Raw genomic sequence first — 230,686 nt, forward strand, 5'->3', positions numbered from 1 at the left:
CGCATGAACGATGTCGCGCAGATAGCCCGGTCCGACATGGATGTCCGAATCCGACACCACGAGAATATCGTGCTTTGCCACCGGATACATGTTGATCAGATTGGCGACCTTGCGATTGGTGCCATGAGACGTGCCGTCGATGACGAGAGCCAGGTCGCGCTCGGGATAATCGCGTTGCAGGGACCGGACGATGGCAATCGCCGGATCGTCCGTGCGCTGAACCCCGAAAACGATCTGGAACCCCGGATAGTCCTGCTCGCAGAAGCTGCGTAGGGCTTCCTTGAGCAAGGGCTCGTCACCGTGGAGGGGTTTGAGAACGGTGACGGGCGGACAGGGCTGCGTAGCCCGGCGCGCAACGTGAGCAGGATCATGCTCGCGCCGGCGAAATGCCGCGATGAGCCCGGCACCGATAAGGGATTGCGCGCAGCCGGCAACGGCGAGACAGGCCGACGCATAGCCGAGCCAGCTCAGTGCAGGAGGCACGAGACCCCACTCCCCTTTTCAGGGTTTTTCATCTCAGGGGGCCGGGGCAGCATCTCAGTTGTTCATGAACTTTGCTGTCTTGCGATTGAGCAGCGTGACAAGTGCATCGGCTCCGCCGCGTGCCAGTGTCGAACTGAAATCCGCGCGCTGGGCGGCCACCTGGCTGATATGACCGTTAAGCAGGATATCGACGATGCGATAGCCACCACCGGACGGCATCATGACGTAATTGATGGCGGTCGGGGAATCGGAGCCGTCACCGATCGTGGTGTTCACGATGGTGCTGCCACCGGTCGGCGCGGCGCGTGTCGAGGGGCTGACCGTGAATTTCGCTTCGCCGCCCTGTTTGAAGCTCGAGACATAGCGCGCGATGGTAAATTCGCGGAATGCAGCGAGGAGGCGCGTCTGCTCATCGGCAGAAAGCGTGGTGTAGCGCATGCCGATCGAATTATGGAGCACGGTCGACAGATCGAAAATCCGGTCGATGACCGGAGCGATGATCTGGGCACGTGCCTGTGTCGACCCGCTCCCCGGAGCCTGGATCTGTGCAAGCGCACTATAAAGGGCATTGATCGGGGCGATGGCTGCCGGCTGCGAGGCTGCAGCCGAAGAGGGCGCGATCTGGGCGAGGGCGGGCGATACCAGCGCAACAGAAACCGTGGAGAGGAGCACCGCACCCAGACCGGCGCGCAGGAAGCGCTTTGCGGGAGCGGTATCGGTCGTTCTGCTGGAAGGCTGTGTCATGCTGCGTCCTCAAATCTTTCCCGGTCGGTGGGCGTACCCGGCGAGCCTGCCGTGCAAGGCTTTGTGGCAGGATCGACATGTATACAGGAATCCGTAGTGGGAAAGCTGGGATGGCTCATATCAATTACAAGTCATCCGGGGCCCGACCACACAGGGATATGTCCGTCATAACGTCGAAAAGTGCAATCTGCTCCCGAATCTTCAATAACGGTGGGAGGGAATGAGCGCATCGTTTCGGTTGAGGCAACCAAATTCAGCTTAAAGTTTGGTTAGTCATTACGTTGTGTTGTCGCCAAAATGACACAGTACGTGCAATGATATGTCGTAGATGTTGAGATTGGACGGAAGCTGGGTGTATAGGCGACGCTTTACCGCCCTGTTCGTCTCGTCTCAGGTCTGTTTCAGGGTCTGGCACGCCCGCTATCTTCCGGTGTCTTTCCCTAGATCTACAGGACCAACGGGTCTCAACGTATGACGTCTGCGTGGCATGCTGCGGGTTTTCCCCCTGTGGTTTCATGTCACCTGGTGTAGGAGCATAGAGTTACATGGCCGTTCCATTGATGCAGGCCGTCCGTGTCGGACGCTATGTGGTCAAACAGCATCTTCTGGGTCGCAAGCGTTATCCGCTCGTTCTGATGCTCGAACCCCTGTTCCGCTGTAATCTCGCCTGTGCAGGTTGCGGCAAGATCGATTATCCGGCCCAGATCCTGAACCAGCGCCTCAGCCTGCAGGAATGTCTGGATGCCGATGCCGAAGCCGATGCCCCCGTCATCGCCATCGCCGGCGGTGAGCCTCTCCTGCACAAGGAGATGCCCGAGATCGTCAAGGGTCTGACGGCGCGCAAGAAATACGTCTATCTCTGCACGAACGGCCTTCTGCTCGAAAAGAAGCTCGACGATTACGAGCCGAACCCGTTCTTCTCGTGGGATATCCATCTCGATGGCGACAAGGCGATGCACGATTCGTCCGTCTGCCAGGAGGGTGTGTACGAGCGTGCGGTTGCAGCGATCCGCAAGGCGAAGGAACGCGGTTTCCGCGTGTCCATCAACTGCACGCTGTTCGACGGTGCGCAGCCCGAGCGCGTGGCAAGATTCTTCGATGAGGTCATGGCGCTTGGCGTCGATGGCGTCATGACGGCACCGGGCTACGCCTATGAGCGTGCACCCGATCAGGAGCACTTCCTGAATCGTCAGAAGACCAAGCAGCTCTTCCGCGACATCTTCCGTCTGGGCAAGGGCAAGAAGTGGCGCTTCACGCAGTCGCCGCTCTTCCTGAACTTCCTGGCTGGCAACGAGAATTATCATTGCACGCCCTGGGGCAAGCCGCTTCGCACCGTGTTCGGCTGGCAGCGTCCCTGCTACCTGCTGGGTGAAGGCTATGCCAAGACGTTCAAGGAACTGATGGACGATACGGCCTGGGAACAGTACGGCACCGGCGCCTATGAAAAATGCGCCGATTGCATGGTGCATTCCGGTTATGAATCCACAGCTGTGATGGATGCGGTCAAGCGTCCGTGGCATATCGCCAAGGTCGCGCTGTTCGGCCCTGAAACCGAAAAGCCGATGGTCCCCGAGATCTCTCTCGAGAACCAGCGTCCTGCCGAGTACAAATACGAGGCTCAGGTGGCCGAACAGGTGACCCTGCTCGAATCACGCAAGCCTTCCCGCGGTCCGCGCGTGCGCGTGCACAAGACCGAGGAAAAGCCGGTCGAGATTGCCGACGCGGCTGACTGATCGGGCCGGGGCCTGACACGGCAGGGCGGAAGAAAACCTTTCTTCCGTCCAGACTGGTCAATCACGGCATGACAGCCTTATCCTGAAGGGGCGGACATACGATGCGTATGTCCGCCTTTTCTTTTTTCGAACGAAGGGCACCATGCTCACCCCTATTCTGGTCATCTGTCTCCTCATTGCGCTGAACAGCATTTTCGCCATGGGCGAAATGGCGCTGATCTCGGCCAAGCGCCCACGTCTTGCGGCACTGGTCAAGCGCGGGGTACGCGGCGCCGAGAGGGCGCTTCGTCTGGCAGATGAGCCGCATTCCTTTCTGCCGACCGTGCAGATCGGCATGACACTTGTTTCCATTCTCGAAGGTGCGTTCGGCGGTAGCCAGATCGAGGAAGATCTGGCTCTGCTGATACGACGCAGCGATATGCTGCGTCCGTTCGCCAATGAACTCTCCATCGGCATCGTGGTCATGGGCATCACCTTCGCCATGCTCGTCTTCGGTGAGCTGGTGCCCAAGCAGATCGCACTGCAACAGCCCGAGAAGATTGCGGCCCGCCTCTCTTTTGTCCTGTCAGCCCTGCTGACCGTCTCGCGCCCTGTCGTGGCCCTGCTGAGCGGCACATCCTCGCTCGTCCTGCGGCTCTTCGGCGTGGGTGGCCTGACGCGCGCGGCAATCACCGAAGAAGAGCTGCGTGCAATTCTGGCAGAGGGTGCACAGGCCGGTGTGCTGGAAACCGAAGAGCGCATCATGATCGAGCGTCTGCTGCGCCTGGCTGATCGCCCGGTGCGCGCTATCATGACGCCGCGTAACGAGCTGTTCTGGGTCGATCGTCACGCCAGCCGCGATGCGCTGATCGTCAAGCTGCGCCAGTCCACCTATACGCGTATTCTCGTCTGCGAAGGCGATGTGGATCACCCTGTCGGTGTCGTGCTGGCCAAGGATCTGATGGACCGTCTTCTTCAGGGTCTGCCCATTTCCATCGAAGCCGCACTGCGTCAGCCGATTGTCGTGCCCGACAGTCTGACGGCACAGGATATGATCGAGAGAATGCGTGGCGAGCGTCTCGGGATTGCGTTCGTGCTCGACGAATACGGTTCCTTCGAGGGAATCGTGACGCCTTCGGATATTTTCGAGGCCATCGTGGGCGACGAGAACGCAGAGAAGAACAAGACCGAGCGCGAGAACCCGCAGCAGCGCGATGAATACGTGCTCGACGGTTTCATGCCAGCGGATGAGGTGCGCTCCATTCTCGACCTGCCCGATCTGCCCGCAGCAGGGAGCTATCACACGCTGGCCGGATTTATTCTCGCCCTGCTGAGGCGTGTGCCCGCCAAGGGCGACAAGGTGGTGTTCGGCGGCTGGCTGTTCGAGGTGACCGAAATGGAACAGCGCCGCGTCACGAAAGTACGCGCCAGCAGGCAGGTTCTGGCAGAAAACTGAGCCCGGACCTTCAAGACGCAAGGGGATGAAGACCGTATGACGGGGGATGCGATGGGTGCGTGACGGACCGGGCGTTTTATCGCAGAACCGAACAGGTACGGGCTTTGCCTTCTATACCGGTCTGAGGCTGCGTTATCTGCTTCTGGCCGGCAAAAGGCTGCTCATGCAGCGCTGGCTTGCCCTGATGCTGATCGTTTTGGCGTCACCGGCCATCCCCTTCGTTTCGGTTCTCGTCCGGCTCTCCCAGCTGGTTGCACAGGTTTTTGTCACTCATGGGCATGCAGGGCGGCATTTCGGTGCGCTTCTTGTCATGCAGGGCCTCGCTCTGCTCTGGTCCGATTCCCTGCGCAATATGATACGCGGCGGCCCGTTTCGCATATTTCTCGATACACTGCCCATCGCACTGCCCATGCGGATAGGTGTGACCGGCGCGGTCGTCGCCGTGATCGATCTGCCGCTCGCTCTCCCACTTTCGATGGGTGTGGCCTTCACCGGTCAGGCCTCCATCGCAGCCAGTCTGGGTTATTGCGGCAAGGTGGGGCTGTTTATGGGGATGACCGTCATACTTCAGGCTGCGCGGATCGAGTTCGCCTGGGCGGTCATGGCGTGCATTTTCATGGCGGATTACGTTCTGGCTCAGGGCTGTTCAACGCAATCGCCAGCCTGGGCGATCCTGTGCCTCGCACTGGCTGTGGGCCTCACGATACTTGCACTCCCTGTTGCGGAACGTTTGGCGCAGGCGGGCTTTCCGGCCCGGATGCGCGCAGCCGTTCTGTCGCGACGTCGTTTCGACTCACGCTCAGGCCTGACCGAGCGAATGATGCTGGTACTGCCGCCGGTCCTGAGGCTGCAATGTCGTTGCCTGTGCGAAAAAGGGAGTGGTGTTTACGGGGCGCTTATGATGGCGTCTGTCCTTCCGTTCGCGCTCTGGGCACTGCTGCGTGGTTTTGCTTATGACAGCCGCGCACTCCCGGTCGAGATCGTTGGAATGGGTCTGGCATCGCAACTCAGTCTTGTGCCCTTCGCTGCGCTCGAGCGCGCCCATGCCCGTGCAGCGTCATTTACCCGCACATGGCCTCTGCCGCGTGGCTTCTGGTGGCGCCGCGATCTGATGCTGGTTCTCGGTGGCTTCGTGCCGCTCGGTGTCCTGTTCCTGTTGCCGCTTTATCTGCATGGGCGGCTGGCTCTGTCACAGGTTCTGGTCGTTCTGCTCTTATATACTGTGTTGATTGCCACCCTCAGGGCGACGCTGGTCATCGACTCACGTTGGCGAGCCATGGCGACACTTTCTCTTGCCGCCCTATGGGTCGGCTCGATTCTGAAAATATACATGCCATGACAGAAAAAATGCCCCGTTCCGCATCGGTGTCCAGTCTCTTCTGTTCGGGAGTGGACGTCGCCTATGCCCGTCGACCCGTCCTTCGCGATGTCTCGCTCGCGCTCGGAAAGGGCGTGCATGGGCTGTGGGGCGCGAATGGGTCGGGCAAGTCGACCCTGCTTCGGGTCCTGTCCGGTGCAGCCCGCCCCGATCGTGGCGTGGTGTCGATCGCCGGGCATGACCTGGAGCGTGATCCCGTGGCGGCGCGGGCAAGGCTGGCCTACGTGCCCGACGAGGCGCCTCTTTATCCGTTCATGACAGGTCATGATCTGATGGCGCTCTGTGCCTGGGCGCGCAAGGCGCCGGCCTTGTCGCCTGACCTGATCGACGGGTTCGGCCTCACCCCTCATATGAACAAGCGCTATGACGCGCTTTCCCTGGGTACCAGACGCAAGATGCTGATCGTCTCAGCCTTTATCGGTGCGCCGGATGTGATTCTGATGGACGAGCCGGGCAATGGGCTCGATGCGGCGTCGCATGATTTTTTCACGGCGCTGCTTCGCGGAACAGGGAAGCAAGCCTGCGTTCTGATCTCGACCCATCACGCCTCGTTTCTCGAAGCGCTGGGCGCGACAACCATCGCCATGACAACTCTGGGGACCGCCTGACCCCGAGGCTTAGGGATCAGGCGATCTTTTGCGTTTCGTCAGTGATAGGTGACCGGGCGCGCGCTGGCGATCTGCTGCTCGTCCGCAAAGCGCGGCCATTGTGCATGAGCCAGCGCATGAAGCGACGGAGCAGGAAGCCCCAGCTTGTCTGCATAGATCCAGAGATAGGCAAAGGCGTGATGCACGTAATCGCGCGTCTCGCCATTGGGCAGGAGCTCCATGAACAGAAGCGGATCATGCGTCATTTCCGACTCATGCGGTGTTCCGCTCTCCCAGCGCGCAATGGCACCGGGGCCCGCATTATAGGAAGCGAGCGTATGGATCAGATCGCCGCCCTTGGGTGCGTCTTCCGAACGTTCCGAGAGCCCTGCAAGATACTGCACATATAGCTGGCCGATCTCGAGATTGACGGCCGGGTTATGCAGTCGCCCCACCATATCGGGCGGCACGTTGATAACGGCCACACCATGGGCATCGAATGTCGGTTTGGGGCCGCTGACGAAGCTTGCCGTCAGGGGGCGTATCTGCATCAGGCCGTGAGCCCCGGCACTGGACGATGCCTTGGGATCGAAATTCGATTCGAGACGTGTCAGGGCATAGACGAGAGCGGGGTCCATCCTGAAGCCGTGACGGGGAGCCAGCTGTGGCGTCGGGAAACCGGCCAGATGGGCGGGGCGACCGTCTCGCGATCCGAGGATGGTCGCAATCTGTTCGGATAGGTCGTGCAGACCGGCCGCTGCCGCCACAAGCTGTACCGAATGGCAGAGTGCCGTGTCCGACGCGATATCGGGCCACATGCGACGCAGCAGGGCTTCGGCACGGGCCGTCTCCCCGATCTGGAGCAGGGCGAAAAGACGACGGCCCTGCGGGGTCGCGGCCACGGCCTCTATATCGATCTCGCCCATGACCGGAATCGGGTTCTGCAGGGCGGTTTCGTCATCGGAGAGCAGGGCGTCGCGGGGGAAACCCTGTGCGGTAGAGGTCGGGTTTTTCTCGTTCCCGTCGTCGCTTTCACGACCGGCGTGATGGAGCCCGAGCATCTGTCTGGCGAGAATGCCATAGAATGTGCCGGGCTCTGCTGAAGCGCGCTGAAGCCATGAAGTGGTCAGGGTGGAGGGATTGCCGATATGACGATGGGCACGCGCAGCCCAGTAAGCGCTTGCGGCGCGCACGTCATTGGTGGTCGTCCGCGCGCGCGATGCCTGCTCGAAAAACGAGGCGGCATCATGGAACGCGCCCTGTCGCCATGCGGCCAGACCGGCCACATAGCCTGCATAGCCAAGCTGGCGCTCGCTCTGGACAAAACCGTTGCGCGCGGTCTGAAGCGCAAACGCGGTCTCGCCCGCGCTCAGCATGCCCAGAGCAATCTCGGCCTTGAGCTGCCCGGCATAGAGCGGCGTCATGCCCGGTGTGGCGTCGATCAGCCTGACGGCGCTCTGCCCACCCTTGATCCCCCATGAGATGCGCTCATTGACGGTGCGGTCGAGCAGGGGATTACGGTTGAGCTGGCGCGATAGTGGGTCTGTCGTAGCGACCGTTGCGCTCTGCGTCGTGTCGGAAGGCGCTAGAGGGGAGGGAAAATTCTGCTGGGCCACGCTGCCTTTCGGGCTGAGCGAGACAAGCAGGGACTGGATGGCGCTGGCATCGGCCAGGCTGGAAAAGGTCTTGAGCCACAGACGCAGCTGCACGGGCTGGGGATGATAGGCAGGGTTCAGATAACGCTCTGCCAGCAGATCACCCATCAGGATGCTCTCATGGGCAGCGCGTGACCGCGCTATGGCGGTGTCGAAATCACCCGCGCGCTGGGCGCGGAAAGCCTCTTTCAGAAGCGCAGCATCTGAAGCGGAAAGGGGATGGGGAAAACCATTCGAACCCCCAGACATGGAAGATCGCGGCGTTGCAAACGCCGTTTCCTCGCTCTGGGCATTGTCATGATCGGCAGGGTTAAGCGTCGGTTTGCTTTCCTGGGCACGAAGCGGATTGAACGTCGCTCCCGCCACAAGCATCGCGCACAGCATAAAAGCACGGGCGCTATTACTCGACGCGAAATAAGAAATTCCTCGCATGGTGAGGAGGCTCGTAGCCGCTCTTGCCTATCAAAGCAAGAGTTGCCAAAAGGTCACACCAGAGGAGTTCGCTATTCTAAGATCGTTTCCTGAATTCTACCAGAGGGATGCGGACAAAAACCGGCGTTTTTTCAGGTAAAAATCAATTTTTTTTATTAAGCCCCTGCAACTCACTGTGTCAGACGTCGGCACTCAAGGTTTCCGCAAGAAAAACGAGGTCTTTCCACATTTCCCGACGGGCTCTTGCACTGGTCAGGATCTGTTGCGGATGTTGCAGGGCAAGGGCCTCGACAGTCGCGCCATTATCGAGTCGCACAGCAGCCCATTTGCCCCTTGAGCGGGCGACGCTGGCCTGCTCGTCAACCAGAATACGCAAGGCAGTCGGTCCGAAGAGCAAAAGCCGCTTCGGCTGGGCCTTGGCGATGACGGCATTGAGCAGGGCGCGGCATTCGCGTCCCTCGATCAGTGACACCGCCCGCCCGCCCGGAGGACGCCATGGCAGCGCAGGGCTTTGGGAGAGCGAATCGCGTGTCAGGCCGATGCTCGGCAGAATGAGGTCGAGCAGTTTGCCGGTTTCTCCGGCAAATACCTCGCCGGAGCGGTCCTCATCCGCATCGGGGGCATCGCCGATCAGCATGAGATCCGCCCCTTCAACGAGTCTGGGCCGTACGCTTGTCGAGGCGGTGCGCGCCAGAGCGCAATCGGGAAAGGTCTCGACACCCCAGAGCGGTGCCGTCTGCGGGTCGACCATGGCCGGTCGCACGGTGCTGGCAGGTGACGGGCGGGCCGGGGGCCTGTTGCCCTGGCTATCCCTGGCGGAGGCATTCTCGCGGCCGGACATGCGGCCGGACGCCCGCGTTCCTGCAACGGTGCCTATGGACGCTGGCCGGTCCAGACGCTGCGGGGGCGTTTCATCGAGGAGGCAATCCACCCCCCATTCCCGGTACAGGTCCAGCAGGGCGAGAATCTCGGATCGGTCCTGTCCGGACTGGCAAATGGACATGATCTCTTATCAGTTTGGTGTCTGCTCACGTTCAGTCTAGATTGTCGCACGATGCAAACCAAGCGCTCTCCGTTCCGGCTCGTCATTCTTGCGGGTCTTGCCGCTGCCTCCGGCACTTTTGCCCCCAGCGCGTTTGCCGCGGGCCCGCACGACAATGTCATTGCGCTCAAGGCGCCGGCCCAATCGCTGACCGGAAGCCTTCTGGGCAGTATCGTGGCCGTTCAGCGCAATAACATCCCCGATGCGTCGCAGGCTCTCTATGATGCGGTTATGCTGGGATATCGCGATCCCGGCTTTACGCTCATGGCCCTGCGTTACAATGCGATGGATAGCGGCCCCGAAGCCGCTTCGCATGCGCTTGCCCTTGCCCGCCTTCTGCCCAGGGAGAGTCTGGCCCGTATCGTTCTGGGCACAGCCGCTTTTCGCGATCGTCGCTGGAAAGAGGCAGAGGGGTTGTTCGCCCTGCATGGAAAATCGCCTCAGGGCTTCCTGCGCCTTGCGGGGCAGGGGCTTCTGGACTGGTGCCGCTACGGCGCATCGCCTTCACAGGGCGACGAGGACAATGCCGTCGCCTCCCTCTCCGACCCTGTGGCCTATCTGGCCCTGCTGCAACAGGCGCGTATTGCCTCGTTGCGTGACGAGGCAAGCACAGACAGCCTGTTTGCGCGGCTCGATGCCGGTGCGGGCTCCGTACCGCCTCTGCTGCGTGTGCTCACGCTTCAGTTCGAAGCCGACTGGCTGGCTTATCGCCATCATGAAGGCGAGGCATCGAAGCGTCTCCATGCCGTTGGTGCCATGCTGCCTGCCTTCCAGCTTGTGTCGTCACGCCTGAAGCCCCAGAAGCTTGGCGAGGTGACGCCCGCCCAGGGTCTTGCCGAATTCTATATCGGCATCACCACCCTGCTTGGCGATACGGGCGCACATGACCGTCATGCCGGATCGCCGGATCAGGGGAGCGATCAGGGCGAGGACTCGGCTGACAGCGCCGGAGACTCCCAGGCCGATGACAAGCTGAAAGACGTGCGCCAGCTCAAAATCTTGCTGCTGCGTCAGGCCCTGTTCCTGCGCCCCGATCTGACACTCGCCAAAATCCTGCTCGCCGAGGAACTGCGTAATGACGGGCAGCTCGACATGGCACAGGCGGCTCTCGATGGCGTGGCGGATGACGATCCACTCGCACCGCTTTCCGATCATGCGCAGGCCCAGATCGCTCTCAAGCGGCACGATCTGAAGGCAGCGCTCCATGCGCTCGAACGCGTCAGCAGGGCCAATCCGGACAACCCCGATATTCTCAACGAGCTGGGGGCGACGCAGGATCAGCTCGGTCTGTCACAGGAAGCTGTCGAGACCTATACGCGTGCCCTCAACCATGTCAGCGTCATGGAAGCACGCGTCTGGCCTTTGCTGCTGGGACGCGCCATTGCATGGGATCATCTCAAACGTCGTGACAAGGCACAGGCCGATCTCGATCGCGCCCTCGCTCTTGCACCGTCAGAGCCCGTATTGCTCAATTATGCGGGCTATTCCGATGTCGAGCACGGCGAACGCCCCGAACAGGCTCTTTTGCTGCTGCGCCACGCCATGGATCTTGCCCCTGACGATGCCGAGATACGAGACAGCTACGCCTGGGCGTTGCTCAAGCAGAATGGCGATCTCGCCCAGGCGTTGCCGCTGCTGCTTTCCGCCGTGAATGCAGCACCCGGTGACGCCGAAATCGCTTATCATCTCGGCGTGGCATACTGGTATCAGGGACGTCAGCTCGAAGCGCGCGACCAGTGGGATCAGGCGCTGAACAACAAGCCGGAACCCGAGACGAAAGCGCTTATCGAGGCGGCGCTTGCGCGCGGACCCGACTTGCCTGTTATGCGTGGACGCCCCATTCCCGCACCGCGCTGAAACAATGCGGTTTTTCGTACCGAGCGTGACCTATCCGAAATAAAGACCCTGAAAAGACAATGATACAGCCTTCCAGTGCAGCCAGCCCAAGTTCTACAAGCCAGTGTTTGACGAGCCAGCGTTCGGCAAATCGGTGTGCAGCCGGAATGCAGGGTAACGGACAATGAGCCCGGATAACGCGCTGGCAAATCACTCTGAGGCCCGTCATTCAGAGGTCCGTCACTCACTGGCACGCGCCAAGATCAACCTGTTCCTGCATATCACGGCGCGGCGCGATAACGGATATCACGAGCTGGACTCACTGGCGGTCTTTGCCGACACGGCGGATCGTCTGGCGCTTGTCGGGCAGGCAGAGCCGGGTGCCCCCATGGCGCTGGGCATTGACGGGCCTTTCAGTGAAGGGCTCGATGCCGGTAGCGATAATCTGGTGTTGCGTGCGGCTGCAGCCCTGCGTGACGCGGCATCCCTGCCGCAAACCGTGCCGAACTGGCACATGCGCCTGACCAAGAATCTGCCCGTTGCCTCGGGTATCGGCGGTGGATCGGCCGATGCTGCTGCGGCTTTGCGTCTGCTTGCCGACGCCTGGGACTGCAAGGGGATCGATCTGGCCCCCATCGCTGCCGGTCTCGGTGCCGATGTGCCGGTTTGTCTGGCCCAGACGACCCAGCGCATGCAGGGCATCGGCGAGCGTCTTGTGACGCCTCCCCGTATGCCACGTTGCGCCATGGTACTGGTCAATCCAGGCATTGCCGTGCCGACCCCCGCCGTCTTCCGGGCATGGAAGGAGTCGCAGGCGGGTTTCCGTCCTGCCGCCTCCCTGCCGGTTTCGTGGCCGGATGTCGGTGCCCTGGTCGAATCGTTGCGTACCACCGCAAACGATCTCCAGCCGCCCGCAATAGCCCTGTATCCGGTCATAGGAGACGTGTTGCAGGCGCTCTCGGCTTCCGAGCACTGTCTGTTTGCGCGTATGAGCGGTTCAGGTGCGACCTGTTTCGGTCTCTATGCTAGTGTCGAAGAAGCGCGTCAGGTGCTTGCCGGCCTGCGCGCACGTGGCTGGTGGGCCGAAGCAGGGTGGATCCATACAGCACAGGACTGATCTTAAACCCCGGAAAGAGGAAGATCGATATCATGGGTGCGAGAATGCAGGTCATCCAGAAAGAGGATGGTACAGGTGCAACCTTGCGTTTCCTTGAAGGAAGCGGTCTCGATGGTGAAATCGATCTGACGCTCGATCAGCTCAGCCAGCTGATCGCCAATCTGGGGCGGGTCCGTTACGCCATGACGGCGGCACAGCCACAGCCTTCCATAGGCAACGCGCCTTTTCTACCCGTTTACAGCACTAACTGGGCCCTGCAGATCGATGCCCTGACGGAGGGGTCTACTCTGGCTTTCCAGCATCCGGCTTTCGGTCCTGTCGGCGTGGTTTTCGGCCCTGAGGATTCGGAAAAACTGATCAAGGGGCTGAAGCAGCATCGCGCCCTTATGGCCGTCAAGACGAGCCGCCGCCCGAGCTAGAGCGGGGTCACACGATTGCGGTGCTCGACCCCCGCGCGGCCTTCCTGTGCGGTAGACGGTATCCGGAACACGAGACTCTGGATATGCCAAGCAATGCAGATACGACGTAGCGCGCAATCGTTGCGTCGGGCGCTTGTCAGGATTTTCTGGACAGCTTGCGCCAGACGGCAACCAGCGCCGCCACGGCCAATATGCCCGTTCCAAGGCCGATCCGCCGTGGAATGGTCAGGAGAAGCGGCTTGCGTCCCTGCTCGCGAAGCGGAACCCCCTCATAGGGCCCATGGGCGGCATAGGCTCCACCGATGCTTTCGAAAAGCGAATCGGCCTCTTCTTCGGCGACACCTGAGGCAAACTGCGCCTTGAATCCCTTTTTCGCCAGAGCGCGATCGCGCAGGGAAGGGGCAAGACCGTTGATGAGGCTCGGCAGGATGGAAGATGCCCCGACCCAGATATCGCGATGATGGCCCAGAACCGCCTGACAGATCGCATGAGCGGCAATTTCCGGCTCGTAAATGCGCCCGGCGGGTTTGAGCGCATGACCTGACAGATTACGGGCCCAGCCAAGGCGTGGCGTGTTGATGGAGGGGAGATGCACCACTGTCAGATCGATATGATCGGACAGGGCACGTATCTCGGGGCGTACGCTGTCGCAAAAGGCGCTGATCGCAGCATGGGCGCCGTTTACTGCTGCCTGCAGAGGCAGACCGCGCAGAGGATGCGCCAGTCCCAGATTGACGATTGTGCCGCTTCCACGACGACGCATGCAGGACAGGGCGGCCTGTGTGCCGAAAACCGATCCGAGATAGGTCACATCGGTGACGCGACGCAGTGTCTGGGCATCGAGCGAGAGGACGGGCCCGATGGCCGTGACACCCGCCGCATTGATCCATACCGTGATCGGCCCGAGCTTGCGTTCGATCGTCTCTGCAGCCGAGGCCAGGGCTGCGGCATCGGAGACATCCACACTCAGGGTCAGTGTGCGTATTCCGCTGCTTTCGAGTTCGGCGGCAGCATCGTTGAGCCTTTGTGTATTGCGGCCGATAAGCGCGATGTCGAAGCCGTAAGAGGCCAGCATACGGACGGTCGCGCGCCCGATACCGGCTCCGGCGCCTGTGACGACGGCAATCTGGTTGGGCATGGCAATCATCCTCACACGGTCTACAAAAGAGTGACTGCCAGAATGCCAGCGATGATGAGAAAGAGAAAGCCTGCCATCACAAGCGTCAGGCGACGCTCGATGAAATCGCGTATGGGGGCGCCGTAGAACCAGAGCAGCGTGGCCACCAGAAAGAACCGCGCGCCGCGCGTGACGAGACTGGCTGCAATAAAGGGCAGAATGGCAAAATGCGCTGCACCTGCGGCGATGGTGACGATCTTGAACGGTATGGGCGTCAGCCCCTTGAGCAGAATTATGGCCACGCCATACTGGCGGAACTTCTCCTGCATGACCGCAAGCGTATGCTCAGCATGATAGAAGTGCACGATCGGCAGGGCCACATGCTGGAGCAGCATTGCGCCGATCACCCAGCCCAGCATGGCACCGCATACGGACCCGATCGTGCAGATGCCCGCCAGTACGAAAGCGCGCTCACGTGCTGCAAGGATCATCGGGATCAGCATCAGATCGACAGGGACGGGAAAGAAGGAGGCTTCTGCAAAGGCGACGGCGAACAGCCACCAGCCCGCATGAGGGGATGCCGCCAGAGTGAGCATGCGTCGATAGAGCGGCTGGAACACGTCGGACCTCCAGGGTGAGCAGAGCGGTCTGAATGACCGATGTCCGGGGTTATGTCGAGCGTGGCGCCCAGAGAATGACTGCAGCGCCCGCAAGGCAGATCGCGGCCCCCAGAATATCCCAGCGATCAGGGCTGCGCCCTTCTACGGTCTTCATCCAGATCAGCGAGGCAGTAATGTAAATGCCTCCATAAGCGGCAAAAGCACGACCCGCGCTATCGCTGTCGATACGCGTGAGAAGCAGGGCGAAAGCCAGAAGACTGAGCGCGCCGGGCACGATCCAGAACACGGAGCCGCCCGATCTGAGCCATGTCCAGAAAGCGAAGCAGCCCGCGATCTCGGCGAAAGCGGCTCCTGTATAGAAAAGGAATGGGGTCATGGGGATCGCAAGCCGGGGGAACGCAGTCAGCGGGAAAGCGGTCGCTGAACTGCGCAAGGTGCTTCTTTTTCCACGCTTCAGGCGCAGGGAGCAAGCGTGCAAGCCGTGCCGGAACATCTCGTATTCGGTGATTGATTTATCGCGGGTTCTATATAAAACACATAAAAATCGTTGAATCTTATGCATGATGATCGAATAACGAAAAAAAATCGTTCAATTCGGCTCGTCTGTCTCTGGTCGGATCATCACCCTATGTCTTTCTCATCGCTATCGCGTCGTTCGGTCCTGTCCTCGCTTGTCGCCCTGCCTCTGACCTGTGGCATGCGGTCTGCCCGTGCTGCAGACAAGACCATTCGCGTCGGGATCATGGCAGGCGAGGATGAGGATATCTGGCGTCTTGTCAGCCAGAATGCGCAGAAAGACGGGCTGACGCTCAGGATCGTCACATTCTCGGATTATTCGACGCCGGATGAGGCTCTGGCCTCGCACGATCTCGATGCCAATTCCTTTCAGCATATGCCTTTCCTCAAGGCCCAGTGCGAAGGGCACGGCTATAAAATCTCGCCGGTCGGCAATACCTATGTTGCGCCTATCGGGCTGTATTCGCGCAAGTGGAAGACACTCGCCACGCTCCCCAAGGGTGCCGTGATCGGCGTGCCGAACGATCCCAGCAATGAGGGGCGTGCACTTCTGCTGCTTCAGTCGCTCGGTTTCATCAAGCTCTCGCCTTCAGCAGGATTGCTGCCGACACCGCTCGATATCGTCGAAAATCCGCATGATTTCTCCATACGCGAGCTCGATGCCGGTGTGGTCGGTCGCGCCCTGCCGGATCTCGATGCTGCCGTGATCAATACGGACTGGGCGCATAAGGCGGGCGTGGATGTGGTACGTGAGCGCCTTGCCCGCGAAGGTGTCGAGAACAATCCCTATATCTGCGTGATTGCCGTCAATACCGAGGATGTGCAGGCACCCTGGGTCAAGCCGCTGGTCAAGGCCTATCAGCAGCCGAACATCCGTCAGGCGCTGATCGATGTCTACGCCAATACTGTGATCCCTGCCTTTTCATGACACTGCTCGATGTATCGGGTCTGTATTGCCGTTTCGGTGGTCAGACCGCTCTGCACGATATCAGTTTTCAGATCGACAAGGGTGAGATCGTCGGGGTGATCGGCAGCTCGGGGGCGGGTAAATCCACGCTTCTGCGCTGCCTGTGCGCGCTCGAGCGCCCGTCGGAAGGGCGTATTCTGCTCGATGGCGCCGATCTTGCCACCCTGCCCGAAAGCGATCTGGTTGCGGTGCGACGCAAGGTCGGACTGGTTTTCCAGCATTTCAACCTGCTTTCATCGCGTACGGCTGCCGGGAATATCGCCCTCCCTCTCGAAATCGCCGGATGGCCAAGAGCCAGAATCACGGCGCGGGTGGAAGAACTGCTGACACTGGTCGGGCTCGCAGGCCATGGTCACAAACGCCCGTCCGAACTTTCGGGCGGACAGAAGCAGCGCGTGGGTATTGCGCGTGCCATCGCCAATTCGCCATCGCTGCTTTTATGCGACGAAGCGACATCCGCTCTCGACCCCCATACGACAGCGTCCATCCTCGAACTTCTTGCCGAGATCAATCGCACGCTCGGCCTGACGATCATTCTGATCACCCATGAAATGGAGGTCGTCCGCCGTTTCGCCCATCGCGTTCTGGTTCTCGATCATGGTGCGCTGATCGAGAACGGCACCATGGCCACGCTCATGCGCGACAGCCGCGGCGATATACGCCTCGAGCGCCTTCTGGCCGATATTCGCCCGAGCCTGCCCGATCCGGTAAGGCAGAAACTCGTGGCCGATCCGCAGCCCGGATACGACACACTGCTGCGCGTCGTTCTCGGCGCCAGGGCTGCAAGCACACCGTTCCTGTCCATCCTGACACGTCGTTTCGATCAGGATGTGACCCTTGTGCAAGGCGGGGCGATCGATTGCGGTGGCGAGGTCCTGAGCGACATGATCCTGGGTTTTTCAGCCCCGTTGAGCCCGGCACTCAGCGTTTTTCTCGACCAGCAGGCCCATCTGACGGAGATACTCGGTTATGTACCGGCTGATCGGTAAACTCATTTTCGATTCCACCCTGCAAACGGTGGAAATGGTCGCTGCCTCGACCCTGGTCGCCCTGCTGTTCGGCCTGCCGCTGGCTGTGCTGATGATCGCCACGCGGCGCAGGGATCTCTACGATCTGCCATGGCTCGGCTACCCCATCGGCTGGCTGATCGATGCAATCAGGGCCATTCCGTTCATTATTCTTCTGGTTCTGCTCATTCCGGTGGCCCGTTTCATTGCGGGCACATCTCTGGGCACGATGGCGGCTATCGTGCCGCTCTCCATCGCGGCCATTCCCTATTACGCCCGTATCGCTGAAATCTCGCTTCAGGAAATCGAGCCGGGTCTGATCGAGGCCGTGCGCGTCATGGGGGGCACACGCTGGATGGTCATCCGTTATGTGCTGATCCCCGAAGCGCTTCCGGGTCTGTTATCGGGCCTGACCGTGACGGCTATTACCCTCGTAGGCGCTTCGGCCATGGCCGGAGCGATCGGCGCAGGAGGGCTGGGCGATCTGGCCATCCGTTACGGCTATCAGCGGTTCAATACGACGATCATGCTGGCTGTCGTTGCCGTGCTGATCCTTCTGGTGGGGCTGATCCAGGGGGCCGGTACGCTGGCTGTGCGTATCGTCCGGCGCTGAGGCCGGGCGACGCTGGGTGCATGGGATTTGATCAAGGCGCAGCAATCTCGATCCCTGGGCGGGTTCGGGTGGCGCCCGGCCCTGTCACAGGGGGAGTATGACGCTTGCGCGCAGGCCGCCTTCGGGGCGGTTGGCCAGCGTCACATCGCCGCCCTGACCGCGTACGGTCGAACGGGCAATGGCGAGACCCAGGCCTGTTCCCCCCGTTTCGCGGTTGCGACTGGTCTCGGCGCGAACGAAGGGTTCGAACATGCGTTCGAGGTCTTCCTGCGGCAGGCCGGGGCCGCTGTCATCGATGCGAATGCAGATAGTCTTTTCCTGACCCGGCGCACGGGTAAAGGCCACGCTGATCGAGACGGAGCCACCGTATTTGAGCGCATTCATGACGAGATTGGTAAGAGCACGTTTGAGAGAGAGAGAGCGTGCCTTGATCCTGATTGCAGCTTCGGGCTCTTCATAACTGATCTGATCGGCCAGATCGGGGCGTGCCTCAGCCGCCTCGTCGGCGATGGTTTGCAGCAATGCGCCCAGATCGAGCGTCGTCATGGGCTCCTGTGCCGAGCTGTCCCGACCGAAAGCGAGGGTCGCGGCGACCATGCTTTCCATCTCATCGAGGTCGGCCAGAAACTTGTCGCGCAATTCGTCATCGTCGATGAACTCAGCGCGGAGTTTCAGACGGGTGATGGGCGTGCGCAGATCGTGGCCGATGGCGGTGAGCATGAGCGTGCGGTCTGTCACGAAACGTCTGATACGCGCCGCCATGGTGTTGAACGCCAGGGCTGCCTTGCGAATTTCCGTAGGGCCCGATTCGGGCAGGGGTTGCGCATTGACGTCACGCCCCAGCGCCGTTGCGGCGTTGGCGAGTGTGGCCACGGGGGCGATCAGGCGGTGAGACCCCCAGAGAATGAGCCCGCCCCCGCAAATCGTCATGAGTGCGAATGAAATCATGAACGTGGGCGAACCGAACGGATTGGGCGGTCGCACCGTGTAGCTGATATCCAGCCAGCGATGATCGTCCGGCATCTGGAGCGACATTGCATAATGACGTGTGCCGGGCTTGTGACCGATAATCATGCGCTGGGGGCGCAGGCGTGGCGGCAGCATGCCCATACCGGCAAGAACCGGAGGCATGAAGGCCGCCATGCGATGTTCCTCACCCGGAGGGGCATCGAAGCCACCGGAAGGCGGTGGGCCGTTCGCGAATGGAAAAGGGGGACGACCTTCACCGCCGCCCATTTCGCCGGGAGGCAAAAAGCCACCTTCTTCCTGCATGCCGGGGGGAGGGCCGCCGCGCATCATGGGATTGAGGCCGAGTGGTATGGGGATGAAAGCGCCCGGCAGATGGGTGTCGGGCTTGCTGTCGAGAACGATCCTGAAGTTCGAGGGCGTTTCGATGGCAGCAAGACCCGCCTCACGATCGGCAGGCGGGAGTTCGACCAGCGTGTGATAGATCGAAAAGGCGTGATGCTCGTTTTCGTGCATTTCGGCACGGTCGGCAATGTTCAGGTGATCGAGGGCATGAATGGTCAGACCGGCAGCCTGAACCACGCACAGCCCGGCAATCAGCAGCAGATTGGTGCGCGCCCGAAGCGAGCGCGGCAGAAGGCGAATCACAGCGTCAGAGGCGTTCGACATCGGCGGCGAGAACATAGCCGCCCCCGCGAACCGTCTTGATCATCTGGGCATTGCGCCCGTCATCTTCCAGCTTGCGACGCAGACGGCTCACGGCCACGTCTATGGCACGATCGAACGGACCGGCCTGACGACCGCGCAGCATTTCCAGCAGCATGTCACGCGTCAGCACGCGATTGGCGCGTTCGAGAAAAGCCAGAAGCATATCGTATTCGCCACCCGTCAGCGGCACCTCGGCCCCGTCGGGGTTGAGCAGGCGACGGCGGGCCGGTTCGAGCGTCCAGCCCGAAAAGCGTATCATGCGTGAATCGGCTGAGAGCTTCTTGTCCGAACTGTCGGCCGTGCGGCGAAGCACGGCACGAATACGGGCCAGCAATTCACGCGGATTGAAGGGTTTGGCCACGTAGTCATCCGCACCGAATTCGAGCCCGATGATTCGGTCCGTCTCATCGCTCATGGCTGTCAGCATGATGATGGGCACATTGTCCTGACTGCGCAGCCAGCGTGCGATGTCGAGCCCGCTTTCACCGGGGAGCATCAGATCCAGCACCACAAGCTGATAGTGACCGGCTGCCCAGGCACGACGGGCTTCACGCCCGTCGCGGGCAGCTGTCACCCGGAAATGGTTGCGTTCGAGAAAGCGGCAGAGAAGCTCGCGTATCTCGCGGTCGTCATCAACGATGAGAAGGTGCGGGGTCGTATCCATGAATGTAACATTGGTCCGAATCGATCCGGCCTCACAAGAGGCTGTTTCATTCCGTCACAACTTGCGAAAACCCGTCTCAATCGAGCCAGGGGGGTGTCGGCAGGTTTTTTGCCCGCAGGAATTCAGGATTGAAGATCTTGGACTGGTAGCGTGCGCCGCCATCGCAGAGGATTGTTACAATCCGATGCCCCGGACCGAGGCGTTTTGCCACGCGAATCGCTGCCGCCACGTTGATACCTGCTGAGCCGCCGAGGGAAATCCCCTCGCGATCCTGAAGCGAGAAGATCTGCTCCAGGGCTTCGGCATCGGGAATGCGCTCGGCATCGTCGATGGTGACGCCTTCGAGATTTCCCGTCACGCGCGACTGACCGATCCCTTCGGTAATCGAGCCGCCAGACACACTCAGATCGTTCGATTTGACCCAGCCATAAAGACCCGAGCCTTCCGGATCGGCCAGAACGATTTCGGGGCGCTTGCGCCCTGCCTTGTCGGCCAGATCGCCAAGTCCGAGGGCGACGCCTGCCAGCGTGCCGCCTGTACCGCAGGCACAGGTAAAGGCATCGACCCGCCCGTCGAGCTGATGCCAGATCTCGGCAGCGGTAGTGGCGCGATGACCCTCACGATTGGCGGTGTTGTCGAACTGGTTGGCCCAGACGGCATTGTCGGTTTCCTCGGCAATGCGGCGTGAGACATGAACGTAATTGCCCGGATCGCGGAACGGCTTGGCAGGCACCAGGCGCAGATCGGCACCGATCATGCGCAGAAAATCGATTTTTTCGCGGCTCTGCGTTTCAGGCATGACGATGATGGTGCGATAGCCGCGCGCCTTGGCCACCAGCGTCAGACCGATACCCGTATTGCCTGCCGTGCCTTCCACGATAACGCCGCCCGGCTTCAGAACGCCGCGTTTTTCGGCATCGAGAATAATGGCGAGCGCCGCACGATCCTTGACCGAGCCACCGGGATTCATGAATTCGGCCTTGCCATAGATCTCGCAGCCCGTGGCCTCCGAGGCCAGCTTCAGCCTGATCAGGGGCGTCCCGCCAATGGCGCCGATCATGCCCTCCGAAGGATGCTGCCAGCCCGGGATAGTGCCGCTTGGGATAGTACCCCCCGGGACGGTGGCGGTTGCGTGTGAGGGTGTCATGTTCTGCGTGGTCATCTGCATTCCATCCTATACGTCTGCGGTTTGAGAGTTTAACGTCGCGACATGTAAAATAAATGAGGAAAAACGATGGTCGACTGTATTTCAGCGCGTGCTGCCTGGGAACGTCTCGAAGCGGACAGGGATGCCGTTCTGATCGATGTACGTACGCCCAGTGAATGGCAATTGGTCGGGCTGCCCGACCTGTCACCCATCGACAAGGATGTCAGAACGCTGAGCTGGGACCCGTACGACGCCAATGGCTTTGCTGTGGCACTGCGCGAGCTGGTGCCGTCGCTCCAGACCCCGGTCCTGTTCCTGTGCCGTTCCGGCGTGCGGTCGCATCAGACGGCCGAACTTGCTGCCCATCTGGGTTATGTCGAGAGCGTGAACGTGGTTGAGGGGTATGAGGGTCAGCCCGATCCAAGTGGACAGCGTGGCCGTGTCTGCGGCTGGCAGTTCGAGAATCTGCCGTCGCTTTTCCCCGGCTGACGCCGGGTATCCCAGCCGTTTCCCGACGCCTTATCCGGGACATGGCTGAATGATCGGACAGAACGATCAGGCCGATCTGCCGCGTGACGCGCGCCCGGACCTGTTGCCAGCGCGTCGTCTTCGGAAATCCGCGTCAGAAACCTGCGCGATGCAGTGCGTCGCGCAGGGTTTCCGCCTGACGGGTAATATGCTGCGGCGTCACCTCATCCAGATGTGGAATTTCGGCCAGCACAGGAACGCGTCCGAAATGTGCGATGGCAGCACGATTGGCTGGGTTGGGCGTGCCGCTCATGACCACACCGGCAATGGCCATGTTGCGCTGCCTGAGTGCCTCGATACTGAGCAGTGTGTGATTGATCGTTCCCAATCCGCTACGGCAGACGAGAATGACAGGCAGATCGAGCGTGGCTGCCCAGTCGACAAGCAGCGTGTCGCTATTGAGCGGCACCATCAGGCCGCCAGCACCTTCGACAACCAGTGTTCGGTCGCTCTCTGGCAGGGTGAGTGCTGTCGGGTCGACCTCGCGTCCTTCCAGGGCTGCGGCATCCTGCGGCGAGAGCGGAGCAAGAAAAGCGTAAGCCGGTGGGATCACGCGTGAAGAAGGCAGTTCGGCCAGGGTTGTGACGCTCGCCGTATCGCCGGCCTCGTCGCTGAGTCCGGTCTGGAAGGGTTTCCAGTACGTGGCATCGAGCGCTTTCGTGACGATTGCTGAAACCAGCGTCTTGCCGATACCGGTATCCGTGCCGGTCACGAAAACGCCACGTGTCCTGACGGCGCTGCCATAGGCGATCCGGTAATCCATCTCGTTGGTCATCCTGTCGAAATGCTGCATCACGCGGCGAAGCTGCGTCGATGTAAGAGCGCGGCTGCCCTCTCTGGGGGTGGTGGCTCCGATGGTTCTGAGATCCTGCAGAAAACGGCGTGCCGTTCCGACCGGATCGCGCTGCGTTTCGCCCTCCCAGATACCCCGTAACGAGGTCGGATAATCGGCCGAGAGCTGTGAAAGCGCGGGATAATCCGGAAAGCCGCAAGGCAGGCCTTCTGCCTCGCAGGCTTCGCGCCACTGGGCAAAGCTGCCCTGCGCCAGTGTGGTGACCTCAAGCCGGCCGCCCGGTGTCAGAAGATGGGCAAGACGGCGGAAGGCAGCAGCACGGTCATTGAACCACTGGATGCAGAAGCTGGAGCAGATGAGATCGAACGGTCCCGTCACCTCGGGATGCTCGGCATCCATCACATGATAGATCACGCCGGGCACGGCTTCGCGCGCACGCGCGATCATGCCCGGGGAAAGGTCGATGGCCGTTATCTCGGCATTGGGGAACAGCGCGCTCAGCTTGCGTGTCAGCGCGCCGGTGCCGCAGCCGAGTTCGAGAATGCGGGCAGGCGGCGCGGATGAGGCATAACGCGCGGCAATTCTCTCGGCCAGCGCGGTCGCTGTACGGGCCTGTACCCGCGCGGCGCGATCGTAATCCTGCGCCAGATCGAAACAAGCCGCGATCGGGACCGAGCGGGATGAAGGTGGAGAGGACGGATTCAAGCGGCCTGCTCCAGCTTCGAGGCAACGAATGCGGCGCAGCCAGCAGGATCTGTCAGGGGCAGCAAATGTCCGCCATCGCACGCATGGTGTGTGGCATGCGGAAAGCTCGCCTCTGTCATGGCAGGAGAAACGAGCGGGTCGTTTCGTCCGCTGATACAGGTGATTTCTGTTCCCCGCTCCAGGGCTGCCGATCTGGCATCGCTGTCGATCAGGCTGTCGAGACCTGCAAGCAAAGAAGAGACGTGAGGCGTTTCGCAGGGAATGAACGGGTCGAATTGCTGCCTGAACTGCCTGACGACCCCAACGGGATCGCGCATCAGGCGGGACTTCATACGGGCTAGAATGCGCAGCGGAATGCCTTGGGGATAGTCTTCCGCCTGGCTGAAACGGGCAAAACCGTTGAAAGCCACAAGGCCGCGGCACAGGGGCGCGCGACCTGCAAGACAGGCCAGCGTTCCGGCAGAATGCGTGATGGCCAGATAGGGCGTATCGGGCAGGGTCAGCGAAACCGGTTTGCCCGTATAGCCGCATTCCACAAACACCGCCTCCGGCCGTCCCAGAGCGTCATGAAGCGGTGTCCAGAAGCCGGAATCGAAACTCCAGCCATGCATGAAAACGAGCTTCATGACCGGATCTGCTTCAGGGCTCCGGTCAGCGCATCGGCAAGCCGTTCGATATCGGCTTCGTCATGGCTTGCGCTCAGGGCGAGACGCAGCCGGGCAGAGCCTGCGGGCACGGTGGGGGGGCGTATGGCAACGGTCAGCAGGCCCTTCTGTTCCAGTGTTCTGGCCAGGGTGAGTGCTGTCGTCTCGTCGCCGATAATCACGGGCACGATCTGTGTGGTGGACTCTCCCGTCTCGATACCGGCCTCGTGCAGTCTGCGACGAAGCAATGTCGCGTTCCGCCTCAATCCAAGACGCGCGGTTTCGAGCGCGGGCATGAGTTCAAGAGCGGCATCCATGGCCCCGAGCATGGGGGGCGAAGGGGCCGTACTGTAAATGAAGCCCGAGCAGGCAGTTACGATCCAGTCGCACAGGGCACGCGATCCCGCGATATAGGCGCCCATGCTGCCGAGCGCCTTGCTGAACGTGCCCATGATGAGATCGACGTCATGACCATGGGAGAGCCCGCGGCCATGCGGTCCGAGAACGCCAGTGGCATGCGCCTCATCGAGGTAGAAGAAAGCGTCGTAACGCCGTGCCAGAGCGCTCAGGGCCGCAATATCGGCCGTGTCGCCATCCATCGAGAAAACGCTCTCGGTGACGATGAAGCGCATGCCTGGCTGATCGGCATGGCGGCTGAGCAGGGAGTCGAGATGATCCAGATCGTTGTGACGAAACCGGATCTGTTTCACACCGGCCGCCGCACATCCATGATGCATGCTGGCATGATTGAGCTTGTCGGCAAAAACCAGAGGCGGCGCGCCGGTCTGTTCGCGTGCCAGACGGAACAGGGCGGGCAGAACGGCAGCATTGGCCTGCCAGCCCGACGCGAACAGAAGAGCGGCTTCGGTCTCCTTGAATGCGGCAAGACGGGATTCGACCTGCTGATGCAGATCGAGCGTGCCGCTGACAAGGCGTGAGGCTCTGGCCCCTGTTCCATGCTGCAAGGCCCAGTCGGCAGCGCGCTCGCGCAGGAGCGGATGGCCAGAGAGACCGAGATAATCGTTCGACGAGAAGTCGAGCACTTCACGCCCCTGGCTCAGAACGGCATCGGGCGTGCGATGCAGGGTGCGCAGGGAACGACGCAGCGTGCGCGCGTCCAGATCGTGCAGGGCCTGTCGGAGAAGCGGGTCGAAACGCGTCATGCCCTGTCCCTGCCGTCGTGCTTGGGGGTTGTCAATTCTTCCAGAGCGGTGGCGCTGCGGGTCTTTCGTGCTCAGCGAGGCTGTTTGCAGGAACGACGATAGCCGCGACGGCCCAGAAAGCCGAGCAGGGGCAAAGTCAGATGCAGCAGGGGGGGCATGAGCATGCAGAGTTTGCCGAACACACCATCCATGGCGGGCAGGAACCGCTCGCCTGTGCTGCGCTCGATCTGCGACACGACGGCTTTTGCCACTTTTTCCGGCGCGAGAGGCGTGCTGACATAGTTCAGGATCGAACCGCCTTCAGCCATTTCACGCGCCAGCATGTCTGTCTGTACCGCACCGGGAAACACCGACCCGACCCGTATGCCCGAAGAACGGAGTTCCTGAGCCAGCGACAGGGCAAAGCTGCGCAGTCCGGCCTTGGTGGCGGCGTAAACGGCGCTGCCTGCCAGAGGCATGACGGCCGCCATGGAGTTGACGAACACGATACGGCCCGTTTCCCCGCCGGTCATGCGAGCCGATGAGGCATGATGGCCCATAAGCGGCAGGAGATGGCGTGTCAGCAGGATCGGTGCAGCGAGATTGAGCGCGATCTGGGCATCGATGGCCGCGCCCGTCGCTTCGCTCATCGGCGAGGGAGTGATCGTTCCGGCGCAATGGATCACTGCGAAAATCCGGTCGGTTTTTTCGCGTATGCGCGCGCTGGCCTGAGCCAGCGAGTCGGGTGATGCGAGATCGCAGGGGATATGCAGGCACAATGCCGGATCGAGCGGCGGTGTCGAGCGGCACAGGGCAATCAGTCGATAACCGCGTGAAGCGAGATCCTGAGCAATCAGGGCGCCGATGCCACCCGATGCGCCAGTCAGCACAACCAGCTTCCGACCGTCATTATGAGACACAGCATGATCCTGTGAGGATGGCTGTGAGACAGCCGCAGAGGCAGGCCGTATAGGGGGGGAAACCGTCATGGCTTCTGTCTTAGCCTCGAATGAGGACATGAGACATGCGAATTCGGCTCGTTCGGGTCTTTTTTAATCCTGGGCAGCCTCCCGTATGCGGAGAGGCCCGTATGCGCAGTGTCTGGTGCTGGCAGGAACAGGAAACGGCTTGTCCGGGAAGGCAGAAGGACTGCCTTCCCGGTCATGAGGGACAATCTCAGTTCAGACGGCCGAGATTGCGGAAATCCTGCTTGGTCTTGTCAGACAGGGCCTTCATCTGGTCGCGCTGCGCTTTCTGATCGGCCTTGAACTGGTCGATGCGCTGGGTGCGTTCCTGCTTCAGATCGTTGATCTTGTTTTTCTGTTCGTCGATCTTGTTCTGGATCTTCTCGCGCTCACGTGCAGGCGCGTTAGTGTATTTGTCGCGCAGATCGTCGATCTTCTTCTGACGGGCCTGAGCGGCTTCCTGGTTCTTGTTCTGCCAGTTCTGCATGCGCTCGTTCATGCAGTTCTCTTTGTTGGCCAGACGGCCAATCATGGTGTTGTTTCCCGTACTGTTGTTGCAGCCGGAAGTCTGCGCATGCGCCAACGGAGCCGAAACGAGTGCAGTCAGGGCCAGGGCGGGCAGAAAGCGTGTCTTGAACATGTGTCCTCTCGGTCAAATACTGTACGATGACAGTAGGAAACTTCAATGTGTCGAATATGCGGCGTGCCTGATCAACGATTATCGTGATTTCAGGCTTTGAATGGCCCGTATCCGTATTTTCTCCAGCAATTGACGGGCTGTCGGCATGTCAAATTTGCGCGCCTGTTCGTAACCACGCCGCACGTGTTCGGCGCGTAGTTCGGGGTCGCCGATCAGACGCAGCAGTGCCCGTTCGAGCGCATCGCCGTCATCGGGCAATGCCAGCAGGGCGGCATCGCCAACGACTTCCGGCAGGCCGCCTCGCGGTGAAGCGATAACGGCTGCACCGCTCGCCATAGCTTCAAGCGCCGTCAGACCGAAAGGTTCCGACCAGCGGCTCGGTACGACCACGATAGAGGCCGCCGCCATGGCTTCGAGCACCTGATGATGCATCTGATAGCCGCAAAGCGTGATGCCTGCGGCATTTGCGCTGGCCTCCACACGATCGACGAAAGTCGTGCGCGGCGAATTGAAGCGGAAACGATCCGCACCGATCATCACGGCATGCCATCCCGGCGCCTTGGCGCTTATGGCCGACCAGGCCCTTACGAAGGCATCGGCGCCCTTGTCGGCCACCATACGCCCGGCAAACAGCACGAGTTTCGAGCGTTCTGCGGGCGGGGTCGGCAGGGTGGAGAAATCGAGACAATTCGGCATGACGGTCACCGGTCCGTCATCGAGATCTTCGAGAAAGCGCCGTCTGAGCCACATCGACACGGTCGAGACCCGTACGCGCTGCATCAGATCCTGACGCTGCCTCGGGCGTCTTGCTCCATGCATGTCCTGCGGATCGTTGTGCAGAACCAGATGAACCGGCACGCCGCAGCGACTGAGCGCATGGGCCAGAGCCGGGCGATTATGCACTTCGATCAGATCGGGCCGGTGCTTCTTGATTTCACGCTGGCAGGCAATGCGATAGCGCGTGCCGTCACGACGCCAGCGATGCAGCCCACCCGGCTCCGTTACGGCAAAAAACTTCCCGCCCGGCAACGGGGACCCCGTGATCTCACTGCCGATCACAATATCTTCAGGCGACGCAAGGCGCGAAACAAGCAGCGCAATGGCACCCGCACGATCGGGCGCATAGCCTTCCCGGCGGGGCAGTACGGTCAGGACTTTCATGATTCAGTCGTAATCCGTCGCCAGTTCGGGGCGGTCGAAGTGATCGAACATGCGTCGGAGCTGATGGGGTAAAAGGCGCGTGAGTGAGAGATCGTCCGGCAGCGCATTGCGGTCGAACCACCCCACGCCCGAGGTTTCGAGATTATCGGCACTCGCGCTTCCCCCTGTCAGGCGGCAGAGATAGAAAACCTTGGCGCAGCTGAATATATCGGGCGGATGACCCTGACGGTTACGGTCCCACAGGGCGGCAAGCTTGACGATTTCGGCGGTGTATCCGCTCTCCTCCAGCACTTCCTTGAGGGTGTTTTCAGCCGTGGTGAAATTCACATCGGCCCAGCCGCCGGGCAGGGTCCATCGATCGTTGTCGATGGCTTCACGCACCATCAGGATCTCGCCCTGCGCGTTGAAGACAGCGCCGCGCACATCGATCTTGGGCGTGGCATAGCCGCGTTCGGGCGTTATCAGCGCCATCACGGTCTCGGGCGTCGTGTCACCCAGCGCGGCGATCATGTTCGCAGAGAGCTGACGCAGCTGTTCGTAGCGTTCGCGGTCATAGGGATTCTGGCAAAAGGTGAGCCCGTTCTGCGCGATCGCCTGCACATCCCGTGCCCAGGTCAGCCATTGCGGTTCGCTCATTATCCGGTCCTTTTGCTTCTGCTCCAGTATAGACATGATCGGGTGTTGCGTAAAACCGTTCCCTCCCGCTGGGGCGCTGGGAAAAAGCGGCAACGATGCATGTCCGTTCCGTGAAGATCGACGGAAGGGGCGCTGAAAGAAAGGCGGTGGAACTTGAGTCCCGCCCCCTAATTTGCCACATGGTATCCCTCTCACCATGACGCCCAGAAGACGGATCTCCACGTGAAAATCAACGGCACGCCCTATCGCAGCGTCTGGCGCGACGCACATGACCCCAAGCTGGTTCATATCTTCGATCAGACGAAACTGCCCTGGACGCTCGATATCCTCGCCCTGCGCGAGGAAGATCAGGTGGCCCATGCCATTCGTACCATGCAGGTGCGTGGTGCTCCCCTGATCGGTGCTGTGGCTGCCTATGGTCTGGCGTTCGCCCTGCAGAAGGATGCGAGCGACGAGGGGCTTTCTGCGGCAGCCGCACGTCTGGTCGAAACGCGCCCCACAGCCATCAACCTGCGCTGGGCCATCGAACGTATGGTGGCGCATCTGCAGCCGCTTGCCCCCGAGGCCCGTGTGAAAGCCGCCTATGAAGAGGCGGATGCGATCTGCGACGAGGACGTGCAGGTCAATGAATCCATAGGGCGTCACGGTCTGGAGCTGTTCCGTACCCTCTGGGAAAAGCGCCGCCCCGGACAGGAGCGTCTGAATATCCTCACCCACTGCAATGCAGGCTGGATTGCGACGGTCGATTGGGGTACGGCGCTCGCGCCGATCTATATGGCGCATGATGCCGGATTGCCCGTGCATGTGTGGGTGGACGAAACCCGTCCGCGCAATCAGGGGGCGCTGCTGACGGCGTGGGAGCTCGGGGCGCACGGTGTGCCGCATACGCTGGTCGCCGATAATGCCGGTGGTCATCTGATGCAGCATGGCGAGGTCGATCTGGTGATCGTGGGTACGGATCGCGTGACACGACAGGGCGATGTGGCCAACAAGATCGGTACCTATCTCAAAGCGCTGGCCGCTCACGACAATGACGTGCCTTTCTGGGTGGCGCTGCCTTCGTCCACCATCGACTGGCGCGTAACCGATGGCGTGAAGGAAATTCCGATCGAAGAGCGTTCGGGCGAGGAAGTGACCCATGTGCACGGTATCGACGAACAGGGTCAGGCAGCGCGCGTGCGCGTCACACCGCATATTACCCGGGCGGCCAATCCTGCCTTCGATGTGACCCCGGCACGTCTCGTTTCCGGGCTGATCACCGAGCGCGGTCGCTGTGATGCACGTGCGGAGGCACTTGCGGCCCTGTTCCCCGATCAGGCAGGCTGATCATTTGTCAAAAGGGCGGCACTTGACCGGAGCGCCGCTCTCGTTCCTATCTCACTGTAATGAACCGGCGCTGTTCGGCGCTCGTTGCGCATACAGGGAGTAGAAAAACATCATGGGCGCCGGACTGTCTTCTTTATTGTCGTATTCACAGGGTTGCCGGGTCAGGCAGGGGCGCTCTGTTCTCATGCTCGGCGTGGCAGCTCTGCTTGCAGGCTGTGCCTCCAATGCCGGTCAGACCGTTTCGCAGAATCCGGCGCAGACGCCGATGGCGCAATACGCCAACGGTCGCGTGGGGTCATATGGCTATGACGGGCATGTGCCCGATTTCGCCTCGCGCAATTTCGTGCCGTTCAACCGTCAGGACGTCGTGGCCATTGCCATGCGCGAATGGCGCATGTTCGGCAATCCGGTCAGCGATGACGATCCCGAAGACCGCCCCGAACCCAGCGCGCCCTCGCTCAAGCCCGAGCGTATTCCGGGTCTGTGGCAGCGCGTGGGGGAATACTGGTGGATCGGTCAGGACCCCTATGAGACGGAAGTCTCATGGAGCGGCAAATACAATGCGGACGGCCAGCTTTTCCGCCCGGAAAACGATGGCCATTATGCATGGTCTGCCGCTTTCATCTCCTATGTGATGCGCGTTGCCGGGGCGAATGACCGCTTCCCTTATTCGCCCAATCATTCGACCTATATCAATGCGGCGGCTTCGGGTCAGTCCACCGGGCTACGTGCACAGGACCCTAGGACCTATGTGCCGCAACTGGGCGATCTGCTGTGTGTCGGGCGCGGCAAGAGCCGCAGCGTGACCTTTTCGATGCTGCCGACTTCCTACGGTTTTCCGTCGCATTGCGGCATTGTGGTGGCCACGCATCAGAACGCGCCTCCCTTCGGCAACGAGCTGAGCATTATCGGCGGTAATGTGGACGATACGGTATCGCTCACCCACGTGCCCACCGATTCCAATGGCGCGCTCGCCACGCCTGAGGGGCAGTTCTACGATACGCGTTATCCATGGTGCGCGGTGCTGCAGGTTCTTTACGATGCAGATCGCGAGCCCGATAGCGGCCAGTGATCCTCCCTGTCGGTGATCCTTGATGTCCGAGACCCCGCCCGCTTCGGGTGAAAATGCCCTGAGCGCCGTCTGGCTGCCCTATACCCAGATGCAGACCGCGCCTGAACCGCTTGTCGCGGCGCGCACGCAGGATACGCGTATCATCCTTGAGGATGGGCGTTCTCTGGTCGACGGCATCGCGTCATGGTGGACGGCCTGTCATGGCTACAATCATCCACATATAAGGGCGCGTGTAGCCGCCCAGCTCGATACCATGCCCCATGTCATGCTCGGCGGGCTGGTTCATGCGCCGGTCAGAGAACTGTCCGCGCGTCTTGCTGCCCTGCTTCCCGGCGATCTCGATCACAGTTTTTTCACCGATAGTGGATCGGTGGCTGTCGAAGTCGCCATGAAAATGGCCATACAGTACTGGCTCAATCGTGGCGTCACGGGACGTACGAAGCTTCTCTCGTTCCGCGGCGGCTATCACGGCGACACGCTCGCCACCATGTCGATCTGCGATCCTGAAGAAGGTATGCACAGCCTGTTCAGCGGGGTATTTCCCGAGCAGGTGATTGCCGATCTCCCTCTCGACGACGCGCGATACGAGGCGCTTGATGCGCTTCTGACCGCGCGACGCGGCGAAATTGCCGCCATCATCACCGAACCTCTGGTTCAGGGCGCGGGGGGCATGGTGTTCCATACGCCCGACGTGCTTTCACGGCTCAGGCAACTCGCCGACAAGCATGATGTATTGCTGATCCTCGACGAGATTTTTACCGGTTTCGGACGTACCGGCACCCTGTTTGCCTGCGAACAGGCCGGGATCGTGCCCGATATGGTGACCCTGTCCAAAGCCCTGACCGGTGGCACCATGGCGCTTGCCGCCACTGTGGCGCGTCGTCACGTCTTCGAGGCGTTTCTTTCCGATTCACCGCTTTCCGCACTGATGCATGGCCCCACTTTCATGGCCAATGCGCTGGCCTGTTCAGCCGCCTGTGCCTCGCTCGATCTGTTCGAGCGTGAGCCGCGTCTGGCGCAGGTCGCTGCGCTTTCCGAACAGCTTTGCGAGCTGCTGGAACCCTGCCGTAGCCTGCCTCATGTGCGCGATGTGCGCGTGCTGGGCGCCATTGGGGTGGTGGAGCTGGACGCTATCGAGGATATGGCACGGCTCAAGGCCGCCCTTGTCGCCTGTGGTGTCTGGATCAGGCCATTTCGCAATATCGTCTATCTCACCCCGGCCTTCACCATAAGTCCCGATGATCTGAAAATTCTTACCGATGCGGTGTTCAGGGTCGTGCAGGACAAGGCGTTCAGAAAACCTGCCCGTGAAGCCCGCCCGAGAGGAATGACATGACCCAGCTTCTCGTTCCGCCTTTTACGGAAGAAACCGCACGCCAGAAGGTCCGTCGTGCCGAGGACGGATGGAACAGCCGCAATCCTTCGCAGGTGTCCCTGGCCTATAGCCCCGGTAGTCTGTGGCGTAACCGCGATGAATTCCTTCAGGGCCGTCCGGCCATTATCGCATTTCTCGAACGCAAATGGGAAAGAGAGCAGGGCTATCGCCTGATCAAGGAGCTTTTCGCCTTCCATGGCGATCGTATAGCCGTACGTTTTGCATATGAATGGCATGATGCATCGGGCCAGTGGTTTCGTTCCTACGGCAACGAGAACTGGGTATTCGACGCAGAGGGGCTGATGTGCCATCGCATGGCATCGATCAACGACCTGCCTATTCTTCCCGAAAACCGGCTGTTTCATTGGCCTCAGGGCCGTCGCCCGGATGACCATCCTTCGCTCAGCGATCTCGGTCTTTAGATCGGCAGGAAATTTATGGAGCCCTGCCCCGCTCCCATGAAAGGGACGTGTCCCTTTCATCCTACGCTCCCTGGGCAGGTTTCCGAAGGACGACCGTCCTTCGGTGGGATACGGGACCAAGCCCCGTGACCGACCTAACTGGCTGAGGAAAGATCGATCGCGGCAATCACGCCGTCATCCGTCCCGAACACCATCACGCCGCCAAGCGGAGAGAAGGCGAGGCCTGTCACCTTGCCACGTTTGCCGAGGCAGATGGGGAGCACGCGTTCCGAGCCGAGTTCGGCCAGGAGGACAGAGCCGTCTTCGAAGCCAGCGGCGATGATGTCGTTTTTCGGATGAGCCGCCACGGCCGAGCAGAACACGCCGGGCAGGCGGGCCAGTTCGGTCGGGGGCTTGCCCATCGGGCCACCGCCGAAAAAGGGCCAGAGCACGATGGCATCGGCCCCCGAAGTGGCGAGCCAGCGACCATTGCGTGTGAAGGACAGCGAGGTCACGCGCTTGGGGTAGCCGCTCATACGCATGTTATGACCGTCGGACAGTCGCCAGCCATGAAGGTCGTTTTCCTGCATGGCGGTCACGAGGGCTTCACCTGCGGGATGAATGGCGATCGCCGTATGGCTGCCCTTCCATTCCAGGGGGCGCACGGTGTCGACTTTGGCACCGACGAACCACATCGATACGCCATTGTAATGAGAAGCCGCGACGCGCTTGCCTTTGGCATCGAAAACGATACCCGTAACGGTCGAGGGATGGTCGAGCACCTTGAGGGTGGTCTGACCCGTAGCATCGCGGATTTCGAGCTGCTTTCCGGTCGAGAAGGCCAGATGATCCGGGGTCGTGGCAACGCAATCGACCCAGCGACGCCCCTTGTGCAGTTCGTTCACCGTCCCATCGGGCAGGGTGCGGCAAAGGCGGTTATCCTCGCCACCACTGACAAATCCTGCCTTGCCCGTATCGGGAGCAAGGCACAGCACCGCGCCGTCATGGGCTTCGATGCGCTGCCAGGTCTCGGGGTGCTTGAGCCCAGCAACGGGAATGAGAAAGATCTCACCCTCAACCGTCCCGAGTGCAAAGGTCTGGCCGTCACGCGCACAGGCGACGGCGGTAATGGGCGAGCCGGTGGTCTTTTCCGCGCCGCGCGTGGCGAGGAGTTCGGTCATCTCGCTCATGCGCGGCAGCTCTCGAAGCCACGACGCAGCTGCGGGCGGTTCAGGTTGCGCCCGATGAAGACGATGCGCGATTCCTTGCTCTCGCCTTCCTTGCCTTTGCCGATGTAATCGCCATCGGCCATCATATGCACGGCCTGGAACGCAAAACGCTCATCCTTGCCGGCAAAATGCATGATGCCCTTCGAGCGCAGGATATCCGCACCCTGTTCCTGCAGGATCGCACCGATCCAGGCCTGAAAACGCTGCTCATCGAGCGGCTCTTCAACCGAGAAGGACATGCTGGTCACGCCTTCTTCATGCGAGTGCTCGTTGTTTTCGAGAAAATCCGGCATGGTTTCGAGCGCACGCTCGAGATCGAACCCACCCCGGTCGAGCACGGCACTGAGCGCGACCGCGCTGTGCTGGGCACGATGGATCTGCACGCTGGCATTGATACTGCGCAGGCGCGCCTCGATGGCTTCGAGCCCGGCTTCGTCCACCAGATCAGTCTTGTTGAGAATGATCACATCCGCAAACGCGACCTGACGCACGGCCTCGGGGCTCTCGTCGAGAGTCTGGATTACGTTGTAAGCGTCGACCACGGTCACGACGGCATCGAGACGGGATTTCTCGCGCAGGTTTTCGTCAACGAAGAAGGTCTGGGCCACAGGGGCGGGATCCGCAAGGCCGGTGGTTTCGACGATAATACCGTCGAACTTGCCACGACGACGCAGCAGACTGCCGAGGATACGGATCAGATCGCCACGCACGGTGCAGCAGATACAGCCATTATTGGTCTCGAACACTTCCTCGTCGGCATCGACCACAAGATCGCCATCGACGCCGAGCTCGCCGAATTCATTGACGAGCACGGCATATTTGCGCCCGTGTTCGGCCGAGAGGATATGATTGAGCAGGGTGGTTTTCCCGGCACCGAGAAAGCCGGTGAGAACGGTGACGGGGATCTTGGTCTCGGACATCGGCACTCCGGATCTTATCGAGAAATGGGTCGTGAAACTGGTTGTGGCTCAGCATATAGGGTGGCGCCGTGCCGGGGAACAGAGGTGGCGGTCAGGGCGGTGGCTTCGGCAAGACCGACGCCGAGCAGGGTGAACGCCCAGCCGCCCAGCGGCAGATTGAGAAAGTCGCTGGCGGAAGCGAGCGGCCATTCCTGAACGAAAAAGGCGGCGAAGAGGCCGATGCGCCAGGCGTGATGGGCGCCGTTTACAGGCCAGAGCGCACGCAGGCAGGCGAACACGAACCCACCGAACAGGAAAAGCCCCGGTATGCCGGCATTGGTCAGGGCCTGCAGGTAGTGATTATGCGCATGCTGCACGCAGATTGTCGTTCCGCCCCCATCGCTGGCCGTGCTCAGCCAAGGCAGGCCATGTTGATAGGCCGGATTGGCGCAGGCATGACGAAAGGCGTCGTATCCAAGACCGGTGACGGGATGGGCCTGCGCCATGATGACGGCGCGGGTGAACAGCAGCCCGTAATGGGATTGCCAGAAATGCGAAAGCTGGTGTGCCGCGAGCACGATAAGATGCTGAAAGGCCTGAGGCGCCAGGATGCGGGTCAGTAGCACCAGGATCGGCAGGCTGAGCGCGCCCATCAGTGCAGCAGGGCGCAAGGGGCGATAGAACAGCGCACAGACAGCAATACCGAGCGCTGTCAGCGCCATGGGAATACGCTGTCCGGCAAGAACCATGAGCCCCAGAACGAGAATGGCCAGCCCGCTCATGGCCAGAAAGGAACCGATCGACGGCGCGCGCTGTGCGCTCCCTTTGGCGACTGCCGGAGACGAACGGGCCACGAGCCAGGCGCAGCCCAGCATCATGACGGGCAGAACGAGACGGGAGAATGGCGCTGCGGCACGTGGATGCGCGTAGGGCCCGGTAAGCGTGCCATCGATATAGCGCGGGTAACCAAAGAGGTTGTGTCCGAATATGGCCTGCACCACGAATTGCAGAACGAAATAGCCGCAGCAGGCAACCAGTACCCAGCGCATCGTCTCGCGCGATTTTTCGTCTCGCAGCGTCCAGACCTGAAGAGCTGCGGCCATCAATGGAAAACGTATGGCCAGCAGGGCCTGGGTAAGCGCCTGAGAGGAGCCGAGACCGATATGGGGCAGGGAGCAGACAAGCTGCCACACCCACCAGAGCAGGGCGACACGCACCCAGAACTGTCTGACCCAGCCCCAGCCGAGCCCTGTGGCCGAACGCACCAGCAGCCCTGCGGCCAGCAGATCCATCATGATCTCTGAAAACAGTCTGCCATGGGTCAGAAAGACCGGCAGGAGCAGAGTCGCCACGAAACCGAGGCGATCGAGCGCGGAGGTGAAGCGGATCGTGCGTGTCATGATCTGCGGTGATGCCCGGTCATGACGGGCGGCGCAAGTGAGGGCACGGGCGAGGCGCAGGTCAGGTGCAGATTAGGCAACGAAACCGTCTGCCCGTCGTATGAATCGTCATACGACCTCTATGTCAGGAGAGACATGTCATGACGACCGATACGATCCACATCAGGAATATCGAGAAACCCGTCACCCGCATTGCGCTCGGGACCTGGGCCATCGGTGGCTGGATGTGGGGCGGCCCCGACGATGACAACGCCATACGCACGATCCACAAGGCGATCGATAACGGCATCAATTTCATCGATACGGCCCCCGTTTACGGGTTCGGCCACAGCGAGGAGGTGATCGGGCGTGCACTCGAAGGCGGCAAGCGCGACAAGGTTGTGCTGGCCACGAAACTCGGTCTTGCCTGGACCGAAGATCACAAGGTCTATCGTGACAGTCGCCCTGAACGCATACGCAAGGAGGTCGAGGATTCCCTGCGTCGCCTGAAAACGGATGTGATCGATCTCGAACAGGTGCATTGGCCCGATGGCAAGACCCCTGTGGAAGAGACGGCTCACGAGCTGGAAAAGCTGCGTCAGGAAGGCAAGATACGGGCCATCGGTGTCAGCAATTTCTCGGTTGCGGACATGGACCGCTTTGAGGCCGTGACCCCTATCAGCTCGATCCAGCCACCCTATAATCTGTTTGAGCGTGTCACGACCGAGCGCGATATCCTGCCCTATGCCAAGGCGCATGACGCCATCGTAATGGCCTACGGTCCCCTCTGCCGCGGTTTGCTGGCTGGGAAGATGACGGAGGAAACGACTTTTCCGAAGGACGATCTGCGCAGCAGCGATCCGAAATTCCAGAAGCCCGTTTTCGGGCACTATCTGGCGGCAGTCGAAGAACTCAAGGCGATTGCGGCCCGTCACAACAAGTCGATGCTGGCGCTCGCCATACGCTGGGTGCTGGACCAGGGGCCGACCGTCGCTCTGTGGGGTGCTCGCAAGCCTGAACAGATCGATGGTGTTTCAGAAGCCTATGGCTGGAATCTGACTGCGCAGGACAAGGCCGATATCGAAGCGATTCTGAGGAAGAACGTGCCCGATCCGATCGAGCCCGATTTCATGGCGCCGCCCCAGCGTAGCTGATCGCCTCGCAATGGCCCTGAAACGTTTGTCCGGAACAGGAAAATTGCGGCTGTCGCTTGTCACATCGATCAACGCCGCGCGATCCTGTGTCACATCGGGAACGAACAGGGCCGCCCCGTGTTAACGCCGCACAACGCATTACCTTTCTGAGAGGAACAAGAACAATGCGCGCATTTACCCGTCGTGCCCTTGCTGCTTCCACTTTCGCTGCTGCGGCGCTGGCCGTCATGCCGGTCGCTCATGCTGACCCGAAAGCTCCCGATGCGCTCGGTACGCCTGTCGGCCATGTCACCCTGACAGCGAAGTCGGCTGATGTCGGCATTGGCTACACTTGGGGTCAGGGCACACTCACCTACGGCCACAAGACCTATCGCTTCAAGATTTCGGGCGGCAACATCGCGGCTGTCGGTTTCTCGAAGATCGAAGCGACCGGTGTGGTCTACAACCTCAAGACCCTGCATGATTTCGACGGTGGCTACGGTGCGCTCAACGGCGACGCCACGCTCGATCGCGGGATCGGCGGCGCAGTGCTGAGCAACAGCAATGGCGTGAAGATCAAGATCACCACGGCAACGCGCGGTGCGCATCTTGCCGCAGGCGGTCAGGGTCTCTCTTTCCAGCTGGTCGACTGAGAGTCCCGTTCAGACTGAAGAGCAGGAAAAAGCGGCTTTCGGGCCGCTTTTTTCATGCCTGTGGGCCAGCCGGTTGTCGATGCTTGCTCTGCGCATCAGTCCTTTGCATGCCCGGCTATTTGGCATCTTTCAGCCACGCAGCCATGTGGTCGAGCATGTCAGCCCTTTTCATTGTGACCCATGCCTGAGCAGCGTCATGATCCCATTGTGGATAGGCGATGGATGCGAAACTCCCCCAAGCCTGCCGGTAGGCCTGAAAAGCTGTCTGCGCCTGTCTTATACCGTCGAAACCGATCGTCGTACCCCCGATGGCCTCATGGCCTGAAAGGCGGATAAGCGCATCGTTCATGCGTGTATTGGCTGCCTGAAGCTGCATTTTTCCCAGGCGAGGCAGAGGCTTGCGTTCGAGGCGGCCAAGCATCTGCGTGAAGTCGCGCAGCTGTAACTGAACTTCCTGTATCTCGAAGGCTGAGCGAAGCGTGCCTGACAGATCCGTCTCGTTGGATGCTCTTGCCTCTCCCCAGAGTTTCTGCTGAGCGACAAGACGGGCGAAATAGGGCTTTGCCTTGGGGGACAGGGTCGCTGCGAAGGCGTCGATTATTGCGTTCAGGCTCTGGGTTTCAATCCGGGCATGGTGTGCTTCACAAAAGCCACCGGTCACCCCGGCAGTGGCATCGTCACAATAGTCGAATTCACGGCGATCGTTGCCGTCTGCCATGGCCTGCAGGTGGTCGACACGTTCCGTCCGTTCCGCAGGAGCGAAGGAACTCGTACAGGCTAGATGCTGGGCATATGGGATGTTCTGCTTTGCGCCCCTGCCATTGGCATAGATCATCATCAGCATATGGCGGCCGGAATAGCCACGAACAGCCTGTTCGTCTTCCCCGGCAGCTTCTGCAAAAGCGCAGTTTCGCGCCTGTGCGGGGTCGGCCTTTCTGCCGATTCCGAAATACAGAGCTTCGCTATCGCAGCCCTTCAAGCCGGCAAGATCGGCCGGTGAGGGCCTGTCACTATCGAGTGGTATGACACGGGCAACGGAAGCACAGAGTTCATCTGTACGAGACAGATTGGCCGTGTCGCGGTTTTCGGCAAAAGCGGCGCAGGGGAGAAGCATCCCGAGCGCGGCGGCAAGATGAAGAACGCGTGTCATGGATCGGACACTCCGGAAAAACAGGAGCTCTTCCATGGCGCTGTGCGGCTGGCCTGACAAGCGATCCCGGTCGTTCTGACGGGTTCGTTATCCGTGTGGAATGGTCGACGGTCTTATTCTGGAAGCTCGATTTCGGCATTCTCAATCGGGCAGTGTCGTATCGGAATGGATCATGCTCTGCATGACGCCGTCGCGCCTTATCAGGAAATGGAACAGGGCTGCACCGCTGTGAGCCATGACGAGCGCGAAGAGGGTGAAGGCGAGAACCGTATGAGCCAGACGCAGCCAGCCCCAGAGTGCAGCATCGTGAGGCAGGATCGGAGGGAGCAGGAAGGCATTGCCGAAAACCGGGATGGGATAACCCCCTGCAGAGAGCATGGCCCATCCCACAAGGGGAAGAGCGATCATCAGGGCATAAAGAGCCCAGTGCGAGACGGTTGCCATGAATGCCATGAGAGCAGGCAGGCCATGCGGAAGAGGCGGGGGCGGGTGGATCCAGCGATTGACGAGCCTGAGCCCAACCAGAACGAAAATGACAAGACCGAGAGAACGGTGAAACGATACAAGACCGTGATAGGCAGGGCCGACGCTCGATGCCATGAACAGGCCCACGAACAGCATGACGAGAATGAGCACGGCCATCAGCCAGTGCAGCAGGCGCGATGTAAGCGCGAAAGCCTTATGTCCGTTCACGAGGCTTTCTCCTGTTCCTTTTGATGCAACACGGCAGGTGTGATGGCAGGCCGGGGCGCAGGCTCGCGCGAACGCTCGGCGAAGGAACGCATATAAGTGGCAGACCGGGCCTGAAGCACAGGATCGTTCGAGGCGCCGATACCGTCCGGTAGAACAAGGGGGTCGAACGTGATCCCGGTGCAGGCGCCTGTTTCTTCGCTGTCGATTTTGTCGAGAGTCAGCGTACCGGCTTCGATCTGCCGGTCTTGCGCCGACCAGACCCTGCTCGGATCGTCGATCGTATCGCCCGGACCGGCCAGCGTGATGACAAGCCTCCAGCGCAGGGGATGCGCGGAAAGGGTCTTGGCAAGCTGGACGAACAAGGCGTTTTCACCTGTTTCGGAGAGCGGAGCAGAGGGAATGGACCCAGCCACCGGGGTTGTTGCGGGGGTCATTGCAACAGGGACCATTGCAAAACGCATGGGTGTGACAGCGCCTTTGCCGTCATGCAGCAGAAAACTGTCGAGACTGCGATAGGTATCGTTTTCGAAACCGCTGGTGATCGGTCGTGCAGCAAGGGCAGCTCCGGCTTCGGCAAAATGCGGATGCGCCGCCCTGAACGCGGTCATCCGGACAGGATCGGGTTTGCCGGTTCCTGGATCGGGACGCAGAGCCTGCTGCAGGGCCTGGAAATCCGCGGGGGTACTGACCGGAAAAAGCGGGATGTCGTTAATCCCCATGCGCCATTCCTGTCCGTCGGCCTCACGCAGGCTCAGCGCAAGACTGCGTACCTTGCCGGGTGCGTCGGCCTGATAGGGCATACCGCCTGCCAGAGCGAACCGCCCGATGACCGGAACGCGATGGGAGCTGAAAAAAGATGCTGTAGAATAGGCCGTTGCGGCGCCGTTTCCTTCGAACCAGCCTGCAACGCAAACGCCTTTGGCATGATTGCGCCGGAATCCGGGGTGACGACCGTCCACCCCCTGAAGGGCGGCGATCAGCGTGTCCGGCGTCAGGCGATGCGGGCTGAACCATCCCCCAGCGAAGGCGAAACCCGCAAGCAGGATGCAGGGTAGAGACGCCACGCCGAGCCAGCGTGCAAGTCCGGCAGAAGGGCCGGGTGGTGTTTGAGCCATGAAATTGCGCCTCAGGCATACGTCCCGACCGGTACGATATCGGTGAAAGGGGCGTCGCATTATGGAGGAAACGTTAGTGTAACGATGCGACGGATGTTACGAAAATCTGTTTTAGAATCGACAGACCGTGCCGCCTTTTCAGCGGAGGGCTGCGAAGCGCTCTTGCAATGCATGAACGGCTCGGGTGGGTCGTGCGGAACGCTCTGGATGATGGGGGTTCGCGACGATTGCGAAGCCCTCTCAACTCAGGCAAGCTCGCCGCGTTTGTAAACCGGCGTATCGGCCGTCATCCAGTCAACAGGCGATGCGTGACGATATGCTCCGGTCTGATTTTCCCCTTAATCCGTCGAGGTACGTTCCATGCGCTTTGCCCTGCACAAGATGCTGACCCTTCTTCTTCTGGCCGGTACCGCTGGCGTGACCCAGGCCCATGCTGCAGAGACCGCAACAGGTACCCTGCTCGGTACGGACGGTAAACCTCATGGCACGATTACAGTGACCGATGCGCCCAAGGGGGTTCTGCTGCGTGTTGTGGCCGAAGGGTTGCCTCCCGGATGGCACGGTATGCATTTTCATGAAAAGGGAAATTGTACCCCGCCGAAATTCATCAGTGCCGGGGGGCATGTCCATGCTGTCACACCGGTCGTGCATGGATTGCTCTCGCCGAACGCAACGGATTCAGGCGATCTGCCCAATCTCTATGTCGCCGGGGATGGCAGCGCGACGGTCGAGCTCTATTCCACGCTCGTGTCGCTGCATGGTGCGCAGGGTCGTCCGGCGCTCGAAGATGCGGATGGGTCTGCGCTGGTCATTCATACAAGCCCGGACGATTATAAGACCCAGCCGATCGGTGGTGCCGGTGCACGTATTGCCTGCGCAGTGATCCACTAAGCGGAAAGACTGTTCCCCAAAAGCGTTGTCGGCCTCTTCGCCGGGGTCGGAAGCCGTAAGGAGCCAGGGTGTCGAGGGCTGGGGTCAGAAGGGCAGTTTGTCGAAGCCGTGGAGGCTTGCACCGGTCAGCACCACTAGCTCGGCGATAATGGCCGTCGCTCCCAGCACGTCGCCTGTATAGCCACCGATCAGGCGGTAGGCGACGCTGCATAATCCCAGCGTGGCCAGACAGGCCATGAGAAACAGGGAAAGTGCACCCAGAACGGACAGAGAGCTTGCGATCAGCGCTGTCAGGACGATGGCCACAAGCAGGCTGCGCGCAGGCAGATGACGCAGCTCATGGGCGAGGCCATCGGCCCTTGCCGGTCGGAGCCAGAGAAGCGGAAGCATGAGCGACAGGCGTGAAAATGCGCCTGCCGTAGCCAGTATCGAGACGATATGCAGCGGCTGGGCGGCCAAGGTGGTCATTGTGCCTCCGCGCAGCAGCATCAGCAGGCTTAATGCCAGACCGCCATAGCTGCCTATGCGGCTGTCGCGCATGATGTCGAGGCGACGCTCGGCGGTGCGGCCCCCGAAAAAACCGTCGACCGTATCGGCAAAGCCGTCTTCGTGCAGCGCGCCGGTCAGAAAGAGCTGAAAGGCGATGGCCCAGCCTGTGGCAACGATGGCGGGCATACCGAGCCAGATACAGCCAACCATGACTGCGCCGGTCAAGGCACCTACGGCCCCCCCGATCAATGGCCAGCACCAGCTGGATCGTGCCAGATCGATCGCCCGGTCCGATGGATAGAGCCAGTCGGTGGGCAGGCGTGTCAGCAGGCTGAGGCCAGCAGCAAAATCCGCGCGGAATATGGGCATCTAGCTCTTGATAGGTCGATTGTTCTGATCGTCTATGGCGAGATCGTCGAAACGGGCCATGCCATTGTGACAGGCGAGAGCCGCCCGCACAAGCGGGATGGCCAGTGCAGCGCCGGAGCCTTCTCCCAGACGCAGGGACAGATCGAGCAGAGGCGTCAGTCCCAGACGGGCAGCCAGATGGCGATGGCCCTGCTCGTGCGAGCAATGGCCAAGCATCGTATGATCGAGGGCTGTCGGGTCAAGCAGGGCAAGCGGTGCGACGGCCGCTGTGACGACAAAACCGTCCAGCAGGACAGGAATGCGATAGTGGCGTGCCGCCAGGGTCGCCCCGAGAAGGGCCGCCAGCTCCCAGCCGCCATAATGTCTTGCAAGAGCGAGTGGGGAATGATCGCGCCCATGTCGCGACAGGGCGCGATCGATGGCATTCGCCTTGCGTTGCACACCCGCATCGTCAAGGCCCGCGCCGCGCCCGGCCCATGTCTGTCCATCGCCGCCGAACAGGGCTGCCGCAAGGGCCGCAGCGGCCGTCGTATTGCCAACGCCCATTTCTCCCAGAGCCAGCAGATCGCATTGCGGGGAGACACTGTCATAGCCAGTCGAGACGGCGTGCAGGAATTCGGCTTCCGTCAGGGCGGGGGCAAGCGTCATATCCGCACTGGGGGTGAGAGAGGCCAGCTCCACAACGCGCAAGCCAGCATCGACCTCGCGCGCAAGCTGGTTGATCGCAGCACCTCCCTGACGGAAATTGCGTATCATCGCTTCGGTGACGCTTGCGGGCCAGGCCGAAACGCCCTGAGCCAGCACGCCATGATTGCCGGCAAAAAGACAGATCTCGGCGCGTGCGATTGCGAGGGGACGCCATGCGCCGAACCATTTCACGATGTCCTCCAGCCTGCCGAGGCTGCCGGCCGGCTTCGTCAGTTGCGCATCCTGACGGACAAGCATGGCGATCGATGACGGATCGGCTGCCGTAAGGCTGGTGCAGGCTTCATGCAGGGCGTCGAGAGAACGAAAAGGTGACATGGGCCCTTTCTGTTGGGATATACGCGGTTTCGCAAGAGGAACCGGGTCATGAAATCTGTTCTCGTACTCGGGGGTGCCCGATCTGGAAAAAGCCGCCATGCCGAGGCTCTTGTGACAGCCGAACCGGGCCCCTGGCGCTATATCGCCACCGGGCGCGCCTGGGACGACGAAATGCGCGCGCGTATCGCCCTGCACAGGGCACAGCGCGCGCCGGGTTGGGAGACGGTCGAAGCGCCGCTCGATCTTGTTTCTGCCTTGCACGTATCCAGGCCGGTTCTGGTCGATTGCCTCACTTTATGGCTGACGAACTTAATTCTCGGTGAACAGGATATTGAACAGGCTACGAAAACCCTGCTTGATGCCCTGCATCTGCGGAGCGCTTCGACCGTGTTCGTGAGTAATGAGGTCGGCCTTGGAATCGTGCCTGAAAACGCCCTTGCCAGACGGTTTCGCGATGAGGCGGGATTGCTGCATCAGCGTCTGGCACAGCATGTGGATCGTGTTCTGTTTGTGGCCGCGGGCTGCGTTCTGGAAATGAAGTGAGTGAATGAAATGACGTCCGATCCCGATCAGGAGCGCCACCGCCTCAAGATGCAGCATCGCAAGGATGTGCAGGATCGCGAGGTTGCCGGGAAAACCATCGAAAAGGGGCTTCTTGCTGTCCATACCGGGCCGGGCAAAGGGAAATCGACCGCGGCTTTCGGGCTTGCCCTGCGTATGCTCGGTTATGGGCGTAAGGTCGTGGTGGTGCAGTTCATCAAGGGGGCATGGGACACGGGGGAACGTCATGCGCTCGACCGTTTTGGCGATCTTGTGCAGTTTCATGCGCTTGGCGAAGGTTTTACCTGGGAGACCCAGGATCGCGAACGCGATATCGCTGCCTGCCATCGTGCCTGGGAACAGGCACTTGAGGCCCTTTCACGTGACGATGTGGCCCTTGTCGTGCTTGACGAACTCAATATTGCCTTGCGTTACGGATATCTGGACGAAGCGACCGTTCTCGGCGGGCTTGCAGCACGTCCGGCCAATCAGCATGTCGTGGTAACCGGGCGCAATGCGCCGCCCTGGCTTGTGGATGCTGCCGATCTCGTCACGGAAATGACGCTGGTAAAGCATCATTTCAAGGACGGCGTGAAAGCCCAGAAGGGCTTCGAATTTTGAAGCCGCCTGCCCTGATGTTTCAGGGGACCGGGTCGAATGTCGGCAAGTCAGTACTCGTTGCCGGGCTGGCACGCGCCCTGACGCGACGCGGTTTGCGCGTGCGTCCTTTCAAACCGCAGAACATGTCGAACAATGCGGCGGTTACGCCCGATGGGGGAGAGATCGGGCGGGCACAGGCCCTTCAGGCCATGGCCTGCGGGGTGCTCCCAAGCGTGCATATGAATCCGGTGCTGCTCAAACCTCAATCCGAGCAGGGATCGCAGATCGTCGTGCAGGGCAGGGTATGGGGGCATCGTCAGGCCAGAGCCTATCAGGAGGTCAAACCCCTGCTGATGCCGTCCGTGCTCGAGAGCTTTCGCCACCTGCAGGCCGAAGCCGATATCGTCCTCGTCGAAGGGGCCGGGTCGGCCTCGGAAGTCAATCTGCGTCGAAACGATATTGCCAATATGGGTTTTGCAGAAGCCGCCGACCTGCCGGTTATTCTGATCGGCGATATCGACAGGGGCGGGGTGATTGCCAGTCTGGTCGGCACGCAAACCGTTCTGCCCGATTCTGATGCGCGTCGTATCAAGGGGTTTATCGTCAATCGCATGAGAGGCGATCCGACCCTGTTCGAGAGCGGTATGGATTTCATCGCCCATGAAACGGGCTGGGCGCCTTGCGGTCTCGTGCCGTTTTTTGCCGGGATGCGCGACCTGCCCCCGGAGGATACAGGCGATCTGCCGGCGGGCTGGCAGGGAAGCGGCGCCTTGCGCATAGCGGTGCCTCTCATGCCGATGATTGCCAATTTCGACGATCTGGACGCTCTGCGTGCCGAACGGTCGATTACTCTGGCTTTTATCCCGCCCGGCGAGGCTCTCCCCCCCTGCGATCTGGTGATTCTACCGGGATCGAAGGCGACCATCGCCGATCTGGATTTCATGCGTCAGCAGGGCTGGGACATGGATCTGCGTGTCCATTACAGACAGGGTGGACGTATTTTCGGGCTATGCGGCGGTTATCAGATGCTCGGCCACCAGCTGGCTGATCCCGACGGGATCGAGGGAAGCCCGCAAACGCGTGAGGGGCTGGGTTATCTGGATATCGAGACGCGCATCACACCGCGAAAGACCGTGCAGCAGAATGATGGCTGTCTGCTACCCGGCAATACACCTGTAGCAGGCTATGAAATTCACGCGGGTCGGACCACGGGTGCAGCCCTGTCACGCCCGATGATCCGGTTCTCGAACGGAGAAGTCGATGGAGCGCGATCGGAAGATGGGCGCATTTGCGGCACTTATCTGCACGGCGTGTTCGACAGGGCCGGAGCGCGTCATGCACTGATGGCGGAATGGGGCGCGCAGTCGGAGCCGTTCGACAATCGCACCCGTATCGAGCTGGCGCTCGATGGACTGGCCGATCATCTGGAAAAGCATGTGGATATTGATCGGCTTTTGTCGATCACCTAACCGGGCGGGCAAGCGAGCGGGTTGGCGCGACCCGAGCTGACTCCCGGCTTTCAGAATGCCGGTAGGGCCCGGGAGGTCTCGGACAGAAGAGTGCGCACATAGTTGAGCGCATCGAGCATGACCCCATTTTCCCGAACAGCGTAAGGATCGCCTTTTACAGAGACACACACAGTGTCGTGGTCGCTCGTCGTGGTGATCTTGGGAAGATAAACCCGCGAAACATTCTCGAGCAGGTTCCATACGACGCGGATCGATACCGGGTCGTTGCGCGTCTTATGCAAGAGGCCGGTATCTGACCCGAGGAAGGAAATAGCATCATCGAGATGATCGGTAACGGGGCAAACCGGTTCGTGCATCCCATCGGATGCATGATCAATGCCGTCGAATACCATTTTCGATTCGTAATAGTCGCATTGATACGAAGTATGATTGCAGACAAACTCACTGGATTTATCGTAAAAATTCCAGTTATGTCCTGTTTCTTCATCTATAAATGAATGGGAATTGAAATGATGCATCTCGATCTCCGGTCTTGATTTTTTGAAATACGCCGCGTTCTCTAGCGAGATATTCGTAAATGCGAGGTTACCTCTTTGGGCAACTAAAGGTTTTTAACGGTCTGTAACGAGTATGACTGTCGTGACATAAATGATTGATTGAATTTTACGAAAAGCACCATCGGCTGAAACGATAAGTAAAAACAAGGACAGTTTTTGCGACGGGGTGTGTACTTTTTTAGAACGGTCATTGAGGGAACCAATGAGAAAAAAGATAAATTTCAATGGCATAACCTACTTTATCGCTGTGATTGAAGCTGGATCGATCTCAGGGGCTGCGCGGGCTCTGGGGGTGTCAAAAAGCGTGATAAGTAAAGCGGTCATTGAGCTTGAGGCGGCCTTGCAGACAGATCTTCTGCTCCGTACGTCAAAACAGCTCCTGCCAACGAAGGCGGGCGAAGTTTTTTACCGACGCTGTACGTCGGGTATAGAGGCGATAGAGACGGCGTTTCTCGATACGCAAAACCATGGCGCGATCCCTCAGGGGGCCCTACACATACTCGCCAATGCCGCCTATGGGCGGTATGTCGTGCTACCGGTCGTGCATGCTTTTGCGGCGCGTTATCCTTCCTGCCAGATCAGATTTTCTCTTTCCGACGATGTGCCGGAAGCACAGATGACCTGGTTCGATGTCGCTATAAGAACGCGTCCTTTCGACGATCCATCCCTGCATGTCAGGCGTGTTGGGAGTTTTCAGCGCCATCTCGTGATCAGTCGCGATTATGCGGATCGTTTGGGTCCGATCACCTCATTCGATCATCTGCATGCCATACCCTTCATCGGTTATGTAGATATGCCGGGCAGGGATGGCTGGCTTATGACCGGTGGTGGCGAGCCTCGTCTTCTGGGTCTCTCGCCCCATCTGTCGCTCGGGCCGATCAACCTCATTGTGGAAAGTGTACTTGCAGGGCAGGGGTATTCGGTTTTACCCGATTTTCTCTACGATCATCCGAGCGTCTCGCCCCGCCTACAGAAACTCTTGCCTGAATGGTCGGCTGAGCCGGGCGATGTTCTTGCTTACACATATCCCGCGCGCCAACGCTCGGCATCGGTACGCCTGTTTATCGACTGGATGATCTGCGCTGTGCAGGGACTGCCGTTCCCCGCCTGAGCGGGTTGCACGCGATGCCCGGTGTTAGTGTTGCCAGAGTTGTTGCGGGACTGTTGTTCGACGTATCAGCGCCTGATCCAGCGAAGACGCTCTTCCGAACGCTGCTCCCATCCACGTCTCTCCAGTTCCGGCGTGTTGTTCTCCTGCTCGGGATAACCCACACAGAGATAGGCCATGAACTGCCATTGTGGTTCGGCATCGAGCAGATCGGTCATGTGATTCGGGTCGAGAATGGATACCCAGCCGAGACCGATATTATGGGCCTGCGCGGCCAGCCAGAACGTATGTATGGCCATGACCGCCGACCATTGTACCGTCTCCGGCATGGTGAGGCGACCGAGGCCTCTGCCCTGTGCAGGGTCGGGATCGCAGAACACGGCAATATGATGCGGCGCATCTTCAAGACCGGCCAGTTTCAGCCTGGCATAGGCTGCGCCATCCGAATCCTGACGCGCGGCGAGAGCCTCGGCATTGCGCGCGGAGAATTCCTTTCGCACCGCCTCACGTCGTTTGGGATCGTCGACGCGCATGAAGCGCCATGGCTGGCTTAACCCGACCGAGGGGGTGCTGCAGGTCAGGGCGAGGAGCGCATCGAGACTTTCTTCTGGCACCGGATCGCGCCGGAAATGGCGTACGTCGCGTCGCCAGTGGAAAAGAGCTTCAAGCTGGGTGCGAAAATCCCGGTCGAAAACCGGAGCAGTAAGACAGGCCGGGTCGTGCAACGACAGACTCCCTAGATCCAGACAAGCAGCGCAAGCAGAAACGCGCCCTGAAAAGCGCAGGCCAGGCAATAGAGTCTCAGCGCGCGAGACAGATCGCCGGGTTCTGCTTCTGATCGCCCGTCACCCATCCAGGAATCGGCAACCAGAACCCCTTTATACTGCCTTGGGCCTGCAAGACGCAAAGCGAGGCCTCCGGCCATGGCAGCCTCAGGCCAGCCTGCATTGGGGGAACGATGACGCGCGGCATCGCGCCATACGGCGCGTATTGCCCTGACCATCCCGCTTCCGAGGCTGGCCGATGCGAGAACGAGCCATAAGGCCGCAAGGCGTGAGGCCGGACTGTTCACGCAATCGTCGCACAGGGCAGACGCCCTGCCGAATTCCGTATGTTTCGGCGTCAGATGGCCGATCATGCTGTCGGCTGTGTTGATGGCTTTGTATGCCACTGCACCGGGCAGACCGAAGACGGCCATCCAGAAAACAGGGGCTACCACGCCATCCGAGAAATTTTCTGCAAGGCTTTCTATCGCTGCACGAACCACTCCGGCGCGATCAAGTGTTTCGGGGTCGCGCCCCACAATCATGGCAACGGCGCGTCGTCCTCCGGCCAGACCTTCGGATCTCAGCCCGATCAGCACGGCTCTTACGTGGCTGTAAAGCGATCTCTGCGCAATCAGCGTGCTGGCAAAAATCGCCTCGAACACGAAAACCAGCGAGGCGGGTAAAAAGCGTGCGGCAATCGCCTGTGCGACAAGGGTCACCCCCACGGGCAGGCCGACGATGAGAAGCAGGGCCACCAGCCCGAGCGCGCGGGTTTGCCATACAGCGCTTTCAGGGGAAGGGTTTCGGCATCTGAGCCCTCGGTTTTCTTCCGCCGGAGCAACGCTGCCGATCTCACCGGCACGTTGTGTGGGAGAGATCGCAGGATTGAGCCAGTGATCGAGCGCGGTGATCAGGCGGCCGATCCATGTTACCGGATGACCGATCCGCCGGAATACGGCATCGGGATAGCCGATGAGCCCTTCCGTCAGGAGGGCGCAGAGCGTCAGGGAAAGGAACATGGATCAGAATGGCCGGTCAGTACGAGGAATGCGAACATAGCATGACGCCCTGGCCGGCGCATGGCGGTCGCCTGAGCGAACTGGCTCACCTGTTCCCCGAGGCACCGAAACCGTGGATCGATCTTTCGACGGGCATCAATCCCCATCCCTTTCCCTTTACGCAGCCGGATAGCGCCCTGCATGCACGCCTGCCTGACCCGATGGAGGAGGAAGCTCTTCGCCATGCCGCTGCCGAAGCCTATGGCGTATCCCCGTCATGCGTTCTCGCAGCGCCGGGAACGCAGCTTCTGATCGGTCTGCTGCCCGGTTTTCTCATGCGTCGACAGATCGTGGCAGGGGTTCGTATCCTTTCTCCTACCTATAGCGGGCACGAGGCGGCATGGCGTGAAGCCAGGATACCCGTTCAGCACCTGCCGTATGGTGGAGCCCTGTCGCTGCCCGAACGCCACGGGGTAACCGTGATATGCGCCCCCAATAATCCGACAGGTCATGCCCTGACGCTGGCGGAAATCGCCTCATTGGCCGAAACGCATGCGCGGGCGAATGCCGTTCTCGTCGTCGATGAGGCCTATGCCGATTTTGCCCGAGAGAGCGCGGCTTCGCTCCTGCCACATCCGTCGCTGATCGTCCTTAGATCCTTCGGCAAGGCCTACGGGCTTGCCGGGATGAGAATAGGATTTCTGCTCGGCATGCACCCGGTCGTCCAGGCGTTGCGTACTGCGATAGGACCATGGGCGATTTCGACGGCAGGGTGTCATATTGCAGCAGAAGCCCTGCGCGATCGGGCTTGGCGCAGCGACATGGGGAGGCGTCTCGAAAGAGAGATGGCCGCCCTGCGCCACGTCGTTACCCGGGCTGGGTTCGAATTTGTCGGGGGGACATCGCTGTTCGGCCTGTTCCGCTCAGCCAATGCTCCAGCCTTGTGGGAGCGTCTGGCGCGGGCAGGCATACTCGTACGTCGTTTCGACTGGGATGCCTCATTGCTCCGTTTCGGCCTTCCGGCTGATGAGACAGGTCTGATGCGTCTTGCCAAAGCACTCGATGTCAAGGCACTCGATACAGGAGGGGTGTGAAAGTACCGCCGGGCTTTTCGCGATCACGGACCTGACGGCTGCGCGTTTTCTCTAATGCCCGGATACTGCCTGTCACCCTCTCTTCATGCACCATGGTCTCAGCCAGACTGGGTGCTCTGGCCCCAAGGGCATGGATGCGATCTCCGATTGCTTCGCGCCGGGCGCATCGGTATCCTTGAGGAATCATGAGCAATCCTTCTTCTTCAGACGGGGCCGGGTCGGGCCGCGGCCTTCAGCTACGCCCGATCGATCTCGGCAATGGTGTCGTGATCGATACGCCGGTGATTCTCGCTCCGATGTCAGGTGTGACGGATCTGCCTTTTCGTCAGCTGGCGCGCGAGCTGGGTGCTGGTCTTGTCGTGTCGGAGATGATCGCCTCATGGGCGATGGTGCGCGAAAATGAGAATACGTTACGCATGGCGCGTAGCGCCGAGAACGGGCCGAATTCGGTTCAGCTTGCCGGATGCGATCCCGAGGCGATGGCCCAGGCGGCGAAAATTGCCGTCGATCAGGGAGCCGACCTGATCGATATCAATTTCGGCTGCCCCGTGAAAAAGGTTGCTGTCGGTCAATCGGCAGGATCGGCGCTCATGCGCGACGAGATCAAGGCGGCCGCTCTGCTTGAGGCGACGGTCAAGGCCGTATCGGTTCCCGTTACACTCAAGATGCGTATGGGCTGGGATCATCAGTCGCTCAATGCGCCAAGGCTGGCCCGTATTGCCGAGGATGTCGGGATCCGTCTCGTGACGGTTCACGGCCGGACACGACAGATGTTCTATAACGGAACGGCAGACTGGCATTTCGTGCGCACGGTCAAGGACAGTGTCAGGCTGCCAGTCATCGTGAATGGCGATATCGTCTCCATCCAGAACGCGCGCGATGCTCTTGCCGCCTCGGGCGCCGATGGCGTGATGATCGGACGTGGCTGCTACGGTCGCCCGTGGTTTCTCGCTCAGGTCGCCCAATCCCTGCGTTCGGGTGAAAACATGCCCGATCCCGATCTTGAGACGGAGAAATCGATCGTTCTGCGTCATTACGGCATGATGCTCGACCATTTTGGCGAGCGCCCCGGACTGCGTCTCGCACGCAAACATGTCTCCTGGTACTCGCATGGGCTGCCGGGCTCGGCAGCTTTCCGTGCCAGCATCAACAAGATGGACAAGGCGCAGGATGTGATCGACCATCTGACGGCCTTTTACGATCAGCAGATTGCCAATGGTGTGATACGCGATCGCGAATCGACGCATCAGCGCCCGGATGCGATCGAAGAAGCCGCCTGAATGCACGCCCCCGACCGTTTCCCCAGTCTGCAAGCCCCGCCGCGTCCGGCCTTGTCTCGCCGGTCGTATTGCCTGTGACGGCGGTGCCTGAGGGACACGGGGCAGCCGGACGTCTCTCGTCCGGGGCATGCGATGGGGGCGGTTCCGACCGGTCGGAAAAGGCAGGGGGCAGTACGAGCAGGACGATCGGAGGAGGGGTGCCGACCAGCCTCGGTTTCGACGGTCAGTCCGAATCGGTCCGAAAACTGCGTGACAGGCTGGATGAGGCACTTCGCACCTTCGGCGTGCATGGTCTGATCGGTGAGGCAGGTAGCGGCAGAACCCGTGCCGCGCGTTATCTCTGGGCCCATTGCGGGCGACGCGGACGTTTCGTTTCAGTGATCGATCGCCTTTCTCTGGACGATGCCCTCAGCGATGGCGAGACGGGCTGTCTGTTCATCAACGAAATCGGTCTTGCCGAACCTGCCCTGCAGGCCGATCTGCACGCGCTGATAAGGGAGCGTCAGGCGGGTGAGAGACCAGCCGTGATCTGCACCAGTTCATGGACGCCAGCACGCATGATGCAGGATCGTCGCATGGATGATGCGCTCTCATCTCTGCTTGAAGACAGATGCGTTGCGGTTCCTCCTGCCCGTGAGCGGCAGCAGGATCTTCCGGCGCTTGCTTCTGTCTGGTCAGGGCAGGGGGGAGCGTCTTTCTCGTTTCAGACCGGATGTTTCGAATGGATGGCGTCGCAGGACTGGCCGGGTAATTTCCGTCAGATCAGACAGCTGCTCCATTATGTGACGCAGAAATACGCGGGCCGGAAAAATGCTGCGACAATCGTGACCGCAGCCCGCCTGGCAGAGCTGCATCAGGCGGATATGGCACAGGATGCCGCTTCTTTTCAGGGATTGATGGCGCGTTATCTGCCTTCTCTGCTCGATCTGGAGACCGATGTGCAGGGTTCGCTCCATGCGCGTGTTCTGGCGGAGGTGGAGCGTCCGCTTTTTCGTCTTGTGCTCAAGGCAACCGACGGGAACCAGATCAGGGCTGCGGCCCTGCTGGGCATCAATCGCAATACGCTGCGCAAGCGCTTGCAGCTTCTCGGCATCGAGGCAGGGCGGTCACGGTCATGACAGACGGCAACTCCCACAAATCGCAGAGCCCGCACGAACGGAATGTCCAGGCGCTGCCCGGCGACGGAACCGGGTCCGACGATACTGTCATCGGGGCAGAGGCGGTTTCGTCAGAGGATGGCGCTGCGAGCGTCTTCGGCGGCGTTCCTTCCGGCGATGCGGAGCCGAAAAGATCGGGGCTGAGGCGTGTCATCCGTCGTGTCAGCCGTCTCAAGACAGCGATGGTGCTGGCCTGCGCCGCCCTTGTACTGCTGATCACGACCTTCGTCGTGCTGGCGCGCGGTCTGTCCTTTGCCTATCGACCTCAGGTCGAGGCCATGGTGTTTCTGCTCGATTTCATCGTGCTGATCCTGCTCGGGGCCATCGTCATCATACGGGTCGGGCGTATGCTGGCTGAGCGGCGCACGGGTCTGGCCGGGGCGCGTCTTCATGTTCGCCTTATCACGCTGTTCGGCGTAGTGGCCGTGGCGCCTACCGTCGTCATCGGCGGTCTGGCGGCCCTGTTCTTCCATTTCGGCATACAGATCTGGTTTTCCAACAGGGTCAACACGGCGCTGACAGAGGCGCGCGACGTGGCTGCGGGCTATCTGCAGGAACATAACGACAATATCCGGACCGAGGCCTTCGCGCTCGCGAACATCATCATCACGGCCAATAACGACGAGATGTATCGTCACGGCGTGGATCTGATGCGCGACCCCGGTCAGCTGGGCATGATGCTCGATGTCGAGGCGACGGAGCGCGGCCTGAACGAGGCCGTGGTGTTCGATTCCTATACCAACAAGGTCGTGGCTTCAGGGGGGCTTGCCGCCCTTCAGGGCAAGCAGCTCGCCTTGCCGCCGAAAGATGCGACCACGCTGGCGCGTACCAACGATGTCGCCATTCTCGATAGTCCCGACGAGAGAACGGTGCGTGCTGTTGTCAGTCTGGGGCCGAGTACGGGACTGATGCTGGTCATCACACGGCCCGTCGATGCGAAAATTCTCGAACACATGCGTCGCACCGATGCTGTGGTCTCGGAATACCAGCGACTCGATGCGCATCGCACGGCCATACAGATCAGTTTCGTCCTGATCTTCGCCCTTTTGAGTCTGCTGGTACTGAGCATTGGCATGCTGACCGGACTCGTGCTGGCCAAGCAGATCACACAGCCGCTCGGCCTGCTCATTCTTGCGGCGCGCCGTATCAGTGAGGGCGATCTGAGCGTGCGCGTGCCCGAAGTGCGCGGTCGTGACGGACGCAAGGACGATGAGGTCGGAACGCTGTCGCGCGCCTTCAACCGCATGACCGACCAGCTCTCGACACAGCGTACCGAACTGATGGTTGCCTATGAGCAGATCGATGAAAGGCGTCGTTTCACCGAAACCGTCCTTTCAGGCGTGTCGGCAGGTGTGATCGGTCTCGATTCCGGTCAGGTGATCGAGCTGCCCAACCGTGCAGCCTCGCGCCTTCTCCAGCGCGATCTCGATAGCTGCATCGGTCAATCCCTGCGCGATATCGTGCCTGAATTCGGGGTCATGCTCGATCAGGTTCGTGCCGAACCGGGTCAGGCACATACGGCCGAGATCCAGATCGACGTTGCTGAGAGAAGTGCCGTTCTGGGCGAAGGGCCAAGTGTCGGCACGTCAGGTCGTACCCTTCTCGTGCGTATCGTCGGTGAACAGCGCAGCGATGAGTCGACCGGCTATGTCATTACGTTCGATGATATCACGGCGCTTCTGGCGGCTCAGCGCAAGGCGGCCTGGGCGGACGTGGCACGACGCATCGCGCATGAAATCAAAAACCCGCTTACGCCGATCCAGCTTTCCGCAGAGCGCCTGAAGCGTCGGTTCCTGCGTGAAATCAGCTCCGACCCGGAGACATTCGGCCAGTGCGTGGACACGATCGTGCGTCATGTCAGCGATATCGGTCGTATGGTGGATGAATTCTCGTCATTTGCGCGTATGCCTCAGCCGGTCTTGCGCGACGAGGATCTTTCGCGTCTGGTGCGTGAGGCGCTGGTGCTGCAGCGTAATGCGCATCCCGAAATTCTGTACGACACGAGCCAGATGCCCCCCAGGGGACCGATGGTTCATTGCGATCGCAGGCTGATCGGTCAGGCCCTGACCAATCTTCTGCAGAATGCGGCCGATGCGGTTGCCATGGCGGCCAGGGAGCGTGAAGATGCTCAGGATACCGGTGACGGGACGGAAGGCAATGGAGCCGGCGGCGATCAGCACGGCATGCAGGGCCGTATTCGCGTTGTGATCGCGACGGCCGGCGGCGAGGCGGCGGTTCAGGTGATCGATGACGGGATCGGTTTGCCTTCTGTTGACCGGCACCGCTTGACGGAACCGTATATCACGCACAAACCGAAAGGGACGGGGCTCGGGCTCGCCATCGTCAAAAAGATCATGGAGGATCACACAGGTGGGATCAGGCTTGAGGATCGACCGGACGGGCGTGGTACCGTCTCGACCCTTACCCTGCCGGTGCGCGATTCTGCCCCGGCTCAGGGTTAAGCGAGCGAGGAGCAATGAAGATCTGATGAGGAACACGCATGGAGCATGAAATCCTGATCGTCGATGACGAGCCGGATATCCGGCTTCTCATCGAGGGGCTCCTTCGGGACGAAGGCTACGAGACGCGTGTTGCGGCGAATTCGGATCAGGCTCTGGCAGCGTTCCGGGCTCGCCGCCCGTCTCTGGTGATTCTCGATATCTGGCTCCAGGGATCGCGTGTCGATGGCATCGATCTGCTCAAGACGATCAAGGCCGAAGAGCCCGGGTTGCCGGTCGTGATGATTTCGGGCCACGGAACTATCGAAACAGCGGTATCGAGCCTGCAGCACGGTGCCTACGATTTTATCGAAAAGCCGTTCCAGGCCGACCGGCTCATCGTGGTGGTGCAGCGTGCCCTCGAGGCTGCGCGACTGGAGCGCGAGAACGCGGAACTGCGTCTGCGCTCCGGTAACGAGACGCTGCTTTTCGGTGAAGGTCCGGGGATCAGCGCGGTGCGCGGGCAGATCGAACGCGTGGCACCCACCAATTCGCGCGTTCTGATCACCGGTCCTGCCGGATCGGGCAAGGAAATTGCCGCCCGCATGGTTCATGCGCGCTCAAGGCGCGGAACGGGGCCATTCATTGCACTTAACTGCGCCACGCTCGCACCGAATCGCTTCGAGGAGGAGCTTTTCGGGATCGAAGGGCAGGCCGATGGCGTGATGCGTCGTACAGGCGTGCTCGAGCGGGCCCATAAGGGAACCCTGCTTCTCGACGAAGTGGCCGATATGCCGCTCGAAACGCAGGGCAAGATCGTGCGCGCTCTTCAGGACCAGACATTCGAGCGTCTGGGCGGTTCGACGCGTGTGAAGGTCGATGTCCGTGTGATCGCTACGACGAACAGGGATCTTCAGGGCGAGATTGCCCTCGGGCGTTTCAGGGAAGATCTGTATTACCGTCTGGCCGTTGTCCCCCTGCGCTTGCCGTCCCTGCGCGAACGGCGTGAGGATATTCCCTCTCTTGCCCAGCATTTCCTGCAACGTTACGCCGAAAATGCCGGGCTGGCCCCGCGTGAACTTTCGGTCGACGCCCTGGCAGCACTCCAGTCCTATGAATGGCCCGGCAATATCAGGGAGCTGCGCAACCTGATGGAACGCCTGCTGATCATGATGCCGAACGGGCAGGACCTGATACGTGCCGATATGCTGCCCAATACGGTCAGTCAGGGCGCGCCCTCCATGACGCGTCTCGATGCAGGTGCCGATGTCATGGCCCTTCCGCTGCGCGAGGCGCGCGACCTGTTCGAGACGCAGTATCTTCAGGTGCAGCTGCTGCGCTTTGGCGGTAATATCAGCCGGACGGCCAATTTCGTCGGCATGGAGCGCAGTGCGCTTCATCGCAAGCTCAAGCAGCTTGGCGTCACACCGGAAGACCGCATTGTCTAACGCTGGAAACCGGGTCTCAATAAAGATAAGATAGGTCCATTAAAGCCGGAGGCGGTGCTGATGCGTTGACCTCTGGCCCCCCGCTACGGGGCCCTCTCGAACACCAGACAAAAAGAAGAGCAATCTTGGCCAGAGCAAACCCTACCCCTTCGTCGCCATCCGTCCCATATAATGAGTTCTCGCACGGTGGATCGGTGCAGGACATGTTCCTGCAGCATCTCCAGCAGCATGGTCTGCCGGTAACCGTATTCCTCGTGAACGGCGTGAAGCTGCAAGGCGTCATTCCGCAATTTGATCATGAGACGATCATTCTGCGCCGTGACGGTCACACCCAGCTTGTCTACAAACACGCTGTCAGCACAATTATGCCCGTCGCCCCTCTGGCGCTTTTTGCGCAGGATGGCGATATCAGCCTGTAAGGATCTGGAGTATTTTCAAGACGTGTCAGTGACGACCAGCACCACGCCTCCCGCGACCCGCGCCGCCGTTATCCTTCCCTGGGCGCGTCCTACACCCAATGACGAGTTCAGGGCGGCGGAGGCCCGACTGGAAGAGGCGGTGGGGCTGGCGTCATCGATCGGCCTTGTCGTGGTGCGTCAGGCTGTGCTCGCGATCCGCGCCGTGCGCCCTGCGACCTTGTTCGGCAAGGGGCAGGTCGAACAGCTGGCAGAGCTTGTTGAGGATGATGACGTGAAGGTCATGATCGTCGATGCCAAGCTTTCGCCCGGTCAGCAGCGCAATCTCGAAAAGGCGCTCAACTGCAAGGTGCTGGATCGTACCGGCCTGATTCTCGATATTTTCGGTGCGCGTGCGGCCACGCGTGAGGGCGTGTTGCAGGTCGAGCTTGCCCATCTCGAATATCAGCGCTCACGCCTTGTCCGTCTCTGGACCCATCTCGAACGTCAGCGTGGTGGATTCGGCTTTCTTGGCGGTCCGGGTGAGACGCAGATTGAAGCCGATCGGCGCATGATCGACGAGCGTCTCGTGCGTCTGCGCAAGGATCTCGATCAGGTGCGTCGCACGCGCGGCCTTCACCGTTCTGCGCGCAAGAAGGTTCCATTCCCGGTGGTCGCCCTTGTCGGTTATACCAATGCCGGAAAATCGACCCTGTTCAATGCACTGACGGGCTCGGCCGTTCATGCACAGGATCAGCTTTTTGCGACGCTCGACCCCACCATGCGTGGGCTGCGCCTGCCCTCGGGGCGACGTGTGATCCTGTCTGATACGGTGGGCTTTATCAGCGAACTTCCTACCGAGCTTGTTGCGGCCTTCCGTGCGACGCTCGAAGAGGTCGCTGAAGCCGATATCATCCTGCATGTGCGCGACGTGGCGCATCCTGACAGTGCGGCACAGCGTGCCGATGTGATCAATGTTCTCGACGGCATGGTGCGCGACGGCATGCTCGACGAGAACTGGCCGCAGCGTACGATCGAGGTCCTCAACAAGGCCGATCTCATGGGGGGGATCGAGGCTGTGCCCCGTCATCCCGGTTGCGTCGCCATCTCTGCGATTACGGGAGAGGGATTGCCCAATCTTTATTCCATGCTCGATCAGCATATGACGGCATCGATGAGTCTGACGCGCGTGAGCCTCGACATAAGCAATGGGGCCGCCCTTGCGTGGCTTTACGAGCATGGCGAGGTTCTGGAACGCCTCGACCAGGAAACGGAAATTACGCTGGATGTCCGTCTTTTCGAGCAGGATCGCTCACGCTTCGGTCAGCTCTACCCGGATTGCCTTGTATCTGCCTGAAATCGCCCGGATACTCTTTTTCCGTAGAGCCTGGATGGCTCGGTGGAAAGGAGGCGCGGGATGAATAGGGAAATGACTGCGATGACGTCCCGTTCCCGGACTGTCACGCGCGCTGTGCTCGACGATCTCTCGATGATTGCCCGCAACGCCGCGGAGTCGATCATCATGCCCCGCTTCGGTCGTTTGTCCGATGAGGACATCCGGACGAAAACCTCGCCTTCCGATCTGGTTACAATAGCCGATATCCTGTCGGAGGATTACATTGCAGGACAACTCGAGCGCCTGTTACCGGGGGCGCTCCTCGTAGGCGAGGAACGCTGCTGCACCCAGCCCGCGCGGATCGATGAGGCAGGCCGGGCGCCTCTTGCCGTGACGATCGATCCGATTGACGGCACAGCCAATTATGCGGCGGGCCTGCCGGTCTTTGGGGTGATGCTTGCCGTTCTGGAATACGGTGTGCCGGTTGCGAGCGTTATTCATGACCCGGTTACGTCATCATCCGCCATGGCGCTTCTTGGCGAGGGGGCCTGGATGGAGGACCGTACTGGCGGGGTCACGCCAGTGCAGGCCGCCAGACCTTTCGCACATATAGAAGAAATCACCGGAAAAATTGCCTGGCGCACACTTCCGGTGGGCGATACCGAACAGGCAGACCGGCATCTGCGCGCCATGACAGGGTTGTGGGATCTGCGTTGTGCCGCTCATGAATACCGTCTGGTTGCCGGTGGAAACGGGCATGTATTGGCATACAGCCGTACATGCTTATGGGATCATTGCCCGGGCTGGCTGCTCATGCACGAAGCTGGCGCATATGGTGCGCGTCTGAACGGTGCGCCCTACCATCCCGACATTGCAGGGCAGGGGCTGCTTTACGCACCCGATCCTGAAACATGGCGTATGGTTCACGACGCACTTTCTCTTCTACCTTACCATTCGGTCAAGTAACCGTGTCACGGGCAACCCTGTTTACGGCCTGACGTTCATTGTTCGTGAACAAAGGAGAAGTTTCATGGCCGCTCAGGATCCAGTTCTTTATGTTGTCTGCGATGGAGAAAAGGCGCGTTTTCTGCGCTACGATGGACAGCAGATGCGTACGATCCAGCGTTTCGGTGCCCATGACAAAGAGACCGATGCCATAGGGGAGGTCGCTTCGATACATGATCCGCGCACGAATCCCAAGGAGCAGATCAAAAAGCGTTTCTCGCGCCAGATTGCTGATGAGATCGAAACCGCTTTAAACAATAATCCTGCACTTGAGGGACTTGTCCTTGCTGCCGCGCCACATGTTTTGCACGATGTGCGCGAGCACCTGACAAAAGCGACGAGCAAGAAGCTGATCAAAAGTGAGAGCAAGGACCTGATCAATATTCCCGATCATGATCTGCTCCCGCATTTCGACCGCCCAGCCACGGGCTGGCAGATACCCTGATCATTAGTATCGATCGGCTCGATAGTTTTTCGAGCTGGTCCGCATACGCAGCTCTGACCCATCGAGCGTGAAGGGCTGCGTGTCACTTGCATGGTAAAAGCATTCGATGATCCCGGCACATCAATGCAGGTTCGAACTTCGACAGAACCATCCCGTTTTTCTGTGTAAATAATCGATGCGATGGGCATTACGGATACTGCCGGTATCGCCAGTAAGCGTTCATTCTCTTCAAAACCGGTTTTCGGGGGTCTCTAGCTCCACAAAGCAGGAATAGAGAATTCCTCCCACTCCAGCCGGTTGGGAGTGTCCAGAATGATTTCGCCCCCCGGAAATGCACATAGATACCCGTAGGGTGTCTTGATGTGATGATGATGGTTTCTAAGGCTCTTTTCGATCTTCAGGCTGGAATCGCGCCTTGTATCGGATACCAGGAAGCGTCTGTCCTGCTCATATAGATAAGCCGTTTCATTGCCTGTCTGTATCTCGATAAAGAGCTTCGCTCCAGATGTCTGGAACCGTACACGGGGACATATCTGCCGTCCTTCGAGCAGGTCTTGCCCGACGAGTTTTTTCTCCTGGAAAGAATAACTCAGAATATGCCCATGAAATGTCAGCGGTGAACAGGAAAGCTGCAGTGTAGAGCTTTCCAATGCGCGATCACGAGTCAGGTCTGCACCATGACGAGCATACAGAAAGGGCAGATTACGACAGATGATGGCTTTTTCGAACTCACCACGCTCGGACAGGCGATGTGACAGGATAGCGAGATCCCGATATTCGGAAAACACTGCTTTGAGACAGGCGCGTTCGAGAACACTGTGCGAAACCAGCGAGCCGTAGCTGTACACAGGATGAGCGAACAGGCCTCGCCTGAGATTATTGATCAGGTTTATCTGGCTTGTCCGACGCTGCACGGAATAGGCCCGGCAGATATCAGCATGTCCCTGATAGGCCAGTGCTTCGACGAGATACTTTACCTTGTCTCGTCCCTTGATGGTATCGGGGATCGAATGCTGCGCGTTGAAGCTTTTGAGTAAAGTGACGCCCTTATGCTCAAGACGCTCTTTTATGAGTTTTGCATGATAGGTGTCATGATCGTGCCCGGGATCATAGGCAATGAAGATCCTGCCTGCGACGTTCTCCGGAACAATTTTCATCCCTTTCATACGTTCGCTCAGGTATCGGTCGACGTAGCCCTGCTCGATTGCGCAGATTTCCGGGTCAAGTGAGAATTTCGGACACATGGCGAATACGGTGCTGGCCATGAGCCTGCACGACCAGTTCAACGCAGGGTAGCCGCCCATCGAGTATCCGATGACAATACGGTTCCCGACACCCAGTAATCGTTGGTTGATGAGCTCTACGACCCGATCGGTCTCGTCGGATATGAACCATTCCGAGCTTTTTGCGGTGACGCCGATGCTTTTGACATTATTGGCCTCCAATGGCCGTTTGGCAAAAAAATCGGATGTTGCGCGGTGAGCCTGGTCGGCGCCTTCGAATGTAATGACTGCATAATCCGTGTCGCCAGCTATTTCGTGGACGACCAGATCCTTACCTTCAAAAATAACCGTCATAGCTCTTCTCTTGGAGGACGCTTCAAATATCGGCCCGAATTCTCCAAGTAAAGTGTTAAAATGTTTCGGAAACCGAAATCATACCTCAAAGATCAGGTGTTACTACGAAATAATTAAATATATGTTGAAAAAATAAATGTGCACTTTTGGTGAAGAGATTTTTCATAGTCTAGTCGTAGTGTGCAAATTTAAAATAATGAAAAATACGCATTAGTTATAATATTGCATTATATGATAGATATATAACATCTATATTTTATATACCTGTGGTGCATAATTTATATTTTGTATATTGGTTGATCGGATCTTTTGGGTAACAGAAATTGTTATGATTGTCCCTTTAAACCTATATTTAATGAACTGGTAATACAGGACTTGGGGTTATTGCGCCTGCTCTTGCCGGCCTGTGTTGCAATTGGAACTACTGATTTACGGCCTGTGTGCTCTTCTTTGTAGTTTCAGGCGTTGGCTGTCTCAGCCGGACAGCCAACGCGCATATTGTGTATTCTTATGAAGACAAACCGGCATCCGATCCGAAGAGTTCGTGATGGATATGGTCTGCCGGGATACCTTTGTTCTGCAGGCCGAGGATCATATCGCGCTGGAATGTGCGCGGGCCACAGATATAGACCTGCGTATCAGGGTGGATCTGATCGGCGAGCCAATCCGTCGAGACGTGGCCTTCATGCTGCTTCATTGGTGACGGAGCAGGCACGGCACCATTTGAACTGCTGAAAACATCCACGACGAGCGGCTCGTCGCTTTTCGTGAGTTCCGCAAGCTCGGCCATGAAAGGTACCGATGTGGAAGTATGGTCGCCATGAACGAGGCGCAGCCTGGAAAGGTTTCCTGTCTTGGCTGTGTCGAGCATCATGCTCATGAACGGGGTCATGCCAATGCCTGCGCTGACCAGAATGACGGGAGCTGTCTTATCCTGCGGAAGGGTGAAATCGCCTGCAGGGGGGGCAACATCGATTGTATCGCCTACCTTGAGATGATCGTGAAACCAGCTTGAAACCTGACCGTTCGGATCGCGCTTGACCGAGATACGATAGGCTTTGTCGTCCGGTGCAGAGGAAATGCTGTAGCTCCGTCGCGTATTCAGCCCATCCCGATCGAGACGGAAAGTGAGGAACTGCCCCGCCTGATGATGCATGACAGGCTTGTTATCCACGGGCTTGAGCCAGAAGGACGTCACCTGATCCGTTTCTTTCACACGTGAGGCAACCCGGAACTGGCGCCATCCGCGCCATCCGCCCGGTACTTCTGCGCGTTCATCGTAAACCTTTGCCTCGCGACTGATGAGAACATCTGCGAGAAAACGATAGGCATCGCCCCAGGCTTCGAGAATCTCCGGCGTTGCGGCATCTCCCAGCACCGTCTTGATGGCTCCCAGAAGAGCTGCCCCGACTACAGGATACTGCTCGGGTTTGACCATCACCGCGACATGACGCTCGACGATCAGGCTAAGCGCAGCCTCCAGCTTTTCGGGATGATCGATATTGCGTGCGTAGGCGAGAACGGCAGCTGCCAGCGCATGAGGCTGACGCCCATTGGCCTGATCCGTCTGGTTGAACATGGCGGCAATCGCAGGATCGCGCATGAGCTGGGCGTACATGGTCTTGGTGATGTCAACGCCGTGCGCTTCCAGTGCCGGAATGGTGGCTTTGACAATGGCGGCGGTATTGGGATGAAGCGGCTGGATCACGGGAGAAACCCCTATAAGATGTATATGACATACACCTTATAGGGCAGGTGCACAGAAGATGCAAAGGCGCTACATCCCTGATTCATGCGTCTGACCCTCCATACCGATTACGCGCTGCGCGTATTGCTCTATCTCGGGCTGAATCAGAGCCGTCGTGTCTCGATTCGAGAGATAGCGGAGCGTTACGGCATCTCGGAAAATCATCTGGTGAAAATCGTTCACCGACTCGGTCAGGGCGGGTTCGTCACGACGATGCGTGGGCGCGGCGGCGGTCTGGTGCTGGCGCGTGCACCTGCCGAGATCAATATCGGCGATCTGGTGCGTTTCACCGAAGAGGACATGGCGCTCGTCGCCTGTTTTCAGACGGGACAGAGCTGTGTGCTGACCGGCGTATGCCGCCTTCAGGGGGTACTGGGCGATGCGCTCGGCGCATTCATGGCTGTGCTCGACAGCAGGACACTGGCAGATCTTCTGACGTCGCCAGAGCGCGAGGCTCTGACGAAGCGTCTGAATATGTCACATTGACAAGAGTGGTTCGTCCGATTGTTCGGCAATCAGTCCATGCCTGCGACTGTGAAGCCCTTCGACGCGGACTTCGATAGAACGCCCCTGCAATTTGCCGACGATTTTTTCAAGAATATCGACCGACGTGATGTCCCAGAAGGTGGCATCGGCCAGATTGATCTCGACCACCGGCGCATGGGTCTGGAAATCGACAGCATCGTAAAGCATATCGGCTGAGGCGAAGAATACCTGACCGTGTACGGTATAGGTATCGAGCGTGTCGGTTTTTTTCGTATCGACACGCAGCATACCCATGGCGCGCCAGGCAAAGAACACGCCACTCAGCAGCACGCCGACGGCAACGCCAGCAGCAAGGTCGTGTGTGGTCACGGTCACGATAACCGTGACGATCATCACAAGGCTGGAGAGCTTCGGATGGCGCATCAGGTCACGGAGCGATCCCCAGGCAAAGGTGCTGACAGAGACCATGATCATGATGGCCACCAGTGCAGCCATGGGGACACGGGCAACATAATCGTGCAGCAGCACCATCAGCACCAGCAAAAAGGCTCCAGCGGTGAAAGTGGAGAGCCTCCCCCTTCCGCCATAACGCAGATTGCCGACCGTCTGACCGATCATGCCACATCCGGCGATGCCGCCGAACAGCCCGACGAGAATATTGGAAATACCGAGCCCAGTGCATTCCATGCGGGGCTCGCCATGCGTGTCGGTGTGATCGTCTACGACACCGGCTGTCATGAGCGATTCCAGGAGCCCCACTGCAGCCATGGCCAGCGCGTAGGGAAGAACGATTTCCATTGTCTCAAGCGTAAACGGCACGTGCGGGAGTGTGAAAGACGGTAGGCCCGTGGGCAGAGCGCCCAGATCCGCGACCACATGCACCGGCATCGGATGGAAGACCGTAATCAGGGTCAGCACGACAATGCAGATCAGGGGCGAGGGGATGGCCGTCGTAAGACGAGGCAGCAGATAGATGATCGCGAGACCGAGGGCGATCAAGGCATAGGTATGCCATGTCACGTGCAGCATCTGCGGCACCTGCGCCGAGAAGATCATGATCGCCAGGGCGTTGACGAAGCCGGTCTGCACTTCCTTGGAGACAAAACGCATCAGCACCTGAAGGCGCAAAAGGCCGAATGCGATCTGCATGGCTCCTGCCAGCAGGGTGGCGAGAAACATGTATTCTATGCCGTGATTATGCACCAGCGCGGCTGCCACGAGCGCGACCGATCCGGCTGCGCCGGAGATCATGCCGGGGCGACCGCCGGTTATGGCAATGGCCACGCTGATGACGAAAGACGCGTAAAGCGACACGGCAGGCGAAACGCCAGCAATATATGAAAAGGCGATGACTTCGGGAATCAGGGCAAATGTGCCCACCATGCCAGCCAGCACCTCACGCAGCGGGCTGAACGCCCACTGTGCGCGATAGGTCGAGAGATTCAAGAAACGACTCCTTCGGGATGAAAACGATCGTATTTCTCGTCGTATTCCGGCCCGACGCGGCAATGGCGGACCAAATCTAGAAAGACCTGCCCGCAATCGCAAGGCAGGAAATGCTGCTTCACATGACACCGGTCGGAACAGGTCGTACAAATCGATAGTGCAGGCGGCAAACGCTGTGCCGAGACGACACAACGCCAACGTGTCAGAAAATGGTGAAAAGAATCTGGTCAAAGGGGCTAGACGTCTGCCACGCATTTCTCTAGATCAGGCATCGCTGTGTGGCGGATGTAGCTCAGTTGGTAGAGCGCCGGTTTGTGGTACCGGTGGTCGCGGGTTCGAGTCCCGTCATTCGCCCCAGCATTTCCCGATAAAACCTGTCCTGTTGCTTCGACGGATCACCGTCTTCGAAGGCACAAGCGGTATATGGCCCGTGTCCCGGCGGTCATGCATCCCGTAAATGACGCATGACCGACAGCCTCGTTATTTGCGGGCGTAGATATCCTCAAGACGGACGATATCATCCTCACCGAGATAGGGGCCGGACTGTACCTCTATCAGTGTCAGTGGGATCTTCCCGGGATTGGCCAGACGGTGCGTACATCCCAGAGGGAGATAGACGCTCTCGTTCTCTCTCAGGATCAGCTCCTCACTGTCGCGCGTCACCACGGCTGTACCTTCCACGACAACCCAATGTTCCGAACGATGATAGTGTTTCTGCAGCGACAGGACATGGCCCGGATCGACATGGATGCGCTTGACCTGAAACCGGTCGCCCTGGATCAGGCTCTCATAGAACCCCCAGGGGCGGTACATCCTGTTATGAGCCGAAGCCTCGGGACGTCCTGCCTGCGTGAGGCGGGTGACCATTTTCTTGACGTCCTGAGCGCGATCCCGATGCGAAACCATGATCGCGTCTTCCGTCACGACAACGACCAGATCTTCCACCCCCATGACGGCTGTTACGGCTCCATCGGAGCGAACGTAGCAATTGCGTGCTGCATCGAGAAACACGTCTCCAGACGTTACGTTGCCCCCTTCATCCTTGGGGCTGATTTCCCATAGAGCATCCCAGCTGCCGATGTCGGACCAGCCGAAACTGGCGGGTACGACGGCTGCATGAGAGGTGCGTTCTGCAACGGCATAATCGATCGAGATATCAGGAGAGCGGTTGAATGCTTCGGCTTCAAGCCGTTCAAAATCCAGATCCGTCTGGCGGTTGGCCACGGCCTCTCCGACAAAGCGATGGATTGCCGGCTCGAATGTCTCGATTTCACGCAGGAGCGTATCGGCCCGCGCGACGAACATTCCTGAATTCCAGGAATAGCGTTCATCCTGCACGAGTTGTGTCGCGCTCGCCAGATCGGGCTTTTCCATGAAACGTGAGACATGAAAGGCGCCGGAAACGTCGTCGAGCGCCTCGCCACGCTGGATATAGCCGTAACCGGTTTCCGGCTTTGTCGGTGTCACACCGAAAGTCGTTACATAGCCTTTTGCGGCTGCGTCTGCCGCGATCGCCAGGGTTGCGAAAAGATTGTCCAGATCCGTGATGGCAGCATCGGCGGCCATAACCCAGAGAATGGCATCGGGAGCCTGTTCAGCGACAAGGAAAGCTGCGGCGGCAATGGCGGGGGCGGAGTTGCGGGCCGAGGGCTCTAGAACGATGCGCGCGTCATCAATGCCGATCGCGCGCAGTTGCTCTGCAATGATAAAGCGATGAGCCTCATTGCACACGATAACGGGTGCCTCGAGATTCGCCTTGAAACCACGCAGAACGGTCTCCTGAAGCAGGGTATTATCAGTCAGGAGAGGCCAGAACTGCTTGGGAAAACTGCTGCGCGACACTGGCCAGAGACGACTGCCCGATCCGCCGGAGAGAATGACCGGAACGATACGACGTGGCGTGGTCAGCGATGCAGAGGACAAGATTCAATTCCGTAGACAGGAGCGAGGCAGGCATTAGCCGTGCAACGCGCGATAGACGACACGGAGCTTAGTCAGCTCCGAAAATGGCGAATAATTGGCAGTGTCAGTATAGGCAATCCAGGAGTAATAAACAGTATCTGTGTGCAAACAGAGCCCGTCTCTCAATCACGCCAGGGCGTGACGAACGCCATACCGGTAGCGAGCAGCTTTTCGGCCTGTTGCGGGCTGTCCGATTCTACATAGACACGCAGCTCTGGCGCGTTTCCCGAGGGGCGGAAATGGAGGATGTCGCCATTCGCAAAGCTCAGTCGCAATCCATCCGTTTCATCCATCGTCGCAATCTCTCCACTATACGACAAGAATGGCGCCAGAACCGGTGTAACTGCAACGGCCTCCTTGAGAGCGGTAATCTCCTCCGCGCTTCGGGCGCCTGGTAGGGGGGACAGGCGATCGCTCAGTGTATAGCGTGACGGCAGGCTCGCTGTCAGAGCCGCAAGATCGCCGCCATGGGCACGTGCTGCGACGAGTGCGCAGAGCATGGGCAATACGGCATCGCGCGTCGGCAGTGCATCGAGGTGACGGTCTTCCAGCGAAACGGGTGAGGCGAGAAGAAAGCCGCCATTGGCTTCGTAGCCGACCGAAGGGGCGGATCCTGCTCGGGCTGCGTCTGTCATGCCTGCGACAACATAGGGAGAGCCGATGCGGGTGCGCTGGATCCGAGGGGCAAAACCGGCTTTCTCCAGAGCCGTATTGCTGTTGACAGGCGTTGTGACCGATTGGGCCCCCAGATGGCGTGACGCAAGAATGCCCAATACGTCTCCACGCAGCCATTGTCCGCGCCGATCGGCAAGAAGCGGTCGATCCGAATCGCCGTCAGTCGTCAGAATGGCGTCGTACCGGTCGAGCGCGGCCCATTCTCTGGCCAGGGCGGCATCTTCCGGGCGCACGGCCTCTGTGTCGACAGGCATGAATATATCGGATCGCGCCAGCGCCGTGACGTCGGCACCGAGCGCCTGAAGTATGGACACCAGACAATCGCGCCCGACCGCGGAATGCTGGTAGACGCCGAGTGTGAGCCCTGTAAGGGCCTGTTCTCCGAAAAAATCGCGATATCGGGCGATATAGGGCGATAGCACATCGATCGGCTCCGGCAGGGGGGCAGGAGCGATCAGCATACCGTCTCCGTCGAATCGTCCTTCCGGTATCGCGACCTGCTGGGCACGCATTCCGGGTTCGTCTTCCTTCAGGAATTCGCCTGTCGCCCGGTTGAACTTGATCCCGTTACGGTCTGCCGGGATATGACTGCCCGTGACCATCAGGGAAGGAATGGCCCTGGAATAGGCATGCAGACACAGGGCTGGCGTCGGGACGAAGCCGCAGAATACCGGCACGCCACCGGCATAGACGACGGCTTCTGCGCAGGCACGCAGAATGCGCGGCGTGCTGGGGCGCAGATCGCCTGCCAGTGCAACAGGTTTTCCGGGTGCGAATTCGCCGAGGCTCGCAAGATGCTGGAGATAACCGAGCACATAGGCGAAGCATACGGCATCGGTCATCGAAGTAACGAGCCCGCGAGCGCCGCTGGTTCCGAAACCGACACCCGAGCGGGCCATCCATTCATCGATAGTCATATAGTGGATCAGTTCTGAAAGAGGCAGGGGCGGAAACGGAGGGTCAGACGCGGCCATAGCCGAAGCTGTTGCGAGGACGCGGTGCAAGACGGCAGCAATTCCAGCCGCTCGCGCCCATATCGGGCGTGTTCTGATCGGTTGCGGGGGTCAGATAGCCATTCGGCAAAAGCACGTAATGCGCGATATTCAGCTCCGGTCCTGTCAGGAACACGTTACGCCAGATCTTGCCATCGACCGTGTATTCCCGGAGCGTCCAGCTACCGTCGAGCGTCGCGGCATTGTTGAACATCATGTCCTCAGCCCAGAAAGACTGACGATGCAGGCGATATGTGCCCGATGTCGCTGTCGGCGATCCGTCCAGTACGAGTTCGATCGAGGTATTTCCCTGTGGCGTCGGCAGGGGGTTGAAGCCGTACCAGTCGCCGAAAACCGGCCCTGTCGGATTTGTACATCCTCCGAGCGTACCGAGTGAGGCCACAGCCAGCATGAGGCTTCCAAGGTGCGACAGGGATCTGGACAAGCGGATCATGGATGATTTCCAGCGGGTAAAGCGGCCTCGTCAGAGACCGGAGAAAAAAGACGGGAGAGCCCGATATCGAGATCGACCGGGACGATGCCCAGACGCTCCATCATGGGCTGGATCGGGAAAGCCTTGTCCTCAAGCAGACGGCGTATTTCGGCGCGGCCGATCTCGGGAAAACCGGGAAGCTTCGCGGCCAGGGGCGCCAGCGCTTCGAGAACGACGCCCGGCACGGGCAGAAAAAAGCGTGTTCCCAATCCTGCCGCCCTGAGGATCGCTTCAATGAACTGCCGATAGGTCACAGCTCTCGGGCCTGCAATGACAAGGACCTCGGGCCCGGTTATCCCGCCTGTTTCTGCCAGATCGAGTGCGGCCAGAACGGCGCGTGTCACATCGTCCTGATAAACAGGCTGTACGAGGGAGCGACCGCCATTCGGCAGGGGAACGAGGGGCAGGCGGCGTAGCAGAGAGGCAAGACGCTGCACGTTATCCTCACCCTGGGCACCGTAGATCATGGTCGGGTGCAGGATCATTCCCTTTCGGCCCGAAGCCAGCAGAGCGGCTTCTCCGGCAAGCACGCCATTTCCATGGTCATCGGGCCAGCGCGTGAATTTACGGGTGCTGCCAAGGGCAATCAGGCTGGCTGGCTCTGGTGCGGCTGCCAGAATGGCCGGGATGTGTCGTGCATGAGCTGTGGAGACGATACGCTCTGCGTCCGCTAGGGCTGCAGCGAGAGTGGAGGCATCACCCAGATCGGCCTGGCGCGCTGTGACGCGTTGGGCACTATCGAGCTTTTCGGGTGAGCGAACGACAGCGATGACCGTATCACCGCGTGCGGCAAGTGCCCGTGCGATGGCCTTACCCGAGCGTCCGCTGGCTCCGACAAGGTGGATCGGCGATGCCATGGTCAGTGCAGCGTCGTGGAAAGGATGGGAGGCGACGACCAGGCCTGCGCCATGGCAGGATCCTTCCGCAAAGGCTGTACCAGTCCGATCACGTTCTGATTGTCGAGAGGAACGGGGGGATGAAAGGACAGCGTCAGCGTTCTGCCGGTCGGGGCGCTTATGAATTCCGGCAGGGCGCTCAAACCCGGGACCTTCAATGCCAGCAATGTCATGGAAGGCACGATGACCTGTTTGAGATCTCCAAGAGACTGGTTGCGCTGAGCCGCAATGCGCGTGAGCAGCGCGTCGAGATTGCCCCCTTCGTCATGATAGGTCAGATCTGTCGCCACGAGCGCGGGCAGATGCTCTCCGTCAAAATTTTCGAGATTGTTTACAACGATATGCCCTTCGAAAACGAAGGAGTTCGGTGTGGTTGCGTTGAAGGCAATCGTTCCGACACGGCTGGCCGTATCGAAGGAAATGGTCTGGGTGACCGTGTCGATATGCGTAACGGGAGGGAGCGAGAGAGCGAGCAGGACGGGGAGATCGATCCTGAGGATGGAATGACGTGTTTCAGAGCGCGTCTCGATGGATTTCCCCTCCTGCCACCGGTGCATTTCGCTCGTGTCCGTAGTCAGGCGCATATTGAGGAAGGAGAGAGCCAGCCCTTTTGTTTCGGTGCGGGCGGGCGTCTCCAGCGTATCCGACAAAAGCGCAGCATGGTCTGGCAGTGTGCCGCCTGTGAACTGCTCGGCCCAGCCGACATAGCGCGCATAGCGTATCCCGCTCTCACGCAGATCGGTGACATCGATACCCAGGGGGGCTGCTGGTTGATGGAAGGCTGAAGCCAGCGTGTAGGCGACGGCGCTCTCTTTGGCGCAGAGGAGATGACCGTCATGCAAGCTCCCCGCATTGCCGTCATCGTGTCCGTAATTATCGAGAGATGCCTCATGGATCGTGAGTGTGCAGCCGCTGGCAGAGGTCAGGGCAACGCCATGAATCTGGCCATGACGGAAATGGAGCTGTGAGGCTGGGGGGAGGCCGGTCACGTCATGTTTCTCACGCGTGACGGGTGGAAGAAGCAGCTTGCCGATCGTCAGATCGTCGATTTTTCCTGCGACCTCCCCCCTGATTTCCACACCCTGCGCATGAATGCGCGAAACACTGAGGCCGGTCGAGAGATAGCCCTGCGGATTACTGATTGTCAGTACGCGTGCGGTCAGAACGGTCCCGCCCCGGATGAACCGGGCATTATCGAAACCGGCACCGCGGGCGAAGAAACGCGGATAGGCGTGGTCATATTCGAAGCGGGCATCGGGGGGAAGATTGGCGCGCAGGCTGGCAAGGGCGCGCTGCAACTCGGCCCGGGATTCATGGCGTACGCCGATGGTGCCAAGACCGACAACAACCAGGCACAGGCCTGCAGCAAGCCAGGGTCTCTTCACGTCAGATCATCCTCACAAAACTGCCTCAATCGACTGGGTGCATGTTAGTCCGGCTTTGCAACAGGGACAATGTCGCGCTGATTTTGTGCGGTATTATGTTACCTTATGCCAAAAAACGGCTGTTTTCCGCCATTTGTCGGCAGGGTGCGTGAGTCGAAAAAGCTTGACCTCGGGGCTGGAGCGCCCCATAAGGCGCCCCCAATACCAACACATGTTGCTGGATCAGTCCGAACCATGAAGACCACACCTTCGTTAAAGCCTGCAGAGGTGACGAAAGGCTGGACCCTGATCGACGCCGAAGGGCTCGTTCTTGGCCGCCTCGCCACCATCATCGCGACCCGCCTGCGCGGCAAGCACAAGCCCCAGTACACCCCGCATGTCGATTGCGGCGACAACATCGTCGTGATCAACGCCGAGAAGATCGTCCTGACCGGCAACAAGGTGGGGCAGAAGCTGTTCCACTACCACACGGGTCATCCCGGTGGCATCAAGGAGCGCACCATCACGCAGCGCCTCGAGGGCAAGAACCCCGGCAGCGTGATCGAGAAGGCTGTCGAGCGTATGATCACGCGCGGCCCGCTGCAGCGCGCCCAGATGAAGCACCTGTATGTCTATGCAGGCGCCCAGCATCCGCATGAAGGCCAGCAGCCGGTGAAGCTGGATGTTGCGTCCATGAACCGCAAGAACACCCTCAACGTGATCGAGGCCTGAGAGATATGTCTGAAACTCAAGAGCGCACGGGTACGCTTCAGGATCTCGCCGGTATCGCTCCTGCCACGCAGGATGCCCCGGTTCACGAAGTCAAGCGCGACGCACAGGGCCGTTCCTATGCAACGGGCCGTCGTAAGGACGCCACGGCTCGCGTCTGGGTCAAGCCTGGCAAGGGCGACATCATCGTCAACGGCCGTCCGGTCACGACGTATTTCGCTCGTCCGGTTCTGCGCATGCTGATCACGCAGCCCTTCCTGCTGACGGACCGCTACAACCAGTTCGACGTGTATTGCACGGTCAAGGGCGGCGGTCTGTCCGGCCAGGCTGGTGCGGTGCGTCACGGCATTTCGCGCGCCCTGACCCATTATGACCCCGCTCTGCGTGGCATTCTGAAGGTTGCCGGCTTCCTGACCCGCGACAGCCGCGTTGTCGAGCGCAAGAAGTACGGCCGCGCCAAGGCACGTCGTTCCTTCCAGTTCTCGAAGCGCTGATTGCTACGGGGCCTCTGGCCCCGTCTGGATCGACGTTCGAAAGAACCCCGCCTTTGCAAAAGGGCGGGGTTTTTTTATGTGCATGTCTTCGAGCGCGATTTACACGGCGCCAATCCTGTTTGCTGTACAGGGTTTTCTCAAAGTTACGGTCTTCTCAAAGCTGGCGTCCTCTCAAAGTTAGCGCCCGGAACCTTGTCGGGCTTTTTATCGCTCGGAAGGACTGCCACTACCTGTGGCATGAGGAGCGCTATCCGACTGTCTGCGGCATTTATCGGAGCAGTAGCGGACCCTATCCCAGTCTCTCGCCCATTTGCGACGCCAGATGAACGGACGATGGCAGACAGGGCAAAGCTTTGCAGGCAGATTCGCCTTGTCCGGCTTTGGCGCCACGCGCCCTTTTCCTCTGGCCATTCTGCATCCCTTTCAAGTCGTGCGTTCCAGTTGGGCCGGTAAGTGTTTTCACGGATCGTACCCTGCCCGGCATGTGTCGCCGTTTTGAACTCTCCTTAAACGCGGCATGAGATTTGCGTTCCTCACGACAGACCGCGCGATTTCGGCTTCGGGAACCTGAGGCGATGTCATGCGCTTGCCGAAAGACCCCGATGTCGATCACGCAATCGCGAGGAAATAACCATGCCCCATATCACTGCAAGCGACGGTACCAAGCTGTATTACGAAGAGCAGGGAGAAGGGCGCCCCCTGGTCATGATCCATGGCTGGACGTTCTCGGGACGGTTTTTTCATCGCAATGTGCCCGATCTCGCCCGCCACGCCCGAGTGATTACGCTCGACCTGCGCGGTCATGGCAGATCCGACAAGCCTGATCATTCCTATCGCATTGCCCGGCTTTCGGCCGATCTGCGCGACCTGCTCGAGGCGCTCGACCTGCAGGACGTCACGGTACTCGGATGGTCGATCGGCTGTCCCATTATCTGGTCCTATCTCGAACTTTTTGGCACGGCGCGACTGCGTGACGCCATTTTTGTCCAGCAGACGCCGCGCCAGTATTTCTCTGCGGAATGGAAATACGGTCATGCCGCCTGTTACGATCAGGCCGGACTGGCAGAGACCATCCAGCAGCTGACTCTCACACCTGAGGCTTTCGACAGGCAGAACCTGTCCGATTGCTGTGCCTCGACCCTGTCGGACGAAGAGCGTTCCATGCTTCTGGCAGAAATGGCCATGAGCCCGGCTTATGCCCGCGCCGCCATGATGGCCGATCATACCGTACATGACTGGCGCGACATTCTGCCGCATCTGGAACTGCCGGCCCTCATGATGATCGCCGAGAAAGACGCTGTTCTGGTGCCCGAAGGCCCGAGCTGGGTGCCTGAGCATATGCCCAACTGTCAGGCTCTGCGCTTCGAGAAAAGCTCGCATATGCTGTTCATCGACGAGACAGAGAAGTTCAACGCGGCCGTTATCGCGTTTCTTGCACGATGAGTGCTTCTTTTCCTTTTCGGTTCGGGGTCAATGAGTTCACGACCCAGCCCTGGTCTTTCGAGGAAGACGTTGCACGTTATGCGGCGCTGGATGTCGATGCCATCGAGGTTTGCGAGGTCAAACTCGACCCGCAGCGTGCCACACAGCAGATGCTCGCCGCGCGCGAAGCCGGTCTTGCCATCAGCGCTGTGCAGCCGCGTATCCGCACTGTTTTCGGTAGTGCCATGGCACCCCAGCCCGAAGGGGCGGAGGCGCGTGTTGCCGCTTTCGAGGCAAGTCTGCGCAAGTTGGCTCCACTGGCCCCCGGCGCATCCTTCGTGATGAACACGGGGTCTGCCCCGGATGGAAATATGGAGCATTGCCTGGATGAGACCGCGCGCTATCTGCGCCGTCTTGCCCCACTTGCGGCAGATCTCGGCGTTACATTGGCAATCGAGCCGCTCAATCCGACATCGATCAATGTCGAAACGGCCATCTGGACCATCGATCAGGCGCTCGATCTGATCGATGCTGTCGGTCATGAGGCGTGCGGTCTCTGCCTGGATTACTGGAATATCTGGCAGCAACCGTCATGCGATGAGGCGATCAGGCGTGCAGGATCGCGTATCTTCGTGGTGCAGGCCAGCGACTGGAGAACCCCGCGGTCGGGTATGGACCGTCTGGTGCCCGGTACCGGCAGCATCCCGCTCGGGGTGCTTTTGCACGCCACGTTCGATGCGGGCTATCGCGGCGTCTGCACGCTTGAAATCTTCTCGTCGAATATTGCCGACAGTCTCTATGATCGCGATCTGAACGACGTTATCCGCGATAGTCGGAACGGGCTTGCCCAGGCCTGGGAAGACACGATGCCACACTAATCGTGTGGATCGGGTGCCGCGCCCGATCCTTGCACTGGACAGGATACCACCGGCCTGCTGTTCCGGAGCAACACGGCTCCGGAACAGCAGGTTCATCCTGATGGTGGAGATCAGCCGTTGATAATGGTGCCGCCATTGACGTGCAGTGTCTGGCCGGTGACGAACGAAGCATCCTCACTCGCCAGATAGACATAGGCTGGTCCCAGTTCCGCCGGGTCGCCACAGCGATCCATCGGCACCGAACTGGCCAGACCCGAAACCTGCTCCGGGTCGACAGGACCCCAGCTTGCCGGTTGCAGGGGCGTCCAGACCGGGCCCGGTGCCACGGCATTGACCCTTATGCCCTTCGAGACCAGTTCCAGCGCCAGTGCGCGGGTAAAACCCATTTCGGCCGCCTTGGTCGTTGAGTAGGCGAGAAGCCCCGCACTGCCGCGATAGGCGTTGATCGACGATGTGTTGACGATGGCGCTGCCTTTCTTCAGATGCGGCAGTGCAGCACGTGTGAGGTAGAAATAGCCGTTGATATTGGTGTCCATATGACGCTGCCATTCGTCATCGGTAATGGTGGCGCTGTTTTCATTGACGACCTGCCAACCGGCATTGTTGATCAGGATATCCAGGCCGCCGAACGTATCCACGGTCTGTTTCACGGCGTCATTGCAGACGGCGCTTGAGCGTACGTCACCGGCAATCACGAGGGCTTTGACACCTTCCTGCTCGACAAGCCTTGCCGTTTCCTGCGCATCCTCATGTTCCTCGAGATAGAGAATGGCCACATCGGCGCCTTCTCTCGCGAAATGCAGGGCCGCAGCGCGACCGATGCCGCTATCGCCACCGCTGATCAGCGCCTTTTTGCCCGCAAGCTTGCCGCTGCCGCGATAGTTCTCCCTGATATGGAGCGCAAGCGGACGCATGTCCTTTTCCACGCCGGGCTGATGGGACTGCGACTGGGGTGGGATCTGCTCTGGCATAACGGGGCCTCCAGGCCTGCGAACCCTGACGGATTCGAGTTTCACGGACCTGTGAGCAAAGCGGAACGTGCGATGTTGTTCCTTTTTCGCGACTGATCTCAAGAGTTCGTGATCTTCGGAAGCGGCATAAGCCAGGCTTTACGGTCGCGGTCGTTTTCGTCGTGCCGAGCGAAAAGCGGGACAACGCGGTTTTGAGGGCCGGGCCGGCCTAGGCTTTTCCGCGACGTTCTGCCTTGAGCATGGCGCGTCGATGCGCCTGTCTCTTGCGCTGCCAGATCAGAATGCCGGTGATGGAAAGAAGGGCGGTAACTATTCCGCTGGCGCAGACAAGGATACGACCCGCAAGCCCGGCGAGGCGACCACTATGAAACGGATCCTGGATCTGCAGGATGATATCGCCCAGATGTCCCTGAGGCGGGACAATGGTCTGTGTGGCCCCTCCCGTTTCGAGATCGATCGTGACAAGCGGACTCCCGAACCCTGCCGGAAACTGTCCTGTTTCGCTGAAGAGATAAAACAGGGCCGTATCGGGCCTGTGTGTGAGGATAAGCGCGGCTGGACGGGCCGTTATGCCGCGCGTGGAGACGAGCGCATAGGCGCGTGACTCAGCATCTTCCAGCGTCAGGCGATGCGGACCGCCGGGCAGGGGAAGGATCGGGGGTGGCGCAGCCATGGGGAAGACATGGCGGATTACCGGCTGAAAAAGCTGCGGTCCCAGAGCGAGTGCAACGCCGCTGATGGCCATGCCAAGCAGAATCAGCCAGAGCCAGAGCCCCAATGCCCTGTGCAGATCGAAAAACAGGCGTAGCGCGTTACGTGGGCGAGAAATCTGCCATGAAGTTTTCCAGCCCGGCCAGAAGGCCCGGCGCCATGGGGGTGTCACAGGAGGCAGGGTCAGTATCAGCCCGTTCAGACAATCGAGGCTCCAGATCAGCGCGGCAATGCCAAGGATCCAGAGACCGGTCTGCCCGGCAGCCAGAGAATAATGAACCCTGTAGATGAAAGGTAAAAGCGCACGACGCCCAAGGCAGCACCCCTCGCTGAGACGACCACCCAGCTCGTGCCCATCGGATGGGTCGAGAAAGATCTCATCGGGCAGTGCGCTGCCCGCCCGATTGTGGAAGGGGGTGAGATAGGCATGAACCGTATCATGGCTCGTGGGGCGGTATTCCAGTGCTACGACAGACTGATCGGGGTGTTGTCGTTCGAGGCGTGCGACGAGATCCGACAAGGTCAGGTGGTTGTCGTGATGCCGTGTTGTGAAAAGGTCTGGATTGAGAGCGCGATCGAGCTCGACACGAAAGACGCTGATGCTTCCGGTCAGACCGATGATGACGAGCAGAGGCGCAAGAACCAGACCGATATAGCGGTGCAGGGAAAGAAGGGTTTTTCGTCCCGGGCGGAGCGGCCACAAAACCCTGTCGAGACGTGAGCGACCGGCACGCGCATGGAGGGCATGGCGCTTAGAAGAATCCGGCACGGTAACGATGATCGCCATCCAGTCACGAGAGCTTGAGTGCTTTCATGGCTAGAGGTTGCGCAAGTGATAGTCAATCGCATTGAGGATTGCGCGAAGGAAAGACTGCCCTCTGTTGCAGCGCCGTTTTCGCTTTGGCATGTGCTTCCTTATCCAGAACGGAATCGACGCCTCTCAACGAAAAACCCCGCCACAGGGGCGGGGTTCCGGTTTCGCCCTGTCCAGCCTGGGCCGGACAGGAATGTTCGGTTGCTTCAGACGTCAAAGCCGTTCGGCAGCAGAACCAGATCGCGAACGACCGTCCCCTTGCGGCGCGTCAGCATGAAGATCAGGGCTTCGGCGACGTCGGAAGGCTGCATCATGCCGCCACCCTCGAGAGCGGCCTTGCGGCGCTCGGGGTCCCAGTCATTGATGAGCGGCGTGACGACCGGGCCGGGCTGGATCGCGCCGACGCGCACGCCATGCGGTGCCAGCTGGCGACGGCAGGTATGGGTAAAGGCCTGCACGGCGTATTTCGATCCGGTATAGATCGGTTCGGCCACGATGGGCACGACGCCTGCGACAGAGCTGGTGATGATGATGTCGCCGCTGCCCTGCTTGATCATGGGCACCATGGCAACACGTGCCGAATGGAAAGCCGCATTGATGTTGAGGTTCAGCATGCGATCCCAGACATCCGGATCGCCTTCCCATGCATTGCCACCGACATAGGAGCCGGCATTGGCAAACATGATGTCCAGGCGGCCCTGCTCGGCCAGGATGGTGTCGACAGCCTGCTGGATGCTGGCATGACGGAAGAGGTCGACCTCAACGCCGTGCAGCTTGTCGCCCAGCTCGGCGCGTGCCTTTTCCATGGCTCCCTTGTCGCGGTCGAGAACATAGACCACGGCGCCGGCATTGATGAGATGGCGGACGCATTCCAGACCGATACCGGAAGCCCCACCCGTTACTGCGGCAATTTTGTCCTGAAGAGGAAGCGACATGCTTGCATACCTTACCTGTCCGACGACGCCCTCGCAAAGAGTGCGCCGGAGGCCCGACTATAGGGGTCGTGCCTCGCTACAAACGTAAGATGACATGAAATTTAGGAATTGCTAAATAACGATATTGTCAATCAAGCGCACGGAATCGAGAGCGGCGGCGGCAAGTAACCGCAGGTCCTTTGCGCTGCCTTTGTCTCTGTGTTCTTCGTCGGAGACGGGTTGCAGGGTCCGGGCATTGCAGCAGGCCAGGTAATCGACAGGACCGAAGCCGGTTTCTTCCAGCTGACGCAAGCCGTTCTGCAATGCGGTATCGATGGCCTCACCGTGACGGATCGAGGCCCCGACGTCCTGCATGATGGCATGAAGACGGGGGGCGATCTGCCGTGCCCGGGGGGAAAGGCGACGGTTGCGGGATGACAGGGCGAGTCCGTCCGCTTCACGCAGGGTCGGGCAGGGGACGATCTCAAGAGGCAGGTTGAGATCCTGCACGAGGCGGCGCACGATCTGCAGCTGCTGCCAGTCCTTTTCACCGAAAAACGCCATATCGGCCCGGCTCAGGCCGAACAGCTTGGTGACGACAGTGGCCATGCCGTTGAAATGACCGGGGCGATGGGCGCCTTCAAGTCCTTCACTGAGGCCGCTCACCTGTACCAGGGTCGAGAACCCGGCTGGGTACATGGCTTCGGCTGTCGGGATGAATACTGTATCAACCCCTTGCAGGAGGGCGATATCCGCTTCTTCAGTACGCGGGTAGCTGGCAAGATCGGCTGGGTTGTTGAACTGCGTCGGATTGACGAAAATCGAGACGATCACTCTGTCGCAACGCGTTCGTGCTTCCTGCACAAGGCTGAGATGACCCTCATGGAGGGCCCCCATGGTCGGTACCAGTCCGATGGTCTGCCCTTCGGCTTGCCACTGCTCTACACGCTGCCCGAGTGTTCGGGCGTCACGAACGATCATGTCCGCTCTCCAAAGCTGTGCTCCGGCCCAGGAAAGACGCGTTCGCGTACTTCATCTGCATAAGCCGCGAGCGCCTTTGCGGCATCGTCGGCCAGCGTGGCATAGCGTTTGACGAATTTCGGTTTGAAATCGGCAAAAAGGCCCAGCATGTCGTCGATGACCAGAATCTGGCCATCGCAATCCGGCCCGGCGCCGATACCGATCGTTGGAATATCCAGTGCGGCGGTAATGTCGCGACCGAGTTGCTGGGGGAGTTTCTCCAGCACGACCGCGAATGCGCCCGCTTCTTCCACAGCGCGTGCCTCGGCCATGACGCGCGCGGCATCTGAGTCGCGCCCCTGCACCTTGTAGCCTCCGAGCGTGTTGACGGCCTGGGGGGTCAGACCGACATGCCCCATGACCGGCACGCCGCGTGCAACCAGAAACGCGATGGTGTCTTTCATATGGACCCCACCCTCGAGCTTGACGGCACCCGCACCGGTTTCCGCCAGCAGGCGCGAGGCATTGCGAAAGGCCTGGGCGCGGCTTTCTTCGTAGCTGCCAAAAGGCATGTCCACTACGCAGAGCGCCTTGCTTATGCCGCGCATGACAGCCTGACCGTGCAGGATCATCATCTCCATCGTCACACCCAGCGTGGAGGGTAGTCCATGCAGGACCATACCCACGCTGTCGCCGACCAGCACGATATCGCATGCTTCATCGGCAAGGCGCGCTACGGGCGTCGTATAGGCTGTCAGGCAGACAAGGGGGGAGGCCCCCTTGCGCGTCTTCACCGAGAGCGGGGTCAGGCTATGGACCGGGGTTGATGCGCTCATGAACGCCCTTTCAAATATGGCCGCGCCTGACGGTCCATGTGTCTCCATGCATTCTCTTCCACGACGCGACAGGCCGGCACTGACAGACCGGCACTGAACGATACCGGCGCCGAATGCCCTTGGTGCATGTCCCGTCTCGCATGCCCCCCTGTCGCATATCGGCTTCGCGACGCATTGCGAAACGCGGCGACCTGCTGCCACCCCCGGTGTGGCAGGCATCGCGGACTGGCCTGCATGGAGCGATCACAAAACGGTCAGGCAGAAGCCCCGTTCTTCTCCTTCTCTTTCAAAGGGTGTCAAGATGCCATGAACGGGATAGAGTGCTGTCAAAATCGACCAGAAGATGGATCAGACCATGGTTTCCGAAAGCGCTGCGCTGCATTTCACTATCGAGCCGACGACCACGCCGACCCCGGCAGATCATCGTGCAGACCTCATTGCCAATCCTGCTTTCGGTCGCATTTTTACCGACCATATGGCGATCGTGAAATACAGCGAGGGACGTGGCTGGCACGACGCAAAGATCACTGCGCGCAAACCCCTGACGCTCGATCCGGCGGCCTCTGTCCTGCATTACGCGCAGGAAGTCTTCGAGGGCATGAAGGCCTATCGTACCGAAAATGGTGGCATCGCGACGTTCCGTCCCGAAGAAAACGCCAAGCGGTTTCGCGCCTCTGCCGAGCGTATGGCCATGGCCGACCTGCCTCAGGAAATCTTCATGCAGGCCGTTGATGAGCTGGTGAAGATCGACCGTGACTGGGTGCCTGCCGGTGAGGGCAAGAGCCTCTATCTGCGTCCGTTCATGATCGCGACCGAAGTGTTCCTCGGCGTCAAGCCCGCCTCCGAATATCTGTTCATCGTCATCGCCTGCCCGGTCGGCGCATATTTCGGCTCGGGTTGCGTCTCCGTCTGGGTGTCCGAAGACTACACGCGTGCGGCCCCCGGTGGCACGGGTGCTGCCAAATGCGGCGGCAATTATGCGGCAAGCCTTGTCGCCCAGCGTGACTCCAAGACCCATGGGTGCGATCAGGTGCTGTTCCTCGATAGTCGCGAACAGCGTTTCATCGAGGAAATGGGGGGCATGAATGTCATGTTCCTGCGCGATGACAACACGCTTGTCACACCGCCTCTGACCGGCACCATTCTGCCGGGCATCACGCGCAATGCCATTCTCCAGCTGGCGCAGGATCGTGGGCTCAAGGTGGAGGAAACGCCGCTGGAAATCGACGAGATTTTCGCAGGCGCTGCCTCAGGCCGTTACAAGGAGGCTTTCGCCTGTGGCACGGCAGCAGTCATCAGCCCGATCGGTACATTGCGTCGCACGGGCGGCGAGGCCGTGTTCGGCGATGGAAAGACCGCAGGCGAGGTCACCCTCGGTCTTAAAAAAGCCCTGACCGATATCCAGGCGGGCAAGAGCAACGATGCCCATGGCTGGATTCATACCATCGCCTGAGCCACAGGCTCTGTCATCCTCTCAGCTGCGGGAGGCTGACAGAGCTCAGGTATACCGGGGCAGAAAGTGTACCGGGACAGAACGCGTCAGTAGTTTTCGTCGAGCGCTTCGGGCGGCGGGCTGTGCCGTTCCGGCTCGACCGTCCGGCTCATGGCTGCGATTTCCGCATCGCTGGAGGCGGGGGTAGGGGTGAATCCCGGATGCTCGCTGCGATGTTCGAGCAGAACGCTCTCGAGCGCGGAAGGGTCGGCCGCCTCTGCCTGACGGAACAGGCTTTCCGCCTTTTCCTGATCGCCCTCTTCCTCGGCTCTCAGGGCAGCTTCGGCGAGGGCGCGTGCCGTCTGGTGTTTGTTGTCTTCCCCATCGAAGACCGGGCTGTCGAACTGGTCATTGGCCATGGCACATCTCCTTGTCGACTGATCGACGTTACTTGAACCAAACACATGGCTCGGGAGACGGTTCGTTTTTCTGGACCTGTGTGCTCCCATACTCTAAGAGCCGGAGCTTCCTTTTATCCTGACCCGAATGGATGAGATGACCGCGGACGGCTCTGCCGATCAGACGATATCATGGCAGGCCAGACGCGATGCGCTGGTTGCAGCGATCCATCATGCTCATGAAATGCGCAAACCCATGATCATGGGGATTGTGAACGTCACGCCGGATTCATTTTCCGATGGCGGGCACCATGCCGATGCCGATGCCGGAGCCCGGCATGCGCGCATTCTCGCGCAGGAAGGCGCGACCCTGCTCGATATCGGGGGTGAGTCCACGCGTCCCGGTGCCGGCTTTGTTCCTGAGGCCGAGGAAATTGCCAGAACACGCCCGGTATTGATGGCCCTGCATCGTGAGACGGCGTGGCTGTCGATCGATACCTACAAGAGCGGCGTGGCGCGCGAGGCTGTGCGTGCCGGTGCAACCATGGTCAACGATGTATGGGGCATGCAGCGCGATCCGGCCATGGCGCCCGTTCTGGCAGAGACAGGCGCCGTCGCCGTTCTGATGCATAATCGTGAGACGATCGATCCGTCTGTGGACATGCGAGACGCATTCTGCCGGTTTTTCGACCTTGTTCTGTCTCAGGCCGAGCGTGCCGGTATCCGGCACGAGCGGATCGTGCTCGATCCGGGGATTGGCTTCGGCAAGACAGACCCACAGAATATCGAGGCAATAAGGCTGATCGGTATGCTTCGCGCGCAGTATGGCCTGCCGGTCCTGCTCGGTCTTTCACGCAAATCCCTGTTCGGGCGTCTGCTCGGGCGCGACGTGCATGAACGTCTGGCCGGTACGCTGGCCGCCAATCTCTGCGGCATGCAGCAGGGGGCGGCCATATTGCGTGTGCATGATGTGGCCCAGCATGTCGATGCCGTGACGGTCGCCGCGCTGATTGCCGAGAGTCAGGGGATCGGGTCTCGCGAGAACAGAGGAGCGGAGCAGGCATGAGCCAGTCGGTTATTCGCCTCGATGGTCTGAGTGTTTTCGGCAGGCACGGCGTCCTGCCGGAAGAAACACGGCTCGGCCAGAAATTCCTGATCGACCTTGTCGTGACCGTCGACACGGCCATGGCGACACGTCATGACGATTACCATCAGGCTGTCTGCTATGCGGCTTTATGCGACAGGGTGGTGGCGCGCGTTTCGGGCGAGCCTGTCCAGCTGATCGAAACGCTGGCCGACCGGATTGCGGACGATCTTCTGGCGCAGTTCCCGACGATTGCTGCCCTGACTGTGCGGGTCAACAAGCCCGGTGCCCCGATTGCGCATCCCTTTTCGATGGTCAGTGTCGAGACCCATCGCAAGCGTTCCCTCAAGGTGGGTTTCTCGCTTGGCTGCAATCTGGGCGATCGGGCAGCCGCCCTGTCCATGGCTGTGACATGGCTCGGCCTGGTCGATGGCATTGCGGTCGAAGCGGTCTCGCAGCTTTATCGCACGGCGCCCTGGGGCGGGGTCGATCAGCCCGATTTCTACAATCTCTGCGTGACCGGCACGACCAGCCTCGAACCGCACGCCCTTTTGCGTGCCTGCAAGGAGATCGAGGCCCGTCTCGGTCGCGTTCCGGGTCCACGCTGGGGGCAGCGTGCCATGGATGTCGATCTGCTTTATCTGGGCGACCGGGTCGTCGACGATCCCGTGCTGATCCTGCCGCATCCCCAGATCGCGCATCGTGCCTTCGTTCTGGTGCCATTGGCTGAAATCGCGCCGGAACAGAAAATAGGTGGACTTTCCGTGTCGGACATGGTGGACAGGCTCCCCCGCGAGGCTGATGACGTCGTCCCCTGTGCGGACCAACCATCGTGCAATGCCGAGGATTTGACATGACCAAACCGACTGCCGATCTCGTGGCGCTGGATGCCGCTCGCCACAAGGGGCAGGGCGGAGAGCGGCCCATCGCCCCTATTGCAAGACCTGAAGATGCCGAAGCCCGCATCGCCACGGCTGTGCGTGAAATTCTTCAGGCGCTTGGTGAAGACCCGGATCGTGAGGGTCTGTTCGAGACGCCGGGTCGTGTGGCGCGTATGTATCTGGATGTGTTGGGTGGCCTGCATGAGGACCCGCGCGAGCATCTGCACAAGCAGTTTCTGGCAGACCAGCACGAAGGCGCGGTGATCGTACGCGATATCGGCTTTCATTCGATGTGCGAGCATCATCTGCTGCCGTTTTTCGGCAAGGCCCACGTGGCCTATCTGCCGGAAGGCGGCCGTCTGACCGGGCTGAGCAAGATTGCGCGTACGGTCAATGTGCTGGCGCGTCGTCCGCAGCTTCAGGAGCGCCTGACCGATCAGATTGCGGCATCGCTTATCGAGGTACTGGAGCCCAAGGCCGTCATGGTGCTGGTCGAGGCCGAGCATATGTGCATGGCCATGCGTGGTATACGCAATGTGGGCAGCCGCACGGTAACGACCGTCGTGCGTGGCACCTGGCAGCGCGATGCTGCGTTACGTGCCGAGATCATGTCCTTGCTGAAGGGCTGAACGTCACGCTGCTGTGGTTTGACGCCAGTTCCCGACGCCTGCAAGCTGGACAGGAAGAGGGAATATGAAAACGCGTCTCGCCCTGTGTACCCTGATTGCTTCGGTTGCTACCGCGCCCTGCGCTTTTTCGGCCGCTTTTGCCGCTGGAGAGATCGCTCCCCCGCCGCCGGGCGGGGATAGTGTCGATGCGGGTTATGCGCCGAGCGGTAATATCGAGATTATCGGTCGCTTCAGCGAGGCCCAGCCCTCCGGTATCGCCCTGCTTTCCGATCATCGTATGGTTCTCGGGTTTCCCCGCAGTCTGCGCGATCATGAGGGGGCGCGTCTGGCAGTTTACAGTCAGGGCAAACTCACGCCCTTTCCCGATGCCGAGAGCCAGGGGCGGTTTGTCTCGCCTCTTGGCATGACGGTCGATGCGAGCGGTCAGCTCTGGGTGCTGGATGAGGGTATTCTGGCAGGCAAGGGAACGGTTCCCGGTGCGGCCAGACTGTTCCACATCGATCCTGTGTCCGGGCGCATCGTCGAGGAAATTGCGCTTTCGGCCCCTGCATTGCGCTCGGACAGTCATCCGAACGATGTCCGTATCGACCTGACCCATGGTGACCGCGGCACCGCCTTCATCACGGATTCATCGCTTACGGTCCATCCTGCGCTGATCGTGGTGGATATCGCAACGGGTGTGCAGCGTCGTCTGCTGGCCGATACCGAGCCGGTCATGCCGCGTCATGGTTTCATGGCCGTGCTCGATGGCAAGGCTTCGCGCTACGATCCCGACAAGCCTACAATGGCGCAGGCAGGCGCAAACGGAATCGGGTTGAGTGCCGATCAGCAGACATTGTTCTGGCAGCCTCTTACAAGCCGCGAACTCTATTCTGCGCCGACTGCGGTCCTTGCCGATCCGAAAGCGACCGAGACGGAAATAGAATTCAGCGTGAAGGATGAAGGCGAAGCCGGCATGGGCGATGGCATGGCCACAGCCCCCGATGGGCGCCTGTTCCTGACCGATATCGAGCGTCATGCCATTTTGCAGCGTGCGCCGGATGGCAGCATTTCCGTCGTGGCACATGACCCGCGTCTGATTGCTCCGGACGGTCTGGCCTATAGCGATAACGCGCTTTACGCCACGATAGGCCAATGGTCGCGTCAGCCCGCTTTTCATGGGGGTGAGGACAGGCAGCAGCCTCCGTGGCTTGTGGTCAGGGTGGCTCTACCCGGGTCACGACCCTGACCGGTTTGCCCGCATCGTCAGGCAGCAGGGGTTTTGATCCTTGCTCAAAGGCTATCGTGCTTTCGTACCCTGTTGTTCCGGGAGGGATTTCCCAGGGGTTGGGCATAAGCCGACGTATCGGCACTCAGTTGTCGGTGTTCAGCGACCATGAAGCGGAAGCGACACGGGTATCCGACATGAGCGAAGCGACGAGTGCCTCAAGCGCAGTCGGGCCGTTCGAGGAGACCATGAGCGAGAAATTCAGGGACAGATGGTCGCCCCCTTCATCGCTCAGGGACAGCTTGCCAATCGTATAATCGGCTTCTTCCAGCCGTTCTCTGATCAGTGCGGTCATTTCCTGCGCGTCGAGGCGGCATGTGACCACCCTCATGCCATAGCCCGTCTCCATGGTCTTGGCCTGAAGCGGAATGCGATCTATCGCCCTGACAATTGGCCTGAGCAGCGTATTGCCCGCAATAATGAAGAAGGTGAGCAAAAACCCTTCGGCCAGCATATCGCTGCCGACGCAGGCCCCCACGGCGGCAGAGCACCAGAGTGTTGCGGCCGTATTCATGCCCCGGACGGTAGGGCCTTCCTTGATGATGGCCCCCGCACCGAGAAATCCGATACCGGAAACGACATAGGCAATTACACGCAGGGATTCGACATCGCCTGCAATACGCTGGGCAAGATCGACGAAAGCGGCTCCACCCAGTGCGACAAGGGCATTGGTCCGCACACCTGCCGTGCGCTGTCGATACTGTCTTTCGGCACCGATCAGCGTGCCGAAAACGAAAGCACTCAGCAGGCTGATGCTCGTATCCGTGAAGGAATGCAGGTCGAAAGTGTCGATGAAGCGCACGGGATGATCCAGTCTTCTGCAACGGGGCTGGCCCGGACTGTCTAGAGTATCCTGTCACAAGAGGAAATCTCCCCTGTGCGGGCGGACGGACGGTCAGGAGAACTGCGAAGGAAGTGGGGTAAGCAGGGTTCGGCGGGCTATTGAGCGTTCTCAACCCGGTTGTGCGGCTGAGCCTGCCAGCAGACCTCCATCGATTGAGAATTCCGCACCGGTAATATAGCGCGCCTCATCCGATGCCAGCATGACACAAAGGGCTGCAACCTCATCGACCGTGCCGAAACGCTTGAGGGGTGTATCGGCCATCAGCGAGTCCATGCGTGTCTGCCGTTCGGGACCATCGCCGAGCATGGCGTCCCACATGGGAGTCAGAATTGCGGCAGGATGAACCGAGTTGCAGCGTATCGACCAGCCCTTCTGCGCAGCATAGAGCGCGACCGTTTTCGTATGATTGCGTATGGCAGCCTTGGACGATGCATAGGCAGCGGCGCCCGGTATGCCCACCATTCCGGAGCGCGATGACATGTTGATGATCGATCCGCTCCCTCGCTGCCCCATGAGACGCAGGGCATAACGGCAGCCCAGAAACGTGCCATCCAGATTGGTGCGATGGACATCATGCCAGTCCGCAAGTGTTGCATGCTCGGGATCGTGAGCTCTGATCCCGTTTTCGAACCCGGTAATCCCTGCGTTATTGACCAGAATATCAGGGATATCGTTCTCGCATTCGAGCCTATTCCATGCTTCTTCGTCTCTCACGTCGAGTGCGGTGAAGCGGCTGTTCAGGCTGGCGGCGGCCCGTTGTCCGGCATCTGCATTTTTGTCTGTCAGAATGACCTCACAGCCCTCATCATGGAACCGGCGCGCGATGGCCAGTCCGATCCCCTGTGCCGCACCTGTCACAATGGCGCATTTCCCTTCGAGACGACGCATGGATATCTTCCCCTGTCTATAGCCATTGCGTTGGCCGTTCCGTCATGAGCCGGGTCTCGGGAGGAAGCGATCCATCCAGCAGGGTTTGCCGGAATATGCGGAGAGTTGCGAGGAGGCTGTATTCGTGGAGTCGAGACCCCTGATGAATGATGATGGAACCTTCCTGCGGTCTTTTCCAGTGCATTTCGAGGAACGTCACGCCCGTGTCATTCAGGCCGATCCCGGCAGCTGTCTCGACGCGGTGGAAGCATTCCGGACCGAGGATGATTTGCTGATATCGGCCTGTCTGGCGCTACGCGATCTGCCCGGACGGATGATCGGCGCGGTGAAGGGGAGGCCGGCGCATCGTTTTTCGATGGCGAGCTTCACCCCGCTCGGGCGTCATGAGGATCGATATGTTCTGTACGGCCTGGCAGGAGCGTTCTGGCGATTCGATTATGGTCTGCATGATATCGGACCGTCATCGCAGAATTTCTGGCAGGCAGATGACAGCCTCTGTCGCCTGATACTCACGTTTGAGGCGGAGGCACTCCCCGGTGGAAGAACCCGGCTTGTTACGCGCACTATCGTCTCATGCGGAACTGTTTCAGCCAGAACGCAGATGAGCCGGTACTGGACTATTATTCGGCCGATGAGCGGGTTAATCAGAAGAAGGATTCTTTCACGAGTTGATGGAGTTATTGATAAAAATAGGTAAAAATAATAATCAATACATGATTTAATAAAATAAGATACCAAACTATTAATAAATAATAATATTATCTTCATGGATATACAAATATCAACTCCCGCTATCGCGTCACTACTCGGGAAAGGGCTCGATTGGGATCGAGAGCGGTATACTGCAGCATTAATTTTTTCAGAAAATAAACTTACAAATGTCGCCCATTTGACATTGAAAATATTTTGTTACGATGCGACACAGCAGGAAATCACGTGTTCGTGATGTTCGGTCTCCCATAAATGCCGCTGAATTCTCAGTAAGCAAATAAATACTTATACTCTATAAGTATAGGATTTGTGTTGTCTATAGTTCATTCAGGTCGTGGTGTAATAGTTACGAGCGGATCGACCAATTATATTGGTGCGGGACGTGTGACGTCGGGTGATGTTGTCTACGGATTGAATGGCGGCACGGATTATCCCGCGGTCGATCTGGCCTCGGGTGGCATCATTTCCGGTGCAACCGCCCTCTCCGGTGGCGTCGTCGCCGCAGCAGCAAACGGCACGACCTTTGGCGGTACTGCGTATGAGAGCGGGTCTTTTGCGGCTCTTAATCAGGGCGTCATAGTCAGCGCAACCATCGCCTCGCGTGCAGGTCTGGCTGTTGGCAATCTCTCTGGCTATCAGGGTACACCCGCGCGTGCGATTGCTCCTCATGTCATGAGCGGCGGGCACGCGATTGTCGGCGGGGGATTCACGGTCAAGGGGCAGAGTTTTTCCGGTTCCGGTGTGATTTCAGGCGGGACATTCGAGGTTGGATCGACAGAGCAGCTGGCAAGCGGAGGGACAGATAGCGGCGGGCTTTTCGGAGGGACTCAAATTGTCTCTACCGGGGCTTTGGCGCTCAAAAGCATATTCAGTGCCGGTGTGCAGCTGGTTCAGGGTGGGCTCGCTTCCGGTTCTGTTGTCTCTTCCGGTGGAACGGTGGTCGCTACACAGGGGGGGACTGTCAGTTCAGTGACGGTTGGAAGCCGTGGTACGGCCCTGACACTTGCTGGGGGCGTGATGACCAATCAGATGATCCAGGCACAGGGTGTCGGTATCGTCTCGTCTGGCGGGTCAGTCAGTGGTGCGACGATTGCTTCCGGCGGGTCGGAAATCGTTCAATCCGGGGGTGTCGTCAGCGGTGCGACGGTTCTCTCGGGTGGCACCGAGATCGTTCAGGAAGGTGCAACGATCCGCACTGCGGCGATCTCGGCAGGAGGCTCCATGATTGTGGCATCCGGTGCCACGGTGATTGGGCTTGCAATCGACGGGGCAGCAACGAGTAAGGGTGCTGTCGGCAAGCTGATTGTCACCCCCGGAGCAGTTCTGCGTGATGTCCGTGTCGGCTGGCGCGGACGTATCGATATCGATGGTCTCGCGTATCGACCTGGCGGGACGATCAGGATCAGAAACGGCGTTCTGACCGTTGCCTACGCCGATGGCTCGAACTGGTCGGTCCCTCTTTCGGGGACCTACAAGGCGGGCGATTTCCATCTCGAGGCGGATAGCGATGGCAGTACCGATCTGGTTTATGACAAGTGCTTTCTTGCTGGTACCATGATTCGCACACCTGACGGTGAGCGACCCGTCGAGGATCTGCGCCAGGGCAATGTGGTGCTTGTTTGCAAGGAAGGCGGAAGCGCCGCCCGGCAGATCACATGGGCGGGTTCCGCATCCGTCAGCGTCGATCCCGCACGCAGCGATGACGAGGCCGGCTACCCGGTGCGGTTTCGTGCCAATGCCCTTGCTCCATCCGTGCCGGATCGTGACCTCTTCGTCACGCCTGAACATTGCGTGTTCATCGAAGGCGCGCTTGTGCCGGCACGTATGCTGGTCAACGGCAACAGCATTGCCTATGACCGTACTCGATCTCGCTTTGAAATCTTCCACTTCAGAACCGAAGATCATGCAGTCATCTGGTCGAACAACATGACCACTGAGACCCTGCTCGGATGCGGTGAGGCGGCAGGTTTACAGTCTTTCGTCGGGGAGAAACAGGCTGCGACGGCGCCCGTCGCAATGGATGACGCATCTTTTCAGACTGACCACTCTCAGGCTTCCGCCAAAGCGTCGCAGGCGCTTGCCGCACCTCTATGCGTCTCGCGTGAGTTCGTCGAACCGATCCATCGCAGGCTGGCGGAGCGGGTCGGAAACCCTGTCGCGGCGGCTGCGACGATGTCAGACGATCAGGACCCCGATCTGCATCTTGTGACGGAGAAAGGACAGGTCATAAGGCCGCTGCGCCAGATTGACGACATGATGATTTTCCAGCTGCCTGCCTTGCTCGATGAGGTCAGGATACGCTCTCGCGCAGCAAGGCCGGCAAACGCCGAGGGGCCTTTTGTCGATGACCGGCGTCGTCTTGGCGTTCTGATTGGAGATGTCCATCTATGGGACAGCCTTGGCATGAAGAGCCTGGACGCTCATCTGCTCGACGAAAAACTCGAAGGCTGGAACAACGTCGAAGCGGTGCCGATGCGCTGGACCAAGGGTAATGCCCGGCTAAAGCTGGGTCCGGGTCGTGTCGATACGCCCGCCATTCTGGGAATTACCGTCAAGGCGACAGCCCGATATGGTGCCGCCCCGCTCCAGGGGTAGGAACTTCGCCCTGCTTGCTGTGGAATGTCAGAGGAAGAGCTTTTCCTGACGGTTCATATCCCGTCCGGATCGGAGCGCCGCGCCGCGTCTGATATGGCGGGCACGGGTCAGGGCAAGCAGATCCTCAGGAGGTGACAAAGCCAGCTGCTGTCTGAGGATATGTGCGGTGACATAGGCATCGGGGCCTGCCCGGTGTGCGGGCATGGCCAATGTGCGATCAAGATCGAGTTTGAGCCAGTAGCGCAGGATCTGGTTGGTATGGCGTGGCGCATCGGGCCAGAGCTTTTGCCCGATGCGCAAGGTGCAAAGCCAGGGCAGGCCCTGCGTGATGTCATCCGTCAGGAAATGACGCTCGAAAGCAATGTGATGGGCGGCCAGCATATCGGGGGCCGGGCTGCGATGAACAAGAGCCATCAAAGCCTCGTCACTCGCCTTCGGTAGATCGGGGCTGAAATCCTCGTCCATCAGGTGATGGACTGCCTGCGTCTCAGGGGTGAGGGGGGCGTTGGGCCTGAAAAGCTGCGTTCGGGGGGCTTCAATGATCCAGTCGTCGCCCTCGCGTACGAGATCGACCGAGCCGAACTCTATGATCTCAGAAGAAACAGGGTGAGAGCCGGATGTCTCAAGGTCGATAACGCGCAGTCGCATAGGTCTTTGTAGAGCTTTTCCGGAGAAAAGCGCGAGTCCTGAAACCGGGCTGTTAGCCGATAGATGCATGCTGACGCCCAGGACGACAGGAAATCGTCAGGTCGCGAAAACCGGTTCATTACACTCACGTTAATGAGAGACGGGAACGCGCTCGCCGTCATGTGCCTCATTACTCCATGACGATGTCAGATTGGTGCCATGTTCCTCTGTTGAACTGACAGAAAGGAGACGATCATGACCGAGAAATCGATTTCCCCCCAGACAGAAGCGCCAATGCCCGAACGCGCCACGCCGGCAGCCACGGCAGCGCCGCGCGATATCAAGTCAGACGATCACGGTGCCTTCAGGGTTCATGTGCAATTGCTTGGTCACGAATGGTCACAGACCCATTGAGACCAGGCTGGTTTCTGCTTTGTGTACCCTGTTCTGGCCGCCATAGGCGGTCAGAGTGGTGATGGTAGATCGGACAGGCTGCAATCGGCACGATGCCACCAGAAATCGCCTGGAGTGCCGGAACATTCCGGCAGGAAAATTTCAGGCCCACCGGTCAGGCAGACCGTGTTTGTCGGCGTTTCCTCCAGTGTAAGACTGGTGCAGACCAGCACATCTCCTTCGTCGCGTAGAAAAGCCTGTAGCTTCGCATAGAGCAGGGCCGCCATAAGTTCTGTCGTCGGGTCGCCCGGTGTCACGACGAGACGGTCGAGGCGCTGGGGCTCATGCTGCCTGAACCAGTCCAGCAATGGATCGGCAGACGAAATCTGGAAAGAGTGGTCCAGCCGCGTGTCGATAAAGGCGTGCCATCGCTGTTTGGCTTCGGCGAAAGGTACGACCATGTTCTGTGCACCATCGAGACGTGCAGGTGTTCTGGCCTGTAGCGTGACCGTCACGAACTCGTTGTGACCATGAGGAATGGCGCAGCGCTCGGAGCTGCCGGAAATCAGGCGATGGCCCATGCTGAACCGTCTGGTGAAACTCAGCTCAAGCGTTGACATAGCTGGCCCATCCCTTTGCCCGCAATTCGCAGGCGGGGCAGGTGCCGCACCCGTAGCCCCATTCGTGCAGGTGAAGCCTGTCGCCCAGATAGCAGCTATGGCTCTCATGATTGATCAGCGCCACAAGATCGGCGCCGCCAATCTCTTCGGCAAGTTGCCAGGTCTGTGCCTTGTCGCGCCACATCAGTGGGGTGTGGAGCACAAAACGTGTTTCCATGCCGAGATTGAGCGCGACCTGAAGCGCCTTGATCGTATCGTCGCGGCAATCGGGATAACCGGAGTAATCCGTCTCGCACACGCCGGTCACGATGTGGCGGGCATTGCGCCTTACGGCGAGTGTGGCAGCAAAGCTCAGAAAAAGCAGGTTTCGGCCGGGGACGAATGTCGAGGGTAAACCGCTCTCGGTCATCTCAATGGCTGCTTCGCGTGTCAGAGCCGTTTCTGAAATCTGGCCGAGCACGGCGAGATCGAGCGTGTGATCCATTCCCAGCCGGTCACGCCATTGCGGATTCTGGTCGACCATGGTGTCACGCAACGTGTCGCGACAGGTCAGCTCGATGGCGTGGCGCTGTCCGTAATCGAAGCCGAGTGTTTCGACATGGGCAAAACGGTCCAGCGCCCAGGCGAGACATGTTGCGGAATCCTGCCCGCCTGAGAACAGCACGATTGCCTTGTCATCGGAGAGCATCAGGGTATCCCGATCAGCTTGTGGGTTTGCAGCGACAATCGCCAGCGCGGGTGTTCGAGGCAATAGGCAACGGCCTTGGCCGTATTGTCGAGACGGTCCGGACCATCCATCGGCTGCAGCCAGAAATGCCCGAAATCCCAATCCTCGAACAGCTCGGGGGGCAGGCTGTCCTGCGGGTAGACGAGTTTGAGTTCCTGCCCGGAACGCTGTGTTATCGTACTGTCGGGTTTCGGGCTGACGCAGATCCAGTCGATCCCGTCCGGAGCCGCGATCGTGCCATTGCTTTCTATGGCGATTTCGAATCCCGCCTGCTTTACCGCAGCGACGAGAGGGGCATCGATCTGCAGGAGAGGCTCGCCTCCAGTGAACACCACATAGCGCCCTGTCCGTTCGCCTGCCTTTTGCGTCCAGCATGCGACCAGTGCATCGGCGAGCGCCTGCGCTGTCGCGAAGCGTCCACCGCCTTCGCCATCGGTGCCGATGAAATCGGTATCGCAGAATGTGCAGGCTGCCTTGTGGCGGTCCTCTTCACGGCCCGACCAGAGATTGCAGCCGGTGAAGCGACAGAACACCGAGGCGCGCCCGGTATGGGCGCCTTCTCCCTGAAGCGTCGCGAACATTTCCTTTACAGCGTATGGCATGCTCCGCATGTCGGCGAGCCGGGCAGCATATGCAAGAGAAAAAACGCTCCCGACGCGATCGGATGCGCTATTTGCTCATCGGAATCGGGGGCGCATCCTGCATTTCGGAGACATGCTGCACATACATCACGTCTTTTGTCGTGAGCCAGATACGCGTGTGCTGCAGGAAGCGCGCACCGAACAGGGCGTAATCCAGGTTGTCGGCGTCGTCGATGATCACTCTGGCGTTGTTTATCCTGAAATCGCCCAGATCGAGATGATCGAACTCGTGATAATAACTCGTGACGACATCGTCACCGATTGCCTGCATACCGGTGCCGGATCGGTCTTTCTTCAGGTCAGCGCGTGTAACGCCAGTCTTCTTATGGGCAAGACCGTACGGAATGATGATCCCTGAGGCGCCGGTATCAAATATTGCGGGAATAGGTTTGCCGCCGTTGATCGTGAAATGCAGACCGATCTTGTTGATACCCTCATCGCGGTCCACTTGTATCTTGTGAATTGTCCCTTTCCAGTAGGGCGTGACATAGGGGCAACGACGCATGTTGAGCAGATACATGGCGTGATGCGGCATATCGATTACGAGATCGGCTGCAAGCAGGAACTCAGCTCCCAGAAGGCCGACGATAGGGGGTTGTGACGGGGGTGAGCGCGGTGCCATCGTCTCTGTGAGCGTGAAAAGATGGTCCGAGGTGGTGCCCGATCCCAGATCGAGTTTGTCGATGCGCACCACAGGCTCTTCCTCGCGACCATGGGCCCCGCTGGCATGTACCATGCCCCCTGTATAGGCGAGATCGAGAGATTTCGCGTTTTTCGCAAAAAGCACGGAGTTGAACGCCCCTGTATCGACAAGGAACAGGACCGGTTTACCGTCGATTTTCGCTTCGACCACCGGGATGTTATGCAGTCGTCCCAGTGGGAGTTTGCCCAGCGTCTCGATTTCGCAATGGTTAGGTTCGAGCGGAGGCTGGTCGTCGCACGCGGCAAGGCTCGCGCAGGTCATGAGAACTAGCAGGCCGCGTGTGAGAGCCAGACGTCGTGCCATGAATATTCTCCAGTCAATAGTGCGTTGACTGTTACATAAGCATTGTCATTTTGCCAGAGGTGACAGGGTACCAAAGGAGGCAGGGTATATGCCCGCAGGGCTGTCGATTTGTACAAGCGGCAGACCTCAGTCATTCGCCCTCAGGTTATCGAGATCTTGTATTTGCCGGACGATGTCGCGATTGGGAGAGGTCCCCCGAGGAGGGGGCAAGTCGGTGATCCGGAGGTCTCATGAAGTCGTTATTGCTGCGCCTGTCCCTGATTGTCATGGCGCTGACCCTGTTCCGACCCGTCGTGGCATGTGCACAGGGCTTCGAGGTGACCGTTCTGGGGGCGGCTGGTGGCCTGGAGGACGGTAATCTCAGCGCTTATCTGGTGCGTGAGCAGGGCACATCCGCAGGCGTATTGCTCGATGCCGGGACGGTGCTGAACGGTCTCGAAAAGGCGGACAAGGCCCATGCTTTCGACCAGGTAAAGCTTGCTGACGATGCAGCGGCCTCGCGTAGCGGCCGTCTGCTGCATCAGATGATTCGCGGTTATCTGATCAGCCATGCCCATCTCGATCATGTGGCAGGACTGGTCGCTGTCTCGCCAGACGATCCGGGCAAGCCGGTTTACGGGCTTTCTTCGGTCCTGTCGGTCCTGCAGGACGATCTTTTCAACCATCGTGTCTGGCCCAATCTGGGTGACCGGGGCGTGCAGCCGGCTTTCGGGCTGTTGCATTATCATACGCTCATCCCTGACCGGGCCATGGCTCTGGCCGGCACCGGCCTGACAGTGACGGCCTACCCACTCAGTCATGGCGGTGTGGAATCGACGGCTTTCCTGATCAGGGCCGGGTCGTCTGCCCTGCTTTATCTTGGCGATACCGGACCCGATGCGATCGAGAAATCAGGGAAACTCCACGCCCTGTGGCAGGCAGTGGCCCCTCTGGTTCGCTCGGGTGAGTTGCGCGGGATGATCATCGAATGTTCATACGACAACCGCCGGGCAGACAGGCAGCTTTTCGGTCATCTGACACCGCACTGGCTTCTGGAAGAACTCGATGCGCTTCAGGCTCAGGCGGGTGTTTCCATGAAGGGCTTTCCCGTTCTCGTATCCCATATCAAGCCCGTTCTGGAATCGGGTGTGCCAGTACGTGAACGCATAGCCTCCGAACTTGCGGCAGGAAACAGGAACGGCTTTCATTTCAGGCTCGCCGAGCAGGGCATGACCATACGCTTCTGAACCGCATTGCAAGGGCGCATCACGATTGCGGTTTATTCGTCCTTGTCGTTGAACAGATCCGAACGGTTGATCCGCCTGACCAGCAACCCTGCAAGCACAGGGCCGATGGCATAGGCGGAAAAGACGAAACAGATCATGAAGTAGTCGCCTGCATCCATTCCTGTCGTCTTGCGTCTGTGAGGGCATTGATCATAGCGCAGGCATGAGAGGTAAATCCATGATCTCCTGTTTCGGCGCTAAAACACGATGCCTGCTTGGCAGAGGGAGCAATGTAAACTCTCTCAGCTCTTGGAGGAGAAGCCCCGAACGGTTAAGGCTTTTCCTGATCAGACCAAGAGCGAGAAGCATGAATACGACGCACGCAGAGACAGGCAAAACAGAGCCTTTGCTCGATCTGTATCCCCTGGACAGGGCAGGACGCTTTCGTGCGGCTTGGGTGGATCTGCGTGAGGGCCTGCGTCTGTTGCCTCTGGCCATGACTTTAGGCTGGCTCGATATCAAGATGCGCTATCGCGGTTCAGTGCTTGGCCCGTTCTGGCTGACCATTACAACGGCAGTGATGGTGGCGGCCCTAGGCTTTCTTTACGCCGAACTGTTTAACATGGTGATCAGGGACTATCTGCCGTTCCTCGCCCTGTCTCTCGTTCTGTGGGGCTATATCTCGACCCTGATTACCGAGAGCACCACAGTATTTTCTCAGGAAAGCCGCCTTATTCAGGCAGCCCGTATGCCTTTCACTGTCTTTGCCTTTCAGGCCATTACGCGCAACGCACTCATTCTTTTGCATAACGCCGTTGTGGTTCTGGCGGTGTTTCTCATTTTCGGTGTAACGCCGCGCGATATATGGCTTGTCATACCCGCTCTGGCTCTTTGGCTTGTTGATAGTCTTGCCGTGATGCTCTGTCTGGGACTGTTGGGCGCGCGTTTTCGCGATATTCCGCCTATCGCGACTTCGCTGCTTCAGGTTTTCTTTTTCATCACACCGATTATCTGGCGTCCTGAGCTGGTGGGTACGCTCCAGCGCTGGATTTTGCTCGATCCGTTCTATTCCCTTATCGCAATTCTGCGCACGCCCCTTCTTGGGGAACCTTCGCCTTTTGCGCTGTGGGAGGTCGCCTGTGCGCATAGTGCCGTGCTTGTGACGCTGGCCATTGCCGTCTTCACCCGCTTTCGCGCACGCATTGCCTATTGGGTTTGACCATGACCAGAGTTTCAGTCGACCGTCTCTGTCTCAGCTTTCCCGTCTATCATGCGGAAAACCGCACGCTTAAACGCTCCATGGCTCAGGCCGTGGCGAACAGGACAGGCAATCGTGCGGGTAGCGCCCTGATCGAGGATGCGCGCCATCGCATCACGGTCGATGTGCTGAGAGATATCAGCTTTTCGCTCGGCAGCGGTGAACGTCTTGGGCTGATCGGTGGCAACGGTGCGGGTAAGACAACCCTTCTCAGGGCGCTGGCCGGAATCTACGAGCCGGTTTCTGGGCGGGTGCGTATGCGTGGGCGAATCGGCACTCTGCTCGATACGCAGCTCGGCATGAATATGGAGCTGACGGGCGTTGAGAATGTCCGTTTGCGCTGCCTGTTTCATGGCATGAGCAAAAGCAGGATCAGAGCCGTACTCGATAACGTGGCGGAATTTGCCGAGCTGGGCGATTTCATTTCCCTGCCGGTCAAGACCTATAGCAGCGGTATGCTTGTCCGTCTGGCTTTCGGTCTGGCCACGGCAATCACCCCCGACATTCTGCTGATGGATGAATGGTTCATGGCGGGCGATATCATCTTCCTGGAGAAAGCCAGAAAGCGACTCGAAACGCTGGTCCAGGAGTCTGACGCGCTTATCATGTCGTCTCATCAGCCTGATGTCGTTCGACAGTGGTGCACGCGTCTGATCTGGCTCGAAAACGGGCAGATTCGTCGCGATGGCCCGACAGACGAAGTGCTGGACGCCTATCTGGCGGCCTGAGCTTGAACAGCGAGAAGAGACGCTCTGCCATCTGGCATCGTCTCGTTCATCATGCGCGAAAAAACCCTGCACGGATGCAGGGAGCCAGAATAATGCGCTACTTTGTTTTTTGAGAAAGTGGCGCGAGTGACGGGGCTCGAACCCGCGACCTCCGGCGTGACAGGCCGGCGCTCTAACCAACTGAGCTACACCCGCATGAAGCTTTTCAGCTTCTGCTACCGCTTCGGAGGAGGTCGTAACGTCCTCGTCTTCGGTGAACGGGGAACTACCAGTCCCGCTCTTTCTTGGCAACAGGGGGAGACTGTTTTTTTTCATTTTTCTTGTATGGGGGTGCTTCTGCCTCTGTCTCCCCAGTCTGGAAAGAGTGGTTTGTCCTGCTCCTCAGGACCCGGAGAGCAGCGAAAGCGCTCCGGCCTTGAACATTACCGCCTTACCGGCTCAAGCTGGCTGTCGGCGCAGTGTTCGGGGGCATTGACCGGGTTGCAGCGTATCGTCGCGCCATGCGGGAAAGTGACAACGTAGTCGTGCCACGGCGCCGGTTCATGAAGCGGGTAATCCGTGCTGACAAGTTGTGCCCCGGATTCGAGAGCGACCCTGCGTCGTTCCAGATCATTCCTGCGTGCTTCAAGCGTGTCGCCATCGGCGCGCGTGCGTATCAGATAGCCTTCTCGTACGAGCGGCGGGATAATATGCGCGGCCCTGACATTATCGACAGGCTCGAAATCAGCGATCTTCTTGCCGACGAACCCTTCATTGATCTCGGTAAAGGCGCATTCGGGTTCACCGGGTTTGCCATTGGGGAAGATCAGGCGTCCCTCAAGGGCAGGATGACCTACCAGATAGCGTGCCGTGTCATGGGGGCGTTCGAACAGGAAGACGATCTTGCCACGTGCATGATCGAGGCCCGGCCAGCCACGGGTACGGATGGCCTCATCCAGGCTTGGCGCATCCCCCCTGACGTCATCCGGGGCGAGAATGCGGTGACGGCCGAAGACCGAGAGCAGCTCGGCATCGAGTTTGTCATAGGTGGCAGGCGTGAAGATCTCAGGTGCGGTGAAAGGGACTTTCCCCGGAGGGGCTGCCTGCTTGGTTTCCAGATCGACGAAAATCGGTACATGGTTCGGGTGCCTGTCAGACCAGTCGCGAATGATCTCGAGGCAGGCACGCAGAGGCTGACATGTCGAACGTTGATCGATATCGACGATATGCATGACCTTGAAATCGGTGCCCTGCATGATGTCAGGTGAGCTTGTCTCGGGGTCAGGTGTCAGCCCGGCCGCTTTCTGCCATGCCGGCCCCTTGGGATGAGCGTAGCGACCGCCCTGTGTATCTGCATAGAGATCGAGTTCTATCTGGCGAACACCGTGGTCGAGCTGCGCTGCCAGCGGTTCATGATGGTAATCGAGTGTGATGGCGGCTTCAGGCGCGACTTTTCTCAGCCAGGCCATGGTGACGGGCGACATGGCCGCGCGGTAGCTGTTATGGGTGCCAACAAGCTGTATCTGGTTGAGTCTGATCGTGTCGTCGGCACAGGCGTTGTGCACAGGGAGCGCAAACAGGGTCGTCGTCATGAAAAATGGGGCGAGACGTTTCATCCGGGCATTCCGTCTTGTTGATCTTGTATCAGGCAGGAATGAAACGACAGGCGCGTATCGGGTAATGACATTCCCGCCGTCACTAAAGCTTAACGAGAAGCCGGTCGTGCAGACGCTGCCTGTGCGTGATCGGGCCAGGGTCTGTCTCGACTCAGCACTGACAGACCCGCCCATCGCATCGGGCAGCCGTATTCTATTTTTCGAGCGTCTCGCTCCTGCATGAGACGGGCGCATTGATCGGGTTGCAGCGCGCGACCAGTCCGTTTCCAAATGTCACGGTGTAATTATGCCAGGGGGCCGGTTCGAAGCCGGGATAATCCGTACTGATCAGATGCGCACCCGACGCAAAGGCCACAGTGCGACGCTCGAGATCGTTCTTTCTGGCTTCTATGGTGTTGGCATCGGCACGTGTGCGGACCAGATAGCCGCGACGCACAAGAGCAGGGATGGTGACAGCAGCTTTCCTGTTATCGACAGCATCGCTGCCATTGCCTTTTGCTCCAATGAAACCTTCGTTGACCTCGGTAAAACCGCAATCCGGATCGCCGGGACGGGCATTGGTAAATACGATGCGGTTGCGCAGGGCTGGATGACCCTGCGTATAGCGCGCCGTATCGTGGGGGCGATCGAACAGAAAAACGATTTTGCCGCGCGCGTGGGCCAGATCGGGCCAGCCATGACTGCGAACGCCTTCATCCAGCGTTGCTGCATCACCTCTTACATCGTCAGGGGTGATGATGCGCTCGCGCCCGAACACCGAAAGCAGCTCGGCATCGAGCCTGTCATAGGTCGCGGGTGTGAATATTTCCGGTGCCGTAAAATCGAGTTTGCCTCCGCCAAAAGGAATATCCTGCTTGGTTTCGAGATCGATGAAAACAGGCACATGACCGGGATGCGCATCCGACCATGCCTTGATCTGTTCCAGGCAGGCGCGGAAAGGCTGACAGCTCGTTCTCTGGTCGATATCGACAATATGCATGACCTTGAAATCGGTGCCCTGCATGGCCGATGAGAGGGTGGGATCGGCCTCTGGCGTCAACCCGGCCTTGCGTTCCCATTCCGGTCCCTTGGGATGGGCATATCGCCCTCCCTGCGTATCGGCATAGATATCGATTTCCAGCTGACGCACACCATGATCGAGCTGAGCGGTCAGCGTGTCATGATGATAGTCGAGCGCAATGGCTGCCTGAGGCGAGAGGCCTGTGAGCCATTTGAGCGTGACAGGCGAAATATCGCGGCGATAGCTGTTATGCGTACCGATGACCTGGATCTGGTTGACATGGACCTGATTGTCCATGGCGGTAGCAGTCTGCGTATTGGCTTGAGCAGCGAAAGGGGCCGGAGACGGCGCAAGAACAGCGGCAAGAACCGCAAGACCTGTCAGCGGAGCCAGAGTCAGCAAGCGACGAAACGTCATGAGGAGATCCCGTTACACAAGAGGTAATTCGGTGGATCAGAGAGCATTCCGCATGACGGAGCCAGTCAAAATGACCGGTTCATGAATATTTCATCTAACATGATCGAAATCGAAACAAATTATACATTCACAAATCACATTTTATCTGTCGAACAGTTGATAGAACCACCGACCGAGCGAGATATCGTGCATTAATTCCCGAAGGCGACGTGCGAAATACGGGAATCTGGCGTGATATCGACGACATTTCGTGCCGGAGTATGTTTGTTGTACCTGTTGATCAGACGATATGCCTTTCCCATGCTGTCGGTCATTCCGGCACTGCATTTATCCGGGCCGTTTCAGGCCCATGCCCAAAGCCGCAAGCCGGAGCGGCACGATGCGACCTCCACCCGTCAGCAGGAGGCAAAGCGGCACGAGCAGATCAGTATTCGCGAAAAGCGCCGTGTCGTCGGTGGCGGTCTGATGAAAGTCCAGACGACGCCGCGCGCCATCAGCGAGGTTACGCAGGAGTACATCGCCAGACAGGCGCCCACATTGAGCCCCACCAGTCTGATCGCAAGTCTGCCCGGCGTTCAGGCCGGGAATGAATCGCCATTGAGTACCCAGGCCGAGACACTTCATATCCGTGGCCTCGATCAGAGCCAGATCGGTTTCGTTTTCGAGGGGATTCCAGCTGCCGATGTGTTCAGCTATTCGCCCTGGAATGCAGCAATGATCGATAATGAAAATCTGGCATCCATCAGCGTCACACAGGGGTCGGTCGATCTCACGTCGCCGCTTTATAATGCCGACGGTGCTCAGGTCACCATGAAAGCCCTGCGCCCTGCTGACAAGGCGAGCGAGTTCATTTCTCTTGGTGGCGGCACGCATAGTCTGCAGAAGGAATTCCTGCGTCTCAACACAGGCGAAATCGGCCATAGCGACGTTCGGGCCTATGCTTCTTTCTCTCACTCATCGGCCAATCTCTGGCGCGGTCCGGGCGATGTCGCGCGCTATCATGTCGATGCGAATCTTGAAAAACGCTGGGCGCGTCATTCTGTCAGTGACGTGATTTTCGGCTATAATCAGGGGCGCCAGACCATCTACCGCTATCCCAATCTTGCCCAGTGGCAGCAATACGGGACAAGCTTCAATTATACCGCACCCTATACGGCGGGAAATTACGCCTATTACAAGCTGAACGAGCGCTTCACCAATGTCGCTTTCGGGACGATACGCAACGATATCGCGCTTGGCGATCACTGGCTGTTACATGTCACGCCCTATGGGATCAGTCAGATGGGGCCGAATAATTATGGCATGGCCGTTCCGACGGCCAATGGCTATATCGGCACGCAACGCTACGATTATCTCGACGGCTATCAGGGCCAGAATCGTACCCTGCTCGTACAGAGTGTGCATCCCTGGGAACAGCGCAGTTCGGGCGTGACCATGGCACTGGACTGGAAGACGCGCCATAACACACTGACCTTCTTCTATTTCTATTCCTTCGCCGATCATCAGGAGCATCAGAACCGGTTTGTCGTTGGTGATGACGGGTCAGTCACCTGGAAAAACCCTCTCACGGCCAATGGATTGCTCGTGACCGGCTACGATATCAACCAGACGCAGCAGCTCAATGCGCTTGGTTTCGATGACAAGCTGCATCTTCTGAATGACCGGCTGATGATCGATGCCGGGTTCAAGGCCACCATGGTGTCGCGCATGACCTCCGAGAATGTTCCCGGGGCCAATCCCTACAAGGTTTCGCCTAATAATTTCATACCCACACCACAATTTCTTGCGAGCTATCAGATCACGAAAAAGGATCAGGTCTATCTGAACGCAACAACCTCTTACCGCCTGCCTGCGGGCTATTCCGCCTATGTGCCTGCATTCGGCAATACATCACCCAATCCGACCACCATCCCGCCCAGCAGTCTCAATCCCGAGTATTTCATCGGTGAGGAGCTGGGGCTGCGTCATAACGGCAGCATCACGGCGTCTGTGGCAGGGTTTCACTACAACCTGACCAATCATCAGGTGACGAGCCTCGCCTATCAGCCGGGAAGCACGATACTCGTCAGCAGCCAGATCATGGCGGGTGGGGAAGAGGCCTGGGGCGTGCAGGCCGAACTGGCGACACGTCCGTGGCACCATCTGAGCGCCTATCTTTCGGGGCAGTATCTGCATACCCGGCTCGGTAATAATGTGAGCACCGGCAATGACTATCTGCCCACCAAGGGAAAATCGGCCCCGGGCGCGCCGAAATATACTGGGGCAATCGGTCTGACATTCGATGACAGTCTGTGGTTTGGCAATTTCAACCTGCGCTACCAGGATTCCCAGTATTCTACCCTGATGAACGATCAGAGCATTCCGGCGTTCGTCACGGCCGACCTCTCCCTCGGGCGCAAACTCCCCTCTTTCGGCACTCGTGTGCATCCGCGCGCCATGCTGAATCTGACCAATCTCGGCGGCCTGAATTATCTTTCCGGTCTCGGTGGGTTCGGTCTTACGGCCCAGCCACGTACGGGCATCTTCGGTAACAAGGTCGGTGCGTCCAGTCCGGTTTTTGTCGTGGGTTCGGCATTTACCGCTATGGCAACACTGGCAGCGGATTTCTGAGGTGCTTGCGGGGCTCTGCCCCGTCCCTGCCAAAAGATGGACTGCCTTCGAAAGCCCGCTTTGCAGCCAGCCCTGCGAAAAACGCTGGAGCCGTGGCTTATCCTCGGCTGGTCACGCCTGCGCAAAACAAAGGGGCAGAAAAAACCATGGCGATCCGAAGGGCGAAAACTGCTCGTTCTTCGGCATCGATCACTTGTCCGGGAAAAGCAGGGATCCGAGTTTCATCCTGTCGCACAGCAGAATTTCTGCTCTGAATCCTTGCTCGTCATATTCGATAATGACGCGTCTTTCGTTCCATTCCAGATACGGATTGAGCGTTTTCCTCAAATGGATTCTGTTTTCGGTGAGTTCGTGAACCCTGAAACCACGCAGCTCGAATGCCTCGATAATCTTTTTCCTGTTTATGGGTATGGTTGTCATTCCGACCAGTCGAACTGGCATGGCGAGAATGACGCTTGGAATTGCGCCTATCAGGACGAATGCTGCATAAAATCTGTCAGAAGATGGGAACAGGAAATGTTCAACAAGCACGAAAACTGATATGATAATGAACAAATATGCGATACGGACAGATAACGCAAAGTTGTATAAATAATGTACTGCTGACCAAATTGTCTATTTCTTGTCCAGTCTGATCGCGGGTAATGTCTTTCTTCTCGTATTCATGAGAAGAATACAGTTTTTATCAGGGTAGGTCCAGTGATCCGGTTGCGCTTGTCTTGCTGTTCTGGAACGGCGTCAGCATGAAGACATGATGACAGGGTTTGGATGGCTTCTGCACGGATAACTCGCGCCCATCTGCAATTATCCCACACCCTTCTATCGACACCGCGCGCGAACGCGCGGATCTGAGGGTAGATTGAAATCCGGGTCGGTCAGGATGCTTCTCAGTATGTTCCCTCTTTTTGCGCCTCGATCGGTTATCGCATCCATCGCCCAGAATGATAGATGAGGCAGATTCAGGACATGAATTATGCGCTCATTATGGATGTGGTGGCCTTTGCGTATCTGCCAGCTGCCATGCTCAGCACAGCATTTACGGTCGAATTTCATTGAAAGAGCTTGCTCGACCAGCGCGTGATTTCCATGCGTCAGAATGAGGCGGGGCTGGATTGCATTCAGAAAAATATCATGAACAGGTTTGCATCGCGTCACTGCGGCAGAGAAATTGCCGTGTGATTTCAGGTTGCGCGAGCGGGTAAACACAAGGTTGCTCGCGGGCACAGAGCAGGTTCTCAGTCCCATTATGGCAAACAGCGTCTTCACGCGTCGTTGCAAGATGGACTGGCCTGGCTTGGTTTGTCTCGGCGGGTCGCCCCATACGGCATGCGCGAATTCGTTTTTCCCCGCACGGCTCTGTCGCAGCGAGGCTCCGAGAGCCCCTTCGGGATTGTTTTGCGGGCTGCCCCCGGGATTGAGGCCAAGGAAATAGGCCGGACCGGGTTTCAGTGTATCGACGGAGGAGTACAGAACCGAGCCCGAGGCAGCGAGCAGAGAAGTGCCGTCGGGTAGGGTTTGCAATTCAAGATAGGCCTCTGCTTCGTCGAGCACGGTATCTGGGTTCCTCACCGTCATCTCATGGTGCTTCTGATGGTTCCCGTAATGCGAGAATGGTGATGTTCGCTATGGACCGGCTTTCGTCCCGGTTTCATTATTCTGCTCCCCATGCTTGTGAGGATCCAGAGGAGATCGGGTGATGGACATACGAACCGACGATCTTTCCGGCGATGAAATCCGCGCTCTTGTCACGCTTCATCTGGCGGGGATGGCGGAGAGTTCGCCCGAGGCTTTCCGGTTTGCACTCGATCTGTCCGGGCTGACGGTACCTGAGGTGACGGTCTGGTCTGCGTGGATAGAAGGGCATGTGGCAGCGATTGGCGCATTGAAAATGTTCGGCGATGGCGTGGGCGAGGTCAAATCCATGCGCACCCATCCTGATTTTACAGGGCGCGGTGCGGGGGCGGCTATACTCGCCACCATTATCGAAACGGCGAGATTGCGTGGCCTGACGCAACTCAGTCTGGAGACCGGCACGGCGCCATCTTTCGATGCTGCAACCAGGCTTTATTGCAGGTACGGCTTTGAGAGCGGGCCGCCTTTCGGCCCGTACAAAGCCACGCCCCATAACCGGTTTTTTCACCTGAGCCTCTAAGGCCGGATCGAAGGATCGACCCTGTTCGTGGCCGGGGGAGGGCCCCGGCCTCACAGCTTACCGGCTGATCATGATTTCAATGAGATTGGCCTTGCCGCTCGCAATGCCGGCCTGAATGGCAGGGGCGATATCGCCCGCGCGTGTCAGGCGCTGGGCAGGAAGCCCCATTGAGGTGGCAAGTGCCTGATAGTCGATGACAGGATTGACGATATCCATCGCAATGAAGCGTCCGGTCTGGGCGGCGGTGTAGTTCTGCTGCCCGCGCATGAAGTTTTTCAGCACATTATATTCGCAGTTGTTCATGACCACGAATGTGATGGGCAGGTTTTCATGCGCTGCGGTCCAGAGCGCCTGAGGGGAATAAAGCGCAGCGCCATCGCCCACCAGACAGACGACCGGCTCGCGTTTCAGACCGAGTGAGCAACCGACCGCAGCAGGCATTCCCCAGCCCAGAGCGCCACCGCGCAGAAAGGAATATTGTGCAGGGTCGCTGCTTGCGAGAAAGCTGCGTACGAAGCCCGATGTGGCAATGGCTTCATCGACGATCGGCGTGTTGGGCCCGATGGCGCGTACGGCTTCGCGGGCAGCGAGGATCGGAGGAATGACAGATTCTGCCATGGCGTCATCGGCGCGCTGATGAAGGGTCGCACGTTCAAGGGCACGTTGCGTGGCAGCATTCTGGAGCAGCGTTGCATAAGCGGGCGCGTGAGCGACCGAAGCACTTTCCACCAGAGGCAGAAGGGCTGCAAGCGAGGCCCTGAGATGGCCGCAGGTCGACAGGGCCGTTGGGTAAGTGCGACCCAGATCGTTCACATCGGCAGAAAGCTGATACACCGTGCATCCCTCGGGAATGGCTGAGCCTTCGGTGTAGAGAATGGTGATAAGCGACTTTCCACCGATGGCGAAAATGGCGTCATAGTGTGAAAGCGCTTCTGCGATGCCGCGTGCGGTAGTGGGCAGATTGCCGCGCCAGAGCGCATGGGCCGTCGGGAAAGGCACGCGCGAGGGCCAGGACGATCCATAGACAGGCGCGCCGAGCGTTTCGGCCAGCGCGGCCGTTTCGGCAGCGGCCTGGCTCGCGTGGATCTCATCGCCAGCGATCAGGGCAAGACGGCCGGGCGCGATGGAGGCGAGGGCGCTGGCCAGATCGGTCAGGGCGCCCGCAGTGGCGTTGCGGTCGATGCGCGAGGGCGCGCCGACGCCGATCGTGCTCATCTCCTCCATCACATCCATGGGCAGTGACAGGAAGACCGGCCCGGAGGGGGCTGCATCGGCATCGTGAAAAGCACGCCGAACGAGCGTGGGGAGCTGCTCGGCAGAAGCGACTTCCTTGCCCCATTTCACGGCGGGTTCGGCAATTTTCAGCAGATCGCCGAACAGCAGCGGATCGGTCACCGCATGACGCAGATCCTGCTGTCCCGCCGTGACGACCAGGGGAGTCTGCGACACATGGGCATTAAGCAGATTGCCCATGCCATGCCCGAGACCGCCTGCCGTGTGCAGGTTCAGGAATCCGGGTTTTCCGGCGGCCTGGGCGTAGCCATCGGCCATGGCCACGGCGCTCGCTTCCTGAAGGGCAAGAATATAGCTGATATCGGGACGGCGCAGCAGACTGTCCATAAGCGGCAGTTCTGTCGTGCCGGGATTGCCGAAAATATACTCCACCCCCTCACTGGCAAGAATTTCGAGCAGGATATCGGCCCCGCTCCGGGCGTCGAGTGTACGCGTTTCGGTAAAACCGGCTGTCATGATCTCGCTCCGCAGGAAAGCTTTTCAGGGAAAGGAGCTGACTGTCAGGGCGGCTCCGATGTCAGAACGGTATCATGCTCGCCTCTGATAAAAATTGCGTTTTTTTTAAAGATTCAGGCATATCAAGGCATATAATATGCGCATAATTTTCATTTTATGGTGTTTATATGCTTGAAGATCTGGACGCGATAGACCGTCATCTGCTGCAGCTTCTCCAGCAGGATGCGTCTCGCCCCACGGCCGAACTGGCCGAGGCGGTCGGATTATCGCAGGCCCCTTGCTGGCGTCGCATACAGCGCCTCAAGGATGCGGGTATTTTGCAGAAACAGGTCTATCTGGTGGACCGGCGCAAAATCGGACTCAATGCTCAGCTTTATGCGCTGGTCAAACTCACAGCGCATGCGCGTGCCAATCTGGCAGCCTTCGAAGAGGCCATACGCGACTTTCCCGAAGTGCAGGATTGCTACGTGCTTCTGGGCTCGGTCGACTTCATTCTGCGTATCGTGACGCGCGATATCGAGTCCTACGAGCAGTTTTTTCTGAAAAGACTGGCTCTCATTCCCGGCATACAGGAGGTCAACTCGATGGTGGCTCTTTCGGAAATCAAACATACGCTCGAACTGCCCATCGAACGCCTGACTTCCTGATTTCCGATAAAAGGGCGGTGCGCCCTGTCACTCAGAGCGGCGACAACGCAGAAAAGCCGATCCCGGCCGGTATGAGCTCCTGCCGCACAACCGGGATCGAAGGGGCTTTGGCCCCCTTTGCAGGTTTCAGAGCAGCGTTGTGACCGGTTTTACCAGCAGCAGAAGCCCCCATCGACCAGCAGATCGACCCCGGTGCAGAAAGACGCCGCGCGGGACGACAGGAAAATCGCCGGTCCTACCATTTCGCGCGGGGCGGCGATGCGGTTCATGGGAGTATCGTTCTCGAACACTTTCACGCGTTCTGCCCATTCAGGACGCGTATTCATAGGGGTGGCGGTATAGCCGGGGCTGATGGTGTTGACGCGCACGCCACGCGTGGCCCATTCCATCGCCAGACTTTTGCTGAGATGGATGACGGCGGCTTTGGACGCATTGTAATGCGCCTGCATGAGCCCGCGATTGACGATCACCCCCGACATCGAAGCAATATTGACGATCGATCCGCGGCCATTGGTCAGCATGACGCGTCCCTCAGCCTGCGAAGACAGAAAAACGCCAGTCGTGTTGATATCGAGCACGCGCTGCCACTGATCGCGTCCCATTTCCTCTGCTGGCGCGGCATTGGCGATGCCCGCGGCATTGACGGCAACAGAAAGCAGCCCGAGTTCGGCCTGTGTGGCTGCAACGGCATCGGCCAGACCGGTTTCGTCTGTGGCATCTCCCGTACAGACCAGTGCGGCGCGTTTGAGACTGCGGATGCGATCGGCAGTCTCGTCGAGGCCCTTGCGCGAGCCGGGCAGATCGAAACAGGCAACTGAAGCACCGGCTTCGGCAAGACCGATGGCAATCTGTTGCCCGATGCCGCTTCCAGCTCCGGTGACAAAAGCGACATCGCCGGAGAGATCGAAAAGGTCCATGATTTTATCCAGTAGGGATGCAGGCAACGCATCTGGCATTGCCCGGAGAAACGCGGGAAAAAACGCGGGAAAAGAGTGAGCCGGTCAGGCGTCGAGGCGCCTGCCGCTGCGGGTAAGAAGGGCTTCGGCGCGGGCCACGACGTTCTCGGTCGTGAAACCGAAATGGCGGAACAGATCCTGTGCCGGGCCGGATTCGCCAAAACCTGTCATGCCCACCACATCGCCATCGAGCCCCACATAGCGTGACCAGTACATCGTGCTCGCAGCCTCGATGGCGAGACGGGTGCGCACGCCATCGGGCAGAACGCTCTCGCGGTAGTCGGCGTCCTGCGCGTCGAAGGTCTCGGGCGAGGGCAGGGAGACCACGCGCACATCCACATTCCTGTCCTTGAGAATGGCGGCAGAATCGAGCGCAAGCGTCACTTCCGAGCCTGTGGCGATCAGGATGAGGTCGGGTGTGCCAGCACAGTCGGACAGGATGTAACCGCCGCGCCATGCATTGCGCAGCTGCGCGTCTGAGCGTGGGTGCTGTTTGAGCGGCAGACGCGAAAGCGAGAAAGCGGTTGGTCCGTCGCGACGTTCAAGAGCGCTGATCCAGGCAATGGCCGTCTCGACCTGATCGCAGGGGCGCCAGGTGACCATGTTGGGCGTCTGGCGCAGACTGGCGAGCTGCTCGACGGGTTGATGGGTCGGCCCGTCTTCGCCCAGACCGATGGAGTCATGCGTATAGACCAGGATCTGACGCTGCTTCATGAGGGCCGCCATACGTACGGCATTGCGTGCATATTCCATGAACATCAGGAAAGTGGCGGTATAGGGAATGAGGCCGCCATGCAGGGCAATGCCATTGGCCATCGCCACCATGCCGAATTCGCGCACGCCGTAATCGACGTAATTCCCCGCCGCATCGAAACAGACGGAAGAAGATCCCGACCAGCGGGTAAGGCAGCTTGGGGTGATATCGGCACAGCCGCCGAACATTTCGGGCAGGTGGGGGGCAAAGGCCTCGATGGCGTTCTGCGATGCCTTGCGTGAGGGTATATCCTTGGGGGCGGCCTGCAGCGTGGCGACAAAATCACGCGAGTTGCGCACCCACTCGGCAGGGAAGGTGCCGGTCTGACGTCGGATGAATTCCGCAGCCAGTTCGGGATGGGCATCGCGATAACGGGAAAACAGATCGTTCCATGCGGCTTCGGCCATTGCACCGGCGGGGCGGTGATCCCAGTCCCGATAGATGTCGTCGGGGATTTCGAAAGCGGGATGTGTCCAGTTCAGGCGGGCGCGGATTTTCGCGATTTCGTCGGCGGGCAGAACGCCGCCATGCACCTTGTTCGTCCCCGCATAGCCTTCCGAACAGCCCTGACCGATGGTGGTGCGACAGATAATCAGGCTGGGGCGTGCGGTTTCGGCACGGGCAGCGTTCAGCGCATTCAGCACAGCATCGGGGTCATGACCGTCAATCTCGCCGATCACCTGCCAGTTATAGGCTTCAAAGCGCTTGCGCGTATCGTCGGTGTAGACACCCTCGATCGGACCGTCATTGGTGACCATGTTGCGATCATAAATGGTGATCAGCTTGCCGAGCCCGAGCGTGCCCGCCAGGGCGCAGGCTTCATGCGAGATGCCCTCCATCAGACAGCCTTCGCCGACATAGGCATAGGTGTGATGATCGACGATGGGCAGGCCGGGTCGGTTGAACTGTGCGGCAAGGGTCTTTTCGGCCAGTGCCAAGCCTACGGCATTGGCAATACCCTGACCCAGAGGGCCGGTGGTGGTTTCGATGCCCGGCGCGTAGCCGAATTCGGGGTGGCCCGGGGTTCTGGAATGGAGCTGCCGAAACTGCCGGATATCCTCGATCCCGAGATCGAACCCGCTCAGATGAAGCAGGGCATAGAGCAGCATCGATCCATGGCCGTTCGAATAGACGAAGCGGTCCCGGTTGCACCAGCCAGGGTTGGCAGGGTTATAGCGCATCACGTCGCGCCAAAGCACTTCGGAGATATCGGCCATACCCATCGGGGTGCCGGGATGACCCGATTGAGCCTTGAAAATGGCGTCGATGGCAAGAATGCGTATGGCATTGGCGCGTTGCGTACGGGTGGTCATGGGTGCCTCGGTCTGATTCGGTCGACAGGGTCGGGATGTTAGATTCGCAGGGTGAAATGATATGTATTAAACTCTGTTCATGATGCGTCTTTTACGAAACATGGCCAGTACCTGCTTTATCTTGATATGGAATTTCCAGAAACAACAAGTGGAATATAAATCAATATGATGGAAAATTTATATCAAACGAATAAGTGTGATTAACTGTTTTATATATGTCTGGAAAACCGCAGTATGAGCGCTGTTAGATTATAAATAGAATACAGATTGATCGTCGATATAAACTCAAATTCTCGTTATCAGGTGTGGGGAATCCATGGATGGTTCCATAAAAGTTCTTATATGAACTCATTAATAAATGTTTATCGTACCAAGTTTGTCAGGATAAACGTCTCATACGAACATATGGTCTGGTAACTATAACTCTTTTTTGTGATTTGCCGCAGGCGGTCAACCCGCGCAAAGGAGGAGGGCCAGGCACGCTGCATGGCAGCAAGATGCCTTTTGTAAGACTCAGGAGAAACACAATGGCAGGCGGGACATTCGTCGGAGGGGCACGGTCCGTAACCGACACTTTGCCAGACATTGAGCCACAGACAGCTTTCGGGCGGTTCATTTCATGGGCCGGTATTCCGCCGATCATGATCTGGGGTTTCATCGGAACGCTGCTGTTCATGATCGGTGACGGCGTGGAGAGTGGTTATCTCTCGCCCTATCTCGTCTCGCTCGGTTTTCAGGAGCATGACGTTGCCGGTTTGTTCACCATCTACGGTCTGACAGCCGCTGTTTCTGCCTGGGCTTCAGGTGCTCTTTCCGACATGTGGGGCAGCCGTAAGGTCATGCTGGTCGGACTTGCAATCTGGATCGCTTTCCAGATCGGCTTTCTCGGCTTCGCCCTGCCGTCCAAGTCCTGGACGCTGATCACGCTGTTCTATGGTCTGCGTGGCTTCGGTTACCCGCTCTTCGCCTTCGGCTTTCTCGTCTGGGTCGTGAATACGGCGCCTGTGCAGAAGCTCGGCTCGGCTGTGGGCTGGTTCTGGTTCTGCTTCACCGCCGGTCTGCCGACGCTGGGCACGACGATTGCCGGTGTGCTTTTGCCCATCATCGGCGGCTATGCCACGCTGTGGGTTGCTCTGTCCTTTGTGGTCTTCGGTGGTGCTCTGGCCCTGCTTGGCATGAGCCGCGTTCCCCGCGTCGAGACCGGCAACAAGGGGGCCATCAGAACCCTGTTCATGTCGCTCGCCATTGGCTGGCAGCGTCCGAAAGTGGGTATTGGCTGCATTGTGCGCGCCATCAACACCTCTGCCGAGTTCGGCTTCCTGGTGTTCATGCCGCTCTACTTCACCCATACGCTCGGCTTCACCATGGGCCAGTGGCTGGCTGTTCTTCAGGCCATCTTCATCAGCAACATCTTCTTCAACCTGTTCCTGGGTATCATCAGTGACAAGCTGAGCTGGCGCTACACGGTGCTGATCATGGGTGGCATCGGTTCGACGCTGAGCACCATGGCGCTGTATTTCGCTCCGACCCTGCTCGGCCCTGACCACCTGTTCATCGTCATGATTGCCGGTGCATTCTATGGCATGACCCTGGCTGGCTACGTTCCGCTCTCTGCCCTGATGCCCTATCTGGCCCCTGAGAACAAAGCAGCTGCCATGTCCCTGCTGAACCTCGGCGCCGGTGCCAGCGTCTGGATCGGCCCGGCTATCGTCTACATCTTCGAGCCTGCCTTCGGCGTGTTCGGTGTCATGGTTGTCTACTCCATCATCTACTTCATCAGTGCAGTTATGACCTACTTCCTGAAGCTGGACCCGGAGGTGGAAGCCCATCTCCACTCCACCCGCGCTTCGGCCAAGGGGTTCAGCCACTGAGATCGGTTTTCCTTCCTTGAGACGAGGGGAAAGAAAAGGCGGGGCCAAAAGCCCCGCCTTTTTTCATGGCCCGATTTTCCATAATCGCGACTTCCCGGAGCTCGTCTCTCATGCCGTTTGTCGCGCGTGATCGGGCGCAAGATCATGAATGCCACCGGTAATTAACAATTCGGTTTCGTTATAATCTGATTCGATACCCGCACCGACAGCGCTCCAAAAGGGCCAGATTCCTGCGTAAATAACTGATTCACAACAGTTTCATGAACGTAACCCGATAGGCGACACTGTGACATCGTTGCACAGTCGATTTCAAAGTATGTAATAAGAATGTAACCCGTCTTGCGAGTTTTATCGAAGTGCCGTTACGCATTGGGAACATTGTGACGATAGATGTCGCAGAATAACCCATTTTGACGGAACACTTCATGACGCCCCTCAACAGAGAGACGACTGAGTCCGGTCGGCAGCACCGGATCATTGCCCCGTCAACCCGACGCAGGAAAAACCTCGCTCATGGACTGATGAGCGCCACGGCCTGTATCGCCCTGTTGCATTTTGTCAGCGAAGCCAAGGCACAGACTGTATCAGCGCCGGAAACATCGACAATTCCGGTCAATGCCGCCAAGGCACCTGCGCGCAGCAAGGTGAAGACAAACGCAGCCACGCGTTCGGTTCGTGCCAAGGCTGTTTCGGCGCCCGTGGCCAATACACCGGCTGCGGAAACATCCCGACCCGAGACCATCATGGTAACCGGCTCGCTGTTTCGCGATCCGAACACCACCAGTGCGTCGCCCATCACCCATATCACCATGAAGGACATGCAGCAGCGCGGCATCAAGACCGTGACCGATGCGCTGCAGCTTCTCTCGTCCAACGGCGCAGGCAATCTGACCAATGCCTGGTCGGCGGGCGGCGGCTTTGCCGCCGGTGCATCGGCGCCGTCGCTCCGTGGTCTCAGCACGGATTCGACGCTGGTCCTCATGGATGGCCAGCGTCTGTCCTACTATCCGCTGGCCGATGACGGCGAGCGCAACTTCGTCGACACCAACTGGATGCCGCAATCCATCATGCAGGGCGTGGACGTGCTGCAGGATGGCGGTTCGGCCACCTACGGTGCCGATGCCGTGGCCGGTGTGGTCAACATGATCACCCGCAAGGAAATCAAGGGTTTCGAGGGTAATGCCGAAGGTGGCCTGACACAGCGTGGCGATGCCGGACATCAGCGTCTTTATGCGACCTGGGGTCATGGCGACCTGCACAAGGACGGCTATAACTTCTACATCAACTCGGAATATCAGCAGGACGATCCTCTTTATTACCGTCAGCTGAATGCGCCCTATAATAATGGCGATCTGACCGGTATCGGTGGTTCCAACGGAAACGATAATATCGTTTCGGGCGGCTCGATCACCAATTTTGCGCCCTCGACCGTGGCTCTTGTCCGTCCCGTATCGGGCAGCGGGACGAATACCGCGCCATGGCAACTTCTGAATCAGCAGGCTGGTTGCCGTGACCTTGACGGTCTGGTTACAGGAGCTGTTGGTGGAAGCACCGGTACCAGCCAGGCCTGCTCATGGAACACGCAGAAATATGCCCAGCTTGCGCCCGATCTGCGTCGCATCAGTGCGACAGCGCATTTCACGGCCAATGTCACGGAGCGTTCGCAGCTGACGGCCATGTTCACCTGGTCGCAGGCGCGTTCGATCATCACCGGAACGCCCTACTCAACCTATGGTGGTACGTCCTACAGCCAGGCAAAGCTGGCATCGGCGCAGAATACCTATCTGCCCGTCTATCTGGCTGACGGCTCGCTGAACCCCAACAATCCTTATGCCGCACAGGGTCAGCAGGCTCAGGTCAATTACCGCTTTGGCGATCTGATTCCGACCACCATGGACACGAGCCAGAACTTTCGCGGTTCGGTGCGCTATAATGGCTGGCATCCCTCTCACTGGGGTTCCGACTGGAATTACGACGTCAATTTCGTTGGCATGAATACGCTGCTGAACCAGACGATCACGGGTGTGCCGACCATCGCCGGAATCCAGAACGCGATTACCAGCGGCAGCTACAATTTCGTCGATCCGTCGCAGAATTCGCAATCGGTACTGAATTCCATCGCGCCGCGTAACGTCATCAATGCACGCACGCAGGAATATTCCGGTGAAGCCACGCTCAGCAAGGGACTGTTCCGCCTGCCTGGCGGCATGGCCAAGCTCGCCATCGGCGGCAACATCCGTTACGAAGCGCTGAACGATCCGAACGCCAACCCGCTCGACACGGCCAATCCGGCCAATCAGTATACCAGCTATATCAACCCGGTGAACGCACAGGGCAGCCGCTGGGTCGAATCTGCCTTCTTCCAGGCCGAGGCGCCGATCGTGAAGATGTTGAGCGCCGACGCCTCGGGCCGCTACGACCATTATTCCGAAGGCTTCAGCCACTTCTCGCCGAAATTCGGCGTGCAGTTCAAGCCGACCGAAAAGCTGACCCTCCGCGGTACGTTCCAGAAGGGCTTCCGCGTTCCCAGCTTTGCGGAAACTGGCGGGTCGAATGTGGGCTACACCACCTACACCCCGAACAATGCCAATTTCGTCAGCCAGCATCTCAATGCCAACGGCACGCCCAACAACTACGCGCAGACCTATTATATTGGTTCGAACACCGCTGGTAATCCGAACCTGCGTCCGGAAACCTCGACCAATTTCTCGGGTGGTCCGATCTTCCGCCCGACCCGTTGGCTGACCCTGATGGCGGATTATTATTACATCCGCAAAAACCACTACATTGCGCCGAACCCCGTCGGTACCACCAACGTGGCCAATGCCTATCTTGCGGGTGAAGCCCTGCCGACAGGTGTGACGGTTACGCCGGATATTGCCGACCCGCAGAACCCGAGCGGCCAGCTGCGTCCGGGCATCATCAATCTTGGCTACGTGAACACGAACAAGCTCGTGACGGATGGTTTCGATCTGTCTTTCGAGGCCAATACCCAGCTTCCCGGCGTATTTCGTGAAGTGCACTGGTACAGCAAAGGTACGGCGACTTTCGTGCGTCGCATGAACCTGACCAATCCTGATGGCTCGGTCTATCGCTATGCCGGAACGCTCGGCCCCTACGGTGCCGTTTCGGCATCGGGAACGCCGCGCTGGCGCGCCAACTGGTCCAATACACTGTCATGGCGCAAGCTGGCTGTGACGCCGACGGTCTATTACACCAGCGGCTATCGCACGACGGCAGAAGACCAGACAGGTTCGGGCACGGCGGGCAACTGCGCCGATGCCCTGACCTCCAGCAGTTTCGTCCCTCAGGGACAGTGCAAGGTCAAAGGCTTCTGGGACGTCGATCTGACAGTGAACTATCAGTTCAATCGCCGCTGGAGCGCCTATGCCAACGTCTACAACCTGCTTGGTTTCAGATCGCCCTACGATTTCGGAACCTATGGCGGCTATCTCTACAACTCGTCCTGGACGCAGAACGGTGTCGTTCTTCGCTCCTTCCAGTTCGGTGTGAAGGTCGTTCTCTGATCCTCCGGAACGGCTGAAATTGAAAAACCCTCCGGGCTGCAAAGCCCGGAGGGTTTTTTTATGCTTCTGTCCGGAAAGGCGGATGCGGTCAGTCGCGGTAATCGGGCTGCTCGCGGTCGAGCTTGCGACGCAGCGCTTTCCAGATCATCCGGCCCTGATCGGGATCCGTTTCGAACTGGGCGCGGGCACGCAGTATTTCGGCTTCACTCGGGCAGTGCAGGGGAACACCTGCCGACTGGGCGGCAAGCTGCACGCGGCAGGCCTGTTCCAGATAATACATGCGATAGAAAGTCTGAGCGACAGTGCTGCCTATGGTCAGCAGGCCGTGATTTTGCAGGATCAGCCCCATATGATCGCCCAGATCGCGCACCAGACGCTCGCGCTCGCTCATATTGTCGTCTGCCGCGATCCCCTCATAGGGGTGAAAGCCAATACGGCCATAGAACTCCATATTGATCTGGTTGAGCGGTAAAATACCGCTTTCCTGTGCGGCAATGGCCATGCCGGCCAGCGTATGACTGTGCATGACACAGGCTGCATCGGGATGCGCACGATGCACGGCAGAGTGAATGACGAACCCTGCCGGGTTGACCGGCCAGCTCGTCTCCTGCTGGGGGTGGCCTTCTGAATCGACCACGACCAGCGAACTCGCCGTGATTTCCTCGAACAGCAACCCGTAGGGATTGACCAGAAAGCGGTGCCCCTCTCCGGGCAGACGCACGGAGAGGTGGGTATAGACCATATCGGTCAGGTCGAACTGTGCATAAAGCCGATAGGCGGCGGCCAGGTCTTCACGCAGTTCCTGCTCTGTCTGCAGGGTCATGGGGTCACTCCGGTCTTGCTGAAATGGCCGAATGTATTGGTGCGGCGCGTGCCCTCCGGCAAGGTCAGTTCGCCACGCTCGCGTTTGGCGATGAGATAGGAATAGGTCTGCATGGCCTGTGCCCACATATGATCGCCGATCTTTACGGCTTCATAGGAACTGTCCCCTTTCTCGAAGGCGGGGAGAGGGCGGATTTCATGATGATAATCGCAGGCATAGAACAGCGGGAAGGAATAACGCTCCTCTTTCACGCTGCGCACGCGATGAGCGGTCGCAACGAAAGCTCCAGCCGTCATCATTTCAAGCATATCGCCGATATTGACGACGAATGTGTCCGGCATGGGAGGCGCATCGATCCAGTCTCCGTTGCCGTTCAGAACTTCCAGACCCGGCTTGTCGGCGAGGAGAATGGTGAAGCATTCATAATCGGTGTGAGCGCCGATCCCTGGCGCATCATGCGCCTCGCCATCGAAAGGATAATGGATCATGCGCAGTTTCGAGGGGGGGAACTGTGCCACGTCGTCGAAGCTGTGTTCATCGAGACCGAGTGCGAGTGCGAAGCCGCGAAACAACACGCGTCCCAGTTCGAAAACGGCCTTGTAATAGGCGCTGGCCCGCTCGCGAAAAAGCGGAATTTCAGGCCAGTCATTGGGGCCGAGAAGCGGCGTGCCTGCCTTGACCAGAGGATTATCGGCGGGAACCTCGAAGCCGATATCGAAGGCCTCCTTATGGTCGGGGCGCGATTTGTTGTAGATCTCTTCTCCCTCGGGAACGAAGCCCTTATGCGAGGCTGAGGCGCCGATATAGCGCTTCATCTTCTCCTCAAGCGGCTGCGAGAAGAAGTCTTTCGCTGCCAGACGCAGATCGGCGATGAGCTCGGGTGCGACACGATGCCCTGCGATATAGAAAAAACCGATCTTGCTGGCGGCGTGATGCAGAGCGTCAGCCACTTTCTGACGCTCGGTCTTGTCGGCCGAATACAGCCCGGCAATATCGATCACCGGAATGGACGTGAAAGTCTCTTCTGTCATGTCAGGAATCTCCTTCTGGAGAGGAAGCGGAAACAGTATCCGCAAAGGATCTGGCCTGATCCTGCCTGAGCCAGTCATTCATTTCCTGACGGTCGGCAAGCGGCAGATTGGTGAAGGGCACGGTATGGGTGTAGCCATCGGGACCGCATTCGGGTGTGAGTGTCGTGACATCGTAGCCCCGTGCGCGTTGCGAAACCCTGATCCGGCGCCAGAAATCGCGATGGAAATCGAGCGCCGCCCGATTTTCAGGTGCCGCCGGATGCGAGACCTGCGGTCCCTGATCGTAGCCCACGCGTGCCTGAACGTGATGCACGCGTTCGATGAAAGCACTGAAATCGTCGCAGGGGTCGTTGAGCAGCCTTTCGCAGCCCACCACCCAATGGCTGATATCGGCAGTAAACAGCGCATCCGGCAATTGTGCCACAACGTCGAGCGTGACCCATGGCGTTGCACAAAGCCGGGCACGATGGGTCTCGAAACTGAGCGTGAGGCCGTGCTTTCGCCCCAGCGTCATGGCGCGACCGATAAACTCGACCTGCTGGTTCACATCCCAGCGATCATTGCCGCCCAGCACATTGACAAAATGCGGTGCAAGCTGCGTTGCGTGCGACAACAGAGCGTCGAGATCAGCAAGATGATCTGCGGTCGTGGCATCCTGTCGTGGGATAACGCCGCCGCCTGTCAGGGCGATTGCGATGAAGGGGCAATGACTGTCGCGCAGTGCCGCACCACAGGCGGGCAGGTCTGCAAGTGCAGGAATGCGCGCCTCGATCCCGTCATAGCCACGCCGATGGGCATCGGCGATGGCGTGGCGCCACGGGCGCGTATCGCCCCAGAGCGTGAGATAGGTTTCAAGGCGCATCGGGAGCCTGCCTTTTACGCTTCAGAAATTGTAGCGCAGATCGCAGCCGATCCAGCGAGGCGTCTGGAGAAACTGCACGCGTGAATTATCCGAGCCGGTAAAGGAATAGGTGTTGCCGTGCTTGTTGAGCATGTTGTCGACATAGACGGCAGCCGTCCATTTGCCGGTTTTGGGTCCGACTTCCATACGCATTCCGAACGAGCTGATCTTGCTGGTCACGCCATTGGGGTCGCCCAGTGCCACGAGCATGTTGTCTTTCCAAGTGTAGCTGGTCTGGAGTGACATGCGATAGGCATGAGGCAGGTCGATGCCATAACGGGCCACGGCATTCCATGAAAAGCGCGGGGCGAAAGGCAGCACCGAATGGGCTGTCACGGAAGAGAGCAGAGGCAGACCGCCGATATCGTTCACCGCATTGGTGGCCTGCGCATCGAGATAGGCAAAGGACCCGCGCAGATCGAGATTGGGGATCAGATCGTGCAGCGTGCTCGACAACTCGCCGCCACGCGTACGGGCACGGGGGATCGGCCCCAGGCTGAGCGAGGTGATGTTCATGGGCATCTCGGCCACGAACAGTGTCTGGCGGTTGTGATACTCGTAATCGAACAGCGCACCCTCGATCTGCACATGGTTGTGCATCAGGCTGGTCTTGGCGCCGACTTCATAGGCAATCATGTTTTCAGGGCGCACGTAATCGAGCGCCTGAGGAGCGGAAACAGGGGCCGCAAAATAGGCGCCCGCCTTGTAGCCGTTGGAAATGGTGGCATAGACCTGCGTGCCCGGCACGATGGTATAGCGCAGCCCCACGCGGCCGGTCAGGCGGGCGTAGGAATGGGTGGTGTCGAGGCGCGACAGATAGGCACCCTTGGTCGTCAGCGCGCCTGCATCGTCGATCGTCCCCCCATTGAAGCCGCGATCGTCCCAGGAGAAACGACCCGAGGCGATGAAATCGAGATTTCTGAGTATATTGGTGACGGTATTGAGATAGAGCCCGGTCGAGACATTCTGCTGCACGAAACGATCCGTCAGATTGCCATTGGGCACGCCAAGCAGAAAGGAGCGGTAGCTGGTATAGGCCCCGTTGATCTTGTCCCAGGATTCATAGACGCCCACTGTCAGGTGAAAGCGCTTCGTCAGGTCCATTTTGAGATGCATGTCATGGGACTGGGCGAGTGAGGTGTCGTTCCAGTGGTAGTCGCCCACATTGATCGATTCACCATCGTAATTATCGTAATCGCTGCGACGGAACGCATCGAATGCCGTGGTCGAAACGAACTGCCCCCAGTTGAAATCATGGGTGTAATTGATTGAGACGCCGCCGCCATTCTCGTCGCGGCCTACGCGGTTCGAGCCGACATTGACGGCGTTGTACGAGGCGTTCGGTCCCACACCGACCGTGCCGGTCGGGAAGCCGTTGACCGCATCGCCATCCGTATCCTGCGGCGACATCGAGATGCCTTTGTCGCGCGTGTAGTGAATGTTCAGCAAAAGGTTCGAGCGGTCATCGATCAGGAAGCGCGTGAGATTGCGCAGGCCGAGCTGATCCTGAGAGCCGTAGCGCTTGTTGGTGTGAATATCGCGCTGCCAGCCATCGCCATTGATATAGGAAAACGCGGTGCGATTCTGGATGCGGTCGCTGATCGGCACATTGATGGCAGCGCTCGCCGTATTGGTGCCGTAGCTGCTATAGCCCCAGTCCACATAACCGCCGAACTTGCCATCGGGTTTGACCGTCTCGACCGCGATATTGCCACCGGTGGAGCTGCGTCCGTACTCGAAGCCCTGCGGACCTTTCTCGACGGCAACCGACTGGGTGTCGAACATCTGCCCGGTATAGAACACGGGATAGGGGGCAAACACGCCATCTTGATAGATGCCGATCCCGCCCATGTTGTTGCCGGTATAATCATCGAGTCCGATGCCGCGTATCGAGAAAACCGGCGTGCTGCCCGAGGTGGCATTTACGGCAGTCAGGCCGGGCGTGTACGCCGCGACATCCTTGGGGCTGGTGATGTGCAGTTCCTGCAATTCGCGGCCACTCAGCACGTTGACCGTTGCTGCCGTGGTCAGAAAACGCTGCGCACGCGATCCGGTAACCTGAATAGCCTCGGGATCGGAATGAGGCGCTGCATGACGGCGCGAACGGGTCGTGCCGTGTTGCGTATGCGCTGTGCGCGAGGGGACGTGTCCGGCCATGGCCCGGGCGGATGGGTTTTGCTGTGCATCCGTATGCGCCACGGCTGCAAGGGCGGTCTTGTCCAGCGCAGAGCCAACCAGCACGATTCCTGCGGAAAGCGACAGGGCGGTGCTGGTCAGGCGGCGAAATCCTTTGGGCAGGCGCGTCATCATGAAAAGGACTCCCGTCAGTGGCTTCCCTGTCATTGAAGAGGCGAAACGACCTGCTGTTCGATTGAAAAAAACCAAACCTCACTTTGTGCAATCGTTACCCATGATGAATCATCTGGTCGAGGAACTGGCGGGCACGCTCTGTCTGCGGAGAAGTAAAGAATTCTTCCGGCGGGGCGATCTCGAGAATGACCCCCTTGTCCATGAAGATCACGCGATCGGCGATATGGCGTGCAAAGCCCATTTCATGCGTGACGCATATCGTGGTGATACTGCGCTCGGCCAGGGTGTTGATGATGCCGATCACGCCCTTGATGGCTTCGGGATCGAGCGCCGCCGTGGGTTCATCGAACAGGATGATATCGGGCGCCATGCAAAGCGCGCGGGCAATCGCCACGCGTTGCTGCTGGCCGCCCGAGAGCTGAATCGGGTATTTATCGGCCTGTTCCTCGATGCCCACCTGTTCGAGATAGGTGCGTGCCAGAGATTCCGTTGCTTCGCGACGGGCCTTGCGCACCAGACGCGGCGCAAGCGTGCAGTTGTCGAGCACGGTCAGATGCGGAAAGAGATTATAGTTCTGAAACACCATGCCAACTGCGCCACGAAGCAGAGGGAGGCTGGTCTTGTCATCGATCACATCGCCATCGATCATCAGAACACCGCTGTCATGCGGCTCTATTCTGTTGAGCGTGCGGATAAATGTCGACTTGCCTGAGCCCGAAGGGCCGAGAACGACGATTTTCTCGCCCTGCGCAATATCGAGGCTGATTCTGTCCAGCGCGAGAAACTCGCCGTAGAATTTACTGAGTTTGCGCAGGCTGAGGGCGGCATCGGGGTTGGGCGGCAGGTTATGCAGCATGAGGGGCATTTCCTGTGTCCGTGGATGTCATGGAAGACGTGTCTTGGCGTGAGCCGGGTCTGCGTCCGGCACCGGTGCGGCTTGCCCAGACAAACCGTGTCTCGATCCGCTTCTGCAGATGCAGAAAGGCGAACACCATCGCGAGATAATAGACGAGGGCCGCAGCGTAATATTCGGTGAATTCGAAGCTGCGTGCCACCTGCACCTGCGTGATGAACAACAGCTCCTGCAACGAGATGACCGAAGCCAGCGAGGTCGTCTTGAGCAGGGAGATGAATTCGTTGATCGTGGGTGGCAGGGCCACACGCAGGGCCTGCGGGAAAATCACATGGCGATAGATCTGCGCCTGACTCATGCCAAGCGCCTGGCCACCTGCAAGCTGCCCCGGATCGATAGCGCTCAGGGCGGCGCGGTTGATCTCGACCTGATAGGCCGATTCATTGATGGACAGGCAGATCCATGTGGCCAGAAAGGGTGAAAACCAGCTCTCGCGAAACACCGGAAAAAACTGCGGCAGGGCGTTCCAGATAAACAGAAGCTGCAACAGCGTGGGCGCCCCGCGAAACACAGCCACATAAGCGCGCAGGAAAGGATGCCAGAGCGAGCGCGGCGCATTGAGCTTGAGCGCGATGGGAATGGAAATCACAATGGCCGCAGCATGAGATGCCAGTGCAATCGCCAGTGTCATGGCTGCCCCCTTGAGGAAGGCCATGGAAAACAGGGCAGAGAAAAATGTTGCTGTGTTAAAGCGCGGTCGCTCGGCATGAACGCCAAGGGCGACCTGTGCGGCTTTGCCGACATTCCACGTCTTTTCCAGCGAGGCAATGGTACCCTGTTGTCTGAGTGCCTCTATGGCACGGGCCAGAAGGGCGCGATCCTGTCCCGCGCGGCGAAGATAGACCGCGAACTCGGTGTAACCGGGCATGGATGGGGTAAAAATGACGTGCAGTTTGCCACCAAGCTGGGCCTGACGATAAAACAGCTCGACATCCTGACTCAGAAAATTCTGCGACCGTCCGACCAGAACCTGCTGAACCACCTGATCTTCACTGGGATATTGCTGCAAAACGATGGGCGGTTTGCCGTGGGCGACGAGTGCCCGGTTGATATCCTCGATGCGCGCGGCATAGCTTGTGCCGGATTCGACTGCGAGACTTTGACCGGCCAGGGCGTCGAAACTTGTGACGGGGGCAATCTGGCTTGGGGCCACCACAACGGGTGACGTTTCCAGATAGGGAACGGCGTCGAAAAGACGCTCCCGTGATGCCTGTTTGAGCACGCCGCTGATGACCAGACTGCAACGCCCTGCGGCAAGGCTGGGGAACAGCCCCGTAAAATCCATGGTCTTGAACGTGACCGGCACGTTCCAGTAAGCGCCGAGTGCCTTGGCCAGAGCGATATCGAAACCGTCGAGCGCCGAGAGATCGGACCCGTTGACGAAGGTCATGGGCGGAAGGGTCGGGTTGGTGCAGACACTCAGCGTGCCGTCTTCCAGAAAGGAAGGTTTTTCCTGCGCATGGAGGGGGGCGGTCGACGCGAAAACAGAGAGTGTCAGGAAAAGTGCGAGCAGGAACCGCATCAGCATGTCTCTTCGAGAATGGAGCGGAATGTTTCGGCCATGAGACCGTTTTCCGGCGTGGGACGTATCAGGAAATAGAAATGATTGATCAGATGCAGGTCATTGAACTGTATATGGCGCAGGCGATCGTGCTGCACCATCTGGGTGACGAACAGCTCGGGCAGAAAGCCGATATACATGCCTGACAGAATGAGCAGGGCGCGTGAGTCGATATTCTCGGCTTTGGCCGCAAAATTCATGGACGGGCGCAGTTCGTCCCAGCGTGGCGACGAGGCGGCATCGCTGACGCTGATCATCCGCGCCTGTGACAGGGCAGGAATATCGATGGCCTCTTCCGGCACGTTGAAAAGGGGGTGACGCGCGCCGCAATAGAGATTGGACCGCTCGCTGAACAAGGCGGTCGCCTCCATTTCCGGCTGCTGATGGGGATAAAGCGTTATCCCTGCGGTCGCCGTGCCATTGCGCACGGCAAACTCGACATCGCGCGTCGAGGCAGAACGCACATCCATTTCGACAGCCGGATAGCGTGTGGTGAAGATCTGTATGGCACGCAAAAGGGCCGTCTCGCCATGGAACTGGATATTATCAGGCAGATACAGGCAGAACCGCCCCGATAACGTGCCGCTTACGTCATTGATCCGCTGCTGGAACAGATCGAGGTCGTTAAAAAGCCGGGCCGTTGCATCGAGCACGCCTTCACCTTCGCGCGTCAGGGCAAACCCTGCACGCCCGCGATGGCACAGCACCATGCTCAGACGGTTTTCGAGTGCTGCGATATCGATGCTGATCGAGGATTTGCTTTTGCCCAGCGCCAGTTCGGCAGCGGCAAAGCCCCCATGCTGTGCGACGCAGGCAAAGACACGCAACAGGCGCAGATCGACTTCTGCAATACGACCCTGAAACCCGCTGGCACGAGGGAGGCGTCTGGGCTGGTTTTGCGTGCGGACACGGGACAAGGGCATGAATCCTGTTTCAGACAGCATGCGATGATATCTCCCCTGTCGATGCAATCAACCTGCCGTTTTGCAGGCGTTGCCCTGCAATGGCTGCGGCAAGAGGCGAGTATGGGGGCGATCGGGCCCGATTATAATTTATGAAACGCCAAACCAAACTCAAGCTCATTATGATTGAGCAATGGCTGGACTGCTCCTAGCGTTTCTCCACCCGGTGACCGCCGGGTGATTCATGCCGTTTCAGAGGGAAGGCCGATCATGACAGCCAATCGCTGGTTTATCGATAGCGAAACCGGAACGCTGACAGATGTGCTGTTGTGCCCTCCCGATTTCTACACCTGGAATCCGAGCAACGATATCGCCATACGCACCCTTGCAAGCGGGGCGCGTCCCGACCCGCTCAGGCTGAAACAGCAGTTCGACGGGCTGGTTTCTGTTCTTCAGGAGGCAGGCGTGCATTGCCATTTCCTGACCCCTTCAGAAGGGCAGCCCTATCAGGTCTATACCCGCGATTCCTCGCAGACCACGCCCTGGGGTACAGTGGTCACCAGGCTGATGCGCGCCGAACGCCAGCCGGAAATCCAGGGGATCGAGGCATTTTACGGCGAGGACGAAATCATCGGCCGGTGCACGGAAGGCTATGTGGAGGGCGGGGATATCCATATCATCCGTCCTGGGCTGGTTGTTGTGGGAGTAAGTGGTGGCCGAACCGATAGAGAAGGGGCGCAGGCTTTCCTGCGGCCTTTCGAGGCGGCGGGATGGACCTGCCGCATGATCCATTTCCCCGAGCATTTCCTGCATCTCGATGTGATCTTCACCATGGTGTCCGACGGTCTCGCGATCGGCGTGGTCGATGTGCTCGAGGATGACGATCTGGCATGGTTCGAGGCGCAGGGCATCCGTATTCTGCCCGTGACCTATAAAGAGGCGATGCGCGATATGGCGTGCAATGTGCTGGCTCTGGGCGAGGGGCGTGTGGTCAGCCCGCGTCATTCGTATCGCGTCAATGCCATGCTGCGCGATCACGGTCTTACCGTGTTCGAGCCCGAGCTCGACCAGTTTTCGCAGGGCGGCGGCAGTATTCACTGCATGACCATGCCGCTCAGACGTGCCAGTCTGGCTTGAGGTCCTGCTCTTGCAGGGCAGGCAGAAGAACGGGAGATGACAAATATGGCGCCGCGTCTGGTGATCAGTGCCGATGGGCCGGAGGCCTTTGCCGGCTGGCGGGACTCATTTGCGGCCCATGCTCCCGATATCGAGATCCTGTCCTGGTTCGACCCTGACACCGCGCATGGGCAGGCCGATTATGCCCTTGTGTGGGAGGCCGATGATGAAGATCTGCGCCGCATGGGACATCTGCGTGGCATTCTCTGCACGGGCGCAGGGGTCAATCATCTGGTCAAAAGCCCCGATTTTCCCCGGCAGGTGAAGCTTGCTCGTATGGGTGGAGGCGATACGGCGGCGCTCATGGCCGATTATGTGCTCTGGGCCTGTATCGCCCTGCTGCGCGATGCACGCACGTGGGCCCTGCAACAGGCAGGTCATATATGGGCGCGCAATCTCGTGTCGCGCACGAGTGCCGAAACGGGCGTGACCGTGCTGGGCTATGGACAGATCGGTGCTGTCGTGGCGCAAAAACTGGCTCAGGCCGGGTTCAGCGTGTCGGCATGGCGTCGTTCCGCAGGCGCGACATCCGATGGAGCCGTCACGCTACATCATGGCGAAAAAGGGCTTCATGACGCACTCGGCACAGCCGATCTGCTGGTCAATCTTCTGCCGAGCACCCCACAGACGCGTCATATCCTTGATAGAGCGACGCTTTCGCGGCTTCGACGCGGGGCGGGGCTTATCAATGTCGGCCGTGGCGACCATCTGGTAGAGGCGGATCTTCTGGCCCTGCTCGAAAACGGCCATCTTTGCGGAGCCGTGCTCGACGTCGTGTCGCAGGAGCCCCTGTCTGCGGATTCCCCCTTATGGGATCATCCCGCCATTACGCTCACGCCTCATATCGCTTCGGAGGCGTCGCGCGAGGCACAGGTGCGCTATATTGCCGAGACGATACGCCAGATGGAGCGCGGCGAGACGCCCGCCCTGCTATTCGATCACGCACGCGGATACTGATGCATATGCCAATGCGCATAGTGCGCTTGCCGCCCCTATTGCGTGAGCGCTGCAAACGCGGCTGAAAGCGCCAGTAATCCTCAGGTGTTTTCGACCCTCAGGGGTTTTAGACGTTCGCGGCCGATGTGCTAGTCATGCGGGCAAAGACCGAGGAGGCATGATGCGCAAGGTTGTGATCAACAGGGCCTGTGATACGGAGCGCCTGGCTGCCTTCATGACGGCCAATGCGCATGTGCCCGACATCGAACGCATCGAGGGAACAGAAGGTCGCGAGGTGCCCCTCGATTCTCTGGTTGCGCGCGGCATTGCCGATGCGGGGCTCGTCTACTCACCGGGAGCAATCGGCGCAGCCCTGTCGCATCTCGGTTTGTGGAGCCGTGCGGTCCAGCAGAACGAACCTCTGATGATTTTCGAGGACGACGCCCTGCTATGCCGGAACTTCGAGACCGAGACGACAAGACTTGTCGCGACATTAGCGCCTGAATGGGATGTTGCCGTGCTGGGCTACAACTTCAATGCGCCCATCACGCTGGACGCGTTGCCGGGAGTAACGCGTAGCGTCGTTACTTTCGACGAAAAGCGCATGCAGAAAAATGCCTCGTCATTCACGACGCAGGACCGGCATGCGGCTTTTTTCCGTCTGCTGCAGGCATTCGGATTGTGTGCCTATGCTGTCTCGCCCAAAGGGGCACGCCGTCTTCTGGAATATTGTCTGCCCCTGCGCGCGCAGGAATATCAGCAGCTCGGCCTGGACCGCATGGTGCGCAATGTCGGGATCGACGTCGTAACGTCCTATTATTTTGCCCGGCTCGAGGCATATGGCGCGTTCCCGCCTCTTGCGCTTTCGCCCAATGACAAGACGGTATCGACCATCAGCCGCAAGCTCTGAATAAAATACGGCAGTAATGGCTGGATCAGCCGCGTCGCTCTGCAATCGCAGCGGCCAGCGTGGAGACAAGCACCATAGAGGCCGCGTTCGAACGAAAGCCCTGAAAATCGGCTTCATGCACTTCTAGCCACAGGCCGGATTGCGGAATGACGGGGCTGCCTGCGCTATCCGTCATGGAAATGACCGGCACCTGCCGGGCTTCGAGCGCATTGAACAGCTCGATCGTGCGCGGCGCATAAGCGGTATAGCTGAGTACGAGCGCAGCATCCTGCGGCCCGGCGTGCAGAAAGCTCTCTTCCTCCATACCGGTCTCAAGCCCGATAATCTGATGTCTGATATCCAGCTTCGCCAGAAGATAGGACAGATAGCGTATGACAGGCATCGACCGGCGCAGCCCGAGCAGATAGAGGCAGTCGGCCTGCGCCAGTGTCGTAACCGCCGCTTCGAGCCGGTCAGGTAAAAGATGCGCTTGCAGGGCATGTAGCGAGTCGAGCGCTGCTTCGTAAAAACCGTTGAAAATGACAGAAGCCTCGAGCGGCTCGCCATCCACGCGATGCAGGGCATTTACCCTGTCGCGATAGGTGACATTGCGCACGCGCAAGCGGTCGCGGAACACGGCCTGCATGTCCGAGAAACCGGCAAAACCCAGCGTGCGCGCAAAGCGGACCACGGTTGAAGGCTGCACACCGGCCTGACCTGCAAGAGAGCTCACCGTGCCCAGAGCGACTTCGTCAGGTGAGGCTGAAACGAAGTCGGCGAGCTGAACCAGTCGCTTGGGCAGATCGGCATAGCAATGGCGCAAACGCTGATGGAACGCATCGAAGTCGGATTGAGGGGGCGAAACGTCTTCGGAAATCTCGGTCAAGGCTGCGTCATCCGGAATGGGAATGAATATTCCATAACAGGGCCGTGGAGCATCGCGAAGGGCCACGCCCCCGGCGGGAGGGTCGTAGGCCCGAGTTAATCACATCCCCGTGCAAAATTAAAGAATATTAGGGAATGTACGTTCTATCGCGTGACCAAGAACAGAATGTATGTTCTTATCATGCGCAACGTAACATGCTGCAGGAGTCGGGGATGCGCGGACAGGATCTCGATATCGTCGCAATAGGACGTTCTTCAGTCGATCTTTATGGCCAGCAGATTGGCGGCCGTCTTGAAGATATGGCCAGTTTCAGCAAAGCCGTCGGTGGGTGCCCGGCCAATATCGCGATCGGCACATCCCGTCTCGGGCTGAAATCGGCCATTATTACCCGTGTCGGACATGAGCATTTCGGCCGCTTCATTACCGAGCAGCTGCAGCGCGAGGGTGTGTGCACCGATGGCGTGCGTGTCGATCCCGACCGGTTTACGGCGCTCGCTATTCTCGGTGTGCGCGACCGCGAGAATTTCCCCCTGCTTTTCTACCGTACCGATTGTGCCGATGCGGCGCTCGATGAAAACGATGTCGATCCGGCGCTGATTGCCCGCACCAGGGCGGTTGTCGTGACGGGTACGCATTTCTCGCGTCCTGAATCGGCCAAGGCACAGCGCAAGGCAATGGATCTCGTGCATGAGCATGGCGGCAAGGTCGTGTTCGATGTGGATTACCGCCCCAATCTCTGGGGTCTGGCAGGCATAGGGGATGGTGAATCGCGCTATGTAAAGTCCGACAGTGTCACCCGCCATCTGATGGAAATCCTACCGCATTGCGATCTGATCGTCGGGACGGAAGAGGAGCTGCATATTGCCGGTGGCAGCGAGAATACACTCGATGCGATCAGGGCCATTCGTGCCGTGTCGAAGGGTACGATCGTCTGCAAGCGCGGACCCATGGGCTGCGTGGTTTTCGAGGGCGCCATTCCGGACTCGCTCGATGACGGTATCTCGGGCCCCGGCTTTCCGGTTGAGGTCTATAATACGCTCGGTGCAGGCGATGCCTTCATGTCGGGCTTTCTGCGCGGGTGGGTAAAAGGCGAGAAAATTGCCGAGTGCTGTCGCTTCGCCAATGCCTGCGGGGCCTTTGCGGTTTCACGCCTGCTTTGCTCATCTGAAATCCCCACCTGGGAAGAGCTGAGCTATTTCCTCGAAAATGGCAGCAGCCAGCGCGCGCTGCGCCGTGACGAAACGCTCAATCATCTGCACTGGGTAACCACGCGCCGCGCGCAGGCCACACCCATCATGGCCCTTGCCTGCGATCACCGTTTGCAGCTGGAAGAAATTGCCGCAGCTGCCGGCGCATCGTTCGATCGCATTCCGAAATTCAAGCGGCTTGCCATCGAAGCCGCCAAAACCGTGGCCAAAGGCCGTCCCGGCTTCGGGGTGTTCATGGATGGACGCTACGGTCAGGATGCCCTGTTCGATGCCTCTCATGCCGGATTGTGGATCGCGCGTCCTATTGAAAAGACGGGATCGCGACCGCTCGATTTCGAGTGCGGCGGATCGCTCGGTGCGCATCTGGTCGAATGGCCGAGCGAACAGGTGATCAAATGCCTGTGCTTCTATCACCCGGACGATCCTGCGGAGCTGAAGCAGCGGCAGGAGCGTGAACTGATCCGCGCCCAGGATGCCTGCCGCAAGCTCGGCAAGGAAATCCTGATCGAGATCATTGCGGGCAAGAACGGTGTCCTGACCGTCGATACGGTCTCGTCCATTCTCTCTCGTCTTTACGATGTCGGCCTGCGCCCCGACTGGTGGAAGCTTGAGGGCCAGCGCAATCCGCAGGCCTGGGAGAAGATCGGTGCCGTGATCGAGGCGTGCGATCCGCATTGCCGTGGTGTCGTGATTCTCGGGCTCGATGCGCCAGCCGAGGAATTGATGGAGGCGTTTCGCGCCTCTGCCGCCACGCCCTGGGTCAAGGGTTTTGCAATCGGGCGCACGATTTTTGCCCAGCCGGCGCGTGACTGGCTGGCAGGCAAGACCACCGATGAACAGGCCGTGGCCGAAATGGCGCGGCGCTTCCAGGCTTTTGTCGAGGCCTGGCAATCGCGCGATCAGGCGGTTCTCGCCGGAACGTCCGCCTAACGCCAGAAAGAGTGAAACGTCATGAAAACGATCCGATTGACGATGAGTCAGGCCCTTGTGCGGGCCATGATGGCGCAGAAAACCGAAATCGACGGGCGTATCGAGCCTTTCTTTGCCGGTGTCTGGGCGATTTTCGGTCATGGCAATGTGGCAGGTATCGGCGAGGCCCTGCACGCCCAGCGTCATGGGCTGCCCACATTGCGCGGCCATAACGAGCAGGGCATGGTTCATGCCGCAACGGCGTTTGCCAAGGCGTCGCGTCGTCGTCAGGCGATGGCCTGCACCAGTTCCATCGGCCCGGGCGCATTGAATATGGTGACCGGTGCGGCTGTGGCTCATGCCAATCGCCTGCCAGTGCTGCTTCTGCCCGGTGATGTATTTGCCAACCGTATTCCCGACCCCGTCTTGCAGCAGGTGGAGGATTTCGGAGACGGGACAGTAAGCGCAAGCGACGCCTTCCGCTCCGTGTCGCGCTATTTCGACCGTATTACGCGCCCCGAGCAGATCATTCCTGCTTTTGCGCGTGCCATGACGGTCCTGACCGACCCTGCAGAATGCGGGCCGGTCACCCTGTCCCTGTGTCAGGATGTTCAGGCTGAGGCTTTCGATTATCCGGAGAGTTTCTTTGCCGAGCGCATTCATCGCATTCGCCGCCCTCTCGCTGACGACGTGGAGCTGGAAGAGGCGGTGGCGCTGATCGGCCAGTCGAAAAAACCGCTCGTGATTGCGGGCGGCGGCGTGCTCTATGCCGGGATCGAGAAGCAGCTTGCCGCTTTCTGCGCGGAAAAGGGTATTCCTGTAGGGGAGACACAGGCGGGCCGCTCGTCCTTGCCGACGTCGAACACGCTCAATATGGGGGGGATCGGCGTCAGTGGCAGTTCGGCTGCAAACGAGATGGCTGCAGATGCCGATCTGGTGATTGCGGTCGGCACGCGTCTGGCCGATTTCACGACCGGGTCATGGGGGCTCTTCTCCAATCCCGATATGAAAATCGTCTCGCTGAATGTGCAGCCGTTCGATGCGACAAAGCATCAGGCGCTGGCAGTAGTGGGCGATGCAGGTAGATCGCTTGCAGCACTCGAAGCCGGTTTGAAAAACTGGAAGGCTGCGCCTGAATGGACAGGCAAGGCCGAGCGTGCCTATCGCGCGTGGATGGAGATTTCGGCACGCTATCAGGCGCTGCCGGACGCCAGCCAGAAAACCCTCCCGACCGATGCGCAGGTTATCGGTGCCGTGCAGCGCGCAGGCAGGCCGACCGATACGGTCGTTTGCGCAGCAGGGGGGCTGCCTGCCGAGCTGCAGAAGCACTGGCAGGCGGAGCAGCCTGGCGGATATCATATGGAATATGGCTTTTCCTGCATGGGTTATGAGCTGGCTGGCGCGCTGGGCGTCAAGATGGCCTGTCCCGGTCGCGAGGTGATCGTGATGCTGGGTGATGGATCCTGGCTCATGCTCAATGCGGAAATCGCCACATCCGTCATGCTCGACCAGAAGCTGATCATCGTTCTGCTCGATAATCATGGCTATGGCTGCATCAATCGCCTCCAGCAGGAATGCGGTGGCGCGCCTTTCAACAATCTCTGGGAAGATTGCAGGCAGGTACGGCCTTTCAAGATCGATTTCGTTCAGCTGGCCCACGGTCTGGGGGCGCATGCCGAGAAAGTGCCCGATCTGCCCTCACTGACCGCAGCGGTCGAGCGGGCGCGGTCGGCTGACAAAACGACCGTCATTGTGATCGACACCGATCCGGCTCCGACCACGACAGATGGCGGGGCATGGTGGGATGTCGCCGTGCCTGAAGTTTCCGAGCGCGCTCAGGTGACGACGGCGCGTGAGGGCTACGAGCGCCAGCGCGGCACGCAGCGCATAGGCAACTGAAAATACGAGACGTTCAAAGGAGAGGGATATGACCATCAAGATCGGTGCAAATCCTATCATCTGGTCCAATGACGACATGCAGTCGGTCGGGGCCAGTACCACGCTCGAAATGTGTTTGGCCCAGGCCAGAAAGGCCGGGATACAGGGGATGGAGCTGGGGCATAAATTTCCCCAGACCGTCTCCGGGATGAAAGCGGCGCTCGACCCGTTCGGCCTGGAATTCATTTCGGGCTGGTGGTCGACCGAGCTGCTGACCCGCACGGCTGAAGAGGAAATTGCAGCCCTCAAGCCGCGTCTGGAACTGCTCAAGGGAATGGGATGCAAGGTCTGTATCGCGGCAGAAACGTCGAACGCCATTCACGGCCAGATCGACACGCCGCTTTCAGCGCGTCCGTTTCTTGAAGCAGGGGCATGGAAGGAATTCGCACGTCGCATGACGGTTGTGGCCGATTTCCTGTCCGATCACGGGATCGATCTCGTCTATCATCATCATATGGGCACAGTGGTCCAGTCGCGTGAGGATATCGCACGATTCATGGATCTGACCGGGCCATCGGTCAAACTGCTGCTCGATACGGGCCATGCGCTCTGGGGCGGGTCCGATCCTGCCGAGTTGGCGCGCAACTATCGCGAGCGTATTCGCCATGTTCACGGCAAGGACATACGCCCGTTCAAGCGTGCGCAGGCCGATGTATATGACTGGAGCTTCCTGCGCGCCGTACTCTCCGGTGTGTTCACCGTGCCGGGCGATGGCTGCATCGATTATGCCCGTGTCATGCGCGAACTGCCGGATTATTCCGGCTGGATCGTGCTCGAGGCCGAGCAGGACCCTGAAATTGCCAATCCGCTCGTCTATGCCCGTATGGGCCGGAATTATCTGGTCGATACGCTGATCGCGACGGGCCATATGACGGGGGGCGCATCATGAGTTCGAAACTTCTCCTGCATTCGCACAGGCGCGGCGATGCGAAATGTACCGTTTCCGTCACGCCGCAATCGGCCGGATGGGGCTATATCAGCTTCAATGTCCGCTCGCTCGAAGCAGGTGAGCAGGTATCCGATCGCACAGGGCCGAACGAGACCTGTCTCGTTCTCGTCAGCGGCAAGGCGCGCGTCATCGGAGCGGGTCAGGATTTCGGTGTGATCGGTGAACGTATGGACCCGTTCAGCGGGGCGCCGTACTCGGTCTATCTGCCTTCGGGTGCCGACTGGCGTGTCGAGGCCGAGACACCGGTCGAGCTTGCGGTCTGTGCATCTCCTGCCAAGGGGAAATATCCTGCACGCCTTATTCCCCCCGACGAAGTGGAGCAACTGACACGCGGAACGGGTACCAACCAGCGTTTCGTGCGCAACATCCTGCCTGACACCGCACCCGCCGAGACGCTTCTGGTCGTCGAGGTCGTGACGCCGGGCGGACACTGGTCCAGCTACCCGCCGCACAAGCACGATACGGATGATTTCCCGAACGAGACCTATCTGGAAGAGACCTATTACCATCGTCTGAAACGCGGCAGCGGTTTTGCGTTGCAGCGTGTCTACACGAAGGACGGGTCTCTGGACGAGGCCATGGCAATTGCCGATCGCGACGTCGTTCTGGTGCCGAAAGGTTATCACCCGGTCGGCGCGCCGCACGGTTTCGATCTCTATTATCTCAACGTCATGGCAGGTCCGCGCCGGGCATGGAAATTCTCCATGGACCCCGACCAGGCTCATCTGCCCTACTGATCCGCAAAACGGAGTTCCAGACATGACTCTCAAAATCGGTGTCATCGGCACGGGTGCCATTGGCGAAGACCATATCCGCCGGTGCATGCAGGCCCTTTCCGGGGCGGAAATCGTGGCGGTTACGGACGTCAATCTCGAACGCGCACGCGAAGTCGCCAGCCAGTATGCGCCCGGCGCCAAGGTGCCTGAGGATGGTGAATCCCTCATTGCCCTGCCGGAAGTCGAGGCGGTGATCGTCACCTCATGGGGTGGAACGCATGCACGCTATGTGCTCGAGGCCATACGCCACGGGAAATACGTGTTTTGCGAGAAGCCTCTGGCGACGACAGCCGAGGATTGCCTGAAAATCGTCGAGGCAGAGGCCGCCCATGGCAAACGTCTGGTGCAGGTCGGGTTCATGCGCCCCTACGATGCAGGTTATCGCGCGCTCAAGGCGCTGATCGACAAGGGCGAAATCGGCGAAGTGCTGATGATCCATGCTGCCCATCGCAACCAGCGCGTGGGAGCCAATTACAAGACCGATATGGGCATCACCGATACGCTCATCCATGAACTTGATGTTTTCCGCTGGATGCTGGGCGACGATTATGTCAGCGCGCAGGTCATTTTCCCGCGTCGCAGCGGCAAGGCCATGGAACATATGCGCGACCCGCAGATCGTGCTGCTGGAGACGAAAAAAGGCATCCGCATCGATGTCGAGATATTCGTCAACTGTCAGTACGGATACGACATAAAATGTGCCGTGGTAGGCGAGCTGGGCGAGGCCAGTCTGCCCATGCCCCCGGCCGTCGAGCTGCGCAAGTCTGCAGCGCTGTCGACCGAAATCATGACCGACTGGAAAGAGCGCTTCATTGCCGCTTATGACGTCGAGCTGCAGGATTTCATCAACGGCGTGAAAGCCCGGAAGCTCAACGGAGCGACCTCCTGGGACGGCTATTGCGCATCGGTCGCCGCCGATGCCTGCGTGAAGGCACAGGAAAGCGGCAGGATCGAGCCGATCGCCATGCAGTCCCGTCCCGCACTCTACAACGCCTGAGAGCCAAGACCATACAGGAGCATTTCGAACGCATGAGAGCCTGACGGATCTGCCTCGTCACGACGTGACCGGGGTCAAAGGCAGCGCAGGGCGCACGAGGTCCAGACAGGCTCTTTTCACTTCATTCAATGACTGTCTCGCCCGGCGATAAAGCGCCGGGACAGGAGAACATTCCATGAAAAGAGTAAAAGACGTCGTCATGGTGTCATCTGAGCGCCATGATGTGGGCTATGTGCTGCGCATCTGCGCGATTGCAGCACTCGGCGGTATTCTGTTCGGCTACGACACCTCGGTTATTTCCGGGGCGATTTCACCGCTTCAGGAATATTTCCATCTTTCACCGGCCCAGACGGGCTGGGCCGTTTCCAACGTCGTGATCGGCTGCATGGTCGGCGCCATGATTTCCGGCACGATGGCCGACCGGCTCGGTCGCCGCATGACGCTGTTCATCTGTGCTCTTCTGTTCAGTCTGCAATCCGTCGGCACGGCGCTGGCGACCGATTTCACCTGGTTCGTGGTTTATCGCATGCTTGGCGGTATTGCCGTGGGCGTGGCTTCCGCCGTTTCCCCCATGTACATGTCAGAGGTTTCCCCCAAAGACATGCGTGGCCGTGCATTGAGCATGGAGCAGTTTGCCATCGTGTTCGGTCAGGTGGTCGTTTTTATCGTCAATTATCTGATTGCCCGTTCCGCCACACCGGAATGGCTGCTGGATATGGGCTGGCGCTGGATGTTCGGTTCCGAGATCGTGCCCTGTATCCTGTTCTGTGCGACGATCTTCTTCATTCCTGAGTCGCCGCGTTGGCATGTGCTCAAGGGCCGTCACGACGAGGCCCTGAAGACACTCTCGCGTATCTCGAACGAGCATCATGCGCGCAATCTCCATGCAGAAATCAGGCAGTCTCTTGGGGCGGTCGAGAACACGTCACTCGGCTTTGGCAGGGTGCTGGGTGATGCGCGTGCGCGCTGGATCATTTTCGTGGGTGCCAGTATCGCTGCATTGCAGCAGGTCACGGGCATCAATGTCATGATGTATTATGCGCCTATGGTGCTCAAATCCACCAGCGGTAGCCTTCAGGCTGCCCTGTTCCAGACGATCTGGATCGGTTTTGCGCTTTTGGCAGGCTGCATCATCGGCGCCTGGATTGTCGATCGTCAGGGCCGCAAGCCGCTGATGCTCTGGGGATCGATCGGTATGGTGGTCGGGCTTCTGGTCGTATCGTGGGGGCTGTATACGCAATCCACGGGGCTTATGGCGCTGACCGGCATGCTTGTGTTCATGCTGATGTTCGGTCTGTCATGGGGGCCGGTATGCTGGATCCTGATTTCTGAAATCTTCCCCAACCGTTTCCGTGCAGTGGGCATCAGCCTTGCCGTGACCTCGCAATGGGGCATGAATTTCGTCGTCAGCCAGTTTTTCCCGATGCTGAGCGAAAACAAATACCTGTCCGAGAATTTCCACGGTGCATTCTCCATGTGGCTTTTCGCCATTCTGGGCCTGTTCGCGCTGTGGTTCGTCATGAAATACGTGCCGGAAACCAAGGGTGTGTCTCTGGAAAAAATCGAGGATACGATGATCAATCATCGCTCCCTGTCTGCGACGGCCTCGTCGGTAGCCAATAACTCGACCCGTCACGTCTGAGGAGAGCGGATCATGCGTAAATCCCTGCGTATCGGGCTGATTGGCACAGGCTTCATGGGCAAGGCTCATGCCCTGTCCTATCAGGCAGCGGGCAATGTCTTCGACGATATATCCCGCCCCGTTCTTCATGCCGTGGTGGATATCGACGGCGCACGCGCTGCACAGTTTCGCAACCAGTTCGGTTTTGCAAAAGCCATGACGGACTGGCAGGAACTGGTGCAGGATCCTGAAATCGATGTCGTGTCCATTACGACACCGACCCTGTTCCACAAGGAGATGGCGCTTGCCGCCATCGCTGCCGGCAAGCATGTGCATTGTGAAAAGCCTCTGGCCATCAGCGCGGCTGATGCACAGGAAATGATGCTGGCTGCCGAGCAGGCCGGTGTGCGCACGGCCAGTGGGTTCAATTATCTCAAGAACCCTCTGCTCAGATATGCGCGTGAGATGATTGCTTCCGGCGAACTGGGTGAAATCACCGATTTCAATGGCATCCATGCCGAGGGCTTCATGTCCGATCCGCAAACGCCCTGGTCATGGCGTTGCGATCCGGCGGGTGGACAAGGGGCGATTGCCGATGTCGGCAGTCATATCATTGCCATAGCGCGCTATCTCATGGGGCCTGTCACGCAGGTTTTCGCCCAGCTGGACACGCCTGTCGCATCCCGTCCGGTCAAAGCCGGAGCAAGCGAGCGCAAGCCGGTTGGCGTGGACGATATTGCACGCATGATTGTCTCGTTCGAGCGGGGGTGTTCAGGTGTATTGCAGGCCAACTGGCTGGCGACAGGGCGTAACATGCAGCTCGCCTTTCAGATTTCGGGCAGCAAGGGCAGTCTCGTTTTCGATCAGCAGCGCATGAACGAACTGCAGTATTTCAAGGCTGGAGAAGATCCGCGTTCGAGCGGATTCCGTCTGATCGAATCAGGACCACAGCATCCGCCCTATGGCGCTTTCTGCGTGGCGGGCGGGCATCATCTGGGTTTCAACGATCTCAAGACCATAGAAATGGCCGAGTTCATCAGGGCAATCGACCGCGATGAGCCCGCCAGTCCCGATTTTCGCGAGGCGTGGGAGGTGCAGCGTCTGATCGATGCCGCTGTGATGTCTCACAAGGATAGAGCCTGGCTGACGCTGTGACAGCTGATATCGAGAAAGCTGCCTTGTGACAGTGGGGCATGAAGGCCCTGGACAGGGCTACTATCGAAGGTGAAGGAAAAACAATGCCGCTCCTGCATTTTCATGTCGTCGAAGGCCGAAGCGAAAGCGATATCAAGGCCATGCTCGACGCCGCTCATGAGGCTATGCTCGAAACCTTCGAGGTGCCTCGTGGCGATCGCTACCAGATTGTCTCGGAGCATAAAAAGACGCATCTCATTGTCGAGGATACGGGTCTGGATATACCGAGGACGGACAAGGTATTACTTCTGCAAATGTTCACCAGACCGCGTGGTGACAAGAAAAACGAAGAGTTTTATAAAAATCTGACAGACAGACTTCAGAAGATCTGTAATATGGCGCCCTCCGATGTCATGATTTCCGTTGTCGAGAACAACGATGCCCATTGGTCGTTCGGACATGGGCGGGCGCAGTTTCTGACCGGAGAACTATAGGCCTTCGATGCCGGTGGAGTGACCCGTATGGCCCCCGAGACCCATTCCAGATCCTGCACTCCTTCAGAACAGGAGGCGGCAGTCGGCACAAACCGGCCGGCTTTTCCTCTGGCTGTCTGTGCTGAAATGCAGTTTCTCGACATGCCTATGGTCGAGCGTGTCAGGCATATTGCACGCGAAGGATTTCTGGTCGAAATCTGGGACTGGACGCGGCACGATCTCAAGCGTCTTGCCGCAACGGGCGCGGAATTCTCGTCCATGACCGGTTATGTCAGCGGCACGCTTGCCGATGATGCCGGTGCGCAGGAGATGCTGCACAGTGCCGCCTTGTCCATACGGGCAGCGCAAGAGTTGGGCGCACCCAGACTCAACCTACACGGGACCGGTCTCGACCCACAGGGATTGCCGGTCAAGCCCTGCGTGACGGGCGCCACCGGTGAGATGTGGCTTAAAGCACGCGATACCCTGTGTCGTCTGGCCGAACTGGGTGCCAGACACGGCGTGACGTTCGTTCTGGAAAACCTGAACGCCTCGGTCGATCATCCCGGTGTTCCATTCGGCCGTGCGGAGGAGTGTCTGGCGCTCGTGCGCTCGGTCGATCATCCATCCCTGCGTCTGATGCTCGATCTTTACCACGCACAGATCGGGGAGGGGAATCTGATTGCCCTGATCGAGCGCGCCATGCCTTATATCGGTGAAATTCAGGTGGCCGATGTTCCCGGCCGCTGCGAGCCGGGAACGGGTGAAATAAACTATCCTGCAATAGCCCGCGCGCTGCAGCGCCTTGATTATCGCGGTGTTATCGGACTGGAATCCTGGGCGGAAGGCGGCCAGAGCGATCGCGCGCTCGAACGCTTCGCCGCGTCTTTCACGCTCTGACAGGCAGGCCTTTCCTCTAGCCTTTGACCAGTTTCATTTCACCATGCTTGATGATGAATCGAGCCATATCCTGCACGGCACTCAAAGGATCGCGCACGTTATCGAGACCTTTCAGAGCGATTTCAGCTCTGTCGCGTCTGAAATCGGCCAGTATGTAGCCTCGTTGTCGACTGTCATAATAATGGATGTCGGGATTGAGTGGCAGGACGGAGGTAATCGCTTCGAATGACGGCCCTGGCGATGTAATGGATGTACCCAGAAATTCTGTCGCGATGACAGGAGAGCGTGGGTCATGTGCCCTCTGTCGGATCTCGCTTGCAAAATGCGCATGATAATCCCCACTAAAGATAACCGGTGATGGTGCCTTTGTGTCAGCAAGCAAATCCATCAATCTGTTGCGCGCACTTTGAAATCCATCCCAGCTATCGGTCCAGTATCGATAATGGCCGGGTTCATGATCTGGCGCGCGGAGCGACGCGACCATCAGATCCTGAGCTAGGATCGTCCAGAGCGTATGATGTTCTTTAAGTTGACGATGCAGCCATAATTCCTGATCGCGTCCGAGAAAACTGCGTCCTGGATCGAAGAGGTCCCGACAGCTATCGGCCTCCATATGTCCTTCGCCGCCATATTTACCGGTCGGACAGGGCTGCTGCGAACGGTATTGGCGGCCATCCAGTAGATCGATCGAAGCAAGATCGCCATAATAAAGGCGTCGATAGAGCTGATAGACATTTCTGTTGCGTCGTAGCTCCGGGCGTACAGGCATGTTTTCGAACCAGGCTTGATAGGCTGCCGCGCGTCGAGCGGCAAAGGCCGGCTGTGTTTCATTCTTGGCTGCGGAAAAAAGCCCTGAATAATCGTCTTCGACTTCGTGGTCGTCCCATATGCAGAGCCACGGCGCTACGCGGTGCGCGCGCTGGAGGGCGGTATCGGTTTTCTGTATAGCATAACGCCAGCGATAATCGGCAAGGCTGTAGGCAAGGGGCGCGCCATAAGCGCGTATCGCTTCATGCAGGCGTCTTGGGGGCGCGTTGTGTTCATAGATGTAGTCGCCCAGGAAGGCGACGAGATCTGGTCTGTCATCTGCCATACGATCATAGGCAGCGTAATAGCCGAACTCGTAATGCGCACATGAGGCAATTCCTAGTCTCAGCGAGTCGATGCGTTGCGAACGTCGCGGTAGGGATACGGTCCGTCCGACCGGTGACGCACAGCCACGGGCAAGAAAGCGGTACCAGTAGGGACGGCCAGCCGCCGGCAGGCGAGGCACGACATGAATGGAATAGCCAGCCTCTTTTCGTGCAATCGTATGACCTGAGGCTACGAGACCGGTCATGTCGGGATTGAGTGCGATTTCCCAGATCACCGGTACCGCCTCAGGAAGATCGGGTTCCGCTCCAAATACGAGCGGCAGTGTACCAAGGCGCGTCCAGATCACGACGCTATCGGTATCGGGGTCGCCGCTCGCGACCCCGAATGGAAAACATGAGGTGCCCTGGTCTAGGCTTGTTGCCCGCACCAGAGAGGGTTTGGCTATGCAGAGCGAGGCACCGAGGCCTAGAGCGGTACGTCTTGGAAGGAGCATGAGTCGCGCCTTTTGTTTTGCCCCGACCGGGCGAGAAAACGGGTGTCTGGATATGAGAGGGCGGCGGGTCCCCTCACGGAGTGGGAAGGTCACAAATCGCCTCGAACGCGCAGGAGCCAAGTGGCGGGCATACCTGCAAGTGCAATATTATCACCACTGATGAAGCGCCCGCGTGTCACATCATATTGTTTGTCTGTGATGTTTCGTCCGATCGCCTCGACCTTCCAATGACCCTTGCGTGGCGCGAAGGCGATGTAGCCACCCCATAAAGTATATCCAGCCAGATCGTTGATAGGGGTTAGAAAGCGTAGCGAGGTCCGTAGGCTGTAATCGAGCCCTCCCGTCAGGTCGTAACGCCCGAGGCGCCATGTATAATCGACTGACCCATTGGCCGTGAAACTCGGTACCGAGATTTTCTGTCCAGCGGCATCGCTCATGATGCCCTGCCAAAGTCCATCCACCTTGACGACCTTGGTGATCGTGCTGAATTTGTCGTAGGCGCCAGTAACATAAGCGCCGGATTGAGCGATGCGTAATCTTTCGATCGGCGACCACTCGACCTCATATTCGCCGCCGTATTCGTGTGATCTGGGTGCATTCACATAAACGCCGATTGCACCGCTGATCGGACTCACGGTCTGCGATTGAACCTGACGGTTGAAATAATCGTAGTAGAAAAAATCTGCGTTGATCTTCAGATTGTACTCTGGCAACACAAGCTTGTTGCCAAGTTCGAAAGCATAGAGATTCTCAGGCTTGAACGGCGTCGACATATCACGAGCGTTGCTGGTGTTGTAAACAGTGTAGCCGCCCGATTTTATGCCTTTACTGAAGGTAAAATAAAGCATATCGCGAGAAAACGGTGTGTATTGCAGGATAAAACGCGCAGACGGAAGCGTGTAGGACAGGCTGCGCTTGTCAACGATATTGTTTGGGTTGGTTACAATATTATTGACGATGTAATGCGCATAGAGGTTATTCAGGTCACGTTTTTCATGCTCGATGCGAACCCCTCCCACAATTTGGAAAGCATGTGTGACGTGATAGGTGGCCTGACCGAAACCGCTGATCGTATTCACGACCTGAGAATAGCGTACATCGCCATTGGTCTTGTTGAGATCGACAAAGCCGGACTGATAGCGGTCGTTGAGCCACTGATAGCCATAGAAAACACCGCCGATCCATTCGAGGCGGCTCTTGCTGTTCGAAGAGACGCGGAATTCCTCCGATACGACATTGGCACGTGTCCTGAATGAAACGTCGGCGATCGCCTTCGATGATCCGTCGAAATTGTTATATTCGTTGCGTTTCATGTTATCGAAGCTCGTCAGGTTCACGAGTGTGATCCTGCGCAGCTTCTTTTGCACTCTGAAATTAAGCCCGCCCATATCGAGATGGCTGTAGGGCGTAGCACCCGGTGTAATGCCTATCTGGTCGGCGAAGGACTGTGATGTCCCCCATAAGGTCTGGTAACGGTCGGGTGAAACCGGGATCGGATTGGTTGTGCTCAGTGCAGTGATAGGCGACCAAGGATGGACGCCTGTTCCATCGGAGCGATCGCGATTACCATGCAAATTGAAAAGGATTTGCCAACTTTCGTCCGGATGAAAATCCATGAGGAGACGGGCTGCCCCACGATTGGCGTCGCCAAGCCATTCTCGTTTTTCTGGATTGTACTGCCATGCGCCGCCTTGCTGTGTCTGACCGGCCAGTCGGACGCTTAGCTTCTCGTTGATCGGTCCGGAAATATAACCATCTACGGTTGCGGCATTGAAACGCCCGTCCTGCGCCGCAATTCCTGCCTGGAAACTGTCGGTTGGCCGATTTGTGATATAATTGATCGCACCGCCCGTCGTGTTGCGTCCATAGAGCGTTCCTTGAGGGCCTCTCAGAACTTCTACGCGCGCCATGTCGAACATCTGCCCATTGGTTCCAAGTGGAACGGGATTGGAGACCTCATCGACGTAGATGCCGACTGTCGGGGAGTTGTTGCTCGAATACCCGCTGAACCCGACGCCGCGAATGGTGTAGGTGAATTGTCCGCTGCCGTAGGAGGGCTGGATCTGCAACGACGGGGTAACATATTGCAGGTCGAAAACGGAAGTAATGTTCCGGTTTTCCAAGGTTTTGGCGCTTACCACACTGATTGAGGTGGGGACTGTCTGCGCCGTTTGCGTTTTACGGTCTGCCGTCACAAGAATGGACTCGATTCGTCCATCCTTGTGCGGCGCTATGGGTTTCGCTGCTGCTGTTGTCTTGTCGGGAATGGTGCGCTTGGCTTTTAGTGGTGCCGCGGATGGGGTGAGCGGGAAAAACGCTACTGTCAGTGTTGCGCACAGAATTCCGGCGCGCATATCCAGATATGTCATGATCCGTATAGTCCGTTGTGAATTACGGAACTACGATAAATATAATTTCTATATATTATTGTGATATTGAAAAGAAATTATCGTTTCCTTTCATTTCAAGTAGTAAATATCATCATAAACACGGTATACTTCATAAATGACACGAGCCCCCAAAAGAGCCTGCGTCAGAAAAAATATGCATGCGTATGCGTTAATGAGAATAATTCTTATCTATAAATAACAAGAGATGTTTGTGAGGCGCTGGATCTGATAAGAAAGTTCAATAAGAACTGCCGGGAACCCCAGCGTGCAGGAATCATTATGACTGTATTATCTGCACATCCCGGAGTGATTTCTCATGTCTGACGACCATATCAAACCCACGACGACCGATGCCGGCGCCCCCGTTGCCAGTACCGAGTATTCTCTGAGCGTCGGTGCTGATGGTCCGATTGTGCTGCACGATCACTATCTGATCGAGCAGATGGCGACCTTCAATCGTGAGATGATCCCGGATCGTCAGCCTCATGCAAAGGGCGGTGGCGCGTTCGGTCATTTCGAGGTCACGCATGATGTCAGCGCCTACACAAAGGCGAAATTCCTGCAGAAAGGACAGAAAACCGAGGTTGTTGCGCGATTTTCGGAAGTGGCAATCGAATCTGGTGGTGCGGATACGCTGCGCGACCCTCGTGGGTTTGCGCTGAAATTCTACACCGATGAGGGTAATTTTGACATGGTGGGTAACAACACCCCCGTGTTCTTCATGCGCGATCCGATGAAATTCCAGCATTTCATCCACTCGCAAAAGCGCCGCGCCGATAATGGTCTGCGCGATAACGATATGCAGTGGGATTTCTGGACTCTTACGCCTGAATCGGCGCATCAGGTTACATGGCTGATGGGTGATCGCGGTATTCCTGAGAGCTGGCGTCACATGGATGGTTTCTCCAGCCATACCTATATGTGGGTCAACGAGGCAGGCGAGCGCTTCTGGGTCAAATATCACTTCAAGACCGATCAGGGCATCAAGTGCCTGACACAGGACCAGGCCGACAAGCTGGCTGGCAGCGACCCCGACTACCATCGTCGTGATCTCTATGAAGCCATCAAGCGCGGTGAAAATCCGAGCTGGACGCTCAAGATGCAGATCATGCCCTATGAGGATGCCAAGACCTATCGCATCAATCCGTTCGATCTCACCAAGGTCTGGTCGCAGAGCGAATATCCGCTGATCGAAGTGGGAAAGCTCACGCTCGACCGTAATCCGACCGACTTCTTCGCACAGATCGAGCAGGTGGCATTCGAGCCGAACAACTACGTGCCGGGCACGGGGCTTTCGCCTGACAAGATGCTTCTGGCACGGTCGTTCGCCTATGCAGACGCACATCGCGCCCGTCTCGGGGTGAATTACAAGCAGATACCGGTCAATGCACCGAAATGTCCGGTACACTCCTATTCCAAGGGTGGAGCCATGCGCTCGAAGCTGGCAACGGATCCGGTATATACGCCCAATTCCAAGGGTGGACCGGTGGCCGATGCTCAGCGTTTCCCTGAAGATGCGGTATGGGCGGCCGATGGCGAATTCGTGCGCGCGGCGTACACACTGCGCCCGGATGACGACGATTACAGCCAGGCCAATACACTGGTGAACAAGGTGATGGACGATGCCGCCCGTGAGCGCCTGGTGCAGAATGCCGCAGGTCATATTCTGGGTGGCGTTGAAGAACCGGTTCTGTCGCGCGTGTTCGAATACTGGTCGAATGTCGATGAAAAGATCGGCCAGCGTATCCGTGAGGCCGTGCTTTCGCAGAAGAAATAAAAGACCAGCCCGGGACGGTCTGGATGCCCTCTGTAAACAAGGGCAGTGAGGGGAGCCGAAAGGCTCCCCTTTTTTTTGATTGCGGCGTTCCGAACACCGATGCCGGAAGATCGATCTCTCAGGATCGATGCTTATGCCTGTCGGGGGCAGGGCATTTGGAATTGATACGCGTGGAGGCGCCCGCGCGACGCCCTGCCTCCATCCGGCACTCAGTCCAGATAGGCTGCGCGCAGGGCTGCGATCTGGGTCGGGCCAATCGCGAGTTTCTGCGACATATAGGCGTCGATGGAACCATACTGCTTTCTGATCGACGCAAATGCGGCTTCGAGATAGGCTGGATCGGAATCGAGCATGGCGCTCATTGCTGGTGAGGCTGCCATGGCGCCGCCATTCTGATGATCGCTCATGGCTGCCTTGAAGCTGGGCGTGAGATGAGCACGCAGCAGATCGCCGCTCATCGCATAATCGGCCAGAATGGTTTTCTCAGGCACGCCAAGGGCGTAAAGAATCAGAGCCGAGGCGAACCCTGTGCGGTCCTTGCCGGCAGTGCAATGGGTCAGGGTCGGTGTCTGATGAGCCAGAAGGCGTGCGAAAAGCGCCTTCAGCTCAGGCGCATAGTAATCGGGCATCCGGGCATAAAAGCTCTCCATCAGGTCTTTCGCCTGCGCCGTGTCCATTTTCGCCAGTCGTGTGCGGTCGGTCATGTCTGCGGGCAGGGTCGGCTTTTCTGAAGGGAAGAAAGCAGGTGCAGGTCCCTGCCAATGTGTGGGCTGCTTGTTCTGTTCGGCCTGGGTACGCAGGTCGGTCACGCTCCTGATACCGAGCGTATCGACAAACCCGTAATCGGCTGTGGTCAGACCGCCCGGCGCAGCAGAGCGATAGAATTCGCCCCAGCGCACATGATGATGATCCGCCGTTTCGTAACCGCCCATATCGCGGAAATTGGCTACGCCTTCGAGGGGCAGAAGGCGGTTCGAAACCCAGACACCCTTGGCGCCGCCAACCGGTCTGATCAGAAAATAGACACGATGGACGCCCGGAAAAGGAGAAATCACGCGCAAGGCATGAGCCGTGACCTGTTTCTGCACGGAGACCATGCCAGCCTCCTGCGGCGCCAGCGCAGCGAATATATCGACGGTGCCCAGAGATGCGGGCCAGTCGATTGTGTATTGCGGTACCATGGTCATCTCGACCGTGGCCGCCTCATTCGTTGTGGCCTGGGCGGGATAAGCCGAGGCCAGGGCCGTGGCCGAAATCAGGGCAAAAATCGTCTTTTTCAGAAACATGGTCTCTCAATCTCTTCAATACCGCGCCTTATGGAGCGGAATAATAGCCCGGCCGCTTTGTGGAGGGCAGAACGGCCATTCCCTTATCTGTGCCTTCTTTCCTGACGGAAGGATGCAGTCTTTCTGCATCACAGGGACGACCGGTGGAAAACAAGACATGGAGAGAATGGTCGTCTGACCGGGATGACGCGACAGGAGACAGGAATTGCCTGATTGGAACCCTGTGGATAGTGAATTTTTTCTTTCAGGATTGCTGTCAGTTCGGGTGATCATGAGATGATATCTTTTGTTGTGCGACGCGCAGAGGCCAATACATGTCCAGATCGTCCAGACTTCTTGAATTGCTTCGCCTGTTGCGCGGGTATCGTCATCCGGTCACGGCCGGGAGTCTTGCGGAGAAGCTCGGCATAAGCAAACGGTCGCTTTATCGCGACATCGTGTCCCTGCAGGCCATGGGTGCGCCGGTAAGGGGGGAGGCGGGCGTGGGCTACGTGCTTGAGGCAGGCTTTGTACTCCCACCGCTCATGTTCACATTCGAGGAAATCGAGGCACTGGCTCTGGGAGCGGATTTCGTCATATCCAATACGGATCCCGGTCTCAGGATGGCTGCACGTGATGCTTTGGCGCGTATTGCCGCTGTCCTTCCGGCGCCACTGCGTGAGGGGCTGGAACACGCCCCGCTTATGGTGGGGCCGCCGTCAGCGGTTCCCGAGGATGCTGTCAATCCGATCGTGCTGCGCAAGGCCATAAGAGATGAGGTCGTCGTTCTGATCGACTACAGGGACGGGCAAGGGGCGGTGACACAGAGGCTGATCTGGCCTTTTGCCATGGCCTATTTCGAGAAAGCGCATATTCTTGTTGCCTGGTGCGCCCTTAGGGAAGGTTTTCGCCATTTTCGTCTGGACCGTCTTGAAGGGTTCATGGTCACGGGCAGACGCTTTCCCCAGCGACGACAGACGCTTCTGAAAAAATGGCATGAGGAGCGGGCATTGGAAGACGGTCATGCGTTATTTCTCTGACGCGCCTCCTTGTACTGTCCCCACGCGATGCAGACGCGCGCTGCTGCTGACAGAAACTGACACAGCGCGCGGTCATGATGCTCCTGTCACAAACAGATAGGATAATGGCGTATCATGATCGATAGTCTTCTCGTCACGCTTTACGTGCGCAATGTTATATTGAGCGCAGATTTCTATTCAGCCTTGCTCGACCGGAAGCCGGTCCATCAATCGGAAAACTACGCCCAGTTCGATCTGGGAATGCATGCCCGCCTTGGGCTCTGGCGGCAAGGTGACGTGGTTCCCCGTTATGATCCGTTACCCGACAACAAATGCCTGTGTCGTAATGAGATCGATTTCCCTGTCGAGACGCGCGAGGCGGTGGATGCATTGTTTATGCGCTGGAAGACGCACGGCGTTCCGATCGTCGAGGCGCCGACAGAGCACGAATTCGGCTATGGTTTTCTGATCAGCGATCCCGATGGTCATCGCCTGCGTGTTCTTTCCCCTCCGGGCTGAATGGGGTTCAGTCGAGATTTTCCGACGTGACCAGCCTGAATTTCGGCGCATCGAAACCGATCAGGGCGGGAATGATACCCAGTTTCTGAAGGCATAGATGCAGGGCAAGCCCCGCCTGGGCTTCGGGTGTCTGATCGATGGCAAAATCCATCGTGCCGTCGATCAGGCAGCCTCGGGTGACGTCATTGACCTCATGCCCCACCCAGCTGAGCCTGCGCCTAGTATGACGGCGCAACACATCGCCGATACGCAGATTATCGCCGCCCGCAGTGTAAAGACCGACCAGATCCGGAATCTCCTCGATCGCCCGATGCACAAGCCTTGCCGCTTCCTCGGGGTCGTCACGGTCGAAAAAAACCTCGCGCAATTCCGGACAGTCCCGTGCGCTGTCGGCAAGGTAGGACGAGAACCCTTCGATACGCTCGCGGTGATTGGCATAGGCCATGGAGTGACAGAGCGCGATAACCGCCCCCTTGCCAGTAGCAGGCATGTGCGGCGCCAGACTACGTGTGAGGCAAAGGGCTGCGGTGCGTCCTGCTGCGTAATTATCGATCCCGATATAGGGAAGATCGGGCAGGTTGCGCGTCATGATCTGGATGACGGGCATGTTCCGGCTCGCGACCTCGCGCAAAGCGTCGAGAATGTCCGGATGGGACGGGCATGCCAGAATGAGCGCAGCACGCGGATAGGACGCCTGTTTTATACGCGCGACAAAATCGGCAGTATCGTTCTCACGTACGAAGCTGCGATGAATCTGGATATCCTTGCCCAGCGATCCGGCGAGAGCGGCAAAAGCCCGGTTCAGACGGGAATAGAAGAGGGTTTCAGGGCGTACCAGCAACACATCTATGTGCAGCACCCCCCGATGCAGGCCTGGCAGAGTGGGGAAGTAATCGAGATCGCGCGCAACGGTCAGAATGCGTCGGCAGGTTTCGGGCCTGACATTTCCACGATTGTTCAGGGCGCGCTCGACCGTCGCCGTTCCCACGCCAGCAAGCGCTGCAATATCCCTGAGTGTTGCCCGCTTTTTGCGGCCGGTTTCCGTAACGATGTCATCCAGCATGTTATCCTGCCTCATCTTCATGATGAGATCAGATCATCAAGATGATCGTCCCCGTCCCATCTGTCGCTCTAGACTAGCGACGATCGGTGCAATTGCCCGATCAAACAGGTGTGACGTCACGCACGGGTCAGGACTGGCCCGAAACGTCGCACGCCGAAAACAGACGGTTCTTATGCGAACCGGAAAACGACGAGCGGCAGAATGATGAGCCCGAGAGCGACAAGTCGAGAAATTACAGGCCAAAACCAGACAGGCGTCATGGCACAGACGACGAGACGGCAATTTCTGGGCTGGGGTGTTGCCATGCTTCCCCTGCTGGCCGTCCCCGCACTGCCAGGCCGGGGCCATGCCGCACCTCGGTTATCCCTGTCCTGCCCGCAGGATTTCATTCATGTGTCATCCGTTCTCACGGGACACAGGGATCTGGACCCTGCGCTCGCACCGCGTGTCTGGTCTGGTCTGGTATCGAAAGACGATGGCTTTCCTGCGCGCTACGCAATGCTGTGCAAGGCGCTTGCCGCGCATGAAATCTGCAGCTGGCCCGATTATGCAGCATCCGGGCTGAAAGCGCACAAGGCTCTGCATGATGTAGCCGTCGGGATTGTCGGGGCCTGGTATCTCGGTCGTGTCGGCCCCATGCTGCCCCGTTCCGAAACAGGCACGCCTGCCTTCATAACCTATGAAGGGGCGATGATGTGGCGGCCCACGCTCGATGTGACCGTCATTCCGAGCTATGCGCGCGGCGGCCCCGGATTCTGGGCACTGCCCCCATCGCCGAGCGCGCCGGTCATCAGCGCACCAGTCATTCATGAAACAACGACCCTTAGCCCTGCACAGAACGGACACCTATTCTGATGGCGCATTCGGATTATGATGCCGACGTGATTATTGTCGGCTCCGGTGTGATCGGCAGCCTTGCTGCCCATCATCTCGCGAAAAACGGCAAATCGGTCGTCATGCTCGAAGCCGGGACCAAGGTGCCGCGCTGGAAAATTCTCGACAGCTTTCGTGAATGCGGCAATGTGAGCACCGATGCGGGCAATCGTAACCAGCCCTATCCCAACGAGCCCTGGGCTCCGAGTTCGTTCGTACCGGATTACATCACCAATCACGGCCCGATCGAGTATGTGCCCGGTATGCTGCGTATGGTGGGGGGTACAACCTGGCACTGGGGCGGTGCCTGCTGGCGTCTTCTGCCGAATGATTTCCATCTGAAAACGCTTTATGGCGTCGGACGCGACTGGCCGATCTCCTATGACGATCTGGAGCCTTTCTATCATCTGGCCGAAATCGAGATGGGCGTATCGGGTGATGACAGCGCCGATTACAGCGGCAAGGGTGGTGCGCCTTTTCCACCGCGTCAGGCCCCTTTTCCCGTCAGGCCACAGGCGCTCGGTTATTTCAGCCAGCGTTTTCGGGACCGTGTCGCGGTAGGGGGTTATCCGTTCACCTATCAGCCCAATGGGCGCGCGACCGACCCTTATGAAGACCGACCGGCCTGCGTGGGCAATAACAACTGCTCGCCCATCTGTCCTATCGGCGCACAATATAGCGGCGACCGTCACGCCACCAAGGCGGAGCGCGCCGGGGCAAAGCTCATCACCGACGCCACGGTATATCGTCTGGAAAAAACCCCTGATGGCAAGCGTATTGCAGCCGTGCATTATTACACGCCCGAAAAGCGCTCCGTGCGCCTGAGCGCACGTATGGTGATGGTTGCAGCGCATGCGCTCGAAACACCGCGTCTCATGCTGCTTTCAGATGTCGGTAATTCGTCTGGCATGGTGGGGCGCAATCTGATGGATCATAATGCGTTTTCACTGGCCATGATCGCAGACGAGCCCATGTGGTCGGGGCGCGGGCCGGTGCAGCAGGGCGATGTGCTCAAATGGCGCGATGGCGCATTCAGGCGTCATCATGGCTGTATCCGTCATGAGGTCGGCAATTTCGTCGGCAATGTCCAGATTACCGAGCGTCTGCTGTCACAGGGAGTTATCGGCCCTGAGCTGGACGAGAAAATCAGGCATATGGCGGCACGCTGGGTCTTCATGGACTCCAATATCGAAATGCTGCCCGAGCCGACCAACCGCATGACGCTGAGCCGCACGAAGCGTGATTTCTACGGTCTGCCGCTGATGGATATCTATTACGATGTCAATAATTATGCCCGTGCAGCCGGTGATGTGATCCGGCAGGATTATGCCGATTTCATCAGATTGCTGGGGGGTGAGGTTTTCGACCAGAACCTTTCGGTATGGGAAAACCGCGATCATCCCATGGGTACGGTGATCATGGGTAACGACCCGCATGAGTCGGTGGTTAACCATGAGGGGCGCAGTCACGATCACGATAATCTCTTTATCGCGACCACGGGGATCATGCCGGCGGCCTCAGTCGTCAATCCCACGCTGACAGGGTGTGCGCTGTCATTGCGTTCGGCCTCGATCATGCTGAAGGAGATCTGAGCGATGATACGACGCGCAGTTCTTTGCCTGTTAGGTGTGAGTGCCTGTTCGTTCGGCCTGCTCGCCATGACCGTCTCGTCTGCGGCATTGGCCGATGACAGGGCGTTGCTGGAGAAAGGGGTCTATCTGGCACGCGCCGCCGATTGCGTAGCCTGCCATACGAAGCCCGGAGGCGCTGCCTATGCAGGCGGCTATGGCATACAGACCCCTATGGGGATTATCTACTCCACCAATATCACCCCCTCCAGAACGAACGGGATAGGCAGCTGGTCGGAGGCCGATTTCGCGCGTGCCGTGCGTCGTGGCGTCTCGGCGGACGGGCATCACCTTTATCCCGCCATGCCCTACGATTCCTACGCTGCCATGACGGATGAGGATATTCATGCGCTTTATGTCTATCTTGGCAGTTCCGTTGCGCCGGTCGACAGCCCTGCCGGGCCGGTTACCGCGCTACGCTTTCCCTATAATTTTCGCGGGCTGATGCGCGTCTGGAACTGGCTCTATCTGGATCGGACGGCCTTTGCCGCGCATGAAGGAGAGACGGCGGAGCAGGCCAGGGGGCGCTATCTGGTCGATGCCGTGGCGCATTGCGGAACCTGTCATACGCCGCGCAATATCATGATGGCCGCAAAATCGGGACACAAGCTGGAGGGGGCTCAACTGGGCGGGTGGTACGCGCCCGATATTGCAGCAGGCAGGAACGCTCCTCTTGCGCCGTGGAGCGATGAGGAAATTCGCGCCTATCTGCGTAACGGTCATGTGCGCGACAAGGGTGTTGCCGCAGGCCCGATGGGTGAGGCTGTCGAACACTCTCTACGCTTTCTCAACGATCGTGATCTGGCAGCCATTACGGCCTATCTGCGTGCGCAGCAGCGCCCTGCGCAGCCCGGTAAGGCAGAGCGATCCATAACCGAAACCGCGCGCGTCTATGAGGTCGACTCCCGTGCAGATCGCTCGACAAGGGCTCAGGCACGACAGGAGCGAGACGCCCGGCCCGGTCCCTATGCGGACAGACGCAATTATCGCGATATCGATGGCGGTGCGGCGCTGTACATGGCGGCCTGCGCATCGTGCCATCAGCTCGACGGACGCGGCACACCGGATGATTTCTATCCTTCGCTGCGCTCCAGCCGTACGGTGCGAACATCGCGTCCCGATAATCTGGTGATGACCATCCTGGCCGGCGTTCATCGTGACGGTGCGGATGGGCCAGCGCGTATGCCAGCCTTCCGGCACGACCTGACCGATCATCAGATTGCCGTTCTGGTCCGTTTCGTTACTTCGCAGTTTGCTCAAGCGCCCCTGATGCCCGACGATCACGCGATCGCTGCCATACGCAAATTCGATACGGCCGACTTTCCGGCGCGTGCGGGTTCGGCACAACCGGCTTCGGCACAATCTGCCATGAAAGAGGGACTGCCGGAATAAACAGAGCCGAATAAACAGATCCGGATAAACGGCTCTGGATGAACGCCTCTGGGGCAGGTCAGCCCCGGGCGGGAAGGAACACCGTATGCCAGATCCTGAACGGTCGATGCACCGTCAGCAGATCAGACAGTCTCTCTCGTATGGACCGATAGCGGAATAATCGGTCCGTCGAGCGGGGCCGGGCTGCGACCTAGATAATGGCTGAGTGTGGACAGTGCAGTGCGTGCCTCAAGCATCGGATTCTGGTCCAGAACCAAATCGATCGTTCCCGATCGGAGCAGGGCCGACCGGTGAGGCGTCAACTCATGGGTGATGAAAACGATCCTGTCAGCCAGACCGAGCTTTTCGAGCACGCGTGCGATGGCATCGGCCCCGGTCGAGAAATGATAGATGCCAATAATATCCCTGTGTGCCTGCAGAAGTTCATGAATGACATCGGCAGCACGGTCGTCATTTTCATGACATTCGAGCGCAGGCGTGGCGTGCAACGCATGATAGCGCTCGTCCAGCGCTTTCATGAAACCGGCATAGCGTTGCTGATGGCCGATATAATGCATGGTGCCTGCAATCAGCGCGACGCGCCCTTCGCGCGGGCCGAGCAGACGGCCCATCATGTCTGCCGCAATACGCCCGGCCCGATAATTATCCGACCCGATATAGGCGAGCCGTTCCGGTGCGGTGATGTCCGAGGCGATGGTAACCACAGGCAGTTTCTTGCCTGCAACGGTAACTGCCTGACGAATGGCAGGATGATCGGGCAGGCACAGGATCAGACCGTCATAGTCGCGTGACAGGCTGGCGATGAGCGTAGCCGCCCGCTCCGGGTGCCCGATTGCGGCATGATGCTCGAAACAGGCAATGTTCTGTTCGCGATAGGCTGGCATGATCTGACGAAAGGCATCCTGCAAGGCCGCATGAAACGGATTGCCGGGTGGCTGCGTGACAACCGCGATACGCGCCAGTCGCGCGTGAAGGGCAACGAGCTTGCGCCCGTCTCCCAGCTCCCGTGCGGCTTTGAGCACCACGCGCTCCTTATCGAGGCGCACGCCGCCACGCCCGTTGATGACACGATCGACCGTCGCAGTCGAAACCCCCGAATAGCGGGCGATGTCCTGAATAGTGGCACGCTGGGACATGGATTCTCCAACGGGAATGTGATGTTGAAAATGTTATCTATCTCATGTCGATGATGCGAACACATCAAATCTCTGCGTGTTGCCTCTGCCTGCGCGCCCTAGCCTGAACGCATCAATCGCTGATTTCCGTGACGGGCCATGGCGAATGACTGCCCGTCATCGAATTGCGGATCATCAAGGGATGGATCATGGGACCGACAGATAAAATAACGGGGCTGCCGCAAGGCGTGAGGCTGGGATGCAGCCCGCTTTCCTGGACCAATGACGTGCTTGAGGATCTGGGTGACGACACCCCGCTGGACCGGTGTCTGCGCGAGATCGCAGCCGCCGGGTATGAGGGGACGGAGCTGGGGCGAAAATATCCGCGAAATGCCGAGGATCTTGCCCCTCTGCTCGCCGCCCATGATCTGTCTCTGGCGTCGGGTTGGTATTCCGGGCGTCTCGCAGAGCGTTCGGTAGAAGAGGAAAGCGAGGATGTCGCAAGCCATGCGCAGCTTTTGCGTGCGATGGCCTGCAAGGTGATGGTCTATGGCGAATGCGGTGCCATGACGCCTTCTCCTGCACCGCTGGATGAGCCCATGTCACGACGTATGGTGCTGACGCGCGATGCCATGAGAGCCTATGCCACGCGTCTCAGTGCTTTCGACGCATGGCTGCGCACGCGTTATGGCATCAGGCTGGCCTATCACCATCATCTCATGATGGTGGCCGAGAATTTTCAGGAGATCTGCCAGATCTTCGATGCGCTCTCCAGCGATGTAGGCCTGCTGCTCGACACGGGTCACGCCATGGCTGCCGGGTTCGATTATCGACGGCTGATCGACCGTTATGGCAATCGCATCTGTCATATCCATCTGAAAGACGTGCGCCCCGCCATACTGGAGCGCGTGCGCGGGCAGGATATGAGCTTCAATGCCGCCGTGCGTGCGGGGATGTTCACTGTGCCGGGCGATGGCTGCATCGATTTCACCCCTCTGGCCGGTTTCGTGCGCCAAAGCGGCTATCAGGGCTGGATGGTGGTCGAAGCCGAGCAGGACCCTGCCATGGCACCGCCTCTGGCCGCAGTAAAACGCGGGCGCGACGTGATCGAGGCCTGTTTCACCCACGCTCTGACGACCGTTTGAGGAACGCCGACATGACGCAGAAATATCTTAATATCGGACTGATCGGTTCGGGCTTCATGGGGCAGGCTCATGCGGATGCCTATCGGCGTGCCGCCATGCTGTATCGCGATCTTCCAGCGCTCCCCCGTTTGTCCATGCTGGCCGATGCGACGCCGGAACTGGCTGAAAAAGCGGCGCGTCGTTTCGGTTTTGAACGCTCGACAGGAGACTGGCGTATTCTCGTCAATGATCCTGCAATCGATGTGGTGGATATCACCTCGCCCAACCTGTTTCACAAGGAAATGGCACTGGCGGCCATTGCTGCGGGCAAGCATGTCTATTGCGAAAAGCCACTCGCCCTGAGTGCTGCGGATGCCGCAGAGATGACGCGTGCTGCCGAAAAGGCAGGCGTCAAAACCATGGTGGCGTTCAACAACGTCAAGACCCCCGCAGCCCTTTATGCGAAGCAGATTATCGCGCGTGGCGATATCGGACGACCCACGCGGTTTCGCGCCTGGTTCGATCAGGGATTTTATAACGACCCGTCTTTGCCTTTTTCCTGGCGCCTCAAGCGTGCCGAAGCCGGATCAGGCGCATTGGGCGATCTGGGCTCGCATGTCATCGCTGTCGGTCAGTACCTCATGGGCGATGTGACGGCCACGATTGCCCAAAGCCAGACGGCTTTCAAACAAAGGCCGGTCCCTGACGGGGGCTCCGGTTATGGTGCCACTGCCGGTAAGGACGCCATCTGGGCAGATGTCGAAAATGAAGACCAGATTCAGGCACTGGTCCAGTTCGCAAACGGTGCAGGCGGTACGATAGAAGCCTCGCGTATCGCGGCAGGCAAGATTTTCGGTGTGTACTGGGAGGTTTCAGGCACTGAAGGCACACTCATCATGGATGGGGAGCGCTTCAACGAACTCAAGCTCTTCCGTTTCGGTGACGACAAAGCGGATCGTGGCTTTCGCACGCTGCTTGTCGGGAGTCAGGTGCCGCAGTTTTCCGCCTTTTTCGGCTTCGATTTCGGCGGAGGCGGTCTGGGATATTTCGATGTGAAAGTCATCGAAGTGCACGACCTCATTACGGGCATCATGTCCGATCGGGATTGTTTTCCGTCATTCGGTTTCGGTCTGCGCAATCAGCAGATCATGGATGCGATGGAGGCATCGCTCCAGACGAGACACTGGGAGACGCTGCCGCAAGCCGAGTGCCTTGTCCGGGCTTCGCCGGACCTGTCTGCCGGATAACGGTTGCAGGGAAATCATATCGTCTCACGCGAGGGGCGGCATCAGTTTTTCATGCTCACCCGCCTTTATGCTCCCTCTTTTACAAGGAAGACACGGATGACGTTTCCTTCCCGCCTGCCGGATCCTGTTCGTCTCGATCCCGCATCGGTGCCCTCATTACGATGGGGTGTGATCGGACCTGGCTGGATTGCCGAGCGGTTCGTACGTTCGGTGCAGCGGTTTACCCAACAGAAAATCGTCGGTATCGAATCCCGTAACGGCGACCGTGCAGCGGCTTTCGCAAGGCAATTCGATATTCCCCATGCATTCGATGGCGCCATGAGCGGTCATCCGGAAATCGACGCGCTTTATATCGCCACCCCCCATCCGTTTCATGCAGCAATGGCCAGACGTGGGCTGGAAGCGGGCAAGCCTGTCCTGGTGGAAAAACCGATCTGTGTTTCGGCGGAGGAAACGGCGGATCTCATCGGATGCGCCAGAAAATACGACGTTTTCCTTATGGAGGCATACTGGACGGATTTTCTGCCCAAGTTCTCCGTGCTGCGCAAAACACTGGCCGATGGCCTTATTGGCGACATCACGACCGTTCTGGCCGATCACGGCGAATTCTTTCCTCCCGATCATCGTATCTTGCGTGCCGATCTCGGCGGTGGTCCGATGCTTGATCTGGGAACCTATGTCGTGGGTCTCGCAACAGGCGTTCTGGGGCGCCCGGATCATGTGGTAGCGCAGTCCGTTCCTGCTGCGAGCGGCGTGGATGGCCAGACCGGTATGGTGCTGCACTATAAAGGCGGAGCACAGGCCGTACTTCATACGACGCTTCTGTCGCATACGCCCTGTGAAGCCACGATTGGCGGGCGACGTGGCATGATTACCCTGCCGGGAAAATTCTATACGCCCGGGCCTTTCACGGTCACTGCCAACGATCTGAAAACGCGTCTGGTCTTCGAAGAGCCCTGCTCGTCCTATGACGGGCTGCATTATCAGGTCGAGCATATGGCCTGGTGTATCGGTCAGGGGCTCAGAGAGTCGCCGATCAGGCCGCTCTCTGCCTCTCTCATGGCCATGGAAACCATGGACCGTGCCCGTATTGCCGGTCGCGAGACACGATGAAAGCCATTTCTGGAGAGATATCATGACACGTCTCGCTCTTTTCGGCGCAGGTCGTATCGGTCAGGTGCATGCCCGCAATCTCATGACCATGCCCGATATGAAGCTTGTCGCTATCGCCGATCCGGTTGCGTCTCCAGCGCGTGAAGACCTGCTGACGCGCAGTCAGGCACGCCTGGATGACGCGGAGTCGATTTTTTCAGATCCTGACATCGACGCCTATCTCATTGCCAGCCCGACCGACACACATGCGCCCCTGCTGCGCCGGGCGGCTGGCACAGGTAAGCCGGTTTTCTGCGAAAAGCCGATCAGTCTGGACTTCAGACAGGTCGTGGATGTGGCGGAAGCGTTTTCCCGCACCGACACACGAATCATGCTGGGTTTTCAGCGTCGTTATGACCCCGATTTCATGCAGGTCAGAGAGGAAATCCGCTCGGGACGTTCGGGAAGGGTACAGCATATCGTCATGCATACGCGCGATCCTTCACCGCCGCCTGTAAGTTACGTCAAATCCTCAGGCGGCTTGTTTCGCGATCAGGCGATCCATGATTTCGATATGACGCGTTATCTTCTGGGTGAGGAAATCACCAGTGTTTTCGCTACCGGAAACTGTCTGATCGCACCCGAAATAGGTGAGGCTGGCGATATCGATACCGCCATGATGACGCTGCGTTCGGAAAGCGGGTCTCTGGTCCAGATGATCAACGCCCGTCATGCGGCGTTCGGCTACGATCAGCGCCTTGAAGCTGTTTGCGCGGAGCGCGTTTTCTATGTGGCTAATCACCCCGCCCATCATCTTGTCAGTGCCGATGCGCGTGGTTTCACGTCTTCTGGCCCCATAAGCGATTTCATCGCGCGTTTTGCACAGGCCTATCGTGCGGAGATGGAGGCGTTTCGTGACATGATCGTGCAAGGCCGCCCACCGCTTGCCACGCTGCGTGATGGTGTGGAGGCGCAGAGACTGGCAGAGGCCGCAGCGCTCTCGCTGAAAACCGGCAGGCCTGTCGATGTCGCATCTGTCCGGTAAAAGCGCATAAGACGCTCTGAATAGGCCCTTGATGATATTCCCGAACGCACCCGTTTCATGAATGCTGCACATAGGTTCTAGAATAATTCATGCTCTAATCCTGCACCGTATTCAGGGCTTAGTCTTCTCGCCAGACAGAATGAAAAGCGAGGAGAGCCCCGAACATGGCCGAGCTTGATCAGACACCCCGGCATTCCACCACAGCACAACAGGCTTTTGGCGATATCGCCCCCGATCTCGCACGCTATACCGATCGCGTCCTTTTCGACGATGTCTGGGCTCGTCCCGGGCTGACGCCGCGCGATCGCTGCATGGTTACCGTTACCTGCCTGATTGCGCTTTATCGCGGCAATGAGCTGGGATTTCACCTGCGCAAGGCGCTCGATACGGGCGTGAGTGAAAGCGAAATCATCGAGATCATCACGCATCTGGCCTTTTACTCCGGCTGGCCCACGGCCTCGACGGCGCTTGGCATTGCACGGCAGGTCTTTGAGGACAAAAAGGAGACGACACGATGAACCAGCCAGTTTCAGGTAAAGTGGTGGTTATCACCGGGGCAAGCAGCGGGCTGGGTGAGGCAGTCGCGCGTCGTCTTGCCGCAGAAGGGGCCAGTCTCGTTCTGGGGGCACGGCGTCTCGACAGGCTTGAAGCCCTGGCGGATTCCCTGTCGATCGGGCGCGATGCCGTCAAAAAAACGGATGTCAGCCGCAGCGCCGAGGTGCAGGCCCTGGTCGATCACGCCATTGCGCTGCATGGGCGTGTGGATGTGCTGATCAACAATGCCGGTCTGATGCCCCATTCGCCTCTTGAAAAGCGATGTATCGAAGATTGGGATCGTATGATCGACGTCAATCTGAAAGGGACGCTTTATGGCATCGCGGCCGTGTTGCCGCAGATGCAGAAGCAGAAGAGCGGCCATATCATCAATGTGTCTTCAGTTGCCGGTCACAAGGTCGGGCCGGGAGGGGCCGTCTACTCTGCCACGAAAACGGCTGTTCGTGTTCTGTCAGAGGGACTGCGGCAGGAGGTCAAACCCTATAATATCCGGACGACCGTGATTTCGCCCGGTGCTGTGGCGACGGAGCTGACAGAGAGTATTACCGATCCGGATACGGCGAAATCGATGAAGGAATTCTACAGGGATTACGCCATTTCTCCCGATTCCTTTGCCTCATCTGTTCTGTTCGCCATGAGCCAACCGGCGGATGTGGATATCAATGAAATCCTCTTCCGTCCTACGGCCCAGACATACTGATGCACTCACGCACGCACATACTGGCGATAGCGCAAGCGGGTGGATGCCGCGTCATGGAGCCCGATAGCGCAACGCCTCGACCAGCAACCGAAAGGCAGCCGAGGCATTGCGGCGGCTCGGATAATACAGGTGATAACCGGGGAAGGGGGGACACCAGTCCTCCAGCACGCGGATCAGTAATCCCGAGGCGACAGACTCCATGATCTGATCTTCCATGACACAGGCCAGACCGAAGCCGTCGAGCGCTGCCTGCCGCAGCATGGAGGCACTGTTGAACGTCAGAGGGCCTTCGGGGCGCACACGCAGGCTGCGACGGCCTTTTTCAAGCTCCCAGGCATAGATTGCTCCAGAGCTGGGCATGCGCAGGCGCAGGCAATGATGGTGCGACAGTTCCTGTGGCGTGCGCGGCATTGCGCATCTGGAGAAATAGGCAGGTGAGCCGACGACGGCCATGCGCAAAGGAGGCCCGATGGGCACGGCGATCATGTCGCGCGCGATGGTCTCTTCCAGACGTACGCCCGCGTCGAAACGTTCGGCGACGATATCGGTCAGGCCTGCATCCAGAGCCAGCTCGACCTGTATGTCAGGGTAATCGGGTAGCAGGCGTTTCAGAGCCGGCCAGATCAGTGTGGTTGCGGCATGTTCCGACGTGGTGAGGCGTATCGTACCGGAGGGGCGTTCGGACAGCTCGCTCAGCGAGGCGATCTCACTGTCGATACTGTCGAATGCCGGTAGAAGCGTCTGTAAAAGGCGTTCGCCCGCTTCCGTGGCCGATACGCGGCGCGTGGTCCGTGTCAGAAGGCGAACCCCGAGACGCGTTTCAAGCCGTCTGATCGTATGGCTCAGCGCCGATTGCGAGGTGTTCAGGCGTGCGGCCGCACGTGTGAAACTCTGCTCCTCTGCCACGGCGACAAAGGCATTCAGATCGACCAGATCGTCGCGCTGCATTCATGAAATCCCGATATAGGTTCGTGCGGATTATACGCGCTAATCATCCTGCCCCGTAAATGGTTTTCTGGCGTTCATGATCATGCCTCTGCTTGCGAAAGCGTGCAGGGGCATGACCGACAGGGAGACAGCTCATGAAGATCACACGCGCAGGAAGCTTTGCCTCTGCGCAGGGGCGGCAGGAATGGTTTACCGGCAAGGTGCGGATCGATGCCCCTTTTGCGGGGAGTGGCGTCCTGGCCTGTGCGACGGTCACTTTCGAGCCCGGTGCGCGCACGGCATGGCACAGCCACCCGCTGGGGCAGACAATTCTGATCCAGTCCGGACTGGGTTGGGTGCAACGCGAAGGCGAGGCGATCGAACAGGTGAGGCCGGGCGATCTCGTCTTTTTCGAACCCGGTGAACGCCACTGGCACGGTGCGTCATCCGCCTGCGCCATGAGTCATATCGCCATTACCGAAAGCCTTGAGGGCGTGTCGACCACCTGGATGGAACACGTGAGCGACGCAGATTATCGGCTCACGGGCGATACCGGCCCGCAATAAAAACGATGGCGAGACCCGTGCGGAACCGGGAGACGGGATTGCACGCGCATTTGCATGTCAGAAAAACGAATTTTTAACGAAATGAATTGAAGGTGCAACAAGATGGATAAGCGTATTCTGGGGAAAAGCGGGCTGGAAGTTTCTGCCCTCGGTCTGGGCTGCATGGGGCTGAGTTTTGGTTATGGCCCTGCCGAGGACCATGCAAATGCCGTCAGCTTCCTTCGCAAGGCCAATGAGCGTGGAGTGACGTTTTTCGATACGGCCGAGGCCTATGGACCGGGCACGAACGAGACCCTGCTGGGTGAGGCCCTTGCGCCGTTTCGCAAGGATGTGGTGATCGCCACCAAATTCGGTTTCCGCAACGGTCGCCCTGCCGAGGGGCTGGACAGCCATCCTGATCGCATCCGTCAGGTAGCAGAGGAATCGCTCAGGCGTTTGCGAACCGATGTGATCGACCTGTTTTACCAGCATCGTGTCGATCCCGATATTCCCATGGAAGATGTGGCCGGAACGGTGGGAGAACTGATCCGGGAGGGAAAGGTACGTCATTTCGGCCTGTCGGAGGCAGGCGCGGGCTCCATACGCAAGGCGCATGCCGTGCAGCCTGTGGCAGCGCTTCAAAGCGAATATTCGCTCTGGTGGCGTGAGCCCGAGCAGGAAATCCTCCCTCTTCTCGAAGAGCTGGGGATCGGCTTTGTGCCGTTCAGCCCGCTGGGCAAAGGCTTCCTCACCGGCAAGATCGATACGGCGACGCAGTTCAGCGATCAGGATTTTCGCAAAAGCGTACCGCGTTTCGCTCCCGAAGCGCTGGAGGCCAACCGCGCGCTTGTGGAACAACTCGGAGCGATTGCAGACCGACGCGAGGCAACACCGGCGCAGATCGCCCTGGCGTGGCTGTTGGCACAAAAGCCCTGGATCGTGCCGATTCCGGGGACGCGCAGCCTGACACGTCTGGATGAAAATCTGGGCGCGACGTCGCTTTCTCTGGGTCAGGATGAGATCGAGGCGATCGATACGGCTCTGAAGGCGATCGATATCAAGGGCGACCGCTATCCGGCCAGTCTGCAGGCGCTTGTCGGTCGCTAGCCTGCCCGTGTCTCACACCTGTGTCTCAGGCGTCTGCTTCCTGCGCGCCTGGTGTCACGGGTCCGTTGCCCCGGCTTCGGCGCAAGGGGGTATCGCGCGGAATTTATCATGTGGGGGTCTGTCCGAGCCGGTCGAGCAGATCGGCATGATGGGCACCCCAGCGATAGAGAAGCTCGATCGGCTCGATGAAGCGCTCTCCCAGAGGTGTCAGGCGGTATTCGACGACGGGGGGCATAACCTCCAGAACGACACGTTCGATCAGGCCGTATTGCTGCAGATCGCGCAGGGTTTGCGTCATCATTTTCTTGGACAGACCGGGAATATTCCGTTGCAGGGCGCCGGGGCGCGCAGCACCGCCCATCAGATGCACGGCATGCAAGATCATGGTTACCCATTTGCCGGAAAACAGACGCAGCAACCGGCGTGGGGCACAATCCTCGGTGAAGGGAGCCTGCTTCAGAACTTCCGGCAGGGCAGGGAGCGTTTCTTCACAACGAACCTCGGAGGAAGCGACGGCGGGGCGTGTATCGGCAGGCAAGGTGGGTCCCTTCAGGTAACCGGGGCACGAAAAAGTGCCGGATTGTGTTTCCGGCGCTGTGTTGTCAGCTTCGGGCAAGACACAGAACAAGGAAATACCTCATGGCGCATACAGCCCTGATTATCGGCGCGACAGGACTTGTCGGTCAGAATCTTGCCAATCGACTGGTAGCAGAAGGCTGGACGGTTTACGGCCTGGCACGACGTGTGGACTCTCTTCCCGAGACCGTTCTGCCGGTTAAAGCCGATACCCTCGACCCGGCGTCGTTGCGTGAGGCATTGTCGGATATCGTGCCGAGCCATGTGTTTTTCACGACATGGACGCGGCGCGCGACCGAGCATGAAAACTGCGTTGCCAATGCGGCCATGCTGCGCAATGTGTTCGATTGCCTGCCCCGCCCCGATGTGCTGGTTCATGCCGCACTTGTGACCGGGCTCAAGCATTATCTCGGTCCGTTCGAGTCCTACGCAAAAGGGGCGCCTCCGATCACGCCTTTCCGTGAAACCATGGGGCGTCTGGATCTGGAAAACTTCTATTATGCGCAGGAAGATGTGCTGTTCGAGGCAGCGTCACGCCATGGTTTTTCATGGTCCGTACATCGTCCTCATACGGTCATCGGCTTTGCCACAGGCAACCTCATGAACATGGGTACGACGCTGGCGGTCTACGCCTCTTTGTGCCGCGAGACCGGCATGCCGTTCGTCTTTCCCGGCTCACCCACGCAGTGGTCCTCACTGACCGATGTGACGGATGCGCGTCAGCTTGCCAGCCAGATCCACTGGGCTTCGACCAACCCCGCCGGGCGGAATGAGGCCTTTAATATCGTCAATGGCGACGTGTTTCGCTGGCAGACGCTCTGGCCGGAACTGGCTGCATCGTTCGGCATCGAGGCCGCGCCCTATCCCGGTCAGGCGACTTCGCTCGAAGCCCTGTTCGAAGGCAAGGAGGCTGTCTGGGCCGGGATCGCCCGCAAATATGGTCTTGCAGAGCCCGATCTCAATCGTCTGGCCTCGCCCTGGCATACCGATGCCGATCTGGGGCGCCCTGTGGAATGCGTGACCGATATGAGCAAGAGCCGGGTTCTCGGCTTTACGGATTATCGCGAGACGCGTAGTTCATTTGCCGATCTGTTTGGCCTGTTGCGCTCGCGCAAGCTCATCCCCTGAGCACGGGGGTGTTCATCCCGGTGCTGTGCGATCCAAACCGCGTGGCACCGGAGCAGACGGGTCGTGCCGTCCCGGTAAATCCGTACAGGTTCCCAAAATGCCCGTGAACCGCTATGGCTCGGCGCAGGGAATGATGCGTGGATGGAGGTGTGACATGACGACCGTAGCGAGACGTGGCGTCTGCCTTGTTATTTCGGCCCCTTCTGGCGCAGGAAAATCGACCATCGCAAATGCATTGCGTGCGGGCGATTCCAGCCTTGTCCATTCCGTATCGGTGACGACACGCTCTCCCCGTCCGGGAGAGAAAGAGGGCGTGCATTATCATTTCCGGTCCATGGAGCAGTTTCGCGAGATGGCCGCACAGGGCGAGTTGCTGGAATGGGCCGAAGTCTTCGGTCGTGGCTACGGCACGCCCCGCGCACCGGTCGAAGCGGCGCTCGCAAGCGGTCGCGACATGGTGTTCGATATCGACTGGCAGGGGCACCGCCTCTTGCGTGCTGCGCTGCCCGACGATGTGGTGAGCCTGTTCGTTCTGCCGCCTTCGATGAAGGAACTCGACCGGCGACTGCGTTCGCGGGCTTCGGATGCGGAGTCCGAAATCGACAAACGCATGGGGGCGGCACTTGCGGAGATTTCGCACTGGAGCGAATTCGACCATGTGATCATCAATGAGGAGCTGGATCGCGCGGTGCGAGAGGCCCAGTCCATTCTTATTGCAGCACGGTTGAAAACGAGGCGTCAGCACGGCCTGGCTGCCCTGATGACCGAATACGAGGCCCATCTCACGATCTGATTACCTGTCGGATTATTCCCTGATAGCGCATTGCGATGGGTATTCTTTACCGCTCCGTTATCTTCGGGCTGCATGCGCTTTCGACCGTCTGTTGCCCTTACAAGGGATCGTCATTTCACGCGGGGCATGATTTCGTCTTTTCTCTGCCTGTCTGCTAGTTGCATTCTACGCCCGTCTCGTTTCGTTAACGAAAAGGGGGTAGTCCATATCGGGTGACAAGAGAGCAAAGTGACATCATGACGACAGAGCCGCCCTCACGCCGTCGTATCGCCAAGGCCGTCGGCCAGGTTGCGAGCGGCAACATGCTCGAAATGTACGATTTCATGGTGTTCGGCTATTATGCCGCCGATATCGGCAAGGCGTTTTTCCCTTCAGGCAATGCCCAGGCCGAGCTGATGTGGTCTTTTGCCACGTTCGGTGCCGGTTTTCTGATGCGCCCGCTCGGTGCGCTCGTGCTCGGTGCCTATGTCGATCGTATAGGGCGCCGCAAGGGGCTTATCCTGACGCTCACGCTCATGGCCATTGGCACCATGACGCTTGCCCTCACGCCCAGTTACAAGAGGATCGGTTTCCTCGCACCTCTTCTGGTGCTGCTCGGGCGCCTGATCCAGGGGTTCTCTGCCGGGGTGGAAGTCGGATCGAGCTCTGTCTACCTGTCTGAAATTGCGACAGAGAAAAACCGCGGTTTCATCGTGGCTTTCCAGTCCGCCTCCATCCAGCTTGCTGTCGTGCTGGCCGCGGCAATCGGTTTCGGACTGACATCCTTGCTGGGCGGTCCGGTCATGTCGGCCTGGGGGTGGCGTATTCCGCTTGCGCTGGGCTGCATGATCGTGCCCGTTCTCATATTCCTGCGACGCAATCTGCAGGAAACCGAGGCATTCGCCTCTCAGGCGACTCACCCCAGTATCGGGGAAATTGCGCTGTCTCTTTTGCGTAACTGGTATGTCGGGCTGATCGGTATTCTGACAGGCGTGATGAGCACGGTCTCGTTTTATGTGATTACGGCCTATTGCCCGGCTTTCGGTACACGCGTGCTGCATCTGGGGCGGCAGGATGCACTGCTGGTCACGCTTTGTGCGGGCCTTGCCAATCTTGTTCTGGTTCCGGTTTTCGGGCTGCTTTCCGACAGGATCGGTCGCAAGAAACTGCTGATCGGTTCGACGGCGCTCGTGCTGTGTTGTGCCTGGCCCATGATGAAATGGCTGGTGGCCGCGCCGAGTTTCGGCAGACTGCTTGGCGTCGAGCTGATGCTGGCTGTCTTCTATAGCGCCTATAACGGTGCAGCCATCGTCTGGCTGACCGAAATCGTACCACCGCGTATCCGCACCACGGGATTCTCTTTGGCCTATAGTCTGGCCACCTGTATCGGCGGGTTCAGCCCGGTTATCTGCACATGGTTGATTGCGTATACCAAAGACCACGCCATGCCTGCGCTGTGGCTATCCGCTGCGGCTCTCTGCGGGTTGCTGGCAGCCATCGTTTCACGACCCTATGTCGAGCGTAATACGCGCCCTGTCGAATGAAGCTTGCCCAACGATGAGGCAAGCCTGAAACGGAAAAGGCCGGGAGAGTCTCCCGGCCTTTTCGTATTTGTCCGACAGGAACGGCACGCCTATTCGCGTTCGACCTGCAGCTTCTTGATATTGGCGATGGCCTTGGCCGGGTTCAGCCCCTTGGGGCAGGTCTGGGTGCAGTTCATGATGGTGCGACAGCCATAGAGCTTCATGGAATCGTCCAGTGCTTCCAGACGTTCGCCCGTATGGTCGTCGCGGCTGTCCATGATCCAGCGATTGGCGGCAAGCAGGGTAGCCGGGCCGAGATAGCGATCGCCGTTCCACCAGTAGGAAGGACAGGACGTGCTGCAGCAGAAGCACAGAATGCACTCCCACATGCCGTCCAGCTTTTCGCGTTCCTCGATGCTCTGCAAACGCTCGGTATCGGGCGGCGGCGGCGTATCGCTTTTCAGCCAGGGCTGGATGGATTCCAGCTGGGCATAGGCACCGTTCAGATTGGGCACCAGATCCTTCACCACTGGCATATGCGGCAGCGGGTTGATCTTGATAGTGCCCTTGATCGAGCTGATGGGCTTGAGACAGGCCAGCGTGTTCTCGCCATCGATATTCATGGCGCAGGACCCGCAGATTCCCTCGCGGCAGGAGCGTCGGAAGGTCAGCGTCGCGTCGATATGGTCCTTGATATAGAGCAGCGCATCCAGAACCATCGGCCCGACCTTGTCGAGATCGAGTTCGTAGCTGTCGAGAGTCGGATTGGACTCGTCATCGGGCGACCAGCGATAGACCTGAAAAATGGCCTTGTTCCTGGCATCGGCTGGGGCCGGATAGAATTTGCCGGGGCGGGTCGTGCTGTTTTTGGGCAGGCGGAGTTCAACCATGGTGAGGCTCCTTCAGTAAACACGTTTCTTGGGCGGGAAGACCTCGACGTCATCGGTCAGGGTCTGCATCCGCACCGGCCGGTAGAGCAGGCTCACCGCACCGTCCTTATCGAGATAGGAGACGGTATGTTTCATCCAGTGCTCGTCATCGCGCTCGGGATAATCGTCATGCGCATGAGCACCACGCGTTTCATGGCGTGCATTGGCACTCTCGATGGTGACCGTGGCATTGGCCAGAAGATTGGCAAATTCCAGCGCCTCCATCAGGTCGCTGTTCCAGATCAGCGAACGGTCGGCGAGCCCCATATGCTGTGCGTCTTTCCAGAGTGCGCGAATTTTCTCGCAGCCTTCCGCAAGAGACTTGGTGTTGCGGAAAACAGCGGCATGGCTTTGCATGATGCGCTGCAGACGCTCGCGAAGCTCCGCCACCGTGAACTTGCCCGACGCCTCGCGTATCCGGTCGAATTTCTCCAGAATGGCATCGCCAGCATCCTGGGGCAGGGGCGGTACCGGCACTGTCGGATCGATGATTTCGGCGGCGCGCTTGCCTGCCGCACGGCCGAACACGATCAGATCGAGCAGGGAGTTCGTGCCAAGGCGATTGGCGCCATGAACGGAAACGCAGGCGGCCTCGCCCACGGCCATCAGCCCGGGCACGACGGCCTCGGGGTTGTCTGCCGTGGGGCGCAGCACTTCGCCATGCAGATTGGTGGGCACACCGCCCATATTGTAATGGACCGTCGGCAGAACCGGGGCGGGTTCCTTGGTTACGTCCACACCGGCGAAGATGCGCGCGGTTTCGGAAATGCCCGGCAGACGCTGATGCAGCAGCTCGGGGCCGAGATGCTCCAGATGCAGCATGATATGGTCTTTTTTGGGACCACAGCCACGGCCTTCATTGATCTCGATGGTCATGGCGCGTGACACCACATCGCGCGAGGCAAGATCCTTGGCGGTGGGCGCATAACGCTCCATGAAGCGCTCGCCCTCGGAATTGGTCAGATAGCCGCCTTCACCGCGGCAGCCTTCTGTCAGCAGGCAGCCCGCCGGAAAAATCCCGGTGGGGTGGAACTGCACGAATTCCATATCCTGTGTCGGCACGCCGGCACGCATGGCCAGACCGCCGCCATCGCCAGTGCAGGAATGGGCCGAAGTACAGCTCTGGAAGGCGCGCCCGTAGCCGCCCGTGGCAAGCACGACCATCTTGGCATTGAAGCGATGAATCGACCCATCATCCAGACACCAGGCCACGATACCGCGGCAGGCTCCGTTTTCGTCCATGATCAGGTCGAGCACGTAATACTCGACGAAGAAGTCGACGCGGTGCTTCAGGCATTGCTGATAAAGCGTATGCAGGATGGCATGGCCCGTGCGGTCGGCCGCGGCGCAGGCACGGGCCACAGGGGCCTTGCCGTATTCGCTCATATGGCCGCCGAACGGGCGCTGATAGATCTTGCCGTCTTCGGTGCGCGAGAAGGGCACACCGAAATGCTCCAGCTCCATCACCGCGCTCTCAGCCTCGCGGCACATGAATTCGATAGCGTCCTGATCGCCCAGCCAGTCCGACCCCTTGACGGTATCGTACATATGCCAGCGCCAGTTATCCTCGGACATGTTCCCCAACGAGGCACCGATGCCACCCTGTGCGGCAACCGTATGGCTGCGTGTGGGGAAGACCTTGGTGACACAGGCCGTGCGCAGACCGCCAGCCCCCATGCCCAGTGTGGCACGCAGCCCCGAGCCCCCGGCGCCAACGACGACCACGTCATAGGCATGATCGACAATGCGGTATTTTCTGGAGTTTTCCGCGCTCATTATCTGGCCTCCGTCGTGCGGGTCATGAGAATACGCGCCAGAGAGGCGCAACCGAGTGCGACGAAAAGCAGCGTGCTCAGGCGAATGATCAGGCGGAGCCAGACGCGACGCCAGCCGCGGGAGTAATCGGAGGCCACGACCTCAAGCCCGAGCTGTGCGTGACGCGCGGTCAGCGCAATGAGCAGACCGAGGGGGGCCGCATTCTGTACACGTCCCGCCCAGGCCAGAATGGCTTCGCGATCGCGCCCTGCAAGACGCAGGATCTGGGCGACACCCCAGATGGAAAGCGGGCCGAGCAGCACGGCAGACACGCGTTCAGATGTCCAGTGTTCGGCCCCGTCGGGCAGACCGCCCAGACCTTTCGCGCGTGCCAGCGGCGTGCGCATGTCAGACAGGCGGCTCATGAGCGCATTCCCTTGCTGCGTGACCGCGAGAGCGCGACGAATGCCGCGACCAGCGTTACGGAAAGCCCTGCCGTCACGAAAACGGAACGGCGGCCATCCTCATTGATTTCCTTCTTTTCGAAACGTGCACCGCTATCCCAGATCAGATGACGGATGCTGGCGACGAAATGGTAGATCGTGGCGATGCCCCAGCCCAGAAACACCAGACGGCCGAGCGGGTGAGTCGCCACGCGCTGGGCGCGGACAAATGCGCGCGGCCCCTGTGCAAGCGCGGCGAGCCAGGCGACAGCCAGCCCGGCCCCGAGCGACGAGACGACGCCCGAAATACGGTTACCGATCGACAGCGCCATGGAGAGGCGAAAGCGATAGATGTCCAGATGGGGTGACATGGGACGTCTGATAGGCCGCCCCTGCGTGTCGGTGCCGTAATAGAACGCTTCACGTCCGTCGGAAGCCATGGCGATACCTCGGAATTCTGTGTTCGGGCTATGCGATATATAACCCACATAGTCTCATTCCCATGGTTCGTCATGTGCATATTGATGTGAGAATTGGCACTGTTTTTGTCTTGTATTTCCGGCATTTGCGCCGTCCTGCGGTGAAATATGTCTCACCAAGGCGTGACCCTGTTTCAGGGGGGCGTTACGCCGCGCTGCGTGTTAGGACAGGATCAGTCTTCCCTGTCGCGTGCCAGAAGAGAGTTCAATGTCCGACATGAGTCTCGCCCCGCTTCATTCAACGCAGAGTGGTGTGATGCGAACCTATCGACGCCTTGTCGATCAGGGAACGATAGAGGCCGATGCGGTTCAGAGCGATGCTGCGATGGCGCTCGATCGACTTGCCCAGGCGCTTCAGTCCCGTCATGAGGAAAAGAGCGGGATTCTGGCCCGGTTCACGAAGCGTCGTCCGGCACCCCTCAAGGGGATCTACCTCGTAGGGCAGGTTGGCCGGGGCAAGACCATGCTGATGGATCTCTTCTGCAGGGAAGTAGGTCTTGCGAAGAAACGCCGCATCCATTTTCATGTGTTCATGCAGGAAGTCCTGCGTGCCCTCCATAAGGGGCAGAGCCAGGGTGACCGTAAGCAGGACCCCGTGCGCGAACTGGCGCAAAAGGTGCATGAGCAGAACGATCTTCTGTGCTTCGACGAATTCCAGATCAATGACATGTCCGATGCCGTGCTCGTGCTGCGTCTGCTGGATATGGTGATGGAACTCGGTACTGTGGTGGTGGCGACATCGAATACAGCGCCACCCGATCTGATGAAGCATCAGCCTCAGAACCGCATGACGATGCGTCCCTTTCTTGAGGCATTCGCCGCGCATATCACAGTTCTGACGCTCGACTCAGCCCGCGACTATCGCAGGGGTCGCGAACTGGACAAACAGACCTGGCTCGTGCCCGATTCAGAAGAGAACCGTGCGCATCTGCGTCAGAAATTCGAGACGCTGACCGAGGCGCAAGCGAAGCCCGGTTTCGTGGCCATAGGCTCGCGTCGTATCGCGGTGCTTGCCTGTCACGGCGAAACAGCGTGGTTCACTTTCAATTCACTCTGCGGCGAGGCACTCGGCCCTGCCGATTATCTGGCTATCGCAAAGCGCTTTCGCACGCTTTTTATCGAGGGCGTTCCCGCCCTGGTGCCCGACCAGTACGACAAGGCGCGACGCTTCATCACATTGATCGATGTGATGTACGAAAATCATACGGCACTTTTCGCAACGGCCGCGGCTGAGCCGGAAGCGCTGTATCAGACAGGCGAAAATGCAACTGCTTTCGAACGCACGGCATCGCGACTGGATGAGATGCGCTCGAATGGCTGGGTGCATGAGGTGGAAGGGTAAAAAGAGCCGCAAGCTCGCTTCCTCACAGGGCTTGCCGCGTAATGTCGTGCCACGTGATGTCTTGCGTCGTGCGAGAAGTCATGCGGATTGCCTGACTGCATCGGCTGACCACGCGACGTGGAGGGTGTGGTGGTGGCTGTCATGGATAGATGATCCGACGGCATTGCCTCATGCGGCGTGAGGCTGAACCGCGTTCCGACAGAAGGAACGTTTTCCGGGTGCTCTCAGGAAATTCGGTCTCTGCTCACCATGACGACCGATCGCAAGATCATGTTCCGGATTGTGTTCTGGCCGGTATTGCACGGAAATGCAGGTTTGAAAGGCTGGTAATTTGGTCTTTCCGTAAAAGCCTGCTGATATGCTTTTCCTGTGCAGGACCACAGGACCTGTCCCGATCCGATTTCAGCCTGTTCGATGAGGCGACGATGAAGCCGCTACGCATAGTATTGTCCTGCCTCCTTGCCGGTATGGGGGTTGCGCATGCGGCTCCCGTCCCGGCCTACGATGCGACCCCGAGGCTGGGAATTGTCATTCCTAAACTGCCTGCCGATTATGGGTTGCTTCTGAATGCCCTGACGGCACGCGGGCACGTCTCTGACGGGGCATTCGACTTCCAGACAGGCGAGATAGACGGTGTGCCTGTCGTGATGATCGTGCAGCCCGCACCCGGCGAAGTGCTGCGTGCGATCGAGGCAACATCCATGTTGCACGATTTCAACGTGCGTGTGTTGCTCTACCCCGGAACATCGGGAGGCCACCTGCCAAAGGGTGAGATGTCGATCGGCGATATCGTTCTGGGCGCCAGGAACGTCAATCACGGCAATTACTATCTGGCGCCTGACGGCCATATGGAGGGCGGCGAATTCAAGGATGCGGGGCCGGGCCAATCCTATACCGGCGCATTCCATGCCGATCCGGGCCTGCTGGCGATGCTGGCCTGTTCCGCAAAACGCGTCGCAACGCAGACAACCCTGCCGGCTTTTCTCGCTCCCGTTCGCAGCGACAGGCAACCGCAGATTTTCTATTACAGCATTCAGGGTACATCTGAGATCTGGTCCGACAATGTGGCGTATACCCAAGCCACGATGAAGGTCTTTCATGAGATAGACGAGGACGGGGACTGGTACTCGAATCTTGCAGCAACAGTCCTGCATGTTCCCTTCCTTGAAGTGTCTGTCATCTCAAACAGTATCTTCGCTTTTCCGGCACGTAAGCATGGCGTCCCTGAATCACCGGAAGGTCAGCCTGACTCGCACGTCGTGGCGCAGAGACTTTCGAACCGCATTCTGCTCGATCTGTTGAAGCATAAGGGTCAGGCCCTGCTTGCCGCCAAATTCAGGCCTGTCTCCCAACCGGTTTATCCCGAGAGCTATTTTCAGACACCTCACGATCCGCGCAACTTGCTGGACGGATGCGAACCTTGATTTTCGTAGTGGTCTGTCATGATCGCGCGGCACAGCTCTTTTCTGGCTGATTGGATCATCGGGGATTTCCGATATGGCTGTCCCGATTCCAGATATCGTTCTGCACGCTGTCTTTTGATCCATGGCCCCGGGTGGGTGCGGATGTGGTATAGGATATGTCGCGTAGGCAAGCGGCCGCGCGCCTTGGTGCCAGCCCGATCTCGCCCCCACACGGCTGATCTTCATCGATGAAGCCTGGGTGTCGATCAGCATGGCGTGTCGTTATGGACGCTTTCGGTGCGGCCGGTGCCTGCGCTCCATTGTTCTGCACGATTACGGAAAGACCACGACGCTCACCACAGGCCTGCGTCTGGCCGGCGTCTCGGCGCCAGATGTATTCCGGCGCCAACGTCGTCATGTACAATCTTGGCTCATCAAGGGACTGGGTGTGCAAGGCCGGGATTGAGGTGGGCCGGGCCGGGCCGGGCTTCAGCCCTGTCGAGATGGGCTTCTCCAAGCTCACGGCCCATCTTGGCCGCGCTGCCGAACGCATCCGCAATGGACTTCGGAACAGGATCGGCCGCCTCATAGATCAGATCACGCCAGCTTCGTCACCGACGCTGGATACGAGCGTGAATGCGGAGAAAGCGCTCTGGTCTGGATGCCGGTAGTCGGAAGGCAATTTAGACACTCTCAATGCTGGAATTTGTGTGAAAACCCGTACCCGGGATGGAACGAGGTACACTGCATTCGTCTGCAAGATCTGTAAGTTTGGGGTAAGCTGCTTCTCTGGTTTATTTTATTAAAAACGGTCAATTTTTTAAGTAAAATACACGTAAACAATATTGATTATCTATCAAATTTATATTTAATCTACAATAAAAAGCAAGAGGGTGCGTTGACATGATGCAAAGTCATGAATTTCCGTCAGAGCTGAAGACCAGCGACCTTCGGCCGGATACTTGGAGCACTTACAATATTTATACGAGTACAAAACCAAGTAATTCTGTAATTTTTGATGGGTGCAATGAAGCAATGCTTAATGCCCCTGTTGGTGGTACCGGTCAATCGACAACAGGTCTGGTTAATAATCCAATATATTTGTATGGTCGATTTTCTATAAAAATAAACCCGTCCAATTGCCTTAACACAACAATAATTTATGACGGTAACAAGACTATATTCAGTTATATACCTAATGGTGAAGATCATGGTATTACTTTCTGGATAGATGGAAACTTTTTTGATATAGCTTCGATCAACAAAAACGAGCCAATATCGATTAGTAATTTGGCTTCGTTCATGGGGCCATACGCACAACATATCGAATTTGATGTATGTTATATGGCGGGAACACTGATCGAGACCCCTAAGGGTCAAGTGGCTATCGAAGCATTACAGATTGGGGATGATATCACCATCTTCGAAAACGATATCGGCCAGGTTAGGACTATCCGGGCCATCGGCTGCGGTCAGGCCAACGTCAAGCCCGGCTTGCCGGACGATCTGGCGGGTTGGCCGGTCCGGGTGTGTCGGGGCGCTCTGGCAGATAATCTGCCGTTCAAGGATATGCTGATCACAGCAGAGCATTGTCTGTATCTCAAGGGGTGCTTTGTACCGGTGCGTATGCTGGTGAACGGGCAGTCGATCTATTATGACAAGACGATTACCTCGTTCAATTACTACCATATCGAAACCGATCCGCATTCGGTTATCAAGGCAGATGGCGTGTTGAGCGAGACACTTCTGGATGAAGGTCACGAGCGTCGGCTCTATAACCCAATCCAGTCACTTCCTCAGCGTCTTGCTACGGACTGGTCTCACGCTGCTGCACCGCTGAATACGGCACGCGATTTCGTCGAGCCATTGTTCAGGGAATTCCATGAACGTGCCGCAATGCTGGGCATGACCGGACAGGAAGCCCCTTTGCAGGTGATGTTCGATCATGGGCTGTATCTGATTACCGACAGGGGCGCACATCTCGAAGGTCAGATTGATGCGCGGGGCGTCATGCATTTTCCGCTCCCACATCAGGTGAAGTCGGTTCATCTGATGAGTCACGCCAGCAGACCCTGCGACGCGCTCGGTCCTTATATGGATGACCGGCGTCTGCTCGGTATTCTGGTCGGCGCGGTGACCATAGAAGAAGGCGGTGTTTCGACTCCTGTGCGGACTCATCAGGAGGCAGGATCCATGCCGGGTTGGCAGGATGAAAGCGCCGGCAACATGCGATGGACGAAAGGCAACGCCTTCCTGCCCTTACCCGAGCGTCGGCATGAGGGTGTATCCAGATTGTCGATAGAGGTTCTGGCAGGAGGGCCTTATGTTGTCGTGACGTCACTTCCGTCGCTGGTAAGGCACTCTGCGTAAGCGCCTGTCGTGGGCACTATTTATGGCCTCACATCGGCAGAAAAAGGCACGCCTCTGTGACGAATAGCTCAGGGCGATTGGCGTTGCTGATGCGGGGCCGACAATTGGGTAGGCCTCGCCGGTCGAATGATTGACCCGGCGTCCCGGCTCTCATTGTATCGCTATGAGAGCCGGGAGATATGTCTTACTTTGCGTCGGGCAGCAGGCCGCGATGGGCTAGCATCGGACCGATTTCGGGGTCCTTGCCGTAGAAGGCCTTGAACATCGGGCCGTAATCCATGGTGTGACCCTTGGACAGGATCATGTCACGGAAGCGCTGGCCGTTTTCACGTGTCAGACCGCCATGGGACTGGAACCAGGAGAACGCATCCTGATCGAGCATTTCGGTCCAGAGATAAGCGTAATATCCCGCCGAATAGCCATTGCCCCAGATATGCAGGAAATAGCTCGAACGATAGCGCGGCGGAACATTCGCAACATCGAGGCCGGTCTCGTTGAGGGCCTTGGCTTCGAACTGATCGACATCCTGACGCGGTGCGTCCGCCGGGAGGCCGTGCCATGACATGTCGAGCTGGGCAGCAGCCACGATTTCACCCAGAGCATAGCCCTGGTTGAAATGGGCGGCTTTCTTGATCTTGGCGACCAGCTCGGCCGGCATCGGGGCGCCGGTCTTGTAATGACGGGCATAATGGGCGAACACCTTCGGGTCCATTGCCCAGTTCTCGTTAAACTGCGAAGGGAATTCGACGAAATCGCGCGCCACGGAGGTTCCCGAAAGCGTGGGGTAGGTCTGGCTTGCAAACAGACCATGCAGCGCATGACCGAATTCATGGAACATGGTCGTCACATCGTCTGACGTGATCAGCTGCGGCTGGCCGGGGGCGGCCTTCGTGAAGTTCGCGACATTATAGATGACGGGGCGCGTCTTGAGCAGGTCGCTCTGACCCACGAAATTCGACATCCATGCGCCACCCGATTTGTTGTCGCGCTTGAAGTAGTCGAAATACATCAGACCGAGCGGCGAGCCGTCCTTGTCCTTGACCTCGAACACCATGACGTCGGGGTTGTAAACAGGGATGTCCTTGCGCGGCTCGAAGGTGATTCCATAAAGCTGGTTCGCTGCATAGAACACGCCATCGGTCAGCACGGTATGCAGCTCGAAATACGGCTTCACGTCGTTCTGGTTGAGGTCGAATTTCTGCTTGCGCACGCGCTCGGCATAGTAGTTCCAGTCCCACGGCTTGAGCGTGAAATTCTGGTGGTCCTCACCGATAGCCTTTTGCAGTTCGGCCGTTTCACGGTGCTGTTCGGCGGCTGTCGCCGGAACGAGCTGGTGGATGAAGCTGTTCACGGCTTCAGGCGTCTTGGCCATCTGGTCGTACAGCGTATAGGCGGCGTAGCTCTTGTAGCCGAACAGGGCAGCCTTTTCGGCGCGCAGCTGGGCAATCTCCGCGATCGTCTGGCGCGTGTCGTTGGCATCGCCCTTCTCGGCGCGCGTCCAGCTCTGGTTGAACAGCGCCTCACGGGTGGTGCGTTCGCTCAGCGAAGCGAGATCGGGCTGCTGCGTGGTGTTCTGAAGCGGCAGAACATATTTGCCGGTCAGCTTGCGGCCTTCGGCGGCTTTCTGTGCCGAGGCAATGGCCCCGTCATCGAGTCCGGCCAGCGCCTCTTTCTTGTCCACAACCAGAGCGCCTGCCTTGGCGCTGGCGATCAGCTTCTGGTTGTAGGTGGTTTCAAGCTTGGAAAGCTGGGTATTGATGGCGCGCAGCTTCTGCTGGTCAGTATGGTTCAGCTCGGCACCAGAATGCACGAATTGCTGGTAATACACCTCAAGCAGCATGGCCTGCTCGGCATTGAGGTTGAGCTTGGCGCGATTGTCGTAAAGCGTTTTCACACGATGGAAGAGCTTGGGATTGAGATAGATCTCGTCCTGATGCTGGCTGAGCCTTGGCGCTTCCTTGCTGTCGATGGCATCCATGGCGTCGTCCTTGTCCGCCGAATAGACACCGTAGAACACGTTCTGCGTTCGGTTGAGCAGCTGGCCCGAACGCTCCATGGCGACAATGGTGTTGTCGAATGTCGGCGCAGCCTTGTTATTGGCAATCGCCTGCATCTCTTTCAGCTGATCGGCCATGCCCTTTTCGAAGGCCGGCACATAATCGCTGTCCTTGATCTTGTCGAAGGGCGGTGCCTGATAGGGCAGCGTGCTCGCCTGGAACAGTGGATTGGCCGGTGCTGCAAGTGCCGTGGAAGAGAGAAGGGGAAGCGCAACAGCAGCAAGCGCTGCAGCGTGTCTGAAAACGGGCATGAACAAGGATCCTACGATCGTAACATGATGCGTTACCGTAGGAAGGAAATGACGGAGCGTCAAACCGGCTGTAACATATTCCGGCCCCGTATCGCTCAGCCCTGCTGATCGGTCTGCTCTTGCGCGGGCTCATCCAGCATTCGGACCGCCCCACCCCTGAGCAGATCCTGCAATGCACCCTGTATGGTTTCCGAGCGGGAAAGCGGGACGGACAGCGTCAGACCAGCCCCCGTTTCGTCGAAGCTGCATTCTTCCTGTGTGGCGTCCCAATCGGACAGGCGGGCCTGAATGATCGGCAGCAGGCTGAACGTGGCATGAAACCCGAGGCGTTGCATCGGCACGATCTCGACCGCTTCTCCCTGTTTCAGGCAGGAAGCTGCAGCCCCTCCATAAGCCCTGACCAGCCCGCCCGCGCCCAGTTTGATGCCGCCGAACCAGCGCACCACGATAACGGCAACGCGGTCGAATTCCTGTGAATCGATAGCCTGCAAGATAGGTCGCCCTGCCGTTCCGCCCGGTTCGCCGTCGTCGAAGCTGCGATACCGCCCCCCGATGCGCCACGCCCAGCAATTATGCGTGGCATCGGCAACGCTCACACGGTCGAAAAATTCCCGCGCATCCTCTTCACGGGCAATCGGTGCGGCATGGACACGGAACAGGCTTTTCTTGACCACCGTATCCAGCTGCGTTTCCGCCACGAGTGTTCGGGTCATGTACCTGTGTCCTGCCTTGCCCTTTGCGGGTTTCGTTGTGCGGTTGATTCAGTTCAGGAAGCAGGGCTGGCCGGGTTTTGCAAGGCTGGAGTGAGGCGAGGTGCTGCCCTGCGCGTTTCCAAAGAGCTCTCGTCCCTGGGAAACGCGCATTGTGGTGACATTGCTTCTGTCGCCAGGGAACGACGAGCAAGAGAGCAAAAAGACCAGAACACCAGAAGGGATGAGAGAGATAAGCCCTTGCCGGGACGCGGAGGAGAGCCCTGCAACAAATGTCCCGCCAGAATGACCGTGCCCTGTAAGCTCTCTTTCCCTCAACGGAAAATGGCGACGGGCGCTTATTCGTCCAGTGGCTGGAACAACTCCACCAGATCGTTCAGATGACCGATTTCCTTCAGTGCCAGTCCTTCGGGCGGCTTGGGGCGTGCGCCACCACTGGCAACGCGACGGGGCAGGATCGCCTGAGCGAAACCGAGTTTCTGCGCTTCCTTGAGGCGCAGATCGGTTTGCGACACCTGACGCACCTCGCCTGAGAGGCCGACTTCGCCAAAATAGGTCGAGCCCGACGAGGTCGGAACGCCTGTCGCGGCAGAAATCAGTGCAGCAGCCACAGCCATATCGCAGGCGGGCTCGCTGATACGCAGACCACCTGCGATATTCAGATGCACATCCATTCCGGCCATTTTCAGTCCGCAGCGGGCTTCAAGAACAGCCAGCAGCATGTTGAGCCGCGCTGTTTCCCATCCGACCACGGCGCGTCTTGCCGCGCCTTCACCAGCCTTTGGCGAAACGAGCGCCTGAATTTCGAGAAGGACGGGGCGCGTGCCTTCCATGCCTGCAAAGACGGCAGATCCTGCGATATTGCCGCGTCTTTCCGCAAGAAACAGCGCGGAGGGATTGGGCACTTCGGTCAGTCCCGTATCGGTCATGGCGAACACGCCAATCTCGTCTGTCGCCCCGAAGCGGTTCTTGGCAGCGCGCAGAATGCGGAACTGGTGCCCGCGATCGCCTTCGAAATACATGACGGCGTCGACCATATGTTCAAGCACGCGCGGGCCTGCCAATGCGCCTTCCTTGGTGACGTGCCCGACGAGAATGAGCGAGAACCCGACTGTCTTGGCCAGACGGATCAGCTCGAAGGCACAGGCGCGCACCTGCGCCACCGAACCCGGCGCGCTTTCGATGGTCTCAAGCCACATGGTCTGGATGGAATCGATCACCACCACATGATGTTCGCGGTCCTGCTCCAGAGAGCCTGCAATTTCGGACACGTTGATACTGGCGGCCAGATCGAGCGTTGGGGCGTCGAGTTTCAGACGGCGTGCGCGCAGGCGTATCTGATCGACTGCCTCTTCACCCGAGACGTAAAGAACGCGCTGTCCGGCCTTGGCGAGGGCACAGGTGGCCTGAAGCAGCAGGGTGGATTTGCCGATCCCGGGATCGCCCCCTACCAGCACGACCGATGCGGGGACCAGTCCGCCACCGAGCACGCGGTCGAATTCGGCAATCGAGGTCTCGATGCGCGGCGGCGGTGTCAGGTCGCCATCCAGATGCATGAGCGTGAGCCGACCTGCACGCTTGCGCGTTTCGCGATTGGTAGGCTCTACCGCTTCTTCAACAATGGTATTCCACTCACCACAGGCGTCGCAGCGCCCCGACCATTTGCTGGTAACTGCGCCGCAGGCCTGACAGACGAAACGGGCTGTGGGACGCTTGGCCATAGATCTGTCTTCCAGTCAGGGGGTCTGGCAGAAAGATAGGGCAGGCGGTGAAACATAACAAGAACAAGGCATCTTCTTTTTCTGGCAGAAAAAGAAGATGCAAGACTTTTAGCCGCTTGGGGTCTTTAAAACCGTGCGTGTTCTAAAACCTCAATTAGAAAAGGTTTTTTGGTTCTTTTCTGCAAAAAAGAACGCCTCTTCCTCACCGGCCTAGCACCGTAGCTCCATCTTGATCGGGCCATCCGTGCGTCCATGGGTGAACTGATCGACCATTGCGTTCCCGCTATGCATCAGTTCGGATGCCAGACCCTGCCAGACCAGTTTGCCATGATAGAGCATGGCAGCGCGATCGCCGATACGCTGGGCCGAGGCCATGTCATGGGTGATGGCAATGGCGGTCGAACCGAGACGCTTGACGCAATCCACGATCAGTTCGTCGATCACGGCACCCATGATCGGGTCGAGACCCGTCGTCGGCTCGTCGAAAAACAGGATCTTGGGTGTGCCTGCAATGGCGCGCGCAAGCCCCACACGTTTCTGCATGCCGCCCGAAAGCTCGGATGGAGCCAGTGCGCCGACAGAAGGGTCGAGGCCGACCTGCTTGAGAATATCGCCAGCCTGATCGCGTGCCTGCGCCTTTGTCAGCCTGTGCGACTTGCCACGCCCTTTGGCGCGCAGGCCGAACACGATGTTATCGGCAACGGTCATGCTGTCGAAAAGGGCGGCGTTCTGGAACAACATGCCGATCTGCTCGATCAGGATTTCCTGTCGCGCGGGCGACGCGGTCAGAAGGTCCTCGCCATCAATCTCGATCGAGCCGGAATCCGGGGTGATCAGCCCGAGAATGCAGCGCAGGAGTACGGATTTTCCGCTACCCGATCCGCCGATGATGACCATCGATGTTCCGGCTTCGACATCGAGATCGATGCCGTCCAGCACGGTCTTGGAGCCGAAGGATTTGGTCAGGCCGCGAATGCGGATCTTGGGCAGGGCGCTCATGAGGCGAAGAACAGATCCGTCAGGAGGTAATCGAAAGCCAGAAGCAGGATGGAGGCTGCCACGACGGCGGCGGTTGTGGCAGAGCCCACGCCTTCAGCACCGCCACGGCTGGTATAGCCGTGATAGCAGCCCATCAGACTGATGATGAAACCGAAGACTGCAGCCTTGGCGAGCCCGACCAGCACGTCGAGCGGCTTGAGCGCATTGAAGGTTGCGACGATGTAGTTCTGCGGGTCGAAACCGAGCTTCGAGACCGAGACGGTAAAGCCACCCAGCACACCGAGAATATCGGCAACCAGCACCAGAAACGGCAGAGCCAGCGTGCCGGCCAGAAGGCGCGGCGTCACCAGATATCTCATCGGATCGGTAGAAAGCGTGCGTAGCGCGTCGATCTGGTCGGTCACGCGCATGGTGCCGATTTCGGCAGACATGGCAGCGCCCACACGTCCGGCGACCATCAGCCCGGCCAGCACAGGTCCGAGCTCACGGACGACGGCAAGCACCACAATGCCCGCAATCGCACTTTGCACATGATATTGCGCAAAGCCCGCATAGGACTGAAGGGCGATCACGCCACCGGAGAAAATGGCGGTGAGTGCCACGACGGGCAGCGAATAGAAGGCAATCTCGATCAGACTGCTGAAAAACACACCCCAGTAAAAGGGCGGTCGAACGAGATTCGAAAGACCGGCCAAAGCAAACAGAGTGAGAGCGCCGGCCTTGCGTGCGATACCGAGAAAGGCACGCCCGATGGCTGCGACAGGATCGAGGATAAAATTCACGGTCAGCCGCCGCCATCAGGGAAATTCATGTCTCAAGCCCTAGCCTGACTGAAGCGTTACGTCAAAGCCCCAATCGGGTGCCGGGGATACGCTTCGCAGCGCCCGATCAGTCGTGCCGCCGGTCCAGATCGCGAAATTGGGTGTGCAGATGGAAATCGCGTGACGTGACGCAGGTTTCGACCGCGCCGACGCGCCTGTCCAGCCTTTGCAGGCGCTCTGTCAGATCCAGCAGTTGCGGGAGCTGCGTTTGCGGCATGGGGGCGGTCACCTTTGCCATGAGCGACATCAGAAAGGGCTCGACCTTGCGCGCAAGAGCCGGGTTGTGGCGATACAGCAGAGCGATGAGCCGGGGGATGATGCGTCGGCGCATGAGGGCTATGGCCAGCACCGCAAGAGCGATCACGCCCGAGATGATCCCATTGCGGTCCGGAAGTATGTCGAATGTCACGCTCGCCGTCATTGTCGATGGTTTGGCCGATGGTTTAGCCGATGTATGATGCATGCTGCCCGATGATGTGGCGGGGGCTGCAGGTATCTCGGGAGGCTCAGGCGGTTCTGGCGGGTCAGGTATCTCAGCCGTTTCAGCCGACGGGGTATGCACGCTGTTCTGGCTCATGTGCCGGAGTGCGTCGAAATCGATGACCGTGCCGTCCGGCTTGATCATGCGGTGGCTGTTGATACGCGTGCCATCGGGCAGACGCATATCGTCGCGTGTGACGCTGGTGCCGTCCTGGCTGTTGCGCCCTCTGATTTTGCCGGTGAACACCTCGCCATGGCGAGCAGGCAGGCTGATGATGATCCTGCCGCTGGCACTGGAGTGGGTATGCTCGGTTTCCAGCACCTGATGCACGCGTATGTCGCCCGAGGCGCTGGTGCGCAGCGTCGCGTTGTTGGCAACACCGTCGAAAACAGCGTCTCCCGGTCCCGAAAGGCTCACGGCAAGCTGGTCGATCGTTCCGTCATCGATAATGACATCGCCGGGTCCGGTTGTGCCAATCACCACGGAATTGGCCGTCGCCTTGGTCACGCGCGCAGTGCCGGGACCCGAAAACGCGAAAATTCCTGGCCCTGTCAGGGTGCCGAGTTTGAGGTCGCCGGGACCGCTGCCGCGATAGAGCAGGGCGGTGGCATTATCGATGCTGATTGTGCCACGACCCTGACGGGCGGAAACCGGACCGTTCACCCAGTCAATGGCAAGGCTGTCATAATTTGTGGCGGTAGAGACGATGGCCGCACCCTCGCGCAGCTGCACAGTCGCATCCTCACCGCAAGCGCTGCCGGTGAGCCACGCCTCATGACGACCCGCCTGAAAGGACAGACCTGAGGGCACCTCCTGCATATCGGCATTCTGCAGAAGCGCACCTGCCCCCTGAATGTGAATTCTGGCCGCACATCCCGTATCGATATGCAAAGTATAGGGCGCATTGGAGAGCGCAGCTTCCGGGCTGCTTGGAAGGCTCGTTTCGGCCAGAGCGGGCGATATGGTCAGGGCCAGAAAAAAGCCCAGACTGAAGCGGCTCATGAAACATGTCCTTTGTCTGCCCGATTGCTGAGCCAGCCTGTCCGTGCAGGTTCGGCATCTGGCTGTCGGGTCAAGCGATCGTTCAGGGCGATGGCCAAACGGGGCGCTGTCACCCGTGTCGCCTTGCAAGGTGCTGGAATTCGCGATGCAGATGGAAATCGCGCGAGGTTACGCATTGCTCTACATGGCCCACGCGCTGATCGAGGCGCTGAAGTCGTGCCTGTAATGCGACAAGATCGGGATGATCGGAGGGAGTGTTGTCCGGCATTGCGGTCGCAGCACGCATGCCGCGCGGCAGCAATGCCGTGAGGCGCCGCCGGAACGCCACGAGCAGAATGACAAGCAGCCCGATGCGCCAGACCCATTTTCTGCCATGACCGGATGGGCTGACATCGGCGGTATCTCCATCGTCATCGTCGAATGCGGTGACGGATCCGTCGGGGCGTATGAGGTTATGCGAGGTAATGATCGTGCCATCCGGCAGGGTCAGGATGGGGCGGGTTGCAGAATGGTGAGAGGGTTTTCCGCCTCCATGACGCAGCGAAATCGAGGCGGGAGACTGCGCATCCTGACGGATTTCTCCCGTGACTTCGTTGACGGAAATACCGCCGTAACCGCTGGCCGTCAGATCGGCCGTGCGGGCTGTCCCGCCAAAAGCGATATGTCCCGAACCATGAACATGGGCGTCGAGCGCGCCGATCGATCCGGCACTCAGGTCGATGCCGCCAAATCCATCGACGCGTGCGCTCAGGCTCGGTGAATCGACACGGGCGATAATGCTGTTGCCGCTTCCTGCCAGAATGAGCTTTCCCGGGCCGTTCAGCCAGCCCAGCTTGAGGCTGCCGAAACCGTGCATGTTCAGGTCGAGCGCGGTAGCCTGATCGATGGTGATGTTGGTGCTGCCGCTCTCGTTCAGGGAGACGGGGCCGTTCACGCCGCTGATATTCAGTGATCCGTAGCCCCGCATCCGGGCGATGATCGCTGTACCCGGTCGGACATGCAGTGTCGGGCCCGTGTCGCAGCGCTCGCCTTGCAGCGTGGCGTCATGACCTGAACTGGTGAAGGTCAGACCCGTATCCTGCCGGTCGAGTGTGACAGCTTCTTTCTGGTCTGGGGTGCCCTGGATGCTGATGGTGGAAGAACATGCGGTATCGAGGCGAAGCGTATAGGGCGCGTCGTCGAGGATGGCCTGAGTCGTGTCCGGGCTGGCAAGGGCCGTAACAGGCATCAGACCGCAGAAAACGAAAAGGCTCAGGCGCAGCTGGATCACCTCGGTTGATCTCCCTTGACACTCGGCATGGCCGTATTCCCGGCAGGAGGGGTGCTTGGTGTGGTGGATGGGCTGCTGCTGGCAGAGGTTCCGGTCGCTGGCGAACCCTGAGGCGCGCGGCCAACGGATGTCTGTCCGTCAGCAGGAGCGATAGGCGCGCTGCCGTTCCCTACGTCCGTCTTGCTGGATGAGGACGGGGCAGAAGGGGCATCGGGCATGGCCGGACGCGTGACCGGCTGGGCGGTCTGTGCCGGATCTGTTGCGGGAGGAATCGGGGGGCCAAGGGGCACCGACGCCGCGCCCGATATCGATGGCGCAGTGCTCTGCGGTCTCGTTTCCTGCGGCAAGGTAGCCTGGGGAGATGAGGACTGTGCGGGTTGTCCTGTCCCTGCCGGTGCAACGCTGGTCTGTGCGTTTCCGTTGGCAGACGGAGTCCCGGCTGTCGTCGCAGGGGGCGCTGCTGTGGCAGATCCTGTACGGGATGCGGCAGTTGCTCCCACAGTGCCCTGAGATGCGGCGTTTTCTGTCGCTGCGCTTTGGGACAGCGCGCCCTGGGAGGTTACGCCCTGGGAGGTTACGCCCTGGGAGGTTGTGCTCTGGGAGGTTGCGCTTGGGGACATTGCACCAGCGGAGGCAGAAGGGCCTGCAGCTGCGCCGGGCGTTGCGGGAGCCGAAGGCGAGGGGGCGGGCGTTGCAGCAACGGGACCGACCTGCACATTGCCCGTGCGTGTCAGAGCGCCGCTCACTGTGGGGATTGCCACAAGCCCGGTTCCATTGGCTGAGACGGTGGCCGTATTGGCACTTCCCCCCAGTCGGGCGCTGGCAGCATTTTCGACCATCAGCGTCAGGACGTCGAACCGTCCATCCGTGACAGTCAGATGGCTGGTTTCGGAAAGCTGCGCAGAAAATGCGTCGAGATCGGCATGATCGACGACAAGCCCCGAAGCCCCCGTCTCGACCACCTGAGCAGCACGATTGAGGTTGGCGATATGGACCTGTTCGGTTCCGCGCAGGCTCAGATCGAGCGACTGGACGGTATCGGCATCGAGCTGACCGGCCTCAAGGCTTGCTTCCAGCGAGGCCAGCGTGCCGTGAATGACGATATGCGTGTCGTGGCTGTCATGGATCAGCACCCCGACATTGGGGGCCACCAGAATGGACACGCGGGCATTGGGCGCGCAGGTCCGGCTGGTAATCAGAACCTTGGACGATCCCTGTGTCTTGCCTGTGCGCATGGTCAGATGCGCCCCGCCAGAAGGCGAGCTGTCAATCGACACGCCATCGCTCATGGCCGGATCGACCATGATCTCGAAACGCCCGAGACAGGGAACGCTCAGATCGAGATCCTCGGCATCCATCACGACCTGCGGGCCGGCATGGGGCGGCGCAGCCAGAGCGGCGGTGCCCAGCCCGGTTCCAGCCCCGGCAATACCGGACAGAAGCAGGGCTGCAAGAGCAATGCGGCGGCCGTGAGAGCGGGAGGGGCGGCGAAACAGACAGGCTGACATCATGAGAAGCTCCGCGTCCTCCAGCCCGGCACATCCTCATCCAGAATGCGCTCCAGCTGGTCGACACGTTCTTCGAGTCTGCGTGCCTGCACGTGAGCCATGTTCAGCGCGGCGAGATCGGATTCCTGCAACTTGCTGGCTGTTGCCTTCGCGCGAGAGCGAATGGTCACGATATACATGATCATGACGAAGGGCATGACAACCGCCGCGAGTCCGATCAGGTCTCCCAGACTGCTTCCCGAACCATGGCTCATGGTAGTTTATCCTTGCCTGTAACGCGTTTCATGCCCGCACTCATCCCTGACGGCTCCTGATTCTGGCGCGCAGGGCCTCGAGTTCGTTTTCAACTGCCATGTCGGTCTCGAGGCTGGCGAGTTCTTCCTGCAGGCTCGGTTGGCGTGTGCCACCCGGACCGCGCCCCAGATCGTAGGCTTCGGCCTTCCCCTCAAGGGCGTCAAGCGCACGCTCGACCTGCTCGAAGCGGTTGAACGCATTTTCGACCCGCGTGTCATACAGGCGCTCGCGTGTCTTGATGCGATTGGTCGCAGCCTTGTGGCGCAGCGAAAGCGATTTCTCGCGGGATTTCGCGTCGGCCAGCTTGGCCTGCAGCTTGCCGATATCGTCATGCTGCTGGTCAAGGCTTTCATTGACCTGGGCAATCTGCTGCTCGAGCGATTTGCGTGACTGCTCTATCGTGGCCTTGGCTGCAAGCGCCCCCTTGGCCAGATCCTCGCGATCACGGGTCAGGGCAAGCTCTGCCTTGCGCAGCCATTCATCCTCTTCCTGCACCATGGTGCGTGCGCGGCGCTCGAGCCCCTTGCGCTCGGCAATCATGGTGACAGCCTGACTGCGTACCTCGACCAGCGTGTCTTCCATTTCCTGGATGATCAGCCGGATCATTTTCTCCGGATCTTCGGCGCTGGCCAGTATGGCGTTGAGGTTGGAGTTCACAATATCCGCAAGGCGGGAAAAGATACCCATGTAACGATCTTTCTTTGCTGGAACGAATTTAACAGGAAATCGGGGCAGGAGAACACAGGCTTCTCTTGCAAGCGTAACGATCCGGGGTGAAAGATAGAATTTCTGCAACACCGCGAACGAGACTGGCCATAAAATGGCGCGATCTGCCAGAAACGAAGAAAACCCGACACCGATCGGACAATCTCCTGCGTTTCTGGAGATGCTCGACCATATTTCGCGCCTTGCCCCGCTCGATCGGCCTGCGCTGATCATCGGCGAGCGCGGTACGGGCAAGGAACTGGTGGCGGCCCGGTTGGCTCTGCTCTCGCCACGATGGGACAAGCCGCTCATCAAACTCAACTGTGCGGCTCTGCCCGATACGTTGCTCGACAGTGAGCTGTTCGGTCATGAGGCCGGGGCGTTCACGGGGGCACAGCGCCGCAGACTCTCCCGTTTCGAGCAGGCCCATGGCGGCACGCTGTTTCTCGATGAAATCGCCTCGGCCTCCATGGCGGTGCAGGAGAAACTGCTGCGCGTCATCGAATATGGCAGTTTCGAGCGTGTGGGCGGCAACGAGACGATCCATGTGGATGTGCGCATTATCGGCGCCACCAATGCCGATCTGCCCGACATGGCACGCAGGGGTGATTTCCGTGCCGATCTGCTCGACCGCCTTGCTTTCGATGTGGTTATGCTGCCACCGCTTCGTGCCCGTCAGGAAGATATCCCGATCCTGTGCGAGCATTTCGCGACCCGTATGACGGCAGGTCTGGGGCGCAAGCTCTTTGCCGGGTTCACCGACCGCGCCCGCGACAGGCTCATGCGCTATGACTGGCCCGGCAATGTGCGTGAGCTGCGCAACGTCGTCGAGCGCAGCGTCTATCGTATGGAGCGGCCCGAACGCCCTCTGGACGATATCGTATTCGATCCCTTCCGCAACGGGCCCGACTGGCTGAGGCCGCTGGCCAGCCGCGATCCGGATCCCGTTCCGGCGCCTGCGCGTGAAGCTCCAGCCACGCCCGTTATGCCGCCGACTGCGGCTTTGCCCGAGGGGCTGAATTTTACCGAGGCCACGCGCGCCTATGAACGTAGCCTGCTCGAAACCGCCCTGCGCGATGCCCGCTTCAACCAGAAACAGGCCGCCACGGCTCTGGGTCTGACCTATTACCAGCTCAGACATCTGCTCCGTCAGCATGGGCTGGCCGATCGCAATGCGCGAAAGGCGATCGAACCGGGAGAGTGAGGAAAGCGGAAATCTGGTCATGCAGGTGTTCTTGCAAAAAACATGCCAAAGTAATTGTACCTGAGATATGTCCGCGTTTATCTCATTATATATGGCGTAAATCACCATAAATTGAGAGAAAGTGCCTCCGGTATGCCGGTGCGATCAATGCATCGGAAGATGCGCGAGCATGCACCCTGACAGGGCGTTTTTTCGCGGGGGCCACGGTCAGGGTGCGAAGCTGAACGTACCGCGCTGCTTTTCTGATGGACGGCGTGGATAAGCTGTTGCCCGGAGTTCGGCATCGTTCTCGCCTCAAGGCATGTGAATGCCCTGCCGGATCGGCTGCATTGCTTTGGTGCGTTTTCCTGAAGCGTGCGATCCGGGCATCGTGCGAGGGGCAGAACAGGCGTGAAACGCATCCTTATTGCCACAATGGATGACCATAAGGACATGAATGCGCGTTTGCGTTGACGCGACGATCATTCGTCCGCAAAAGAGCACCTCCACAGTCTGAATGCCCGCCAAGGCGCAACCAATTTGTGCGCCGGAGGCGCTGTTTCATCATGACCATGACATTCGACGAACTGGCGCTCGCGCCTGCTATTCTCAAGGCGCTGGACGAGGCTGGCTACAAGACGCCCACGCCGATCCAGGCGCAATCCATCCCCCTGCTGCTGCAAGGCCGTGATCTGCTGGGCATGGCCCAGACGGGAACGGGCAAGACCGCTTCCTTCGCGCTGCCCCTTCTTCATCGCCTGGCCGCTGACCCACGTCCCGCGCCGAAAAACGGGGCCCGTGTTCTTGTTCTGGCGCCCACGCGTGAACTCGTCAGCCAGATTGCCGATGGGTTTGAGGCATTCGGTCGCCATCTCGATTTCAGCGTGACCACGATCTTCGGGGGTGTCAGCCAGTTTCATCAGGTCAATGCGCTGAAGGAAGGCGTCGATATTCTTGTCGCAGCCCCCGGTCGTTTGCTGGATCTGATCGAGCAGGGGCTTTGCGACCTGTCGACCCTCGAAGCTCTTGTGCTGGATGAGGCAGACCAGATGCTCGATATGGGCTTTGCCAAGCCAATCGAGCAGATCGTTGCTGCAACCCCGGTTGAGCGCCACACGATCCTCTTTTCCGCAACCATGCCGAAATCCATTGCGGCATTGGTAGACAGCCTGCTGCGCGATCCGGCGAAGGTGGAAATCGCCCCGCCTTCTACCACGGTCGATCGTATCGAGCAGACGGTCATGTTTCTCGATGCAGAGCACAAGAAGGCCGCCCTGCTATCGCTTCTCAGCGCCCCCGATGTCGGACAGGCTGTCGTGTTCACGCTTCAGAAGAACATCGCCAATGAGGTCTGCTCTCATATTACCGAAGCGGGCATCACGGCCGAAGCCCTGCACGGCAACAAGTCGCAGGGTCAGCGCGAACGGGCACTCGAAGCATTCCGCGAAGGTCGTGCACGGGTTCTCGTCGCCACAGATATCGCCGCACGCGGTATCGACGTCGATACGGTGACGCATGTGGTCAATCACGATCTGCCCAGCCTGCCTGAGGCATATGTTCATCGCATTGGCCGTACGGGCCGCGCAGGACGTAGCGGGCGGGCCATCACCCTGTGCGATGCCGAGCAGCGCGCCTGGCTGCACGATGTGGAGCGCACGATCGGACGCGCACTGACAGTGCATGAAAATCACGAATGGCATTGCGAGAAAGCACGCCATTCCACGGCACGCGCACCGGTGCTCGGCGGTGGCCCGGTCAAGCAGGTCAAGGTGCCGAAAATACGCGAGCGCAAGATCTGGACCGATGAAGAAAAGGCTGCAGCTCGTGCCGCTGCCATGGCCAAACGCGCAATCTGAGCCGTTTTACTTGTGCATGGCAGAGGCAACGCCTCTGCCATGCACAACTCTGGCTCCCACACAACTCTGGCTCCCACACAACTCTGGCTCCCACACAACTCTGGCTCGTACCGTGTCATAAACGTCGGTACAGAAGCCTGATCGACCCGGGGGCGGTGACGTCAGGGCGCTGACCTCACCCTAGCTGACCTCACCTTATTGGTGGCCGGGACCTTTCAGGGGCGACCGATCGAGCGATAGGTGAAACCTGCCTCACGCAGGGCTGCCGGATCCCAGATATTGCGGAAATCGGCGATCACCGTGCCACGCATGGCAGCTTTCAGCTTGGAAGGCGCGATAGCCCGGAACTCGTTCCATTCCGTCAGGACGACAAGCGCATCGGCACCCGTTGCAGCATCCTGTGCGGAGCTGGCGTAGATCACGCTTTCGGGCAGAAGGGGGCGGGCGGCTTTCATACCTTCCGGGTCGAACGCCTGTACGGTCGCCCCTTCTTCTGTCAGGCGCTGGATGAGAGGCAGCGACGAGGCTTCACGCATGTCGTCGGTGTCGGGTTTGAATGTCAGACCCAGAATGGCGATGGTCTTGCCTCGAACGGTTCCACCGCACAGCGCGATGACACGTTCTGCCATGGCCGATTTGCGCGCTTCGTTGATCGACACCGTTGCCTCGACAAGCAGGGACGGGCTGCCTGCATCGCGTGCGATGGCTGTCAGTGCGCGCGTATCCTTGGGAAAGCACGATCCGCCATAGCCGGGGCCAGCATGCAGGAACTTGCGTCCGATGCGCTGATCGAGCCCCATGCCCCGAGCCACATCATGAATATTGCCGCCGACTTTCTCGCAGAGATCGGCCATTTCGTTGATGAATGTCACTTTCATCGCGAGAAACGCATTGGCGGCATATTTGGTCAGTTCGGCTGTTTCGAGCCCGGTCATGACGATGGGGGTCTCGATCAGGTAGAGCGGACGATAGAGCTGACGCATGATGGCATTGGCCGTCTCGCCCTTGTCGGCGCCGGTGTCATCAATTCCGATGATCACGCGATCCGGACGCATGAAATCGCCTATGGCGTTGCCCTCACGCAGGAATTCCGGGTTGGAAGCCACACTGAAGGTCAGATCGGGGCGTTCCTCGCGCAGAATACGCGCGACTTCGCGGCCTGTGCCGACAGGAACGGTGGATTTGGTCACGACCAGCAGGCCTTTTGGGGCGTGGCGGGCAATCTGGCGCGTGGCTTCATAGACATAGGTCAGATCTGCATGACCGTCCCCGCGTCGTGTCGGGGTGCCGACTGCAATGAAAACCGCATCGACCTGTGCGATCGCGGTCGACAGATCATCGGTAAAGCTGAGGCGACCGGCAGCGACATTGGCCGAGACGATCTTGTCGAGACCTGGCTCGTAAATGGGGATGGATCCCGCCCTCAGGGCCGTCAGCTTGTCCTGATCGGCCTCGACAATCACCACCTCGGTGCCGAATTCCGCAAAACAGGCACCGGACACCAGCCCGACATAACCGCCGCCAATCATCGCTATGCGCATGATCTATCCAATCCTATCCGAACACTCGTTTGTGCAGGGCGTAGCTCAAACGCCCGCAGGGATAAAGCGCTGGTGCCAGAACATGTCGAACCGGATCCGGCAGGGCCGGGATCAATGGCACGAATATGAGCCCGGAGTTCAGATGGAAATCATGATTTGAGGGCGGGATCTGACGGGTGCTGAACCGGTCCATGCCTGGCGTGCCCAAGGCCATGTCGCAGCGATCTCAGTGCGCTGCATTCAGCTGTTCGATCTCCAGTTTCAGCATTCTGGGCGCGTCATGATCCTGAGGCAGCGGGAGGAGGCCGGATGTGGTGGTCCAGCGTATATGACTGTTCTCAAGGGCACTCCAGCCGCCGAGGAGCGGAGATGTCAGATGATCGTCAAGACGCCTCGTATCGCCCCGATCGGTGATCTTCACCTGACCGATGAGCACGCCGAGATCGCGCCGGTCATCCACATAGGGTCCGATAGCCTGATCGGGGCGAGTGGTCTGTGTCGTGATATAGACGTGGTCGATATCCGAGGGGATCATGAATACCGCATAAGGGCCGTTCTGTTCCGTACGGGCGATGATCCTGCCGTTCGGGGTTGTCAGCACGAAAGGGGCCTGCGGTGCAGGCTGTTCTTGCTGGACCATATAGCCAAGCTGCCCGGCACGCTCTGTCAGTTCGCGCCAGATTTTTTCTACCACCGGACGCTCGACCATGAGGGGGTAGGCCCGCTCGCGCGGCGGTTCGGTATCGCTGCTGCCGTGCGTGCCGAAAAGAAGACTGTTGGTGCCTCGGTAGTAGCTCTCCGCCCTGAGGTTCTCGGCATAGAGCAGGGCGTGATTTTCGACCTCGAGATGGTAGTAGGTATATTCCCTGATGGTGCGATCGTAGAAAATCGATCCGCCATTGACGAGCATACGCACCGGCACGAGGCTGTTCTGCACAAAGACGCAGTGTTCTGGCGTGACCAGAAGATCCCTCAACGGCTCTCCCGCCCCGAAGGCATTTCGTCTGATCCGGACAAGAAAGGCTTCGTCGGGTTGTGCGCCACGCAGGGTGATCTTTCGGCTTCCGGCCCAGATGACGGTCTGCACGCCACGGTCGGTGACGACCGTATCGCCTGTCCCGATGGTTTCGACCGGCCTTTTGCCGGAGGGCGTGAGGATCAGCGTCCCTTTGGCGAAGCACACCGAAATGATAAGGCCGCTACTGCCATCGCTCGAGAGCTTGTAGCCGGGAATGGAGCCATTGATCACGATGGTTCCGTTGGTTGTATAGATGATCATGCGCGAGGATTGCAGATCGACGCTGATGATCGTTTTGGGATCGAGATCGGTAATATCGATCGTGAACCCCTGAGCGCTGCCGTTGATGGTCAGGTTCTGCAATTCGGCCGTGTTGGTCACGAGTTTTGACCCGGCGGCGATCTGAACAGTCAGGGGGCCTGTATTGAGCACGGTCGCTACCGCCCCGCCCGAAAGAGAGAGGGTCGAATTGCTTGCTGTGGTGACCTTTGCGCTGCTCCCGATGGTGATCGTTCCGCCCGAAATCGCAAAAGTACCGTTGATACTGCCGGAATTGATGAGCGATGTTCCTCCGCTCATGGTGAGAGGGCCAAGGCTTCCCCCGGCCAGAATGAGCGTGCCTGAATAGACAGTGACATTGGTGAGCGTCGATCCGGTGTTGGCGGTTACGCGCCCGCCCCCCACGGTTATGTTGTTGCCCTGCCCACCGCTATTGGCCGTCAGCGTATCGCTCGAGGCAATCACGACGTCATTGGCGGCGCTGGTGGTTCCATCGATAACGTAGTCGGTCATCGGTATGTCTCCTCGTTGCCGGCGACCAGCGTTGTTTTTTCCTGCATGCCGGAAGGCATTCGGGAAACCAGCGGTTCACAGGCGAACAGGCTGAGCAATATGCTGCGAAATGCCCTGAAAAAACGCATCGCCCTTAATCCGCCCAGTTCGGCGGCTGCACGATCATCCATGCGGGACAGATCCTCCAGCGAGATAATCGATGAGCCGATGACCATATGATCTTTCAGAAGCGTCACCGTATAATCGAGTCCTTCAAGGCGTATGGGCCAGCGTTGGAGGTCGATTTCATCCCACCGGCTTCCCATCATGACGGCGTGCGACAGATCGACACCGCTGAAAGACGCCGAGGCAATGTCGCAATCGCAGAAACTCGTCTCGTGACAATCGGCACCGCATAAGCGGGTGCCTGCAAGAAGCGCACCCTGGAACTGTGCCCGTGCAAGCGCCGCACCGGATAGATTGGCTCCACGCAGGTCGGCACCGACGACTAACGCTGCGATCGCAGAAGCCCCGCAGAGCTGGGCCCCCATAAGGGAGGCATGGGAAAGGTCAGCATTTTCGAGATCGGCCCCATAAAGCAGGGCCCCATCGAGCTGGCAGTGACGCAGGTCGGCTCCTCTGAGGCTGCATCGTGTCAGATCGGCATTGCGCAAGTCGCATCCGGCAAGCGCAGCACCGTCGAAATTGCCACTGACGAGGGGGAGCCCGCGCGCGAGGGCAATCTGCAGGGCATCTGCACGCAGGACGGAATCGGGCTTCTCTCTTTCTTCTTCATCGAAAGGCAGGCTCCACAGAACCGATGCATTGATTGCGTGTCTGATCGCGTAATTCCAGCTGCTTCTCGACACGATCAAACCTCCTTCCCGATGGCAAGGCAGCCATTGACCCCGCCGAACCCGAAACTGTTGAGCATGAATGTCGACAAGGGACGCTTCACCGGCTCGACCGGTAGATGAAAACGACTCAAACGGCTGGGAGTGACCAGATTGGTGTTTGGTGGAACTATGTCATGCCGAAGCGCTTCGAGGCCGAGCACGGCCTGCAATGCGCCGGATGCTCCCAGGAGATGACCGGTCAGTCCCTTGCTCGATGACACGAACAGGGGTCGCTCCGCATCGCGGTCGCCGAAAACCTGCTCGATGGCATCGAGTTCCACATCGTCTCCGTGCGGGGTGCCGGTCGCATGGGCGTTGATCCAGTCGATATCGTTGGGCTGCCAGCCTGCATCGCGCAGGGCTGCGCGCATCGCGGCAACCGGACCAGCGCCCGAGGGCTCCGGGGCGACCAGGTCTCCCGCATCGGCGCTCTGACCGAACCCGACCACTTCGCCCAGAATGGGTGCGTTGCGACGATGTGCGTGATCGTGCTCTTCGAGTACGACGACAGCGGCCCCTTCAGACAGGACAAAGCCTGTGCGACCGACATCCCATGGGCGGCTGATTTGCCGGGCGGAAAGGGACTCGTCATGGCCGAGCGCGCGCAAATTGTCGAAAACCTTGATACCGGCTGCGTTGACAGGCGCTTCGGTGCCACCGGCCACCATGATATCGTTATATCCGTCCCGTATGGCCCTGAAGGCCTGCCCTATGGTCAGGGTTCCGGTCGCACAGGCGCCGCTTGCACTATAGGCGCCTCCTCTGAAACCGTGCCGTGCCGATACGGAGGCTGAGCAGCTGTTTGTGAGAACGCCCGGCAGGTAGAAAACGGTTTTCTCCTGCTCCATACGTTTGGCGGCTTCGACAATTGTATTCAGTCCGCCAATGCCCGAGCCGATGATGACGCCGATATCGCGACGTGCGGCTTCGGAAAGCCTGTCGATCCCGGCCTGTCCGATGGCCTCTTCGGCCGCCACGATCCCGAGCAGGATGAAGCGATCCAGTCTGTGACGTTCCTTTCTCGTGAGCAGGCGCTCATAAAGGCCTTCCAGACGATCGGGCACCCGGCCTACGCAGAACCGGGTACTGGCCCGGTCGTAAAGAAATCGCTCGATTTCCAGATTTGCGGTGCCGGACAAAAGGGCGTTCCAGTTTTCAGCGGCCCCCAGACCCAGAGGAGATACCGCACCCGCACCCGTAATGACCACGCGCCGACGGCTGCGTGCAGGGGTCATGTTTTTACCATGGGTGCCGTAGCAGGAAGATCCTGCGTGGGGGCGTATGAGCGTTCCGTAACAATCGCTATGCAATCGGCAACAGTTTTGACGCGGGAAAGGTCGACATTCTGCAGATCGATGTGGAAGGTCTCTTCAAAGGCGAAGGCGAGCTGTACGACATCGAAACTGTCGGCGCCCAGGGTGTCGGCCAGCTGACTGTCTTTGGGTAGCGCAGCGACATCCTGCCCGAAATGCTCTGCGATTATGCGGACCACGGTGTCATCGACAGATACTGTGTGGATGGTGTCTTCATGCATCGCTGGCTTATCGGTTGCCATGTCGAATCGGCCTTCCTGACGAGGCTAAATTTTGCGTAACACTATTGTGATATCCCCCGCAGCATAAGACCAGATAATTCTGGCTATAATTTTCTTTAGGGTTCGCAGCTTATGGCGTGCCCTCCAGGCTGTATCGGTGCCAGATGCCTATCGCGAGGGCGGCCCTGGCCTGACGAAAATCCATGACAATCGATGCCGCCCTGACTGGCCCTCGCGCGCGCAAAGATGAGGGGAGACGTTGTCCGTCCGGTCTCTGCCATCACGAATGCCATGTTCCCCGGGCCGATTGCCGGTCGCTGCATGACGTGGTTGCCGCCATGCCACGAAAACGTCGGTTGCCTTTCGCTGGCGAGAGGAAGAGAATTGACCGATACGCCAGACAGATACGCTCTTCTCCGATACTGTTTTTGCCATAGAACGGCACAGCGCTCTCTGCGGTAGCGCAGAATGCACCGGGTTTCTCTCGTGTCTCGATGGCCAAGACTGAATGGACCCGGTTTCCCCGTGCTGACCTCTTCGCCTCATCCTGCCATACGCTTCTCGACAGGGCAGATCATCCTGCTCGGGCTCGTAAGCACGATCGGTCCGATCTCGACCGATATGTATCTCCCGGCTTTTCCACAGCTCGAACACGATCTGGGGCAGGGGCCCGGCTCGGCACAGCTCACGCTGGCCGCCTGGTTTATCGGTCTGTCCATCGGTCAGTTCTGTCTGGGTCCCCTGTCGGACCGTTTCGGGCGACACAAGCCCATGGTGGTGGGGCTGGCCATTTATGTCGTCGCCACGATCGCTCTGGCGACGACCAGTTCATACTGGTCCTTCTGTCTGCTTCGTCTGGTGGCGGCTCTGGGGGGGGCCATCACCAGCGTCATTCCGCGGGCCATCGTGCGCGATGTGGCCACAGGGCACGAGGCGGTACGTCTCATGTCCCAGCTCACACTCGTTTTCGGCGTGGGACCTATACTGGCTCCGACGCTTGGAAGCGTTTTTCTGGCTTTTGGAAGCTGGCGTCTGATCTTCTGGGCAGGTGCCGTGGCAGCCGCCTTGCTGGCGGGGCTGTGGCTTGCGGTGATGCCGGAAACCCTGCCGGTGGAACGGCGCTATGCCCTGCCGCCGGTGGAAATCCTGCGCCGTTATGTCAGCCTCGTGCGTGAGCCGGTCTTCATGTCCTCTGCCACGCTGTCGAGTTTCAGCACTTTCGTGATGTTTGCCTATCTGTCGAACGCACCGCTTCTGTTCGAGCATCTGCTCGGTTTTACCCCGCGCGCCTTTGCCATTTTCTTCGGCATCAATGCGGGCGGGTTCATTCTGGCCACGCAGATCAATGGCAGACTCTCGCATAAATTCGCTTTTACGTCGGTCATGCAATACGGGCTGGCCGCCTGTCTCGTTTCAGGATTGATCCTGCTGGCCGTGAGTCTCAGCCATGTTGTGGGGCAGAATGATCCCTGGCCTTTATGCGCCCTGATCATCACCACCACATTCACGCTTGGCTTTATCGGCCCCAATGCCAATGTGCTGGCACTGACCCATCATGGGCATCAGGCAGGGGCAGCATCGGCGCTGCTCGGCACCATGGCCTTTGCCATCGGCGGTTCGAGCGGCATTCTCATGGCATTATTGCCACCGACACGGCTCAGTTCGACGGCTTTCGGTATGCTTGCCGGTATTTGCGGCATGGTGCTCTGCAATTTCTGGCGCCGTGCCGCCGAGAAACGTCAGAAAAACACCTGACTTCGCTGCGTGTGAGCAAAATTCAGGCGAAAGTGGCGTCCAGAGGCGATTAGCCGCCCCTGGCACCCGGTGATCGTCGCTGTTCCGTTTTCCCGCGCCGGTAAGCCCTTTTCATAGGCTGGCAAGGCAGGCAGTGCGGAAAAGGAATGCTGGCAACGGTCTGCTGTGTCAGTCCTGCGCACCGAAAATAACGGCGAGTGTTTTCTCCATGATGTCGGGAGAGAGTTTTGCACCGAGCACCAGTTCGGCGCCGATAATGCCCTGATTGACGAGCATGCCCAGCCCGTCGAGTGTCTGACAGCCCTGCGCTTTCGCCTCGCGCAGAAGCTTCGTCATAGGGGGATTGGGAATCACGTCTGCCACGATCGTCGCATTGGAAAGGCTGGATGTCTCGATAGCGGGGATGGCTTCCGCATCGCCAAGACCTATGGACGTGGCGTTGATCAGAACATCCGTGCCTTTTGGCACATCGAGTGCGCCCTCCCATGAGATGGCATGAGCCTGTGCATCGCTGTTCTGCGTGAGAAGCTCGGCAATCGCTTTCGCTTTCTCGGGGCTGCGATTGGCGATGGTGATTCTGGCAGCGCCAGCCAGAGCAAGTTCCACTGCAATGGCGCGCGCTGCGCCACCAGCGCCAAGGATCACGATCGTTTTGCCTTTCGGGTCCGTCACCTTGCGCAGTGAGGCCAGAAAGCCTTTTCCGTCTGTGTTGTTGCCGGTCAGTCTGCCGTCACGGATCTGCACGCAATTGACGGCACCGATGATTTTTGCCGATTCCGCGATCTCGTCGAGATGCTCCAGAACAGCAATCTTGTGCGGAATCGAGCAGTTGAATCCGGCCCACTCCATGGCTTTTGCCCCGGCAATCGCCGCAGCAAGATTGTCCGGCTTTACGTCGCAATTGATGTAGCGGGCGTCGATCCCCGCCTTGGCATAGCCTGCCTCCATCATCGCGACGGTCGGATTCTTGGCACAGGGTGTGGAAAAAGAACCGGTCAGGATCGAGCGGAAGGAACGGTCTGTCATGGGGTACACTCCTGAGAGACAGTCGACCCTGCAACGGGCCGTTGTCATTTTGCATAGCTATGCAAACAACGCATCGAATGGCAAGGGTTTCATTGAAAACCGTATTTTGAGTCCGTGCGGGGCCGCTTATCAGCGGCGAGACGTACTGCGACGAAGAACGAGGTCGGCCTCGATCACATGCGTTTCCGAAAGACGGTTTTCCGGCGCTGCGAGCGAGCGCGTCAGGATATCCAGAGCAGTCGCCACCAGCCGGTCCGGTCTCTGGTCGAAGCTGCTCAGCTGATAGGCGTTCCATGCTGCCTGGGGGATATTGTCGTAACCGATGACGACCATGTCCTGCGGGCAGGAGAAACCTGTGATCTCACCGATGGCGTCCAGTGCCCCACATCCCATGAGATCGTTGCTGGCGAATAATCCATCGGGCCTGTGTCCAGCGAGAAGTGCGCATGTGAGGGCATCGTACGACGCTCGGTAATCGTCCTCGCCATACAGCTTCATGACCGTCAGGCCGAAGGCTGCGCAGCCCTCTTCAAAACCCGCAAAGCGCTCGCGCGATGCGGCATTCGCTGCAGGTCCGGCCATGAAGCAGGGGCGCGTTACCCCAAGCTCGTGCATCAGGTGTGCCGAGCGCAGTCCTGAGTTGCGGTTGCTGGATTGTACGGATGAGATACCCGGCCCCGTCAGGGCAGAGTTGAAACAGATCACCGGTATGTTGAGCGCGGAGAGGGCTCTAGCCGTTTCTTCCGTACCGATTGCCAGTGCCGCGATGAGCGCATCGACACGATATCCGGCAAGTTTGTCGATGGCCGCATCGAGTGTCACATCGTCCATCACCTGAACCAGCATGACCTGAAATCCGGCATCGCGAATACCCGATGACAGACGTTCGAGTGCCGAGCCGTAGACCGGGTTACGCAAGCCGCCAACAATGATGCCGATCATTCCCGACCGACCTGTCAGCATGATGGAGGGAATGCGATTGGGACGGTAGTTCAGTTCTTCGGCAGCCCTGAAGACGCGCTCACGCGTCGCTGGGGCAATGCTTGCGGAGGTGGAGAAAGCCCGCGATACGGCCGATTGGGAGACGCCCGCATGACGGGCAACATCGACAGAAGTGATCACACGCTTGGTCATGTTGCCATCATGACACGAACCGGTGTTTCAGGGCGACCCCGGCGCGGCAGACAACCCTCGCATTGCATGAATGCGAGACGGTATCGGGGGTAGCCCGGGTTCCCGTTCGGGGCGGGCGACCGACGATTCAGTGACCGGTTGTTCAGTAATAACGGCAGGGCCTGTTTCGCTCGGGCGGATTGGCCGACTGGATGACAAGCAGCGTTACCTCATCGTCACCGACATTGCCTGCATCGTGGCCTTTTTTGCCCTTGTAGGGTCCGTCTGCCATCGGGCGGACATCCTGATCCTCACCAAACAGGATATCTCCCGGACCCATTTCAGCGCGTGTGCCGTCCATGGCGCGCACCCACCAGCGACCTTTGAGCGGCACAATCCATTGTGGCCTGGGGTCGGGATGCCATGCCCCGTTCCAGTGTCTTGGCTGCACGGTCATCATGACCGTCGCCGTTTGAGGAGACATCGGGTCCTGCCATTGCGGCCCGGCAGGTGGAGACATGCTTTTGAGGAAGAAATTCGAGACCGGGCAACGGGCGATGTGGCTCACGCCCTGATCGTCAGTCCACAGATGCTGATAGCTGCGCAGCGGCTTTTCAGGCGCTTTCTCGGCTGCCTGAGTCAAGAATGCTGCAGCAAGAAAGGCGATGAGAAGGGGAAGCGGCCACAAATATTTCATCGATTCGGCTCTCGACAATCAGCATGGAGGGGGGTCACATCCTTTTGATTACGCGTCTATCCTGAAATCGTTCCGGGGCCATTAACGGTGATCAGATTTATTGCGGTCGTCATTGGCCTGGCCATTGCGGCCTATCTGGCCTCGGCAGCCTTTCTTTATTTCCGGCAGGATCGACTGGTCTTTCCAGCCGAGACAACGCCGCTGGCCGACCCTGCAACGCTGATTCCAGGCGCGCGTATGGTCGTGCTGCATACGCAGGACGGACTTGACCTCAAGGCCTATTATCGCCCCCCTGAGGGCGATGGCCCCGTCATTCTCTATCTGCATGGCAATGCCGGATCGATCATGACGAGAGCGCAGCGTTTCAAATTGATGGCGCAGGGCGATACGGGGCTTCTGGCCGTCGAATACCGTGGCTATGCAGGCAATCCCGGCGCCCCTAGCGAAGCTGGGCTCGTCAGCGACGCAGCTGCCGGGATGGGATATCTCGGAACGCACGGCATCGAGGCCGGGCGGATCGTGATCTATGGCGAGTCTCTGGGCACGAATGTGGCTGTGCAGACGGCGCTGCGTTTCCCCTCAGCAGGAACCGTGCTCGATGCGCCCTATACCAGCATCGCCGATGTTGCCGCATCGCGTTATCCGATCATGCCCGTTCGTCTGCTGCTGAGAAACCGGTTCGATACGCTTGGGCGTATCGCTGCATTGAAAACGCCGCTTCTGGTCATGCGCACCCTTCAGGACCGTACCGTACCGCCGGCAGAAAGCCTTGCCGTCTATGAGGCAGCACCGGAACCGAAGACCATATGGACGACACAACAGGGAACCCATTCGACCCTGATCGAGAACGGGGGACTGGCGGTTCTGCGTGCCTTTATCCGGCGCGTCTGCCCGCCATCGCCCTGATCCCACCGAGCTGCCGTCTGACAGGTCGATAATCGTCCGTGGCAGCTCAGCCGATGGATTTCAGAGCCGGATAGAGCGCACGGTAGCGTGCATAGGCTGCGCGATAGGGACCGGTCAGGCTCTCGTCCGGCACGATGGAGGCGATACGTTCCGGAGGCAGGCAGACCGCGCTGACATCCTCCGATGTCACGGCGATACGGGCGAGGCGTGCTGCACCGAAAGCGCCACCCTGCTCCCCGTTTGCCAGATGATGCAGGGTAATGCCGAGCACGCTTGCGAGAATGGATGTCCAGAGCGGACTGCGCGACCCGCCGCCGATCACATCGGCCTCGCTGATGACAGTGCCCGATTCAGCCAGTCCCTCCAGCGCGTCGCGAAATGAGAAAGCGACACCCTCCAGCACGGCCTGTGTCATCTGCGCACGTGTCGTATCCTGTGTCAGCCCGACAAAACCGCCCCGTACGGTCCCGTCATTATGCGGTGTGCGTTCGCCCGAGAGATAGGGCGCAAAAAGGACGGGTGAGGGGGATTGTGGGCTTTCCGGCAGTTCGGCGAGCAGGGTTTTTTCATCGAGGCCCGTAACACGCGACCACCAGGCGAGAGAGGCGGCAGCGGAAAGCGTGACACCCATCTGATGCCACTGACCGGGCACAGCATGGCAGAAGGAGTGGATGGCATGATTGCCGCCCGGATGAAAGCTGTCGGTGGTTACCCATACCACCCCTGACGTGCCCAGAGACAGAAAAGCATCGCCTGTGTGAATGGCGCCGAGCCCGACCGCGCCTGCGGCATTATCGCCCGCCCCGCCGGCAAAAACGGGTGCCTCGACCATGCCCCATCGTGCAGCGAGATCGGCGTCGAGACGCCCGGCAGGGGCCGTGCCCTCACACAGCTCGGGCATGGATGCGAGACGCAGCCCGGATGCTTCGAGCGCGGCATCGGACCAAAGGCGCCGACCTGTATCGAGCCAGAGCGAGCCTGAAGCATCGGACATGTCCTCGATCAGGGCGCCCGTCATACGAAAGCGCAGCCATGCCTTGGGCAGGACGACATGTGTGACCCTGGCGAAAATGTCGGGCTCATGGCGTGCCACCCACATCACTTTGGGTGCGGTGAATCCGGGCATGGCAATATTGCCCGTAATCTGTCGGCAGAGTGGAAAACGGTGCTCGAAAAGCGAGCATTCCGACTCGGCGCGCGTGTCGTTCCAGAGCAGGCAGGGGCGCAGGACTTCGCCTTGTGCATCCAGCAGCACGGCGCCGTGCTGCTGCCCCGAAAGGCCAATGCCCCGCACCTGCGCAAGCGCCTCCGGATGAGAACCGTGCAGGGCGTCCAGAGCACGAAGCGTGGCATGGTACCAGTCTTGGGGTGCCTGCTCGCTCCAGCCCGGATGCGGGCGGCTGACATCGAGTTTTTCGGTATGGGAGGCGATGATGCTTTGTGCCCCGTCAACCAGAACCGCCTTGATTCCCGAAGTGCCGAGATCGATGCCGAGATACGTACCGGAAGTCATGGATGCTGCGCCTTGCTGTGGATGCTGCGTGGTGTGGACATGAGCCCGCCTTCTGCCGGTCTGTCTGTATCCGGCGGCTCGTCTGGCTGATTTAGAGAGGTGCCGGTCCCTGTCGGGTGTCGGTCCATGAGGGCCCGGTTCAGAATGCTGCAAAGAGGTGGATGAGGCGATCAGACACGGTGAGCGGCCCTGAAGTCGCGTCACAATCGGGTGAAATCATGGTGCTGCAGGACGATATGGGGCAACAATCCCTGCAAAGCCTGTCTCGTCATCCCCAGTATCAGGGTTTGTCCATATGTGCGGACGGTGTAGGCATGGCGGTCGTTCCTGTCTATGTTCGTGCCCCTATTGGATGGTCGAACAGACGCATGACATAAGCCCGACGGGCTAAGGGAGAGATGATGTCGGTCGAGATCAGGGTGCCGGTTCTTGGTGAAAGCGTCACCTCGGCAACAATTACCCGCTGGCTCAAGCAACCCGGACAGGCAGTTGCCGCCGATGAGCCCGTCGTCGAACTGGAAACGGACAAGATCAGCGTTGAGGTGCCTGCGCCTCAGGCCGGCGTGCTGGGTCACGATCTCGTGGCCGCAGGGGCTGAAGTGGCCGTCGGCAGCGTGCTCGGCACGCTCGATCCGTCCGGAACGCCCACCGCTACGCCCGATAAACCATCGGACAAGGCTAAGCCTGCCGCGGCGGCATCGTCTTCAGGCTCTGCTACGCCGTCTCCGGCTCCTGCGAAGGGAACCGATACGTCACAGCGCGAAGCCATGCCCGCCGCTGCGCGCCTCATGGCCGAGGAGCATATTGCGCCCGAGACGATCGGTCAGGCGACAGGGCTCGATGGTCGTATCACCAAGGGGGATGTGATCGCCGAGATGGCTCGCCCCCGTCAGCCATCGCAGAATCCTGCTGAAGCAAAGTCAGCTTCACCGGTGTCTGCTCCATCGGCACCTGCCGCGCCGGCAGCGTCGCCTGCTGTTGCGAGTGCACTTGCGGCTCTTCAGGGGCAGACGGAGCAGGATAGCCGCGAGCAGCGCGTGCCCATGACAAGGCTGCGCCAGACGATCGCGAGACGCCTGAAAGACGCGCAGAACACCGCGGCCATTCTCACCACCTTCAATGAAGTGGATATGAGCGCGGCCAAGGCACTGCGTGCCGAATATCGCGAGATTTTCGAGAAGAAGCACGGCGTGAAACTGGGCTTCATGTCCATTTTCGCACGCGCCTGCATCAAGGCGCTTCAGGAATTTCCTGCCATCAATGCCACGATCGACGGCGACGAGATCGTTTATCGCCGTTTCGTCAATCTCGGCATCGCGGTCGGGAGCGAACGCGGACTCGTCGTGCCTGTTCTGCATGACGCCGACCAGATGAGCTTTGCCGATCTCGAGCGCAACATCAACGATTACGGCAAGCGCGCACGCGCCGGTACGCTGAAGCTCGATGAGCTGTCGCGCGGCACGTTCTCGATCACCAATGGTGGCGTGTTCGGCTCACTTCTTTCCACGCCCATCCTCAACCCGCCTCAATCGGGTATTCTGGGCATGCATGCCATCCAGGACCGACCGGTTGCCGTCGATGGTCAGGTTGTGATCCGTCCCATGATGTATGTTGCGCTGTCCTACGATCACCGCATGGTCGACGGGCGTGAGGCCGTCAGCTTCCTGGTGCGCGTCAAGCAGTATGTGGAAGATCCGCGACGCCTGCTGCTCGATGTCTGAGGCGCCTTCAGGGCGCCCGGGCTTCTGAAGGAACAGCCGGACCGAAAACCGTCGCAAGAACACATCGATGTCTGAAGAGAAAGAAACTGCCATGTCCGAAACCCATGATTTCGATCTGGCCGTGATCGGCGCAGGGCCGGGCGGTTATGTCTGTGCGATCAAGGCCGCCCAGCGCGGCCTGAAGGTCTTGTGTATCGACAAGAGAGAGACGCCGGGCGGCACCTGCCTCAATGTCGGGTGCATTCCATCGAAGGCCTTGCTGCACAGCTCCGAACGTCTGCATGAAGCAGAGACCGAATTTGCAGCGCTTGGCATCGACAATGTCACGCCCAGGCTCAACCTGCCCCAGATGATGGCGCGCAAGGAGCGTGTCGTTGGCGATACGGTGAAGGGTATCGGCTATCTCTTTCGCAAGAACAATGTCACGTTCCGCGTGGGCGAGGCCAGCCTGACCGGCCCGCATAGCCTGACGATCGGTGGCGATACGGTTACGGCAAAGTCCATCGTTGTTGCGACAGGCAGTGCGCCGACAGCGTTGCCGGGCGTGACTTTCGACGAGAAGCGCGTGGTTTCTTCCACAGGCGCATTGTCTCTCGAAGCGGTGCCCAAACGCCTTGCAGTGATCGGCGCGGGCGTGATCGGCCTCGAACTCGGCAGTGTGTGGAAGCGCCTCGGCAGCGAGGTCACGATCATCGAGTATGGCGATCATATCGCACCGGGTTTCGACCGTGGGCTGGGGCGTCAGTTCCAGCGTTCACTGGAAAAGCTGGGGCTGAAATTCCGCCTCTCGACACGCGTGACCAAGGTCGAGGCGCAGGGCGATGAGCAATCGCTCACCGTTCAGAAGGTCGGGAAGGAAGAAACCGAGCAGCTTCAGGCCGATGTCGTGCTCGTGGCGATCGGACGCAAACCCTATACCGAGGGGCTCGGTCTGGGGAGTGTGGGGATCGAGACGGATGAGGCCGGGCGTGTGCAGGTCGACAGTCACTTCCGCACTTCCTGCCCGAGCATCTATGCCATCGGTGACGTGATTGCCGGCCCCATGCTGGCGCACAAGGCCGAGGAAGAGGGCATTGCTCTGGCGGAACAGCTGGCCGGTCATGTGGGTCATGTGCCTTATGACGCCATTCCTTCAGTGATCTACACCCAGCCGGAATTTGCCATGGTAGGCAGGACCGAGGAGCAGCTGAAGCAGGACGGTGTGGCCTACAAGACCGGCAGCTTTCCTTTCATGGCCAGCGCGCGCGCGCGTGCAATTGCGGCGACCGATGGCGGGGTCAAGGTGCTGACCGATGCCAAGACGGACCGTATTCTGGGTGTGCATATTCTGGGTGCCTGTGCGGGCGAACTGATAGCGGAAGCCACTCTGGCAATGACATTCAAGGCAAGCGCCGAGGACGTGTCTCTGGCTTGCCATGCCCACCCGACGCTCTCGGAAGCGGTGAAGGAAGCCGCAATGGCAGCTTTCGACAAGGCGCTGCATCTCTAAGGAAAGTCTCAACCTGCGTATCCAGGCGTGACGCGGGGCACCTGTCTCAGGGTATGATCCTGTGACAGGTGAGGGGCGGGCCCCATGACGGCTTCTGTTTTCTGAAAATATCAGGCCTTTGCCGCCCCGGACCGAAATCCGGGGCGGATGAGGCGTCAGCCCAGTGCTTCCTGCACCAGAGCGGCCTGCTCGGCCTGATGTTCGCTGGCCAGACCTGTCGCGGGTGAGGCTGAGGCTTTGCGGCCGACATAGATCGGGCGCGGGTGAGCGTGATTGCAGCGCTCGGCCGAGTTCTCGATACGACGATCGACAAAGGCCCAGGCACCGCCGTTCTGGGATTCTTCTTGACACCAGACGATCTGCGCATTGGGGTAACGTGCCAGCTGTTGCGAAAGCACATCGCGCGGGAAGGGATAGAGCTGCTCCAGACGGATGATGGCCACATCCTGTCTTCCGCTTTCGCGTCGCGCCGCACGCAGGTCATAATAGACTTTGCCCGAGCAGAGCACCACGCGCTTGATATCCTGATCGGGCAACAGCGCATCGGTTTCCGGCAGCACGGTACGGAAACGCGTCTCCGGTCCGAAATCGGTCAGATCGGATACAGCCTCTTTATGACGCAGCAGCGATTTCGGCGTCATGATGATCAGGGGCTTGCGGCACTCGCGTGCAATCTGGCGACGCAGGGCGTGGAAGTAGTTTGCCGGGGTCGTGATATTGCACACACGCAGATTGTTTTCTGCGCAAAGCTGCAGATAGCGTTCGAGACGGGCCGATGAATGCTCCGGACCCTGGCCTTCATAGCCATGCGGCAGAAGCATCACCAGACCCGATGTGCGCAGCCATTTGGTTTCACCCGAGGCAATGAACTGGTCGATAATGACCTGTGCCCCATTGGCGAAATCGCCGAACTGGGCTTCCCACAGAACGAGGGAATTGGGAGCGGCCAGCGTGTAGCCGTATTCGAAGCCCAGCACGCCGAATTCGGATAGCAGGGAGTTATAGACTTCGATTTTCGCCTGACCGTCGGCGATGTTGTTGAGCGGCACATAATCGCTCTGGTTGATCTGGTCGATCAGCACGGCATGACGCTGGCTGAATGTGCCACGCTGGCAGTCTTCACCCGAGAGGCGCACGGGATGATGCTGAAGTAGCAGCGACCCGAAAGCCAGTGCCTCACCCAGAGCCCAGTCGATGCCGCCACCCGTCTCTATGGCCTGAGCGCGTGCCTGAATGACACGGCGCAGACGCGGATGAAGGGCGAAATCTTCAGGGATGCGCGTCAGTGCTGCGCCAACGCGCTGCAACCCGGAAATGCTGATGCCGGTGACGGGCTGTTCGCGCAGGGGTTCGTCGGACAGACGGGACGGATCCTGGTTGCATTCCAGCCAGTCCTCGCGGCTCGGCTCGTAGGATTTGGCAGCCTCGAACTGTTCCTGCAGATGGTCCTGGAAGAACTGGAACCGATCGTCGGCGGTCTCGGCATCGATGATCTTCTCACGTGCCAGACGCTTGGCATACAGGGCGCGCGTCGTGGGGCGGGCAGCAATCGCCTTGTACATGGTGGGCTGCGTGAAGGCCGGTTCGTCGGCCTCGTTATGACCGTGGCGGCGATAGCAGACGAGATCGATCACCACATCGGCGGCGAATTCGCGCCGGTAATCGGCAGCAAGACGGGCGCAATAGGCCGCAGCTTCCGGCTCGTCGCCATTCACATGCAGGATCGGCGCATGAACGGCCTTGGCGATGTCGGTGCAGTAAAAGCCCGAATGCGCATGGGCCGAAATGGTGGTGAAACCGATCTGGTTGTTCGTCACCACATGAACCGTACCGCCGGTGCGATAGCCGATGAGCTGCGACATGGCCATGGTTTCGTAAACGATACCCTGACCGGCAAAAGCGGCATCGCCATGAATCAGCAGGCCGAGATGGCGATAGCGGTTTTCAAGACCGACACACCCCTCTGAATCCTGGATGGCACGCACACGCCCCACCACAACCGGATCAACCGCTTCGAGATGCGATGGGTTGGGCAGAAGGGTCACACGCACCTTCTCGTTCGACACATGAAGCGTGGCAGCCGTGCCAAGATGGTATTTCACATCTCCCGACCCCTGCACGTCGGTCGGCTTGAACGATGCGCCGGCAAATTCGGAGAAAATGGCGGCAAAGGGCTTCTGCACGACATTGGCCATCACGTTCAGACGACCGCGATGCGCCATGCCGACCGAAACGCTGCGTGTGCCGTGCTGCACGGATTGTTCGATAATGGCATGAAGCACCGGAATGGTGACTTCACTGCCCTCCAGTCCGAAGCGCTTGGTGCCGGTGAAGCGCTTCTGACAGAACCCCTCGAACCCTTCGGCTTCGGTCAGCTGGTTGAGAATGGTCTTTTTCTCGTCAGCGGAGAACATATGACGCCAGTCGTCGCCTTCGAGGCGGTGCTGGAGCCAAAGGCGCTGAGCGGCATCCTGGATATGCATGTATTCCACGCCGATCGGACCGCAATAGGTCTGGCGCAGCGCTGCAAGAAGTTCGTTGATGGTCGCACTGGCGCGCTCGGGCAGAAGCGAGCTGACCATCTGGCCCAGATAGATCGGGCGGTCACGGTCATTGGGGCCGAAACCGTAGGTGGCCGGATCAAGCTCGGTATAGGATTTCGGAACCTGCAGCCCGAGCGGATCAAGACGCGCCTCGAGATGACCGCGTACGCGATAGGCGCGCACCAGCTGGATGGCACGCACGCTGTCATCGACGCTGGACAGCAGATCGGTGGCGGAGAACTCGCCACCCGAACGCGAGGGAGGAAGGGTTTGTGAGCGGGCGTCGAGCAGGGAGGCCTGTTCGCCCCAGGCGGCCCTGTCGGCAGCATTCAGCCCTGCGGCCTGACGGGCCGCAGCCTGTTCGGCGTCGAGCGCCTTGAACAGATCCGCAAAGGAGGGGTCCACGCTGCGTGGATCGACAGCCCATTTGGCATGCAGATCCGCCAGATAGACGGTATTGGCGCCGTTAAGCGCCGTAGGTAACGAACCGATCTCACCCATGCTTGCAGCCCTCCCCGGCTGACACGTCCGGAACTGGATAACACTTCAAAATGGCACTCTCATGGCGGTGGTCACCATGGAACTCTTGCCTATCAGCAACAAGCATAAAACTTTTCCGAACGATTTCAGTTCACAATCGCACGTTCTGCAGACGGGGTCAGAAAGAGTCGAAACTTTCAATCCCGCTCTCCGTCTTAGACACCGTACCAGAACATCGGGTGATCTAACCCATACAGGGGCGTTCCGATATTGCAGTTTGGAGGGGTCTGTCATGCGTCGCATGCCCGCACTCGCGGTATTCACGATTTCGCTACTGTGCCAGGGCGTGTCCTGCGCGCTTGCGACTCCGGAACGACCGGTCGAGCAACAGGGCCGTCATCTGGATTTCGACAGCCGTGCACCATTGCGTTGCACGCATGCGCCCCATCTGGTTCATACGGCCTATACCCCGGGTGAAAAGCCGGTTTCCGGCCCGGTTTCCCTGCGTTCCTGCTTCTCCGATACGGATCGCATCGGCGCCGGATATACGCAGTTCGTGCGCAACAGTGCCGTCCGTCATCTGCATCATCGCATGAAGGGTTAGCATCCCTCTTGTGCAGGCTGTGGAGCAGGAATAGGCTCGCCTTCCATGTCACAGATCGCTCTTCAATATGAAGCCCTTGAACGGACCCCGATCAGCGAGGCACCGTTCAGACATGTGGTCGTTCCGAACTTCGTGCGCGAAGAGGACCTCCAGACACTCATCAATCTGATGCCGGAGATGAAGTCCGGCGGGTCGTTCCCGCCAGAGGGCCTCAGGCTGCATCCGACCGTCAGGGCTCTGACGAAGGAACTGCAGGGGCCGAAACTCAAGAAAATCGTGGCGCAGAAATTCGGCCTGAATGTCGAGGACGCGCCGAGCATGCTGACCCTGCGCGGTCGCACGCGCGAAAAGGACGGTCGCATTCATTGCGACTCAGAAGCCAAGCTGGTGACGATCCTGCTTTATCTGAACCCCGAGAGCGCGGCATGGTCGGCTCAGGAAGGCTGCCTGCGTCTGCTCAACGGCCCCGACAATCTGGAAGATTACGATGTCGAGGTAAAACCTGCTCACGGTACGCTTGTGATTTTCCCCAACGGTCCCAAAACCTGGCACGGCCATCGTCAGTATGTTGGTCCGCGCTATACTATCCAGCTGAATTACATGGCCACGAATAATAAGGCGCGCTATGAACTGCGCCGTCATCGGCTATCGGCGTTGTTCAAGCGTCTGTCCTTTGCCCGCTGAGGCGGGTAACGGATCGGCACGGTGACGATCGAATTCTGACGGCTCAAATTCTGACTGGCAAACTCTGACCAGTAAACTCTGACTGGGGTAATGTGATAATGGGATACCGCGTTGCGGTCGTGGGCGCGACTGGTGCTGTGGGTCGTGAACTCCTGCGCATTCTTGCCGAGCGAGATTTTCCTGTATCCGAAGTGGCGGCGCTGGCTTCTGCCCGCTCAACCGGGCAGGACGTGTCCTTCGGTGACAAGAAGGTCCTTAAAATCCAGAACCTCGAAACGTTCGACTTCACGGGTTGGGATATTGCCCTGTTCTCGCCGGGCGCTTCGGTTTCTGCCGTTCATGCCCCACGCGCTGCGGCGGCCGGGTGTATCGTGATCGACAATACCTCGCATTTCCGCATGGAGCCGGATGTGCCTCTGGTCGTGCCGGAGGTGAACGCCAATGCGCTCAAGAAAATGAAGCGCAACATCATCGCCAACCCAAACTGCTCGACGGCACAGATGGTGGTGGCGCTCAAGCCGCTGCACGATCTGTTCACCATCAAGCGCATCGTCGTTTCCACCTATCAGGCGGTTTCCGGCGCGGGCAAGGATGGCATGGATGAGCTGTTTGCCCAGTGCAAGGGCAGCTTTGTGGGCGATCCGCCGACCATTGCCCAGTTCACCAAGCAGATTGCGTTCAACGTGATCCCCCATATCGACAGCTTCCTGCCTGACGGGTCGACCAAGGAAGAATGGAAGATGGCGGTCGAGACGCGCAAGATTCTCGATCCCGATATCAAGGTCGCAGCGACCTGCGTGCGTGTGCCCGTCTTTATCGGTCATTCCGAAGCCATCAATATCGAATGCGAAGAGCCTGTCGATCTGGCGCGCGCGCGCGAGGCGCTGCGCGAGGCCGATGGCGTGATCCTGCGCGACGAGCGCGATGATGGCGGCTATGTCACGCCTATCGAATGCGTGGGTGAGGATGCGACCTATGTCTCGCGTCTGCGTATCGACGAATCGGTTGAGAACGGCCTGGCGCTCTGGTGCGTGTCCGATAATCTGCGCAAGGGGGCAGCGCTCAACGCCGTACAGATCGCCGAGGCGCTGATTGCGCTCGATCTGATCAAGCCAAAGGCCTGATTTGACTATTCTGGCATTACATTAATGTCATTATTGAGGATTTGGCATTGCGTGGGCGTCGCGTAGTGCCAAACTTCCGCCAAGGGCGGATGCAGGATCGTACTGCAAGGGCCTGAACGGAGTTGACGATGCCTGTTATCGACACCCTTATTGCCGGTCTGTTTGCTCTGGGTGCGCTCGGCGTGCTCCGTATGGCACCCACGCCCAAGCCGGTGCCCGTGCGCGTCAAACGGAAACCCACCGCACACTGAGCGGTTTTCAGTCTCTCCAGAACCAGAAGATCGATAGAGAGACATGGCGTTCATCGACAAGACCCCAGCAACTTCCGTGCCTCCCGGCGGCAAGACCGGCGTTCTGATCGCCAATCTCGGCACGCCGGACGGGACGGATTATTTCTCGGTGCGACGTTATCTTGGCGAGTTCCTGTCGGACCGTCGCGTCATCGAGGCTCCGCCCGCAATCTGGCAGCCCATCCTGCAAGGTGTCGTGCTCACGACCCGCCCGTCGAAAAGTGGCGAAGCCTATGCAAGGATCTGGGATCGCGTGGAAGATGCGAGCCCCTTGCGTGTCTACACGCGGGCGCAGGCCGAGAAGCTGGCAGCCCGTCTCGGGTCGTCCGTGCCTGTTGCATGGGGCATGCGTTACGGCAAACCGTCGATCAGGCAGGCTGTCGAAGAGCTGATGGATCAGGGATGCGATCGCATCATCTATCTTTCGCTTTACCCCCAGTACAGTGCAACGACCACAGCCACAGCGAACGATCAGCTGTTTCGTACGCTCATGAAACTGCGCCGTCAGCCTGCTGTCATGACCGTCCCCGCTTTTCCTGATCATCCGGCCTATATTGCCGGTCTGGAAAAAAGCGTGCGCGATCATCTGGCGAGCCTGAGCTGGAAGCCGCAGCGCATTGTCGCGTCCTTTCATGGTCTGCCGAAAATCTGCGTCGACAAGGGGGATTACTATCCCGACGATTGCGAACGCACGATCGTGGCCCTGCGCAAGGCGCTCGAACTGACCGATGCGCAGATGCCCATCACCTACCAGTCCCGCTTCGGGCCCATGGAATGGATACAGCCCTATACGGCGCCCTTCGTTAAGGCCCTTCCTGAGCAGGGTATTACGCGCATTGCCGTCATCATGCCCGGCTTTATCAGCGATTGCATCGAGACCCTCGATGAGATCGGCCATGAACTGCGTGATGAGTTCATAGAGGCAGGTGGCGAGGAACTGACGCTTGTTCCGTGTCTGAACGATACGCCCATGGCTGTCGATCTGATCGAGGCGCTCGTGCGTGAGGCCTGCCCGCCGTCATGGGCGAAGGAGAGCGGTCTCGCATCCTGAAGGCAGGAGCGGCCGGGATAGCCTTTAAATCCCGGTCGGACCATGACGCGTGATCTTGTTTTGTTCTGTTTTCTGGTGGCATAAGAGGCCATGTCTGAACCGACAGGACATTCTTCGGCGCGTCGCATCATCCATATCGATATGGATGCCTTCTATGCATCGGTCGAGCAGCGCGATGCGCCCGAACTGCGTGGACGGCCTGTTGCCGTTGGGCGTGGTGAAGGGCGCGGTGTCGTTGCTGCCGCAAGTTACGAAGCGAGGCGTTTCGGTGTGCGTTCGGCCATGCCATCGCGTACCGCCTTGCGGCAATGTCCCGATCTGATGTTCGTACCGCCGCGTTTCGATGTCTATCGTGCCGTGTCGCGCCAGATCCATGAGATTTTTGCCCGTTATACAAGTCTGATCCAGCCTCTCTCTCTCGACGAAGCTTATCTCGACGTCACACAGAGCTACCGCACTCACGGGTCGGCCACACAGATCGCGCAGATGATCCGGGCATCGATTGCAGAAGAAACCGGACTGACGGCCTCTGCTGGCATTTCCTATAATCGCTTTCTGGCCAAACTCGCTTCCGATCATCGCAAGCCCAACGGGCAATTCGTGATCACGCCGGCCATGGGCCCTGATTTTGCGGCATCTCTGCGCGTGGAGCAGTTCCACGGGATCGGTCCGGCCACACGTGCCAGAATGAACCGGCTTGGCATATTCACGGGGGCCGATCTGCGCACGATCCCTATCGAGGTCCTGGCGCGTCATTTCGGCAAGGCCGCAGGGTTTTACGCCTCGATCGCGCGCGGAATCGACGAACGTCCCGTGGTGCCGGACCGTGTACGCAAATCGATCGGAACAGAAACCACGTTCGAGACCGATCTGACCGACCTGACAGATGCACGCGCGATTTTGCATACGCTGTGCGAAAAACTCTGGCGGCAATGTGCGGCCCAGACCCTGACGGGGCGGACCGTCGTGCTCAAGCTGAAATATGCCGATTTCCAGATCGTAACCCGTACGCGCTCCGGATCGGCCCCGTTCGCAACCATGGACGCCATGCGGTCGCAGGCAGGCAATCTGCTCGACAGCCTGTTCCCGTTCGAGCGGGCCATCCGGCTCATGGGTGTCACACTTACGGGGCTTGTGAACGATGAAGAAGAAAAAACCGCACAATTGACACTTTTTGGTGAGTCAGCCTGCTGACTTTCCGTATGCTGCGGCGTTCAGGGAGTCCATCGCTCTCCAGTGGAAGGATCTGCCGCCATGAATTCAGTTTTTTCCACCTCATCGTTATGGCTCGGTGCCGCCGTTTCCGTTCTCATCTGTGCACTTGGCGCAGCATAAACGCGAAAAACAGGCCAAAAACCTGTTCTGGCGGGGTGACAGCACGGGTGCGGGCTGGCAAATCTGACCCTCTGGGTACTGCATGATAGATTGGGGATGACGTGATGACTGCCGGGCAGGCGAAGGCGAAGAGATCGCCTCTTGGACTTATCCTGCCAGTCGTATCGCTCAATCTCATCATCTATATCGTCATCGGCCTGCCGATGGCGGTGATCCCGATCTTCGTGCACAAGGTCCTGCACTGCAACACGATCATCGCTGGCTTTGCGGTGTCGCTGCAGTATTTCGCGACCTTCGCCTCACGCGCCTCGGCGGGGGAACGCATCGATACACGAGGCCCGAAACCTATCGCGGTGCGTGGCCTCGCACTCGGTATTTTCTCCGGCCTGATGCTGCTGGCATCCGGTATCAGTGCCGCATTCATTCCGCTCGCGCTGGTCTGTCTTTTCGTCAGCCGCCTGGCGCTGGGCTGGGCCGAAAGCTGGACATCGACATCGGCGATCGTCTGGAACATCAGGCGCGCAGGTGCGGCCAATACGGCTCAGGTCATTTCGTGGAACGGTATCACGTCCTATGGCGGTATCGCGCTGGGAGCCACGATAGGCGAGCAGCTTTCCCATCTCGGCGGCGGGTGGGGCGGTCTCGTCACGCTCGGTATCGTCTCGACGATCCTGCCCGCCCTCGGAACGTTTCTGGCTGCGCGTTACCCTGCCGTCGAACCGGTCAAATATGACGCGCCCGCCATGCCTTTTGCCAAGGTATTCCGCCTTATCCTGCCCTATGGCTGTGCGCTCGCTGCGGGGTCGGTCGGGTTCGGCGCCATATCTTCGTGTCTCGCGCTCTATTTCGCGTCCAAGCACTGGCCGGATGCAGCGCAGGCCCTTGCCGTGTTCGGTATCGTGTTCGTTATCGTACGTTTCGTTTTTGCGCGTCAGATCGGGCGTATCGGCGGGGTAAACGTTACCCTGATCTCTCTGGCGGTCGAAACGCTGGGTCTTCTGATTCTCGCCTTCCTGCCTTCTGCCGAAGCTGCAACGCTCGGCGCCGCCGTGACGGGGGCGGGCTTCTCGCTGGTTTTCCCGGCTCTCGGCGTGCTGGCCGTCGACAGGGCAGGGGCCGAAAACCGCGGTGCGGCACTGGGCGCCTTCTCGGTTTTTCTCGACCTTGCCATCGGTATCTCGGGCCCGCTTCTCGGTCTCGTCATTCATTCGGCAGGGTATATGGCCCTGTTCATCTTCACGGCTTGCGTTACATTCCTCGGTATTCTCCAGGTGTTCAGGTTGAAGCACGCAGCCAGAACCTGAACACAGCCGAAGTCTGAAACAGATCGAAGGACAGTACTGAAATGACAATCGCTGCCGCCGCGGTATTCTGCGGCTCGCGCCACGGTAACGTACACGCTTTCGGTGAGGCTGCCCGCGCCATGGGCAAAGGTCTGGCAGAGCGCGATATTCATCTCGTCTATGGCGGCGGCGCGGTAGGACTTATGGGCGTGGTCGCCTCGGCCGCGCTTGAGGCGGGGGGCAAGGTAACCGGTATCATTCCGACCTTCCTGCACGATCGCGAGGTGATGAACGAGCAGGTGACCGATCTGATCGTCACGGACTCGATGCATGAGCGCAAGCGTCTGATGTTTGCCCAGGCCGACGCTTTTCTGGTTCTGCCGGGCGGCCTCGGGACGTTCGACGAGCTGATGGAGATCATGACATGGCGCCAGCTCTCCCTGCATGACAAACCGATCCTGATCGTCAATGTGGCCAACTGGGCCGTGCATGTCATTGCCGCCCTCGAAGCCGCTATCGAACAGGGGCTTGCCGACCCGTCGGCAAGCCGCCTTTACCAGGTGGTGCCCGATGTCGATACGGCGCTGGAAGTTCTGGGCCAGACCGCCAGAGTAGAAGAAAACGCACAAACCGACCGACTTTGACCGAGTTTGATCGTCTGCCCCCCTTGCAGAGCCGGTCAACTGGCAGTATAGCCCCATCCATCGGTTCGGAGTGTAGCTCAGCCTGGTAGAGCACTGTGTTCGGGACGCAGGGGCCGGAGGTTCGAATCCTCTCACTCCGACCAGATAAAGCCCCCCAAGGGGGGCAACTTTCCCGGAAAATCTATTGAGTTTTTCTCGTCCTGCGAGACCGTCGGGGTCTCGTGGCGTGGGTTTTCTGCGGCGCGATACGCTCTGCCGTTTCGCGCGATGAAGAATAGCCTGTCGGATGAAACTGCCTTAGGATTCCCCTTCCGGGACGATCCTGTCGCCGGATTTCGACAGCTTTTTCCGGAGCGGGAGGCGATGAATCAACGATCTCCATCGGCCCCGTACCGGTGATCCACGATCCTGACATTCCATCGCCTTCCTGCGTGTCGCATGGGCATGACGCGGCCCAGCAGGATCAGTCGGGTTCTGATGGCTTGAAAAACAAACGTACGACGCTGTGTTTCGGCCTCGGTGCGGTATTGCTCTGTCTGGTGGTGCTCGCCAGCCTGATCTGCGGGCGCTACCCCATATCCCTGTCTCAGCTGACGCAGGCCTGTCTCGGTCAGGGACCCGATGAAATCCGCGTAGTGCTGCTTCAGGCGCGTTTGCCGCGTATTCTGGCGGCTGTGCTTGTGGGATCGGCGCTTTCCATGTCGGGCGGAGCCTTTCAGGCCGTGTTCCGCAACCCGCTCGTATCGCCCGATCTGCTTGGCGTGCTGAGCGGTGCCGCTTTCGGGGCGGCGGGGGCGCTTCTTGTCCATGCCGGTTCTTTGCTTCTCGGAATCGCCCCTGTGCTCGGTGGATGCTCTGCCGTGGCGCTGGGATTTGCGATCGCCCGTCTGGTCGGGACGCAAGGGGTTCTGCCTTTGCTTCTGGGGGGGCTGATCAGCAGTGCCCTGTTCACCGCGCTTTTGTCCCTGCTCAAATATCTGGCCGATCCGTTCGATCAGCTTCCAGCAATTATCTACTGGCTTCTTGGCAGTCTGGCCCAGACGCAATGGAGCACGCTTGCTCTGCTGTCTCCCCTGATGCTGCTCGCCATGGCGGGATTATGGGGCAGTGGGCGCGTGCTCGATACGCTCGCCCTGAGCGATGACGAGGCGCATAGTTTGGGTCTGCCTGTCGGGATGCTGCGCGCGGCTGTCCTGGTCCTGGCTACGACATTGAGCGCCCTGACCGTCTCGCTCGCCGGCATCATAGGCTGGGTTGGGTTGATCATGCCCCATATCGCGCGCCTCCTTATCGGGCCGAATCATCGTCTGATGCTGCCTTTTGCCGGGATGCTGGGCGCCAGCTGCCTCGTTCTTGCCGATACTGCGGCGCGTAGCCTGTCCCCGTCGGAAATTCCCCTTGGCATGATGACCGAGCTTTTCGGGGCCTTGGGCTTTATTCTCGTGCTCAGGCAATTGCGTCGCGAAGGGCGGCTCTAACAGGTGAGACTCACAATCGAGCGGCTGACTTTTTCCCGCAGCGGCAGGGCTGTTCTGCAGGATATCGCCCTGACCGGCGAATCAGGACAGATGCTTTGCCTCATGGGGAGCAACGGCGCAGGAAAGACCACGCTGCTGCGGCTCCTTCTGGGGCTCTTACGCCCCGACAAGGGCCGTATCCTGCTCGATGGGGACGATCTGCATCGTCTCGGGCGCAGGGCGCATGCGCGCCTCATGGCTTATGTGCCGCAGCGTCACGACCTGCCTCCGCCCTATGGTGTTGCCGAGATCGTCCGGCTGGGGCGCCTGCCTCATACGGGTCTGACAGGGGGCCTGTCACCGGAGGATGAAAAAGCCGTTGCGCAGGCCATGACCCAGCTCGACCTTTCAGCCCTGCAACACAGGCCCTGCACGTCCTTGTCGGGTGGGGAATACCAGCGTGTCCTGCTGGCGCGTGCCCTGGCACAGGATACGCCTGTTCTCGTGCTGGATGAGCCGCTTGCGGGGCTCGATTACGGGCATCAGCTCAGGCTCATGCGACTTCTATCGGACCTCGTTAAAAAGGGGCGTCTGGTCGTGATGACAGCGCATCAACCCGATCTTGTTTATCGTCATGCCTCACAGGTCGTTCTGTTGCAGGCGGGGCGTATTCTCGCTCAGGGCACGCCGTCGGCGGTGCTGGACGCCTCAAGGCTCAGCGCCTTTTATGGCGTATCGCTGGATCAGTACGATCACGGACCGGCCCGTTTCTTTGCGGGGGGAGAAGACTGGACATGAACAGGGCACGCTGGATGAAACGGGTTCTTCCGGGCTGTCTGGTGCTGTCCGCTCTCTGCCTCTGGGCGCCGCTGCGGGCATCTGCCGCGCCCGGGCGTATCGTGGATGGATGGTACGCGCATAACGCCACCCTCATTATGCTGGGTGCCTCGGACAGGATCGTCGGCACAGTCGTTTCGCCAGCGCGCTTTGCCTGGATGTACTGCGTTGCTCCCTCGCTCCATCATGCGAAGCTTTTCGGTAGCATGACACTCAATGCCGAGGCTGTTCTGGCCCTGCATCCCGATCTCGTCTTCGTCACGCGCGAGTCCGGTGTGGCTTCTGCGCTCGACACCCTTGGACTGAACGCGGTCCCTGTAGGCTTTACCGATTTCGATGGCCTGCTGACGACAATCGACCGCACAGCCTTTCTTCTCGATACGCAGGAAGCGAAACAGCAGGCGTCACGCTATCGCACGGCACTGACATCGCTGATCCGGGCGCGTCCTGCCGGGCAGGGAGCGCTGAAAAGAGTGCTGCATATTGCCACGCTCACCCCTCTGACCGTGGATGGCGATAACAGTATCGTCGATGAGTGGATACTCGATGCGGGCGGGGTCAATGCGGCCATCGGTATTCATGGGAACAAGCGCCCTGTCGCGCTTGAACAGATCCTGAGCTGGCAGCCCGATATCATCGTTCTGGGGGCCGATGCCGGAGACCCGGATCGGATGATGGACCATGCCCTTTGGTCGCGTCTGTCCGCCGTGCAGCAGAACCATGTTTTTCGCAATCCCGCGGGCGTTTTCAACTGGGATCGCTACAGCCCCGAACTGCTGCTTCAGATCGTCTGGGCCCGCCAGCTGATCGGGACAGGAACAGTCGACCCTACGGCCATGATCGACCGGATAACGGATTTCTACCGTGTGTTCTATCGCAGCAGGATCGACAGGCGAGGGGCCGAAGCTATCCTTGATGCAGCTGCGCCACCGGCTGGATCCTGTCCGGTGGACTCTGCCTCAGGCGTGACCGATCACGTTGGACAGTGACAGCGGATCGATATTGATGGTGGCAAGAGCCTTGCGCCATTTGACCATCTGATCGCTGCCGAAAATCAGATCGTCCGTCGCCGGTGCGCTGAGCCAGGCATTCTGCTGGATCATTTCGTCCTCAAGCTGCCCCGGCTCCCATGAGGCATGGCCAAGAGCGAGCAGGGCATGGCGCGGGCCTTTGCCATTGGCAATCTCGTGCAGAATGTCGAGGCTGGCCGTCAGGCAGTTCTCGTTATTGATCACGAGACTGTCCTCACGGCGCCACTCTGCCGAATGGAGGACGAAGCCGCGTGTCGGCTCAAGTGGGCCGCCCATGCACAGATTGATGCGACGGCGTGGCGGTGAGGGGGTGATGTCGAGCTGATCGAACAACGTTTCAAGCGTGGGATGAGAGGCCCGTTTGTTAACGATCAGCCCCATGGCTCCATCCTGACGCGAATGGGCACAGACATAGACGACGCTGCGTGCAAAATCCGAATCGCCAAGCATCGGGCTCGAAATGAGCAGGCGACCCGTCATCGTGTCTTCTGTGGGCGTTGTGAAATCTGAAGCCATGGCTGAAAATGTCGGCGATCGGGGGGTGTTTTGCAAGTCTGCCCCGTATGAGCCTCTGGCATGGGCCGTCGGCAGGAAACGGAAGCGACAGGCGCAACCATGGGCATGCTGACCCGTCTGGACCATGATGGCACAGGGCCTGTCCTGTAATCCCGACTGGTCCCCCAACTGGAGAAAGAACGATGGCAATTATCTTGGTGACTGGCGCGACGGCCGGATTCGGTCAGGCCATTGCGAGGCGCCTCGTCAAGGAGGGGCATCGTGTGATCGGTACAGGCCGACGGGCCGAGCGTCTTGAGGCACTCCGGCAAGAGCTTGGCGATGGCTTTCTGCCGCAGGTGCTGGACGTGACCGATGCGCAGAAGGTGAAGGCCCTGCCCGCTGCCCTGCCTTCTGACTGGCGTCAGGTCGATGTGGTCATCAATAATGCCGGTCTGGCACTGGGTGTGGGCAAGGCACAGAATGCCGATCTCGCAGACTGGAAAACGATGATTGACACGAATGTGACCGGTGTTGTCGACGTCACACGCGCGTTCCTTCCGCAAATGGTCGAGCGCAACCACGGATACATCATCACCCTGGGCAGTATTGCCGGAACCTATCCCTATGTCGGGGGCAATGTTTACGGAGCGACCAAGGCTTTCGTTGCCCAGTTCATGCGCAACCTGCGCACCGATCTGCTGGGGACCCGTATCCGTGCCAGCACGATCGAACCCGGACTATGCGGTGGCAGCGAGTTCAGCAATGTCCGCCTGCGCGACAACCACAAGGCTGCCGATGTCTACAAGGGCACCGATCCGCTGACGCCGGAGGATATTGCCGAGACCGTTTCATGGCTTCTGAGCCTTCCGCCCCATGTCAATGTCAATGCCATCGAGATGATGCCTGTCTGTCAGGCCGCCGGTGGGCTCGCAGTGGATAGAAAAAGTGACTGAAATCACTCTGGGCAAGGCCCGTAAACTCCCCGGTCAGTATCTCATCAGGGACGGGCGCGATTTCGAGCTGAAATCCATCAGACCACAGGATCATGGCGGGTTTCACAAGAAGCATGCGGAGGCCTGGATTGCCAGACGGCGTGCCCATCTGGGTGCTCTGCAGGAGCGACTGGCTGCCGAGCACCGCTATTCGATGCTTGTCGTGCTTCAGGGTATGGACGGTGCCGGCAAGGATAGCCTGATCCAGCATGTCATGACTGGCATGAACCCGCAGGGCACGAAGGTCGTCTCGTTCAAGCAGCCGAATAACATCGAATCGGCTCATGATTATCTGTGGCGCGTGCATATGGCCGTGCCGGCACGCGGGCAGGTCGGGGTGTTCAACCGCAGCCATTACGAAGATGTTCTGGTCGCACGCGTTCATGCCGACAAGCTCGATACCAATGGCATGCAGGGCGATCCCAACAAGCCCGAGTTCTGGGACAACCGCCTGAAGGACATACGCGACTTCGAGTCCTATCTCGGCCGGCAGGGGATCCATATTCTCAAGGTGATGCTGCACATGTCGCCCGATCGCCAGAAAGAGCGTCTTCTGCGCCGTCTGCGTCGACCGGACAAAAGATGGAAATTCGACGAAAGCGATCTGACGGAGCGTCAGTTCTGGCCAGCCTATTCCAAGGCCTATGAGGAGGCAATCCGGGCTACGGCGACGGAACATGCGCCTTGGCTGGTCGTTCCCTCGAACAGGAAATGGTACGCGCGTCTGGTGGTCATGGAGGCGCTGATCGCAAGGCTCGAAAGCCTGAGTCCTGAGCCGCCACCGCCTTCGCCCGAGATAATGGCCAATATCGACCGGATCGAAGCCAAACTCGAGGCGAGCCAGATACCGGACTAGACCGGGTTTGCCGGCTTGCTGCCCAGCGTTCTGGCATAGCAACTGCACAGAGAGACCCGACAGGGCTTTGAGGGCTTTGTCGGGTGGATCTGGAGATTGAGAGAAATATCGTTCTCCTGTTTCGCAGGAGAACGTCCGGTCAATGTGCGGTGCGACGGGCGGTCTTGATCTGTTCGCGCAGTTCGTCGGCCGAGATAGCGCCGGGAATGATGGCGCTGGTGCCGAAAACGAAGGTCGGCGTGCCGTCGAGCCCGATCAGACGGGCCTCGGCAAGGTTCTCGTTGATCTGAGCTGCCACACCGGGTGTGTGCATATCGGTTACGAGTTTATCCGCATTCAGGCCATTGGCCGTGGCAAGCTGGCGGATACGGTCGAGTGTCGGGGGCGCTGTATCCTGCATCAGGGCACGCTTCATTTTCTCGTAGCCGCCCTGGAGAGCTGCCGCGAAAATAGCCTGTGTATCGAGCACGCTCTTCTCGCTCAGCACCGGCACAATCTTTTCCACAAGGCGCAGCTTCGGATCGGACTTCAGCAGGGCATCCACGAGGGGGACCATGCTGCGGCAATAACCGCAGCGCGGGTCGAGAAACTCGACGATGGTCAGATCGCCCTGCGGGTTGCCACGCACTGTATAGTCCGGTCCCTTCTGCAGGCGTTCACGATCGGACCGGACATGGGTCAGGGCATCGCCAGCGGCTTTCTGCTGTGCGCCCTGACGCAGGGCGACAATGGCGTCGCTGAGAATGCTGGGATCGTTCTTGAGGGCGTCGCGCATGATCGAGACGATCTCGGCCCGCTGCTCCGGGCTGAAAGACGCACCGGTAGCGGGCTGCCCAGAAGCAGGCGCAGCAATGACGGGGGCGACAGTCGATGCGGTCATGCCGAGGGCGAGAAAAGCGCCGGCAAGCCGTGCGCGGGTCGGGCGGGTCATGATGACGGTCCTGCAAAGCGGGAAAAGAGAGGTCTCTGCATAGGGCAGAGCGTGCGATTTCGCAAAACCGCAGGGACGCTGGCAGGTTGCCCATCGCCCGGATCACGGTTAGATGCGTTAACGAACCCAATTTCCAGACAGTTGCCTCTTCGGCCCTGAAGATATCCAGCTCTGTCCGGATCAGTAGAGAGAAGGCTTGCCGGGTCATGGAGACACCGCACGTGGCGCATCGTCGGACGAACGCCCCCCGTTGCCCTGCAGGGCGTATTGCGCGCAAGGCAGGTTTGCGGTCGGCCTGCGTTCTGACAGCGGGCGTCCTGCTGGCCGGGTGCAGCGATGTCTCGCATATCGGCCACAGCCTGTTCGGCAAGACCACACCGATCGTCACCGGTTATATCGGCACGGTGGTAGCCGATGAGCCGCGCGCGGCACTGATCGGGCGCGATGTGCTGGTTCATGGCGGCAATGCGGCCGATGCGGCTGCTGCGGTCGGCATGGCCCTTTCTGTCACTCTGCCCTCGCGTGCCTCGCTCGGCGGCGGCGGGGCCTGTCTGGTAACCCGTGCAAACGAGACGCCACAGGCCTTCACCTTCCTTCCGGCTTCGGCACCGGCCGCTCCTGCGACGCGTCAGGCTGCGTTGCCCATGACGCCGCGCGGCCTCTTCACCATGCAGCTGCGCTACGGCACGGTCGAGTTTGCCGATCTGCTCAGCCCGTCCGTGCGTCTGGCGCGAAGCGGCACCACGGTCAGCCGTGTACTTGCGGGCGATATTGCCGCCGTCCAGACGGCGCTTTTTGCAGACGATGCCGCTCATACGGTGTTCAGCCGTCCCGATGGTACGCCCCTGCAGAACGGCGATGCGCTGGTTCAGCCTCAGCTCGCAAGCTTTCTGGAGCGCATGACCAATCTTGGCGTGGGCGATCTCTATAACGGGGCGCTGGGCGCAATTTTCGTCGAAGGGGCCAACAAGGCTGGCGGGGGTCTTTCCACGTCCGCCATGCGCAAGGCCATGCCCTTGCAGCTCGCACCGCTCAAGCTCGAACAGGATGGTTATACCGCCTCGTTCCTGCCGCCGCCTGCCGATGGCGGCATCGGTGCTGCCGTGGCCTTCCGTTCCGGTGGCTCGGCACAGGGCGCTGTCGCGACATGGCGCAGCGAGGACAGGCACGGTCTGAGCAGCGAAGCCCTGCTGAGCGCGGCCCAGACCCTCGTCAATTCGGGCTCGACCTATAACGGCACCTTGCCCGCCCTGCCTGCCTCGACCTCTTTCGTCGTGACGGACGACAAGGGCGGCGCGGTGGCCTGCGCCCTGACGGATAACAACCTGTTCGGCACCGGGCGTATGGCTGACGGCACCGGTGTTCTGCTGGCGGCCGCCCCCGGTCGCTACCCGGCGCCTCTGCTGGCTGCGGCTATCCTGCAACGTCGTGGCACGCTGGTCGGCGCCATGGCGGCATCGGGACAGAACGATGCAGCCGATGCGGTTGCGCAGGCTGCGCGTGCCGCTCTTGTGGGAACGACCGTTCCGCATGAAGGGCAGGGCCGCGTGAATGCCTCGCTCTGCAAGGGTGGCGAATGCCATGGCGATACGGATCCGCGCGGCGGCGGGCTGTCAGTGGGCAGCATCAATAACTGACGTTTGCCGCTTGCCGGTAGAGCCTGTGAGCGGTCGCCGGCGGTGTCGCTGGAACCGGCTTCGGACAGCCCGGATTTCATCGATGGAAGTGATACGGATACCCCCTCGAAAGAGGGGGTATTTTTCGTTCCGGCCCTTGCGCACACCGTGGATGATCATGATATGTTCTCAAGAACAAAAGTGAACGATCAACACGAATCGCTCTCCCCCGATTGCTGTTCTCATGGAGTTCGGCAACACTGGCATGAGCGGAGGACAGGATATGAGCGTGGACAGGACGAAAGCACTCGAAGGTGCATTGAGCCAGATCGAACGGGCTTTCGGCAAAGGGTCGATCATGCGCATGGGGCAGCGCCCCAAGGAACAGGCCGACGTGATTTCCACGGGCTCTCTGGGGCTCGATATCGGTCTCGGTATCGGTGGTCTGCCGCGTGGTCGTATCATCGAGATTTACGGCCCTGAAAGCTCGGGCAAGACGACACTCGCCCTGCACGCCATTGCCGAAGCCCAGAAAAAGGGCGGCACCTGCGCCTTTATCGATGCGGAACACGCACTCGATCCCGGCTATGCGCGCAAGCTCGGCGTCGATGTCGACAACCTGCTGCTCAGCCAGCCCGATGCCGGCGAACAGGCGCTGGAAATTGCGGATACACTCGTGCGTTCGGGTGCCGTCGATGTGCTGGTAGTCGACTCCGTTGCCGCTCTCGTGCCGCGTGCGGAGCTTGAGGGCGATATGGGCGACAGCCATGTCGGTCTGCATGCCCGTCTAATGAGCCAGGCCCTGCGCAAGCTGACCGGTACGGTTTCGCGCTCGAACACGATGGTGATCTTCCTCAACCAGATCCGTATGAAGATCGGCGTGATGTTCGGCAATCCCGAGACTACGACCGGCGGTAACGCGCTGAAATTCTATGCATCGGTCCGTCTGGACATCCGCCGTATCGGCTCGATCAAGGATCGTGACGAGGTGGTCGGCAACCAGACCCGCGTGAAGGTGGTCAAGAACAAGATGGCCCCGCCTTTCCGTCAGGTCGAATTCGACATCATGTATGGCGAGGGAATCAGCAAGGTCGGTGAGCTGATCGATCTGGGTGTCAAGGCGAACATCGTCGAGAAATCCGGCGCCTGGTTCTCGTATGACAGCACCCGTGTCGGTCAGGGTCGTGAGAACGCCAAGCAGTTCCTGCGCGACCATCCCGAAATGGCCGCAGATATCGAGCGTCGTATTCGTGAACAGGCCGGTGTCGTGGCCGAGGCTCTGATGACCTCCCCCGGCGAGCAGGAAGAAGACGATATCGAGGCCTGAGCCTCATCGTTGCGGGGTGGCTTCGAACCGCCCCGCATCCTGACAACGAGACGTTTTACGATCCGGGTTGAAAAGGGTCAGTTTCTTTCCCGGGATTGAGGTACGGGGCAAGGAGCGGCGCTCCATGCCACATGTTCTTCCCCGTCCGTCTGACGACGCAGACTCCCATGCGTTCCTTATTGGACCTGGTTGGCGTTTTGCGCATTTGTCGGATCGCCTGCCGGCCAGTAGGCCGCAGCCAGCTCGTTCTGGCAGGCTTCGATCTGATCCTGAATCCAGTGCATGAATTCATGCAGACCGCGAATGATGATGTCTTCGGCAGTCTGATCCTCGACCGTTGCGCGTAGCTCTGACAGGCGTTCCTGCACTGCCGAGCTCTGCTTTCTCAGATTGTAATGGCTGGAAAGCGCACCGAGCACGGAATCGGCATGGCGCAGGTTGAGGGCAAGAGAGCGGGGGAACCCCTCGTTCTTGAGCAGGAATCCGACGACATTGGCCGGTGTGGTGGTGACTGGTTTGAGGCGGCGAAAGGCGTGATAGGCCGCCGCAGATCGCAGAACGGCCGCCCATTGCGTCATGTCTATTTCAGACCCGACCTCTGCCGCATCGGGCAGAAGCGTGTGATAGCGCGTATCGATCAGGCGGGTAATCTGATCGCTGCGCTCAAGATGACGGCCCAGCAGATAGAACAGCCAGGCCTGATCGCGATAAAGCGTCCCTTCCGTGACACCTGCATGAGACTGGCACTCCTGCTTGATACGGTTACACAGGGCGGAAAGCCCGGTCTGTCGTATGTCGCTGTCGTTGAGATCGAGCATCCAGCGGGTGAAGACGTTCAGATGCATCCACATTTCCGTGGAAATCAGGGGACGCGCCGAGCGGGCATTGTCGCGCACGAAATGCGCCATGGCCTTGATGGAGCTCGGATTGGCACAATCGGTGATATAAAAGCGCAGATAATCCTCTTCCTTCGCAGCAGGATAGAGGGCGCGAAACCGGGCCTCATCGCTGTTGATCTGCACGATCGAGTCCCAGACGGGGCGTCCATCCACACCGCGCACGAAGGCTTCGGTCACTTCGAGCACGCGTGCCAGATTCTCGATGCGCTCCATGTAGCGCGCAAGCCACATCATGTTCTCTGCGTAGCGCGACAGAAGCGTGTTCAGATCGGGCTGTATGCTTGCCATATGCGGGTTGAAGCGGCTCATGCGGACATCACCCACGTATCTTTCGACCCGCCACCCTGCGAGGAATTGACCACCAGAGACCCTTTGCGCAAGGCAACGCGGGACAGGCCGCCGGGCAGCACCCAGGTGGTTTTTCCGGTTACGGCAAAGGGGCGCAGATCGACATGGCGCCCTTCCACGCCGGCTGGACAGAGCGTGGGCACCACCGACAGATCGATGACAGGCTGGCTGATATAATTGGCGGGGTTTTCGATCAGCTTTTCGCGAAAGGCATCGAGTTCGCTCTCTGTGGCATGTGGCCCGATGATAAGACCGTACCCGCCCGAATCCCCGACCGGCTTCACGACCAGACTGGCAAGATTGTCCAGCGTAAAGGCCAGTCCCTCCGGCTCGCCGCAGATATGCGTTTCCACGCTGTCGAGTATGGGTTCCTCATTCAGGTAATAGCGTATGATACGCGGCATATAGGCGTAGACCGCCTTGTCATCGGCAACGCCCGTGCCGAGCGCATTGGCCAGGGTGACATTGCCCCGGCAATACGCCTCTACCAGACCCGGTACGCCAAGCAGGCTTTCCGGATTGAAAGCGAGCGGATCGAGAAAGGCATCGTCGATCCGTCGGTAGATCGAATGGACCGGGCGCAACCCGGCGACGGTGCGCATGAAAACATGATGGTTTTCGACCACCAGATCGCGTCCCTCGACCAGAGGTACGCCCATTTCACGCGCAAGAAACACATGTTCGAAATAGGCCGAGTTATAAATGCCCGGCGACAGCAGAACGACCTGAGGATCCGCGACGCCTTCAGGCGCTACGTCGCACAGCGCGCGATGGAGCTTTATGCCGTAATCCTCGACGGAACGGAGCGCGATGCCCGATGCCAGATCGGGCAGGAGGCGCAGCATCATGTGACGGTTTTCGATAACGTAGGAGACACCCGAAGGGGTGCGGGCATTATCTTCCAGAACCATAAAACGCCCGGAACGGTCACGAATGAGATCGGTGCCGTTGATATGCACATACACACCGCCCGGCACGTCCACGCCGATCATGGTCTTGCAGTAATTGGGGTTCTTCAGCACCAGATCGGCGGGGATAACGCCATCATCGAGGATCTTGCGGTCGTGGTAGATGTCCCACAGGAACAGGTTGATGGCCCTGACGCGCTGCTGAACGCCTTTCTCGACATGCTCCCATTCCTCTGCCGTCAGCAGGCGCGGGATCATGTCGAAGGGCAGGATACGGTCGATCGCCTCACGTTCGGTATAGACGGTAAAGGTAATCCCGAGACGCCAGAGCTGGTTCTCTGCATCGGTCGTCCTGTCACGAAGATCGGTCAGGGTCAGGTGGGCCAGACGTTCCTGCACCCTGAGCAGGGCTTCGGGCAGGGCGCTCCCGCGATTCATCAGCTCGCAGTAGAAAGGCGGCGTGTCATAGGTTGAGAAAATACCGGCTTCATGGATGGGCGAGGCGTCGAGCGCCATATGTCTCACCTTCTTGTTCGGGATTAACTGGTATATCCTGAGCCGAAACGTTACGGTTCAATATTAAACTATCAAAAAAGAGGCTTTGCCAAGGGATAAAAGAATGCCTGTCCTGTTCGCGGTCTGCGGATTATTGGCGTCAAACAGGAGAGACATGATTTGGTTGCGACGCCCACGGGAAATTGCCTTGTCTTCGGATCACGGGTTCATGAGAGACAGCATATCGGTGAGAGGTGGGGCACCGGCGGGAAACGGGGTATCGGGGCGATAAGGTTGGACAACAGCCGTGCAACCGGCTGCATGAGAGGAGGAAACGGAGCAACGCATGAGGACGGGTACGAGGACACCGTATGCAGGGGGATGGTGCCAGCCAGAGGGCTGCTTATGAGCACGCCTGTGCTCCTCAATCATCGTACATCCTATCGTTACGACCGGATGGTATCTCTCGGACCGCAGACCATTCGGCTGAGACCGCCCGTTCATATGCGCAATGCCATCATGACCTACGCCCTGACGATCGGGCCGGATCATGCCGGGCTGACATGGAGGCAGGACACACATGGCAATGTCGTGTCCGAGGTCAGCTTCAGCGAGCGTATGGCGCAGTTCACCGTCGATGTGAGCATGATCGTCGATCTTGCCCCCTACGATCCGCTTGTCACGCTCTCGCGTGCTGCAGGCATGGCGCCTCATCATGAGTCCGATTACCGACGCCCGGTCGTGGCGGCAGAGGTGCTCGCCCCCTTTCTGGAAGCGGACGATCCATCTCCGGCAGAAACCCATCTCGCACGACTGACGACGCTCGCGCGTCGTATCGCGACGCGCCTGCATTATATGCGCAGGCTCGAACCCGGTGTCTGGACACCGCAGGAGACGCTCGCCCGCGAGGCGGGGTCATGCCGTGACAGTGCGTGGCTACTGATCGCTCTGGCGCGTCATCTCGGTTATGCCGCGCGTTTCGTTTCAGGCTATCTGATCGAACCGTCTGCCCTGCAGGCCGATCCCGACCGCCTTGTGTGCGATCTGCACGCCTGGGCAGAAATCTGGGTGCCCGAACATGGCTGGGTCGGGTTCGACACCACTTCGGGGCGCCTTGCAGCACAGAACCATATCCCTCTGGCAGCCTCCGATACGCCCGAAGACGCAGCCCCCATATCGGGATTGCTCGACCAGTGTCAGGCTGAATTCGATGTTCTGATGCAGGCCCATTTCCTTCATCGCGACGACAGGCGGGAACCAAAGCCCTGACAGGCAGTTCCGGGTGGGAACCTCATCTGGATGGTCGGAAAGTGAAGCTCTTTTCCTGCGAATGCTGTGCCCAGCCGCTCTTTTTTGAAAATACGCGCTGCGAATCCTGCCATCATGAGGTGGGTTATCTGCACAAGGTCTGCGATCTGACGGCGCTGGAGCCGGGTGATAGCCAGGGCGTGTGGTATCCGATGGAGCCGGGATTCGAGACGATCCCGCATGTGTTCTGTGCCAATCGCCACTACGACGCCTGCAACTGGCTGCTCAGCCCCGAAGAGGCAGCAGAGGGGCCATAC

At 59.3% G+C, this 230,686-nt stretch carries 210 protein-coding genes and 3 tRNA genes (2 of these 213 cut by a window edge); 111 read left to right on the forward strand and 102 right to left on the reverse strand.

Annotation, left to right across the window (positions count from 1 at the left end):
* A protein-coding gene (hpnI, locus tag NF685_RS01010; protein ID WP_252848233.1) for a bacteriohopanetetrol glucosamine biosynthesis glycosyltransferase HpnI crosses the window boundary here: on the reverse strand, positions 1–483 show its beginning. Its footprint begins 705 nt before the window's first position; 483 of the gene's 1,188 nt are visible here — the first part of the coding sequence; its start codon is at positions 481–483; its stop codon lies beyond the left edge, outside the window.
* A gap of 54 nt (positions 484–537) precedes the next feature.
* Positions 538–1,227 carry an ABC transporter substrate-binding protein gene (locus tag NF685_RS01015; RefSeq protein ID WP_222546448.1) on the reverse strand — a complete coding sequence of 230 codons (690 nt, stop codon included), beginning with the start codon at positions 1,225–1,227 and terminating at the stop codon, positions 538–540.
* A 545-nt stretch (positions 1,228–1,772) separates the two neighbouring features.
* Here NF685_RS01015 and hpnH point away from each other — a divergent pair.
* From hpnH to NF685_RS01035, 4 genes are all read left to right on the forward strand, one after another.
* On the forward strand, positions 1,773–2,960 hold the full coding sequence (hpnH, locus tag NF685_RS01020) for an adenosyl-hopene transferase HpnH (protein ID WP_222546449.1): 1,188 nt from the start codon (positions 1,773–1,775) through the stop codon (positions 2,958–2,960).
* Between the two features lie 142 nt (positions 2,961–3,102).
* The gene (locus NF685_RS01025) at positions 3,103–4,395 is read left to right on the forward strand and encodes a hemolysin family protein (protein WP_222546450.1); all 1,293 of its coding nucleotides are present in this window, start codon (positions 3,103–3,105) and stop codon (positions 4,393–4,395) included.
* A gap of 55 nt (positions 4,396–4,450) precedes the next feature.
* Positions 4,451–5,734, forward strand: coding sequence for a hypothetical protein (locus NF685_RS01030; RefSeq protein ID WP_252848234.1), 1,284 nt, complete (start codon positions 4,451–4,453; stop codon positions 5,732–5,734).
* An 8-nt stretch (positions 5,735–5,742) separates the two neighbouring features.
* Positions 5,743–6,381, forward strand: a complete 639-nt coding sequence (locus NF685_RS01035; RefSeq protein ID WP_222546452.1) for an ATP-binding cassette domain-containing protein — start codon at positions 5,743–5,745, stop codon at positions 6,379–6,381.
* Between the two features lie 38 nt (positions 6,382–6,419).
* Here NF685_RS01035 and NF685_RS01040 read toward each other — a convergent pair whose 3' ends face one another.
* Positions 6,420–8,399, reverse strand: a complete 1,980-nt coding sequence (locus NF685_RS01040) for a lytic transglycosylase domain-containing protein (protein ID WP_252848235.1) — start codon at positions 8,397–8,399, stop codon at positions 6,420–6,422.
* A 226-nt stretch (positions 8,400–8,625) separates the two neighbouring features.
* Entirely contained in the window at positions 8,626–9,450 is an 825-nt protein-coding gene (locus tag NF685_RS01045) for a uracil-DNA glycosylase (RefSeq protein ID WP_252848236.1), read from the reverse strand.
* A 51-nt stretch (positions 9,451–9,501) separates the two neighbouring features.
* Here NF685_RS01045 and NF685_RS01050 point away from each other — a divergent pair, with 51 nt between their 5' ends.
* The 3 genes from NF685_RS01050 to NF685_RS01060 all read left to right on the forward strand — a co-directional run bounded on the left by NF685_RS01050 (position 9,502) and on the right by NF685_RS01060 (position 12,861).
* Positions 9,502–11,346 carry a tetratricopeptide repeat protein gene (locus NF685_RS01050; RefSeq protein WP_252848237.1) on the forward strand — a complete coding sequence of 615 codons (1,845 nt, stop codon included), beginning with the start codon at positions 9,502–9,504 and terminating at the stop codon, positions 11,344–11,346.
* 163 nt (positions 11,347–11,509) lie between these two features.
* The gene (locus NF685_RS01055; RefSeq protein ID WP_252848238.1) at positions 11,510–12,442 is read left to right on the forward strand and encodes a 4-(cytidine 5'-diphospho)-2-C-methyl-D-erythritol kinase; all 933 of its coding nucleotides are present in this window, start codon (positions 11,510–11,512) and stop codon (positions 12,440–12,442) included.
* Between the two features lie 32 nt (positions 12,443–12,474).
* Entirely contained in the window at positions 12,475–12,861 is a 387-nt protein-coding gene (locus tag NF685_RS01060; RefSeq protein ID WP_252848239.1) for a hypothetical protein, read from the forward strand.
* 136 nt (positions 12,862–12,997) lie between these two features.
* On the opposite strand, the gene NF685_RS01065 is transcribed toward NF685_RS01060, so the two are convergent.
* The 3 genes from NF685_RS01065 to NF685_RS01075 form a co-directional block, all read right to left on the reverse strand.
* A complete protein-coding gene (locus NF685_RS01065; protein WP_252848240.1) occupies positions 12,998–13,999 on the reverse strand; it encodes an SDR family oxidoreductase in 1,002 nt (333 codons plus the stop codon).
* A 20-nt stretch (positions 14,000–14,019) separates the two neighbouring features.
* Positions 14,020–14,574: a YqaA family protein gene (locus NF685_RS01070; RefSeq protein WP_289847340.1), complete on the reverse strand. Its 555-nt coding sequence runs from the start codon at positions 14,572–14,574 to the stop codon at positions 14,020–14,022.
* A gap of 73 nt (positions 14,575–14,647) precedes the next feature.
* Positions 14,648–14,974 (reverse strand): YnfA family protein, encoded by a 327-nt coding sequence (locus NF685_RS01075; RefSeq protein WP_252848242.1) that lies wholly within the window; start codon positions 14,972–14,974, stop codon positions 14,648–14,650.
* A gap of 252 nt (positions 14,975–15,226) precedes the next feature.
* Between NF685_RS01075 and NF685_RS01080 the strand changes: the two genes are divergently transcribed.
* Genes NF685_RS01080 through NF685_RS01090 form a run of 3 tightly spaced genes read left to right on the forward strand, consistent with a single transcriptional unit; the run spans position 15,227 to position 17,701 of the window.
* Entirely contained in the window at positions 15,227–16,042 is an 816-nt protein-coding gene (locus tag NF685_RS01080) for a MetQ/NlpA family ABC transporter substrate-binding protein (RefSeq protein ID WP_252848243.1), read from the forward strand.
* Positions 16,039–17,070 (forward strand): methionine ABC transporter ATP-binding protein, encoded by a 1,032-nt coding sequence (locus NF685_RS01085; protein ID WP_252848244.1) that lies wholly within the window; start codon positions 16,039–16,041, stop codon positions 17,068–17,070. The genes NF685_RS01080 and NF685_RS01085 overlap by 4 nt, the downstream gene beginning before the upstream one ends.
* On the forward strand, positions 17,051–17,701 hold the full coding sequence (locus NF685_RS01090; protein ID WP_222546462.1) for a methionine ABC transporter permease: 651 nt from the start codon (positions 17,051–17,053) through the stop codon (positions 17,699–17,701). The genes NF685_RS01085 and NF685_RS01090 overlap by 20 nt, the downstream gene beginning before the upstream one ends.
* A gap of 84 nt (positions 17,702–17,785) precedes the next feature.
* Here NF685_RS01090 and NF685_RS01095 read toward each other — a convergent pair whose 3' ends face one another.
* The 3 genes from NF685_RS01095 to NF685_RS01105 all read right to left on the reverse strand — a co-directional run bounded on the left by NF685_RS01095 (position 17,786) and on the right by NF685_RS01105 (position 21,099).
* Complete coding sequence (locus NF685_RS01095) at positions 17,786–19,351, reverse strand: ATP-binding protein (RefSeq protein WP_252848245.1); 1,566 nt, start codon at positions 19,349–19,351, stop codon at positions 17,786–17,788.
* Positions 19,320–20,039: a response regulator gene (locus NF685_RS01100; protein WP_222546463.1), complete on the reverse strand. Its 720-nt coding sequence runs from the start codon at positions 20,037–20,039 to the stop codon at positions 19,320–19,322. Before NF685_RS01100 ends, NF685_RS01095 begins: the two co-directional genes overlap by 32 nt.
* Positions 20,040–20,115: 76 nt before the next feature.
* Positions 20,116–21,099 carry a cysteine synthase A gene (locus NF685_RS01105; protein WP_252848475.1) on the reverse strand — a complete coding sequence of 328 codons (984 nt, stop codon included), beginning with the start codon at positions 21,097–21,099 and terminating at the stop codon, positions 20,116–20,118.
* Between the two features lie 174 nt (positions 21,100–21,273).
* On the opposite strand from NF685_RS01105, the gene NF685_RS01110 reads away from it, so the two are divergent.
* Positions 21,274–21,675 carry a rhodanese-like domain-containing protein gene (locus NF685_RS01110; RefSeq protein WP_252848246.1) on the forward strand — a complete coding sequence of 134 codons (402 nt, stop codon included), beginning with the start codon at positions 21,274–21,276 and terminating at the stop codon, positions 21,673–21,675.
* 133 nt (positions 21,676–21,808) lie between these two features.
* On the opposite strand, the gene bioD is transcribed toward NF685_RS01110, so the two are convergent.
* From bioD to NF685_RS01145, 7 genes are all read right to left on the reverse strand, one after another.
* On the reverse strand, positions 21,809–23,212 hold the full coding sequence (bioD, locus tag NF685_RS01115; protein ID WP_252848247.1) for a dethiobiotin synthase: 1,404 nt from the start codon (positions 23,210–23,212) through the stop codon (positions 21,809–21,811).
* Positions 23,209–23,838, reverse strand: coding sequence for an alpha/beta fold hydrolase (locus tag NF685_RS01120; protein WP_252848248.1), 630 nt, complete (start codon positions 23,836–23,838; stop codon positions 23,209–23,211). The genes bioD and NF685_RS01120 overlap by 4 nt, the downstream gene beginning before the upstream one ends.
* Complete coding sequence (locus NF685_RS01125) at positions 23,835–25,019, reverse strand: aminotransferase class I/II-fold pyridoxal phosphate-dependent enzyme (RefSeq protein ID WP_252848249.1); 1,185 nt, start codon at positions 25,017–25,019, stop codon at positions 23,835–23,837. Before NF685_RS01125 ends, NF685_RS01120 begins: the two co-directional genes overlap by 4 nt.
* Before the next feature lie 71 nt (positions 25,020–25,090).
* Positions 25,091–25,918 (reverse strand): SDR family NAD(P)-dependent oxidoreductase, encoded by an 828-nt coding sequence (locus NF685_RS01130; protein ID WP_252848250.1) that lies wholly within the window; start codon positions 25,916–25,918, stop codon positions 25,091–25,093.
* A 256-nt stretch (positions 25,919–26,174) separates the two neighbouring features.
* Positions 26,175–26,603, reverse strand: a complete 429-nt coding sequence (locus NF685_RS01135) for a hypothetical protein (protein ID WP_222546469.1) — start codon at positions 26,601–26,603, stop codon at positions 26,175–26,177.
* A gap of 78 nt (positions 26,604–26,681) precedes the next feature.
* Positions 26,682–27,764, reverse strand: a complete 1,083-nt coding sequence (locus NF685_RS01140) for a glycosyltransferase family 4 protein (protein ID WP_252848251.1) — start codon at positions 27,762–27,764, stop codon at positions 26,682–26,684.
* Positions 27,765–27,767: 3 nt separating this feature from the next.
* Positions 27,768–28,400, reverse strand: a complete 633-nt coding sequence (locus NF685_RS01145; protein WP_222546471.1) for an NUDIX hydrolase — start codon at positions 28,398–28,400, stop codon at positions 27,768–27,770.
* 222 nt (positions 28,401–28,622) lie between these two features.
* On the opposite strand from NF685_RS01145, the gene mtnA reads away from it, so the two are divergent.
* The 4 genes from mtnA (at position 28,623) to NF685_RS01165 (ending at position 32,595) form a co-directional block, all read left to right on the forward strand.
* On the forward strand, positions 28,623–29,726 hold the full coding sequence (gene mtnA / locus NF685_RS01150) for an S-methyl-5-thioribose-1-phosphate isomerase (RefSeq protein WP_252848252.1): 1,104 nt from the start codon (positions 28,623–28,625) through the stop codon (positions 29,724–29,726).
* Between the two features lie 184 nt (positions 29,727–29,910).
* Positions 29,911–30,798, forward strand: coding sequence for a DUF2272 domain-containing protein (locus NF685_RS01155; RefSeq protein ID WP_252848476.1), 888 nt, complete (start codon positions 29,911–29,913; stop codon positions 30,796–30,798).
* A gap of 22 nt (positions 30,799–30,820) precedes the next feature.
* Positions 30,821–32,134 carry an adenosylmethionine--8-amino-7-oxononanoate transaminase gene (locus tag NF685_RS01160; RefSeq protein WP_252848253.1) on the forward strand — a complete coding sequence of 438 codons (1,314 nt, stop codon included), beginning with the start codon at positions 30,821–30,823 and terminating at the stop codon, positions 32,132–32,134.
* A complete protein-coding gene (locus NF685_RS01165; protein WP_252848254.1) occupies positions 32,131–32,595 on the forward strand; it encodes a nuclear transport factor 2 family protein in 465 nt (154 codons plus the stop codon). The genes NF685_RS01160 and NF685_RS01165 overlap by 4 nt, the downstream gene beginning before the upstream one ends.
* Positions 32,596–32,729: 134 nt before the next feature.
* Here NF685_RS01165 and NF685_RS01170 read toward each other — a convergent pair whose 3' ends face one another.
* Genes NF685_RS01170 through NF685_RS01180 form a run of 3 tightly spaced genes read right to left on the reverse strand, consistent with a single transcriptional unit; the run spans position 32,730 to position 36,102 of the window.
* The gene (locus NF685_RS01170; protein WP_222548659.1) at positions 32,730–33,755 is read right to left on the reverse strand and encodes a WD40 repeat domain-containing protein; all 1,026 of its coding nucleotides are present in this window, start codon (positions 33,753–33,755) and stop codon (positions 32,730–32,732) included.
* Between the two features lie 5 nt (positions 33,756–33,760).
* On the reverse strand, positions 33,761–34,723 hold the full coding sequence (locus NF685_RS01175; protein ID WP_252848255.1) for a CobW family GTP-binding protein: 963 nt from the start codon (positions 34,721–34,723) through the stop codon (positions 33,761–33,763).
* Positions 34,724–34,737: 14 nt separating this feature from the next.
* Positions 34,738–36,102 carry an O-antigen ligase family protein gene (locus NF685_RS01180; RefSeq protein ID WP_252848256.1) on the reverse strand — a complete coding sequence of 455 codons (1,365 nt, stop codon included), beginning with the start codon at positions 36,100–36,102 and terminating at the stop codon, positions 34,738–34,740.
* A gap of 140 nt (positions 36,103–36,242) precedes the next feature.
* On the opposite strand from NF685_RS01180, the gene NF685_RS01185 reads away from it, so the two are divergent.
* Both NF685_RS01185 and NF685_RS01190 read left to right on the forward strand, forming a co-directional pair.
* Entirely contained in the window at positions 36,243–37,235 is a 993-nt protein-coding gene (locus NF685_RS01185; protein WP_252848257.1) for an aldo/keto reductase, read from the forward strand.
* A gap of 164 nt (positions 37,236–37,399) precedes the next feature.
* Positions 37,400–37,867 (forward strand): hypothetical protein, encoded by a 468-nt coding sequence (locus NF685_RS01190; protein WP_222546477.1) that lies wholly within the window; start codon positions 37,400–37,402, stop codon positions 37,865–37,867.
* A gap of 115 nt (positions 37,868–37,982) precedes the next feature.
* On the opposite strand, the gene NF685_RS01195 is transcribed toward NF685_RS01190, so the two are convergent.
* The 3 genes from NF685_RS01195 to NF685_RS01205 form a co-directional block, all read right to left on the reverse strand.
* Entirely contained in the window at positions 37,983–39,017 is a 1,035-nt protein-coding gene (locus NF685_RS01195) for a hypothetical protein (RefSeq protein WP_252848258.1), read from the reverse strand.
* A 141-nt stretch (positions 39,018–39,158) separates the two neighbouring features.
* Positions 39,159–39,710, reverse strand: coding sequence for a cytochrome b (locus NF685_RS01200; RefSeq protein WP_252848259.1), 552 nt, complete (start codon positions 39,708–39,710; stop codon positions 39,159–39,161).
* Positions 39,707–40,825 (reverse strand): catalase family peroxidase, encoded by a 1,119-nt coding sequence (locus tag NF685_RS01205; protein WP_252848260.1) that lies wholly within the window; start codon positions 40,823–40,825, stop codon positions 39,707–39,709. Before NF685_RS01205 ends, NF685_RS01200 begins: the two co-directional genes overlap by 4 nt.
* Before the next feature lie 360 nt (positions 40,826–41,185).
* On the opposite strand from NF685_RS01205, the gene sodC reads away from it, so the two are divergent.
* Entirely contained in the window at positions 41,186–41,716 is a 531-nt protein-coding gene (gene sodC, locus NF685_RS01210) for a superoxide dismutase[Cu-Zn] (RefSeq protein ID WP_252848261.1), read from the forward strand.
* An 84-nt stretch (positions 41,717–41,800) separates the two neighbouring features.
* Here sodC and NF685_RS01215 read toward each other — a convergent pair whose 3' ends face one another.
* Together NF685_RS01215 and cobT are read right to left on the reverse strand one after the other, a co-directional pair.
* Positions 41,801–42,574 carry an adenosylcobinamide-GDP ribazoletransferase gene (locus NF685_RS01215; protein WP_252848262.1) on the reverse strand — a complete coding sequence of 258 codons (774 nt, stop codon included), beginning with the start codon at positions 42,572–42,574 and terminating at the stop codon, positions 41,801–41,803.
* Entirely contained in the window at positions 42,575–43,597 is a 1,023-nt protein-coding gene (gene cobT / locus NF685_RS01220; protein ID WP_252848263.1) for a nicotinate-nucleotide--dimethylbenzimidazole phosphoribosyltransferase, read from the reverse strand.
* Between the two features lie 48 nt (positions 43,598–43,645).
* Here cobT and cobU point away from each other — a divergent pair, with 48 nt between their 5' ends.
* The 3 genes from cobU to NF685_RS01235 are packed head-to-tail and all read left to right on the forward strand — an operon-like array spanning position 43,646 to position 46,206.
* Positions 43,646–44,140: a bifunctional adenosylcobinamide kinase/adenosylcobinamide-phosphate guanylyltransferase gene (gene cobU, locus NF685_RS01225; protein WP_252848264.1), complete on the forward strand. Its 495-nt coding sequence runs from the start codon at positions 43,646–43,648 to the stop codon at positions 44,138–44,140.
* Positions 44,141–44,149: 9 nt separating this feature from the next.
* Positions 44,150–44,758, forward strand: coding sequence for a cob(I)yrinic acid a,c-diamide adenosyltransferase (gene cobO, locus NF685_RS01230; RefSeq protein WP_252848265.1), 609 nt, complete (start codon positions 44,150–44,152; stop codon positions 44,756–44,758).
* 14 nt (positions 44,759–44,772) lie between these two features.
* On the forward strand, positions 44,773–46,206 hold the full coding sequence (locus NF685_RS01235; protein WP_252848477.1) for a cobyric acid synthase: 1,434 nt from the start codon (positions 44,773–44,775) through the stop codon (positions 46,204–46,206).
* A gap of 50 nt (positions 46,207–46,256) precedes the next feature.
* Here NF685_RS01235 and NF685_RS01240 read toward each other — a convergent pair whose 3' ends face one another.
* Positions 46,257–46,724: a hypothetical protein gene (locus NF685_RS01240; protein ID WP_252848266.1), complete on the reverse strand. Its 468-nt coding sequence runs from the start codon at positions 46,722–46,724 to the stop codon at positions 46,257–46,259.
* A gap of 241 nt (positions 46,725–46,965) precedes the next feature.
* Here NF685_RS01240 and NF685_RS01245 point away from each other — a divergent pair, with 241 nt between their 5' ends.
* Positions 46,966–47,874 carry a LysR family transcriptional regulator gene (locus NF685_RS01245; RefSeq protein WP_252848267.1) on the forward strand — a complete coding sequence of 303 codons (909 nt, stop codon included), beginning with the start codon at positions 46,966–46,968 and terminating at the stop codon, positions 47,872–47,874.
* Between the two features lie 65 nt (positions 47,875–47,939).
* Here NF685_RS01245 and bluB read toward each other — a convergent pair whose 3' ends face one another.
* Positions 47,940–48,596 (reverse strand): 5,6-dimethylbenzimidazole synthase, encoded by a 657-nt coding sequence (gene bluB / locus NF685_RS01250; RefSeq protein ID WP_252848268.1) that lies wholly within the window; start codon positions 48,594–48,596, stop codon positions 47,940–47,942.
* A gap of 11 nt (positions 48,597–48,607) precedes the next feature.
* Positions 48,608–49,657: an adenosylcobinamide-phosphate synthase CbiB gene (gene cbiB / locus NF685_RS01255; RefSeq protein ID WP_252848269.1), complete on the reverse strand. Its 1,050-nt coding sequence runs from the start codon at positions 49,655–49,657 to the stop codon at positions 48,608–48,610.
* Between the two features lie 8 nt (positions 49,658–49,665).
* On the opposite strand from cbiB, the gene cobD reads away from it, so the two are divergent.
* The 9 genes from cobD to NF685_RS01300 all read left to right on the forward strand — a co-directional run bounded on the left by cobD (position 49,666) and on the right by NF685_RS01300 (position 60,234).
* The gene (gene cobD / locus NF685_RS01260) at positions 49,666–50,730 is read left to right on the forward strand and encodes a threonine-phosphate decarboxylase CobD (RefSeq protein ID WP_252848270.1); all 1,065 of its coding nucleotides are present in this window, start codon (positions 49,666–49,668) and stop codon (positions 50,728–50,730) included.
* 185 nt (positions 50,731–50,915) lie between these two features.
* Positions 50,916–52,010: a tRNA dihydrouridine synthase DusB gene (gene dusB / locus NF685_RS01265; protein WP_222546489.1), complete on the forward strand. Its 1,095-nt coding sequence runs from the start codon at positions 50,916–50,918 to the stop codon at positions 52,008–52,010.
* A gap of 83 nt (positions 52,011–52,093) precedes the next feature.
* Positions 52,094–53,128: a helix-turn-helix domain-containing protein gene (locus NF685_RS01270; RefSeq protein WP_222546490.1), complete on the forward strand. Its 1,035-nt coding sequence runs from the start codon at positions 52,094–52,096 to the stop codon at positions 53,126–53,128.
* Positions 53,129–53,349: 221 nt separating this feature from the next.
* Positions 53,350–55,629 (forward strand): sensor histidine kinase NtrY-like, encoded by a 2,280-nt coding sequence (locus NF685_RS01275; RefSeq protein WP_222548664.1) that lies wholly within the window; start codon positions 53,350–53,352, stop codon positions 55,627–55,629.
* Positions 55,630–55,667: 38 nt separating this feature from the next.
* Positions 55,668–57,053: a nitrogen assimilation response regulator NtrX gene (ntrX, locus tag NF685_RS01280; RefSeq protein ID WP_222546491.1), complete on the forward strand. Its 1,386-nt coding sequence runs from the start codon at positions 55,668–55,670 to the stop codon at positions 57,051–57,053.
* A gap of 203 nt (positions 57,054–57,256) precedes the next feature.
* Complete coding sequence (hfq, locus tag NF685_RS01285) at positions 57,257–57,472, forward strand: RNA chaperone Hfq (protein ID WP_222546492.1); 216 nt, start codon at positions 57,257–57,259, stop codon at positions 57,470–57,472.
* 28 nt (positions 57,473–57,500) lie between these two features.
* Entirely contained in the window at positions 57,501–58,805 is a 1,305-nt protein-coding gene (hflX, locus tag NF685_RS01290) for a GTPase HflX (protein ID WP_252848478.1), read from the forward strand.
* An 81-nt stretch (positions 58,806–58,886) separates the two neighbouring features.
* Entirely contained in the window at positions 58,887–59,750 is an 864-nt protein-coding gene (locus tag NF685_RS01295; protein WP_252848271.1) for an inositol monophosphatase family protein, read from the forward strand.
* A gap of 64 nt (positions 59,751–59,814) precedes the next feature.
* Positions 59,815–60,234: a host attachment protein gene (locus tag NF685_RS01300; protein WP_222546495.1), complete on the forward strand. Its 420-nt coding sequence runs from the start codon at positions 59,815–59,817 to the stop codon at positions 60,232–60,234.
* A gap of 251 nt (positions 60,235–60,485) precedes the next feature.
* On the opposite strand, the gene NF685_RS01305 is transcribed toward NF685_RS01300, so the two are convergent.
* Positions 60,486–61,811, reverse strand: a complete 1,326-nt coding sequence (locus NF685_RS01305) for a hypothetical protein (protein ID WP_252848272.1) — start codon at positions 61,809–61,811, stop codon at positions 60,486–60,488.
* A gap of 508 nt (positions 61,812–62,319) precedes the next feature.
* Positions 62,320–63,519 (reverse strand): NO-inducible flavohemoprotein, encoded by a 1,200-nt coding sequence (hmpA, locus tag NF685_RS01310; RefSeq protein ID WP_252848273.1) that lies wholly within the window; start codon positions 63,517–63,519, stop codon positions 62,320–62,322.
* Positions 63,520–63,603: 84 nt separating this feature from the next.
* Here hmpA and NF685_RS01315 point away from each other — a divergent pair, with 84 nt between their 5' ends.
* Positions 63,604–64,044 (forward strand): RrF2 family transcriptional regulator, encoded by a 441-nt coding sequence (locus tag NF685_RS01315; protein WP_222546497.1) that lies wholly within the window; start codon positions 63,604–63,606, stop codon positions 64,042–64,044.
* Here the strand turns inward: NF685_RS01315 and NF685_RS01320 are convergent.
* Positions 64,036–65,490 (reverse strand): SulP family inorganic anion transporter, encoded by a 1,455-nt coding sequence (locus NF685_RS01320; RefSeq protein WP_252848274.1) that lies wholly within the window; start codon positions 65,488–65,490, stop codon positions 64,036–64,038. The two genes, NF685_RS01315 and NF685_RS01320, sit on opposite strands and share 9 nt — an antisense overlap.
* A 281-nt stretch (positions 65,491–65,771) precedes the next feature.
* Here NF685_RS01320 and NF685_RS01325 point away from each other — a divergent pair.
* Positions 65,772–65,847 (forward strand) — tRNA-His (locus tag NF685_RS01325).
* A gap of 123 nt (positions 65,848–65,970) precedes the next feature.
* Here the strand turns inward: NF685_RS01325 and NF685_RS01330 are convergent.
* The 5 genes from NF685_RS01330 to NF685_RS01350 all read right to left on the reverse strand — a co-directional run bounded on the left by NF685_RS01330 (position 65,971) and on the right by NF685_RS01350 (position 71,893).
* On the reverse strand, positions 65,971–67,413 hold the full coding sequence (locus NF685_RS01330; RefSeq protein ID WP_252848275.1) for a mannose-1-phosphate guanylyltransferase/mannose-6-phosphate isomerase: 1,443 nt from the start codon (positions 67,411–67,413) through the stop codon (positions 65,971–65,973).
* A gap of 161 nt (positions 67,414–67,574) precedes the next feature.
* Complete coding sequence (locus tag NF685_RS01335) at positions 67,575–69,044, reverse strand: phosphomannomutase (protein ID WP_456304477.1); 1,470 nt, start codon at positions 69,042–69,044, stop codon at positions 67,575–67,577.
* Between the two features lie 43 nt (positions 69,045–69,087).
* Positions 69,088–69,573 carry a hypothetical protein gene (locus tag NF685_RS01340; RefSeq protein WP_252848276.1) on the reverse strand — a complete coding sequence of 162 codons (486 nt, stop codon included), beginning with the start codon at positions 69,571–69,573 and terminating at the stop codon, positions 69,088–69,090.
* Positions 69,570–70,469 (reverse strand): SDR family oxidoreductase, encoded by a 900-nt coding sequence (locus tag NF685_RS01345; protein ID WP_252848277.1) that lies wholly within the window; start codon positions 70,467–70,469, stop codon positions 69,570–69,572. The genes NF685_RS01340 and NF685_RS01345 overlap by 4 nt, the downstream gene beginning before the upstream one ends.
* Before the next feature lie 2 nt (positions 70,470–70,471).
* The gene (locus NF685_RS01350) at positions 70,472–71,893 is read right to left on the reverse strand and encodes a hypothetical protein (protein WP_252848278.1); all 1,422 of its coding nucleotides are present in this window, start codon (positions 71,891–71,893) and stop codon (positions 70,472–70,474) included.
* Between the two features lie 234 nt (positions 71,894–72,127).
* On the opposite strand from NF685_RS01350, the gene rplM reads away from it, so the two are divergent.
* Positions 72,128–72,604 (forward strand): 50S ribosomal protein L13, encoded by a 477-nt coding sequence (gene rplM / locus NF685_RS01355; RefSeq protein WP_222546501.1) that lies wholly within the window; start codon positions 72,128–72,130, stop codon positions 72,602–72,604.
* Between the two features lie 5 nt (positions 72,605–72,609).
* Entirely contained in the window at positions 72,610–73,095 is a 486-nt protein-coding gene (gene rpsI / locus NF685_RS01360; protein ID WP_222546502.1) for a 30S ribosomal protein S9, read from the forward strand.
* 204 nt (positions 73,096–73,299) lie between these two features.
* Here the strand turns inward: rpsI and NF685_RS01365 are convergent, their stop codons facing one another.
* Complete coding sequence (locus NF685_RS01365; protein WP_252848279.1) at positions 73,300–73,506, reverse strand: DUF2256 domain-containing protein; 207 nt, start codon at positions 73,504–73,506, stop codon at positions 73,300–73,302.
* A gap of 222 nt (positions 73,507–73,728) precedes the next feature.
* Between NF685_RS01365 and NF685_RS01370 the strand changes: the two genes are divergently transcribed.
* Positions 73,729–74,538: an alpha/beta fold hydrolase gene (locus NF685_RS01370; RefSeq protein ID WP_222546504.1), complete on the forward strand. Its 810-nt coding sequence runs from the start codon at positions 73,729–73,731 to the stop codon at positions 74,536–74,538.
* Entirely contained in the window at positions 74,535–75,395 is an 861-nt protein-coding gene (locus NF685_RS01375) for a sugar phosphate isomerase/epimerase family protein (RefSeq protein WP_252848280.1), read from the forward strand. The genes NF685_RS01370 and NF685_RS01375 overlap by 4 nt, the downstream gene beginning before the upstream one ends.
* A 110-nt stretch (positions 75,396–75,505) precedes the next feature.
* On the opposite strand, the gene NF685_RS01380 is transcribed toward NF685_RS01375, so the two are convergent.
* The 5 genes from NF685_RS01380 to panB all read right to left on the reverse strand — a co-directional run bounded on the left by NF685_RS01380 (position 75,506) and on the right by panB (position 80,601).
* Positions 75,506–76,366, reverse strand: coding sequence for a glucose 1-dehydrogenase (locus tag NF685_RS01380; RefSeq protein ID WP_252848281.1), 861 nt, complete (start codon positions 76,364–76,366; stop codon positions 75,506–75,508).
* Between the two features lie 208 nt (positions 76,367–76,574).
* Positions 76,575–77,864: a PepSY-associated TM helix domain-containing protein gene (locus tag NF685_RS01385; RefSeq protein WP_252848282.1), complete on the reverse strand. Its 1,290-nt coding sequence runs from the start codon at positions 77,862–77,864 to the stop codon at positions 76,575–76,577.
* Positions 77,865–78,097: 233 nt separating this feature from the next.
* A complete protein-coding gene (locus tag NF685_RS01390; RefSeq protein WP_252848283.1) occupies positions 78,098–78,826 on the reverse strand; it encodes an SDR family oxidoreductase in 729 nt (242 codons plus the stop codon).
* A gap of 111 nt (positions 78,827–78,937) precedes the next feature.
* The gene (gene panC, locus NF685_RS01395) at positions 78,938–79,786 is read right to left on the reverse strand and encodes a pantoate--beta-alanine ligase (protein ID WP_252848284.1); all 849 of its coding nucleotides are present in this window, start codon (positions 79,784–79,786) and stop codon (positions 78,938–78,940) included.
* Positions 79,783–80,601 carry a 3-methyl-2-oxobutanoate hydroxymethyltransferase gene (gene panB, locus NF685_RS01400; RefSeq protein WP_252848285.1) on the reverse strand — a complete coding sequence of 273 codons (819 nt, stop codon included), beginning with the start codon at positions 80,599–80,601 and terminating at the stop codon, positions 79,783–79,785. The genes panC and panB overlap by 4 nt, the downstream gene beginning before the upstream one ends.
* Positions 80,602–80,956: 355 nt before the next feature.
* Here panB and NF685_RS01405 point away from each other — a divergent pair, with 355 nt between their 5' ends.
* Positions 80,957–82,054 carry a branched-chain amino acid aminotransferase gene (locus tag NF685_RS01405; RefSeq protein WP_222546511.1) on the forward strand — a complete coding sequence of 366 codons (1,098 nt, stop codon included), beginning with the start codon at positions 80,957–80,959 and terminating at the stop codon, positions 82,052–82,054.
* Between the two features lie 86 nt (positions 82,055–82,140).
* Here NF685_RS01405 and NF685_RS01410 read toward each other — a convergent pair whose 3' ends face one another.
* On the reverse strand, positions 82,141–82,452 hold the full coding sequence (locus NF685_RS01410; protein ID WP_252848286.1) for an RNA methyltransferase: 312 nt from the start codon (positions 82,450–82,452) through the stop codon (positions 82,141–82,143).
* Between the two features lie 136 nt (positions 82,453–82,588).
* Between NF685_RS01410 and folP the strand changes: the two genes are divergently transcribed.
* The 4 genes from folP to NF685_RS01430 all read left to right on the forward strand — a co-directional run bounded on the left by folP (position 82,589) and on the right by NF685_RS01430 (position 86,253).
* A complete protein-coding gene (folP, locus tag NF685_RS01415; RefSeq protein ID WP_252848287.1) occupies positions 82,589–83,497 on the forward strand; it encodes a dihydropteroate synthase in 909 nt (302 codons plus the stop codon).
* Positions 83,494–84,372, forward strand: a complete 879-nt coding sequence (folK, locus tag NF685_RS01420; protein WP_252848288.1) for a 2-amino-4-hydroxy-6-hydroxymethyldihydropteridine diphosphokinase — start codon at positions 83,494–83,496, stop codon at positions 84,370–84,372. The genes folP and folK overlap by 4 nt, the downstream gene beginning before the upstream one ends.
* Positions 84,369–85,025, forward strand: coding sequence for a GTP cyclohydrolase I FolE (folE, locus tag NF685_RS01425; protein WP_222546515.1), 657 nt, complete (start codon positions 84,369–84,371; stop codon positions 85,023–85,025). The genes folK and folE overlap by 4 nt, the downstream gene beginning before the upstream one ends.
* Positions 85,026–85,089: 64 nt before the next feature.
* A complete protein-coding gene (locus NF685_RS01430) occupies positions 85,090–86,253 on the forward strand; it encodes an SMP-30/gluconolactonase/LRE family protein (protein ID WP_252848289.1) in 1,164 nt (387 codons plus the stop codon).
* Positions 86,254–86,377: 124 nt separating this feature from the next.
* On the opposite strand, the gene NF685_RS01435 is transcribed toward NF685_RS01430, so the two are convergent.
* Both NF685_RS01435 and NF685_RS01440 read right to left on the reverse strand, forming a co-directional pair.
* Positions 86,378–87,094 carry an MgtC/SapB family protein gene (locus tag NF685_RS01435; RefSeq protein WP_252848290.1) on the reverse strand — a complete coding sequence of 239 codons (717 nt, stop codon included), beginning with the start codon at positions 87,092–87,094 and terminating at the stop codon, positions 86,378–86,380.
* Between the two features lie 150 nt (positions 87,095–87,244).
* Entirely contained in the window at positions 87,245–88,024 is a 780-nt protein-coding gene (locus NF685_RS01440; protein WP_252848291.1) for an SDR family NAD(P)-dependent oxidoreductase, read from the reverse strand.
* A 124-nt stretch (positions 88,025–88,148) separates the two neighbouring features.
* On the opposite strand from NF685_RS01440, the gene NF685_RS01445 reads away from it, so the two are divergent.
* Positions 88,149–88,721: a hypothetical protein gene (locus tag NF685_RS01445; RefSeq protein ID WP_252848292.1), complete on the forward strand. Its 573-nt coding sequence runs from the start codon at positions 88,149–88,151 to the stop codon at positions 88,719–88,721.
* A 326-nt stretch (positions 88,722–89,047) separates the two neighbouring features.
* Positions 89,048–91,330, forward strand: coding sequence for a Hint domain-containing protein (locus NF685_RS01450; RefSeq protein WP_252848293.1), 2,283 nt, complete (start codon positions 89,048–89,050; stop codon positions 91,328–91,330).
* Between the two features lie 27 nt (positions 91,331–91,357).
* Here the strand turns inward: NF685_RS01450 and NF685_RS01455 are convergent, their stop codons facing one another.
* On the reverse strand, positions 91,358–91,978 hold the full coding sequence (locus NF685_RS01455; protein WP_252848294.1) for a 3'-5' exonuclease: 621 nt from the start codon (positions 91,976–91,978) through the stop codon (positions 91,358–91,360).
* 234 nt (positions 91,979–92,212) lie between these two features.
* Here NF685_RS01455 and NF685_RS01460 point away from each other — a divergent pair, with 234 nt between their 5' ends.
* Entirely contained in the window at positions 92,213–92,371 is a 159-nt protein-coding gene (locus NF685_RS01460; protein ID WP_222546523.1) for a hypothetical protein, read from the forward strand.
* A 50-nt stretch (positions 92,372–92,421) separates the two neighbouring features.
* Here the strand turns inward: NF685_RS01460 and NF685_RS01465 are convergent, their stop codons facing one another.
* From NF685_RS01465 to NF685_RS01480, 4 genes are all read right to left on the reverse strand, one after another.
* Positions 92,422–92,970 (reverse strand): 6-pyruvoyl trahydropterin synthase family protein, encoded by a 549-nt coding sequence (locus tag NF685_RS01465; protein WP_252848295.1) that lies wholly within the window; start codon positions 92,968–92,970, stop codon positions 92,422–92,424.
* Positions 92,957–93,658 (reverse strand): 7-cyano-7-deazaguanine synthase QueC, encoded by a 702-nt coding sequence (queC, locus tag NF685_RS01470; protein WP_252848296.1) that lies wholly within the window; start codon positions 93,656–93,658, stop codon positions 92,957–92,959. The genes NF685_RS01465 and queC overlap by 14 nt, the downstream gene beginning before the upstream one ends.
* Positions 93,658–94,299, reverse strand: coding sequence for a 7-carboxy-7-deazaguanine synthase (gene queE, locus NF685_RS01475; RefSeq protein WP_222546526.1), 642 nt, complete (start codon positions 94,297–94,299; stop codon positions 93,658–93,660). Before queE ends, queC begins: the two co-directional genes overlap by 1 nt.
* 67 nt (positions 94,300–94,366) lie before the next feature.
* Positions 94,367–95,344 (reverse strand): retroviral-like aspartic protease family protein, encoded by a 978-nt coding sequence (locus NF685_RS01480; protein ID WP_252848297.1) that lies wholly within the window; start codon positions 95,342–95,344, stop codon positions 94,367–94,369.
* Between the two features lie 230 nt (positions 95,345–95,574).
* Here NF685_RS01480 and NF685_RS01485 point away from each other — a divergent pair, with 230 nt between their 5' ends.
* Positions 95,575–96,570 (forward strand): MBL fold metallo-hydrolase, encoded by a 996-nt coding sequence (locus NF685_RS01485; RefSeq protein ID WP_222546528.1) that lies wholly within the window; start codon positions 95,575–95,577, stop codon positions 96,568–96,570.
* A gap of 32 nt (positions 96,571–96,602) precedes the next feature.
* Here NF685_RS01485 and NF685_RS14245 read toward each other — a convergent pair whose 3' ends face one another.
* Positions 96,603–96,728, reverse strand: coding sequence for a hypothetical protein (locus tag NF685_RS14245; protein WP_261390235.1), 126 nt, complete (start codon positions 96,726–96,728; stop codon positions 96,603–96,605).
* 188 nt (positions 96,729–96,916) lie between these two features.
* Here NF685_RS14245 and NF685_RS01490 point away from each other — a divergent pair, with 188 nt between their 5' ends.
* Together NF685_RS01490 and NF685_RS01495 are read left to right on the forward strand one after the other, a co-directional pair.
* Entirely contained in the window at positions 96,917–97,768 is an 852-nt protein-coding gene (locus tag NF685_RS01490; RefSeq protein WP_252848298.1) for an ABC transporter permease, read from the forward strand.
* 2 nt (positions 97,769–97,770) lie between these two features.
* Positions 97,771–98,535 (forward strand): ABC transporter ATP-binding protein, encoded by a 765-nt coding sequence (locus NF685_RS01495; protein ID WP_252848299.1) that lies wholly within the window; start codon positions 97,771–97,773, stop codon positions 98,533–98,535.
* A gap of 118 nt (positions 98,536–98,653) precedes the next feature.
* On the opposite strand, the gene NF685_RS01500 is transcribed toward NF685_RS01495, so the two are convergent.
* From NF685_RS01500 to NF685_RS01510, 3 genes are all read right to left on the reverse strand, one after another.
* Positions 98,654–98,730: transfer RNA gene (locus tag NF685_RS01500), tRNA-Asp, on the reverse strand.
* 227 nt (positions 98,731–98,957) lie between these two features.
* Positions 98,958–100,130, reverse strand: a complete 1,173-nt coding sequence (locus tag NF685_RS01505) for a phosphatidylinositol-specific phospholipase C1-like protein (RefSeq protein WP_252848300.1) — start codon at positions 100,128–100,130, stop codon at positions 98,958–98,960.
* A 193-nt stretch (positions 100,131–100,323) separates the two neighbouring features.
* Positions 100,324–101,547 carry a phosphatidylinositol-specific phospholipase C1-like protein gene (locus NF685_RS01510; protein WP_252848301.1) on the reverse strand — a complete coding sequence of 408 codons (1,224 nt, stop codon included), beginning with the start codon at positions 101,545–101,547 and terminating at the stop codon, positions 100,324–100,326.
* A 300-nt stretch (positions 101,548–101,847) separates the two neighbouring features.
* Between NF685_RS01510 and NF685_RS01515 the strand changes: the two genes are divergently transcribed.
* Complete coding sequence (locus tag NF685_RS01515) at positions 101,848–104,157, forward strand: TonB-dependent receptor (RefSeq protein WP_252848302.1); 2,310 nt, start codon at positions 101,848–101,850, stop codon at positions 104,155–104,157.
* Positions 104,158–104,346: 189 nt separating this feature from the next.
* Here the strand turns inward: NF685_RS01515 and NF685_RS01520 are convergent, their stop codons facing one another.
* A complete protein-coding gene (locus tag NF685_RS01520; RefSeq protein ID WP_252848303.1) occupies positions 104,347–104,577 on the reverse strand; it encodes a hypothetical protein in 231 nt (76 codons plus the stop codon).
* 399 nt (positions 104,578–104,976) lie between these two features.
* Positions 104,977–105,726, reverse strand: coding sequence for a hypothetical protein (locus NF685_RS01525; RefSeq protein WP_252848304.1), 750 nt, complete (start codon positions 105,724–105,726; stop codon positions 104,977–104,979).
* Positions 105,727–105,853: 127 nt separating this feature from the next.
* Here NF685_RS01525 and NF685_RS01530 point away from each other — a divergent pair, with 127 nt between their 5' ends.
* Positions 105,854–106,309 (forward strand): GNAT family N-acetyltransferase, encoded by a 456-nt coding sequence (locus tag NF685_RS01530; protein ID WP_252848305.1) that lies wholly within the window; start codon positions 105,854–105,856, stop codon positions 106,307–106,309.
* 57 nt (positions 106,310–106,366) lie between these two features.
* Here the strand turns inward: NF685_RS01530 and NF685_RS01535 are convergent, their stop codons facing one another.
* Positions 106,367–108,058 (reverse strand): thiamine pyrophosphate-binding protein, encoded by a 1,692-nt coding sequence (locus tag NF685_RS01535; protein WP_252848306.1) that lies wholly within the window; start codon positions 108,056–108,058, stop codon positions 106,367–106,369.
* A gap of 167 nt (positions 108,059–108,225) precedes the next feature.
* On the opposite strand from NF685_RS01535, the gene NF685_RS01540 reads away from it, so the two are divergent.
* Positions 108,226–108,705 (forward strand): Lrp/AsnC family transcriptional regulator, encoded by a 480-nt coding sequence (locus tag NF685_RS01540; protein ID WP_252848307.1) that lies wholly within the window; start codon positions 108,226–108,228, stop codon positions 108,703–108,705.
* A 149-nt stretch (positions 108,706–108,854) separates the two neighbouring features.
* Here NF685_RS01540 and NF685_RS01545 read toward each other — a convergent pair whose 3' ends face one another.
* Both NF685_RS01545 and tkt read right to left on the reverse strand, forming a co-directional pair.
* A complete protein-coding gene (locus NF685_RS01545; RefSeq protein ID WP_252848308.1) occupies positions 108,855–109,622 on the reverse strand; it encodes an SDR family oxidoreductase in 768 nt (255 codons plus the stop codon).
* Between the two features lie 84 nt (positions 109,623–109,706).
* Positions 109,707–111,728: a transketolase gene (tkt, locus tag NF685_RS01550; RefSeq protein ID WP_252848309.1), complete on the reverse strand. Its 2,022-nt coding sequence runs from the start codon at positions 111,726–111,728 to the stop codon at positions 109,707–109,709.
* Between the two features lie 527 nt (positions 111,729–112,255).
* Between tkt and NF685_RS01555 the strand changes: the two genes are divergently transcribed.
* A complete protein-coding gene (locus NF685_RS01555; protein ID WP_252848310.1) occupies positions 112,256–113,599 on the forward strand; it encodes an MFS transporter in 1,344 nt (447 codons plus the stop codon).
* A 521-nt stretch (positions 113,600–114,120) separates the two neighbouring features.
* Positions 114,121–117,126, forward strand: a complete 3,006-nt coding sequence (locus tag NF685_RS01560; RefSeq protein ID WP_373317834.1) for a TonB-dependent receptor plug domain-containing protein — start codon at positions 114,121–114,123, stop codon at positions 117,124–117,126.
* A gap of 88 nt (positions 117,127–117,214) precedes the next feature.
* Here the strand turns inward: NF685_RS01560 and NF685_RS01565 are convergent, their stop codons facing one another.
* From NF685_RS01565 to NF685_RS01595, 7 genes are all read right to left on the reverse strand, one after another.
* Positions 117,215–117,949 carry a class II aldolase/adducin family protein gene (locus NF685_RS01565; RefSeq protein ID WP_252848312.1) on the reverse strand — a complete coding sequence of 245 codons (735 nt, stop codon included), beginning with the start codon at positions 117,947–117,949 and terminating at the stop codon, positions 117,215–117,217.
* Positions 117,946–118,980, reverse strand: coding sequence for an isopenicillin N synthase family dioxygenase (locus NF685_RS01570; RefSeq protein ID WP_252848313.1), 1,035 nt, complete (start codon positions 118,978–118,980; stop codon positions 117,946–117,948). The genes NF685_RS01565 and NF685_RS01570 overlap by 4 nt, the downstream gene beginning before the upstream one ends.
* Position 118,981: 1 nt before the next feature.
* Positions 118,982–119,842: a sugar phosphate isomerase/epimerase family protein gene (locus NF685_RS01575; protein ID WP_252848314.1), complete on the reverse strand. Its 861-nt coding sequence runs from the start codon at positions 119,840–119,842 to the stop codon at positions 118,982–118,984.
* 21 nt (positions 119,843–119,863) lie between these two features.
* Complete coding sequence (locus NF685_RS01580; protein ID WP_252848315.1) at positions 119,864–122,191, reverse strand: TonB-dependent receptor; 2,328 nt, start codon at positions 122,189–122,191, stop codon at positions 119,864–119,866.
* Positions 122,192–122,285: 94 nt separating this feature from the next.
* Complete coding sequence (locus NF685_RS01585; RefSeq protein WP_252848316.1) at positions 122,286–123,047, reverse strand: amino acid ABC transporter ATP-binding protein; 762 nt, start codon at positions 123,045–123,047, stop codon at positions 122,286–122,288.
* Positions 123,037–124,626 carry an ABC transporter substrate-binding protein/permease gene (locus tag NF685_RS01590; RefSeq protein WP_252848317.1) on the reverse strand — a complete coding sequence of 530 codons (1,590 nt, stop codon included), beginning with the start codon at positions 124,624–124,626 and terminating at the stop codon, positions 123,037–123,039. The genes NF685_RS01585 and NF685_RS01590 overlap by 11 nt, the downstream gene beginning before the upstream one ends.
* Positions 124,626–125,582 (reverse strand): LysR family transcriptional regulator, encoded by a 957-nt coding sequence (locus tag NF685_RS01595; protein WP_252848318.1) that lies wholly within the window; start codon positions 125,580–125,582, stop codon positions 124,626–124,628. Before NF685_RS01595 ends, NF685_RS01590 begins: the two co-directional genes overlap by 1 nt.
* 255 nt (positions 125,583–125,837) lie before the next feature.
* Here NF685_RS01595 and NF685_RS01600 point away from each other — a divergent pair, with 255 nt between their 5' ends.
* From NF685_RS01600 to NF685_RS01610, 3 genes are all read left to right on the forward strand, one after another.
* A complete protein-coding gene (locus tag NF685_RS01600) occupies positions 125,838–126,704 on the forward strand; it encodes a dimethylarginine dimethylaminohydrolase family protein (protein ID WP_252848319.1) in 867 nt (288 codons plus the stop codon).
* Between the two features lie 36 nt (positions 126,705–126,740).
* Positions 126,741–127,700, forward strand: a complete 960-nt coding sequence (locus NF685_RS01605; protein ID WP_252848320.1) for a 2-hydroxyacid dehydrogenase — start codon at positions 126,741–126,743, stop codon at positions 127,698–127,700.
* 157 nt (positions 127,701–127,857) lie between these two features.
* Positions 127,858–128,589, forward strand: coding sequence for a glycosyltransferase family 25 protein (locus NF685_RS01610; RefSeq protein WP_222546548.1), 732 nt, complete (start codon positions 127,858–127,860; stop codon positions 128,587–128,589).
* Positions 128,590–128,614: 25 nt separating this feature from the next.
* Here the strand turns inward: NF685_RS01610 and NF685_RS01615 are convergent, their stop codons facing one another.
* The gene (locus tag NF685_RS01615; protein ID WP_222546549.1) at positions 128,615–129,454 is read right to left on the reverse strand and encodes a MurR/RpiR family transcriptional regulator; all 840 of its coding nucleotides are present in this window, start codon (positions 129,452–129,454) and stop codon (positions 128,615–128,617) included.
* A gap of 212 nt (positions 129,455–129,666) precedes the next feature.
* Between NF685_RS01615 and NF685_RS01620 the strand changes: the two genes are divergently transcribed.
* The 9 genes from NF685_RS01620 to NF685_RS01660 all read left to right on the forward strand — a co-directional run bounded on the left by NF685_RS01620 (position 129,667) and on the right by NF685_RS01660 (position 140,359).
* Positions 129,667–131,592 (forward strand): bifunctional 5-dehydro-2-deoxygluconokinase/5-dehydro-2-deoxyphosphogluconate aldolase, encoded by a 1,926-nt coding sequence (locus NF685_RS01620; RefSeq protein ID WP_252848321.1) that lies wholly within the window; start codon positions 129,667–129,669, stop codon positions 131,590–131,592.
* A gap of 42 nt (positions 131,593–131,634) precedes the next feature.
* The gene (iolD, locus tag NF685_RS01625; protein WP_252848322.1) at positions 131,635–133,470 is read left to right on the forward strand and encodes a 3D-(3,5/4)-trihydroxycyclohexane-1,2-dione acylhydrolase (decyclizing); all 1,836 of its coding nucleotides are present in this window, start codon (positions 131,635–131,637) and stop codon (positions 133,468–133,470) included.
* A 28-nt stretch (positions 133,471–133,498) separates the two neighbouring features.
* Positions 133,499–134,398 carry a myo-inosose-2 dehydratase gene (iolE, locus tag NF685_RS01630; RefSeq protein ID WP_252848323.1) on the forward strand — a complete coding sequence of 300 codons (900 nt, stop codon included), beginning with the start codon at positions 133,499–133,501 and terminating at the stop codon, positions 134,396–134,398.
* Entirely contained in the window at positions 134,395–135,195 is an 801-nt protein-coding gene (iolB, locus tag NF685_RS01635) for a 5-deoxy-glucuronate isomerase (RefSeq protein ID WP_252848324.1), read from the forward strand. The genes iolE (NF685_RS01630) and iolB overlap by 4 nt, the downstream gene beginning before the upstream one ends.
* Positions 135,196–135,217: 22 nt before the next feature.
* Positions 135,218–136,231, forward strand: coding sequence for a Gfo/Idh/MocA family protein (locus NF685_RS01640; RefSeq protein ID WP_222546554.1), 1,014 nt, complete (start codon positions 135,218–135,220; stop codon positions 136,229–136,231).
* A 175-nt stretch (positions 136,232–136,406) separates the two neighbouring features.
* A complete protein-coding gene (locus NF685_RS01645; RefSeq protein WP_252848325.1) occupies positions 136,407–137,873 on the forward strand; it encodes a sugar porter family MFS transporter in 1,467 nt (488 codons plus the stop codon).
* A 12-nt stretch (positions 137,874–137,885) separates the two neighbouring features.
* Complete coding sequence (locus tag NF685_RS01650; RefSeq protein WP_252848326.1) at positions 137,886–139,007, forward strand: Gfo/Idh/MocA family protein; 1,122 nt, start codon at positions 137,886–137,888, stop codon at positions 139,005–139,007.
* Positions 139,008–139,090: 83 nt separating this feature from the next.
* Positions 139,091–139,480, forward strand: coding sequence for a tautomerase family protein (locus NF685_RS01655; protein WP_222546556.1), 390 nt, complete (start codon positions 139,091–139,093; stop codon positions 139,478–139,480).
* A gap of 27 nt (positions 139,481–139,507) precedes the next feature.
* Positions 139,508–140,359, forward strand: coding sequence for a TIM barrel protein (locus tag NF685_RS01660; RefSeq protein ID WP_252848327.1), 852 nt, complete (start codon positions 139,508–139,510; stop codon positions 140,357–140,359).
* A 16-nt stretch (positions 140,360–140,375) separates the two neighbouring features.
* Here NF685_RS01660 and NF685_RS01665 read toward each other — a convergent pair whose 3' ends face one another.
* Entirely contained in the window at positions 140,376–141,947 is a 1,572-nt protein-coding gene (locus NF685_RS01665; RefSeq protein ID WP_252848328.1) for an alkaline phosphatase D family protein, read from the reverse strand.
* Between the two features lie 89 nt (positions 141,948–142,036).
* Positions 142,037–144,316 (reverse strand): TonB-dependent receptor, encoded by a 2,280-nt coding sequence (locus NF685_RS01670; protein ID WP_252848329.1) that lies wholly within the window; start codon positions 144,314–144,316, stop codon positions 142,037–142,039.
* A 337-nt stretch (positions 144,317–144,653) separates the two neighbouring features.
* Between NF685_RS01670 and NF685_RS01675 the strand changes: the two genes are divergently transcribed.
* Positions 144,654–146,114: a catalase gene (locus NF685_RS01675; RefSeq protein WP_252848330.1), complete on the forward strand. Its 1,461-nt coding sequence runs from the start codon at positions 144,654–144,656 to the stop codon at positions 146,112–146,114.
* 209 nt (positions 146,115–146,323) lie between these two features.
* Here NF685_RS01675 and NF685_RS01680 read toward each other — a convergent pair whose 3' ends face one another.
* On the reverse strand, positions 146,324–147,400 hold the full coding sequence (locus tag NF685_RS01680) for a tyrosine-protein phosphatase (RefSeq protein ID WP_252848331.1): 1,077 nt from the start codon (positions 147,398–147,400) through the stop codon (positions 146,324–146,326).
* Between the two features lie 314 nt (positions 147,401–147,714).
* On the opposite strand from NF685_RS01680, the gene NF685_RS01685 reads away from it, so the two are divergent.
* Entirely contained in the window at positions 147,715–148,419 is a 705-nt protein-coding gene (locus tag NF685_RS01685; protein WP_222546560.1) for a helix-turn-helix transcriptional regulator, read from the forward strand.
* Between the two features lie 114 nt (positions 148,420–148,533).
* Positions 148,534–148,917, forward strand: coding sequence for a VOC family protein (locus NF685_RS01690; protein ID WP_252848332.1), 384 nt, complete (start codon positions 148,534–148,536; stop codon positions 148,915–148,917).
* Positions 148,918–148,924: 7 nt separating this feature from the next.
* Here the strand turns inward: NF685_RS01690 and NF685_RS01695 are convergent, their stop codons facing one another.
* Positions 148,925–150,001 carry a LacI family DNA-binding transcriptional regulator gene (locus NF685_RS01695; protein ID WP_252848333.1) on the reverse strand — a complete coding sequence of 359 codons (1,077 nt, stop codon included), beginning with the start codon at positions 149,999–150,001 and terminating at the stop codon, positions 148,925–148,927.
* 237 nt (positions 150,002–150,238) lie between these two features.
* Between NF685_RS01695 and NF685_RS01700 the strand changes: the two genes are divergently transcribed.
* Genes NF685_RS01700 through NF685_RS01710 form a run of 3 tightly spaced genes read left to right on the forward strand, consistent with a single transcriptional unit; the run spans position 150,239 to position 153,873 of the window.
* Entirely contained in the window at positions 150,239–150,835 is a 597-nt protein-coding gene (locus NF685_RS01700; RefSeq protein WP_252848334.1) for a sorbitol dehydrogenase family protein, read from the forward strand.
* The gene (locus NF685_RS01705; protein ID WP_252848335.1) at positions 150,835–152,445 is read left to right on the forward strand and encodes a GMC family oxidoreductase; all 1,611 of its coding nucleotides are present in this window, start codon (positions 150,835–150,837) and stop codon (positions 152,443–152,445) included. The genes NF685_RS01700 and NF685_RS01705 overlap by 1 nt, the downstream gene beginning before the upstream one ends.
* A 3-nt stretch (positions 152,446–152,448) precedes the next feature.
* Positions 152,449–153,873 carry a cytochrome c gene (locus NF685_RS01710; RefSeq protein ID WP_252848336.1) on the forward strand — a complete coding sequence of 475 codons (1,425 nt, stop codon included), beginning with the start codon at positions 152,449–152,451 and terminating at the stop codon, positions 153,871–153,873.
* A gap of 122 nt (positions 153,874–153,995) precedes the next feature.
* Here NF685_RS01710 and NF685_RS01715 read toward each other — a convergent pair whose 3' ends face one another.
* Positions 153,996–155,009, reverse strand: a complete 1,014-nt coding sequence (locus NF685_RS01715; protein ID WP_222546566.1) for a LacI family DNA-binding transcriptional regulator — start codon at positions 155,007–155,009, stop codon at positions 153,996–153,998.
* Positions 155,010–155,197: 188 nt separating this feature from the next.
* On the opposite strand from NF685_RS01715, the gene iolE (NF685_RS01720) reads away from it, so the two are divergent.
* The 6 genes from iolE (NF685_RS01720) (at position 155,198) to NF685_RS01745 (ending at position 160,751) form a co-directional block, all read left to right on the forward strand.
* The gene (iolE, locus tag NF685_RS01720) at positions 155,198–156,133 is read left to right on the forward strand and encodes a myo-inosose-2 dehydratase (protein WP_252848337.1); all 936 of its coding nucleotides are present in this window, start codon (positions 155,198–155,200) and stop codon (positions 156,131–156,133) included.
* Between the two features lie 11 nt (positions 156,134–156,144).
* Positions 156,145–157,359: a Gfo/Idh/MocA family protein gene (locus NF685_RS01725; RefSeq protein ID WP_252848338.1), complete on the forward strand. Its 1,215-nt coding sequence runs from the start codon at positions 156,145–156,147 to the stop codon at positions 157,357–157,359.
* Between the two features lie 96 nt (positions 157,360–157,455).
* A complete protein-coding gene (locus NF685_RS01730; RefSeq protein ID WP_252848339.1) occupies positions 157,456–158,472 on the forward strand; it encodes a Gfo/Idh/MocA family protein in 1,017 nt (338 codons plus the stop codon).
* 22 nt (positions 158,473–158,494) lie between these two features.
* A complete protein-coding gene (iolG, locus tag NF685_RS01735; protein WP_252848340.1) occupies positions 158,495–159,496 on the forward strand; it encodes an inositol 2-dehydrogenase in 1,002 nt (333 codons plus the stop codon).
* A gap of 164 nt (positions 159,497–159,660) precedes the next feature.
* A complete protein-coding gene (locus NF685_RS01740; protein ID WP_222546571.1) occupies positions 159,661–160,014 on the forward strand; it encodes a carboxymuconolactone decarboxylase family protein in 354 nt (117 codons plus the stop codon).
* Positions 160,011–160,751, forward strand: a complete 741-nt coding sequence (locus NF685_RS01745) for an SDR family oxidoreductase (protein ID WP_252848341.1) — start codon at positions 160,011–160,013, stop codon at positions 160,749–160,751. Before NF685_RS01740 ends, NF685_RS01745 begins: the two co-directional genes overlap by 4 nt.
* A gap of 51 nt (positions 160,752–160,802) precedes the next feature.
* Here the strand turns inward: NF685_RS01745 and NF685_RS01750 are convergent, their stop codons facing one another.
* The gene (locus NF685_RS01750; protein WP_252848342.1) at positions 160,803–161,699 is read right to left on the reverse strand and encodes a LysR family transcriptional regulator; all 897 of its coding nucleotides are present in this window, start codon (positions 161,697–161,699) and stop codon (positions 160,803–160,805) included.
* A 134-nt stretch (positions 161,700–161,833) separates the two neighbouring features.
* On the opposite strand from NF685_RS01750, the gene NF685_RS01755 reads away from it, so the two are divergent.
* Entirely contained in the window at positions 161,834–162,244 is a 411-nt protein-coding gene (locus NF685_RS01755) for a (R)-mandelonitrile lyase (protein WP_252848343.1), read from the forward strand.
* 102 nt (positions 162,245–162,346) lie between these two features.
* On the forward strand, positions 162,347–163,330 hold the full coding sequence (locus tag NF685_RS01760) for an aldo/keto reductase (protein WP_252848344.1): 984 nt from the start codon (positions 162,347–162,349) through the stop codon (positions 163,328–163,330).
* Between the two features lie 106 nt (positions 163,331–163,436).
* Here the strand turns inward: NF685_RS01760 and NF685_RS01765 are convergent, their stop codons facing one another.
* Complete coding sequence (locus tag NF685_RS01765; protein ID WP_353936371.1) at positions 163,437–163,868, reverse strand: winged helix-turn-helix transcriptional regulator; 432 nt, start codon at positions 163,866–163,868, stop codon at positions 163,437–163,439.
* 101 nt (positions 163,869–163,969) lie between these two features.
* Between NF685_RS01765 and NF685_RS01770 the strand changes: the two genes are divergently transcribed.
* The 3 genes from NF685_RS01770 (at position 163,970) to tcuC (ending at position 167,350) form a co-directional block, all read left to right on the forward strand.
* Positions 163,970–165,034, forward strand: coding sequence for an SDR family oxidoreductase (locus tag NF685_RS01770; RefSeq protein ID WP_252848345.1), 1,065 nt, complete (start codon positions 163,970–163,972; stop codon positions 165,032–165,034).
* 154 nt (positions 165,035–165,188) lie between these two features.
* A complete protein-coding gene (gmk, locus tag NF685_RS01775) occupies positions 165,189–165,827 on the forward strand; it encodes a guanylate kinase (protein ID WP_252848346.1) in 639 nt (212 codons plus the stop codon).
* A gap of 236 nt (positions 165,828–166,063) precedes the next feature.
* Positions 166,064–167,350, forward strand: coding sequence for a tricarballylate/proton symporter TcuC (gene tcuC / locus NF685_RS01780; protein WP_222546579.1), 1,287 nt, complete (start codon positions 166,064–166,066; stop codon positions 167,348–167,350).
* An 89-nt stretch (positions 167,351–167,439) separates the two neighbouring features.
* Here the strand turns inward: tcuC and NF685_RS01785 are convergent, their stop codons facing one another.
* From NF685_RS01785 to sdhC, 4 genes are read right to left on the reverse strand one after another with little or no spacing between them, the layout of a single operon-like run.
* Positions 167,440–168,219, reverse strand: a complete 780-nt coding sequence (locus tag NF685_RS01785; RefSeq protein WP_222546580.1) for a succinate dehydrogenase iron-sulfur subunit — start codon at positions 168,217–168,219, stop codon at positions 167,440–167,442.
* Positions 168,220–168,231: 12 nt separating this feature from the next.
* Positions 168,232–170,034, reverse strand: coding sequence for a succinate dehydrogenase flavoprotein subunit (gene sdhA, locus NF685_RS01790; RefSeq protein ID WP_222546581.1), 1,803 nt, complete (start codon positions 170,032–170,034; stop codon positions 168,232–168,234).
* Positions 170,034–170,438 (reverse strand): succinate dehydrogenase, hydrophobic membrane anchor protein, encoded by a 405-nt coding sequence (sdhD, locus tag NF685_RS01795; RefSeq protein WP_222546582.1) that lies wholly within the window; start codon positions 170,436–170,438, stop codon positions 170,034–170,036. The genes sdhA and sdhD overlap by 1 nt, the downstream gene beginning before the upstream one ends.
* Positions 170,435–170,896, reverse strand: a complete 462-nt coding sequence (sdhC, locus tag NF685_RS01800; protein WP_252848347.1) for a succinate dehydrogenase, cytochrome b556 subunit — start codon at positions 170,894–170,896, stop codon at positions 170,435–170,437. The genes sdhD and sdhC overlap by 4 nt, the downstream gene beginning before the upstream one ends.
* Before the next feature lie 247 nt (positions 170,897–171,143).
* Between sdhC and zapE the strand changes: the two genes are divergently transcribed.
* The 4 genes from zapE (at position 171,144) to NF685_RS01820 (ending at position 176,050) form a co-directional block, all read left to right on the forward strand.
* Positions 171,144–172,277 carry a cell division protein ZapE gene (gene zapE, locus NF685_RS01805; protein WP_252848348.1) on the forward strand — a complete coding sequence of 378 codons (1,134 nt, stop codon included), beginning with the start codon at positions 171,144–171,146 and terminating at the stop codon, positions 172,275–172,277.
* Positions 172,278–172,702: 425 nt separating this feature from the next.
* Positions 172,703–173,701 carry a phosphorylase family protein gene (locus tag NF685_RS01810; RefSeq protein ID WP_252848349.1) on the forward strand — a complete coding sequence of 333 codons (999 nt, stop codon included), beginning with the start codon at positions 172,703–172,705 and terminating at the stop codon, positions 173,699–173,701.
* A 227-nt stretch (positions 173,702–173,928) separates the two neighbouring features.
* Positions 173,929–174,351, forward strand: a complete 423-nt coding sequence (locus tag NF685_RS01815; protein ID WP_252848350.1) for a hypothetical protein — start codon at positions 173,929–173,931, stop codon at positions 174,349–174,351.
* A 232-nt stretch (positions 174,352–174,583) separates the two neighbouring features.
* On the forward strand, positions 174,584–176,050 hold the full coding sequence (locus NF685_RS01820; protein WP_252848351.1) for a Hint domain-containing protein: 1,467 nt from the start codon (positions 174,584–174,586) through the stop codon (positions 176,048–176,050).
* Positions 176,051–176,234: 184 nt separating this feature from the next.
* On the opposite strand, the gene NF685_RS01825 is transcribed toward NF685_RS01820, so the two are convergent.
* From NF685_RS01825 to pspA, 10 genes are all read right to left on the reverse strand, one after another.
* Complete coding sequence (locus NF685_RS01825; protein WP_252848352.1) at positions 176,235–178,358, reverse strand: M3 family metallopeptidase; 2,124 nt, start codon at positions 178,356–178,358, stop codon at positions 176,235–176,237.
* Positions 178,359–178,453: 95 nt separating this feature from the next.
* Entirely contained in the window at positions 178,454–179,071 is a 618-nt protein-coding gene (locus tag NF685_RS01830; RefSeq protein ID WP_252848353.1) for an IMPACT family protein, read from the reverse strand.
* Positions 179,072–179,406: 335 nt separating this feature from the next.
* Positions 179,407–180,789 (reverse strand): DNA repair protein RadA, encoded by a 1,383-nt coding sequence (gene radA / locus NF685_RS01835; RefSeq protein WP_252848354.1) that lies wholly within the window; start codon positions 180,787–180,789, stop codon positions 179,407–179,409.
* 210 nt (positions 180,790–180,999) lie between these two features.
* Positions 181,000–181,788 (reverse strand): ABC transporter ATP-binding protein, encoded by a 789-nt coding sequence (locus tag NF685_RS01840; RefSeq protein ID WP_252848355.1) that lies wholly within the window; start codon positions 181,786–181,788, stop codon positions 181,000–181,002.
* A complete protein-coding gene (locus NF685_RS01845; protein ID WP_222546591.1) occupies positions 181,785–182,570 on the reverse strand; it encodes an MlaE family ABC transporter permease in 786 nt (261 codons plus the stop codon). Before NF685_RS01845 ends, NF685_RS01840 begins: the two co-directional genes overlap by 4 nt.
* Positions 182,571–182,676: 106 nt before the next feature.
* Entirely contained in the window at positions 182,677–184,092 is a 1,416-nt protein-coding gene (locus NF685_RS01850; protein ID WP_252848356.1) for a DUF4097 family beta strand repeat-containing protein, read from the reverse strand.
* A 109-nt stretch (positions 184,093–184,201) separates the two neighbouring features.
* Entirely contained in the window at positions 184,202–185,362 is a 1,161-nt protein-coding gene (locus tag NF685_RS01855; RefSeq protein WP_252848357.1) for a DUF2807 domain-containing protein, read from the reverse strand.
* Positions 185,359–186,873, reverse strand: coding sequence for a hypothetical protein (locus tag NF685_RS01860; RefSeq protein ID WP_252848358.1), 1,515 nt, complete (start codon positions 186,871–186,873; stop codon positions 185,359–185,361). The genes NF685_RS01855 and NF685_RS01860 overlap by 4 nt, the downstream gene beginning before the upstream one ends.
* Entirely contained in the window at positions 186,870–187,124 is a 255-nt protein-coding gene (gene pspB / locus NF685_RS01865) for an envelope stress response membrane protein PspB (protein ID WP_222546595.1), read from the reverse strand. Before pspB ends, NF685_RS01860 begins: the two co-directional genes overlap by 4 nt.
* A gap of 40 nt (positions 187,125–187,164) precedes the next feature.
* Positions 187,165–187,851: a phage shock protein PspA gene (gene pspA, locus NF685_RS01870; RefSeq protein ID WP_252848359.1), complete on the reverse strand. Its 687-nt coding sequence runs from the start codon at positions 187,849–187,851 to the stop codon at positions 187,165–187,167.
* A gap of 133 nt (positions 187,852–187,984) precedes the next feature.
* On the opposite strand from pspA, the gene pspF reads away from it, so the two are divergent.
* Both pspF and NF685_RS01880 read left to right on the forward strand, forming a co-directional pair.
* Complete coding sequence (pspF, locus tag NF685_RS01875; protein WP_252848360.1) at positions 187,985–189,073, forward strand: phage shock protein operon transcriptional activator; 1,089 nt, start codon at positions 187,985–187,987, stop codon at positions 189,071–189,073.
* Between the two features lie 545 nt (positions 189,074–189,618).
* Positions 189,619–190,908 (forward strand): DEAD/DEAH box helicase, encoded by a 1,290-nt coding sequence (locus NF685_RS01880; protein WP_252848361.1) that lies wholly within the window; start codon positions 189,619–189,621, stop codon positions 190,906–190,908.
* Positions 190,909–191,123: 215 nt separating this feature from the next.
* On the opposite strand, the gene NF685_RS01885 is transcribed toward NF685_RS01880, so the two are convergent.
* The 5 genes from NF685_RS01885 to NF685_RS01905 form a co-directional block, all read right to left on the reverse strand.
* Complete coding sequence (locus NF685_RS01885; protein WP_252848362.1) at positions 191,124–192,449, reverse strand: UDP-glucose dehydrogenase family protein; 1,326 nt, start codon at positions 192,447–192,449, stop codon at positions 191,124–191,126.
* Positions 192,450–192,675: 226 nt separating this feature from the next.
* Entirely contained in the window at positions 192,676–194,259 is a 1,584-nt protein-coding gene (locus tag NF685_RS01890) for a Hint domain-containing protein (RefSeq protein ID WP_252848363.1), read from the reverse strand.
* Complete coding sequence (locus NF685_RS01895; RefSeq protein WP_252848364.1) at positions 194,256–195,107, reverse strand: pentapeptide repeat-containing protein; 852 nt, start codon at positions 195,105–195,107, stop codon at positions 194,256–194,258. Before NF685_RS01895 ends, NF685_RS01890 begins: the two co-directional genes overlap by 4 nt.
* Positions 195,108–195,109: 2 nt before the next feature.
* Entirely contained in the window at positions 195,110–196,369 is a 1,260-nt protein-coding gene (locus tag NF685_RS01900) for a beta-ketoacyl-[acyl-carrier-protein] synthase family protein (protein WP_252848365.1), read from the reverse strand.
* Positions 196,366–196,689 carry an acyl carrier protein gene (locus NF685_RS01905; RefSeq protein WP_252848366.1) on the reverse strand — a complete coding sequence of 108 codons (324 nt, stop codon included), beginning with the start codon at positions 196,687–196,689 and terminating at the stop codon, positions 196,366–196,368. Before NF685_RS01905 ends, NF685_RS01900 begins: the two co-directional genes overlap by 4 nt.
* Before the next feature lie 504 nt (positions 196,690–197,193).
* On the opposite strand from NF685_RS01905, the gene NF685_RS01910 reads away from it, so the two are divergent.
* Positions 197,194–198,423: a multidrug effflux MFS transporter gene (locus NF685_RS01910; RefSeq protein ID WP_252848367.1), complete on the forward strand. Its 1,230-nt coding sequence runs from the start codon at positions 197,194–197,196 to the stop codon at positions 198,421–198,423.
* Between the two features lie 168 nt (positions 198,424–198,591).
* Here the strand turns inward: NF685_RS01910 and aroE are convergent, their stop codons facing one another.
* From aroE to NF685_RS01925, 3 genes are all read right to left on the reverse strand, one after another.
* The gene (gene aroE, locus NF685_RS01915) at positions 198,592–199,449 is read right to left on the reverse strand and encodes a shikimate dehydrogenase (protein WP_252848368.1); all 858 of its coding nucleotides are present in this window, start codon (positions 199,447–199,449) and stop codon (positions 198,592–198,594) included.
* A gap of 129 nt (positions 199,450–199,578) precedes the next feature.
* The gene (locus NF685_RS01920; RefSeq protein ID WP_252848369.1) at positions 199,579–200,583 is read right to left on the reverse strand and encodes a LacI family DNA-binding transcriptional regulator; all 1,005 of its coding nucleotides are present in this window, start codon (positions 200,581–200,583) and stop codon (positions 199,579–199,581) included.
* A 142-nt stretch (positions 200,584–200,725) separates the two neighbouring features.
* On the reverse strand, positions 200,726–201,259 hold the full coding sequence (locus NF685_RS01925; RefSeq protein ID WP_252848370.1) for a cupin domain-containing protein: 534 nt from the start codon (positions 201,257–201,259) through the stop codon (positions 200,726–200,728).
* 87 nt (positions 201,260–201,346) lie between these two features.
* Here NF685_RS01925 and NF685_RS01930 point away from each other — a divergent pair, with 87 nt between their 5' ends.
* Positions 201,347–202,165, forward strand: a complete 819-nt coding sequence (locus NF685_RS01930; RefSeq protein ID WP_252848371.1) for an alpha/beta hydrolase — start codon at positions 201,347–201,349, stop codon at positions 202,163–202,165.
* Between the two features lie 46 nt (positions 202,166–202,211).
* On the opposite strand, the gene xylB is transcribed toward NF685_RS01930, so the two are convergent.
* Positions 202,212–203,678, reverse strand: a complete 1,467-nt coding sequence (xylB, locus tag NF685_RS01935; protein ID WP_252848372.1) for a xylulokinase — start codon at positions 203,676–203,678, stop codon at positions 202,212–202,214.
* A 161-nt stretch (positions 203,679–203,839) separates the two neighbouring features.
* On the opposite strand from xylB, the gene NF685_RS01940 reads away from it, so the two are divergent.
* From NF685_RS01940 to lpdA, 3 genes are all read left to right on the forward strand, one after another.
* On the forward strand, positions 203,840–204,055 hold the full coding sequence (locus NF685_RS01940; RefSeq protein ID WP_252848373.1) for a hypothetical protein: 216 nt from the start codon (positions 203,840–203,842) through the stop codon (positions 204,053–204,055).
* Positions 204,056–204,079: 24 nt separating this feature from the next.
* Positions 204,080–205,399, forward strand: a complete 1,320-nt coding sequence (gene odhB, locus NF685_RS01945; RefSeq protein ID WP_252848481.1) for a 2-oxoglutarate dehydrogenase complex dihydrolipoyllysine-residue succinyltransferase — start codon at positions 204,080–204,082, stop codon at positions 205,397–205,399.
* Positions 205,400–205,466: 67 nt separating this feature from the next.
* A complete protein-coding gene (gene lpdA, locus NF685_RS01950) occupies positions 205,467–206,888 on the forward strand; it encodes a dihydrolipoyl dehydrogenase (protein ID WP_252848374.1) in 1,422 nt (473 codons plus the stop codon).
* A 155-nt stretch (positions 206,889–207,043) separates the two neighbouring features.
* Here the strand turns inward: lpdA and NF685_RS01955 are convergent, their stop codons facing one another.
* Positions 207,044–209,932: a 2-oxoglutarate dehydrogenase E1 component gene (locus NF685_RS01955; protein WP_252848375.1), complete on the reverse strand. Its 2,889-nt coding sequence runs from the start codon at positions 209,930–209,932 to the stop codon at positions 207,044–207,046.
* A gap of 271 nt (positions 209,933–210,203) precedes the next feature.
* Between NF685_RS01955 and NF685_RS01960 the strand changes: the two genes are divergently transcribed.
* From NF685_RS01960 to NF685_RS02010, 12 genes are all read left to right on the forward strand, one after another.
* A complete protein-coding gene (locus NF685_RS01960) occupies positions 210,204–210,515 on the forward strand; it encodes a hypothetical protein (protein WP_222546612.1) in 312 nt (103 codons plus the stop codon).
* Between the two features lie 45 nt (positions 210,516–210,560).
* Positions 210,561–211,199, forward strand: a complete 639-nt coding sequence (locus NF685_RS01965; RefSeq protein WP_222546613.1) for a 2OG-Fe(II) oxygenase family protein — start codon at positions 210,561–210,563, stop codon at positions 211,197–211,199.
* A 98-nt stretch (positions 211,200–211,297) separates the two neighbouring features.
* Positions 211,298–212,323 (forward strand): aspartate-semialdehyde dehydrogenase, encoded by a 1,026-nt coding sequence (locus tag NF685_RS01970; RefSeq protein WP_252848376.1) that lies wholly within the window; start codon positions 211,298–211,300, stop codon positions 212,321–212,323.
* Positions 212,324–212,451: 128 nt separating this feature from the next.
* Positions 212,452–212,574, forward strand: a complete 123-nt coding sequence (locus NF685_RS14250) for a hypothetical protein (RefSeq protein WP_264813727.1) — start codon at positions 212,452–212,454, stop codon at positions 212,572–212,574.
* 43 nt (positions 212,575–212,617) lie between these two features.
* Complete coding sequence (gene hemH / locus NF685_RS01975) at positions 212,618–213,664, forward strand: ferrochelatase (RefSeq protein ID WP_252848377.1); 1,047 nt, start codon at positions 212,618–212,620, stop codon at positions 213,662–213,664.
* A 90-nt stretch (positions 213,665–213,754) separates the two neighbouring features.
* Positions 213,755–214,858, forward strand: coding sequence for a DNA polymerase IV (dinB, locus tag NF685_RS01980; RefSeq protein ID WP_252848378.1), 1,104 nt, complete (start codon positions 213,755–213,757; stop codon positions 214,856–214,858).
* Between the two features lie 245 nt (positions 214,859–215,103).
* A complete protein-coding gene (locus tag NF685_RS01985; RefSeq protein WP_252848379.1) occupies positions 215,104–216,303 on the forward strand; it encodes an MFS transporter in 1,200 nt (399 codons plus the stop codon).
* A 41-nt stretch (positions 216,304–216,344) separates the two neighbouring features.
* The gene (locus NF685_RS01990) at positions 216,345–216,926 is read left to right on the forward strand and encodes an LOG family protein (protein ID WP_252848380.1); all 582 of its coding nucleotides are present in this window, start codon (positions 216,345–216,347) and stop codon (positions 216,924–216,926) included.
* A 66-nt stretch (positions 216,927–216,992) separates the two neighbouring features.
* Positions 216,993–217,069 (forward strand) — tRNA-Pro (locus tag NF685_RS01995).
* A gap of 339 nt (positions 217,070–217,408) precedes the next feature.
* Positions 217,409–218,404: a FecCD family ABC transporter permease gene (locus NF685_RS02000; protein WP_252848381.1), complete on the forward strand. Its 996-nt coding sequence runs from the start codon at positions 217,409–217,411 to the stop codon at positions 218,402–218,404.
* Positions 218,405–218,407: 3 nt separating this feature from the next.
* On the forward strand, positions 218,408–219,181 hold the full coding sequence (locus NF685_RS02005) for an ABC transporter ATP-binding protein (protein ID WP_252848382.1): 774 nt from the start codon (positions 218,408–218,410) through the stop codon (positions 219,179–219,181).
* 14 nt (positions 219,182–219,195) lie between these two features.
* On the forward strand, positions 219,196–220,209 hold the full coding sequence (locus tag NF685_RS02010; protein WP_252848383.1) for an ABC transporter substrate-binding protein: 1,014 nt from the start codon (positions 219,196–219,198) through the stop codon (positions 220,207–220,209).
* Here the strand turns inward: NF685_RS02010 and NF685_RS02015 are convergent.
* On the reverse strand, positions 220,180–220,731 hold the full coding sequence (locus NF685_RS02015) for a YqgE/AlgH family protein (RefSeq protein WP_252848384.1): 552 nt from the start codon (positions 220,729–220,731) through the stop codon (positions 220,180–220,182). The genes NF685_RS02010 and NF685_RS02015 overlap by 30 nt on opposite strands.
* Before the next feature lie 218 nt (positions 220,732–220,949).
* On the opposite strand from NF685_RS02015, the gene NF685_RS02020 reads away from it, so the two are divergent.
* Both NF685_RS02020 and NF685_RS02025 read left to right on the forward strand, forming a co-directional pair.
* Positions 220,950–221,702, forward strand: a complete 753-nt coding sequence (locus NF685_RS02020) for an SDR family NAD(P)-dependent oxidoreductase (RefSeq protein WP_252848385.1) — start codon at positions 220,950–220,952, stop codon at positions 221,700–221,702.
* Entirely contained in the window at positions 221,695–222,597 is a 903-nt protein-coding gene (locus NF685_RS02025) for a PPK2 family polyphosphate kinase (RefSeq protein WP_252848386.1), read from the forward strand. Before NF685_RS02020 ends, NF685_RS02025 begins: the two co-directional genes overlap by 8 nt.
* A 139-nt stretch (positions 222,598–222,736) precedes the next feature.
* Here the strand turns inward: NF685_RS02025 and NF685_RS02030 are convergent, their stop codons facing one another.
* Positions 222,737–223,528 (reverse strand): DsbA family protein, encoded by a 792-nt coding sequence (locus tag NF685_RS02030; RefSeq protein WP_252848387.1) that lies wholly within the window; start codon positions 223,526–223,528, stop codon positions 222,737–222,739.
* A 206-nt stretch (positions 223,529–223,734) separates the two neighbouring features.
* Between NF685_RS02030 and NF685_RS02035 the strand changes: the two genes are divergently transcribed.
* Complete coding sequence (locus tag NF685_RS02035) at positions 223,735–225,165, forward strand: gamma-glutamyltransferase (protein WP_252848388.1); 1,431 nt, start codon at positions 223,735–223,737, stop codon at positions 225,163–225,165.
* Positions 225,166–225,427: 262 nt separating this feature from the next.
* Positions 225,428–226,471 carry a recombinase RecA gene (recA, locus tag NF685_RS02040; RefSeq protein WP_222546624.1) on the forward strand — a complete coding sequence of 348 codons (1,044 nt, stop codon included), beginning with the start codon at positions 225,428–225,430 and terminating at the stop codon, positions 226,469–226,471.
* 176 nt (positions 226,472–226,647) lie between these two features.
* Here the strand turns inward: recA and NF685_RS02045 are convergent, their stop codons facing one another.
* Both NF685_RS02045 and NF685_RS02050 read right to left on the reverse strand, forming a co-directional pair.
* Positions 226,648–227,679, reverse strand: coding sequence for an alpha-E domain-containing protein (locus NF685_RS02045; protein ID WP_252848389.1), 1,032 nt, complete (start codon positions 227,677–227,679; stop codon positions 226,648–226,650).
* Complete coding sequence (locus NF685_RS02050; RefSeq protein WP_252848390.1) at positions 227,676–229,142, reverse strand: circularly permuted type 2 ATP-grasp protein; 1,467 nt, start codon at positions 229,140–229,142, stop codon at positions 227,676–227,678. The genes NF685_RS02045 and NF685_RS02050 overlap by 4 nt, the downstream gene beginning before the upstream one ends.
* Positions 229,143–229,526: 384 nt before the next feature.
* Between NF685_RS02050 and NF685_RS02055 the strand changes: the two genes are divergently transcribed.
* Positions 229,527–230,390, forward strand: a complete 864-nt coding sequence (locus tag NF685_RS02055; protein ID WP_252848391.1) for a transglutaminase family protein — start codon at positions 229,527–229,529, stop codon at positions 230,388–230,390.
* A gap of 41 nt (positions 230,391–230,431) precedes the next feature.
* On the forward strand, positions 230,432–230,686 hold the beginning of the coding sequence (locus NF685_RS02060) for a zinc-binding metallopeptidase family protein (RefSeq protein WP_252848392.1). The gene runs 876 nt beyond the window's last position; only the first 255 of its 1,131 coding nucleotides appear in the window; its start codon is at positions 230,432–230,434; its stop codon lies off the right edge, out of view.

It is taken from the genome of Asaia lannensis NBRC 102526, from assembly GCF_024054035.1.
GTDB classification, from domain to species: domain Bacteria; phylum Pseudomonadota; class Alphaproteobacteria; order Acetobacterales; family Acetobacteraceae; genus Asaia; species Asaia lannensis.

Bases quoted from the DNA above. Each gene is read 5' to 3' on its own strand.
- aroE (WP_252848368.1), bottom strand. From the start codon at position 199,449: ATGACAGACCGTTCCTTCCGCTCGATCCTGACCGGTTCTTTTTCCACA.
- folP (WP_252848287.1), top strand. From the start codon at position 82,589: ATGACCGCGGACGGCTCTGCCGATCAGACGATATCATGGCAGGCCAGA.
- cobD (WP_252848270.1), top strand. From the start codon at position 49,666: ATGGCCGGTCAGTACGAGGAATGCGAACATAGCATGACGCCCTGGCCG.
- NF685_RS01590 (WP_252848317.1), bottom strand. From the start codon at position 124,626: ATGCGGTTCCTGCTCGCACTTTTCCTGACACTCTCTGTTTTCGCGTCG.
- NF685_RS01180 (WP_252848256.1), bottom strand. From the start codon at position 36,102: ATGACACGCACGATCCGCTTCACCTCCGCGCTCGATCGCCTCGGTTTC.
- panB (WP_252848285.1), bottom strand. From the start codon at position 80,601: ATGAGCGCATCAACCCCGGTCCATAGCCTGACCCCGCTCTCGGTGAAG.
- hfq (WP_222546492.1), top strand. From the start codon at position 57,257: ATGTTCCTGCAGCATCTCCAGCAGCATGGTCTGCCGGTAACCGTATTC.
- NF685_RS01690 (WP_252848332.1), top strand. From the start codon at position 148,534: ATGATCGATAGTCTTCTCGTCACGCTTTACGTGCGCAATGTTATATTG.
- NF685_RS01545 (WP_252848308.1), bottom strand. From the start codon at position 109,622: ATGGACCTTTTCGATCTCTCCGGCGATGTCGCTTTTGTCACCGGAGCT.
- NF685_RS01300 (WP_222546495.1), top strand. From the start codon at position 59,815: ATGGCCGCTCAGGATCCAGTTCTTTATGTTGTCTGCGATGGAGAAAAG.
- NF685_RS01900 (WP_252848365.1), bottom strand. From the start codon at position 196,369: ATGACCCCTGCACGCAGCCGTCGGCGCGTGGTCATTACGGGTGCGGGT.
- NF685_RS01680 (WP_252848331.1), bottom strand. From the start codon at position 147,400: ATGTTTCTGAAAAAGACGATTTTTGCCCTGATTTCGGCCACGGCCCTG.
- NF685_RS01505 (WP_252848300.1), bottom strand. From the start codon at position 100,130: ATGAAACGTCTCGCCCCATTTTTCATGACGACGACCCTGTTTGCGCTC.
- NF685_RS01410 (WP_252848286.1), bottom strand. From the start codon at position 82,452: ATGGCCAATGACCAGTTCGACAGCCCGGTCTTCGATGGGGAAGACAAC.
- NF685_RS01985 (WP_252848379.1), top strand. From the start codon at position 215,104: ATGACTGCCGGGCAGGCGAAGGCGAAGAGATCGCCTCTTGGACTTATC.
- NF685_RS14250 (WP_264813727.1), top strand. From the start codon at position 212,452: ATGCCTGTTATCGACACCCTTATTGCCGGTCTGTTTGCTCTGGGTGCG.
- NF685_RS01825 (WP_252848352.1), bottom strand. From the start codon at position 178,358: ATGCCCGTTTTCAGACACGCTGCAGCGCTTGCTGCTGTTGCGCTTCCC.
- NF685_RS01830 (WP_252848353.1), bottom strand. From the start codon at position 179,071: ATGACCCGAACACTCGTGGCGGAAACGCAGCTGGATACGGTGGTCAAG.
- iolD (WP_252848322.1), top strand. From the start codon at position 131,635: ATGAGTCAGGCCCTTGTGCGGGCCATGATGGCGCAGAAAACCGAAATC.
- NF685_RS01195 (WP_252848258.1), bottom strand. From the start codon at position 39,017: ATGACACGCGTTCTTCATCTTGCCGCCGCGCTCGGGATGCTTCTCCCC.
- NF685_RS01080 (WP_252848243.1), top strand. From the start codon at position 15,227: ATGTCTTTCTCATCGCTATCGCGTCGTTCGGTCCTGTCCTCGCTTGTC.
- NF685_RS01905 (WP_252848366.1), bottom strand. From the start codon at position 196,689: ATGGCAACCGATAAGCCAGCGATGCATGAAGACACCATCCACACAGTA.
- NF685_RS01485 (WP_222546528.1), top strand. From the start codon at position 95,575: ATGAAGTCGTTATTGCTGCGCCTGTCCCTGATTGTCATGGCGCTGACC.
- NF685_RS01535 (WP_252848306.1), bottom strand. From the start codon at position 108,058: ATGACAGCCGGTTTTACCGAAACGCGTACACTCGACGCCCGGAGCGGG.
- NF685_RS01810 (WP_252848349.1), top strand. From the start codon at position 172,703: ATGAAGCCGCTACGCATAGTATTGTCCTGCCTCCTTGCCGGTATGGGG.
- NF685_RS01620 (WP_252848321.1), top strand. From the start codon at position 129,667: ATGCGCGGACAGGATCTCGATATCGTCGCAATAGGACGTTCTTCAGTC.
- NF685_RS01665 (WP_252848328.1), bottom strand. From the start codon at position 141,947: ATGCTCCTTCCAAGACGTACCGCTCTAGGCCTCGGTGCCTCGCTCTGC.
- NF685_RS01275 (WP_222548664.1), top strand. From the start codon at position 53,350: ATGGTGCTGGCCTGCGCCGCCCTTGTACTGCTGATCACGACCTTCGTC.
- NF685_RS01060 (WP_252848239.1), top strand. From the start codon at position 12,475: ATGGGTGCGAGAATGCAGGTCATCCAGAAAGAGGATGGTACAGGTGCA.
- NF685_RS01850 (WP_252848356.1), bottom strand. From the start codon at position 184,092: ATGAGCCGCTTCAGTCTGGGCTTTTTTCTGGCCCTGACCATATCGCCC.
- NF685_RS01675 (WP_252848330.1), top strand. From the start codon at position 144,654: ATGTCTGACGACCATATCAAACCCACGACGACCGATGCCGGCGCCCCC.
- NF685_RS01040 (WP_252848235.1), bottom strand. From the start codon at position 8,399: ATGCTGTGCGCGATGCTTGTGGCGGGAGCGACGTTCAATCCGCTTCGT.
- NF685_RS01205 (WP_252848260.1), bottom strand. From the start codon at position 40,825: ATGGCTCAAACACCACCCGGCCCTTCTGCCGGACTTGCACGCTGGCTC.
- NF685_RS01965 (WP_222546613.1), top strand. From the start codon at position 210,561: ATGTCACAGATCGCTCTTCAATATGAAGCCCTTGAACGGACCCCGATC.
- NF685_RS01575 (WP_252848314.1), bottom strand. From the start codon at position 119,842: ATGCGCCTTGAAACCTATCTCACGCTCTGGGGCGATACGCGCCCGTGG.
- NF685_RS01140 (WP_252848251.1), bottom strand. From the start codon at position 27,764: ATGAAAGTCCTGACCGTACTGCCCCGCCGGGAAGGCTATGCGCCCGAT.
- NF685_RS01050 (WP_252848237.1), top strand. From the start codon at position 9,502: ATGCAAACCAAGCGCTCTCCGTTCCGGCTCGTCATTCTTGCGGGTCTT.
- NF685_RS01815 (WP_252848350.1), top strand. From the start codon at position 173,929: ATGAAGCCTGGGTGTCGATCAGCATGGCGTGTCGTTATGGACGCTTTC.
- NF685_RS01570 (WP_252848313.1), bottom strand. From the start codon at position 118,980: ATGACAGAAGAGACTTTCACGTCCATTCCGGTGATCGATATTGCCGGG.
- NF685_RS01165 (WP_252848254.1), top strand. From the start codon at position 32,131: ATGACCCAGCTTCTCGTTCCGCCTTTTACGGAAGAAACCGCACGCCAG.
- NF685_RS01455 (WP_252848294.1), bottom strand. From the start codon at position 91,978: ATGCGACTGCGCGTTATCGACCTTGAGACATCCGGCTCTCACCCTGTT.
- NF685_RS01610 (WP_222546548.1), top strand. From the start codon at position 127,858: ATGATGCGCAAGGTTGTGATCAACAGGGCCTGTGATACGGAGCGCCTG.
- lpdA (WP_252848374.1), top strand. From the start codon at position 205,467: ATGTCTGAAGAGAAAGAAACTGCCATGTCCGAAACCCATGATTTCGAT.
- NF685_RS01990 (WP_252848380.1), top strand. From the start codon at position 216,345: ATGACAATCGCTGCCGCCGCGGTATTCTGCGGCTCGCGCCACGGTAAC.
- NF685_RS01035 (WP_222546452.1), top strand. From the start codon at position 5,743: ATGCCCCGTTCCGCATCGGTGTCCAGTCTCTTCTGTTCGGGAGTGGAC.
- NF685_RS01085 (WP_252848244.1), top strand. From the start codon at position 16,039: ATGACACTGCTCGATGTATCGGGTCTGTATTGCCGTTTCGGTGGTCAG.
- NF685_RS01215 (WP_252848262.1), bottom strand. From the start codon at position 42,574: ATGCCCATATTCCGCGCGGATTTTGCTGCTGGCCTCAGCCTGCTGACA.
- iolE (WP_252848337.1), top strand. From the start codon at position 155,198: ATGGGACCGACAGATAAAATAACGGGGCTGCCGCAAGGCGTGAGGCTG.
- dinB (WP_252848378.1), top strand. From the start codon at position 213,755: ATGTCTGAACCGACAGGACATTCTTCGGCGCGTCGCATCATCCATATC.
- xylB (WP_252848372.1), bottom strand. From the start codon at position 203,678: ATGACTTCCGGTACGTATCTCGGCATCGATCTCGGCACTTCGGGAATC.
- NF685_RS01560 (WP_373317834.1), top strand. From the start codon at position 114,121: ATGAGCGCCACGGCCTGTATCGCCCTGTTGCATTTTGTCAGCGAAGCC.
- NF685_RS01345 (WP_252848277.1), bottom strand. From the start codon at position 70,469: ATGGCATCGCCGATCCACCTTGTCGGAGCCAGCGGACGCTCGGGTAAG.
- NF685_RS02055 (WP_252848391.1), top strand. From the start codon at position 229,527: ATGAGCACGCCTGTGCTCCTCAATCATCGTACATCCTATCGTTACGAC.
- NF685_RS01740 (WP_222546571.1), top strand. From the start codon at position 159,661: ATGGCCGAGCTTGATCAGACACCCCGGCATTCCACCACAGCACAACAG.
- sdhA (WP_222546581.1), bottom strand. From the start codon at position 170,034: ATGAGCGCGGAAAACTCCAGAAAATACCGCATTGTCGATCATGCCTAT.
- NF685_RS01605 (WP_252848320.1), top strand. From the start codon at position 126,741: ATGACAAATATGGCGCCGCGTCTGGTGATCAGTGCCGATGGGCCGGAG.
- NF685_RS01695 (WP_252848333.1), bottom strand. From the start codon at position 150,001: ATGAAGATGAGGCAGGATAACATGCTGGATGACATCGTTACGGAAACC.
- NF685_RS01700 (WP_252848334.1), top strand. From the start codon at position 150,239: ATGGCACAGACGACGAGACGGCAATTTCTGGGCTGGGGTGTTGCCATG.
- NF685_RS01135 (WP_222546469.1), bottom strand. From the start codon at position 26,603: ATGTTCAAGACACGCTTTCTGCCCGCCCTGGCCCTGACTGCACTCGTT.
- cobO (WP_252848265.1), top strand. From the start codon at position 44,150: ATGACGTCCGATCCCGATCAGGAGCGCCACCGCCTCAAGATGCAGCAT.
- NF685_RS01760 (WP_252848344.1), top strand. From the start codon at position 162,347: ATGGATAAGCGTATTCTGGGGAAAAGCGGGCTGGAAGTTTCTGCCCTC.
- cobT (WP_252848263.1), bottom strand. From the start codon at position 43,597: ATGTCACCTTTTCGTTCTCTCGACGCCCTGCATGAAGCCTGCACCAGC.
- NF685_RS01480 (WP_252848297.1), bottom strand. From the start codon at position 95,344: ATGGCACGACGTCTGGCTCTCACACGCGGCCTGCTAGTTCTCATGACC.
- iolE (WP_252848323.1), top strand. From the start codon at position 133,499: ATGACCATCAAGATCGGTGCAAATCCTATCATCTGGTCCAATGACGAC.
- NF685_RS01960 (WP_222546612.1), top strand. From the start codon at position 210,204: ATGCGTCGCATGCCCGCACTCGCGGTATTCACGATTTCGCTACTGTGC.
- NF685_RS01070 (WP_289847340.1), bottom strand. From the start codon at position 14,574: ATGCTCACTCTGGCGGCATCCCCTCATGCGGGCTGGTGGCTGTTCGCC.
- NF685_RS01490 (WP_252848298.1), top strand. From the start codon at position 96,917: ATGAATACGACGCACGCAGAGACAGGCAAAACAGAGCCTTTGCTCGAT.
- NF685_RS01380 (WP_252848281.1), bottom strand. From the start codon at position 76,366: ATGCCAGAGCAGATCCCACCCCAGTCGCAGTCCCATCAGCCCGGCGTG.
- NF685_RS01170 (WP_222548659.1), bottom strand. From the start codon at position 33,755: ATGACCGAACTCCTCGCCACGCGCGGCGCGGAAAAGACCACCGGCTCG.
- NF685_RS01110 (WP_252848246.1), top strand. From the start codon at position 21,274: ATGGTCGACTGTATTTCAGCGCGTGCTGCCTGGGAACGTCTCGAAGCG.
- NF685_RS01045 (WP_252848236.1), bottom strand. From the start codon at position 9,450: ATGTCCATTTGCCAGTCCGGACAGGACCGATCCGAGATTCTCGCCCTG.
- hemH (WP_252848377.1), top strand. From the start codon at position 212,618: ATGGCGTTCATCGACAAGACCCCAGCAACTTCCGTGCCTCCCGGCGGC.
- NF685_RS01090 (WP_222546462.1), top strand. From the start codon at position 17,051: ATGTACCGGCTGATCGGTAAACTCATTTTCGATTCCACCCTGCAAACG.
- NF685_RS01305 (WP_252848272.1), bottom strand. From the start codon at position 61,811: ATGACGGTTATTTTTGAAGGTAAGGATCTGGTCGTCCACGAAATAGCT.
- NF685_RS01730 (WP_252848339.1), top strand. From the start codon at position 157,456: ATGACGTTTCCTTCCCGCCTGCCGGATCCTGTTCGTCTCGATCCCGCA.
- pspB (WP_222546595.1), bottom strand. From the start codon at position 187,124: ATGAGCCATGGTTCGGGAAGCAGTCTGGGAGACCTGATCGGACTCGCG.
- NF685_RS01335 (WP_456304477.1), bottom strand. From the start codon at position 69,044: ATGACTATCGATGAATGGATGGCCCGCTCGGGTGTCGGTTTCGGAACC.
- NF685_RS01125 (WP_252848249.1), bottom strand. From the start codon at position 25,019: ATGACGCGTTTCGACCCGCTTCTCCGACAGGCCCTGCACGATCTGGAC.
- NF685_RS01820 (WP_252848351.1), top strand. From the start codon at position 174,584: ATGATGCAAAGTCATGAATTTCCGTCAGAGCTGAAGACCAGCGACCTT.
- NF685_RS01365 (WP_252848279.1), bottom strand. From the start codon at position 73,506: ATGGCCAGAGGAAAAGGGCGCGTGGCGCCAAAGCCGGACAAGGCGAAT.
- NF685_RS01585 (WP_252848316.1), bottom strand. From the start codon at position 123,047: ATGCTGCATAACCTGCCGCCCAACCCCGATGCCGCCCTCAGCCTGCGC.
- NF685_RS01860 (WP_252848358.1), bottom strand. From the start codon at position 186,873: ATGATGTCAGCCTGTCTGTTTCGCCGCCCCTCCCGCTCTCACGGCCGC.
- dusB (WP_222546489.1), top strand. From the start codon at position 50,916: ATGAGCAATCCTTCTTCTTCAGACGGGGCCGGGTCGGGCCGCGGCCTT.
- NF685_RS02010 (WP_252848383.1), top strand. From the start codon at position 219,196: ATGAAACGGGTTCTTCCGGGCTGTCTGGTGCTGTCCGCTCTCTGCCTC.
- NF685_RS01555 (WP_252848310.1), top strand. From the start codon at position 112,256: ATGGCAGGCGGGACATTCGTCGGAGGGGCACGGTCCGTAACCGACACT.
- NF685_RS01075 (WP_252848242.1), bottom strand. From the start codon at position 14,974: ATGACCCCATTCCTTTTCTATACAGGAGCCGCTTTCGCCGAGATCGCG.
- NF685_RS01520 (WP_252848303.1), bottom strand. From the start codon at position 104,577: ATGACAACCATACCCATAAACAGGAAAAAGATTATCGAGGCATTCGAG.
- panC (WP_252848284.1), bottom strand. From the start codon at position 79,786: ATGATCGTTCGTGACGCCCGAACACTCGGGCAGCGTGTAGAGCAGTGG.
- NF685_RS01650 (WP_252848326.1), top strand. From the start codon at position 137,886: ATGCGTAAATCCCTGCGTATCGGGCTGATTGGCACAGGCTTCATGGGC.
- NF685_RS01600 (WP_252848319.1), top strand. From the start codon at position 125,838: ATGACAGCCAATCGCTGGTTTATCGATAGCGAAACCGGAACGCTGACA.
- NF685_RS01530 (WP_252848305.1), top strand. From the start codon at position 105,854: ATGGACATACGAACCGACGATCTTTCCGGCGATGAAATCCGCGCTCTT.
- NF685_RS01515 (WP_252848302.1), top strand. From the start codon at position 101,848: ATGCTGTCGGTCATTCCGGCACTGCATTTATCCGGGCCGTTTCAGGCC.
- NF685_RS01240 (WP_252848266.1), bottom strand. From the start codon at position 46,724: ATGCATCATTTCAATTCCCATTCATTTATAGATGAAGAAACAGGACAT.
- NF685_RS01510 (WP_252848301.1), bottom strand. From the start codon at position 101,547: ATGACGTTTCGTCGCTTGCTGACTCTGGCTCCGCTGACAGGTCTTGCG.
- cbiB (WP_252848269.1), bottom strand. From the start codon at position 49,657: ATGTTCCTTTCCCTGACGCTCTGCGCCCTCCTGACGGAAGGGCTCATC.
- NF685_RS01640 (WP_222546554.1), top strand. From the start codon at position 135,218: ATGACTCTCAAAATCGGTGTCATCGGCACGGGTGCCATTGGCGAAGAC.
- recA (WP_222546624.1), top strand. From the start codon at position 225,428: ATGAGCGTGGACAGGACGAAAGCACTCGAAGGTGCATTGAGCCAGATC.
- NF685_RS01580 (WP_252848315.1), bottom strand. From the start codon at position 122,191: ATGATGACGCGCCTGCCCAAAGGATTTCGCCGCCTGACCAGCACCGCC.
- NF685_RS01460 (WP_222546523.1), top strand. From the start codon at position 92,213: ATGACCGAGAAATCGATTTCCCCCCAGACAGAAGCGCCAATGCCCGAA.
- NF685_RS01655 (WP_222546556.1), top strand. From the start codon at position 139,091: ATGCCGCTCCTGCATTTTCATGTCGTCGAAGGCCGAAGCGAAAGCGAT.
- NF685_RS01670 (WP_252848329.1), bottom strand. From the start codon at position 144,316: ATGACATATCTGGATATGCGCGCCGGAATTCTGTGCGCAACACTGACA.
- tkt (WP_252848309.1), bottom strand. From the start codon at position 111,728: ATGACCACCCGTACGCAACGCGCCAATGCCATACGCATTCTTGCCATC.
- NF685_RS01885 (WP_252848362.1), bottom strand. From the start codon at position 192,449: ATGCGCATAGCGATGATTGGCGGCGGTTATGTCGGGCTGGTGTCCGGT.
- NF685_RS01955 (WP_252848375.1), bottom strand. From the start codon at position 209,932: ATGGGTGAGATCGGTTCGTTACCTACGGCGCTTAACGGCGCCAATACC.
- NF685_RS02035 (WP_252848388.1), top strand. From the start codon at position 223,735: ATGGAGACACCGCACGTGGCGCATCGTCGGACGAACGCCCCCCGTTGC.
- NF685_RS02045 (WP_252848389.1), bottom strand. From the start codon at position 227,679: ATGAGCCGCTTCAACCCGCATATGGCAAGCATACAGCCCGATCTGAAC.
- NF685_RS01440 (WP_252848291.1), bottom strand. From the start codon at position 88,024: ATGCGTCGTCTCGAAGGGAAATGCGCCATTGTGACAGGTGCGGCACAG.
- zapE (WP_252848348.1), top strand. From the start codon at position 171,144: ATGTCCGACATGAGTCTCGCCCCGCTTCATTCAACGCAGAGTGGTGTG.
- NF685_RS01715 (WP_222546566.1), bottom strand. From the start codon at position 155,009: ATGTCCCAGCGTGCCACTATTCAGGACATCGCCCGCTATTCGGGGGTT.
- ntrX (WP_222546491.1), top strand. From the start codon at position 55,668: ATGGAGCATGAAATCCTGATCGTCGATGACGAGCCGGATATCCGGCTT.
- NF685_RS01565 (WP_252848312.1), bottom strand. From the start codon at position 117,949: ATGACCCTGCAGACAGAGCAGGAACTGCGTGAAGACCTGGCCGCCGCC.
- iolB (WP_252848324.1), top strand. From the start codon at position 134,395: ATGAGTTCGAAACTTCTCCTGCATTCGCACAGGCGCGGCGATGCGAAA.
- NF685_RS01190 (WP_222546477.1), top strand. From the start codon at position 37,400: ATGCGCGCATTTACCCGTCGTGCCCTTGCTGCTTCCACTTTCGCTGCT.
- NF685_RS01175 (WP_252848255.1), bottom strand. From the start codon at position 34,723: ATGTCCGAGACCAAGATCCCCGTCACCGTTCTCACCGGCTTTCTCGGT.
- NF685_RS01340 (WP_252848276.1), bottom strand. From the start codon at position 69,573: ATGATCCGCTTGTCCAGATCCCTGTCGCACCTTGGAAGCCTCATGCTG.
- NF685_RS01710 (WP_252848336.1), top strand. From the start codon at position 152,449: ATGATACGACGCGCAGTTCTTTGCCTGTTAGGTGTGAGTGCCTGTTCG.
- NF685_RS01065 (WP_252848240.1), bottom strand. From the start codon at position 13,999: ATGCCCAACCAGATTGCCGTCGTCACAGGCGCCGGAGCCGGTATCGGG.
- NF685_RS01940 (WP_252848373.1), top strand. From the start codon at position 203,840: ATGAGGCGATCAGACACGGTGAGCGGCCCTGAAGTCGCGTCACAATCG.
- NF685_RS01160 (WP_252848253.1), top strand. From the start codon at position 30,821: ATGTCCGAGACCCCGCCCGCTTCGGGTGAAAATGCCCTGAGCGCCGTC.
- NF685_RS01660 (WP_252848327.1), top strand. From the start codon at position 139,508: ATGGCCCCCGAGACCCATTCCAGATCCTGCACTCCTTCAGAACAGGAG.
- folK (WP_252848288.1), top strand. From the start codon at position 83,494: ATGAGCCAGTCGGTTATTCGCCTCGATGGTCTGAGTGTTTTCGGCAGG.
- iolG (WP_252848340.1), top strand. From the start codon at position 158,495: ATGACACGTCTCGCTCTTTTCGGCGCAGGTCGTATCGGTCAGGTGCAT.
- gmk (WP_252848346.1), top strand. From the start codon at position 165,189: ATGACGACCGTAGCGAGACGTGGCGTCTGCCTTGTTATTTCGGCCCCT.
- NF685_RS01145 (WP_222546471.1), bottom strand. From the start codon at position 28,400: ATGAGCGAACCGCAATGGCTGACCTGGGCACGGGATGTGCAGGCGATC.
- NF685_RS01645 (WP_252848325.1), top strand. From the start codon at position 136,407: ATGAAAAGAGTAAAAGACGTCGTCATGGTGTCATCTGAGCGCCATGAT.
- NF685_RS01155 (WP_252848476.1), top strand. From the start codon at position 29,911: ATGCTCGGCGTGGCAGCTCTGCTTGCAGGCTGTGCCTCCAATGCCGGT.
- radA (WP_252848354.1), bottom strand. From the start codon at position 180,789: ATGGCCAAGCGTCCCACAGCCCGTTTCGTCTGTCAGGCCTGCGGCGCA.
- NF685_RS01105 (WP_252848475.1), bottom strand. From the start codon at position 21,099: ATGATCGGCGCCATTGGCGGGACGCCCCTGATCAGGCTGAAGCTGGCC.
- tcuC (WP_222546579.1), top strand. From the start codon at position 166,064: ATGACGACAGAGCCGCCCTCACGCCGTCGTATCGCCAAGGCCGTCGGC.
- NF685_RS01495 (WP_252848299.1), top strand. From the start codon at position 97,771: ATGACCAGAGTTTCAGTCGACCGTCTCTGTCTCAGCTTTCCCGTCTAT.
- NF685_RS01725 (WP_252848338.1), top strand. From the start codon at position 156,145: ATGACGCAGAAATATCTTAATATCGGACTGATCGGTTCGGGCTTCATG.
- sdhD (WP_222546582.1), bottom strand. From the start codon at position 170,438: ATGAGCCGCCTGTCTGACATGCGCACGCCGCTGGCACGCGCGAAAGGT.
- NF685_RS01430 (WP_252848289.1), top strand. From the start codon at position 85,090: ATGAAAACGCGTCTCGCCCTGTGTACCCTGATTGCTTCGGTTGCTACC.
- NF685_RS02015 (WP_252848384.1), bottom strand. From the start codon at position 220,731: ATGACGGGTCGCCTGCTCATTTCGAGCCCGATGCTTGGCGATTCGGAT.
- NF685_RS02020 (WP_252848385.1), top strand. From the start codon at position 220,950: ATGGCAATTATCTTGGTGACTGGCGCGACGGCCGGATTCGGTCAGGCC.
- hpnH (WP_222546449.1), top strand. From the start codon at position 1,773: ATGGCCGTTCCATTGATGCAGGCCGTCCGTGTCGGACGCTATGTGGTC.
- sdhC (WP_252848347.1), bottom strand. From the start codon at position 170,896: ATGGCTTCCGACGGACGTGAAGCGTTCTATTACGGCACCGACACGCAG.
- NF685_RS01880 (WP_252848361.1), top strand. From the start codon at position 189,619: ATGACCATGACATTCGACGAACTGGCGCTCGCGCCTGCTATTCTCAAG.
- NF685_RS01315 (WP_222546497.1), top strand. From the start codon at position 63,604: ATGCGTCTGACCCTCCATACCGATTACGCGCTGCGCGTATTGCTCTAT.
- NF685_RS01705 (WP_252848335.1), top strand. From the start codon at position 150,835: ATGGCGCATTCGGATTATGATGCCGACGTGATTATTGTCGGCTCCGGT.
- NF685_RS01025 (WP_222546450.1), top strand. From the start codon at position 3,103: ATGCTCACCCCTATTCTGGTCATCTGTCTCCTCATTGCGCTGAACAGC.
- rpsI (WP_222546502.1), top strand. From the start codon at position 72,610: ATGTCTGAAACTCAAGAGCGCACGGGTACGCTTCAGGATCTCGCCGGT.
- NF685_RS01750 (WP_252848342.1), bottom strand. From the start codon at position 161,699: ATGCAGCGCGACGATCTGGTCGATCTGAATGCCTTTGTCGCCGTGGCA.
- NF685_RS01465 (WP_252848295.1), bottom strand. From the start codon at position 92,970: ATGTCAACGCTTGAGCTGAGTTTCACCAGACGGTTCAGCATGGGCCAT.
- NF685_RS01385 (WP_252848282.1), bottom strand. From the start codon at position 77,864: ATGGCGATCATCGTTACCGTGCCGGATTCTTCTAAGCGCCATGCCCTC.
- pspA (WP_252848359.1), bottom strand. From the start codon at position 187,851: ATGGGTATCTTTTCCCGCCTTGCGGATATTGTGAACTCCAACCTCAAC.
- NF685_RS01770 (WP_252848345.1), top strand. From the start codon at position 163,970: ATGGCGCATACAGCCCTGATTATCGGCGCGACAGGACTTGTCGGTCAG.
- NF685_RS01375 (WP_252848280.1), top strand. From the start codon at position 74,535: ATGAGTGCTTCTTTTCCTTTTCGGTTCGGGGTCAATGAGTTCACGACC.
- NF685_RS01370 (WP_222546504.1), top strand. From the start codon at position 73,729: ATGCCCCATATCACTGCAAGCGACGGTACCAAGCTGTATTACGAAGAG.
- NF685_RS01185 (WP_252848257.1), top strand. From the start codon at position 36,243: ATGACGACCGATACGATCCACATCAGGAATATCGAGAAACCCGTCACC.
- NF685_RS01540 (WP_252848307.1), top strand. From the start codon at position 108,226: ATGCTTGAAGATCTGGACGCGATAGACCGTCATCTGCTGCAGCTTCTC.
- NF685_RS01785 (WP_222546580.1), bottom strand. From the start codon at position 168,219: ATGGTTGAACTCCGCCTGCCCAAAAACAGCACGACCCGCCCCGGCAAA.
- NF685_RS01745 (WP_252848341.1), top strand. From the start codon at position 160,011: ATGAACCAGCCAGTTTCAGGTAAAGTGGTGGTTATCACCGGGGCAAGC.
- NF685_RS01120 (WP_252848248.1), bottom strand. From the start codon at position 23,838: ATGAAGCTCGTTTTCATGCATGGCTGGAGTTTCGATTCCGGCTTCTGG.
- NF685_RS01970 (WP_252848376.1), top strand. From the start codon at position 211,298: ATGGGATACCGCGTTGCGGTCGTGGGCGCGACTGGTGCTGTGGGTCGT.
- cobU (WP_252848264.1), top strand. From the start codon at position 43,646: ATGAAATCTGTTCTCGTACTCGGGGGTGCCCGATCTGGAAAAAGCCGC.
- NF685_RS01405 (WP_222546511.1), top strand. From the start codon at position 80,957: ATGGTTTCCGAAAGCGCTGCGCTGCATTTCACTATCGAGCCGACGACC.
- NF685_RS01755 (WP_252848343.1), top strand. From the start codon at position 161,834: ATGAAGATCACACGCGCAGGAAGCTTTGCCTCTGCGCAGGGGCGGCAG.
- folE (WP_222546515.1), top strand. From the start codon at position 84,369: ATGACCAAACCGACTGCCGATCTCGTGGCGCTGGATGCCGCTCGCCAC.
- NF685_RS01055 (WP_252848238.1), top strand. From the start codon at position 11,510: ATGAGCCCGGATAACGCGCTGGCAAATCACTCTGAGGCCCGTCATTCA.
- NF685_RS01245 (WP_252848267.1), top strand. From the start codon at position 46,966: ATGAGAAAAAAGATAAATTTCAATGGCATAACCTACTTTATCGCTGTG.
- NF685_RS01840 (WP_252848355.1), bottom strand. From the start codon at position 181,788: ATGAGCGCCCTGCCCAAGATCCGCATTCGCGGCCTGACCAAATCCTTC.
- NF685_RS01095 (WP_252848245.1), bottom strand. From the start codon at position 19,351: ATGTTCTCGCCGCCGATGTCGAACGCCTCTGACGCTGTGATTCGCCTT.
- NF685_RS01015 (WP_222546448.1), bottom strand. From the start codon at position 1,227: ATGACACAGCCTTCCAGCAGAACGACCGATACCGCTCCCGCAAAGCGC.
- NF685_RS01925 (WP_252848370.1), bottom strand. From the start codon at position 201,259: ATGAAATATTTGTGGCCGCTTCCCCTTCTCATCGCCTTTCTTGCTGCA.
- NF685_RS01920 (WP_252848369.1), bottom strand. From the start codon at position 200,583: ATGACCAAGCGTGTGATCACTTCTGTCGATGTTGCCCGTCATGCGGGC.
- sodC (WP_252848261.1), top strand. From the start codon at position 41,186: ATGCGCTTTGCCCTGCACAAGATGCTGACCCTTCTTCTTCTGGCCGGT.
- queC (WP_252848296.1), bottom strand. From the start codon at position 93,658: ATGCTCTCCGATGACAAGGCAATCGTGCTGTTCTCAGGCGGGCAGGAT.
- rplM (WP_222546501.1), top strand. From the start codon at position 72,128: ATGAAGACCACACCTTCGTTAAAGCCTGCAGAGGTGACGAAAGGCTGG.
- NF685_RS14245 (WP_261390235.1), bottom strand. From the start codon at position 96,728: ATGGATGCAGGCGACTACTTCATGATCTGTTTCGTCTTTTCCGCCTAT.
- NF685_RS01685 (WP_222546560.1), top strand. From the start codon at position 147,715: ATGTCCAGATCGTCCAGACTTCTTGAATTGCTTCGCCTGTTGCGCGGG.
- NF685_RS02050 (WP_252848390.1), bottom strand. From the start codon at position 229,142: ATGGCGCTCGACGCCTCGCCCATCCATGAAGCCGGTATTTTCTCAACC.
- odhB (WP_252848481.1), top strand. From the start codon at position 204,080: ATGTCGGTCGAGATCAGGGTGCCGGTTCTTGGTGAAAGCGTCACCTCG.
- NF685_RS01890 (WP_252848363.1), bottom strand. From the start codon at position 194,259: ATGACCGACTACGTTATCGATGGAACCACCAGCGCCGCCAATGACGTC.
- NF685_RS01235 (WP_252848477.1), top strand. From the start codon at position 44,773: ATGTTTCAGGGGACCGGGTCGAATGTCGGCAAGTCAGTACTCGTTGCC.
- NF685_RS02030 (WP_252848387.1), bottom strand. From the start codon at position 223,528: ATGACCCGCCCGACCCGCGCACGGCTTGCCGGCGCTTTTCTCGCCCTC.
- NF685_RS01295 (WP_252848271.1), top strand. From the start codon at position 58,887: ATGACGTCCCGTTCCCGGACTGTCACGCGCGCTGTGCTCGACGATCTC.
- NF685_RS01100 (WP_222546463.1), bottom strand. From the start codon at position 20,039: ATGGATACGACCCCGCACCTTCTCATCGTTGATGACGACCGCGAGATA.
- queE (WP_222546526.1), bottom strand. From the start codon at position 94,299: ATGCCATACGCTGTAAAGGAAATGTTCGCGACGCTTCAGGGAGAAGGC.
- NF685_RS01390 (WP_252848283.1), bottom strand. From the start codon at position 78,826: ATGTCGCTTCCTCTTCAGGACAAAATTGCCGCAGTAACGGGTGGGGCT.
- pspF (WP_252848360.1), top strand. From the start codon at position 187,985: ATGGCGCGATCTGCCAGAAACGAAGAAAACCCGACACCGATCGGACAA.